This window comes from Paenibacillus dokdonensis, from assembly GCF_004916975.1.
Lineage (GTDB): Bacteria > Bacillota > Bacilli > Paenibacillales > Paenibacillaceae > Paenibacillus_AQ > Paenibacillus_AQ dokdonensis.
Genome location: NZ_STGQ01000001.1, coordinates 2,676,981 through 2,907,666, shown reverse-complemented (window position 1 = coordinate 2,907,666; position 230,686 = coordinate 2,676,981). Strand labels below are relative to the sequence as shown.

Below are 230,686 nucleotides of genomic sequence, written 5' to 3'. Positions count from 1 at the left end.
GTGGCGCCGAGCACGCTGGTGATCGTACCGTTTAAGATGTCGGTGACCGTACCAGCGGAAGTCAGAGTACCTGCGGTGATGGTTGTGCCCAGTACACTGGTGATCGTACCTCCAAGAATGATGGTAGTGAGGTTGCCGGCCGTATCTGTGGCGACAACGTGGCTGGTGTTAGTGGCATCCCGACCGTAAATAAGCATACGCAAATTGTTAGGGTCATTTTGAAAAATACTGTAGTTAGGCATATAATCACTCCTTTATTTCAAAATAGGGAATCTTTCTTTTGATTTGACTTCTGTTGCTTTTAAAGAATACATCAGCTGTGTATATGTTCGGTTAGGTATACGCCGCTTTAAGCCTCCTTACTAAGAAATGTCTTCTGATATGATATGGCTTGATGACTTTAAGAGAAACGGCAAGTGCACGCTGATATGATATTTTTAGGAATGTGCTAACCATGTGCGTGCGTTGAAACAATGGGTGTTGTATGCTATCATAATAGGTATTCTAATCTATGAAATGAGCAAATTATGGTCGGGGGAGGCTTCCTTTTCTCGGCCTTTTTCATGGGGAAATGAACGTCCAACTGAGGAGAGACGGTACTTTTGAAAACTCTAGTGATTGCGGAAAAACCGGATATGGGACGAAATATTGCGGCGGTGATTGAACCGAAGGCCAAAAATGCCCGCACCTACATAGAAGGTGAGCATTACATCATTACTTGGGCGATCGGGCATCTCATTGGTTTAGCCGAACCGGATGTGTATGACGATAAATATAAAAAGTGGAATATAAATGATTTGCCGATTATCCCAGAGCAGTTTAAGCTGAAACCGAATCCGAAGACCAAGGACCAGTTAAAGGTGATTGCTGACCTTTCCAAACGTAGCGATAGGCTCATAAACGCTTGTGACGCCGGGCGCGAAGGCCAGCATATCTTTTCCTTGATTCAACAGCATCTGAAAATGCGGCAGCCGGTTAAACGTCTTTGGATTTCGGACTTAACACCGGAAACGATAAGAAAAGGATTCGATGAGCTGAAAGATGGCAGCGAGTATGAGAACTTGTCCAAGGCGGCCAGGGCAAGAAGCGAGGCGGACTGGCTGATCGGCATGAACGGCTCCCGTGCTTTTACGACTAAACACAACGTTTTACTATCGGTGGGTCGCGTACAGACACCCGTACTCGCACTCATATATGACCGGCAAAAGGAGATTGACGCTTTCAACTCCGCAAAGTTCTATGATGTGGAAGCCATGTTTAAACAGGGCGATTCCGATTACAAGGGCTTATGGCAAGGGGAACGGATCCAGAATGAAGAGAAAGCCATGGCAATCGCAGCAAAGGTTCAAGGCAAGGAAGGCATCATCCAGAGCTATGACGTGAAGGATACGAAGGAGTATCCATTCAAGCTGTATGATTTGACTTTGCTTCAACGCGAAGCGAATGCCAAATATAGCTTTTCCGCCAAAAAAACGCTTGATCTTGCCCAGGCACTATATGAAAAACATAAGGTCATCAGTTATCCGAGAACGACCTCCAATTATGTGACCGAGCAAAATATCCCGCAGATGTACAAGTCACTGGATCAGCTGCGGGGAACGGATTATGTAAAATTCGCCGAGCAGGCTGACAAGAAATACGTTCATAAAAACAATAAATCAGTCTGCAATCCGTCGAAGGTCGAAGATCACCATGCCATTCTGCCTACCAATAAAATGGCGCGGAATCTGGCTCCGGATGAAGCCAAGATCTACGACTTGATTGTAAGGCGCTTTCTGTCCCATTTTTTCCCTCCTGCAGAATATAAGGTGCATACGATCATGACGGAAGTGGAAAAAGAAGAATTTAAGACCACAATCAAGCAGCTGCTCTCTGAAGGCTGGAAGGTCATCTATGCTGACCAGAAAAAAGATGCCAAGAAAACCCGAGCCAAAAAGGATAAAGAGGACGAGGACGAAGCTCAAAGTGAAGAAGAAGTCACCACTCCTTTCCACTTAAATGCGAATGAGGGCGTTCTGTGTATCCGGAGTGAGGCGAAGGAAAAAGAGACTCAGCCGCCAAAGCCGTACACGGAGGGCACTCTGCTAAAAGCCATGGAGAGCGCAGGCAAGCAGATTGAGGACGAGGAATTACGGGATGCCATGAAAGATTCTGGACTTGGGACACCAGCGACTCGCGCCGCCATCATCGAACGACTGAAACAGGTAGGATATATGGTGATGAAGGGCAAACGTATTGTCGTTACGCAGAAGGGGAAAATGGCCGTCGAGGTTATCCGCGGTGCGGGTGTCGACCTTCTGACTTCCCCTGAAATGACAGGGCAGTGGGAACGCCGGCTGAATGAAATTGCCAAGGGATCTGCTTCCGATGAAGCATTTATGGCGAATGTTAAAAAATTTGCGACGATGATTATCAGCAAGGTAAAGGTGCAGTCCAGAGTTGCAAAAGAATCCTTTGAGGATAAGCCTTCCGAGGATGCCAAAACATCACGAAGCCGGAAAAAACCGGCGGCAAAGTCAGGCGAGAACGTGGAAGAAGAGACTCCTAGTAAGGCCAAAAGAACTACAACGAAAAAGGCTGCTATAACTGCCAAATCCGGATCAGTACAGGAGCTTCCAGAGCAACAGCGCATCACAACAACCGCAGGAATTGCACCATGTCCAAGAGCGGGCTGCCAAGGTACGCTGATTATGGGACGCCGCGGTTATGGCTGCTCTCATTACAAAACGGGCTGCAAGTTCGTCATTTGGAAGGATCAGTTCGGCATTTCCCTTGAACCGGAAGATATTGCTTCACTTGCGGGCGGACGGAAGACATCGAGGGATTTTACATTGGAAGATGACGGACAGCAGCGGCAGGGATATTTAGTCCTGATGGACCCGGAAACGGGGGCAATCGGGATAGATTCATAACGCTACTGGAACTTATCATTCGATTGGGAAATAAAACAACGGCCCTAGTTCAAGGGCCGTTGTTTTATTTCCTGTTTGATTTTAATGTCGATGATATCCGGTATTTCTTCAATAGAAGAAATGGTATAAAACGAACTTCCGGGCTCTTGCTGCAGCTCGACCATATTGTATACCCATTCATCGGACTGTTTGATATAAATGCTTTGCAGACCGGCTGTCAGTGCCGGAACGACATCCGTACGCAGTGAATTGCCAATCATCCAGGTAGAGGAGCGGTCAAACGAACCTCTTTGCAATATCTGCTCCAGCGTGGATTCATTTTTATGCTGTGTAATGTAAATCCGGTTATCAAAATAGGTACTCAGCTTCATCTGGTCAATTTTTCGCTGCTGAATAGCCGTTTCCCCGCCGGTATACAGATATAAGTAATGACCTTCCTTTTGCAGGGTCTCCAGGGTTTCCACCATGCCAGGGTAGGGCTCTACTTCCTGTTCGTATACGCTTAGTCCCAGCTTGTTCAGCTGCTGTTCTTCTTCCAGATGGATGGGGCGATTCAGTTTCCGGCAGAAATAGCGGTAGGTTTCGATCAGGGAATTTGGAAAGTTTCCGCTGCTGAAGCCTGTTTTGCTTACTTGTGCGACATCGATTTCGATCTGCTTTTGACGGATTTCATCAGTCGAAAGCTTCTCATGCCCGAGCCAATGATGCACCAGCTCGAAAAATTCGCCCAGAACAAGACCGAAGTATTTATTGCAATGGATGAGCGTGTCATCCAGATCAAATAAAATATGTTGCTTTAATGTGTTAGTCAACAAGCTTCACTCCTTATAGACGCATGTAAGATTCCAGGAACATCTGGAGCTCCGACGCACCGTCTGGACGGATACTGAATTTTTCCGTGTCTTCTGCTCCAAGATGTATTCGCAGCAGACCTGCTACTCGCAGGATCATCAAATGATGTTTGAGCGATTCCTGTGTTTGATCCAAATCCCGGACCATTTCATCAAGGGAATGAGGCTTTACCGCTACATAGCGAAGCAGGCGCAGTCTCTTGGGATCGGATAGGGCGTGGGTCATCCGCAGCAAGCAGGTTGGCGGCTCGTCCTCATCCTCTTCAGGTACGTCAACAGGATACTGAATCAGCATCATTTTTTTATAGAAGCAATACGTATTAATAGGCCGGTTATGGACTGTCGGGAAAAGAACAATCGTTTGAATTTCAGGGGCATTTTCGATGACCAGTCCGCCTGAAGCATATTCAACGAGGCTCATAGGATCCATTTTGGTGAGCAGCATTCCCTTTTCTTTAGCATCTTCTTCAATAAGTGGAATGATGCTTGCTTCTACGTCTTTAAAATAATTTTCATACCACAGCTCTAGTAGCGGCGTATATTGATCCCGGATCCTGCGGGCTTCTTCGATCGATAAATTCGGAAGATAGGGAGAAGCAGCAGCGTGCAGAACTTCTGCGGATGTCTCCTGCAAGCATTCCAGAAAGCTGGGTACGGAATCGCCATTGTTTCGGTGAATAGCCCAGGCATAGAGCACATCGAAATCAACAAATGGCCAAGCCGCGGTTTGGGAAAGGGCAGCAGTGACTTCTGAGGATAGCTTGCTGCTCACTTCACTGATCCATTCAGGTCCAATATCCAGGTTGCGAACCCATTTCTTGGAAGTATATACCATAAAACTGCCGAGCAGTTCGTAAATGGGTGAAACGTCAACTTTCACTTCATAGTTCATGAAAGGGTAACCTCCTATGAAATCAGTGCATCTCCTTCATTATGGCTTGTTGAGTGTCGGGTTGTCCACTATAATGTTCAAGTAGTTTGCCCGGATATATCGAAGGAGGAAATTTTAAGTGTCTCAATCAAGCAGCATGAATCGCAGCTCGTCTTTTCATTATGTCATATTACTCACCGTTATTGTAGCAGCAGGGGTTAGCCAGGGGCTGCTTTTGCCCCTTTTATCCATTTTCCTGGAACAAATGGGCGTTTCGTCTTCCTTGAACGGTTTAAATGCAGCCGCACTCTATGTCGGTTCCTTCGCGATGACGCTCGTCGCTGAACGGACTCTCGGGGCGCTCGGCTTTAAGAAACTGGTGAGTGCCGGTCTAGTGCTGGTTCTGGTTTCTGTCATATTGTTTCCGCTTGTCCCAAACATAAAGTTTTGGTTTATCCTCCGGCTTCTGGTTGGCATCGGAGATAGTGCGGTGCACTATTCCGCCCAGCTTTGGGTGCTGCTGGTTACCCCAGAAGAAAACAGAGGTCGAAATATTTCGATATACGGTATGTCGTATGGCCTGGGATTTAGTCTAGGCCCGCTCGGCATACCGCTCCTCCATATTGGAAACAGCGTACCCTTTATCGCTCTTGCCATACTGGTCTTGCTGGTGCTGATTCTGGTGCTGTTGAAGCTTCCGGATCTTCGTCCAGAGAAGCTTAAAGAGGGAGAGCGTCCGGTGAAAAGATTCCGCCGCAGCTATGCGTGGGCATGGTATGCCCTCATTCCGGCTTTGCTTTACGGTTATATGGAATCGGGAATAAACAGTAATTTCCCCGTATACGGGTTACGTGTGGGACTGAACGAACAGCAAATCGCGTTCCTGCTGCCTTTCATCGGGATCGGGGGGCTTGTGCTTCAACTGCCGCTGGGGATACTCAGTGACCGCTTCGGGAGGAAACGGATTTTGATCATTTGCGGAATCCTCGGCGGTCTGGCGTTCATTCTGGTACCTTTGGCCGGGACTTCCACGGTAGGGATTCTGCTCCTGCTTATGATTGCCGGTGGGATGATCGGCTCTTTCTTCTCCCTTGGTCTTGCTTACGCGGCTGATATACTCCCCAAGGTGCTGCTGCCTGCGGCCAATGTGATCGCGTCCTTTCATTTTAATATAGGGAGCATAGCGGGACCTAATATTGGAGGGACCTTGATGCAATATGGCTGGAATGCGGGAATGTTTATCGTACTTGGGTCGGGTTTCATTATATTCGCTTTTCTTGGAGTAGCCGTAAGGAAAAAATCTTTGGAAAATGCCGGAATCCTATAGCTGTACTCCTGAAAAAGAATGCTTTATGATAGTATGAAGAGAACGAGAGACCAGAGGAGAAATGTCATGATTAGAATCCAGCATTTAACCAAGTCCGTCGGAGTAGATAAAATACCTGTACTCAAGGACATTTCACTTGATTTTCAGCGGGGGGAACTGATTGCTTTAGTGGGAGCGAGCGGAAGCGGTAAAAGTACGCTGCTGCGCTGTCTGGCCATGAAAGAGAAGTGGGATAAAGGGACCTTCGTGGTTGACGGATTTGATGTCTTGAAGGATCCGTTTGCCGGAAAAAGAAAAATAAAACGCGAATGGGCATACTTAGAGCAAAATCCTCATCTGAATCCCAATCGCACGGCCTTGAAAAATGTGCTGATCGGACAAGCTGGGCAAGCGCCGCTTTGGAGAATGGCTACCGGCATGGTTCGGTCAGATGATTATATGGGTGCCATGGATGTCATTGAGCAGCTGGGACTGCTGGAAAAAGCGCATCAAAAATGTGATAAACTTAGTGGCGGAGAGCGGCAAAGAATTGCGATCGCACGTGCCCTTGTGCATGGGGCCAAGGTAATTCTGGCGGATGAGCCCGTCATCGGACTGGATCCCAAATCGCAGGAGAGCGTTATGGAGACGCTGAAAAAGCTTTGCGAAGAAGAGAGAGTCACAGTGCTAACTGTACTACCGATTGAGCTAGCAGAACGTTACGCAACGCGGATAATGGCAATATCCGGCGGGGAAATGGCATTTGATATTTCCGGACGCCGGCTCACGGTTCGCGAACGAAATATGTTATAAAGCCCTTAAACAGGCTTTGGATAGAAAAGAGTGATTCATTTTGGTAAAACGCTACTGGATCCATATCCCTGCCGCATTTCTTTTGATGCTTCTGCTAAGTGGCTGCTCGTTTATCAGTGACCCGGTCCTGATGATGCAAACACCGCAGCTGTCTGCTGAAAAGGAATCATTGCGGTCCATCATTATGGCCCAGCTGCCTGAGGATGCCAATCTGATCCGGTCAAACGAAGAAGACGACACGAATGTCATACATTTTGTTGATCTCGATAATGATGGCGTGAGTGAAGCGGTCGTATTTTACGAGACACCGGACCAAAACATCGGCGTTCACGGTATTATCTTTAAAAAAAGCAACGATACTTGGGTCAAGCAAATAACCTTTGATGGTGTAGGTAAAGTTCTGGAATCCCTTTATTTCAAAGATATGACTAACGATGGTAAAGTGGATATCGTGGCTGGATTTTCAATGGGTAACGAAGAAACTCAGAACCGTGTTTTTATATACAGCTATAATGGTAAGAGTCTGGAAAGGGTACTGGAGCGTCCTTATACGAATTTTGTCATCAGCGATATGAACAGAGATCATATTAATGATCTTACGATCGTGGATCTCAAACATGGGGAAAGCAACTTCATTACGACCTTCCAATACGATGAAGGCAGCTTTGTCGAACTGGACAGACTTGAGCTGAAGCCGTATATTTACGAATATTACAATATTGTCGCAGGTAAAGTGTTTGTCGATCAAGAAGGAAACAGCATCGAGGGAATTGTACTGGATGCCACACTATCTACGGTCGGAGACGCTTCCTTCACGAGCATCATCGTCATGCAGGATGGTAAGCTCAAATCGGTGTTCGAGAAGGATGACCAGACATTCAGGCAATCCAGGATTTTTAGCGAAGATGTTAACAATGATGGTATTATTGAGATTCCTCTGCTGACAAAGCCGGCTGGATGGGAGTATTTTGACCAGAAGGAAATCCCTTATTTTTATTCTTATTACCAGTGGGATGGAAAGACCGGTTTGAAATTCATCGCAGAGAAATACCATGATAAGAAAAATGATTTCGATTTCGGGTTTTTTCCTCCGCAATGGCATAACAAAATTACGGTGGATACCAAATCCCAAAAAGATAAATATTTGCGGTTTTACATGATTGGCACAGGAAAAACAGTCGCGGAGATTAAATTCTTCTCGCAGACCGAGTGGGAAAAGCAGCATGAAGACTGGAAATATCTGTCCCGGAATAGTGGAAAGGTCATTGGCTACAAAAAGAGCGCAGACTTTGACCTGAACAATAACAAAAGTAAATCAAAGGACGAGGTACCTCCGATAGAAAGGAAGGACAAGCAAAGTGAGTAAAGTATTGATTTTGGAAGATGAAGATTCCATCCGCAGTTTTATCGTAATCAATTTAAAACGCAACGGTTTTGATGTGCTAGAGGCATCCAATGGCAATGAAGCGCTTGACCTTTTAATGAGTACTCCGGATATTGATATTGCGCTGCTGGACGTGATGGTGCCGGGCATTGACGGGTTTGAGGTGTGCCGGCGCATTCGTGAAACGAATGAGCGTTTGGGCATTATTTTCTTGACCGCCAAGGTTCAGGAACAAGACAAGGTCTATGCCTTGTCGGTGGGTGCTGACGATCATGTCAGTAAGCCATTCAGTCCAACTGAGCTGATCGCAAGAATTCAGTCTCTGCTCCGCAGAGTCAATGTACACCGTGAAACCTCTGCGAAGGTTAGTTTTCAGTCCGGACCATTTGCTCTGGATTTGATTTCCAAACAGTTTAAAAAGAACGGGCATAATATTGAACTTACACCGACAGAATTCTCACTGGTGCAATTTTTTCTGGAAAAAGAAAATACCCCGCTCAGCCGGGACGTGCTTCTCGATCACGTATGGGGCAAGGAATATATGGGCGATCCGAAAATCGTTGACGTAAACATCCGCCGTCTGCGCCAAAAGATTGAAGATAATCCTTCCGAGCCCGAGTTTCTCCAGACCGTATGGGGTCACGGGTATAAATGGAAGGGTCAGGGACAATGATCAAGAAAGGCATTCGCCGGCAGATCGTCATGCATTACTTTATCGTGGTGTTTTCGACGCTGCTGTTGGCCGAAGTCATTTTTTTGCTAGCCATACGAAGTTATTATTATGACAGCATATACAGCCATATTACGCAGCATATCAAACAAGTGGAGGAGTACCAGAAATTTGGCACCTCCTCCAATGAAGGTAAAGATGACCTTGGAAATTTGCTCATGGTATACAAGCTCAATTACACCGAGATGCAGGTTCTTAATATCCAGGGTGATGTTCTTATTAACTCTTCTGATTTTCAGCCTGATGTTTCCATTAAGACCAGTGATATCTCCCAGGCTCAATCCGGGAATATCGGCAGATGGGTTGGCAGGCAGCCAAACACAGGGGAAGATGTCATGGCGGTCTCCAAGATGGAACAGGACAATGGACGAGATTCTTATATCGTCAGATACGTCACTTCACTGGAAAAAGTTAATGCGAAATTGTTTAATGTCACATTGATCGCTACGGCGGTAGCTGCCGCAGTGCTGGCTTTGGTTTTGGCGTTCAGCTTGGGACTGGCGAATTCGATTGTCAAACCGCTAAACACCATTACAGCCGTTTCGGCGCAAATGGCCAGGGGCAAATTCAATATCAGAGTTAAAGGCAATTACAAGTATGAGCTGGGAGAACTTGCTTCAACACTAAATTATATGGCACAGGAAATTGTACGCAGTAACCAGGTAAAAGATGACTTCATTTCCTCCATCTCACACGAGCTTAGGACACCTCTAACGAGTATCAAAGGCTGGAGTGAAACCATTAACTCGGGTGGATATGATCCTGAAGAGACGAAGATTGGCATGGAGATTATCACCAAGGAGACAGAGCGTTTGATTGGACTGGTGGAAGAAATTCTTGATTTCTCCAAGCTGCAGCAAAACGAGATGAAGGTGTCGTTTGGACGTGTTGATCTGAAGGAACTTCTCCAGGAAATTATGTTGAATTTGTGGACCAAAGCAGAGAAGCGTACCATTGAGCTTCGCCTTGATTCGGTCGATAAGCCCCTCGTCGAAGGGGATGCCAACCGGCTCAAACAGGTCTTTTTAAACCTGATAGATAATGCCATTAAATTCTCACATGAAAACTCGGCAATCGACTTGTTCGTATCCTTTGAGGGCAATAATGTGGTCGTTCAGGTACATGATACGGGAATCGGCATAAGTGAAGACCATTTGGTTAGAGTAAAAGACCGTTTCTTCCAGGTTGATCCGCTGAACGGTGGTACGGGTCTGGGGCTGGCCATTTCACAGCAGTTGGTTGAACTTCATCACGGTATTCTGCTGATTCAAAGTGAGCTGGATGTAGGTACCACCATTGTGGTTAGGCTGCCGAGACTGCTTGAAGCTGAGGAATCCGAAATTCCTCAGCTCCCAGGAGCGGAAACAACACAGGATTAAGACATCATGAAAAGAGCGAAATCCGCAAGTGGCGGCTTTCGCTCTTTTGTATATGAGAACCGGTAACTCCGAATATTATGAGGATAAGCCCTCGGCACGAAGACGACCTGTCTTTTCGTATACATCCTGAAGCAAGCGGGAAGGCTGGGTACGAACCGTTGGTTTTGGCAGTACGGTTTCATAAGGCCCGATGACAACCACTTGATCAGCCGTTCCTTTAATGACTGCACCTTCCTTGATCACTGCACCTTCACCGATAATGGCACGTTCAATATGGACATTGCGCCCAATTTTAACGTTTGGCATTACGATGCTGTCTTTGATCTCGGAGAATTTGCCGACTTCAACACCGCAAAACACAACAGATTGATAAGCCGAACCATCCATCGAACTGGTCTCGGAAATCAGACAATTTGCTGCCATTCCCGTTCTGGTCTTATGCGAATTTACCTTTGTGCGCCATGGCCGTGAATACATTGGCCATTCACTGTTATGCAGCTTCCAGGAGGAATCATCGACCAGTAGATCCATATGAGCTTCCCACAGGCTATTGACGGTACCAACGTCTTTCCAGTAACCATCGAAGCGGTAAGCGAACATGCGGTTTTGCTCGTTTAGCATTTTTGGAATCAAGTCTTTCCCGAAATCATGACTGGAAGACGGGTCAGCTGCATCCTCCAATAGATGACGGCGAAGATAATCCCATTGGAAAAGATAAATGCCCATGGATGCCAAATTGCTTTCCGGTTCTGCAGGTTTTTCTGCAAATTCAGAAATGCGGAGCTCATCGTTTACACTCATCACTCCGAAACGGCTCGCTTCTTCCCAAGGAACCTCCATTACGGAAATTGTGGCTTCGGCTCCTTGCTGCTTGTGAAATTGAAGCATTTTATTGTAATCCATGTGGTAAATATGGTCTCCCGAAAGAATAAGAACATGTTCAGGATGTTGACCGTCTATATAATCAATGTTTTTATAGATGGCGTCAGCTGTTCCTAAGTATTCTGCGGATCCTGTATTGTAGGAAGGGAGCAGGGTAATTCCGTTCTCTCCTTTATTCTGGAGACCCCATGGTTCACCTTCTCCGATATGTCTATGGAGCGATTCTGCCTCATACTGTGTAAGGACACCGATCGTATCGATACCCGAATTCACACAGTTGCTGAGAGGAAAATCGATTATGCGGTAGCGACCGCCAAAAGGTACAGCCGGCTTTGCCTGTTTGGATGTCAGAGGTGCGAGTCTGCGGCCTTCACCTCCGGCAAGCAACATGGCGATGCATTCTTTCTTATTCATGTCGTTTCCCTCCCAAAAATTTGTCAATGTAGTACATACATAAACGATTGTCAGCCCCACTGAAACGATTATATTGAAAAATAATTGAAAAATTACAAATTTATTTTTCAAGAAACATTTTCTCGTTTATTTTGGCTAGAATGGGGTAATGGTTTAAGTGCACTATATTTATAAAGCAGGTGATCTTATTGGCTAAAATAAACACTCTAACCGGACTGCCGCCGACAGATGAAGATATATACTTATTCCATGAAGGGACCTCCTACCACAGTTACAGAATCTTGGGCGCTCATCCTGCTGTGGAAGATGGTTTGGAAGGCGTCCGGTTTACCGTTTGGGCTCCGCATGCCCGGCAAGTCGGTCTGGCATCCGACTTTAACGGTTGGGACGGAGTTGAGGATTCATTACATAAGATACCCGATTCGGGCGTTTGGACTCGCTTTTTCCCCGGTTTAACGACAGGTACTTTTTACAAATATGACATTGAAGGACCAAGCGGCGAACGTTTTTTAAAAGCGGATCCCTATGCCTTTGAAGCTGAGCTCCGTCCTGCTACCGCATCGGTTGTATCCGATTTAAACGGTTATGCTTGGCATGATGCAGCCTGGAGGCGAAAGAAGAAGGGTCTTTTCAGCAAGCCCGTCAATATTTATGAGGTTCATTTGGGAACCTGGAGGCAAAAGGAAGATGGAACGCTATACACATACCGGGAAATCGCCGACTTACTGATTCCTTATATCAAACAAATGAAATATACACATGTAGAATTTATGCCGCTGGCTGAGCATCCTTACGATCTATCATGGGGATATCAGTGCACAGGATATTTTGCTGTTACCAGCCGTTTTGGATCTCCCCAAGATTTTATGTATCTTGTGGATGCATGTCATCAGGCCGATATCGGCGTCATAATCGACTGGGTTCCTGCCCATTTTACGAAGGATGCTCATGGTCTGCGGATGTTTGACGGAACATCTTTGTTCGAATATGCAGATCCCCTGAAAGCCGAAAAACCGGGCTGGGGTACCCTCAGCTTTGATTACAGCAAGCCTGAGATTCATTCATTTTTGATTTCCAATGCCTTGTTTTGGCTGGATTTATTTCATATTGACGGTCTCCGGGTCGATGCCGTTACCAGCATGCTGCGTCTCGATTTTGAGAAAAAAGAAGGACAATTTCATTTGAATGAGCTTGGTGGTATTGAAAATCTGGAAGCTATATCATTTTTGCAGAAGCTCAATACAGCTGTCTTTAATTACTACCCGTATACACTGATGATGGCTGAAGAATCAAGCGCATGGCCGGGCGTCACTTCCCCTGTGGATGAGAATGGGCTTGGCTTCAATTACAAATGGAATATGGGCTGGATGAACGATACGCTGGATTATGTGGAAGCATCATTTGAAGATAGGCCTTCCAAGCATAACTTGCTGACTTTTCCGATTGCATATGCTTATTCAGACAACTATGCGCTGCCGCTCAGCCATGATGAGGTTGTTCACGGTAAAAAATCCTTGCTGGGTAAGATGCCCGGAGATTACAGCCAGAAGTTTGCGGGTCTCCGGATTTTGCTGGGATATCAAATGACGCATCCGGGTAAAAAGCTGCTATTCATGGGTAGTGAGTTCGGACAGTTTATCGAATGGCGTGACCAATACGAGCTGGATTGGCTGCTTTTGGAATATGATACACACCGGAAGATGCAGACTTATACTGCAGAACTGAACCAGATGTATCTTGAAGAAAAAGCGCTGTGGGAGCGGGATCATGAGCTGGAGGGATACGAATGGATCAGTCCGCATGACTCCAAGCAGAGCGTCATCTCTTATATGAGAAAAGGAAAGAAAGCCGGCGATACGTTGATTGTTTTAATCAACTTTCTGCCGGTGGAACGCAGGCAATACCGCATTGGAGTACCCCGTTCCGGCAAGTATGTGCCTGTTTTCCAAAGCGAGGAGGAAAGATACGGGGGACAAGGTGCTTCTATTTTGGAGCCAATTCTGACCGAGAAAATAACTTGGCATGATCAATTAAACAGCCTGGAAATCTCTTTGCCCCCGCTTAGCTTTATTGTCTTGAAGCGTGAACCGGTCAGCCGTCAATCGGAACCAACTGCAATCAAATTAGGACAAGGTAAAAAAAAGAACTCCAAGGCATCGGCTCGCAAACAGAGTACATCCATACGATCTGAAGAAACCATTGCATCCAATGAAGGAGGAAATGAAGTATGAAGGTATTATTTGCTGCTGCAGAATCGGTGCCATTCATCAAGACCGGAGGGCTCGCCGATGTAATCGGCGCCCTGCCGCAGGCTTTGTACCGCAGTGGGGTTGATGTCCGTGTCGTGCTGCCCAAATATCGGGGAATTCCGGAGAAATACCGCAATCAAATGGAGCATCTGGGTGAAATCTATGTTCCGGTTGGCTGGCGCAGCCAATATTGCGGTATAGAAAAGCTGATGCATGATGGTATTACTTATTATTTTGTGGATAATGAATTCTACTTTGGCCGTGATGCTGTATACGGCTATGGGGATGATGGTGAACGCTTTGCCTTTTTTAACCGGGCGGTGCTGCAGCTGTTGAAAACTATAGACTTTCAGCCGGATGTCATCCATTGCCATGATTGGCATGCGGCTCTCATTCCGGTGCTGCTCAATGCACACTACCGCCATGATCTCTTTTATTATGAAATCCGGACCGTTTTCACGATACATAATTTACTGTATCAAGGCATTTTTCCGTTTAATGTCCTCGGTGAGCTTCTGGGTCTGGACAAACGGTATTTCACTGCGGATGGCCTCGAATACTACGGAAATGTCAATTTCATGAAAGGCGGTATCGTGTATTCGGATCATGTCACGACCGTCAGTCCAACTTACGCAAGCGAGATCCAGACTGCACATTACGGATATGGACTGGAAGGACTGCTATATTCACTTGGTCCCAAGCTGAGTGGTATTGTGAACGGGATAGACACCAAAAGCTATAACCCGGCGACTGATCCTCATATTGCACTCAAATACCGTTCAAGCCTATCCAAGAAAAGAGAAAATAAGAAGTTGTTGCAAGAAGAACTCAACCTGCCGGTATCAGCCGATATCCCGATGATTGCGATGGTGACACGGATGGTGGATTCGAAAGGGCTGGATTTGGTCGTACGAGTTCTGAATGAGCTGCTGACAAATGATAATATGCAGTTTGTGATTCTGGGTACGGGGGACGGACAATATGAGCATTGGTTCAGAGAAGCAGGACAGCGTCATCCGCAAAAGATGTCTGCCCAAATCACTTTTAGTGAGGCGCTCTCCAGGAAAATATACGCTTCCAGCGATTTATTCCTGATGCCGTCCAATTTTGAGCCCTGCGGGATCAGCCAGCTGCTTGCCTTGAGATACGGCAGTATTCCTGTGGTTAGGGAGACTGGCGGACTTAATGACACTGTGCATGCCTATAATGAGTTTACGGGGCAAGGGAATGGCTTCACCTTCACGAACATCAATGCACATGATATGATGCATACTGTTCGCCGTGCTGTTGCCTTTTATCATCAGCCAGAGCATTGGAATAAAATTGTGAAGAATGCAACAAGCGGGGATTATAGCTGGAACGTATCCGCTAAAGAATATAGTGATATTTACGAACAGGTTACAGGCAAAAGTTAGAAATGTCCACGTAAAAAAGGAGCATTCCAAGTCTTTTAAAAAGACTTTTGGAATGCTCCTTTTATGTGTGCAGCTTGCTTATTTGGTAATATTTCGATATAAAATCCGATAACCGAATGGATCCAGAGCTACGTTCATAACTCCATCCGCAGGCTTTACTTTTTCGTTCGTTAAAGCATCCCGCCAGTCCGTAGTGACCATTGGATGGGAGAGCGTTTGCTTTTGATCTGTATTGTTCATCCAGATTGTGAAGTGAATGGAGTCATCTGCACGTTCATAGATGATGCACGGGTTGCCTTGATCCGCTTTCAGGAACCGGAATCTGCCTTCACGAAGCGCTTTATGGGTCTTGCGCTGGTTGATCATCATCTTATAGAAATCATAAAGCTCGCGGTCCTGTTTATTCGGATCCCAAATCATACACTTGCGGCAATCTGGATCGCCATTACCTGTGATGCCAACTTCATCTCCATAGTATATACATGGCGTCCCCATATACGTAAAGAGGAAAACGACGGACAATTTCAGCTTCCTTTTATCCCCGCCAACACGCGTCAGAAGGCGTGGAGTATCGTGGCTGCACAGCATGTTAAAAACAACTTCGTTTGTCTGCTGCGGATAACGCATGAGTAGCGAGCTCATACGATTAGAGAATGTGGCACCGTCCATGCCGCCATTAAAGAATTCGAGCACCTTGTCAGCAAACGGATAGTTCATAACCGAATCAAATTGGTCACCGACAAGCCAGGAAAGCGAATCACTCCACACCTCACCCACGATATACGCTTCCGGATTCGCATTTTTGACGACTTTACGAAAGTCGCGCCAGAAATGATGATCGACCTCATTGGCAACATCCAGACGCCATCCGTCGAGCTTTATTTCCTTAATCCAATATTCCGCTACATCAAGTAGATATTGCTTAACTTCGGGATTGGCCGTATTGAATTTAGGCATATTTCCAAAAAATCCGAAGGTATCATAGGTGGCAATGCCGTTTTCTACACGGGCGGGAAACTGATTGATATGGAACCAATCGGCATATTTTGATTGTTCACCATTTTTCAGGACGTCCTGAAAAGGGGGGAAGAGCTCACTGCAGTGATTGAACACCGCGTCCAGCATCACGCGAATTCCTTTTTCATGACAGGCCTCCACGACCTCTTTCAACAGCGCATTGTCACCAAATTGAGGATCAACCTGCTTATAATCTACGATGTCGTATTTATGATTTGAGGGCGATTTAAACAAAGGGGTAAAGTATATCGCATTGATTCCGAGATCCAGCAGATCATCCAAATGGTCGAGAACGCCTTTTAAATCGCCACCGAAGAAATTATCGGTTTTTGGCTGACCGCCCCATGGCTGCGTTCCTTTTGGATCATTCCCTGGATCTCCATTAGCAAACCGCTCGGGAAGTATTTGATAAAAAACAGCATCCTTGGCCCAATCCGGTACCTTAAACACATCGATTTCATGTATGTAGGGGAATTCATAATAACCGCCTGTGGGGGCAGGACATTCATGGTAAATTCCACTGTCGAGCATATAGATCGACTCGGTCCCAGCGGTTACACGGAACGCATAGGTTAGTCGCTTGTATTTGGGGAGCACCGATGCTTCCCAAAAATCAAACATCTCGTCGGATGCTGCTTTTTCCATTGTGATTTCAAAATAGGTCGAGTCCCAGTCGTATTTGTCACCGGTCATAGCGACAACGGTATCCACGTCGTTTTTTTTGGTGCGGACACGCAGATGAATGGTACGTGGATCGTATGCATAGGCCCATTTGTCACGGGGCACATGATAAAGAGCTTCGAGCAGCATGACTACACCTCCAGTTTATTTCTAGCTATTTAATAACCGAGAATCCGGAATAATGAACCATAGCCGAATGCTTTTACATTGTATTTATTATGCACAGATGATGGAAACATCATTGCTCACACGGACATCTTTAGCTTAATAAGGCCTTGTGAATTTATAAAAATACATAAATGAATGAAAGTAAACGTTAGAAATCGTTAAAATATGGGTTATACCATGTAGGAATGGGTAATAGTGCATTCCAACACATGGTAATAATTGGGTATTTTCTATATTTAATGAGTAGCATTCATTGTTTTATTAATTAGGAAAATACTTGTTACGTATATTAAAAAATCAACCTATTCAATGTAGAAATCCCTCAAAAGCCCGTACCAAAAGGACTTTCGTTTATTAACCACAGGATTATAATAATGCTTAAATGATACTCCGATTTACAAATTATTGAAAATGAATGTATTTGTATGAAAATTACATTGCATAATCATGCAGACTGTTGTACTATAAAACATGTTTTCCAGTGGCTGATGACGATCAGTCAACATGCTCATACTATGGCTAATACAACTTACGAAGAATGTGAACAGGAGAGATAGATCATGAAAAAATGGGGTATTTTAACGGTGTGTTTGTTGCTGACAGGAAGCTTGCTTGCAGGCTGCGGCGATAAAAATTCAGATCAGGCATCCGTTTCAGATAATGGGGGGAGCAAGACAGAAGCGAAAACAATTGTACTTGGCACAAGCGCCGATTTTCCTCCTTATGAATTTCATAAGATGATCGGTGGCAAAGACCAGATTGTAGGCTTCGATATTGAGATTGCCAAGCAGATCGCAGCCGATATGGGAGCGAATCTGGAAGTTAAGGACATGGATTTTAAAGCTTTGCTCAGCGAATTATCGAGTGGACGTGTGGACTTTGTCATCTCGGGTATGACACCGGATGAGAACCGCAAGAAGGAAGTGGATTTCTCGAATAACTATTACAAAGCCGAGCAGGCTGTCGTGATCAGAGAACAGGACAAGGCTAAATATTCGACGATGAAATCGCTCGAGGGCGTCTCGTTTGGGATTCAGACAGGTTCCATTCAAGAGGATATTGCCAAGACAATTCCCAATGCGAAAATTACCGGTCTTAGTAAAATTAACGATATCATCATGCAGCTGAATTCTGGACGAGTTGATGCATCGATCATGGAAAAACCGGTTGCCGAAGCCTTTTTGAAAAATGTTAAAGGTCTCGCCATCGCTGATGCGGTTCCTGATTATAAGGAAGACGGCTACGCAATTGGTGTTAAAAAAGGCAACACGGAGCTGGTTGATCATATCAACAAAACGCTGGACCGCTTGAATTCAGAGAAGAAAATAGAACAATTTGTATCTGAAGCCAGTGATCTTGCTGCTCAAAAATAAGTAATGTTGCGATTACAGAAAAAATAGCGGATGAGTGTTCGCTATTTTTTTGATTGCAACACTTGAAGGAGGATGTAACTATTTCATGAATATATTTGAAACGTTCTGGGAATACCGGTCTTACTTTGGGCATGGCATCCAGTATACACTGCTGCTGGCAGCGATCGGTGTGGTATGCGGGTTTATCCTTGGCTTGCTTGTTTCCATGCTGCGGATGTCCCGATTCTGGCTTCCGCGGTTTCTGGGTACGGTATGGGTAGAATTCCTTAGAGGTACCCCTATGCTGGTACAGCTCTTTATCATCCATTACGGTCTCGTATCGTTCGGGATCAAATTAACAGCCATTGAATCCGGTGCAATTACGCTCTCGATAAACAGCTCTGCTTATCTGGCTGAAACATTCCGTGCCGGGATCCAGGGCGTCGACAGGGGACAGGCTGAGGCAGCGCGTTCTTTGGGAATGGGCAAAGGAATGACGATGAGATATATTATTCTTCCGCAGGCGGTAAAAAGCGTATTGCCGGCTATCGGGAATGAATTTATTACGATTATTAAAGAATCTTCGATTGTATCCTTTATCGGCGTAACTGATCTGATGTATCAGGCACAGGCCGTGACCACCATTACTTATGAGTCACTCAAGCCGCTTCTGATTATCGCAGCCATTTATTTCGTGATGACCTTTACATTGTCCAAGCTGCTTGGTTTGTTCGAAAGGAGGTTGAGTACGGATGATCAACGTTAAGGATCTGCACAAGTCGTTTGGAAAGCTTAATATCCTAAAAGGCGTGAATATTGAGATTGCCAAAGGGGAAGTCGTTGTTGTCATCGGTCCCAGCGGATCGGGGAAAAGTACATTTCTGAGATGCCTCAACATGCTTGAAACCCCGACAAGCGGAGAGATTGCGTTTGAAGGTGATTCCATTACGGATAAAAAGCATAATATCAACCTGACACGCGAAAAAATGGGGATGGTATTTCAGCAATTCAATTTGTTTCCGCATAAGACGGTTCTTCAAAATATTATGCTCGCCCCTGTAAAGGTGAAGAAAGTGCCGCAGGCGGAAGCTGAGAAGATTGCTCTCGATCTCCTGCAGACAGTCGGTCTTGCAGATAAGAAGGATGCGTACCCGTCACAACTGTCCGGGGGACAGAAGCAGCGTATCGCCATTGCCCGCGCGCTGGCCATGCAACCGCATGTAATGCTGTTTGACGAGCCGACATCAGCACTCGACCCTGAGATGGTAGGCGAGGTGCTAGAGGTCATGAAGAAGCTTGCAGAAGGCGGCATGACCATGGTAATCGTAACCCATGAGATGGGTTTTGCCAGAGAGGTCGGTGACCGTATTGTATTCATGGATGACGGTCAGATCATGGAAGAAGGAACTCCATCTCAGGTATTTGGAAATCCAAAAAATAGCCGTACTAAGGATTTTCTTAGCAAAGTACTCTGATGACTCATTTAATCTAACGCTTCATAAAAAAAGCTCCGCTGCAAGATTACCTCTTGCCGGAGCTTTTTTTGATGAAAAGAAATAGAAAGAAGAATTTAATGTTTACATAATATTGATGATGTTAACCAAATGAAAAAAATGTAATCTTTTATTATCATGAGATCTAGTTTTTTTATAGAGATTTTAATAACATTCTTCAGCTGATAGAGGAAGTTAGATCTTGAATAGTTGCAGTATGGTAACATTTTCAAGCGCACAGGTTACAAAATTGTGATATATTGAGTAAGCCAAAACTTTGGAATGCAAAGTGCGGGGGAAAATTTTTACCGTGAAAGACTATTGTCACTCGGGGTGAATCGTTATTGTAACGTAGGGTTGTCTCCTCAATCCGAACCCGACAGCTAACCTCGCAGGCATCGATGTATTTTAAGGAGGAACTATGAAGAAGAGATTTAAGAAAGTTAAAATTTTTGCAGCAGCATTGGGCATTACCTTGGCCGTACAAGCCGTACCTATTCACGCGGACTCTGTACATGTAACCAAAGAAGGCGACACTTACTACACGCTATCGAAACAATTAGGCGTGAATATGAATCAGCTGATGAATGCGAATCCTAACGTACAAGCGACGAACATCTATGAAGGCATTAAGCTGAATATTCCGGGTGACAACACAATGAAGGCATATGCGGATGCGGATTCTGCATCAACGATCACAACCGCGTCTCTGAATGTGAATTCGGATCAAAAAGTCGTAGAAGCATGGGGAAAAACCTTTACTTATAATAAAACGCTTAATGTTAAAGCAACGGCATATTCTGCAGCTGCAAGCGAGAATGGAAAATGGGGTGCGGTTGATTACTTCGGTAATCCGCTTGAACTCGGTACGATCGCAGTAGACCCATCCATTATCCCGCTTGGCACAAAGGTGCTTGTCACAGGACATAACTTCGAAGGTCTTCCTAAAAAAGCTTTTGTAGCTACGGCCAGAGATACTGGCAGTGCCATTAAAGGAAACCGTATTGATATCTTTGTTCCGGGCAGTCAGCAATCCGTAAGCAACTTTGGTTTCCAGGACGTTCAACTATACTTCATTAAATAGTATCGTTTTTTACTGACATAATGATATATACCCTATTTCGCTTTTACGCAAACAAGCAGCTCTTACCATTTGCAAAAATGGAGAGCTGCTTGTTTTTTTATTTGTCCTTTTGAACTTTTAGCAGTTTGGGTAAAGTCACAAAGGTATATCCTTTTTTCTTCAGTTCCCGGATGATTTCCGGTAATGCTCCGATCGTTCCGGATAAGTCCGAAGAGCTGCCCCCTCCGGCATGCTGAAGAATGATGGAGCCCTGCCCGGCTGTGGTCATCACGTTTCTTTTCACAGCCTCTTTGCTGATGCCTTTCCAGTCCAAGGAATCGACATTCCAGTTGACGATTTTATACCCCTCGCGTCTGGCCCAGCGCAGTTGGTTCTCCGTAATATCACCATAGGGAGGACGGATCAATTTTGGCTTATAGCCGGTAATGCCATACAGGATTTTCTCTGTCCGGATGATTTGATCCATATATTCGGCCATCGTCAGCTTATGGAACTGTGGATGGTTGTAGGAATGATTCCCGATGACATGTCCTTCCCGTACAATTCTGGCTACCAGGTCTGGATGCTTTCTGGCCCGGCTGCCAACAACGAAGAACGTGGCCTTTACTCCATTCTGGGACAATATCTTTAGAATTTGCGGAGTAAAACGGGGATCAGGAACATCATCAAAGGTCAATGCGATTTGTTTGATATGGGGACCGTGAATTTTGAAAGTATCAGGGTATTTCTTGATGAGCTGCCCCAAGGTTAAAATCTGTTTCTCCTGACGTGTTTCCTTTTGTTCATGACTGCTTGTTTCTTGTATCGAATGAGAAGAGGCCGGATCCTCCAGCTGGGCCGCATTAAGAGCGGCTTCAGGCCAAAGCAGGCTGATAAGAAGCATAGCAGCGCAGGCTTTGACAAGTCGGGTATTTATCATCGGTTGCGGCTCCTTTCCCCGGTATTGCTGTCAGCAATTGTGATTGTCTATACTGTTATGTCCCGAATTGGAAAGAATTATGATGGTTTTTAAAAATAGCCCACATTTCCATAATTACTCCGAAAACGTGTATAATAAATGTGTTTCATATGAACCGTTTCAACATACGGACTTCAAATATAAGCTTACTGAAAGGAGACAAAAAGCATGGCGGATTTATTCACACCTTATGTATTAAAGGGATTATCTTTGAAGAACCGAATTGTAATGCCTCCTATGTGCCAATACTCGGTGCAAGCGCAGGATGGAATCCCGAACAACTGGCATTTTGTGCATTATGTTTCCCGGGCGGTGGGCGGCACAGGGCTGATCATTGTGGAGATGACGGCTATTCATCCGGATGGACGTATTACGAATCAGGATACAGGGATCTGGAGCGATGAGCACATCCCCGCATACCGCAAAATTGTGGACGAGATACATACCCATGGAACACGAATTGGCATTCAGTTAGGACATGCCGGCCGAAAAGCGGAGGATGCGAATCCGCCAGTAGCTCCGTCAGCCATTCGATTCGATGAAAAATATAAAATACCTCGCGCCCTTACTACCGAAGAGGTAGAAGAAATGGTGCAGGCATATAAAGAAGCGGCTAGACGGGCAGTTGAAGCCGGGTTTGATACGGTAGAAATTCATGGTGCGCACGGATACCTGATCCACCAGTTCCATTCACCGCTTACCAACCGTCGCGATGATGTTTACGGTCAGGATTTGCCACTCTTTGGTGTAGAAGTGACAAAGGCGATCAGGGAGGTTGTGCCTGAGGATATGCCGGTTATCATGCGGGTTTCAGCCAAAGAATATGTGGACGGCGGTTATGACGTAAATTATATCGAAGAAGTCTGCCGGCGTTACCAGGAGGCAGGAGTGGATGTGTTTCATATCTCTTCCGGCGGTGAAGGGCATATTGGCGCCAACGGTGGGCCGAAGGCCGGGGCAGGTTATCAAGTGGAGCTGGCCGAGCATATCAAAGACAAGCTGGATGTACCCGTTATCGCAGTAGGACGTCTAGATGCCTTTGAAGACGCGCAAAACGTGGTGCTGGATGGTAAAGCAGATTTAGTGGCAGTAGGCAGGGGAATGCTGAAAGATCCTTACTGGGCGCTCCATGCATCCCAAGCGCTTCAAGGTGATGGGAAAATACCGAAGCAATATTTACGGGGCTTTTAATATAAGAGTGAAGACGACGGCATGGGCAGGTGATCTGTCTATGCCCTTTTTCCATTCTCATCGTTGTACGAAATGCGTAATATCCTATAAAATGGTATTTAAGAAATTGGAATGTTTTTGATGAATGATTACAATGAAGAGGGGCGGCAGCATGGTACCAAGCACTAAATGGGATATACGGATCGAGGAGGTCCCCGTCGGAAAAGACATTCTGCTCGTTATAACCGGCGGATCAGCCCATATTGGTGCTGTAGCTACCGCATATTATTGTGACGATGCCAAGGAGGCTACGGTGCAGACGATAGATCTGCCAGGACATCGGGAGCATGATCTGGCCGCGGAAATGGCGGAGAAAGCAGCAGAAGCGCTAGGCATCACCGTTACCGTGGCGGCAGGAATCCATTATGATGGTATCAACCGTGAGCAGATTTCAGAGATTGTAGCGGAGGCAAATTCAATGTTTGACAGGTATATTACCGTTAAGACTGAAAAAAGCAAATGAAAAATTTTTTGTGAATTTTGAAACGACTTCAAAGCTGCTGCGTAAATGAATATCATAAGAACAACATTAAACCTTTCTAGGAGGAAATAACAAAATGGCTATTTTTAAAAGATTACGTGACCTGACAATGTCTAACATTAACGCAATTATCGACAAAGCGGAAGACCCGGTAAAAATGACAGACCAATATATCCGTGACATGACTGAAGATCTTGAAGATGCGGAGAAAGCGGTAGCAGCACAAATTGCTATTGAGAAGAAATTCAAGCAGCTGTATGAGGAACAAGCAGCTCTGGTTGAAAAACGTACCCAGCAGGCACATACGGCAGCACAAGCACAAAATGTTGATTTAGCCCGCCGTGCGCTTGAGGAAAAGAATGCTGCTGAACAAAAAATGGCCGAATACAAAGCAAGTTATGACCAAAACAAAGCAGCAGCAGATAATCTTCGCAGCAAGCTTGATGAGATGCGCAAACAGCTGACCGAAATGAAAAATAAACGTGAAACATTGGTTGCCCGTTATAATGCTGCCAAGGCGCAAACTGAAATTAATAAAGCAATGCAAGGCTTCAGCCCGGACAGTGCTTCAAACGGCATGAAGCGTATGGAAGAAAAAATGATGCAAATGGAGGCGCAAGCCGAAGCAAGCAACGAAATGTCCTCCAAAGCCAAATCCCTTGATGATGAATTTGAAAAGATCGGTACGGACAAAGCGGTTGACGACGAGCTCGCTGCGCTGATGAAACAGTACGAGAACAAGTAATAAAACGGACCAATAGAACGTAAGTTTAAAGCAGCGAAGGGGATTGCATGCAAATGTCCTCCTTCGCTGTTCCTGCTGTATAAGATAAAAACCTGAGCTGGTGGAGGCACGTTTCATGGATTTTAATACGATTATGGGGATTCTGGTATGGACAGGATCTGGGGCGCTGCTCCTTTTTATTCTCATGTTTGTCGATTCCCTGTTCACAAGATACAAGGACTTTGAGGAAGTCAAGGCAGGAAACATGGCAGTAACGACACGCCTTGTACTGAAGCTGCTGGCTCAGGGGTACATCCTTTCGGCTTCGATCAGTACATCCAACAATCTGCTTGATGCTGTGATGGTGTCCATCATTTCTTTCCTGATCCTGCTTGTACTAGAGGCAATCGTCCGTGTTCTACTGCGACTATGGGCAAAGCTGGAACTTGATGTGGGAACGCAGCAAGGGAAGGTTGGTTACGGGTTGTTCGCGGGTTCGCTTCATATGGTTGGCGCGTTAATTATTACCGCATGCCTATAAAGTAAAGGATCCTCACAGAATAAGTTTATGAACATAAGGAGTTATAACATATGAGCGTATTTAAACGAATTGGCAATCTGTTTACCAAGCCCGAACCGCCAAAGGCGGAAAAAAGCATGCTGGCTCTCATGCCGGGGGATATTTGCGAAGTATCACTTGTTACCTATGAGGTCACAGGCCGTGTACACAACCGTGGACGTAACGCCGTAGTTCTGACGCTGCAGGACGGAAGCGCTATCGCTTATTTGCATATCGAGGAACGTGAAACGGTTCAATACTCTCTCTATACGCCTTTGGATGGCCGTCTCGACAATCCGAGCGAAGTACCGACAGAGCTGGATTTGGACGATAGAACCTTTTTCCTGGAAGAGGAGTATGAAGGCCATGTGCTGGTGAATGGTAAAACCCCTTTTACCCAGGGCGGGGAGCAGCATGTGTGGCAATATCAATCCGATGATTACCGTCTGGTGCGCATTGAATGGCAGAACGGACGCTTTATGCTGTATGAAGGAGAGAAAGTGCTGTCGGGAGATGTAAAAGTCATCCGGGCCAATTAGGAGTGATCATATGAAAGGACGGCAGGGACGGTCGCTGCTAAGCTTGAAAATCGCACTTGTTATCAGCCTCGTCATGTCACTGCTGAGCGGGTGCGGGATCGGTTCACCGAATGTCAAGGAAAGCTATCCCTTGGAATCGGTAAATCGCGACGGCAGTGCGACCTCGTACGTATATCGGGCTGCGGATAAGACCGTCCCGGAAGTGGCAAAAGAACTAACGGATGAGAAAAAGCCTGATCAAGTTTCTAAAGAAGATACGGAACGGATGTTTCTCGTTTATGGAAATGAATATTATCATCTGCAAAAGGATCCCAAAAAAGAAAGCGACACACTGATTGAAGTCGATTCCCAGCAGTATGTCCAAAAGAATTATGATTCTAGCTTTCTGAAAGGATATCTCACTGCGGTCGTAATTGGTCATCTTTTTGACTCGCTTGGCGGAGGGGGTGGCGGGTATAGGGGTTATTCCAGCCGGGACATTTACCAACCCAAGCAGGGGACATACCATGCTCCTACCACCAATGACAAGAAAATTGCTCCTCCTCTGACGGTAGAAAAGAAAGGTTCAATCTTCCGCCGTGGTACCAATAATGGAGATACAAGCGTTGGTTCAGGCGGCAGCATTTTTGACCGGAATACAGATTCATCGAAGTCCAGTAAAGGAAGCATTTCTCGAGGGAAAACTGGATCTGGCGGCTTGTTTGACTCACCGAAAAAATCCTATACCAAACCGAAAACGAGAGTCGGTTCCGGTAAAATTACGCGAAGGTCGCGAAGATAACACAATAAGCAGCGCACGAAGCATGGATTCGTGCGTTTTTTTGTGTCATGATATAATTAAATGTTCATCTTATACTGGATCGAAATAAAGGATGGTGTTTACTACATGAAACTAAACAAGGAAGAATACGATAAATTTCACCGCAAGCCGCTGCAGGTTCAGCAGGCGCAAGAGCTGCTTGCCGCGTACGGAAAACCCGGTTCAACCGAGCAAATCCCTTTACAGGAAAGTCACGGTCGCTACTTGGCCGAGGAAGTAAAAGCACCGCATCCATTCCCACGGTTTCGCCGCTCGGGGATGGATGGATATGCCGTTAAGTCAGAGGATACATTGGGATGCAGTTCAGACCAGATGGTCTGGCTGGACGTGATTGATGAAATCCCATGCGGCTCTGTTTCAGAGCACGAGATTACCGCTGGAACTGCTGCACGAATCATGACAGGTGCCCAGGTTCCGGAAGGTGCGGATGCTGTCGTCATGCTGGAAATGACTGAGCTGCGTGAGTATGAGGGACACACTCAGCTGGGACTCAAGCGGAAGATCGAGGAAGGCAAGAATGTTACTCCAATCGGGTTTGAAGTACACGAGGAGGAGGTTTTGCTCCGTCCGGGCCGCCGGATTCAGGCGGGTGAAATATCTGTGCTGGCCTCCTTCGGCGTGCATCAGGTCACTGTGTACCAAAAACCGCGCATCGCTATATTTTCAACCGGCTCTGAGCTGTTAACCGTGGATGAGCCGCTGCAGCCTGGGAAAATCCGCAACAGTAATACGTATATGCTGGCCTCTCAAGTGCGCGAAGCTGGCGGTGAGCCGTTCATCCTGGAGGCTGTGATGGATGATCTGCTGCTGGCAAAAGCAAAGGTGGAAAAAGCCATGCAGGAATATGATGCTGTGGTGACAAGCGGCGGCGTATCCGTGGGCGATTATGATATCATGGGCGATTTCGTTCGGAGTGACAGCGTGGACATGCTCTATAACAAAATTGCAATGAGACCCGGAAGCGTTACTACCGCGGCTGTCAAAGACGGCAAGCTGCTGTTCGCTCTTTCGGGCAATCCGGGTGCGTGTTTTGTCGGCTTTGAATTGTTTGTACGGCCGTTCATTCTGCGGGTGATTGGCTGTGATAAGCCTTATTTGACGGAATGGACAGCAGTCCTTGAACAGGATTACACCAAGGTGAATGCTTTTACCCGTTATGTAAGAGGCAGGGTTGAGGCAAGAGATGGTATGCTCTATGCCATTCCGGCCAAGGTCGATGAATCAAGCGTTATGGTGACGATTAAGGATAGTGACTGTCTGATCGTTATTCCACCGGCCAAAAGTGTAACACCAGCAGGTGAGAAAGTGAAAATTCTGCTATTGAAAGGAAATACACTGTGAGTGCTGTGAATAAGGCTCATCCTGATCAGAATGTAGTAGGAAAGCCGTTTGTATGTCAGGTTGTTGGATACAAAAACAGCGGAAAAACAACATTGGTTTGCTCTCTTGTTGAAAGATTAAAAGCAATGGGCTTCCGGGTAGCTGTGATCAAGCATGACGCTCATGATTTTGAGATAGATCATCCCGGTACGGATTCATATCGTCATCGTGCAGCCGGCGCTTCGGCTATTGCTCTGGTATCCCCACGTAAAACGGCTGTGATTCGAGAGGTGGAAATTAATCTGGACGAGCTCGTTGAGAGTTTTTCCTCCTACGATATCATTCTGGTTGAGGGCTTTAAGAAGGAGAACTATCCCAAGCTGGTTATGGTACGGAGAACGGAAGACAGGGAGCTGATTCAGAATCTCAGCTCTGTTCTAGGTGTGGTAACCTGGCTGTCTCAAGAGGAGACTCTTGCTGAAATGGATCAAGAAACAACAGAACTTCCTGTTGTTTTTGGCAAAGATGATATTGAACAGATGACGGATTGGCTCCAGAAACGAATATAAGCATGTAAAAAAATCCGGTCTCCTTGGGGAGATCGGATTTTTTTAATAAAAGGTTTCAATATGGAATTGGGATTAATCCGTACGCCGCTCAATGGCTTCGGACATGGTTTTATCCGTAAGATGCGCATATACTTCCGTTGTCTCTGTAGAAGCGTGGCCAAGCTGCTCTTTTGTTTTGTATATATCATTTTGCAAATAGTAATCGGTTGCGAACGAATGGCGGAGCTTATGGACCGTTAGAAATGGCTTACCAAAGCGCTTTGCATATTTGATAATCATGGCCTGCATCGCACGTTTGGTCATACGACTGCCTTCAGTATGCCCGTTGGCCAGCGCAAGAAAAAGCGCTTTTTCTCTTTTAGGTGCTTTATAGCGGGTTTGGCGCAGGTTCAAGTAGGCGTTCAAATCATCCTTGGCCTGTTCCCGGAAGTACACCGGTGTTTTGAAGGTTTCATCGTTATTTCCTTTTCGGTAGACATACAGTAATTTGTTATTCATATCGATATCGTCAACATTCAGATTGACTACCTCGGATACACGGAGACCAGAGTTCAATATCAGGCTTGTGATACTGGCATCGCGCTCTTTGTTCTGTTCATGCGAATACAAAGCCTGCTTATTTTTCTCCACATCTTTGGCATAACCCTCAAGGATGTAGCCGATGAACTCCAGCAGTTCTTCCTCTTCCAGGATTTTTCCTTTAAGCTTGGCAGCGGTATCCTTTGGTTTATGGATTCGCTTGATTTCAATTTTTGCCATGATATTGCGCTTCAGAAGGGGATAAAAATCTTCATCTTCGGCGATTTGGCTTAAATAATGGAATAAGGATCTCAATGAAGACAGCTTGCGGGAAACAGTGATCCGGGAATTTGTGCCCTCCCGTTTTGTCGTAAGAAAAATCCGGTAGCTGACCACGTCCCCCATCCGGAGTACCTCGAGCTCCTGCAAAGTAACTTCTTTGTTAGCTTCAGCTTTGGATAGTCCTTCACCTCGAAGCCAGTTAAAGAAGGTCTCGTAGTCCCTTACATATTCGAGCAAAGTGGAGGGAGACAGGTCAGGCAGTTTGTAGTCGATAAATTGCTGGACAAACCACGGCATGCCCAGTACCTTGTCATCTAGCTTGATCCGGTCAACTTCTTTTTGTACATTCATGCGGGCATCACCTCATTTTTTGAGTAGGTCTATAAATCAATTTCATAACTCACTAAAACGATAAAAATGAAACAATATATAGACCAATAAAATCGTTTGGATATATATATAGCCTTGATTGAAGCGGCCTAAGGTATTATGAAATTGATTCCTATAAAGTATATTTTACCATATTGGTTAGCAAGGTGCTCTGAAACCATCTTTTCAGGGGTCTATGGGTATAACCTTGCTCCATAAGGATCAAAGTTATATAGTTAATATGAGACGATGTACATAATTGAGGTGGACTCATGGATTTCAGAATGGATCTGGTTCCGGCACGAAGAAAACAGGTGATCAGCGGTTTAATGCAGCTGTATTTGTATGATTTCACACTGTTTCAGAATCTGGATGTGAATCAGGATGGCGTGTTTCCTGACTATCCGGGTCTGGATGATTATTGGAAAAGAGGATCAGGTAAATATCCTTTTCTGATGACAAATGGTAATATTCCCGCGGGATTTGCTCTGGTGGACCGTCTGGTAGACCCGGAGGAAGGTGATTTTTATATGACTGAATTTTTTGTTATGCAAAAATACCGCCGCTCCGGTATGGGAAGCTGGGCAGCACGCGAGCTGTTTGACCGTTTCCAGGGCCGCTGGAAAGTCACCCAAGTCAAGACGAATGCTCCAGCGCAGGCTTTTTGGAGAAAAGTCATCGGTACATATACGGATCAGCAGTTTGAAGAAAAGATAAGTCCGATTCATGGACACATCAGTCAGTATTTCACGTCACAAAAGATGAATAGCATAAATTAAATAGGTTTTGAACTTGGGTATGGCGGAAAGAGTATATACGGCTTTTAAATCAGGTTACAGGTTATTTCCCCAAAGCGGGGTAATATAGAATTACGCTTACTGCTTGAGAGGACCTGGTTCATATTTTTGTGTTATGAATAAGGAGGCAAGAAGATGGAAAAGCGTTCTTTTGGGAAAACGGGAATGGAAGTTAGTATTTTAGGCTTCGGAGGCTCTGAAATTGGTCAGGAAAATGATCTGTCCAAAGTGGAGGAGCTTCTGAACCATGCACTAGACGCGGGTCTAAATGTTATTGATACGGCAGAATGCTACGGAGATAGTGAAGAGCTGATCGGGAAGGCATTATCCGGCCGCAGAGATGACTTTTACTTATTTACGAAGTGTGGGCATGCAACCGGTTTTGAAGAAGAAGACTGGGATCCTGTCATGCTGGAAAAGAGTATTGACCGCAGCCTACAACGGCTGAAGACCGATTACGTCGATATCATACATCTGCACAGCTGCTCGGAAAAGATATTGCGACAGGGATCTGTGATCGAGGTTTTGCAAAAAGCAAAGAAACAGGGGAAGACTCGTTTCATTGGCTACAGTGGAGACCGGACCGACGCATTATATGCTGTGCAAACCGGTTTGTTCGACAGCCTCATGATCTCATTGAATATTGCTGATCAGGAAGCGATTGAATTGACTTTGCCTGAAGCCAGAGAGAGAGGTATGGGCATAATCGCCAAACGGCCGGTAGCAAACGTTGCCTGGACCTACGAGACACTATCGGAAAAGGCTTATCCGTACGTATACTGGCAGAGGCTGCAGGAGCTCCAGTACGATTTCCTTGCAGACCATGAACAGGCGATTGCAGCAGCACTGCGGTTCTCACTTACTATACCTGGCGTGGACACGGCCATCGTCGGGACACAAAAGCCGGGGAGATGGTCCGAAAATGCTAAGCTTTTGCAGACCAGTTCATTGCCCGAACAAGTGTATGAGGAAATCCGGGCACGCTGGAAGGAAGTCGCGGGAGATGACTGGGTGGGGAAAACCTGATTTAACCCGCATGCAGACAAGGCAGCCGCAAAAAAGCTTGGCCTGTACAGGCCAAGCTTTTTCACTTATAACATTATAAAAAAACAACATATGAAAAATTCATAATAGTTGTGAGGGAAATCATATAATCCTGGAAATATAATAATGAAATGAGATAAGGGGGAGAACGGTGTGGGAACGATCTGGAAGGGCGGAACGATTTACACGATGAAGAAGGAGCTTCAAACGGTCGAAGCTGTATTTACTGAAGACGGAACCATTCGCGAGATCGGTAAGCTGGACGAGTTAATGCAGAAGTACAGCGGGCAAATCACAGAAGTTCAGGAACTTGGCGGCGGGGTGATGTTCCCCGGTTGGGTGGACAGTCATATGCATTTGATTGGACATGGGGAGACATTCCTCAAGCTGCAGCTGGGCAGCTGTACAAGCAGGGAGGAATTACTGGAGGCAGTTCGGGGTCAGGCAGAACTATTACCGGAGGGCATGTGGATCATCGGAGAAGGCTGGAATGAGAATAATTGGGTGGATTCATGCTTACCTGAGAGAGAACAGCTGGACCTCGCTGCACCAGGACATCCAGTCCTGCTTAGAAGAATTTGCAGGCATGTTATCGCAGTTAATTCTGCTGCACTTGAAGCTGCAGATATCAAAGAAGGCTGCCCTGAGGTGGCAGGAGGAGTCCTGGGCAGAACTACAGAAGGAACATTAAACGGAATCTTCAAGGAAAAAGCACAAGACCTTATACTCGAAGCTGTACCGGGTGTAACAGAGGAATATCTGGAGGCGGCATTAACTGCGGCTATACAAGATTGCTGGTCCAACGGCTTAACAGGCTGTCATACGGAGGATTTAAGTTATTATGGAGGATGTGCACGCACGATGCGTGCGTTTAATACCGTTATTCATGAGCATGAAAAGCATTTTAGAGCTCATCTGCTTGTCCATCATTTGGCGCTGGATGAATGGCTGGAGGAAATGAAAGGAAAGGGTATCGAATCCCCGATGCTGGAATTTGGAGCCATGAAGCTCTTTGCAGATGGGGCGCTTGGTGGCAGAACTGCATTACTCAGCCGGCCATATGCGGATGCGCCTGAAACATCCGGTATCGCTGTCCATAGTGATGTGGAATTGGAGGAGCTGATAGTTCTTGCGAGAAAGCATGGCATGTCCGTAGCTTCACATACGATCGGAGATGGGGCGGCAGAAAAAGTACTCCGGTATTTGGAGAAGCATCCATGTCCGGAAGGCAAGAGAGACCGGCTAATTCATGGACAAATTTTGCGTCCGGAGTTGGTTGAACAGATGAAAAGGATGCCGTTGATAACGGATATTCAGCCAAGCTTCGTCGCTTCAGATTTTCCTTGGGTGATGGATCGGATCGGAGAGCCTGGAAACCTGTTAATCTATGCTTGGAAAACACTGCTGAACCAGGGAATACCTTGTGCAGGGGGCTCCGACTCACCGATTGAGAAGGTGTCACCGCTCGAAGGTATTCATGCGGCAGTCACGAGAACCAAACCGAATCAACCTGCAGTATATGGGGAAGAGGAGAGACTCAGCATGTACGAAGCCATATCCTTGTATACCACGGGAAGTGCTCATGCCATTCTTCATGAAATGGACCGGGGAAAGATTGAAGAAGGTTTTGCTGCGGATTTCACGATTTTAAGCAGGGATCCATTTCAGGAGGAACCTCAGGCATTGCTTCAAAATTCTGTTCAAATGACCGTAGTTAACGGCAGCATCGTATATCAAAACGAATAAATGAAAGCTGGATACGTCGAACAAAATAACAAAGCATATTTGAGCCCTATGGTAATAATTTCATCATATGAAAAATTCATAATAGTAAAACTTATATGTGTGGTTCTTTCTAGCACCATATAACGTAACCAACAAACGATCACATCTATTGACAATAGGGTGTAAAAGGGAGTCGGATTACGTAAATAATATTATGTTAACTAGAGATGAATACGTTCATCTTTACCTATGAATCAGTTAAGATTCATTGACAACGGATCATCATGAGAGTAAACTCCGAATATACCCATGTGGGTATATTGAGATATTTTAAAGAAGAAGGTGAGGTGCTTACTGTGCAGCATTTAACCGCTCTGAATCAAATTAAAGATCAGATTCAGCAGGCTCCATTAACCTTACTGCTGATCAAAACAGATCATTGTGGTGTGTGTGACAGTGTCATGGCCAAACTGGATGACAAGCTGCCATCTTTTCCGCAAGTTAAGGGCATCTATATTCGGATGGAAGAAGCTCCGGAGGTGTCCGGTGAATATCTCGTTTTTACAGCTCCCACACTGCTTCTGTTCATGGAAGGCAAGGAAGTCTTTCGCCAGTCCCGGTTTATTCTTATGGGAGAAGTGGAGAAGCAGCTTCAAGGCTGGAGTGAAGCGCTGCAATAAAATGGCTTAAGAACCCGAGCAGTACGAATAGCAGGTATTCTAACTTCATATAATGTCCTATTCCGAGCCTTGTTCTGCATATAAATGTAGAAGAGGGGAGAGTGATTTTGGCATGGACAAGATTGTCAAAAGATATTATCAACTGAAGCAGCAGCAAAAGGAAACCGAGCAGGAGCTCAAGGAACTGCGCGATCAGATCATGACCTTTTGTGAGGAGAAAGAAACTTCGGAGTTTGCAGCAGGAGCCTACCGGGTCAAGCTCGTTTCACAGTCCCGAAAAGATTATGATGATGCCAAGCTGTATGAAGCTCTGCCGGATCTGGAGCTGTGGCGGATGCTGTCCAAATCGGATTCATCGAAAATCGCCGGGCTGATCAAGCTCGGGGTTATTAAAGAAGAACGGATTCAGGATACCTATGCGCTTAAGCAGATTACACTGCTGCAGGTAGATAAGAAGTAGTTGAACAAATGAATGGTCATTGAAAAGGCACTCATGGGATGATTGAAGTGCACCCCTTAGAATAGACATTGGAAAAACCCCTTGGTTTAACCGATGAATTCTAGGGGGTGTATTTTTTATGGCTATAAAAGGTCAAAAGTTTAAGACGTACTCTGAGGAACTCAAGATGGAGGCAATCCGTTTGCACGTAGAGGAAAAATGGACGTATCGGCAAATCAACGATCATTTGGGAATCCAAGACCAGAGTCGGATGAAGCGTTGGATGCGAAAATACCGTGAAAAGGGTGAGTTTGGTTTACTGGATCAACGAGGAAGGCGGAAGGAATATTTAGATCAAGAGCGATATGTTCAGCAGTTGAAACGGGAGAATACGATGCTAAAAAAGTGTTTGGAAATCTGGATGCAGGAGGGAAAGAACAGCGCTTCAAGCTTATCGAACAAGCAGCGAATGTCGGCCAAGTAGCCGAACACTGCAAGCTCCTTGGCGTCTCTAGAAGTGGCTATTACGCGTATTTGAAGAGGAAGAAGAATGACCGAGATGCCGAGGCTAAACGACTCCTTCGCACCGTGTATCAACGCTACGAAGGAAAGTATGGCTACCGTCAGATCCAACTTTTCTTGTGGCAGGATGAAGGTGTATGGATGAATCACAAGAAAGTACTGCGCCTAATGCAAAAGCTTGGTCTTCAAGCCAGCATTCGCCGGAAACGTCGATTTAATATGACATACCAGGCTGCCGAGCGCGTGGCTGATAATCTGCTTAAGCGAAATTTCACAGCCGAAAAACCAAACCAGAAATGGGTGACGGATGTGACTCAATACCGGATAGGCGAGCGCTGGCTGTATCTTTCGGCAGTGAAAGACCTATTCAATAACGAGATTGTGGCCTACCAACTTAGCGAACGTAACGATAATGAACTGGTACTTCAGACGTTCGCTAAAGCATTTGCTAAGCGAAAAGACGTGTCCGGATTGGTCGTTCACAGCGACCAAGGGTTCCAGTACACGTCTCATGCTTACCACGACATGCTGCCAAAGGTTAGCGCCCAAATCAGCATGTCTCGCCGGGGCAACTGCCTAGACAACGCCTCCATGGAGAGCTTCTTCTCGCATCTCAAAACGGAAGGGCTTTATCCCTATGATATCCGAAATCTGGCAGAGGCACAAAGGAGAATTGAGAAGTACATACAATTTTACAACCAAAGGCGACCGCAGCGTAAATTAAACAAACTGACGCCGGTACAGTACCGGCGCCAGTTTGCAGCCTAGGTGTTTTTTCAATGTCCACTAAATGGGGTCTTGACCATGATCGAATTGAGTGCTTTTTTGTGAAAAGAACAGCAGGTCTCGCTGACATTCCAACTCAGCGGGCCTGCTGTTCTTCGTTATAACGGATTTATTTAGATTGGAGATCTTGGAGCAAACGATACAGGATTACACCGGCTTCTGCCCGGGTTAATTTACCCTTTGGATTGAAAGATTGATCCGGGTTCCCTTTCAGATAGCCCTTTTGCACAGCGTACAATACAGCTCCCTTTGCAGCTTCCTGGATGTTGTTCTGGTCTTTAAATGAAAGGTCAGTTGTTGTGCCGGTCACATTAGCGCCCAATGCATTTGTAAGCAGAATGGCTAACTCTTCACGTGTCAGCTGATGGTTTGAACCCGCTTCTGCTGCACGTTCGCTCCAGGTCTTGCCTGAGCCGAGAAGACGATCAAGAAGTGACAGGAACTCTGCTTGTGTGACTTGATCACTTGGTTTGAACGTTTCAGTTGAATCTTTTCCGTTTGCCAGGTAGTGGGCTGCGATGACTTCAATTTCATTTTTGGCCCAGTGATTAGCGATGTCTATAAATGTCTTGGAGACTTCGGCAGCGCTGAATGCGCCCAGCTTGGAAGCTTGGAACGAAATGGAGTTAGGACTGTTGTTTCCGGCAGAAAGATAAGTCCATGTTTCTCCGCTGCCCTGATTAAAAACTCCAACTTTACTACGGTTTTTCACTTTAGCTGAATCAATAGCCAGCGTTATAGTCATCGGTGATGTTAACGCTGCTGGTGGTTCAATAATAGTCAGCATGTTTGAAACGAAATTTACAGTTCCGCCGGTTGGTGCTTGCGGCGAACCTGTAGGTGTGTTACCAAAGCTGATTCCAATAATAAGTCCATCTTTCGTAGCAAAACTCTTCATGTCATTAGCAGGAATAGATATTTCAAAACCTATCCCTTTAATGACAAGAGGTTTATTGGCCTTCAGCAGCTGGTCTGCTAGAGAGCTGCTGAGCTGAATGTTCAATGGATGATACGACTCAATGGCTACATCGTTAATATCCAGCGTAATATTTTTTGCATCTGTGCCGTTCAGTTGTCCGGTCAAGTAAGAAGAATCTACGTTTAGTACAGCGGACTGCTGATCGCCTGTACCTTTCTCAGTTAATGTTCCGGCTGTCAGCTTTTTGCCAGAAGGTGTAGAAGGCGTACTTGGTGTAGAATTAGATCCTGATCCTGACCATGAGCCACTGCCGTTGCCATTACCAGGATTCGGGCCTGGATCTGGGCCTGGATCAGGATTTGGATTTGTACAAGGACTAAGCGGTGCTGAGAATGATACTTCTGTAGCCAGCTGATTACTGGAATTTGCAGCTAGCTTTGCTTTTGTTACATGGTATGAATCGGATACTTGGTCACCACTAGGAGATGGATCAGACCCTGGTTCCGGATCTTGACTCTTTTCGGGTGATGAAACAGGTTCCTGCCCAGAATTCGCAGGTGGGTCCGCTGGTTCATTGGACGGTGGTGCTGGTGTTGGTTCAGACTCCGTTGGGGGAATGGGAGAACCATCTCCATCTTCGGTTACGTTAACGACTATTGCATCGGCTACTTTTGAAGCAATTACTTTATCCTGTGCATCCAACAGACTTATATTTTTAACATTAAATGAGTATTCGTTTGCTTCATTTACAATAAAAGACAATTTAACCAGAGTGCCTTCCGCAACCGGTTGCTTAAATGTCAGTCCATAATGGACAACCGTTTGGTCAGACTCAGACGGATCTAGAACTGCTGCATCGACAGACTTAATTTCTTCTCCTTTTATACCAGCAAGGGTATTTTTCAGGGAGAGCTTGGCATCATAAGCCACATCAACACTCATGGACTGAATGGCATCTGAGCCTTTGAAATCCACGCTAATGTTAATTGGTTCGGAAACAGCCGAGTTGGATGAATCTGCCTTAAGCCCTACTTCAGTTGAATGATCAACAGGTGCTTTCTCCGTATTGTATTCGTAGGTCTTCGCAGGGACAGACAAACCATTGCCTGCGTCATCATATACGAATAGCTGGATTTTGTTCAACCCTCTTTTCAAATCAACTTCTACATTGAAATTACCTTCTGCATCGATGGTCCCAGTGAAATCTTTAAGCTCTGTATCTGTATCCAAACCAGCTTTTGCTTTGACGTGGATAAGATCCTCAAGGTTTGTACCATCGTACAAATCCAAAAGCATATCATTTTCGATTGTGCCTTTGAGGATTCCAACATTCGGTTTTTCAGGATTTACAGTAATTTCATCAGGCAATGTAGCTTCAGGTGCCGTATTATCCACCATGAAGACTTTAAGTGAATCGATCAAAGGAGTACTGTCTTCCTCACCCGGAATAAATACGAATGGGATCATGGCATAAATCCCTTCCGGATCCAATTTGATTTTTTCATCTTGGGAGTCGTCAAAAGAATTTACGGTTCCATCCCAGTCAAATGAATAATAGAATGGATCAAGCGATTTTTTGAAGTCCTCATTGTGGATATAACCGACAGGTAACAGATTATCATCATCATCCACACCGTAGACACCGAATACATAATCCTCAAGCTTTTTATTGACTGAATAATATACTTTTGTACCATGGCCACCTTCTGCAGTTGAGAGGTAGACCGGGTCAAACTCCAGGTTCGTAATTTCATCCTGATTATATTTATCACCCACATATACACTAAACGGAACATGCAGCTTGTGACCTGTTTTCATTTGGGTGAATATGAGTTGTCCATCATACATACCTTGTGCTGTTCCTTCTGGAATGGTGAGTGTAACCGATAGATTAGCAGAACCTTGGTCTGCATTGACATTGATATCGCAAAGATCCGGAACAAGCGATAATCCGTTGCTGCTGCTCCAATCGACGTATACTCCATAATGCTGAGCGGCGTGTGCGATATTATCAATAGTTAACTGTCTGGTTGTGGTTGTACCTGCACCCAGTTGACCGAAAGATAAGCTGCCAGAGTAAGAGGTAAGATGACTCGCATCCTGAAGCTGGATTGGTAAATTCTCTTCTACCTTGACAATCGCCTGTGCTTCGGCGGAGTTTTTCAAATCTACCCGGCCGGCGCCTTGTTCATTTACTCCATATTGTCTACCTTGACGGTCTTTGATCAGTAAAGCATTATTGGTTATCAAAGCTTTGATTTGCTCCGGTTTTAGAGTCAATCCTTCTTGGCGTGTTTTCTCCAGCAGGAGAGCGGCTGAACCGGCCACATGCGGTGCGGCCATACTGGTTCCCTGCAGCTCCTCGTAAGCATTCGTATAATCTCCACCAAATGCCGGGATGGAAGATCTGATCCCTACGCCTGGAGCTGAAATATCCGGTTTAATGTTGTAATTAGGAAGGGCCGGGCCTCTTGAGCTTAGATCGGCGAGCAAATCCTGTTCCTTTTGATAATTAAAGGTCACATGATTATTTCCCGCTGCTACTTCTTTTTGAAGCTGCAGGCCGCTATCCTGGGTGATCGTGTAGGTTGGCACGGATTCTTTAGCACCCTCAATGGTGGCACCACCAATTTCCCCAGGTATATTGTTGAAGATAATGATGGCTTTAGCACCATTTGCCGCAGCATTTTCAGCCTTCGCAGCAAAGGTGATCGTCCCGCGGGATACCAAAACCGTTTTCCCTTTGACATCTAAACCAGCATAATCGTTCACGTCACCCAGGTTAGCGTATACGAGCTCAAGATCTTCGTCGACATTATCCAGTTTGGAAGAAGTGGCAGCGAGCTGGGCATAAATAGTGCCTAACTTGGTTGATTTGAAAATAGGCGTTTGCAGCGGAGGAGTGGAGGCTCCAACCGAAATGGCCAGCTGAGCGGCAGCCGGGCTGCCTACGGTTTCTTCTCCGGGACCTTCATTCCCGTTGGACAAAACGACAGTTACGCCAGCTAATGCCGCGTTATCCGCTGCAATGGCATCGGGCGTATAGGAATTGTTCATTTTGGAACCAAGCGAGAGGTTGATGACATCCATGCCATCCGCCACCGCTTTTTCAATCCCTGCAATGACATTTTCGGTGCTCCCGCTGCCGTAAGGGCCCAGTACACGGTATACATAGAGATCGGAAGCGGGTGCCACACCGCGGACCCAACCTGTTTTGGAAGCGGGATCCTTCGGATCTCCACGACCGGCGACAGTTCCCGAAACATGTGTCCCGTGCAATGTATTATAGGAGCTTCCGTTTTTATCCGGTTTGCTGGAATCAGGTAATGTTTCCATCGGATCATTATCATTATCCACGAAATCATATCCGCCTTTATAAGCATCACGCAGGCTGGGATGATCGTAATCGATACCTGTATCAATAACCCCGACCTTAATCCCTTTACCATCAAAACCCGAATCCCACAAATCATTCGCTCCGATGAGCGGAGCACTTTCGTCCATATTCGGATAGAAATCATGACCATCTGCTATGGGCAGTGCGTGAACTTCCTCGTTAGGAAATACCGCTTTGACGCCAGGCAGCGCAAGCAGCTTATCCACTTGATTGGCTGGTAGAGTAACCGAATAGCCATTAAAAACTTTGGAGTATTCCCGTTTAAACTGGGCACCTGTTTTGGATAACGCTGCTGATTTAAACGCAGTATGCTCTTGATTCAAAATACTGCTGTAGCTGCCAATGGATGATCGGGCGCGGGAAGAAGGATTTGCTTCATATACTTTGATGGGCTCATTCTGCAGCTGAACGATGACCGTAATCGGATCGCTGCTATTCGATGTATCCACATAATTTTGAGGCTCTTCTGCAGCTGTAAGACCCTTTAACTGAGCTGTTGCCCGCTGGTTTGATAATTCCTTTTTCAAGCTGCCTTGTTTAAGCAGTGAATCTAGCTGGATTTTCGTATTGGGCGGAAGCTTGAAAGCAGAAGCAGAAGCAGAAGCAGAAGCAGCAGTCGCGTTCGGATATGTAATACCTACAGCAAGTATGGTGCTTAACAGCAATGTGGAATAAGTGCGGATTTTAGATGGACCTTTTCTCAAATCATATCCTCCTTTAAAGAGACTGGAATCATAAATACGGATGGACAACGATCCTCCTTTTTACATGGATTTAATTGAACACTAGTAAAATATAAATATAGTTTACAGTTTTTACATTATTCTGGTATGAGACTTAAGAAATAAGGCTTTATGGGCCATAGCAAGACATATGCTGTCATTTGAGTGTGTCGAAAATCCCTTAAACAAGAATTTCGAGTATAAATTGTGAAACAGGACATATTTCATTCCCATATTCGTGGTTCTTTCCATACGACAAAATAGGTTTGCAGACTTAAGTTTAAAACTGGTAGAAAAATAAAAAACTTCTTTATTCCACATAAGTTAAGAGGTGAAAAATCAAATAAATCTAATAATGTAAGGATTTAGCAAAAATACCAGCTGTTATTTTGATTCTTTCAAGTTTAAAAGCCTTTTTGAATATTTGTGATCCAAGCGAAATAAAGATTAGATGAGGAAACGGGATTCCGTTCCAGGAGACTTGGAAGAAGCAGCGTGGGTAGATGGTGCCTCGGTATTTGCGGGAATCCGCAAAATCATTGCACCTCTGATGGTACCAGGGATTTGTACGGTGGCCATCTTTACCTTTTCCGGCAATTGGGGAAATTTCTTCGTACCTTACATATTGCTGCAAACGCCTGAAAAGTTCCCGGTGTCTCTGAAACTCTACCAGTTCTTCGGTCAATACGGCATGGTGGATTACGGCAGACTGGCAGCGTTCTCCGTGTTGTATGCATTGCCTTCCATTGTGCTCTATATCCTGTCGCAGCGGTTTATGTCCAAAGGCTTCAGCATGCAGGGCGGGATGAAGGGGTAAAGAATTTGCAATCCGGAAAAAAACGACAAAACAAAAAAAGACAAAAAAGACGGGCCTGGTGAAGAAAACGGCTCGTCTTTTTTTGTGCTGCAAGCTTCTTATCGCTCCTGCTTGGCGATCATATCGGATAGTTTCTTCATCGTATTCCAGTTACGCACCGTTCCGGGTGTCCCCAGTTTGGCCAGATGCACGGCCAGCTTGGAGTCACGAATGCTTTTGCGGAAGAGCAGATGAACATCGGATCCGATAATTGTATATTCATCATTACCCCTTTCCGCAGCTGCCAGCCGGTTGAGACCATCCTCATGCGGAACAAAGGAGAGCATCGAAACATGGATAGATTCGCCTTCCAAGAGAGTCTCTTCCTTATAGGGGCACTGACGCATAATGGCTTCGAAATCCGCAGAACTGCGGATGACGACCGAAATGCTGAATCCAAAAGTATTGCGGATCTCTTCTTCTATTAAATGTTGGAGGGAAGAGGCATCAAGCTCAGAGGTTAGCACGACATTTCCGCTTTGTATGTAGGTTTGCACTTGCTTGCATCCGGCCGTTTCCAAAACGTCCCTTAGTTCAGACATCTTAATCTTGTTATGTCCCCCGACATTAATGCCGCGGAGCAGGGCAGCGTACACAGTCATTTTTCGGTTTCATCTCCAATCAGAAAATGGAATGCAGGTATGTCCAATATATCGCATCATGAAGAGCATCGCAATTGGTATCAACGCAACCTTATGATCGTATGGTCCGTCTAATTCATTAGTAGAATTTTCATATTCTAGGAGACTGACAGGAGGAAAATGATGCATGCTCATTAAATCTAAAGCCGTGACGGTGATGACCATCTTAAGCTTGACTGCGGTTATGTCTGCAGGTTCTGTGTTAACAAATGCGAATCCAGCAGCATCAGCAGCATCTTCTTCTGCGTTACGCCAGAACAGCGGGCCAATCCAAGTAACCTTAAATGGCGGAAGCTATATTTTTGAGAATACACCACTATTGGATAAAGGGACGGTGTATGTACCGCTCCGTGATCTGGGAGAGATGCTCGGTATCCAGGTGTTTTGGGATATCACAACCAAAGATATTTCCATTACCTATCCCGAGGTGCTGATCCATATGCCTTTTGGTGGTAAAGAAGCCATGATTAACGGTAAGAAAGTCACGCTCAGCACTCCTGGCCGCATCATCGATGGGCGAGCCTATCTACCGTTGCGGTTTGTATCGGAATCGCTCGGTATTAATGTGCAGTGGAATGCAGCTAAACGCACGGTAGCAGTCACAAATTCCTCATCATACACCAAAGGGCTCGGAGTAAATACGGCTGTATGGTTAAACCGGAAAAGCGGTGAGGTTCTCGTAGCACACCCATTTAATACCAAGCCAGTATCCATAGGGAAACTGGACTTTGATCTTGAGGAGCATGTGACCATCGATGCGCAGCTTTTAGCAGGTGGGGGGATGATGTTAACCGTCATTGACAACTATGGCGAACCTCATATCCATAATAATGTCTACACGGCCTATGTTAAAAATAATAAAATCCTGAAGCAGACCAAAGCCTATTACTTTAAGCGTTTTGAACGGAGTATTGTATCTTATGATAATCATCCGCTGCTGCTGGACGGGAAGACGCTAACGGTATTGGACAATGAAGGTACTGTAGTCAAAACCTATGATCTGCCGGCACTCGGCGGCAAGGATGAAGAATATTCCGTTGCAGCCGTCAGCGAAAAATTTCTGATCATTCGTCCCAATGACACCGGATTGTTAACGCTCATAAATTTGAAGGATAACTCTCGAACCTTGCTGTATAAAGAGTTCCTCACACCGGAAGAGCAGGAGTATTCCGAGAAAAATGATATTCCTTATTACGGGGATGAATTGAGGTTTTATGAAGCTTCAGAGAATGGAATCTTAACTTTTTCATATGATAGTCCTTTAACAGGAAAGAATCGGATACTGCACTACACCATGAAACCATAGGTAGAAAAAAGAACATACCGCTTTTATGCGGTACGTTCTTTTTTTGCGTCATTGACCACCTATGTCGTCAAACATTCATGTAGCCTGCAAAAAGACAGCAATCTTTGTGCAATTAACGCTTCATCGGCGGATACTTGCTCGGATGCATAGCTTCCCAGCTCCTTATGGCAGCCGATCATGACCGAAGTATGGGCATGCTGAAACATGGTAATATCGTTCGCATCATTGCCGAAAGCGACATAGGATTGGTCTTCGACCCCCAACTTCATAAGTCCGCTCCATTTATCAATCCCAGGAGGACTGATATCCAGAATCCCTTCATTCCCATGCACATGCACAACCACCGGCAATGCCGATAGCTGGCTCATGATTAGTCCAGGGTCGGGTATTTCCAGCAAAACCATCTTCATGATGATACCCATCGAAGCCAAAGGAATCTGTTTTGCCCGCTTTTCCGGATCGACATTGCGTCTGATGGGATGGTCCTCATTTCCAGTAAAGGCATAGTCCCATTCGCTGTCAATTAAGTATTTCAGGTTATGAAGTTGAATCATCGAGAGAATATGGTTTTTTACATCTTCTTCAAAATGAACGGTTGAAATGATATGGTTATCTTTAGCGACGAATGCGCCGTTTCCACCAACCATCGGATAAGCCTGCATATGCGGTGGAAGGACAGGGAGCAGGTCACGAATCGGGCGGGCAGAAGCAAAAATTATCTCATGACCATGGCACGCCAGCTCGTCCAGTGCATCAATAATGACTTTGCTTAATGGTTTTCCTTGAAAACAAATCGTTCCGTCCAAATCAAACACGAACTTCATTGTACACATCCTTGCTGTTTTTTTGATATCATCATAAGCGGCCTTCAGAACAAAGAAAAGGACCGATGTCCTGAAAGGATAGTTCTTCCATGAAAATCATTCACGATACAGATCTTTTACATTCTAAATTGCAGCAATTCGATATCCCGAATCTATTTACTTGTAAGGAGAGCATTCCTTTTGAGCTCCGTAGTTATGAGGAAGAAGAGCTTGTACTCGAAGAAGGAGAGCAGATGGATGCCATCTTGTTCCTTGTGGAGGGTAAGGTGAAAATTTCATCCAGCGTGCAGACGGGAAAGGCGCTGCTGCTGCGCTTTTGTGAGCCTTTTGCGATTATGGGTGACATTGAGCTAATTCAAAAAGTAGCTGTACAGTCGCAGGTTGAAGCCATCGAGCGGACCTATTGCATCGCGGTTTCTTTTACGTACATATATGAGCATCTTATTGGCGATCCGAAGTTTTTGATGTCCTTGCTCACGCATGTCACCTATAAACTTCAGACCTGCACAACGGCTTCACGCGTGAATTTATTAGCCTCGGTCGAAAACCGTTTTGCTAGCTATCTGCTGACTACGCTGCAGGAGGAGAATGAATTCGGCAAAGAAATCCGGACAACAAACACCCATGAGATAGCGGATTTGATCGGCACGACCTCCAGGCATTTGAACCGGGTCATTATTAAATTATCCGAGCAGGGCGTGGTTCGCAGGGAAGGGGATATAATTCAAGTGGTTGATCAGAATCGTCTGGCTGAAATTTCGCAGGGTCTTCGCTATGAATAAATCGACTGCCAGTAAAATAATCGGGCGGTCACAGGAGGTGTCTTTGCTGCACATGTTTGATGAAGAGGGGAGCAGAGTGGTATCGCTTTTAAGGGGAACTCGTTGAAAAAGGAAACATATTTCCATTCAAACAAAACAATGTCGATTTGTCTTTGGAAATGAGTAAAATCAACGCATCGCATATTTCCGATAGTCCAAGGGCAGAAAGCTCGCGAATATCGAAGAAGCGATCCCAAAAGATTTGACTTGATACCGGCAGCACATTCGATGCGGATACCACCATATCCGATTGAATGAGCACCGCTCCATGTGATAATTGGCTTTCCGGATGGAAAATGGACTCGATCAACTGGCTTGAAATCTTGGCGTTGATAGGCGTTCCGTCTTTGACAAGAGGAGCCACAGGATCGTTTTTTTCAAGCACGATCAGCGCTTTTTGACAATTCAAACTCATTTTATGGATCGAACGGGAGATCTCTTTACTATAATCCGTATACTCGGTAAGAAGGCAGTTCAAAAAATAAGTGGATGTGATGGATTCCAATTCAGACAATCCCTTGGTGATCTCCTCGATATCATTCAAAATTTGAATATCATTCTGTTCGAGTGTAGCGATATCCTGTTCCAGGATTGCTTCAATATGTGTAAGCTTGTCCGTCAGGTCGTTTCGTAACAATGGATAATCTCCGGTACAGTAATTTCTGTCCATTCGTGAATATCACTCCTAAAAACATGGTAGTTTTATGTGGGAACTTGAAAAGTATAAATGGATCCGTGATAGGCAAAGGATTCTTTGCCTGTCTCTTCGGATACGACAAAAATTAATGCATCCGATTTCTCCGACAAACCAATGGCCGCACGATGGCGGGTTCCTAATTTTACATGTTTATAGGTTTTGCGGGTGAGCGGAAGGATATTCGCTGCTGAGAAAATGATATCATTCTGAATCAAAACGGCTCCATCATGGAGCGGGGTGCCCACATGAAAAATGGAATCTAACAGCAAGCTTGAAATTTCTGCGGAAAGGGGGATACCTTTCGTAATCAGATCTTCAATCGGATCTTGTCTTTGGATGACGATCAGTGCTCCTTTGCGTTTGGAGCTTAATTGTCGTACAGCATTGAAAATGATATTGCATTTATGGGTATAAGGAGCCAGTAGGCGGTTTAAATGATATGAAGACGCCATGTTGGCCATATCCGTCACTTTTTTCGAAAGTGCTTTAAGATCCTTTAAAATATCGATGTCCTCTTGATCCAAGGAGGCGATTAAAGTATGGATGTCCTTGGATATGCTTACGAGTCGCGTTTTGATTTCATGCATTTGCGGAGTTAAATCTCTGCACTGCTCTTCCGATTCCATCTGATGCCCTCCTTATCTCTTATAGTTATTCCCACGAATGAATGTAATTATCGGATGAAAAAAGAGCTGCCCGAAAGTCATGTAGATGACGATCAAGGCAGCTCTTATTCAGATCTTAGCGAAGGACTTTCAAAGCACCGCTCCAAGCGAGTACTTGGTCAAGCATTCCATTAATATTGACGAGATGAAGATCCGCCGGCTTGAAAACCGTTCCGTTCTCAAAATCAGTGAACAACGATAACGCTGGATGAACGCGGACGTCCGCAACGGACAATTCTCCCAAAATGCCGCGAAGATGTTCTGCGGCACGTGCACCACCGACCGAACCATAGCTTACGATCCCGGCAGCTTTATTGTTCCAGGCGTCACGCGCGTAATCCAGTGCGTTTTTGAGGGAAGCGGTGATGCTGTGGTTGTACTCTTGCACGATGAATACGAAACCGTCCAAACCAGCAAGTCTGGTATTCCAAGCTGTCGCCTGTTCTGTAGCATCGGATTCTCCCAATAGCGGGAGTTTATAATCGGCGATGTCTACGATTTCATAATTCGCGTCTCCGCGCTGATCGGCGATTTGTTTCACCCATTCACCGACTTGTGGGCTCAAGCGACCTTGACGGGTGCTACCCAGGATAATGCCGATATTTAATTTGGACATCGTTATTTCCTCCTCGACGAATCTCATGATTAAGTAGGTTGCTGTAATTATAATAATAACAGTTAGTATGCTTTGTCAATCAACTTACGAAAAGTTTGTTATAGAATTTTCTTATAAGTGATGAATCTCTTATTTCGTAACGACTGAAGCAAGGGAAGGAGCAATCAGGAGCATCTTTTTTTCCAAGAGATGGGCGATTATGCTACAATAAAAATGTCTCAAAAAACTGCGCATAACATAAATTATACGCAGTTTTCGTTTAAAACGATTATTTTGATGCTTCATGTCGAGTTATACAGCCCTGTAGATAGGTTATTTATCCTAATATATTAATGATTTTGCAGAAAATGTTATTTAGCATTTCTTTCTATCCATGAGGTACATTTTTTGTATTTGAGAGGGACTGCCGGATGAGTGATAAGGATGACAGCTATGACGAATATAAAGAAGCTTTTCTAATTTGGATGAAGGATGCGGGATACACGCAGCATACTCAAAAGTCTTACCTCGGCGATGTTTCCCAGTTTCTCGATTCGATTGGAGATAAGAAACTGGAGCAGCTCAAAAAAATCCATGTGATGTCCTATCTTTCCTCTGTGCGTGAGCAAGGGGTCAGCGATACCACACGAAACCGGAAGCATGCGGCGGTGAATAGTTTTTTCAAAGCGCTAATAGAGCTCGAAATGGCGGATGCCAATCCGGCAGCGGGGATCAAAAAATCCAAAACGGACAAGAATCGAACACCTGTGTATCTTGATGAGCAGCAGCTGCCACGGTTTCTGGAAAGTGTGGAAGGCAAGTATCGTTCCCGGAATGTTGCTGTATTTTTACTGATGGCTTATATGGGGCTTCGCGTTGGAGAAGTACATACGTTGAACTTGACCGATTATAATAGAGAGCGGCATACACTTGATGTATTCGGCAAAGGCAGGAAGTGGCGAACACTTCCGGTGCCTGAAGCGGTCGGAGTGATGCTGGACCGGGCCATCCTTGAGCGGATCACGCCTTGGCGGAAGAAGGAGGATGCGCTTTTTATTTCACAAAAAGGGCAGCGGATCTCGATACGCAACATCCAGCAAATTGCCGCAGATACGTTTGACAGGTACCAATCCGATGTGCCGGAACGTCAGCGCGTTCCCTATTCCAGCCATAAGCTTCGGCATTCATTCGCCACCATGCTTCTCCGCAAGGGAGCGGATCTAAGAACGGTGCAGGAGCTTCTCGGGCATTCATCCATTCAGACGACAACGGTATACACCCATGTCACCAGCAGAGAAAAGGAAGAGGCCATATCGCGGCTTGAGGTTGTTCTTCCGTTTTAATTATCCCTATATGCTGGATTTTCTTAACGAGGAAATGGAGTAATAACCACATCATGCATATTTTTCCTCCTTTAGCGGACACTAAAGTCACAATAGAGGAGGGTGATGCTGCATGTGCCAGCGTTATTCAATGGCGGCCGATCTGCCGGTCGTGCTGGAGCATTTTCAAGTTGACCGTGTAATGTACTATTATCAGAACCGCTATAATATCAGCCCAACCCAGTCTGCTCCTGTCCTGCTTCAGCATCATGGAGAACGTGTTCTGGATGAATTCCGCTGGGGCTTTATTCCTTACTGGGGAAAGGATGCGGTGAACGCAGATCTTCGTACGGTGAAGGAGAATCCCACATACCGCAAAATGATTGAGAAACAGCGATGCGTCATTCCATGCAATGGTTTTTACTATTGGAAAAAGGAAGGCAAGAAAATGCATCCTGTACGTGTAGTCCTGAAAAACCGTGGGATGTTCGGTGTCGCAGGGCTGTATGAGATATGGAAAGACTATAAGGGAGATCCGCTGCGGACCTGTACGCTGGTCATGACAGACGCCAATCGCCTGATTGGTAATTTTGAGGAAAACCGCATGCCGGCCATTTTGCCGGAGGAAGCGATAAAGGACTGGCTTAATGAAGAAAATACGGCATTTCACTCGTTAAGCTCACTCTTGCAGACCTATTCGGAAGATGAGATGGAGGCGTATCCTGTAACACCGCTCATCGGTAATGATGATCATGATAATTCCGAATGCATCCGGGAAATGGATCTGCGTACGGCTTGGGTGAAGCAGTAATAGAGGCATATTTCATTCTGGTGAGGGAAAACTAATCTCCGTCATTCATTTCAACATGCACAAAAAGCAGACGGAGGTTATATACAAATGTCCAGTCCAGTGATCGAAGCCTTGAAGAAGAGACGCTCCATTTATGGTATCAGCAAAGAAAATGTAAGCACTGATGAACGGATACAGCAAATTATCGAAGAAACCGTGAAATATGTTCCGTCTTCGTTTAACTCGCAAACATCTCGCGTCGTTCTGCTTCTTGGAGCTAACCACGACAAATTGTGGGATATGACGAAGGAAACGCTCCGTAAAGTCATGAATAACGAGGAAGCGTTTAAGAATACCGATCAAAAAATCGAATCCTTCAAAAGTGGTTACGGTACGGTTCTGTTTTTTGAGGATATGGATATCGTTAAGAATCTTCAGGATCAGTTTGCGCTCTACAAAGACAACTTTCCGGTCTGGGCCAACCAAACTTCGGGTATGATTCAGCTTATCGTATGGACTTTGCTTGAACAGGAAGGTCTCGGGGCATCTCTGCAGCATTACAATCCGCTCATTGATGAACAGGTACAGAAGGAATGGAAGCTTCCGGCTTCATGGAAACTGATCGCTCAAATGCCTTTTGGCAAACCAACGGCTCCTGCAGGTGAGAAAGAGTTCATGCCGATTGAAGAACGTGTAAAAGTGATAAAATAAAGGTACAAAGTTATTTTCAAAAAACGACCTGCGCAGCGCCTAAAGCCCACATCAGATGTGGAAATTAGGTGCTCTTTTAGCTGATACGATAAAAAAGGACGCCAAAGCAGGATCTGTGAAGATGAGAAAAATACATATCATAACCACACAATCGTAAAGGATAATAAAGCCTAATCATGGAGCTTTCCAATATGTATATAATTACCATTGTGCTATAGATTGACAGAAAATACCTTTCCAGTTCATAATTAAATCCCATAAAAAAATAAGCTTTAACCGTTTAAAGCGAAAAGGACTACGGCGAGGAGAGAACATCATGGATATTTTTCGAAAAAAAACGGTTGGAAGCTTGGATGAATCGGCTGGAAAGCTCAATAGAACATTAAGTGCACTGGATTTGACGGCGCTTGGGGTAGGAGCCATTATCGGTACGGGTATTTTTGTCCTGACTGGAGTAGCCGCTGCGGTGCACGCCGGACCGGGTCTTATTATTTCATTTGCCATTGCGGCGCTTACTTGTGTTTTATCGGCACTCTGTTATTCGGAATTTGCATCCAGTGTCCCGGTTTCGGGGAGTGCTTACGCGTACAGCTATGTAGCATTCGGTGAAATTATTGCATGGATACTCGGATGGGATCTGATACTGGAATACGGTGTAGCTGCAGCGGCTGTGGCGAGTGGTTGGTCATCTTATTTTACAGGTCTGCTGGACGGATTCGGACTTCATTTGCCCGCTGCGATCTCGGGGGCTTATGATGCATCCAAAGGTTCAATCATTGATTTGCCAGCGGTGATCATTATTTTCGTAATTACATATTTACTGAACAGAGGCATTACAGAAACGGCAAGATTTAACGGCATCATGGTCATTGTTAAGCTGCTCGTCGTACTGCTGTTTATTGGCGTAGGCGCATTCTATGTGAAGCCGGTCAACTGGTCGCCATTCCTTCCTTTTGGGGTCGGAGGAGTGATTAACGGGGCAGCAACGGTATTTTTCGCATATATCGGTTTTGATGCCGTTGCGACAGCTGCAGAAGAGGTGAAGAAACCACAGCGTGATCTGCCGATTGGCATCATTGCCTCACTGGCAATTTGTACGCTGCTGTACATTACGGTGTCTTTGGTACTGACGGGAATCGTGCCTTATTCTTCGCTGAATGTGGGGGATCCGGTAGCTTTTGCGTTGCGATTCGTGAACCAGAATATGTTAGCCGGACTCACATCCGTAGGTGCAATTGCCGGGATGACCACCGTTTTGCTGGTCATGCTGTTCGGGATGACCCGATTGCTCTTTGCGATTTCCCGGGATGGCTTGCTTACAAGCAAATTATCCAATGTCAGCGGTAAAGCCCAAACACCAACGCAAAGCACCTGGGTGACGGGTACGCTCATCGCAATACTTACCGGCTTTGTGCCTCTGAACAAACTGGCAAACCTGACGAGTATCGGAACGTTGTTTGCTTTTGCTGTAGTTTCTTTGGGAATTATTGCACTGCGAAGAAACAATACAGGGAATAAAAGTGGATTCAAAGTACCATGGGTGCCTTATTTGCCACTGCTAAGTGCAGCAGCATGTATCTATTTAATGATTAATTTACAGGCGATTACCTGGATCGGATTTGTAATTTGGATGATCGTGGGGCTGCTGATATACTTCTTGTACGGTAAAAAGCATAGTGTACTCAACAATGGTTCAGAAAAAGCCGATTTATAGTTACGTAAACATAATTATGTAAACAAAAAATAAAAATAATAACATTAATTATTAATATTATTAATAAATATTTAACTAGTATTTCATTCCTTTCACCGGCTTGAACTGGCGCGAACCCCTGATTATGTTATATTATTTGAATTGGAGGTTTTCTTTCGACAGGACAAGCTGTCCTCAAGGAGAGGAGGAACTTGAATGAAATGGTACAAACAGCTTGTTGTAATCACTTTAATATTCAGTGTATTTTTGAGTGCTTGTTCTTCCAGTGAGGAACAGACCCCGGTATCCGAGACGGCTCCTGCAATGACGGATACTGCTGACGTAACGGCAGATCAGGGCCAGACCTTGACGGTGGTAGCTCCGGATACGGTTAAACAAAGCACGAAGGATTCGGGCAAATATCAGATCCAAACCAAACTTACCGACTTCCAACTGTTAAGTGAGACGAAGGGAATTGCTTGGGGATTGACCCGCAATGAACTGCGTTTATATGTAACTGAAGATAATGGTCAGACCTGGATGAACATATCCCCTTCGGCGAATGTGCAATTTCCGGCGAATCCGCGGTATGGGAAAGATATTTATTTTACAGATCCGTTGCATGGTTGGATCATACGTGATCCATCAGGCATGTCTGAAACAATCGTTCTTCATACGAATGATGGAGGAGAAACCTGGGATATCGCATCCATTCCTCAAAAAAATAAAGTATCCGCGCTTACTTTTGATTCGCCTCAGCGAGGCTGGCTGATGACTTCCGAGGATTCGACCACCGGCAAAGAGTTAAAGGTTCTCTATCGAACCGATGATGGAGGCTCGATCTGGAAGGTCATTATGCAAAATACGGAGTATAATCCGGATAAATCCACCGTTACCAGTCCTTTGCCTCATCTCGGTTATACGCTGGGGGTGACCTTTGTTGATCCGTTACATGGATATACGATGGTTCAGGAGCTCGGAGAACCCAAGCTGTATCGTACGCTTGACGGGGGAAGCAAATGGATCTCCGGACCAGCCTTTTTCAACAGGGAAAAATTCAAAAACTGCGTATCATATGCGTCAGACAGTCCTCAGTTCTTTGACTCCGCCCGCAAGAATGGCTGGATACCGATAGGCTGTAAAGTCGGAGACAGCATGAAGTATAATGCATACTTTACGAAGGACAGTGGTCTAACATGGAATTTCGTCAATTTTGGACTAGGCACGAATGTGGGGCTTAATCAGAATCTCCGGCCAACATTTATTAATGAAGATGAAGGTTGGGCACTGATCGGAAGCACACTGTATCACACGGTGGATCAGGGGAAGACATGGCCTGCCGTTGGGGATAACCAGATCCTCAGGGAAAAGCTTCAGGAGTATCCAGAGGTTGTGAAGCTGCAGTTTTCTTCTGCACAGGTTGGTTGGATACTGATCGAGAATAATGAACAAAAAAGCTCAAGGCTTCTACAAACCATGGACGGCGGAAGAACTTGGAGCGTATTATAGCAGGGTGGAGAACTCAGGTTCTCCGCTTTTTTTTTGATTTAAAATCGTATTTCTAAATAAAATATAAAATTTTAAATTACATGTGAAATAAATCACAATATATCCTGTCAATGTATGTTACTCTAAGAGTGTAAGGAGAGCTTAAAAAAACAACGGGAGTGAGAATCATGACAAACTTTAATCAAGATAAAACGACGGAATACTTCCTTCAATTATGCTACGACTGCCAGGATGCCTGCACTTGCGACACAGAAGAGAAATGCAGGGAATGCTGGGGCGCACAAGGCGCTTTAAATGAACAGCAGCAGGATGAGACCCGTTACTTTCTGGATCAGGTTCATGCGTAACAGAGCAAACTCTTCACCCTGAAACCTCCACAAGCTGAAAAGCGAAGTGGAGGTTTTTTTGTCATACTGCTTGCATATATATGTTATGAACAGGCCCGCTAAGAATCTTTGCATCGCCTTAGCCTAAAGTCAAAAGAGGGGTGAGAAGCATGCCAGGAGAACCATCATTTTGGATGTTTGACTTCTTCGGTAAAGTCATGCCGATCTTTTTCGCAGTCATTATCGGTATTATCATCTTGTCTGCCGGCAGAGGTTTGCTGCAGTGGGGGCGGAATAATAAGCAAGCTGTTCTCACCGTTGATTCCCGTATTGTCAGTAAACGCACTGAAATCAATCAACATCATCATCATGAACCTAATGATCATATGTCCAGTCGCACGAATACGACATATTATATTACTTTTGAGGTGGAGAGCGGCGACCGGATGGAATTCACCGTAAACGGGCAGGAATACGGTTTATGTGCGGAAGGCGATTCGGGACGGCTTACATTTCAAGGAACACGGTTTAAAGGCTTCGAGCGGAATATGCGTTTTGCAAGAGAGGCTGGGTCAGAAGCCCGTTATCGCGATTATGGGCAGTTTTAATCCATATTAATTCCAATCATCGGCCGCGTCCCTTGGGATGTAATCTTTTTTGTTTTTTATACATGTTTCTTGATTAAAGACCGCGGGTGAACTTAAAGTAGAAGCATCTGGAGTTTACAAGGAGGAAAAAGATATGGCTTATCAGGATCTTGTTGTGGTCGTTACTGGAGCAGCGCAGGGAATTGGTTACGGTGTTGCTAAAGCTTTTGCGGAACAAGGAGCCCGTCTTGTCATGGGTGATCTGAACGAAGAACAGGGAGCGGCAGCGGCGGCAGCCATCCGGAATGAAGGGGGGCAAGCTGTATTTGTTCCTTGTGATGTCCGCAAAGAAGATGATATCAAACAGTTGATGAAGACTGCTGAGGAAGAGTATGGAAAAATTGATGTATTGATCAATAACGCCGGCGTATCCCGCTGGAAATCACCATATGAGCTCTCTGTCGATGAATGGGATGATATTTTAAATACGAATGTAAGAAGCTGTTTTCTTGCCACCAGAGAAGCGGCGCTTTATATGAAAAAGCATGGAGGCACCGGAGCCGTTGTCAATATGGCTTCTACACGTGCCCTAATGTCTGAACCGGATACCGAGGCCTATGCCGCATCCAAAGGTGCAATTGTGGCGCTTACCCATGCCATGGCCGTCTCGCTGGGATCTGACGGTATTCGTGTGAATTGTATCAGTCCCGGCTGGATTGAAACGCAGAACTACGAATCTCTCAAAAAGACGGATCATGAGCAGCATCCAGCGGGAAGAGTAGGCAAACCGGATGATATTGCAAGAGCTTGCCTGTATTTGGCAGATCCGGACAATACCTTCGTAACCGGGACACATTTGGTCGTTGATGGCGGAATGACACGTAAAATGATTTACGAACCGTAACTTTTCTCCTGAGCAGTTGGCCCTAATGCCTTCCATAATTTCTCTATCACTGACAAAAAGGATAACCCTTCCAATTGGATATAGTTCCTTTTGTGCAGATCCCAAAGAGAGTAAAAAGGGTGAGCCCGTTCTATAAGGACATGGGCTCATCTTTTTTTATGAGATCAATGCTATAATAACTCCGTTTACTATATAAAATTGAGCTGAAGAAAAGGCATATCATCTCATATACAGCAGATAGAAAGAGTTGAGATGATAGCTTGAGCAAGCTTTAGTTCATTTTATCATTTGAGGATTCACAGGTCCTCACATAGGAATGGAGGGAATTTATGATTGTCAAGAATTCTCGATGGCTTGCAGGTCTGCTGTTTCTGGCCGCTATGCTTCTGGTGGGTTTTCAGTCCCCGACTCAGGGAGTAAAGGCGACTTGGGTGTGGCAGACGGAACTGATCGAGGATGGAGGAGAGCAACTGCTTGATTTTGCACGTACTGAGGGCATTAATTTGATCTACTTACAAATCAATCGGGATTTACCTAAGGAAACCTATGAAAAGTTTATACAGCATGCGCATGAAGGGAACATCGCAGTTCATGCATTGGGTGGAGATCCCAAATGGGCGCTTCAGGAACACCGGGATCGCATGCTGGGATTAGCCGACTGGACTACGAACTATAATGCCAGTGTACCGTCTGATAGCCGGTTTGATGGCATACATCTCGATATAGAACCCTATGTACTTCCCCAGTGGGAAAGCGATCAGGAGGCAGTCATTTCTTCATGGGAGAGCAATTTGAAGGCTTTTCTTAACAAGGCATCGGATACATCGCTGGAGCTTGGAATCGATATTCCATTCTGGTTTGATAATATCCGCACTTCAGAGGGTGGCAGCTTGAATGAGTGGCTGATGAATTCTTTTGATCATGTGACGGTGCTTGCATACCGGAATGAAGTGGATTCCGAGCATGGTATCGTATATCTCTCTCAGGACGAGCTTAAACTTGCTGACAAGCTGGGCAAGCATGTTCTTGTCGGCGTCAATACCAAGGAAATGCCTGGAGAGACCCATACGACCTACTTTGGACGAGGGAAAGAGCAGATGAACCAGTCCCTTGCAAATCTATCGAATGAGCTGAGTTCCTATTCGTCTTTTGCAGGCATTGCCGTTCACGATTTCCGTAACTGGGAGAACATGCCTGAGGGCAGTGAACCTGGAGAAGTGGATCCGAAACCGGAGCCTGATCCGGATCCCGGAGCAGGGGATCAAGTGCCTGATCCAGACCCGGTGGTCCGCGATCAAATGGTTAGAGGTACATATATCTGGGAAGCCAATGAAGTACTGCAGAATGGGCAGGAGATCCTCGATTTTGCCAAAGAAAAGAAATTGAATTGGCTGTATATCCGACTTGATCTGCAGCAGCCGTTTACTGCTTACAGATCCTTTGTTAAACAAGCATCTGCTGCCGGAATTGAAGTGCATGCCATGGGAGGGCACCCGATCTGGGCTCTGGAAGAGAACAGGGCGAAGATGATGAAGCTGGTCCAATATGTAAAGGGCTATAACCGTGCTGCCCAAGGGGATGAGCGGTTCCATGGTATTCATTTGGACATTGAGCCTTATGTGCTGCCGGAGTGGAAAACGGATTCGCAGGAGGTCATTTCCGAATGGACTTCTAATCTGGACGCTTTTGTCAGCGAATTAAAGAAGGATTCCAATTTGCAGGCGAGCATGGATCTGGCGGTATGGCTGGATAAATACAAGGTTCCCGGCGAAGATATTTCTCTCAGCAAATGGATGATTAATCGTATGGATCATGTCTCATTAATGGCCTTCCGGGATACTGCAGGCGGATCGAACGGCATTGTTACCGTGTCGAAGGAAGAGATCGCTTTTGCGGATGAACTGGGCAAGCCGATTCTAATCTCAGTAGAGATGAAGGAGAGTCATGAAGGCAACCATATTACCTTTTTTGAGGAAGGTTCGTCTTACATGGAAGCAGAGCTGGCGAAGCTGCCAGGAATGCTTGAGAACTCACCATCATATACCGGCAATCTGGTGCACGCCTATGATTACTGGAAGAATGCCAAACCGTAACATATTAAATCTGGTGTAGTCCCTGCTAACTCCCAAGGAGTCAGTCAGGGGCTGCTTTTTTGCGTACAAAGGCTGTATGCACTGGGCATTCACACAGAAAAGACAACGTGCATAACATAAGGTGTTAGCATCTAAGGAAGATGAAGGAGCGTGGACTTGAATGGCAGGTCAGGAAAAGCATTATTTTGCGCGCGGAAATACAGCCGCAGGATTATACACTTTGTATGATTCTGTGTTAAATGGATTGGATACCGTATTTGTGATCAATGGGCGGACCGGATCAGGAACTTCTCAGCTGCTGGCTCAATTGGCAGAGGCTTGGCGAAGCAATGAATGGACCAAGCATTATATACATGAGACTTTGGATAACGAGCGGCTGGAAGGGATTATACTCGAAGAGGCACGCATCGGCGTCATCGACGGAAATGCATGGAGTGCGGATCCTATACTAGAAGGAACGGAAATACGCATTGTGGATGCCATTCAGGCTCTTCGCGAGGGTTTACTTGAGGAAGCGGAAGACGTAACAACAGGTCAAGACGCGGAAATGGCTGTACTCTACAAAAAAGCCTATGATTCCTTCTTAAAAACACTTCGGATTCATGATGAATGGGAAAAATTCTACATCGATAATTTAGACCGTGGCAGCGCTAACCGGATCACATCTGAGTTCGCTGACGAATACCTGATCCCGGTTGGTTCCAAGAAAGCAATCATCAAACACCGTTTTCTCGGGGCAGCGACTTGGCAGGGCGCAGTAGATTATGTGCCTAACTTAACAGAATCGCTTCGGACACGTATTTTCGTGAAGGGACGTCCCGGCTCCGGCAAATCCACGATGTTCAAAAAGCTGGCTAAGGAAGCCGAAACCCGGGGCATCGATACAGAAATCTATCACTGTGGTTTTGATCCGAACAGCCTGGATATGCTCATTTTTCCAGAGCTGAGCCTTGCTATCTTCGACAGTACGGCACCGCATGAACATTTCCCAACCCGTGAAGGTGACAGCATACTTGATGTATATGAGCTGGCTATTCAAGCAGGGACGGATGAAGCATATGCAGATGAAATTGCAGAAATTCGTGCAAGATACACAGCTTCCATGAAAAATTCAATAGCTGTCTTGTCGGATGTGAAGCGTATTCGGGATGAGGTTTGGGAGGCCTACGATACTGCAATTGATCCGGCTGCAATGAAGGCTTTGGCGGGCCAGATTATCCAGCAAATCGAAGTATTGACGAATTCGGCAGCATTGTCGGAGGATTAAAAAACATAATAAATATTATGTAAACTTAATGAATATAAAAGCACCCCTTCATTAGAAAAATGGAAGGGGTGCTTGGTGCTGCTTATTTGCTAACGGTTTTGTTATACTCTTCAATTTTGCTTGTAATCGCTTTGGCCGCATCATCGAGCGCTTGCTTGGATGTTTTTTTGCTGTTCAACACTTCTTCAATGGCTGTTTCTGTCAGTTGTCTAGCTTCTGGGAATACGCCCATTACAGCTCCTTGTGTCGCTAGATTAGGTTCGGTTTGGTGAAGCTGGTCTACGGCTGTTTGGAACTGCGGATATTTGGTCATATTGTCTTTGACGATTTGCTCGTCATATGCTTTTTGCGTGATGGGAAAGTAACCTGTATTGATATGCCACTCTGCTTGAGATTTAGGTTCAGCCAAAAACTTGATAAATTCCCAAGCTGCCTTTTGTTCAGCTTCAGGACGGTTATTCAGAATCCAGTTGCTCGCTCCGCCAACGATGACTCCGCCTTTGACATTCGCATCCGCTTTTGGCAGGAAGCCCGTACCAACCTCAAACTTGCCATCGGCAGATTTTACAATGCTGCGCAGGGATGCTGTAGAATCAAGCGTCATGGCGATTTGACCCGCAGCAAAGGCTTTGGAAGTATCATCGGTTTTACGGCCGAGATTGAGCATGGATTTCTCATCCACCATCTTCTTCCACCAGTCGAGTGTTTTAACGCCGGCATCACTGCTCAGGAGAGAGGAAGCCGCTGGCTGCGTACGTCCGTTTCCGTTATCCAGGAGCTCAGCACCTTGATTAGCAAACAACTGCTCCATGAACCAGCCATAGATGGCAAAGGAACCGCCGGCTTGACCTGGTTTGGTCAGTTTTTTAGCTGCTTCCGCCACTTCTTCATATGTAGCTGGAGGTTTTTCAGGATCCAATCCCGCTGCTTTGAAGGCGTCCTTATTGTAGTAGAGGATAGGGTTCGAAGTGTTAAATGGCATAGAATACAGTTTGCTATCAAATGTATAGTAGTTCAAAATATTAGGTTCGAGCGTAGAAGTGTCATATTTGTCGGCATCAATAAACTGTTGAACGGGAGTGATTGCCTTGCTGTCGATCATGAAGCGGCTGCCGATTTCGTATACCTGAATCAAGGAAGGGCCACTGTCAGAACCGAGTGAAGCTTTAAGCTTGTTCAGACTCTCATCGTATTTACCTTGATATTCGGCCTGTACAACGATGTCCTTATGTCCGGCATTGAATTCATCCACCAGCTGCTGAGCTGCTTTTCCCACATCTCCGCTCATGGAATGCCACCATACGACTTTGATGGGATCTTCCTGTTTTGCCGGAGCTTCGGCGGCAGCAGCCGTATCCTCTTTGGTGTCCGCTGCTTTCGAGCCGCAGCCCGATGCAACCAGCATCATGCAGGACAGCAGGAGCATGGCCAATGATTTCTTTCCAAATGGTTTCATTTTTTCTTTTCTCTCCCTTTTGATTTAAGTGATTTTATTGTGAAATTACAAGCAGCCTGAAAACAAGCTGATCGTAATGACGACCCATAATAATATTAATGTAATTAATAATAAATGAGATTAACCTTTTAATGCTCCGGCAGTAATCCCGCGTACCAACGGCTTCAGACCAACGATCAGCAAAATAAGAGAAGGCAGGAGCATGATCACAATGCCGGCCATCACCACATTCCAAGCGGTGACTTCTTCAAACTGGAGCATACTGATACCGATCTGTACCGTCCGCATGCTTTCCTTGTTTGTGATGAGCATCGGCCACAAATAATTGCTCCAATTCGTTAAAAAAGAATATACGGCGAGTGTGGCCAGCGAAGGTGCGGACAATGGCAGGACCAGCTGAATAAAGACACGGATATGGCCGCAGCCATCGACCTTGGCAGCCTCGAACAGTTCTTTCGGAAGCTGCAGAAAGTACTGTCTCAGAAGAAACGTGCCAAAGGCCGAGGCCAAGAAGGGCACGATTAACCCCTGATAGGAATCAATCCAGTGCCAGCTGCGCACTGTGAGATAGTTGGGTATCATGGTGACTTCCCAGGGAATCATCATCGTGGAAAGAAACAGCGAGAAGATGACGGCTTTACCTGGAAATCGCAGAAAGGCAAAAGCGTAGGCAGCCATACTTGCAGTAATCAGCTGTCCCAACATAATGGCTCCGGAAACGGCAAAGCTGTTCGTAATAAAACGGATGACCGGAACCGTATCTACGACCTGGAGGAAGTTATCCCAGTGCAATCCTGAAGGGAGCAGCCGAGGCGGGTATGTGGCCGATTCTGCGCTGCTCATGAATGCGGAAGACAATGTAAACAACAGCGGAAACAGAATGAAGAGCGCTGCAATACTTAACATGATGTAAAGAATTGTTTGGTTAACAGCCCGTATGGTCACTGGTAATGCACCTTCTTTTCGCCAAATTTGAATTGGACTATAGTCAGAAGCGTAATCAGGACAAACAGGATTAACGCTTGCGCGCTGCCAATGCCGAATCGGTAATTAATGAAAGCATCCTGGTAGATGTTGTACACCAGTACATCCGTGCTGTTCATCGGCCCGCCTTTGGTCAGAATGTTAATTTGCGCGAAGGATTGAAATGCGCTGATGATCGACACGACGCTGATGAAAAAGAGCGACGGCGAAATCAAGGGCAGGGTGATGCGGAAAAATGTGCGGAATGATCCTGATCCGTCGATTTTGGCGCTTTCGTACAGATCCTCAGGCACGCTTTGCATGCCGCTCAGCATGACGATGTAGTTAAAGCCGAGATTGAGCCATACCGTCATCAGGGCAATAGAGAGCAATGCCCATTTGGGATCCGTCAGCCATGCAATCGGGGGGATTCCCGCCAAGCTGAGACCGTAGTTGAGGATACTTAAGGTTGGATGGTACAGCACCATCCAGATAATCGAACCGGTACCAACTGAAACAGCCATCGGCAGGGAGAAAAAGAACTGGAACAGCTTGGTGAATTTCAGCTTCTGAATAGACAAAGCGGCTAGTACGAGAGCTGCAGCAACGCCCGTCGGAACGGTTAGCAGAATGAATTTGACGGTAATCCACAAGCTGTTATAAAAGACTTCAGAGGTCAGTACATTCTTAAAATTATCGGCGCCGGCAAAGGATGCAACCCGGCCTTGCGGATCGGTTAAATATAGACTCAGGTACACCGATTTCAGTAAGGGATAAAACAGAAATATCCCGAACAGTATCAGAGAAGGGGCCAAAAAGAAGTAGGCTAATGATCTTTCCTTCCAGCGGCTTGTCCGAAGCGAAGCAGCCTTTTTGCTGCGGGAACTTTCCCTCGGGAGCGGGGAAGCCAGTGTGATTTCTTTCTCCATGGAACTAAACGACCTCGCTTTTCTGATGATTTCAAAACCAATCTTCATCAGTATAAAGCGCAGATGTTTTGGGGAGATCAGAGGGAAGTAAAGCTTGAGATCGACTTTGTTAAAATGTCAAGCAAGGATAAATTCTGTCGTAATGAAGTACAAGTATGCAAGATTTGTTGTCACTCAACTGGGCGAATGCACATACACTTATAAAGAAAATCAATTATGCAGGGAGGTAGGATCTTGGCTGTTATCAAAACGAACTCGGGGCAAACCAGGCTGCTCGCTCGTTTGATGAGGGCTGAAGCTGAAGGGGAAGGGAATCTTGGTATGCTGATGGTAGGTAACGTCGGCGTGAACCGCATCTTGGGAAACTGTTTGGATTTCAACAATATTCGCAGTATCCAGGATATGGTCTACCAAAGTCCAGGCGGTTTTGAAGCTCCGCAGAAGGGGTATTTTTATCAAAAGGCCAGGGATCAGGATATCAGGTTAGCTGAGCGTGCCATTAACGGTGAACGGTATTGGCCGGCTTCCAACGCATTGTGGTTTTTCCGTCCCACAGCTGAATGCCCGGCAACCTGGTACAATCAGGCGAATACGGGACGTTTTAAGGCACACTGCTTTTTCAGCCCTTCGAGTGAGAATTGCCCGAATGTGTATTAATTGAAGTGTGCGTAATTCCGAAATGTACTTATAAGGAGGATTATATGGTATGATGCCTCAACCTTTTCGTCCGGCTGCGTATAATATGGGAAATGGATATCCTGGTTTATCCGGAGGCGGCCAAGGCATGCCCGGAAGTATGACCATGGGAAGTATGGGCGGAATGGGATCCGTCCCTCCGCAAGTAACCAGCGGCAGTCCGATGGGTCCGATGGGAACGGTTATGCAAGCACCCCAGCAACCGCAATTCGAGCAATCTTACATTGAGAATATTCTGCGTTTGAACCTGGGGAAAACCGGAACCTTCTACATGACTTATGAAAACAACTCCCAATGGAATGCAAAAGTATTCACGGGAGTGATTGAAGCCGCAGGACGGGATCACATTATTATTTCGGAAAGATCGACAGGCCAGCGTATCGTTCTGCTGACTCTTAATCTCGATTACATTACATTTAACGAACCGCTCATATACCAGTATCCAGGTGTTATCGGAAACCCTGGTCAAGGTCGTTAAAGACATTATTTACTTACGATGAATCCATTTCATAACTCACTAAAACGATAAAATTGAAACTATATATAGACCAATATAACCCTTTGGATCTATATATAGCCTTGATTGAAGCGGCCTAAGGTATTATGAAATTGATTCGATATAAAATAATTTGTTGAAAAGCCGAAAAGGCCGTCTTTGCTGTCATAAATGACAGGGGACGGCTCTTTTAGCCTGTTAACCGGAGGTTTGCTTAAAAAACCATCCGGTCCCTATAAAATACAGTCATACCTTGCTGTTTGACTGTGTAGTGTATAATTATATAATTAAAGATATGCAGCAAAATCATACACAGAGATAGGAGATGGATCCATTGGGAAGTTGACGGTGAACCCTTCATACATGCCTGGCATGGCTTACAACTTTACAATACGAAGGAGGTGTACCTATTTGCCGGTTAAGAAATACGGTGAATAGGAAGAAGATTGACTGACCCCTTACCGAGTTTGATGAATTTGATTTGGGTAGTGGTATTGGTAATACTGAATGGTTTTTTTGTATCAGCGGAATTCGCAATGGTGAAAATACGGAGCAGCCGTGTGGAAACCATGGTTGACGAAGGACGTAAAGGCGCATTATTCGCACAAAAAATCGTAAATAACCTGGATGCCTATTTATCTGCTTGTCAGCTAGGCATCACGCTCGCATCACTCGGACTTGGATGGCTTGGAGAACCTGCCATAGCAAGTCTCGTTAGACCTCTGATACATGCCTTGGGCTTTGGAGAAGCCGCTGTACACGGCATTGCCGTGGTCATTGCTTTTCTGCTGATTACGATTCTGCACATCGTACTTGGAGAATTGGCGCCCAAATCGATGGCGATCCGCAAGGCGGAAACTGTCGTCCTGATGTCGGCCGCTCCAATGGTGTATTTCAATAAGCTAATGTATCCTTTCATCTGGGTATTAAACGGACTCGCTAATGCTTTATTGCGCATGCTGCGCATCGCACCGGCTTCAGAATCGGATTCCGCCCATACGGAGGAAGAAATCCGGGTTCTGATGAAGGAAAGCAACAAAAACGGACTTATCGATAATACGGAGCTCGCACTGGTTGACAATATCTTCGATTTTGCGGAAACAACCGGTCGTGAGATTATGATTCCCCGTACGGAAATGATATGTTTGAACACACAGATGTCCCGAGAAGAAAATCTTGAGATTGCTTACGAAGGCATGAGAACCCGTTATCCTGTTTGTGATGGTGATAAGGATCACATTATCGGTTTTATTCATATTAAAGATTTGCTGCGTTCCACGGCGACTGAATACAATACTTTAATTCGTCCGATCCTTGCTGTACCGGAATCCATTCAGATCAGCGCTCTGCTGAAGCTGATGCAGCGGGGTAAGACTCAGATTGCCATCCTGATTGATGAGTATGGTGGCACATCCGGGCTTGTTACCCTGGAAGACATTATGGAAGAAATCGTCGGTGAAATCCAGGATGAGTTTGATGAAGAGCGTCCTGGAGTTGAAAAGATTCATGAGAATGAATATTCGATTGACGGATTAATGCTCATTGATGAAGTGAACGACCGGTTCGGACTTGAACTGGACACGACGGACTACGATACTGTTGGCGGCTGGTTATATTCCCGTGTGGAGGCCATTCCTCCGCAAAAGGGACAATCGGCTGAGCTCGATGGTCATATTTTCATAGTGGAAGAAACCGATCATAAGCGCATAGCAAGGATTAAGCTGCTGAAACCCCAATTGATGGTGGAGGAAGCGGGCGCATAAAGTGTAAAATATATAGCGAGACACGATGCCGTTTGCATCGTGTCTTTTCGTTTTACGGATGACGAAGAAGAAATTGAAGCGGATTCGGGTGTGTTTTGAGGCTGTGATAACATAATTTTATATAGCATTTGATAGAAAGGGATGGAATGCGCTAAAATGATCACGTTATAATATATTCAATTTGATAAAAAGAACTGAAGATGCATCGGGCCAATTCATCCATTGCCACATATATAAGGGGTTTGGCATGTGAGTAACATAAACTTTAGTTCAATGTAGATTGAAGGGAGGACAAAGAGATTGAATTGTAGCTTGGATATAAAATTCGAACCCGTTCATGAATTTATGAACAGCCTGCATTCCTACATATGCCGCAAATCACACAAAAAGATCGACCTCGCTCCTTGTTGGGCCATCGAAACCAAAGAAAAGCTAACACCTGAATTTGCCCAAACGCTTGATGACATGCTGATTAACGGGGACTGGAGCTTTGCCTATCTGATGGCGTTCCTTGTTCCAGAGGGCCTTGGCGTTGAAGGTTTTTTATCTTGGTTTAGGCATTTAAGCATTCATCAACTTATTGAGCTTTTCGAAGCAAACGGCAATGAATTCCCTGAGGATGACATTGAAGTTTTTCAGGAAAAAACAAGCTCCATGTTTCAGCAATGGTACGATCAATATTTTCAACATGTAGATCAGAAGATTCTGTCTGCGCTCGAAAAGGAAAAAGAGACGAGAATCAACCGTCTGATTGAAGTTCAAGGAGAAGAGTTTGTAGACGAAACAACAAATGGAATGATTTTCAAACCGGTGCCTGGTGTACAGGAGCTGCTTCTGGTTCCTCAGTATCATTTTCAACCGCTCAATATCGTTTCTCAATATGGTTCCAAGCTGATCTGTCATTATAACGCTCGAATTTATTTGGGGGATGAGGAGCTGATTCCAACACATGATCTGCGAACACTCCGGAGTCTTGGGGAGAAAAACCGTTTGAAGATTTTAAGGTTCCTGCATAAGGGTCCCCGTACATTCACCGAAATTGTGAGTCATCTTAAGCTATCCAAAGGAATCACCCATGATCATATCTCGAAGCTTCGCAGCGCAGGGGTACTATATGCTCATTTTGAAGGGGAAAACCTAACGGAATACAGTCTGAGAAAGCGTGCGCTCTTCCAGGTTCAGGAGCGGTTGATGAACTATATCGAGGAAGGATAGTATTATACGATATCACATGAGATAAGGCCTCCTGATTTGCTATTTGGCAAGCAGAGAGGTCTTTTTATTGTGCACATTTTTCAATCGGATCAAGTAGTTCTTCAGGAGCACTTTTCACAATTAGAAAAAGTTACAGAAAATTACTCTGAATTATTTTCAGAAAACTTTTTAAGTTCTCTATTTACAGAACTACAAATGGTTTCTATAATAAACATTAATCAATGGTATCTTAAATCATACTTATCTTATAGGAATGATTAGTGAATTAGAAAAATAGGAGGTTATTCTTTATGAAAAAAGGCGTTTATTTATTAACATCACTACTCATTGTCGGCTCCCTGGTACTCTCGGCATGCTCGGATCAAAAGGATACGGCGTCAACATCCGGCAGTACAACGCAAACCGAACAAGGCTCGAAGGATCAGCCGGCTGCAGCTCCTGGCGGAGAGTCGGGACTCAACGAACCTTTTACAGCAGCGGATATGTCTAAGCTTCCAGCAGTTGCCAAGCAGCGCACGGATACAATTATCGTTGGTTTAACAGATCCGAGCGGTGCGTTCACGCCGTACTTTACGCAAAGCGGATACGACGGTAACGTCAACTCACTGCTATTCGGCTCCCTGGTAACCGTGGATGAGAAGGGACTTCCAATTCCTGATTTGGCTGAGAAATGGGATATTTCAGATGATCAGCTCACATATACATACCATCTTCGCAAGGATTTGAAATTTAGTGACGGATCTCCAATGACAGCAGATGACGTTGCTTTCACATGGACAATCCAGTTCGATAAGGCCTATGATGGCGACTCTATGGTTCCAACACTCCCTGTAAAGGGTGCACAAGAATATAAGGAAGGCAAGGCTGCGAGCATTTCCGGCATCAAGATTATTGATCCACAGACGATATCCATCACGCTGGAAAAACCTAATGCGACGGCACTGGTCATGTTGGGTGATAAGGTCTTGTCCAAGGCTTACTACGGTAAGGATTACAAGTTTGGCCAACTGGAATATATTAAAAAGCTTCATTCCACTCCGGTCGGTAACGGACCATACAAACTGGAGAAATTCATTCCGGGTCAGGAAGTCCGTTTCGTTGCCAATGAGAACTATTACAAAGGCAAACCGAAAACGGAGCATTTTATTTACAAAACTTCCGAAGGTGACACTTGGCAGTATCTCGAAACAGGTGAAATTGACTATTCTTCGTTCAGCGCCACCACAGAAAATATCGATAAGCTGAAGAGTCTTGGATTCGTAAATATCATCCCTTATACGCCAAGCACGTATGGATATCTGCAGGTGAACCTGGAGCATGAAGCACTGAAGGACAAGAAAGTACGCCAAGCGCTGACCTACGGACTGGATCGTCAGAGTATTTATGTGGATGCTAACCAAGGTGCAGGCTCCGTAGCTAACATTCCATCTTCACCTATTTCCTGGGCTTATACGGAAGACGGCATTAATCCATACAAATTTGATACGGAAAAAGCCAAGCAGCTTCTGGAGGAAGCTGGCTGGAAGGAAGGCGCAGGCGGTATCCGTGAGAAGGACGGCAAGCAGCTCTCCATCCATTTCCTTGGATCCAAGAGCAAACAGACGGATATCTTCATTGCGGTAGCGAAGGAAAACTTCCAAGCCATCGGCGTGAAATTTGAACCTGAAGTATTTGCTGACTTTAACTCTCTGGTATCTAAAATGGAAAGCGGAGACTATGATCTCGTATCCTTCTCTACAGCAATGCTGACGGATCCTTCGGACGGTTTGGTGCAGTTCCTGGACGGTGAGATAAAGGCCTACGACAATCCAAAGCTAAAGGAGCTGTATGAAAAAGGCTTAGCAACTTCCGATATCGAAGAACGCAAAAAAGTATATAAAGAAATCTTTCAGCTCCTGAATGATGAGCTTCCAATTATCTTTACGAACTATAAGAAAACCGTCTATGGATATAATGGACGGATCGATAACTTGGCCGTTAGCCCGTTTGTTGGCTTGGCAAACAGTCTTCCAGACTGGTCGCTTAAGCCGGCACAATAATCCGTAAAAAACATTTCGTCCCTCGTCCCGAGCGTATTACGGTAACCGGGCGGGGGACAATGCGATTAGGAGGCTAATGATGAGTGCTTATTTAACGAAACGGATCAGTTATATGCTGATTATCCTGCTGGCTGCATCACTTTTGATTTTTAGCCTGTATGCTTTGACGCCCGGGGATTATATCAGCAATAATATCAAGCTTAGCCCTGAACGCAAGGCGGAGCTGAGGGAAATCTACGGATTGAATAAGCCTCTGCTCGAACGTTACGGTATATGGATGAAGAATGCGATTCATGGTGATTTAGGTTATTCCCTGGCACAACAGAAGCCGGTTCTGACCCTGTTTAACGAATATATTTGGAATTCCTTTCTGCTCGCAATCGTATCCACGTTTTTGACCTGGCTGATTGCCGTGATCGTCGGAGTCGTGTCAGCGTATAAGCAGTATTCATGGTTTGATACGCTGATGACGATCCTTATTTTTGCAGCGATGTCTCTACCATCGTTTTTTATCGGTTTATTCCTGATCAAAATACTAGCAGTCGATCTGAAGTGGCTTCCTCCAGGAGGCATGCTGACCACAGGCACCAATGCCGTGGGCATGGCTTATTTTAAGGAAGTGATACACCATATGACGCTGCCGGTTATTGTTATGACGCTGCTTGGCGTGGGTTCGCTGAGCCGTTACTTCCGCAGCAGTATGATTGATGTCATTAAGCAGGATTATATCCGGACTGCACGGGCCAAAGGGCTTAAAGAAAGCAAAGTACTTTTCAGGCATGCACTGCGTAATGCACTCTTGCCGGCTATTACCTTGGTGGGCTTTGAGCTTCCGGCATTGTTTGGCGGATCCATTATTATTGAGAAAATCTTTAACTGGCCGGGGATAGGCCAGCTGTACATGCAATCCTTTGGACTGCGGGATTATCCGCTGCTCATGGGGTTCACCATGCTGCTAGCTATACTTACCGTTATTGGAACACTTATATCCGATGTGCTGTATCAAATTGCTGATCCGCGTGTCCGGCTGCACTAGAAAAGGGGGAAACATTTCATGTCACTGAACAGCACACCGCTGCCCGGGACGATCGGGGCCAAGCAACCCTTGGCGAAATCATCTTCCTTATTTGGGCAGTCGATGCAAAAGCTGCTTAAGAATAAGCTTGCGATTACGGGGTTAGTGGTTGTCGTTATGATGTTGTTAGCTTGTTTTATTGGACCATTCTTCTCGCCATATACAGATAATAAAGTGAATATGGCGATGATGAATAAGGCACCAAACCTGAAGCATTGGCTTGGAACCGATGCACTGGGAAGAGATGTACTGACACGTGTGCTTCAGGCCGGACGCATTTCGTTGACTGTCGGTTTTGCGTCTATGGTACTCTCCGTGTTTATTGGATCACTTCTCGGAGCTATCGCTGGTTACTACAGAGGCATTGTGGATCAAGTAATTATGCGGATTGCCGATTTGCTGCTTACGATACCAGGTCTGCCGCTGTTGTTTATTGGAGGCTCATTGTTATCTGAGTGGAAGGTACCAACCGAATACAGGATGTATATTGTGATGTTCATGCTTGGATTCGTCAACTGGCCTGGTCTGGCGCGCATGGTTAGAGGCCAGATGCTGAGTTTGCGGGAGCGGGAATTTATGCAGGCGGCAGTGGTTCTCGGGCTGCGTGACCGGCGTAAGCTGTTCAATCATTTACTGCCGAACATTTTCCCGCTGCTGATCGTCATTGCAACCTTGAATATCGGCGGCTCGATTCTGAGTGAATCCGTGCTCAGCTTCTTCGGTCTCGGAGTGATGGCACCGACGCCAACATGGGGCAACATGATCGATGCGGCCAATAATCTGATTGACTTCCAGGAACGCCCGTGGTTATGGATTCCTCCTGGCTTTTCCATCTTTGCGACAGTCATTGCCATTAATATTTTTGGCGACGGTCTCAGGGATGTTCTTGATCCTAAACAGAAGAGGTAGGTGGGAGACTTCCTATGAAAGATTTAATTAAAATAGACCATCTCAGCACTTATTTCGATAATGGCAATGGTAAGGTCAAAGCGGTTGACGATATCAGTCTGCGTGTGCGCGAAGGTGAAACCGTATGTATCGTAGGCGAGTCCGGCTGCGGAAAAAGCGTTACCGCCATGTCCATCATGGGTCTTGTCGAGGAGCCTGGGGGTAAAGTCGTCAATGGTCAAATTCATTTTAATGGAAAAGATCTGCTTCAGCTAAGTAAAAATGAACTGCGGACGATCCGTGGTAACGATATTTCGATGATTTTTCAGGAGCCGATGTCATCTCTGAATCCGGTTCTGAAGATCGGGGAGCAAATCATGGAGCCTCTGATCGTTCATCAAAATCTAAGTAAAAAAGAAGCGCGTGAACGGGCTATTCAGCTGATTGAACAGGTGGGGATTTCGAGAGCTGGACAAATTGTAGATTCCTATCCGCATGAGCTGAGTGGCGGGATGCTGCAGCGGATTATGATTGCCATTGCCATATCCGGCAATCCAAAGCTGCTTATCGCCGACGAACCAACGACAGCGCTTGATGTAACCATTCAGGCTCAGATTCTGGATATGCTGCGACAGTTTAAGGAACAGTCCAACATGTCTATCATGCTGATTACGCATGACCTCGGCGTTGTGGCCGAGATGGCGGATTATGTTATTGTCATGTACGCAGGCAAAATTGTCGAAGAAGGCGAAGTCGTCAAGCTTTTCCAATCGCCAAAACATCCGTACACACAGGGCTTATTGAAATCCAAGCCAGTCATTAATCAGCGCCAGGATGAACTGTATTCCATTCCGGGTCAAGTACCGAATCCGCTTGAATTGACAGAATCCTGTTACTTTCATGACCGCTGCGCGCACTGCATGGATATTTGCAGAACAAAACAGCCCAAGCTGAGTGAAGTTGCCGAGCAACAGAAGGCCGCTTGCTGGCTGTATGAGGAGGCGGTTGTGCATGTCTGATGCATTGCTTGAAGTCAACCATCTTAAGAAATACTTTCCGATCCAGAAAGGATTGCTGAACCGGACTGTAGGTCATGTTAAGGCAGTCGATGATATCAGCATATCGATTCAAAAGGGCGAAACGTTTGGCCTTGTCGGTGAATCCGGCAGCGGCAAGAGCACCGTGGGCAAGACCATTATTCGTCTGACGGAAAAGACAGAGGGAGAGGTCAAGTTCAAGGGCATCGATTTGTACAGCTTATCTCCTCAAGAGCTTCGGAAGATTCGTCCAAGCATGCAGCTGATTTTTCAGGATCCATATAGCTCACTTAATCCAAGGGTTCGGGTAGGCGAAGCGATAGGTGAAGCGCTGCTGGATCATGGGCTCGTACCCAAAGCAGAGGTCCGGGACCGAGTGCTCGAGGTACTTCAATCATGCGGGCTGTCATCTTATCACATTAACCGGTTCCCGCATGAATTTTCGGGAGGACAGCGTCAGCGGATTGGCATTGCACGCGCGCTCGTGTTGAATCCGGACCTCATCATTGCCGATGAACCCGTATCCGCTCTGGACGTATCGATTCAAGCCCAGATTATCAACCTGTTCCGCAAGCTGCAGGAGACACGTGGTCTAACGTACCTGTTTATCTCTCATGATCTGAGCGTGGTTGAGCATCTATGCTCCCGGATTGGGGTCATGTATCTGGGATCGATGATGGAGACGGCATCCCGGGATGAGCTCTTCAGAAACCCGCTGCATCCCTATACTAAAGCTTTGCTATCGGCAGTTCCCATTCCGATTCCAAAGCTTAAACGTGAACGGATTGTCCTGAAAGGGGATATTCCCAACCCTGCGGATCCGCCAGCCGGATGCAAATTCCATACACGTTGTCCATTTGCTGTAGGACGCTGCAAGGAAGAAGTACCTGTATTCCGCGACGCGGGAGGAGGGCATTTTGTAGCTTGTCATCTGGTATGACGTATCGAGATGTTATCAATAAAGGCATAGTCCGAAATGGACTATGCCTTTGATATGTTCACATTATGCTTTTTGTATATGTATAATTCTCACTTGATTCCATGTCTGACTCCAATTTTTCTTCAATACACGTCCTTCGTAAATTTCTGCAGTATCTTTGGATTGAAGATAGTAGGGAGTGGACCTTACTGTCATATCGATTACATCCTGAATTCCATGCGGAGCTGTCAGTATTAATTGGTTATTCTCTCCCAATGTGAGTCCTAGTGAGGTCACGGTCTCAGGAAAGTTCGCAATCGCATCCACCGTGGAGGTGAATGGAGGCATATTGTTGATGAGATGCATTCGGGCTTCGTTTTTCACAGACCAGGGGACATGAGGGTTGATCGAGAACAGTTTCTTTTCCAGTTCTTTTTCAACAGCTTCATCGCAGCAGTTTGGGTCAAAATAGACGACATCAACATCCTGCAGGGGTGTCCGATCTGAGAATCCATGCAGAACATCCCAAATTTTTGAACGAACGAATCCCGCACATACCCACCAATCCGGAAGCTGCAACGTTTTGGCGGTATGTAAAATATCCATCATCCAAGTATCTTCCTGGACGAGTTGAATGATGTCCCGCTCATTTTTTATGATCAAAATGATCCCTCCTAGAACGAATATGACTATTATAAATCAATAACTGGAGATGCGATAAAATATTCTATCGAAATTTATAAAAAATTCTTTTAAAAAGTCGTAACTTGTCTGCTTCTAAAACGTTATATGAGGTGTATTCCAATATTACCCATATAAGGACAGGTGAGAGAATGAAGAAATCTATTTTTCGCAAACTTCTATCCATGACCGTTGCTGTCTCCGCACTCAGCATGCTGCTGGCTACCGGGGCAGGAGCCGAATCGTACGCCGCCGACAATACTTCTACTTCTTCTGCAGTGATTGAGCCTGGTGCTCTCACACCACCTCCACCAACAGAGTTTAGTCCTCTCAGCATTAGCGGAAACTACCAATATTTGGCCGCGGGTAATGCAACGATTAGCGCGATCGGTAATGGGCAGCTTCGGATTAATGCAGACACGGCAGCAAAATCTAGTGTGGATACCATTAAAGCCTATGTATCTCTACAACGTTATACAGGTACAAGTTGGGTTGATGTATCCAATGCAACTTTCTCAAAAAACAACACCGATTTTGTAGTTGGGGATGCGCTCTTTACTGGCGTTAAAGCCTTCTATTATCGTGTTGCCTGCACGCATTCGATTAACAAGGGTGGACTCTACGAGCAAAGCATCGAATATTCGGACTTTGTTTTAGCTTACTAAATTACGAAATAAAGAAGCGGCGAACTGAATAAGTTCGCCGCTTCTTTATTTCGTACTAAGGGATTTGCATCAATGATTTATACACATCAACTAACGCATCCTTTTGGAGATTGCTGGAAAACTGAATGATCAGCGACTGATGGGCTCCGAGTAATTGATTATATACACCCGGGCTGTAATATAATTCATCATTACCTAACTTTAATTTTTCTGTGTCTATTGGAACCGTTGAAATGGTTGATTGATAGGTTTTTAATTTCATGATGTGTATCCAAAGTACATGCTGCTCTTTATCGGTGTATTTTAATGAAATCCTGTCATACTTGCTTCCATCTTCTGTTGGAAAGGAAAGGGTGTAATTTTCAAAACTATATTCTTCAGGCATCTGATCTATTTCAGGCAGCACGAATGATAGTTGGGATTTTAATTCCTCTCTGTTAGGAGGTTCACTTACACTGTTTCTAACTTCCGATGACTCCAAACGGGCAAAATTGTCATTCTCGCCTTCCGGACTGAAATATTTTTCCGGTAGTTCTGTTTTGGGGGTAACTAGATTTGAAGGAACTTCACCATTTCTGATAATGATATTCATCATGCCGTTACCCAAATCGACGACAGACTTCATTATAGGAGAGATAGCTGTAGTGACGCCAGGAGGACTGAATAATATAGCACCCGCAATAAATGAAGCAGCAACAATGCCGCTGAGCTGCATACGACGTCTCCGTTTGCGCTTTTGGTTAATCTGTGCAATTTCAGCCTGAACCTTTTTCCAGGATGCTTTCTTGCTTTCGTCGGACGTTAACGAGGATGAAGAAACCGCTCGGTCGAAAGCGACCTCAAACCATTCTTCATATTTTTCGCTTTTCATCCTTAATCCCCCACTCTTTAAACAGCATTTTTTTAATACTTTCACGGGCTCTGAAAAGACGCTGTTTGACGACATCTTCGCTCAGATCCAATATATTAGAGATTTCTTTGTAGGTGAGGCCTTGTTTCCACCTGTATTCGATCAGTACGCTGTATTCAGGCTTCAGTTGCCGAAGGTATTCCATGATAGACTCTTCAATTAGCATGGTTTCTACTGTGTTTTCCACCGATATCGGAGACTTGGAAATTTCCTCTTTATACATAAAAACACCTTCAACATCCAATTGGTTACGGTAGTTTTTATTTTTTCGCAAATAATTAATGGTTGTATTTTTGGTAACTACTTTAAGCCATGCTCGCAATTTGCCCTCGTTCTCAAAAATAGGCTTGTTTCTTATAACTTTAATAAAAGATTCTTGAATAATATCCTCGGTAGCCGCGTGATCTTTAACGATATAGAGAATCATGCCATAAGCAAAATCATAATATTCATAATATATTTCTTCCTGCAAATCCTGACTGACATCGCTGAAATCCGCCGTCGCAAGAAGTCTGATCATATTGGACATGGTAATCCCCTTCCCGATAACCCCGTTCTTTTGGTTATTCGCTTATATTCTATTTTACAATATTTATGGCAACGTAGCCTAATATTTGGTATTGAAATTTTAGAAGAACAAAAGCATGAAAATGAGATAAGTAAAGCAATGCCGAGATAACGTTTCAAATATATGCTTTTTGCTTGTCAAAAAGTCATTTTTTCGGATTATTCCGCACACTATGCCTGAAATACACCAATCTTCATTTTACTTATATCCCGCTCAGGATTACGATTCCACAAAGAGCCAGAAGCAGGGGAGACATGCACCATGGAAGGATATAAAAGAAAAACGCCGGAGCAAATATTGGAAGATATCCGGAGGCTGCAACGCGGCAATCTGAAAATTATCATCGGGGCCGTCAGCGGCAGCGGCAAAACCTATCACATGCTGCGGGAAGGACAGATTTTACAAAACCAAGGCATAGATGTTGTCATCTGCGCGGTATCAACACTCAAACGTCCGGAAACGGTCAGGCAGCTTGCTGATTTGGAACGGGTGTCCAGTATCCACTGGATGGATCAAGGCAAGGAATCCAAGGATCTGAACCTGGAGGGACTGCTTGCACGTAATCCCGAGGTTGTTCTTGTAGATGGACTGGCTCACCGGAATCGTAAGGAAGCGCTTTTTCCGAACCGGTTGAAGGATATAGAGTTTTTGCTTGAAAAAGGGATCAGTGTCATTACGACGCTTAATGTATATGAACTTGAGGGAGTTCATGATCTGGCAAGAAAGTGGACGGGGATGGAAGCAAGAGAGACCGTTCCCCTGGATACATTGAGTCAGGCTGATGAGGTCCGGCTGATCGATGTCACGCCTGAGACGCTGATCGGAAGGCTCAAGGAAGGACATCTGGGACAGAGCATGGATACGGAACTCTTCACACGCAAGGATTTGGCTGTACTTCGGGAACTGTCGCTGCGGCTCGTTGCTGAGGATGTTAATTCGACCCTGGAAAAGCACCGGGATGAGCAAGGACTTCCAGGACCTTCCGGTGCATCGGAACGGATTCTAGTCTCGGCACAATATCACTGGAATGGTTCCATCTATATCCGGAGGGGGCAGCAAATCGCCAAGCGATTGAATGGGGATCTGCTGGTTGTGATTTTCATGCCTGATCAGAGCAAGCTCACGAAAGAAGCTTCAGCCTTCAAGCGTTCATTGCAGAAAATGGCTAAAAAGACGGGGGCTTTGATAGAGGAACTGCCCTTACGCTCAACCCGCCAGTTTGCTGATACTTTAATCCGTTATGCCGTGGATAAAAAAGTCACACGTATTGTGCTCGGTCATTCTAAAAAAAGCAGCTGGCAGGAATTTTGGCAGGGATCGGTAACTGACGGGATATTAAAACGGGCTAAAGGCATTGATATTTTCTGGGTAGCGGACCGCACGGCTCAGGGCGGGCCGAGAATTTTGCCCACACGCAGGCAGCATCCGGAAGAGAGCGATATGTACCATCGGCTCAACAAAGAAGAAATGGAGAAGAAGGTTGAACGGATTAAACGTGGACGCTTTAAAATTTATATCGGCGCGGCTCCCGGTGTCGGTAAGACTTATACGATGCTCCATGAGGGTAATGAAAGTCTCCGTAAAGGAGTAGATGTAGTCATTGGCTGGTTGGAGACGCATGGACGTGCGGAGACGGCCGCTCAGGTGGATAGCCTTAATATGGTGCCCGCTCTACAGATTCCGTATAAAGGAACGGTTCTGAAAGAAATGGATACCGCGGCCATTATTGCACGCAATCCGGAGCTGGTGCTGGTGGATGAGCTCCCGCACAGCAATGTTCCCGGAAGTATTCACAAGAAAAGATATGAGGACATCGCGTTTCTATTGGAGCATGGAATATCAGTGATTACTACGGTGAATGTTCAGCATCTGGAAAGCCTGAATGATGCAGTGGAGCAAATCACGGGTATACGTGTCCGGGAAACGGTACCTGATTATATTCTGTCCATGGCAGATGAAGTCGAATTGATTGATGTCACCCCCCAGTCGCTGCAGCAGCGGATGAAGGAAGGCAAAATATACGCGGCAGACAAAGTCGAGCAAGCGCTGAGCTCTTTTTTTAAGACCGGCAACCTGATTGCTTTGCGAGAGTTAGCCCTTCGCGAAATTGCTGATGATGTGGATGAGAGACTGGAAGCCTGGGAAAGGCAATTTTCACTGCGTGGACCCTGGCGCAAAGAAGAGGCTATTTATGTATGTATCCTGCCCGGTTCCAATCATGAGCGTCTGATCCGGCGCGGGTTTCGTATTGCATACCGATTAAAAGCCACATGGTATGTGAATTATATTCAGGTGGAAGCTTTATCGAAAGAAGATGAACAGTTAAAAATAGATGCTTTCCGCAAGCTCACCGAGAGCTTTGGTGGTTCCTTCGATACGCTGTCCGTGGAAACCTGGAAGGAGATCCCAGCCTTAATTATGGATAAGACGAACCAAGTGCAGGCGACGCAAATTATTGTCGGGCAGGCGGTATGCGGTCAATCGATGCGGCGCCGCAAAGTCATTCGCGACCTGATCCGACGGGCACGGGACATGGACGTTCTTCTGGTATCCAACCCTGAAAGCATCAACTGATTCAACCCGACCATTATTGCTATTATTCAAATGAGTAAACTTAAGTTGACTATATCGTTTTCGTAGACCTGCATAGCGTGGTATATTATTACAAGCAGTGTATTTACGAATTCGATACCCACGAGGAGGCAATCATGGAGACACAAAATGCAGCATACGAAGGCGATTTTCATGGCGAGCATGCCATCTGGCTGAAGCATGGACGATACGAAGCGGCGGTTCTGCCCGAACGGGGCGCAAACCTGATCTTATTCCGAGATCTTGAGAACGGTTTCCGGTATTTGCGCGAACCGGAAGCAAACGAGATGGAGGATTTCATAGCAAATCCAGGTATCTATGGCATACCGGTTTTGTTTCCGCCCAATCGTTTTGATGGAGGAAAATTTGCCTGGGAGGGTAAAGTTTATGAGCTTCCAGTCAATGAGACGGATCGCGGCAACCATCTGCATGGCTTCATGCATCAGCTGCCATGGGCTGTCGATTACATAAAGGGAGACGAATATGAAAGTGTGGTTGTTCTATCCCAGCGGGTGAGAGACGGCCATCTTTATAAACAGTACTTTCCGTTCGAGTTTACCATTTCGCTACGTTATACTTTGAGCGGAGAAGGTTTGCAGCAGCATGTCACCGTAACAAATGACGGGCAAGAGAGAATGCCGAATTTGCTGGCTTTCCACACAGCGATCAATGCACCGTTTGTCCCTGGAAGCGCAGCATCGGACTATACGTTTAAAATGACGATCGGGCAGCGCTGGGAAATGACTGAACGAATGCTTCCGACTGGACAATTCCAGACGCTTAGCGAAGAGGAAGAATCGATGAAGGCGGAGGGTGTCAGTCCGTATTTTGCCTCCATGGATAACCATTACACGGCAGTCCCGCAAGATGGGCGCAATCGGATGGAGCTGACAGATCAACGCACGGGTGATGTACTTGTTTATGATGTTGGAACAGCTTATAAATATTGGATGATTTGGAACAACGGAGCAGGCGGGAAATTCTTCTGTCCGGAACCACAAATTAATCTGGTGAATGCACCGAATATTTCAGACCTCCCAGCTGAGGAAATGGGACTCCTTGGGCTTGAGCCTGGCGAGAGATGGGAAGAGACTAGCTCCTTCTACGCAATTAAGCGCACTAAATAAATCATACCGTCTCAATTACACAGAAGACATAAGAAACCGCCTTTCCGGATAGGAAGGGCGGTTTCTGTTTTTACTCGCTTAATTGGAACCCGCAACCACGGCAGAAATGGTCTCCCGAAGACGCTGGTTCGCCACAATTCGGGCAGAAGGCTGCTTTTTCGGTATGAGGGCTTTGCACAGCTGCAGGCTGTACAACGACGGTTTGAAACTGCTGGCCGCAGAAAGGGCAGTAGGATGCGTCTGCCGGCAGCATTTTACCGCATCCGCATTCCTTGAGATTTTGTAAATGCTGAATTTTACGGTTCAGATCTTCGATCTCTTGTTCCAGACTTAGAATGGCCTCACGGTACTTTGTGAACTCTTCATTCGGAATAAAGCTGGATTCCGTTTCAAGCGAACGATATACAATTCGCCCTATTTCCGTATAGTTTTTTTCGATATCCTTTTCTTTGGTTGATACCTGGAATTTCAGTGACGTGGACTCCACGGTTTGCTGGGCTTTTTTGCCCGCGTCTGACACACCCTGTTTGAGCTTGTTTAAAAAGTTGGACATAACGGTGGTTCTCCTCCTTCACCCGTTCTGTATCCATCTTTTCTTTACGTACAAGAGAGAGGAACACGAGGTCCTCCCGGCTTACCCGCTTATGGATACCTTTTGGTAGTTATAGTGTATGGCTCATCTTATGGCATTATAACCGAGTATCTGGAAGAGGGAAACACCTGTTTTTTTGATCCATTCAAGCGGGTATTAAAGCTGTAAATATGGAAAATATCCATGTGGAATGCTCATCTGAAAAAAGTTCAGGGGAGCATATAATTAGTGACATATAAGTTGTCACCAATAGCCTGCTATAATAGGGATAAATTCATGAAAAAGGGGGTGCCGCGCTTGAAAAAGATGGACCGTTTAATGGCTATTATCATGGCCTTGCAGCATGGCAGCCAGACGGCATCCGTACTCTCGGAAAGGCTGGAGGTGTCCCGCCGCACGATTCTGCGTGATATCCAGACTCTGTCGGAGATTGGTGTGCCTCTCGGGGCGGCGAGCGGTCCAAACGGCGGTTATTCACTGATGGAAGGTTTTCAGCTTCCACCCCTACAGCTAAGCTCCAGAGAAGCTTTATGCGTGTTGTTTGCGCTGCAGGGTTTAACGGGGTATACGGATACTCCGTTTAATGGAGAACGATGGACGGTAATGGACAAAATCAGGAGTATTCTTCCACAGGATACATCACTGAGCATTGCTCCGCTTCTGAACAGCATGGAAGTCGAGGTTCCGAAAAGGGTCTACAACATTCCCCATCTGGAATTGCTGCTTGAGATGACGGTAAAAGGAAAATGGATATCTGTTTTTTATCAGTCCTTGAATCATCGGAGGAATCTGCTGATCAAACCCCTTAAGATATTTGCTGCTCACGGATTCTGGTACTGTGATTGCAACTCGAATACACATGGCGAGAACAGGCGTCTGCGTGTTGACCGGATGAGTGACATCGCTGAAGTTGATGCTCCAGAGGATTATGCCGAACCCGTAAGACCTCGAAGCCAAGTAAAAACAGTACATATCCGAGCCGAGCTAACCTACAAAGGTATGCTTCAGGTGGAACGGGACGAGCATGTTGGAGAACACATTGAACATGTAGGCGATGAACGCTGGATTGCAGACTTTCATCTGCCGGAAAGCGAGTGGGAGTGGTCTGTACAGTTATTTTTCTCGTTAGGTCTCGACGCTACAGTCATCATGCCTGAAAAGCTGCGGGCTGAAGTCCGTCACAGAGCTGAACAACTGAGGAATAGATACGAACAAGCCAGTGCAGAGGAGAGTTAATGACATGAATGAAAATATTCATACTGAAGTGATGATACATCATTATGAAGAGGCAGTGGAATACATCGAAAAAGTTGGTATACTGCCGCTGGCCTCCCTAATCCCAGACTATCCTTCTCTTGAAAGCATCACTCCGAAAGACAGCTGGCACAGCGCGACAGAGGACGATCCATGGAGTTGGCGTACGCGGTTTCCTTTGGAAGGGAAGGCTGCCTATGGGAAATTCTTTAAGAAAAAAGCAATACTAGTCTCTTCTGAATGGTTTCCTTGGGTTTACAACTGTCTGAGCATGGGAACGGACGCTGAAAAATGTTATAGGGATGGCCTGTTATCCAGAACAGCATGGCAGCTGTATCAGCTCATTGATATCGAGCAAGGAATCGATACACGTATGCTGCGGGAGCGTGCGCTGATGAAGGCGAAGGAAGACAAGAAGGCTTTTGATCAAGCGATCGTTGAACTGCAGGAATCCCTGTTTATCGTCATATCCGGCGTGAAGGCCAAGGTGAATGAAATGGGTGAGGTGAATGGCTGGAGCAGCACTTCCTATGAGACTGCGGAGAATTGGATGCGGCAGAACGGAATCAAGAAGAATAACCGCACGAAGGAAGAAGCACGCGAAGAATTGCTCACCCGCTTAAGAGAGAGAAGCAGCGACAAGGCGCTCATGTTTTTCAAAAAAACATTCAATTCCTAGGAGGTTGTTCCCATGAAACTATCGAGTATTCAGTTCATGAAAGCACGTGACTTTATTTATGCCAATGGCAGGCTGCTGGACCGCAGACGGTTTGAATATCATTTTGAACAAGGCACAGCGGCTTCCGTTGCAGACGCGCTTCGTCCCTATCAGAATGCCGATGGCGGCTTTGGTAACGCACTGGAACCGGATATGCGCACACCCGGAAGTCAGCCTATAGCCACGGAGTATGCCTTAATGACGATGGAAGAGATTGAATTCTTTGATCCGGATATGATGAAGGGCATCTTGAAGTATCTTGGAAGTTCAGCGAGAGTGGAAGGCGGCTTTCCGCGAGCGGCTATGAATGTGAACGAATACCCTCACGCTCCTTGGTGGAATACGGAGGAAGACCGGTCTGGATCACTCAATCCCACAGGAAGGATTCTGGGGATATTATCGAAGCATCGATTAATCTCAGGTTTGGAAAAAGATGAGTGGATTGCGAAAAGTGTTGACTTTGTATGGCAAAGGATCCCGTTAACGGATAAGACGGATTATCACGACCTGATCCAATGTATTTCATTTCTTGATTCAGCTCCGGATCAGCAAAGAGCAGCTGAGGAACTGAAAAGAGTGAATGAATGGCTCCAGCAGCCGGGGACTATCGAGCTGGATCCAGGGGCCGGAGGTTATGTACATAAGGTTCTGGAATGGGCTCCGACCCCGGGCAGCTATGCAATGCAATGGATAACAGATGAGGATGTACAGCGTCATTTGGATTATCTGATCCAGCATCAACAGGAGGACGGTGGCTGGATGATGAGCTTTCCGGCACTGAGCACGGGTAACGAAGCCGAATGGCGCAGTCTGATTACGGTAGATCGTTTGATTACATTAAAGGCATACGGCTGTCTCGAGTCACATTAAATCGATGGCATGACATTTCCGCCGCAAACCGGAATGTACGCACCCGTTATGTAGCTCGCCAGATCCGAAGCCAGGAAGAGGACCGTATTGGCAATTTCCTGATCGGTTCCACGGCGTTTAAGCGGAACATGCTGGGAATAGGATGCTTGATGCTCGCTATTATTTTCACGGTCTTTTTCGCTGATCGTCCATCCGGGAGCGACCTGATTGACGGTAATGCCATGCGCGCCAATCTCCTTGGCCAGTACCCGGTAGATTCCGTCCATGCCTCTTTTTCCAGCCGTGTACGCAGACTGTCCAGGGAAGTTTTGAATGGCGCATTCCGTGTTGATCCCGATGAACCGCCCTTGACCACGTTCCATCATAGCCGGTGCAAAGATTTTGGCCAGATGCACACTTTGAAGAACGCAGGATTCGAACTGGCTCCGGTAATCCTCTAGCGGCTGCTCCAGTATACTTGTCCATTCATACTGGATGACGGCATTGGCTACCACTATATCAACCTTGCCTAAAGCGTTCACCGCAGTCTCGCTCATCAGCTGTACCGCTTGAAAATCCGTGATATCCGCCTGCACGGTGACACAAGCTCTGCCTAGAGCTTCAATTTCTGTCTTCAGCTCGGCAGCTTTCGCTGCGTTGCCATGGTAGTGCAGCACCGTATTTGCGCCGGCTTGGGCCAGTGTACGAGCCATGACACGGCCCAATTGACCGGTCGCTCCGGTGATCAATGCGGTTTTCCCCGATAAATCGATTGGAATCAAAGGATTCAGCTCCTCACATCATGAAATTGGTCTAATGGTACCACTGGGATTCATTAAGCGTCAATGAAAAGCAGATAAAAAGACCGGGCGATAATGCCCGGTCTTTTCAGGTACCTTAACGATCAGAAATATTGTCATTCCCTATTGATGCATAATTGCGTTTATGCCCAATTCCCATTGACGAAAATCGATTCTTCCTTGCCGTCATGTGTAATACCGGTAATGTTCATTTCCGGTGATCCAAACATAAAATCGACATGGGTAATGCTTGCATTCATTCCGTGCGCGGCAAGTTCTTCCTCAGACATCGTTTTTCCGCCTTCGAGATTGAACGCATAAGAGCTGCCAATGGCGAGATGGCAGGACGCATTTTCATCAAAGAGGGTCGTAAGAAATAAAATATTGCTTTGGGAAATAGGCGAGTGGAAAGGAACCAGCGCCACTTCCCCGAGATAATGAGAGCCTTCATCCATCCCGATGAGACGGGCCAGGGTGTCTTGTCCTTCTTCTGCTGTAAAGTCTACGATACGTCCGTTCTCAAAGGTGAGCTTGAAGCGGTCGATAATATTGCCGCCGTAGCTCAGTGGCTTTGTACTGCTGACATATCCGGTTACTCCGTTTTTCCGCGGTGCCGTAAAGACTTCTTCTGTAGGAATATTGGCTACAAAAGTAGTGCCTTGTTCGTTCACACTGCCTGCCTGAGCCCAAATATGTCCGACCGGAAGCTCAATTGTCAGGTCAGTTCCCGGAGCGACAAAATGAAGCTTTTGATATTTCTTACTGTTCAGCTCATCGGATTTGGCTTGAAGTGTATCAATATGTTTATGCCAAGCACCAATCGGATCTTCCTGATCAGCGCGGACAGCATGGAAAATAGCATCCCACAGCTTCGCAACCTGTTCTTCTTTCGGAGCATCCGGAAATACCTTAGCAGCCCAATCGGGGGAAGGGAAGGCGACACCCGTCCAGCTCATCTTGTCGGATTGTTGATATTGGCGATATTTTGCCATAGCTTGTCCAAAGGTGCGTTGATTGCTGGCAATCCGTTCCGGACTGACGCCTTTCAAGAGATCCGGGTTGGAGGAGATGACTGTCAAAAATGCCGCATTCTGTTCAGCCAGCTCTGTCCACTCACGCGCTTGGGCAGTTGGAGGGACCAGGAAGGATTCTTCCGGCGCCAAATCATATCTGAGGCGGGTAACGACCTCATCCGTATAATTGACTTTAACGAAATTCGCTCCGGCTTCATAGGCTTTTTTAACGATCAGACGCACGAGCTCTGCAGCATCGATTGCGGCACTAACGACAAGGGTTTGACCGGGCTGCACGTTGGCGCCGATTTTAACTGCGAGCTCCGCATAGTTGTTTAATTTGTCTTCAAAAGATAACATGGCAAAATCCTCCTAGAGTGTCGATGGGTTATTTTTCTATTGTAAATCAACCAAGGGTCAAATAGAACCATAACTTGTCCATTGATGGTGATATGTATGATTTCTCTAAAAAATAGAGTCTTTCCCGCTGCTGCAGGAAAGACTCTATAGGACTCCAAGGGTTACATCTTATGCAGAAAAGGTAATACGGCATTGATGGTTTTTTGAAGTCAAATCTTAAAATGCCCAGTTTCCTTGTTTAAATACAGGTTCTTCTTTTCCATCTGCTGTTACGCCGAAAATATCCATCTCACCGGAGCCGATCATGAAATCGACATGGGTAACGCTGGTATTCAGTCCATGCTCGCTGAGCTGCTCTTGATTCATATTCTTGCCGCCTTCCAGGCAGAAGGCATAAGCGCTGCCGATTGCCAGGTGGTTGGAGGCATTCTCGTCGAACAACGTGTTGAAGTACAGAATGTTGGAATCAGAGATCGGCGATTGATGCGGAACCAGGGCAACCTCGCCCAGATAGTGTGAGCCTTCATCCATTTCGACCAGATGCTCAAGTACTTTCTGGCCTTCTTCAGCCTTGACACCAACGATTCGGCCGTTTTCAAATGTAATCGTAAATTGGTCGATGATATTGCCGCCATAGCTGAGAGGTTTGGTGCTGCTGACATACCCGTTCACGCCAGTCTTCAGGGGAGCCGTAAACACTTCCTCGGTTGGCATGTTGGCAACGAAGCTATGTCCATTTTCATTAAAGCTTTCGCCCGCAGCCCAAATATGGCCTTCAGGGAGCTCAATGGTTAAATCCGTGCCCGGAGCTATGTAATGCAGCTTTTTGTATTTCTTTTCATTCAGGAATTTGGACTTCTCATCCAAGGTTTCGAGATGCTTGGTCCATGCTTCCACAGGATTGTCCTGATCGACGCGCACGGTATGGAAAATCGCATCCCAGAGCTTCTGTACCCGTTCTTCTTGCGGTGCATCCGGGAACACTTTATCTGCCCACTCTGGCGATGGAACAGCAACCAGACACCAGCTGAATTTGTCAGCTTGCTGGTATGCGCGGTATTTGGTCATAGCTTGGCCTTTGGCTTTTTGATTCGCTACAATGCGCTCCTGTTTGATGCCTTTCAGGAGGTCTGGATTCTCGGCAAGCACATGCAGTACGGCTGCGCCCTTTTCCACGAGCTCAGTCATCTCGCCAGCGTACCATTTTGGTGATTCGGAGAATACTTCCTCAGCAGCGTGTTCGTATTTCAGGCGGGTGATCTTTTCATCATTCCAGTTCACGCGTACATCGCTGGCACCAGCTTTGTATGCCTTTTCGGTGATCATGCGTACGAACTCTGCCGATTCGATAGGTGCGTTAACGACCAGAATTTGTCCTTGTTGGACATTGGCACCGACTCTGACAGCAAGATCGGCATATTTGTTAAGATTGTCTTGGAAATTTGCCATGAACTTTGAACCTCCAATATGATTAGTCATAAATTGTCTGAAACCGGGATTTAATCAAATCCTCTGATAGTATTGTACTAAATCGGATGACATATTGAAAATATGTGCGCTCCGGATGGAAAGAATACCGCACATGGTATACTATATAAACATCGAGACGGAACTAAAGGAGATATTTATACATGGAATTTCAAATCATAAAAGCAGATATGAAGCAGGATGAGGACAAGAAGTACCTGGGTCACGTGACTTTCACCTTAACGGGTCATAGCTCCAAGTACGAAATCACGCTTTTCAGTAAAAGAGGCAAGGAATGGGATTACAGCTTGAATTTCGCAGAGGAATCCGGCAATGAGGAAGAACTTTTAAAAGTGGACGAACAGCTCGAAGAGGATGATGATTTGTTTGACGCATTGGTTGATGCGGCACGCGAATCTATGGAACAATAAAACTCAAGGCATGCCAGGCAGGCCGGGAAAGGATGAATGAGCATGAACTATGATGATAATGTCGTCCGCCGCTTGAAGCGGCTTGAAGGGCAAATCCGGGGCGTACTCAATATGATGGAAGAAGGCAAAAACTGCAAAGATGTTGTAGCTCAGTTGTCGGCTGTCCGCAGTGCGACTGATAAAGCGATGGCCTATATTGTCGCGATGAATCTGGAGCAGTGCATTCTGGAAGAGCAAGCAAAAGGTAATGATACCGGTCCTCTGGTTAAAGAAGCGGTGGAGCTTTTAATCAAAAGCCGTTAACAAGACTGATTTTCGAAGGCAGGGAGAGATACCTTCCTGCTTTTTAAATGCCGCTACTTGTTCAGGTACACAGGCGAAAGGAAGGTGACATATGTTTTTCTACATACTATCACTCATCGTTTTATTGATTGATCAAGGTTCAAAATGGTGGGTGCGCGCGCACATGTCGGTAGGCGAAACACGGGGTGTCCTTGCTCCTTATCTTCATTTTGAATATTATCAAAATAGCGGCGCCGCCTTTAGTTCCTTTCAAGGATATGGCAAGTGGCTTGCATACCTGGCGGTCATTGTTGTGGGCGTTATTGTGTATTACCGGATCAAAGGCGCATTGCGCGGAAATCTCATGGATATAGCAGCTGGTTTTCTGGTGGGCGGAGCATTGGGCAATGCACTCGATCGGCTCATCTTTGGCAAGGTGACTGATTTTATCGTGTGGGGCTCGGGCTCGGGAATCATGAATATTGCAGATCTGGCTATTAACGCGGGAGTGCTGCTTTTGATCGTAGGCATGCTGCTCCGCAGCTGGTGCGAAAGACGCTCTTATTCTTTTAAATGATTATTTTAGATTATTGTAGTAGCGACTAAATTACTTACAGCCTTCACAGGAAGCAGAGAGGAATCTATGGATAACAATAAACCGTCGGCTTTGGCCCAAATTATCAGAGAAAGAAGGTCTGTCAAGACCGGCTATAAAAATATCCCTGTACCACAGGAATTGGTGCTCGAACTGCTTAATGATGCGGTATATGCACCCAATCATAAGCTGCGTGAGCCATGGAGATTTATTTTTGTGCCAACGGATGCCAAGCAGCTGTTCGCGCTCGAAATGGCGCAGCATTATCCGGATGATATGTTCGAAAATCGGATCAAATACTTCAACGAGCCTGATGCCTACTTGATTATTATCATGACGGACAGCGACAACCAAAAACAGCAAGATGAAGATTATGGCGCCGTTAGCTCGATGATCCAGAATTTTCAGCTGCTTGCTTGGGAGCGCGGGCTCGGCACGGTCTGGAAAACAAATATGCATATCTATGATCCGAAAGTGAAGGAAATGCTTGGCGTTCAAGATGGAGAGAAAATTGCGGGATTTCTGCACTTGGGATTTTATAACGAAGCACCGGAAGGCAAGCCGAGAACCCCTGCAGAAGAGAAGTTTACGGTGTATGTGCCTACGTATGATTTGTAGCTCCCGTTCAATCGGGAGTTTTTCTATTCGTTTTGATGCCAGGAACTGATCACTTAGCGTCAATCTTGGTTACAATATAGTTAACAGGTACATAGCGGAGGGATTCAACATGAAAACCAGATATTTAGCAGGAACTTCTCTTGCAGTCATGGGGGCGGGATTTCTGATCACCCTGTTTTTGCCGCAAAATTTAGCGGTGCGCCTGCTTCAGGGTGGATTTGAAGCGGGGTTAGTTGGCGGCTTTGCGGACTGGTTTGCAGTTACGGCATTATTCCGTCATCCCATGGGGATACCTATCCCGCATACATCTTTGCTGCTCCAAAACCGTAATAAAATTATCAACTCGCTCATTTCCGCTTTGGAAACGGAGCTGCTGAATAAGGACAGCATCACGAAAAGGCTGCGCCAGGTAAAACTGTTTAAAGGCTTGTCATCCGGCATACTAAAGCTGGTAAGCAGAAAAAAGATCCGGCTTAAGGTTATTGAAACGGTAAGTGACGTCATCCGTCAAGTTCCTCTGGAGCAAATGACACCATCCGTTCAGAAGGCTCTGGTGAAATTTATTCAAAGTCAGGATTTGTCTCCAGTACTAGAATCCGTATCCAGGCAGGCTTTTCGCAGCAAGGTGGATGAAAAGGCATTAAACTACATTTTAAACTTTGCCGGCAGATGGGTGAGCCAGCCTGAGAATGAATATATGCTGGGACAGCTCGCACACAACAAGCTCCAGGAGATTCAGCTAAATGGAATGAAGGGATTTGCGCTTCAGGCCATGCTCGGCTTTATGAGCGAGGAGAAGCTCGGCAATATTTTGAAAAATCTGATCTTGTCTTCCTTACATGAAATGTCTTATGAGGATAGCCCTTTCCGGCAGCGCATTCTGGCAGAGGTACGCCAGCAGGTATCTGATTTTACAGAGAATCCGGAAGTTGCTGAGCGTTTGAAGGGTATGATTGGTGATAAACTGGCTGATTCGGGTACCGAGCAGTGGATGCTGGGCAAGCTCGAGGAGATCAGAGCCCGCGTACTGCTGATGCTTGAACAGGAGCAGATCAATGGTGGGCGCGGAATTATCAAGATGTACCGGTGGATCACGGATCATTTGCGGGACAAGGAAGAGATGATGGATCGGTGGGAGCAAGGGATTTTGTCCCTTATTGTGCAGGCAGTTGAAGCCAACTACTACCGCATCGGTCTTTTGGTACGAGATAACCTGGATCAGCTTGATGATGAATCCTTGGTTCAAATGCTTGAAGAGAAGGTCGGCGGCGATTTGCAGTGGATTCGGGTTAACGGAGCTATTTGCGGATTTCTAATCGGACTCGTTCTGACCGTCATTCATATGATCATCGCTTAAACGATGGGGAGAGGAGCTTGAATATGAAAAAGAATCGTCTTGGATCTTCGGATCTGTATATCAGTGAAATCGGACTTGGCTGTATGTCGCTGGGTACGGAGGAAAAAGAGGCTGTGCGCCTTGTACATGAAGCGCTGGAACGGGGAATCAATTTTTTGGATACAGCGGATTTATATGATGCAGGCCGGAATGAAGAGATTGTCGGCAAAGCGGTGAAGGGACGTCGCAGCGATGTAATCCTGGCTACAAAAGTAGGTAACCGTCGCATTCCCGGCAAGGAGGGTTTAAGCTGGGACCCATCCAAATCGTACATCAAGTCTGCAGTCAAAGATAGCTTGCGGCGCCTGCAAACGGATTATATTGATTTGTATCAGCTGCATGGCGGTACATTGGATGATCCGATCGACGAAACGATTGAAGCGTTCGAGGAGCTGAAGCAGGAAGGGGTTATCCGTTTCTACGGCATTTCTTCCATCCGACCCAATGTGATCCGTGAATATGTGAACCGTTCGCATATTGTATCCGTGATGAGCCAGTACAGCATACTGGACAGAAGGGCAGAGGAAGAGGTTCTTCCACTGCTTGCAGAAAAAGGGATTAGCGTGATCGCGCGCGGGCCAGTGGCATCCGGGGTATTAGCTGAAGCGGGTGCAAGCAAGGTGGAAAAAGGTTATTTGGATTACACCTCTGATGAGCTTATCGATATTCGAGCCAAACTTGCGCCGCTTGTATGTCCCGAACGGAGCCTGTCGCAAACCGCTATTCGTTATTCCCTTGGCCATCAGGCCGTTGCTGCAGCCATCCCAGGAGCAAGCTCACTAAATCAGTTAATTCATAATGTGAAAGCTGCGGAATCGCCAGCGCTAAGTACGGAAGAGTTGGAGTTCATCCGGGGAATCAGCCGTGCGAATGTCTATACAGCGCATCGATAAGAATTTCTTGCTTATTCATAAAAAGCATAAAAACCGTCCTGCGAAAGCGGGGCGGTTTTATTTTCACAAGCAGTTTATTATCGCGATAACTTAAGGGCTTGCATGAGGTCAGCCTTTTCCCGCGTCTGTTCTCTGTAAAGCTGTCCGTCCGCCACATGATCAATGAATAAAATACCGTTCAGATGATCGATTTCATGCTGAATACAGCGCGCCAGATAATCATATCCCTCCAGGTACATCGTTTCACCGGTTCGGGTCAACGTTTTGATCTTGACATAATTTGCGCGTTTTACAATTCCGGTAATGCCCGGATAGGAAAGGCAGGCTTCCGGTCCGATTTGCTCGTCATGTGATTCCAGAATCTCCGGATTGATCAGTTCAATCAAACCCTCACCGCAGTCCATCACGACCATCCTGCGCAAAATGCCGATTTGGGGCGCGGCTAAACCCGCCCGGCCGTCTTCGGCATATAGTGTATCGACTAAATCATCCAACATTTTCAGCATTTTGGGAGTAAGCTCTTCAACAGGTTTCGCCTTTTTCCGAAGCACCGGATCGCCAAAAGGAAGTATCTCTTTCTCTGCCACATTCATGCCTCCTGAACTTGTATTATGCACCTTGAATACGGGGTGGTGTATGCACCCATAGATCGCTTGGGGTACATTCAAGTGCTGTACACAGCGCATCCAAAGTATCAGCTTTCATCTGTTTAGGCTGTCCTCTGAGCAAAGCGCTGATGGAAGGAGGGGACAGCTCATATCCTGCTTTTTCCTTTAAAAGCCGTGCCAGTTCGGCTCCCGACCAAATTTCTTTTTGCGCCATAACCTGCCTTAGCATCCAGACAAGCATTCGTTTCACGCTACCTTTCCTCATAATCATGACAGTGAACATTTTAGGCAATACCTAAATAATTTATGTACCACCTTAATATAGCAATGACTTTTTGAAATTACAACGGAAAATTTGACGACATGACGGTAAAAGGTTTTTAATGGTATTTAATGTATGATTATGGGGGTTGGACGGATGACAAGTATTAACTGGAAAAAATATCTATTATCCGCTGGAAAGATGCTAACGATGGGCTTTCTTATCCTTCTTGGCTTATGATTTACGGTTGGCATTATTGCTGTGCTTATTTTGTGGTTAGCGGGTTAATCAGCATAAGAACATGGTAAAGAACCGATTTCGAGTTTGAGACTAAAACAACGTTAAATTTTTTTGAACGGTGGTAGAATCTGTCTCCCATCTCCATGTATAATAAGCATGACCCTAGTTTAGAAAGGAAGTGCCATGGTATGAAATTTAGTGAGTACAAATATGAGCGTCCAGATATGGAGCGTATCAAGGAACAGTTCCAACAGCTCGTGCAAAAGTTCGAATCCGCAGAACGGTTAGAGGATCAAGAGCAAGCCATGACCGAAATCAACCAACTGCGCAGTGAAGTAGAATCGATGGCAGAGATCGTAACCATTCGCCATTCCGTCGATACCAACGATGAATTTTATAAAGCCGAACAGGACTACATGGACGAGGTTGGACCCGTCTACCAGGAATACATAACTGATTATTACCGTGCGCTGGCAAATTCAAAGTTCAGAGCTGAGCTCGAAGCAAAGTGGGGCACCCAGCTGTTCCTGCTTGCCGAAATGGCGCTTAAATCATTCAGTCCTGAAATTATTGAAGATCTGCAGCAGGAAAACAAGCTTTCAACCGAATACACTCAGCTGATCGCATCTGCGAAAATCCCTTTTGAAGGCGAAGATCGCACCTTGACTCAGTTGACGCCTTTTGAGCTCTCGACGGACCGTGATTTGCGCCGCAGAGCGTCCGAGGCAAGATATCAATTCATGGCTGAACATGAAGCTGATTTCGACCGCATTTATGATGAACTCGTGAAAACACGTACACGAATGGCTCATAAACTTGGATACAAGAGTTTCGTTGAGCTCGCATACGCACGGATGAATCGTACGGACTACAACGCAGAGATGGTAGCGAATTTCCGTAAACAGGTACAGGAATATATCGTTCCGGCCGCTACCAAATTGAAAGAACGCCAGCGCGCACGCATCGATGTGGATCAGCTGTACTTCTACGACGAGAACTTCAGCTTCAAATCCGGCAATGCCACCCCGAAAGGTGACCCGGATTGGATTCTGGACCGCGGCGTGAAAATGTATTCCGAGCTGGCACCGGAAGTGAATGAGTTCTTCACGTTTATGGTCGATAATGGCCTGATGGATCTCGTGAGCAAAAAAGGCAAGCAGGGCGGCGGTTACTGCACTTTTATCAGTAAATATGGCGCACCATTCATCTTCTCGAACTTTAATGGCACCTCCGGTGACATCGACGTGCTGACGCACGAAGCGGGTCATGCATTCCAGGTGTACTCCAGCAGACATTTTGATATTCCGGAATATCACTGGCCGACCTATGAATCAGCTGAAATCCATTCGATGAGCATGGAGTTCTTCACTTGGCCTTGGATGAACCTGTTCTTCGAGGAAGATACGGATAAATATAAATTTGATCATCTGAGCAGCGCGCTTCTGTTTGTTCCATACGGCGTATCCGTCGATGAATTCCAGCATTTTGTGTATGAGAATCCGGATGCGACTCCGGCTGAGCGCAAGCAGGCTTGGCGTGATATCGAGAAGAAGTACCTGCCGCATCGTAATCATGGAGAGAATGACTATCTGGAACGCGGTGGCTTCTGGCAAAAGCAAGGCCATATCTTCCAATCGCCTTTCTATTACATCGACTATACACTCGCACAGCTGTGCGCATTCCAATTCTGGAAACGTATGAACGAAGACTGGAAATCCGCTTGGGCTGATTATTTGAAGCTCTGTAAAGCAGGAGGAAGCAAATCGTTCACAGGATTGGTTGAATATGCTGGCCTGAAATCTCCATTCGAAGACGGCTGTGTAGCCTCTGTCATCGGTGATATCGAAGCCTGGCTGAATGCAGTGGACGATTCGGTTCTTTAATTCAGCTGCACTTATAAAAGGACGCAACCCGTAAATCGGGAGCGTCCTTTTTCTGTGTTTTCGCATAATTGTCCTTTTTCCGGAATAGACTTGTCTCACAATAACTCTTTCTTTATGGGTAGAGCACATTTTTCAAGAAAGGGAGGTGCGGAAACTGATGAAGGAGTTGAAGTTTGCAGGTGCAGCAGGTATCACCGGGATTGGTACAAGCATCCCAAAGTATCAGCTGAAGCAAAATGAAGTGTTTCAAAGGATTGAGGAGTCCTGCAAAAAGGATTCCGATGTGATGCGGTGGGCCAGGCGGATATTCAGGCAATGCGGTGTAGATACACGGTATACCTGTGAGCCTGATTTTTTGAAGCCTGCGGGTGCATGCCGTTATTTGCCTGATCATGAAGAAGCTGTTGTCCCATCCACTTCCCAGCGGATGGAGGTATACCAACGAGAATCCGTTCCACTCGCTGCACAGGCGGCACAGGAAGCAATGACTGATGCGAAGCTAGCTCCTTCGAGTGTAACGCATCTCATTACCGTCAGCTGTACCGGGCAGTTTTTGCCAGGCTTGGATACTTTATTGATAAAAGATCTGGAACTGTCTAGACGGATAAATCGTATCCCTCTAACATTTCAAGGCTGCAGTGCTGGACTAAAGGCAATACAGCTTGCGAAAAGCATTGTTGAAAGCGATTCTTCTCATCATGTTCTGGTCGTATGCGTGGAACTGTGTACCATTCATTTTCAGCCTCCGGCTACACGTGAAGCATTGTTCGGTGCCTCTTTTTTTGGAGATGGTGCTTCGGCTTGTATGATCAGTGCTGTTTCTGATGGCCAGGAGCATGTGTTTCAGCTCGGAGGCGGGCATTCCGTGCTTATACCGGATTCGATAGATGAAATGATCTGGAAAGTAGGTAATCAGGGTTTTGACCTATATCTCTCACCGGCCATTCCTAAGCTGCTCAAATCATTCCTCAGAGAGGAAGTCGGATTGCTGGTTGGAGATCATTTACCTCCCTTATGGGCTATTCATCCGGGAGGAAGAGGAATCGTAGATGCTGTCCAGGAGATGTTTGCACTGGATGACAGTCAGGTTTCCTACAGCCGCGACATTTTGAAGCATTATGGGAACTTGTCTTCGGCAACGATTTTGTTTGTTTTGAAAAGGATGAGAGAAGACCTCGTGCAGCAGGGAAAGGAACAGGCAAACGGGATATCACTCGCCTTTGGACCAGGTTTGACGGCGGAGCTGCTCCGTTTTTCATATATTTCAAGAACAGAAAAACTGCATTCTTCCGAAAAAGATGCCGCGTATGTTTAGTGTCCTGAGGAGACGATCCGTGAAAGAAGAATACATGGATGATTTCACCTCTGGTGGTGAGGAATTGACGGAAGCACTGCGGCATTTACGCAGGTTAAACCGAATTTTCGGCGCATCCGGACCACTTCTTCGAGGGATGAATGATTTGTGGGTTCAGTCAGGAAAGCCAAAGCAGCTCCATGTGATGGATATTGGAGCAGGTTCGGGTGAAATCAACCGGTATCTTCTCCGCTGGGCAGACCGCAGGGGGATACAGATCCGCATTACTTTGGTGGATATGACCGAAGAAGCATGCAGGGAAGCAAGGCGAATTTTCAAGGATGAACCCCGGGTAACGGCTATGAGGCAAAATGTGTTCCACATTGAAAAGGAAACGGCAGATATGCTGATATGCTCCCAGTTCCTGCATCATTTTACGGATGAGGAGCTTCCGGATGTGACCTGCCATATGCTGCGGTCCTCCCGTTCGGGAATCGTCATCAGCGATATTCACCGGCATTGGATATCCTGGTCAGCCGTTTGGCTAACTGCACATCTCATATCCAGCAATCGCTATATCCGTCATGACGGTCCATTATCTGTTGCCAAAGGTTTTAAGTCCGCAGATTGGAAAAGGCTGAGACAAGCGTTAAGCCATCGGGGGAGCTATGCATTGAAGTATTCTTGGAAGCCCTTGTTTCGATACAGCGTTGTGATCTCCAAAAATGAGATTTCACCAATTCAATAGATGTCAGAGGGGAGGATGCTGGATGCCGGACGCAGTGGTGATTGGAGGAGGCTTAGCCGGAAGCAGTCTTGCGATTCGTCTCGCAAACCTCGGATGGAATACTGTATTGCTGGACCGGCAGAACTTTCCCAGGCATAAAGCCTGCGGTGAATTTCTTTCGCCGGAAACCAGAGACATGTTTAGAGAACTTGGTGTTGACTATCAATTGGAAGCACTGCGCCCTGGCCGTATTTCTAAGACTCGCCTCATCTTCAGGCATGGAGGTGTAGTCGAAGCAGATCTGGAAGAGCCGGCATGGGGGTTAAGCCGATACGCAATGGATTCCATCATGCTGAAAACGGCGGAAGAAGCAGGGGTGCGGGTGCAGACCGGTACAGCCGTGTCCAGCATTGTGAGCGAGAATAATGGCTTCCGTATTGGATCACGTCATGACGGTTCATCTGAAGTACTTCACTCTCGTACCGTATATGCGGCCTGGGGAGCGCATCCCCGTACGGATCTCATTAGAAAGACGCAATCAGTATCTGACAATGGTAAACGCGCTTATATTGGTTTAAAAGCCCATTTCACAGGGCTAAAGCTAGAACAGACCGTTGAACTTTTCTTTATTCGCGGCGGTTACGTAGGCATTTCCCCTGTGGAAAACGGAAGGGCAAACGTTGCAGCATTACTGCCGCTTGATCGGATACGCGGAAAAGGAAGCTCGGTTTCTGAACTTCTGCTTTCGGCTGCGGCAGAAAATAGGCTGCTGGCGGACAGGCTCTCAGGAGGCGTGCTGCTGCCTGATACCCAAGTCTCCGCGGCACCCGTTTATCTGTCTGCCAAACCAAATGCATGGAGCATCATCCCGCAGGTTGGCGATGCTGGCGCGATGATACCACCGCTCTTTGGTGATGGAATGTCGGCTGCGCTCCGCTCAGCTAAAATTTGCGCATTATATGGTGACCGTTATCTTCACGGGAATATAAGTATGGACGAATGGGAAGATGCTTATCGTTCAGCGATGCAAAAGGAATATGCCGCTATTTTGCGATGGGGACATCTGTTGCAGACGCTTGGCAGTATGCCAGTGGTACCCCGGTTATGGACAGCCGGAACCAAATTGTTTCCGCATCTTGCCAAGTCTATGGTGCAAGCAACCCGGCTAAACGGGAAAACTCCGATGCCTTAAGGGGAAGATTCGTTATGGGGTATAGATTGCTGGCTTATTTCATTTACCGTCATCCCGGTGTCATTATGGCATGCTGGATGGCGTTTTTTGTTTTCTTTGGTTCCCTATCTATACAGCTGCCATCTGTCGTTCGGGGACCTGGACTGTACACGGACGGCTCATCCACCAAGGTACAGCAGATTATGGAAGAACAACTGGGTATGCCCGCAGATCCTGTCGTCATTTTGTTTGAGCAGCATGAAGCGGCCACGAATGAGGAGTTTACAACGGTAATCGAAAGAACCTTAAACAATATCAGAGATCTAAGCGGGTTGGAATCCCTGATATCTCCTCTGGAGAACCATGAATTCATTCATGGTGGTGTAGCATACGCATTATTAGGTTTTGATCAGCCTTCTTATCAGCAAGGACATCTTGTTAAAGAAATACGCAGCTCGCTGCAGCCTGGGGTAAAAGGCGTAACCATTCAACTGACGGGAAAATCGATCATTCAGGAGGATGTAAACCGGGCTAGCATGCATGATTTTAAAATGGCAGAACGTATTGGAATCCCGGTCGCTTTCATCATTCTGTTCATTTCTTTTGGCGGTTTCTTGTATGCATTCATTCCGGTATTAATGGGAATGTTAACCGTTTTCTCGGCGATGGGTCTGATGGTATTGCTTAGCCGGATGTATGATCTGGATTTGTCCAATTTCATCCTGAATGTGATTCCAATGACTGGACTGGCGCTTAGTCTTGATTTTGCATTTATACTCACCAGCCGTTTTCGGGAAGAATTACGAAAAGGCAGTGCGGCAAGCGCGCTCCGGGCTACAATTCTTACTTCGGGAAGAGCCGTATATTTTTCCGCTGCCTGTGTGGTATGCGGCTTAACTGCCGTGGCTTTCATACCCATGCCGATGTTTGAGTCTGCAGCTGTATGCTCGATCATTGTCGTTGTACTGGCAGCTGCCATCAATTTGAGTCTCGTACCCGCCTTACTGTTGCTGACCGCTCCATTCATGCAAGGAGACCGAAAACGTCTGTTATTCCTGAGCCAGTGCTATAAAATATGGTCCTCCTGGGCGGATATCGTTATGCGCAGACCTGTGCGGATGCTTACAGTAGCGGGGCTGATCATGACCTTGTTGCTGATACCGGCATTACATTTATCCACGTCAGTTCCGGATGCAAGCTCACTTCCAGCTGGTAGCGAGTCGAGACAAGCAGATGAGAAGATTCGAAGTCAATTTCAAAAAGAAGGGACCTCGGATGTTCTGCTTTTACTTCAACCTGTGGGCAGCAAATTCACATCAGAAGAGCGGAGAAAGGCATATATATGGCTCACTGACTTAAAAAACGACCCTGAAGTCGATAGTGTAAAACCGATAAATTGGATAGACAGTTTATCAGAGAATACCAACTCAGCAAATGTTTTTGTTTTACAGATCTCGCTGATCGGGCCCGCTGGCTCCTTGAAAGTCAATGAATGGCTTCGGGATGCGGAAGTAAGGGGAACTACCACAGGATTGAATATGAAGTGGGGCGGAGAAGCCAAGTCCCAGCAGGAAGTGAAGGACTCAATACATCATTCCCTTCCCAAAATGCTTGGTTTTATTGCTGTATCCAATTTGATCGTGCTTTTTATTGCATTTCGGTCCATTCTAATACCCTTGAAGGCTTTAGTGATGAATATGCTGAGCATCGCAGCTTCCTTTGGTGTTTTGGTGCTTGTATTTCAGACGGGAATCACAGGCATAGCTCCTGAAGATATAGCGATTATGATCCCTGTATTTGTTTTTGGATTGGTTTTTGGTGTGAGCATGGACTATGGGGTGTTTCTTTTGTCGCGTATCTCAGAAGCTTTTGAGGAAACGGGGAATCCGGAGAATGCTATAAGACATGGCATGGCTGCAACAGGGAAGCTGATCACATCGGCGGCGGCCATACTGATCGCGGTGACATTACCGTTTGCTTTCGGAGAGGTGGAGGGAGTCAGACAGCTTGGGGTAGGCATTGCTTCAGCCGTATTTATTGACGCCACGTTGATCAGGCTGCTGCTTGTCCCTTCGCTCATGAAGCTGCTTGGCCGCTTTAACTGGTGGGTACCGCGCTGGCTTCGGACGTCTTGACCGCCAGCAGCGATACCTTGATCCCATATTATTTATTTTCGCAGCAGAACCTGATCGATCATATGATTGGCGCCTTTTTTAATAATGAGCTTGGCACGTTCTTTGGTAGGCATGATGTTGGCATGCAGATTGATAGCATTAATATCACGCCAAATTCTCGTTGCCGTAAGGATAGCCTCTTCTTCCGTAAATGAAGCGTACTTATGGAAATAGGAGCGCGGGTCCTGAAACGCTGTATCCCGCAGCAATTGAAATCTCTCAATGTACCAGTCACGGATATCCTCTTCATCCGCATCGATATATATAGAAAAATCAAAAAAGTCGCTGACAAAAAAAGGTTCCTGTGTATTGACCTGAAGCACGTTGATTCCTTCCAGGATCAATATATCCGGCTGATCCACAAGCAGTGTCCGGTCGTCCAGAATATCATAGGCCAGATGTGAATATACGGGTACCTGCAGAGCGGGCTCTCCGGATTTGATGCCGCTGATAAAATGCATCAGCTTGTTAATATCATAGCTCTCCGGAAAACCTTTTTTATTCATGATCCCCTTGGCCTCAAGTACCTGGTTAGGATATAAAAATCCATCCGTTGTCACCAGATCGACTTTGGCATGCTCATTCCAGCGTGACAGCAGATTTTGCAGCAGCCTTGCGGTTGTGCTTTTCCCCACAGCGACGCTGCCCGCAATTCCAATGACAAAAGGGGCTTTAGGTGCCGGCGTGCTGAGAAATGAATTCATCTTAGACTGAAGATTTTGAAAAGCGGTTACATATAAATGCAAAAGCCTGGCAAGTGGGAGATAGACCTCCGTTACTTCCTCAATTGCAATTTTTTCGTTCAATCCCTTTAAATTCTCGAATTCCTCTTCCGATATGGACAGAGGAGGGAGATCGCGGGACAAAGCCCAGGCAGTTCGGTCAAATTCAAAATAAGGGGAATATGTATTGTTCATGATAGGCTCGCTTTCTATCCAGGCTAAAAACCTGCCGCAACCCGCAGGTTCTTTTTTTTGATATAATAAGGGAAATTTCCGCAGTTACTATCTTATCAAATAATACGCTTCGGAAAAAGCATATCTTAGGGATAGCAGGAAATTGGCATGTGATCTGGAAATGTAATTTAACAGGAGTCAATATGAAATTGATTCACATGAGTACCGATTTTAGACATAGAGACGGGTGAGTATTCGAGATGGACATTGAAAAACAAAGATTATCGATTGAAGCTGCGAGGCTCTATTATCAGTCGGATTTCAGTCAGCAGGATATCGCACAAAGGCTCGGTGTATCCCGGCCTACCGTATCCAGGCTGCTGCAGTTTGCCAAGGAACAGGGATATGTCAGAATTGATATTGTTGATCCCCACGAGGATCTGAATGTACTGTCGCGGGAGCTGCAGAACAAATACGAATTGGATACGGTACAGGTGTGTTATTCACCGCTGAATACGTATGAAGAGATTAAAAAGCATATTGCCAAACAAACGGCTGAATATTTGCATGAGACAATTCAGGATAAAGATATCATTGGGGTGACTTGGGGAACCACGATGCATGCAGTCGCGCAGCAGCTGCAGCCCAAAAATGTAAAGGGTGTAGAGGTCGTACAGCTTAAAGGCGGCGTCAGTCATTCCCATGTGAATACGTATGCTGCGGAAACCGTGAATTTGTTCGCCGAAGCATATCAGACTGTGGCTAGATACCTGCCGCTGCCGGTTATTTTTGATAATATTGCCCTCAAACGCATTGTGGAAGAGGACCGGCATATCAACCGGATTATTGAACTCGGCAAGCAGGCTAATATTGCCGTATTTACGGTAGGAACCGTAAAGGAAAATGCACTGCTGTTTCGATTGGGTTATTTTAACGAGGATGAGCAGAAGCTTCTGAAGAAAAACGGCGTCGGAGATATCTGTTCACGGTTCTTCGATAAGGAAGGCCGTATCTGCAGTGAGGAAATCAACAATCGTACGGTCGGCATTGATCTGTACGAGCTGCGTAAGAAGGAGAAGTCTATTTTGGTCGCTGGCGGACAGCGCAAGGTCGAAGCGATCCAGGCAGCGCTTGCCGGCAAATACGCTAACATTTTGGTGACTGATCAGTTCACGGCACAATCGCTTTTGGCCTGATTTATTGCAAAATCTGTCATAGGTACATATGGCAGATTTTTTTTGTGCAAAATAGCTTGGTAAAGCTTCACAAATCGTTCATGAACATAATTTCATAACAATGTTTACATATGTTCAAGCGAGTGTTATGATAATTCTGCATCAACGTAGAACAAGCTAAGGACAAGACATCTGTAGGTTTGTTCTATACAATAAAACCTTTTCAATTCATGAAAATTGGATAAATAAAGGGTAACGACTCTTGAAGGAGATGACATGATGATGACAAATCTTGCGGGTATGATCGATCATACACTGCTGCGTGCAGACGCAACACAAAATGAAGTAGCCAAATTAACTGAAGAAGCGAAGAAATACGAATTTGCTTCTGTATGCGTGAACCCTACATGGGTGAAATTTGCTGCGGAACAATTAAACGGATCCAAGGTGAAGGTATGTACCGTTATCGGCTTCCCTCTGGGAGCAACGACTTCGGCTGTCAAAGCCTTTGAAGCAACGAATGCAATCGAAAACGGTGCGACTGAAGTTGATATGGTTATCAACATTGGCGCATTGAAGGACAAGCAGTATGATGTCGTTGAAAAAGACATTAAAGCTGTTGTTGATGCCGCTGCAGATAAAGCACTTGTAAAAGTAATCATTGAAACTTGTCTTCTGACTGACGAAGAGAAGGTACATGCAAGCCGTCTGTCTGTTCAAGCAGGTGCTGATTTTGTAAAAACCTCTACCGGATTCTCTACGGGTGGTGCTACACCGGAAGACGTGCGTTTGATGCGTCAAACCGTTGGACCTGATATTGGTGTTAAAGCTTCCGGCGGCGTACGCAGCCTTGAAGATATGAACAAAATGATTGAAGCTGGCGCAACGAGAATCGGTGCAAGCTCCGGCGTGAAGATTATGGAAGGCGGCCAATCTACGGCTTCTTACTAAGTTTAATATGAGCAGCTGACGATGGCTGTAAAGCGGGAGACTCATCTTTGTAGTTTCCGCTTTTCTATCGAAGCTGTGGAAGCGCTTCATGAATGATTTTCAAAAACACTCACAACTGGGGAGACAACCATGAAATTTTTGATTGCGATATTAGGTTTACTCGTCGTTTTTGCCCTGTCGTTTATAGCAAGCAATAACAAACGTGGTATTCGCTATCGCCCGATTATTGTGATGATTATCCTGCAGCTCATTCTGGGATTCTTCCTGCTGAATACGGTTGTCGGGACCGTGCTGATCAAAGGATTTTCTGATGTTTTTAACAATCTGCTCACCTATGCGTCAGATGGCATAAACTTTGTCTTTGGCGGCATAGCGAATGAAGGGCAAGCACCATTCTTCCTGAATGTACTGCTGCCAATTATCTTTATTTCAGCTCTGATCGGGATATTGCAGTACGTCAAAGTTCTCCCGATTATTATTCGTTTCATCGGTCTGGTGCTCAGCAAGGTTAACGGTATGGGTAAGCTCGAATCCTACAATGCCGTCGCATCTGCTATTTTAGGCCAGTCTGAAGTATTCATTTCTGTGAAAAAACAAATCGGTCTGCTGCCGAAGCACCGCTTGTATACCTTGTGCGCATCCGCCATGTCAACGGTATCGATGTCCATCGTTGGTGCCTACATGACGATGATCGATCCCAAATATGTCGTAACCGCTCTGGTGCTTAACTTGTTTGGCGGTTTCATCATCGCTTCGATTTTGAATCCGTATCAAGTCACTCCAGAGGAAGACCAACTGGAAGTTCAGGAAGAGCAGGAGAAGCAGTCATTCTTCGAAATGCTGGGCGAATATATTATGGACGGCTTCAAGGTGGCGATTACCGTAGCTGCGATGCTGATTGGTTTCGTTGCATTGATCGCCATGATCAACGGTATTTTCAACGGAATCTTCGGAATTTCGTTCCAGGAAATCCTCGGTTACGTCTTTGCACCATTTGCCTTCGTTATGGGTGTGCCTTGGAAAGAAGCTGTGGATGCAGGCAGTATTATGGCGACCAAAATGGTTTCCAACGAATTTGTTGCCATGCTTGATCTTGGTAAACATGCATTGTCTGCCCGTGCAACGGGTATCGTCTCGATCTTCCTTGTATCGTTCGCGAACTTCTCATCCATCGGTATTATCGCTGGCGCGGTAAAAGGCCTGCATGAGAAACAAGGTAATGTTGTCGCTCGTTTCGGACTTAAATTGCTCTACGGTGCGACTCTCGTCAGCGTGCTTTCCGCAACGATTGCCGGAGTGTTTTTATAATCGCGTAGCATGCGTTATACTCTAAACGGAGGAGTGATAAGAAATGGCAGAATTTAAACGTGTACACTTGGTAGTTATGGACTCAGTTGGTATCGGTGAAGCACCGGATGCCGCTCAATTTGATGATTTTGATGTGGATACTTTTGGACATATTGCAAAAGAGCGCGGCGGGCTGAAGATGCCGAATATGGGCAAGCTTGGATTGTCCAATATCCGTGAAATCCAAGGCATTGACAAGGCTGATCAGCCGCTTGCATATTATACGAAAATGCAGGAGAAATCAGCAGGCAAGGACACCATGACAGGACACTGGGAAATCATGGGTCTATATATCGATACACCATTCCGTGTATTCCCTGAAGGTTTTCCCGATGAGCTGATTCAGCGCATTGAGGAAAAAACAGGACGTAAGGTCATCGGTAACAAGCCGGCTAGCGGCACGGAAATTCTTGATGAGCTTGGTGAGGAGCAAATGAAGACAGGTGCTCTGATCGTTTATACTTCCGCAGATTCCGTGCTGCAGATTGCGGCTCATGAAGATATTATCCCACTAAAAGAGCTTTACGAAATTTGCGAATTTTGCCGGGAAATCACCCTGGAAGACCCGTACATGCTCGGACGCATCATTGCTCGGCCTTATGTCGGTGAGCCAGGAGCTTTCAAACGTACGCCTAACCGTCATGACTATGCGCTGAAGCCTTTCGACAGAACAGTCATGAGTGAGCTGAAGGATGCAGATTTTGATGTCATCGCTCTCGGCAAAATTTCCGACATTTATGATGGTGAAGGGGTAACCCAAGCGATTCGCACCACGTCCAACATGGACGGAATGGACAAGCTGATTGATACGATGGATCAGGATTTTACGGGTCTTAGCTTCCTGAACCTTGTAGACTTTGATGCACTGTACGGCCATCGCCGTGATCCGCAGGGATACGCGCAGGCACTGGAAGATTACGATGCACGTCTGCCGGAAGTTTTCGCGAAGATGACGGATGAGGATCTTCTCATCATTACTGCAGATCATGGTAACGATCCAACCTATCGCGGAACGGATCACACCCGTGAATATGTGCCTTTGCTCGTGTACTCTCCACGTTTCAAAAACGGTGGAAGCGAGCTTGAACTGCGTAAGACATTTGCAGACCTCGGAGCCACAGTAGCTGATAACTTTGGTGTGAAAATGCCGAAGTACGGCACAAGCTTCCTTAAAGACTTGAAATAGTTCTTTCCATCATACCCATACCTGTCAGGAGGACAATCAATGAGCACTCATATTGGAGCACAAGCTGGAGATATCGCGGAAACAATTCTTTTACCTGGGGATCCGCTCCGGGCCAAATTTATCGCAGATACTTATCTGCAAGATGTAACCTGCTATAACGAAGTCAGAGGTATGCTCGGATTCACAGGAACGTATAAAGGCAAACGTGTTTCCGTTCAGGGAACAGGGATGGGCATTCCGTCCATCAGCATCTATGTGAACGAATTGATCAGCCAGTATGGCGTGAAAAACCTGATGCGTGTTGGCACTTGTGGCGGTATGCAAAAGGATGTCCATGTACGCGACGTGATTTTGGCTCAAGCTTCCTGTACCGATTCCGGAGCTAACCGCCATTACTTCAGCGGATACGATTTTTCGCCAATCGCAAGCTTTCAGCTGCTGAAAACAGCTTATGATAAAGGCGTGGAAAAAGGCCTCAAGCTGCATGTCGGCAACGTATTCAGCTCGGACATCTTCTACCGTGATGATAAATCCGTTGTTGAAAAGTTGATGCAGCATGGCATTCTGGGTATTGAGATGGAAACCACTGCTTTGTACACACTGGCAGCCAAATTTGGTGTCAATGCGCTTACTTTGCTCACCGTAAGTGATCACTTGCTGACTGGGGAAGAGACAAGTGCGGAAGAACGTCAAACGACGTTTAACGACATGATGGAAGTGGCATTGGAAACCGCAATCAACCTGTAAAATACTTAATTAATATCATTAAATTTTGAAAGTGAGGCATTGCATCTATGAGAATGGTCGACTTGATTGAAAAGAAACGTGACGGCGGAGAATTGACAACAGAAGAAATTAATTTCATCATAGAAGGCTATACAAAAGGAGATATCCCGGATTACCAGGTCAGTGCCTTGGCTATGGCAATATTCTTCAAAGACATGACCCAGCGTGAACGCGCGGATTTGACGATGGCGATCGTGAACTCCGGCGACACAATCGATTTGTCCGAGATTGAAGGAGTTAAAGTCGACAAGCACTCCACAGGCGGTGTAGGCGATACAACAACCTTGGTGCTTGCTCCACTCGTAGCGGCTCTTGATATCCCGGTTGCGAAAATGTCCGGCCGCGGCTTGGGACACACGGGTGGTACGATCGACAAACTCGAGTCCATTGAAGGCTTCCATGTGGAAATCGAGCGCGAAGAATTCGTTAACCTGGTAAATAAACATAAAATCGCAGTCATCGGTCAAACCGGCAACCTGACACCTGCAGATAAAAAGCTGTATGCACTTCGTGACGTAACAGGTACAGTGGATTCCATTTCCCTGATTGCCAGCTCCATTATGAGTAAAAAAATCGCTGCAGGTTCGGATGCGATTGTGCTTGACGTGAAAACCGGCGCTGGTGCGTTCATGAAGACGGTCGACGATGCCAAAGAACTGGCTCATGCGATGGTTAGCATCGGGAACAATGTCGGACGTAAAACAATGGCTGTAATTTCTGATATGAGCCAGCCTCTTGGCCTTGCAATCGGCAACTCGCTGGAAGTGAAAGAAGCGATCGACACACTGAAAGGCGAAGGACCAAAGGATCTGGAAGAGCTTTGCTTCGCACTTGGCCGTCAAATGGTGTTCTTGGCTAATAAGGCCAGCTCCCTTGAAGAAGCAGAAGAGATGCTGAAGGAAGTTATCCGCAATGGTAAGGCGCTGGATAAATTCAAGGAGTTCATTCAGAATCAGGGTGGAGATCCTGATGTGGTGGATCATCCCGAGAAGCTTCCACAAGCTCAATACCTCATCGAAGTTCCTGCCAAGGAAAACGGTGTGGTTGCTGAGATCGTGGCTGATGAAATCGGTACAGCAGCCATGTGGCTGGGCGCCGGACGCGCAACCAAAGAATCGGAAATCGATTTGGCTGTGGGCTTGATGCTCAACAAAAAAATCGGTGATTCCGTGAAAAAAGGCGAATCGCTTGTTACCATTCATGCTAACCGCGAAAATGTGGATGATGTGATGAACAAAATTTATGAAAACATCCGCATCGCTGATAAAGCTGAGGCACCTGTACTGGTGCATGGCATTATCACGGAATAACCTTTATATATAAAGGGTTTAAGATGAACCAGCTGCTGTTTAAGCAGCTGGTTCATCTATTAGAAATAGAACATAAAAAAGGATTGGAGCTTACTGCTCCAATCCTTTTTTTCATATGGATCACGCTATGAATGATTAAGCTGTTCTTAGTTCTGGAATCGATGAAAGCACATCATACATACTGTCTGAAGCACCTACAAAGATGAGTGCAGCTATAACGATCAGAATAATGATGCCGTACAATGCCGTACCACAGATTCCACATACCAATCCGGCGATGGCAAGTCCACGTCCGCCTTCATTTCTTCTTTTAATTTCTTTGAAGGCAAGGCTCGCAAGCACAATCGCGATAATGCCAAGAATGAAACCAACATAAGGAATCATTAAGCTAAGAATACCTAAAACGAGCGCTCCTGTGGCTTTCCCGTTCGTCTTCTGCGGCTGCATAGGCGGCATTTGCTGAAACTGGTTAAATTGTCCTGATGATGAATATGGATCCAAAGGTCTGTTCCTCCTCAAATAACGAACTTTATGTATAAAAGATATCTTACATTCAGGACTATTATACCCAGAAATAAGCAGATTGACTATGCAAAATGCCAATTTTTAATCGACAATCTTTTTTCTGGGTGAATGAGAGAGGAGAGCAGCACTAGACATTAAAACTTTTACGCAGTTCAGATGGCGATAAATTTTTATACTTCTTAAATGACCGGCTAAAGTAATATATATCTTTAAAGCCGGTAGATAAGGCGATTTCAGAGATGTTCAACTGAGAATTGCGCAGCAGGTATTCCGACTTATTAATTCGGAGCGTGTTGATATAATCCGTCACGGTTCGACCTGTAAGTTCCTTGAACAATCTGCTGAAATGAAAGCGGCTGAGACCCGCAATCCCGGACAATAATTCGACGGTCAAATCCTCCTGGTAATGCTCTTCAATATGCTGGAATACCGGTGTGAACCGTTCAAGATTTTTAAGGCGCAGTTGGTCGTCCTCCGTTGTCATTTTGTTCGTTCCGTATCGTCGCAGGAGGATCGTCAGGATACGGTATAGATATGATTTGATAGACAGCTCATAGCCCAGATCACGCTGGCTTAATTCTTGAATCAAAGACGAGATACAAGTGATGATTTCCGCATCTCCGGAAATTTTGCTGGCAAACAGAATCTGGTTTTGCGTGATGGGAGTTATGAACTTGGTTTCTATGGCATCCACGGAGTGGCTGTGCAAAAGCTTAATATCAACGATCATCGCATAATAGACCAAATCGTCACATTGACTCACCCCGTAATGAAGATCATTGCTGTTCACGACAACCAGATCGCCTTCACATACTTCATATGGAACGGAGTTCAGCTCGATCATGGCCGAGCCTTTGGTAAAATACAAGAATTCAATATGGTTATGCCAGTGATGATTAAACAGCGCCTTTCCGTATTCATCCGACGTACAATAGTGGACTTTGATAGGGAAGAAGCGGTCTGGCATATCCATAGGTTCTTGAAGGGAAAGGGGTCTTTCCATCACTGTCACCTCTAAATCGCACAATTGTCTAAATAATGAGCAAGGCTCTACATGGCAGACTTTCTTATAAATATTATAATTCAATATGAAGAAAGACAAAAGGATGATTCAAAAAGGAGAGTTGAATACGAATGAGTAAAATTAGAGTGGGTATTATTGGAGCAGGTTCAATTTCAGAATCACACATGAATTCGTATCAGAACAACCCCGAAGCCGAAATTGTGGCGATTTGTGATTTGAAAGAAGAGAGAGCGAAAGCGGCTGCCCAGAAATACGGTGCCCAGAAAACATATATCGATTACAATGAACTGCTCGCCGATCCGGAAATCGACGCGGTCAGTATCTGTACATGGAATAACACACATGCGGAAATCAGCATCGCGGCTATCAAAGCAGGAAAGCATGTATTGGTCGAAAAACCGCTCTGCCGCAGTGTAGAGGAAGCGCTACAAATTCAGCAAACGGTCCGGGAGAGCAATAAGCTTCTGCAAGTTGGCTTCGTACGCCGTTATGACCCGAATATCGGGCTTCTGAACAGTTTTATTGAAAAGGATGAGTTCGGCGAGCTGTATTACGCTAAAGCGTCCATTTTGCGCCGTCTGGGCAACCCTGGTGGCTGGTTTGCGGATAAGGAACGCTCCGGCGGCGGACCGCTGATCGATATTGGCGTTCACGTGATCGACCTGTGCTGGTACATGCTTGGCAGACCGAAAGTGAAATCGGTTTCAGGTAACGTGTATCATAAGCTTGGAAATCGCTCGAACGTCAAGCATTTGTCCTTTTACAAAGCAGCTGACTACGATGCCAGCAAAAATACAGTAGAAGATATGGCCAACGCTCTGATCCGTTTTGAAAACGGCGCGTCGCTCATGGTGGATGTCAGCTTCTCGCTGCATGCCAAGAAGGACGAAACGGCTGTCAAAATTTTCGGAACCAAAGGTGGATTTGAGATTGACCCTGCCCTGGTTATCGTGACCGAGAAGAACGATGTCATGATCAACATCGAGCCGCAGATCGACAATAAAGGATTTAACTTCGCTGCAGCATTCCAGAATGAAATCGACCAATTCATCCTTAACGTTCAAAATAACAGAGAGCCGATGAGCCCTGTTGAGGATGGTCTGGAACTCATGAAAATGTTGACTGCCATTTATGAATCCGCAGAAGAAGGAGTGGAAATCCAGCTATGAAAATCGGAGTAAGCACATACAGCCTTTACCGTCCCATTCATGCCGGAGAAATCACCATTCTTGAAGCGATTGAGAAAATCGCAGAAATGGGCGGAGAGCATGTAGAAATCGTGCCGATCGGCTATAACCTGACTGATAATCCAGAGCTGGTGGATCAAATAGTAGCCAAGGCAAAGGAAGTCGGCATCGATATATCCAATTATGCGATTTATGCGAATTTCGGAGTGGACAGCGACGAAGAAGTTGCTAAGGAAATTGAACGCGTTAAAAAAGAAGTGGATATCGCAGCACGCCTAGGCGTCAAGCTGATGCGCCATGATGTAGCCGGCCGCAGCGATACCTCCATTAAGCAGTTCAACAGTGAAGTCGGCCGATTGGCAGAAGCCTGCCGCCAGGTTGCTGATTATGCTGCGCAGTATGGCATTACGACAAGTGTGGAGAATCATGGCTACTATATCCAAGCAAGTGACCGTGTACAGACGCTTGTACAGGCGGTAGACCGTCCAAACTTCAAAACTACACTTGATGTAGGTAACTTTATGTGTGTCGATGAGGATCCTGTCGTCGCTGTTCAAAAGAACCTGCCTTACGCGTCTATCGTGCATATTAAAGATTTTTACCTTCGTCATGCTTCCCATAATCCAGGTGAAGGCTGGTTTAAAACCGCCAGCGGCAACTTCTTGAGAGGCGCCATTTCCGGACACGGCGATATCAATCTGCGTGAATCGATCCGCATCATTAAGGAATCAGGTTACGACGGATACTTGTCCATTGAATTCGAAGGTATGGAAGATGCCTATCAGGGAACAAAAATCGGTATGGATAATGTAAAACGCTTCTGGAACGAAGTTTAAATAATTTTTGAAGAAGGGAGATACATGTTATGAATAATAAAATTGGTGTTATTGTAGACAGCTTCCGTGTGGGCGTCAGGGAAGGTCTGCAACGTGCCAAGAAGGTCGGTGCAGACGGAGTTCAGATTTACGCTGTAAGCGGTGAGATGGACCCTGCTAACCTTTCAGGAGCGCAGCGAAAAGAACTTAAGGAATATATTGCTTCCCTTGGTCTTGAAATTTCCGCACTGGTTGGGGATTTGGGAGGTTATGGATTCCAGGATAAAAGTGTTAACGTAGGAAAAATTGAGAAATCTAAGCGGATATTAGATTTGGCGGTTGAGCTGGGTACTCCGGTCGTTACGACACATATTGGGATTGTGCCTGAAGATACAAACAGTGAAATTTACCAAACCATGCATGATGCTTGCGAAGAGCTTGCTTCTTACGCAACAAGCATGAACGCGTTCTTCGCGATTGAAACTGGTCCTGAGCCGTCTGCAAGATTAAAGCAGTTCCTGGACGGATTGGGATCCAAAGGCGTGTCGGTAAACTTTGACCCAGCTAACATGGTTATGGTTACGGGAGATGACCCTGCACAGGGAGTATATAACTTGAAGGATTATATCGTGCACACACATGCGAAGGATGGACTTCGTCTGCGCGAAGTACCTGCGCATTACATTTATGAATCTCTTGGGTATGAAGCTCCTGCAAACGAGAACAATACATTTGTGCCGGGTGAAGGCGAATATTTCCGAGAGGTTCCGCTTGGTGAAGGCGGCGTGAACTGGACACAGTATTTGAACGCTCTGAAGGACATCGGATATAAGGGATATTTGACAATCGAGCGTGAAGTGGGAGAAGATCCGGAAGCTGATATCTCCAAAGCAGTGCAATTTTTGAAGCAGTACAGAAATGAATAGCTTGAAATGATATAGAGAGCCATTATAAAAACAGTGGACGTTAGACGGAATTCATCCGAAACGTACCACTGTTTTTTTGTTGTCGTATTATTCATCTATAATTATTCTTCTCCCGAGTCAACAATGATGGTCAAATAATCTGATCTTACCTCACCGTCATCAGCGCATTCTTCCATTTGCGCATGGTAAGAGAACAGGAAGCTGCCAGTAACTTCTTCTATCGTATGATGCAAATCGGTTCGTACATGGGCCATATATTTGAACGTTAAGGTTTGAAGCGGACCGATCGTTCCGAGTGGGTAGCCATGATGGTATTGAACGTAATCGTTATGAATGAATACAACACCTTCATCTAATACAGGTTTATTCTGAATCCAGCCGTTCAGTATTAATTCAGCAGCCAGTGATCCATTGTTGACTATGGAAATATCAAAAGATAAGACTTCACCTGGCTCAACCACATGATGCTCCGGCTGCGCCACTACTTTAATGTCCACAGACACTACCTCAACAGAAACGTTGTCAGACATAACGGTTTGCTGCACAACACGCCCATCCGGCAGACGGAATGTAAAGGATGCTGAAGCATGATTATTAACAGTGACGGGGGTGCTGCCGGATGGTTTGAGGACGATCGCATCAAAAGCGATAATGACTGCTGAACCTGGCCGAACCGTTCCAAGAAAGAGACCCTCGACGGGATTCGCATTGGAATGAAGAATGCCATCCACTTGAACGCTGCCTTTGAGAAACTGAAGACCTTGGGGCAAGACATCTTTAAATGTAGCATCAAGCGCAAAGTCACCCGTATTGTTAACCACGTTCTCATAATGCAAAATGCAGCCTGTTGTTGCATGGGACTTATCAACGGATATACTTACCTTGATCTCCGGCTGAATCACAGTAACCAGAAGAGCATTGGCTGGTTCGGATTGCTGTATCCCATTAAAGAGATAGGATACTACTCCCTGCAAAGTGAAAGGGTTGGCACCGGTCACTCTGCCTACGCGAAGATTTACTCTAACGATTACGTTTGCTCCCGGCAGCAACGTACCTGTTGGAATCCCATCCTCCGGATGGATCGATGGAAAATAAATCTCACCAATCATGACGCTTCCCGTGATAAAAGTAACTCCTGAAGGGAGAGGAAGGTATACAACCGGATTTTCCAGAGGTACATTCCCCAGATTGGCAATGGTCAGCATGTAGGTGATTACATCACCAGCGAATGTCTGGTTTGTGCTCACCTCCGCAACAACTGAAACATAGTAGGGAAGAACCGTTAGTGTCACGATATTGGAATCTAGCGAGCCTGTGATCGTTCTTCCCTCCAAAGACTGAAAGGAATACTGGGCCGTCCCCTGGTTCGATAGCTGAAGCGAAGCAGGAATCGATACCAATATAGCCTGAAATACAATTTGGACTGTCGACTGAATAGGGACTCTCCCTACATGAATGCCAGTGACCGGATTCTCCCCCGGCAGGGGAGCGCCGTTAATAACGACGCTGTTCGGGATATAAGCCAATCCATCCGGCAATACATCATAGAGAAGTTGGGCATCTCTGTTGCCATCATTGCTCACGGTGAACGAGAAAGCGACTGGTTCATTCAATGTCACCTGCTGTTCACTTATTGCTTTGGTTAAACGGAGTATAGGACCGACCCAGGGAGTATCTACAATGTTGGAATAAGCGACTGCTTCTGTTTCTCCGGTCTGAAAACGGACTATGGTTTGATTTCTGAGAATAAATTCAGATCTTAGGTCCGGCATCATAACGCTGTGACCTGTACCTGGAATGTGACTGTGGATGTAGCGCCTGCTGCGAGTGTACCAATCTGGATACCCGTATTCGGATTGGCTGTCGGTCTAGGAACGGTATCTACCGTTACGCTGCCTGTAATGAACACGGAACCAGCGGGCACCTGGTCAACAAGAACGACACTGTTGACAGCTTCAATACCGTTATTGGTAACAACGATGGTGTACGTGATGGTATCCCCCACAACCGCATCAATCGAGGGCGTACTTTTCACGACAGAAATATTAGGGGAAGATACCGGAATGGTAAGTATGTTTGAAAGTGATGTTCCGGTCAGGATCAATCCGTCTGGATGCTGGAATGTAAAGTTTACTGTCGCCTGGTTAACCAGCTGCTGCTGAGCGGGTAGACTTTGGACACTGACTTGCATCGTGACACTCACAGTAACCGTCGTGCCTGGCGAGACGGTACCGGCATTGATACCCGTTGCCGGATCTGCTCCAGGCTGCGGAACCCCATTAACCAGAATACTGTTCGGGACGAACACAGCACCAGCTGGAGCCGGATCAATGACGGTAACTTGCGCTGGCAGGTTTCCTGTATTGGTCAAAGCTACGGTATAAACGATCGTATCGCCAACCGTAGCATTGGTTGTATTGGCTGTTTTAACAGCTCCAATCACGGCTTGATAAATCTGAAGAATATTGGTGTTGGATGTCGATGTGCCTGAAAAAGCACCTGATGTAAAGCTGGCAGATGCACGGTTGGCAAGTTGACCAGAGCTTAGAACAGCGACGACGGTCACATTAAAGGCAACGGTTTTTGTCGTTCCCGGAGCTATTGTACCGAGAGACACGCCGGTGGAGGGATTCGCACTCGGAAGTGGATTTCCATCGACCGTAACGCTTCCTGTTACAAATGTCGTCTCCGGAGGTATGGTATCCGAGAAAATGACATTCGTTACATTTTCAATACCATTGTTGGTCACAGTGACGGTATAAGGAATCACATCGCCAAGGGAAGCATCAGGCATGGTTGTTGCTTTGACTAGGGTAACATTGGGTGATGATACCGGAATGGTAACCGTATTGGAAACAAGGGATCCATTCACGATTCGGCCGTCAGGAAGAGTGAACGTATAAGTTGCAGATGCCTGATTGTTCAGCAGCTGCGTAGGAGGTACGGAGTTAACGATTACAGAAAACACAACAACGGCGCCGGTGGCAACAATACCGAGCGGAATACCTGTTGACGGGTCAGCCCCTGGAAGCGGCTGACCGTTCAGAAGCACGCTGTTAGGCTGGAATGTTGTCCCTGCAGGAATGGTATCCGTTAACGTAACGGCAGCTCCGAAATTTCCAGCATTGGATATATTAATGGTATATGTGACCGTGTCCCCAACGGTTGCATTGGTTGTATTGGCGCTTTTAACGGCAGTATAGATGGGCTGATACACAGGTGTGATGACCGTATTTGAGAAAGTAACACTTGAGAAAGCCCCTGAGGTAAAGCTCACCGAAGATTGGTTGCTAAGTGTTGTCGATGCTGGCAGCGTGGTCACCAAAGCATTAAAAATGACAGTGACTTCACCACCGGGAGGGATCGCTCCGATAATAATGCCTGTTGCCGGATTTGCTGCAGGACGTGGCGTTCCATCAATGGTAACCGAACCAGGAACCAGTGCAGCGCCGACTGGAATCGCATCCGTAAAGAGCACATTACTGACACTGGCAATGCCGTTGTTGGTAATGGTTGTAGTATAGGTAATCGTGTCGCCGACAGAGAGGACTGTGGATGGAGTGCTTTTAACAACGGCAATATTGGGAGAAGAAACCGAAATCGTAACCACGTTTGAAGCGGTAGATCCTGTTATGGTTCTTCCATCAGGTAGAGTATAGGCTGTGGCTGCGACTCCCTGGTTTACTAACTGCTGTGGTGAAGGGAGCGTGTTGATGATAACTGAAAATACAACCGTCGTGGTCTGGCCTGGATTTACCACACCAGCATTGATGCCTGTAACCGGATCGGTGCCAGCCTGTTGTGTTCCATTAACCAAAACGCTGTTTGGCACAAATGAAGTTCCTGCCGGAATGTTATCCGTTAATGTGACCTGGGAACCGTAATTTCCTGAATTCACAATATTAAATGTATAGCTCACGGTATCTCCAACCGTGGCATTGGAAGTACTGCCACTTTTGGTCGTCGAAATAACGGGCTGATATACAGGGGTGGTCACCGTATTGGAATTGGTCAGTCCTGAAAAAACGCCTGCGGTGAATGTGACTATAGCTGTATTGTTCAGTTGTGCTGGGGATGGAACAGTAGTCACAAGAATACTGAATGCGACATTGGCCGAGGCTGTAGGAGCGATGGAACCAATAGTTATTCCAGACGATGGATTCGCTGTGGGAGCAGGCGTGCCATTGATCGTCACACTTCCGGCTACGAAGGCTGCACCTGGGGGAATCGTATCCGACAACTGAACATTATTCACGGCTTCAATCCCTGCATTCGTAACGGTAATACCATATACAATTGTATCTCCAACGGTAGCCGCGGTTGAAGGTGTTGCTTTGACAACCGACACATTTGGTGCGGATACCTGAAAAGTGACGGTATTGGAAACGGCCGAGCCTGTCAGGGTTCTGCCATCAGGTGGTGTGTAGGTAAAGCTTGCAGTCGCTTGATTGCTCATCGTTTGCGGGTTCGGCAATGTAGTAATGACAATTCCGAAGGTTACGACAGTGCTTGCTCCAGGAGCGATGCTGCCCAGGCTGATTCCGGTCACTGGGGATTCTCCAGGGAAGGGGAAACCGTTAATAATGACGCTGTTTGGGGTAAATGTGGCGCCGTTGGGTATTGTATCCGTAAGTGTGACATTTGCAGCCAGATTGCCTGTATTGCTGATCGTAATCGAATAGTTGACAGCGTCGCCTACTTGAGCATTGGTTGTGCTCGCGGCTTTTAACAATGAAATCTGTGGCTGAATAACAGGTGTTGATGTGACATTGGATGAAGCGGATCCCGAAAATGTACCGGAAGTAAAGCTGACGGTTGACTGGTTGTTAATCTGTGAAGGAATCGCCATGGTTATCCTCACCTCGAATGTTATGGTAGCCGCAGCGCCAGAGGCCAGGGTACCTAATGGAATGCCGGCGGACGGAACTGCACCCGGGCGTGAGACGCCGTTCACAATTACGCTTCCGGTGATAAAAGACACATTGGAAGGCAGAGCATCGTTTAAAATAACATTGTTCACATTGGCAGCGCCATTATTAGTCACAACGCTTGTGAAAGTAAGGGTATCGCCGACTATGGCATCGATGGCTGATGCCGTTTTGACAACACTGACGTTAGGAATAGCTACCGGAATGGTTACGGTGTTGGACGCGGAGGTGACAGAAACCAGCCTTCCTCCGGGAAGGGTAAATACAGATACTGCTGCCGCCTGATCAACTAGCTGCCTGGATGGCGGCAGGGAAGTTACATTGACGACTAAACTTACAGTGGCCGTTGTCCCGTTTGCCACGGATGAAATAGGTATACCAGTAACGGGACTTACTCCAGGCGATGGTGTGTTGTTGATGAGTACGCTGTTATCCACAAAGGTGCTTCCGGCAGGTATATTGTCAGTCAGAGTTACCGCAGCAGGGATGTTACCTGTATTGCTGATTAAAAAAGAATAAGTCAATGTGTCACCCACGGTTGCATTCGTGGTGCTGGCGCTTTTGGTTATGGAAATAATCGCTTGGTAGACAGGTATTGTGACTGTATTCGATAGGGTGGTCCCCATGAACGATCCTGAGTTGAACGCTACACTCGCCTGATTAACCAGCTGAGCCGGATTCGGCAGGGAAGTGACCTGTATTTGAAAGGTAACGGTTGCTGCAGCTGATGCTGCAAGACTGCTGATCTGGATACCGTTTTGCGGGTTGGCGTTTGCGAGTATGCTTCCATTGAGCGTTACACTACCCAATATGAATGTGGAGCCAACGGGAATATTATCGGAGACCACGACGTTGTTTACTGCTTCGATCCCATTGTTTGTAATGGCAAGCGTATACGTCAAAACGTCATTGACGGCTGCAGCACTAGAGTTAGCAGATTTGACAACGGTGACATTCGGAGCAGAGGCCTGAATGGTTACCGTGTTGGAAGAGCTTGATCCCGACAGACTCCGGCCGCTTGGAAGCTGATATGTATAAGTGCTGTTGGCCGTATTGACCAGCGTCGGCGGTGAAGGCAGGGAGTTCAGAACCACTTGAAAAGTGACGGTTACGGTTGCTCCAATTGCGACAGAACCTGCGGAGACGCCTGTAACGGGGGAAGCACCCGGTACGGCAACTCCCTGAACTGTAACGCTGTTTGCTACAAAAGTTGTGCCTGTGGGGATGTTATCCGTCAAGGTAACTTGCGCAGCGAGGTTGCCGGTGTTATTTACCAAAAGGTTGTATTGAATCGTGTCACCGACTGTTGCTTTAGCAGTTGTGGCGCTTTTCGTGATCGCGATTACGGGTTGATAGACAGGCGTTGTGACGGTATTGGACAGGGATGTGCCAACAAACGTACCGGAGTTGTAGGACGCCTTCGAGCTGTTGGACAGCTGGGAAGGACTTGGGAGAGAAGTGATGGTAACCTTAAAGGCAACCGTGACTGAGCTTCCGGCAGTCACACTACCTATCGTGATTCCGCTTGCCGGATTGGATGATGAAAGCACAGTTCCTCCTACGGTAACACTTCCGGCGACAAAGGCAGTCCCTACAGGAATGATGTCCGTCAAAACGGTATTCGAGATCCCTTCTGTCCCGCTGTTCGTCACGACAGAGGTGTAAGTGAGCGTTTCCCCAACAGCAACATCAGAAACGGACGAACTTTTAACAACAGTGACATTGGGCAATGTTACAGGAACGCTGAGTGTGTTAGATGTGGCAGATCCAGATATGGTGCGACCATCAGGTGGTTGAAAAGTATATGCCGCTGTCGCCGTGTCCACAAGCTGGGATGGTGAAGGAAGATTATTGACCGTGACTGTAAAAGTAACCGGAACTGTAGCCCCGGCTGCGACTGTGCCTATGGCGACACCTGTCGCGGGGTTGGCTCCCGGAACGGCTGTTCCGTTGACCGTGAAACTGCCTGCCGTAAACGTGCTGCCGGTTGGAATATTATCGCTAAAGGTTACTGAAGCAGCAATATTTCCAGAATTACTGATCAGAACAGTGTATGTCAAAGCGGTCCCGACGGTTGCGTTGGTTTTATTCGCACTCTTGGTTAACGTCAAATTTGGAGCATAGACGGTAACGGTAACCGAATTGGAAGGAATAACCCCGGTTATGGTGGATCCCCCGGCTACACTTTGAAAAGCGAAGGCCGCATTTGCAGTATTCACAATTGTATTTGTGGAAGGCATGGAGGTGACGGTAGCTTTATACGTTACAATGATGGAAGAGCCAAAATTAAGAGTTCCGAGCGGAGCACCGGCAACAATATCATAGGTCGGTTTGGAGACGCCTGCGACCGTAACGCTTCCGGAAACAGCGGTTAGTCCAGCAGGAAGGGCATCGGATAACACGACGCTATTGGCATTGGCGGTACCTGTATTGCTCACTGTCACAGTATAAGTAATCGTATCGCCAACAATAGCACTACTGGTATTCGCACTCTTAACAACGTTGATCTTTGGAGCGTTGATATCCACTTGAATCGCGTTTGCATTTACGCAATAAGCATCACCGGATGTCGTTAATATTAAAACGGCGGAGGATTGATTATTAACGAGGCGGGCCGATACATCCACATTGGTAATGTCCCAGCCTTGGCGGCCCCCGGTGATGTTAGTGCCTGGCGCTCCGTTGATCTGGTTGCGGGTTCCGAATGTTCCAGTCGTATCCAGGTTTCCAGAATCATTATTGATTTGGGAGGCAAAAAAATTGGCGGCAAAATTGTTTGGTCCTGACAAGGCGACAGCCGTTGAAGAAGTCGGACCGAAGAGTGCCTGATCGCCCGTTCTGTTCGCATCGCCTTCCTGCGCACTGAATAAAGCTCTTCCGCCGAGCGCACCCGAAACAGGTGTGGCGAATCCGGTAAGTGTGGTGGTTACCGCACTAGAAGTGGCCTGCACCAAAACCGCGCCGGCGCGAATGGACATATTACGGAATGGAAGAGATGGATTTTGATAGATGACTCCAAGCGTCCATCCGGCATGGTTCCCCGTTGGGTCATTCGGTATGACGATGGTTCCTACGACATTGCCGGTGGTGTAAGTTCCAGCTCCTCCTTGCAGAATGAGTGATGTTACATTTGCCGAACGTATATAAGCAGTCATATTATTACCGAAATCGATGGAATTTGCAGTTGCTGGGTCGGGCGTGACAGAAAAGGTACCCGCCGGAGTCGTAAACGTGACGGGATTATTGATAAAACTGCTGAGATTGATCTCTCCAGTAATAATATAAGAGCCGCCCCAGATCAGTTCGGCGTACAAAACGGTACTTCCTGTAGGCAAAACCAGCTGTGCGGATGAGCTGTTACTGAGATATGCGCTTGTCGTTCCAGCCGGGTATGAACCGTATTGTGTGGCTGTATTGATAGTAGTAAATGCGCCAATGCTGTCCTGAGTGCCAGGAACACCCGCGGTATCTGAACGGCTCAGTCCCAGGGTATTCCCGGTAAATGTAACTGCACCTGTTGCGTTGAATGTGGCTCTGACGATAAGAGGAATGATTTCACCTCCTTAGCGATGTATTCCATCGTAACGGCGGATTTCACCAATTTTTGAAAATGTTATTTTACAGCGTATGAAGCTTATGAATGAATTAGTCTGTGCGGCCATGCTTCATCGCAAAAAAACAGGTCAAAGCGAAGTGGGGGAAAAGGAAGATATTCATACTTGATATGAAACCAAATGGTTGTATATAATATATACGAAACCAAATGGTTTCATTTCGTAAGAAAGGATAGGTACTATGTCAAACGAAGAGCTTTTGAAGAAACTGCGATATAAGAATGGACATGCATTGGTATTAAATGCTCCGGAGGGATATGATTTAGCAATTGAATCAGAGAGCTCTGACTCAAAGGCTGCCTTCATTCAACTATTCGTCAATAATGCAGAGCAAGTCCATGAATGGGTACCGCAAGCTATTTCAAGGTTGGCTGAGGATGCAGTTTTTTGGATCACTTATCCGAAACAGACTTCCAAGGTGAAAACGGATATTAACCGGGACAGCTTATGGAAGCTTGTGGAATCCATCGCTCCATATCGACCTGTCAGCAACGTCGCAGTGGATGAGAAATGGTCTGCGCTCCGGTTCCGTCATGTTGATCTGGTTCAGTCCAAGAAAAAATAAACCAAAAAGTAAATTTTAGGAGGAAATAATATGGAAACTCAAAATAAAGATGCACTGCCGGATATCCGGCATACAGGCGTATTCAACGCAAACATTCAGAAGGTTTGGGAGGCTGTTTCCACTTCGGAGGGCCTTGAGGCTTGGTTTATGCCGAATGATTTCGAGCCAATTATCGGATACGAATTCCATATCAATGCAGGGCCTTACGGCATGTCACCATGCAAAGTCACGGAAATTGACCCGCCAAGACGACTTTCTTTTGACTGGGGAAAAGACTGGACGCTTACCTTTGAATTGAAGGATATGGATGGGAAAACGGAAGTAACTATCATACATTCCGGCTGGAACGAAGCTTTGGTTACCGAATTCGGACAACCTCATACCACAGTTCGCGGAGTCATGGATCAGGGTTGGGCTGGACTGCATAAAAAACTGGGCGCTTATGTTGAAGGCTAGTCATGGGAGAACCGCAAGTAAAGCATGATGTCTTTCAAGCGATTGCCGATCCTACCCGCCGCAAGCTGCTTAAGCTGTTAGCCGACAAGGAAATGCCGGTGACCATGATAAGCGGACATTTTCCCATGAGCCGGACAGCCGTGTCCAAACATCTTCGCATCTTGTCTGAAGCGGGATTGGTAAAAGAGAGAAGAGTAGGGCGTGAGAACCGATATCGGCTTGATCCGGAGCCTCTAGTGGAACTAAAACGCTGGTATGGCTATTTTGAACGGTTCTGGGAAAATAAAATGGCTGCTTTACAGCTCTTAGTGGAATCCGACGATCCGGTGGAATAAGAACATAAAAAAAGGAACTCCGTATTGAACTTCCGAAATAAATTCGGGATCAATGCGAGAGTTCCATTTTATTTTTAATCGTATACACACATTTCTTATCGCCCTTGGCCAAGCATTCCGTTCGGCCCACTTCGGCTCCGAGAAGAGATTCGAACATCTTCATCTCGCAGGTGCAGGCATGATTGTATTTTTTTGCGATCTGGGAGATTGGGCAGTTGAATTCCATTAAAGTGTATTCATTCTCACTGTTTTTCTCTAGTTCGACCATATAACCGTTCTCATTCTGAATTTCAGCCAGAACCTCGACTTTCTCGGCAAAAGATTTTCCGTGCATCTTCTCTGCATGATTCTTCCGGAGAGATTCGCCGCGGCGGTCGAATAAGCGGTCAACCATATCCGATCCGGCGTCCAATTCAAGCTCACCGAGCAGATCCAAAGTTAATGCATGATACTTGTTCGGAAAAAAGGTTTCGGCCTGTTCCGTCAAATGGTATATCGCAGTGGGGCGACCCATCGGCTGGCGAATCGTTTTCGATTCAATTAAGCCATCCTTTTCCAGAGTATTGATGTGCCTGCGAACAGCCATGCTCGTGATACCGATAAACTCGGTGATTTCCTTTGCACTGAGATCACCTTTGGTCTTCAGCAGCTGCAGGATTTTGTCCCGGGTTGAAATATCCAGTTGTTGGTCCATTTTTCATCACCGCCTGTTCTGCTGTTAATTCATTAAAGTCTTAGCCGAGTATTAAACAGCCTGCCGATATCAGGATCAGCAGGCTGAACCACTCAAATTGTATAGTCTGACCCTTATTTGGATTTGTAGAAGTTCTCAGCTTTAGCAATAAAGCTCTTTTCTTCTTCTGGCAAATCCGTATCGTAATACACCGCACCAACCGGGCAAGCTACCTCGCAAGCGCCGCATTCAATGCAAATGTCAGTGTCGATAAAATATTGGTCTGCACCTTCCTCGATGCAATCTACTGGACAAACATCAACGCAATCGGCTGCTTTCTCATCGATACAAGCCGAAGTAATAACGTAAGACATTTCTTTTCACCCTTTCATATTAGTTAACCTTTTGTTGTGATTTAATGACGCTCGCTGCTAATTCCATAAAAATATGCCACTGCTCACTGCTTTCTGTAAACAGAGTAGGGGTAGTGGGGTCAACGCCTTCCTGAGCATCCAAGGATTGAATAGGTACTTCCGCAAGCAGCTTCGTGTTCAGCTCATCAGCCAGCTTTTGACCGCCGCCGCGTCCGAATAGATAATGCCGTTCACCTGCGGGATCCGTGAAATAGGACATATTTTCAACCACACCCAGAATGGGATGATTCGTTTGTACAGCCATTTCACCGGCCCGTGCGGCAACATGGTTCGCTGTCGGATGGGGAGTGGTTACCAGGATTTCTTCGCAATGTGGAATCCGGTTATGCATATCCAGCGCGATGTCACCTGTTCCTGGAGGCAGATCCAGGATCATGTAATCCAGCGGACCCCATTCCACTTCATTCAGGAAAGTACCGAGCATTTTGCCAAGCATTGGCCCGCGCCATACCACCGGCTTGTTGCCTTGTACGAAAAATCCGGTTGAAATCACCTTGATGCCATGGCTTTCTACAGGAGCGATGCGATTGCCTTGTTTTTGCGGCAGTTCTTTAATTCCCAGCATTTGCGGAATACTGTATCCGTAGATGTCGGCATCAATAATACCCACGCGCTTTCCTTGTTTAACTAAAGCAGCCGCAAGGTTGACAGTGACGGTTGATTTCCCGACTCCGCCCTTACCGCTCGCAATAGCTATGAAAGAAACGCCGGAGTCTCCGGCTACCAAAGGTGAATTCATCAACGTTGGAGCACGGCGCACCGATTTATTTAGCTTTATAGCTATAATATCATTTTTTTCTTCATTTGAAATATGTTTAAAGCGTATATGAACATCGGTAATTCCTGTCTTTTGTAGTGAGCTTGTGATCTGCTCTCTTAGTTCTTCCTCGCGGGACACCAGTTCCGGTGCGAGTAATACGGTAAGAGCGGCATGATCCTTGTTCGTGGTGATATCACGAATCAAGCCAACCTCTGTCAGCGGCAGCTGATGTTCAATATCCTTGATGTGGGCGATCGCTGCGACCAGATCATCCTTTGTCAATTCTTTTCACCTTCAATTCTCTATCTATCTGTTAACACAGTATGGCCATAATTTAGTGTACAACCATCACAGCAATAAAATGACTTTACCACGTTTATGACGCGGAAGCCAAGCTAATAAAGGCAATTAGAGATGTCATCTCCGCTACATCTGTACAAATTATGACACGGTAATTGTAGAACACGCTTCGCATATAGTCAACATATATGTATAAAAAGTTAAACAATATTCGTGCAGAACTCTTGACAAAGCGATTCTGGGATTATAATAATTAATATACATTTATGTTTACTAAATGAAATTGAACTAAAGAAAAGGCAGACCATTTCAAATACAGAAGCGTGGAGCATACTTTAGTTCATTTTATATAATTTAGAATGAGCGAAGACAAATACGGACTGCGTTCAATCTGTATAAAATATGCTGTCTAATATGGAAGGGAGGCTCATTTTCTCATTGAGTCCAGAACATAATCCAAATGCCGAAGCATCCCAAGGGCGACGTACAAACTCCGAACGTCCAATATCCTATTACGAGCAGGTGGGCGGTGCTCCAACCATCCACGCCATTGTGGAAGCTTTTTATCCGAGAGTTGTCGCTCATCCACTTCTGGCTCCCTTGTTTCCGGAGGACATTAATCCGGTCATGGAAAAGCAGGAGATGTTCCTGACACAATACTTTGGAGGGCCTCAGCTATACACGATGAAAGAAGGTCATCCGCGTATGAGAGCAAGACATATTGGGTTTCCGATCACACCTGACCGAGCAACGGCTTGGCTAAGCTGTATGCAGCAGGCGATGGACGAAGTCGTCGAGGATAAAATGCTGCGTGAACAGATGATGGAACGGTTAGCGATGACCGCTTACTTTTTTGTGAATACAGATGAACAAGAGGCTGACATGTAAGTCAGCCGGCTATTTTTATTGAAATACTTAAGCTTCAATTTGACGGAAAAGGGAAAACAGATGCAACCTTGGCATCCTGACTGAAATGGCAGACAACCGCTGAAGGAATCTCCCATTTACCGGCAAAATCAAGCGAATCACATCAGAAAAGGAGACTGCCTTCATGAAGCTGGTTGGTATATCGGGTGCGATTATTGGGAGCAAAACAGCCATCGTCGTACAAAAAGTACTGGAAGAAGTAAAGAAAATTGATCCGGAGATCGAAACGGAGCTGCTGGATATGAAGGAATATGATGTCCAGTTTTGTGACGGACGTGATCCGTCTGCTTATACCGGTGATACCAAGAAAGTGATCGACAGTGTCATTTCCAGTGACTTTTGTCTGATCGGAACACCTATTTATCAAGCCTCGATGTCAGGTGTGTTGAAGAATTTGTTTGACCTGATTCCGACATCGGCATTACAGCAAAAGGTGCTCGGATTCGTAGCTACCGGGGGGACATATCAGCACTATCTTGTCATTGAAAATCAGCTGAAGCCGATTGCGGGTTTCTTCCGATCTTACGTGGCACCGGGCTATGTGTATGTGCATGATGATCATTATAATGAATTTAAGGAAATTAATGACCCTGATGTGCTGGAAAGAATCCAGAGACTTGCGTCAGAGCTCGTATTTATGCAGAAACGTCTGAAAACGGCCGATTAACCGAGGCTACATATCGCAGTTCTTCTGTAAAAGACCTGATCAATGATTTGATCGGGTCTTTTTTTGTCGTATAATGAAATAGAAGTTTCATAGATTTGTAGATTCATCGTGTCGAAGATATGTAATTCAATGTTTACTTATGGAGTCAACATGGGAGAGAGAGGTGAACGCATATGCGTAAATATGTGGTCACTTTTATAGTGGCCGTTCTAATTGTAGCAGGAGGTTTCCTCGCATGGGACAAACACTGGACACCTGCAGCTGATGGAGAGGTTGTGGAGAAAACACCCGCGCTTTCGCCTCAGAAGAGTGGCCAGACGGAAGCATCCGTTACTACTGCAGTTAAAGGAACCGTGAGTGAAAGCACAACGAAGACTCAGGACAGCAAGACTAGCAGTAATCAGCCAAAGTCCAATGAAGCTGGCAAGTCAACCGGTCAAACGCAAACGGCGAAAAATGTAAATTCTAAAAATACGGATTCCAAACCATCAGCGGGTTCCAAATCGGATTCGGATGCTTCTGTGAAAGGTTCCGGCAAAACGGGCGGGAAAACGGAATTTGTCAACACATATAACGTAGAGCATGTCGTATCGAATCCGGAAAGTATGAATGTATTGGTGAACAAAACCTACCGCCTTCCTGCAGGTTATGTGCCGCCAGACCTGGTATACCCGAATGTACCCTTCACTTTCTCGGAAAAGGTCGACAAACGCAAAATGCGCAAGGAAGCTGCGACTGCACTTGAAAAGCTGTTCGCAGGCGCTAAAAAAGACGGTGTAAGCCTGGCAGGTGTGTCCGCCTACCGTTCAGAGTCACGTCAAACCACGTTGTATAATAACTATGTTAAGCGTGACGGAGTGAAAGCTGCAGACACGTACAGTGCCCGTCCGGGTCACAGCGAGCATCAGACGGGTCTGACCATTGACGTGTCGGGGAGCACCGGCAAATGTGCTGCGGAAAGCTGCTTCGCAGGAACCAAGGAAGCCAAATGGCTGGCCAAGCATGCACATGAATATGGCTTCATCGTCCGCTATCCGGAAGGTAAGGATTCGATCACAGGCTACAAATATGAGCCTTGGCATCTGCGTTATATCGGGACCAAGATTGCCCAGACAGTTGCAAGCCGCTCGACTACATTGGAGCAATATTTTGGCAGTTCGATTCCAGTGTCCAAATAATGCCGAAATCAAGGTATAATTGATCATAGGATTGCAATGTTACGCAGGATAGACGGCCGCGCAATTAATGCGGGAAGCTCGATATCCTGCTCTTTGCTGTGATGAAGAGCATTACGTACCCGATCTGATTTGCCTTTTTACCGGTGGATGTGTACGATTTATGCAGTAGAAAGAACTACCTAATATTATAACTTTAAAATATATCCATGAAAGGTCGTGCAGAATTAATGGATTCTGAATTCAATATTAAATTAACCTCTCTATCAAGCAAAGGAGGCTGTGGCTGCAAGATCGGTCCTGCCGATTTGAACCAGGTACTTCGCAATCTTCCGCCGGCAGAGCCGAATCCTAACCTGTTGGTTGGTCTGGATACGAGTGATGACGCAGGCGTGTACAAGCTAAACGATGAGCTGGCCCTGGTGCAAACACTCGATTTTTTCACCCCCATTGTTGACGATCCGTATTCTTTTGGACAAATTGCTGCAGCGAATGCGATCAGTGATATTTATGCAATGGGCGCCAAGCCTTTAACGGTATTAAATATCGTGGCATTCCCGATTTCCACCCTGGATAAACGTATTTTGTCCGAGATTTTACGGGGAGCAGGAGATAAAGTGAAGGAAGCTGGAGCGACCTTGGTAGGTGGCCACTCTATTGACGATAAAGAGCCTAAATTCGGTTTAGCGGTCACAGGTCTTGTCCATCCTGATAGAGTACGCAGCAACGCCGGAGCCAAGGTAGGCGATAAGATCATCCTGACCAAGCCGATTGGCGTAGGCATCATGACGACTTCCATTAAAAATGATAAGCTTTCAGCTGAAGAAATTGCACGAGTAACCCAGGTGATGTCGACGCTGAACAAACAAGCTGCTGAAGTCATGGAAAAGTATGATGTTCATGCCTGCACAGACGTGACCGGATTCGGGTTGATGGGGCATTCGTTGGAAATGGCTAAGGGCAGCGGAGTGGAAATCCGTATTCGCAAGGATGATGTACCGGTACTTCCACGTGTGCGTGAGTTGGCTGAACAGGGTCTGGTACCCGGCGGATCCAAAAACAATTATAACCATGTTGAGGATAGTGTTCTTTTCCCTGAGCAAATGGATCAGATCGACCGCTGGATTCTGTGTGATGCCGTCACTTCAGGTGGACTGCTGATCTCGGTAAGCGCAGAAGAGGCGGACGCATTGCATCAGGAGATGGTGAGCGCGGGTGTGGAAGCCAAAATTATCGGTGAAGTTACATCCAGTGGTATCGGACAAATTGTGATCGAATAGGGAGTGCCTTATGTTTCAAGACATATCGATAGAGAAGCTAAATGAACTTCGAGCTAAAAATGAAATGACTATCATTGATGTCAGGTCGCCATCTGAATTTGCGGATTCCACGATACCGGGCAGCATTAATATACCTTTTTTCACAGATGAAGAACGGGCCGAAATCGGCACGCTTTATAAACAAGTCAGCACACAGGAAGCTAAAGAGCGGGGCCTGGAGATCATGTCTGCCAAGCTGCCCGCATTTGTAAAACGTTTTGCGGAAATCAAAGGAAATAAAACTGTTTTTTGCTGGCGTGGTGGTATGCGAAGCAGAACGACGGCAACGGTACTTTCACTCATGGGTATTCATGTCTACCGGCTCGATGGAGGCTATCGCTCATTCCGGAAATGGGTCGTTGAGACGCTGGGTATGATGGATTTTGCCCCGAAGGTCTTTGTGCTTCATGGCAATACGGGAACCGGAAAAACCGAAATTCTCAAAGTGCTGAAAGGGAAAGGATATCCGGTTGTCGATTTGGAAGGATTGGCGGGTCACAGAGGTTCTATTTTCGGTGAGATTGGACTGAAGAGCAATAATCAGAAGACCTTTGATTCGCTCCTTTTAGAGGAGATCCTCCGCTACCGTGACGAGCCTTACATTCTGATTGAAGCGGAGAGCAAGCGTATTGGAAAAGTGGTACTGCCCGAGTTCCTGATTGATAAGAAAGAGCAGGGGACACATATTATGCTTGAAGCTCCTACGGCCTTACGGGTGACGAACATTTTGAACGACTACCGGCCGAAAGAACATAAGGAACTGAGCTTAAAGGCTTTTCTTCAGATCAAATCGCGGATTCATACACCCATTGCCCAAGAAATTGAGGCAAGCTTGCTGACCTCACAATTCGGCCGTGCTGTTGAGCTGTTGCTTGAATCCTATTATGATCCGAGATATGCACATACTTCTCAGACGTACGGAGAAGCGTTCGATCAGATTCCTGCGATTCAATTCAAGACGATTGAAGAAGCCGTAGAACTTGTCGAACAGCGTATTAAGGAAATGACGAACCAGATGGAACCTGAGGGAACCATAAAATCCGGCGTGTAAAATAAAAGGAGAGCCTTCAAGGCTCTCCTTTTTTATATACCCACAGGGATTCCGTGAGTCGTTAGCATGTTAGCTTGCTGAGCCGTATAATCCAGCATGTTGACAAGCTCAGTGGCACAGCGGCTGGGATTATAGGAATCTGTGCCATTCGAATCAAAAGGCATTGAAGTTCGTTGTGATCCGCGCTGCATGTCGATCTTCTCACCGCAGGCAAGCTTGCAGAGCCAATCTTCAATCACATTCTCATTCTTGAGCGCCTCGCCATAGCCGCGTGTGACAAAATATTCGCGGTTCATCTCTTCCTGGCCCGGAAGGGATTCACAGAACAGCATGGGCAGTCCCTTGGCCAATGCCTCGGTGCATGTCATTCCGCCCGGCTTAGTAACAAGCAGATCGGACGCGTCCATCCATTTGCTGATTTCACGCGTGTGACCCATAAGCACAATGTTCTCATGCTGGAATTTCGGATCGTTTTTCATTTTGTCGAGCAGTTTCTGATTGCTGCCAAGACAGAAAACGAGCTGAACATGTTCCTTCCATTGGATCAACTGCTCGGTAAGCTGATTGTTCGAGACCAACCCCCAACCACCGCCCATGATGAATACCGTAGGCATATTTTTAATGTTCAGCTTTCTTCTGACGGATGCCTTGTCTTCAGTTGACCAGAAATCCGGATGTACCGGAATTCCTGTAACCTGAACATTACTCGGATAAACGCCCCGATCAAGCAGCAGTTGGCGCACGCTGTCCGTTGAAACAAGGAAACGGTCGACCTCGGCGTTAATCCACGACGCATGAGCATCATAGTCTGTAATTACTGTATAGAGTGGGATATCAAGTCCGGCTGCTTTTAGCCGGGAAATGATATTGGTTGGAATCGGATGCGTACTCACGATTAAATCAGGTCTTAAGTGCTCGATAATTTCAGCCGTATGATGATAAAAAAGCCTATGCAGTGCCATCGTGGTCAATTTGCTCAGTGGTTTGTCGTGCTGCTTGCGGTAAAGTAACCCAACAAGGCCGGGATTGGTGTGAATCGTTAAACGGTAGGCAGAGAGAATCCAGGGTGCCACGGTAGGATTCAAGAAGGAGCCCAGCTCGATTACTTTGGTCTGAATATTCGGATTCATTCTTTTCATGCCTGCAGCCAGCGCATAACCGGCCTGAGTATGCCCGCTTCCAAAACCTTCAGACAGGATCAACACTCTTTTCTTGCGCATACGTTCACCTTCGATCTTTTATATTGGATGCTCCTTCTTGATGAAGGCAGCTTATGTTCTAACGGGAGATATATATCCTGTTAAATATTCAGTGTTCAGTCTTATGTAAGATAACGTAACCCATATAATCAGTGTATGATGGATTGTGTATCTTCAAAACGGACCGTGGTCCGGTTTACATGCTGGACTAAGGTCGGGGAACACTGCTTGTTTGGGTATCCTATGTAGTTAGACGATGTGCAAGAAGAAATCCATGCAGGTTTTTTTTTACAATTTCTAAAATGGAGTTTAACGTGATGATTATATTATACTATTAATAGAATAACAGGTATTATCTGTAATTATAAGGAGGTAAATGATGCAAAATGGAAAAGACATGTTAATGACCATGAATGATAATCTCAGAAGAAACCTGCTGATAAGGATGGTCGAGCGTGCCTGGCAAGGCTTACAGGAAAATGGGAATGAAAAGTTGGCTGAAGAGCTGTTAAGTATCTTAAATGATGTACAGCGTGAAGAACAGGATCGTTTGGACCGTAAAATCAATGTGCATGTGGTTTTTAGCTCTACAGGTGCGGGCTCAGTAAAAGTTGCTTTAAGTAAATGTGAAAAAAGGATGGAGAGCCGAGTCATTCAATTGGATGATTTTTATTCCTACGGACCGATCTTGCAGCTGCATCTAGAGCAGGGACGACTTAAGCGGGAGCGATGGATGATGGAACGCTTTAATGACCAGATGTATCGCAGCCTAATGGATAGGGAAAACCGAGTTGATCATTTTATGAGTAAGCTGAGCAGCATTCCAGAGAACTGCCGGATCTATCTCTGGGTTGGCGACAACGCACATGATCAAGTGTCTGCAAGGCTAACCATGTATGCTTTACGTGGTAAAACGAACGACATACATATCCTGAATGTTACGCAACTGTATAAAGAAGTGGCGGAGAGGTTTGAACCAGCGCTTGAGCCGAAATATGTTGGACATGTCCCCATGGAAGCCTTAACAGAGATGATGAATCAATTTGAGTCTGCTCAACTGATCGAAGAAAAGACGAAGGGTGCATTGGTTAAGGACTGGGAGGTGCTATCGATAACAACAGACACTCTTCGTATGTGGATGAATGGAGAGATCGTTGGTCTTGAAGAAGATGCTTTCGACGCCGAAATTCTCCATACGGTCCGCTCATTGCAGCAATCGGATGATAAGGAGCTCGTAAAGAACGGTTATGTAAGGGCGGGCGCTGTGGTTTCAACATTATTTGAACGGGAAATATTTGAAAGTGACCGATATATCGAATATCGATTGTGGTATTTGATCAGCAGCGGTCAGCTTGATTTTAAAGGCATACCGTATGCTCTGTATTTGTACAGTGTAAAAATTCCGTGAACGATGAAAAATACGGTGATCTGGAGGGGGGCGTTAGACTCGTAGAGGAAGAGCTGAGGGAGGGCAGTCAGATTGAGCTTGCCGAGGTTATTCTTAGTCGCTCACTTCTGCAGCTGGGAATTCCGGCATTTAATTACAGTGGTCAGCTTGAATCTATTCCTCCATCTGACTATAAGGAAAAAGCAGCATCTGCGTCACCCATTTGGCCATATGCTCTGGAGATTCTTGCATTTTTGTTGAAACCCAGTACCGTATGAGACCGATCAACCCGCCTGCATTGTAAGCGCATCGGACTTTATCAAGTGAAAATTTCAATAGCTCTTCTTTGATTACCTCATCCAATTGCTGCGGAAATTGCTTTTCACCAAGCATGACGGAATAGAATTTGAAGTACTCCTGGATATGATTGAAAAAAGCGATCAACGAAGAAATGGGCTGCTGCCGCTCCTCATAATCACGCTGTGCAGCTTCAAGGCTGAACGTGGGGTATTGTATGGCTTCCCGGAGCTTTTCAAGTATGAAATTTGAATTCTGCTCCATCAAATCCTCTTTATCCAGGAAATGCAGATAGAAGGTAGACCGGTTAATACCGGCACGTTGAACAATATCGCGAATGGTAATGGATTCATATTTTTTCTCTGTCATCAAATCATGGAAGGCATTCATAATGGATTTTCTGGTCTTAAGAACACGCGGATTCATATAGTCGCTCCTTGTGAGTATCTTTGATGGTGGAAATAGACATTTTCGGACAAAATGATGTTTGTACCGTTGTTGTACTAGCGTTACAATCATTATAGACACTCTGTTGTCTAATTCAATGCCATGGGAGGTATATACAATGAAACTTCAAGACAAAGTTACTGTAATTACGGGTGCAGGCTCCGGCATGGGTAAAGAGATGGCACTGCTGTTCGCGCAGGAAGGAGCAAAGCTGGTTCTTGCCGACATTTCGCAAGCTTCATTAGACCAGGTTGTAGCTCAGGTGAAGGAAAACGGAGGTAACGCTGTAGGCGTAATCGCCAACGTTGCTAAAGAAGAAGACGTGCAAAACATGATTGATACCGCTGTGAATACTTATGGATCACTGGATGTGCTGGTAAACAACGCAGGTATCATGGATAAAATGACACCGGTTACAGAGCTTACTGATGAGCTGTGGGAAAGAGTAATCGGGGTTAACGCTACCGGTCCTATGCGTGCCATCCGTAAAGCACTGCCTATCATGATCAAGCAGGGCAAAGGCGTTATCGTCAACACCGCTTCAGTCGGCGGATTATTTGGATCCCGTGCTGGCGCTGCCTATACAGCTTCCAAACATGCTGTCGTGGGTCTGACTAAAAACGTAGGCTTTCAATATGCCGATGCAGGAATTCGCTGTAATGCAATCGCTCCGGGCGGCGTAGAAACAAATATTATGGCTGATGCAGGCGAGATGAACATGGAATCCATTGGCATGAAAAAGGCTATGGCTGGAATAGGTACGAACCAAAGAAACGGCAAGCCTGAAGAAATTGCCAAAGTGGCATTGTTCCTGGCTTCTGATGATTCGAGCTTTGTGAACGGTACGGTGATTACAGCCGATTCGGGTTGGACTGCTTACTAATATCAATCGTTTATTCTTTATTGCAGGGCTGTTTTTCGCGGATGCACAGCGGAGAAACAGCCCTGTTTGCATTTTACTCTGGTTTATTGAGCCAAGGATTCCGCAGCAGTCTCAGCCTTATTACGGGATTGTACTCTAAAGTATCCAGCACATACTAGCAGACTTAAGAGAAGATTCAATCCGATCAGAATCTGATAATTATGGGCATAGTCAAAATTGAATCCGCCTCCCATGGCAGCCAGCCCCCCGCCAAGCTGATGAACCAGCAGCAGAATTCCCGTGTGCAGACCCATATTTTTATCTGTCCCGCCCAGAGACTCTCTGGCTACAAGGATTGCTCCCGGAACGGCTCCAACATAAGTGGCACCAAAGATCAGCGAGAACAAAACAGGCGAAATTGGGAAATGGAGTATCAGCAAGGTGAATGCCGCTGTTCTTAGAAGATATAAAATGGCTAACGCTTTGGTTCTGGAGGTATGATCCAGCAGGAAGGAAAATGTAATACCACCGAATACCTCGAGCAGGCCAAGCAGACTCATTGCGGATGAGATCATTGCTGTGGAGACATGTGCCTGCTGGTGAATGGCAACCAGGTTCATTTCCACCGTTCCCATACTGATTCCGCAAGTGAGAATACCGAATGCGACGACGAGGTATACCGGATGCCTGAGCATTTGCGTGAATAACCTCATACCCGTGAGCCACTTCGGTGTAGGTTTGTTTGTAGACTCGGGTGAGGAGGGCATAGCAGTAACGTAATCTTCGTCAATACTATCCGCTTTTTGATGTTCACGCAGTATAAAAAAAATGCAGGGAATAAAGATCAGACTGATCAGAAGCAGCACTTGATAGACCTTAATCCAATTGAGTCCTTCCCAATTGGCAAGAACCGGTACCATTACAGCAAAGCCAAGAGATGTTGAGCTTCCGAGTACAGCCAAAGCTTTGGCCCGGTGATGCCGGAACCAGCCTGTAATCAGCACATAGCTGGTAGAAGCCCCAAGACCGACAAATCCCGCGAATAATCCATTTCCGATAAAATAGCCGAGCTCATTCTGAAGGGTCAGCACAGTAATGATCGAAAGGATTTGGCAGCTGCTCACGAGCACCATCACCTTTTTGACACCGAATTGGTCCACAAGCAGCCCGCCAAGCGGTGCACATAACGCGCCGATAAATGTCGCAACCGACCAGGTCGTACCCAGAAAATTTCTCCCTACACCAAGACTGGATGTTATCTCACCCTGGTAATATGAAATGACGAACCGGCTCAGTGATCCGGCAAAGCCGAAGCACCACAGAAATATCAGTAAAAACCAGGCATATTTTTTCTCTCTCCACAGCATGGACAATCTCCCTCCGTCGTGTTTGCATCCCTTGCATTGAGTTGTTTTTTGCCAGTATACAATGATTTGACCTGGCTTTAACCAGCCAATTGGCAGAATATTCCCCAAACCAATTCGGATTGCATATATAATGTCAGCATAGGGGGAGGGAACGCGGTGAATTGGAAGCCAGAGCATTCGGGCGAGATACCTGTGTATAAACAAATCTATATCCATTTTGAGAACCAAATCCGAAGCGGAACGCTTCAAAGCGGAGCTAAGCTGCCGACCGAGCGAGATCTAGCCCGCAAGCTATCCGTAAACCGAAGTACGGTCACAACGGCTTATGATGAGCTTCGATCATCGGGATTAATTGAATCACGGCAGGGAAGCGGTACACGGGTGAGTGGTTTCATGTGGGAGACGAAGCCGGTCAGACAACCTCATTGGCAGCGATACAACCGCAGAGTGGTGTATGATGCATCCGAACCGATACGTAACCTGGCACATCAATCACTTGGTCATCAAGATATCATCCATATGATCCGAGGGGAACTGTCTCCCGATCTGATGCCGCTGTCATTGCTGCATCAGGCTTCGCAGCAGCTGAACTATGATGTTCCCTTCAGTTATTTCGAAGACTGGCGAGGGGATGTGCAGCTCAGGGAAACTCTAGCCCAGTTCTTGTCTGCGCGAATGAATATTCATTCGGATTCCGCAAATATCCTGGTCACAAGCGGCGTTAAGCATGCTCTCTACCTGATTGCCCGGACACTGCTGCAGCCTGGGGATGCCATTGCAGTCGAGGGTCCGTCCTACTTATATTCGATGCAGGTCTTTGCAGAGGAGGGGCTGCGCATGGTCAAACTGGAGGTTGATGAGGAAGGTTTGATTCCTGAGCAGCTGCCCACACTTTATCAGCAGTTTGGCGTACGCATGGTATTCACCAATCCCACTTATCAAAATCCGACGGGTACCACAATGTCCACATCGCGACGTCAGAAGCTACTGGAAATATGCGAGCAGCTCAATATTCCACTTGTTGAAGATGATCCTTACAGTCTCCTTCATTTCAGCAACGCATCGCCGATGGTTCCCTCTATCAAATCCATGGATCAGAAAAGCCAGTACGTCATTTATATAGGTACCCTTTCCAAGATATCAACACCCGGTATGAGAATGGGATACGTTGCCGCTCCTGAACAAGTCATTCGAAGGCTGGCGGAGGCAAAAAACCGTATGGGCTACAGCACAAGTCATATGGGGGAGCGTTTGGCACATTATTTTCTGAATGAGGAGGGTTTGGATACACATTTGGATAGGGTGAGAAAGGAACTGTCCAGAAGAAGGGAACACATGCTGCAGGCCATTCATCGTGAGGCTGGAGAGTATCTTGAGCTTATCGCGCCTGATGCACCTGCGGGTGGATATTATCTCTGGCTTCGTTTGAAAGATGAACATGCTGTCGTTTCTGAGAAGGCATGGATCGAAAAGGCTATTCAGTACGGGATAAGCTTCTATCCGGGATCGGTGTTCGGTGAAGGAGGGGGAAAACTGCGGTTAACCTATGCATCCATTGGCATCGAAGAGATTGATGAGGGGATCAAACGATTAGGCCGTCAACTGCGAGATATGTCCGGGAATCCAATCAGATAAAAAAACAGCGCCGTCGTCTGTGCCTTTTCGGCACCACGAGCGGCGCTGTTCCGCTTTTTTGTTGGCGACTACCTGAGTCATTGGTTTGCGGCTCCATGATATTCGGCCTCCGAGGACCGGTGCAGGTTGATTGGCCTGAGCGGATTTCGCTGGCTTATATTGCTTTGATTTTTTCATTGAAATCTCCCCTTTACGAAAGTTACGGTTTCAGCATAAAACATTTTAAACATGAACTCAAGTAAACTGCGTAAAATGAAAGGGTATGTTATAATAATTTTGGTTTAAATTGGAAATTGGGAGGTTGAAAAGATGAAACTCAGCAAGATGTCTGCAAGACAAGCCCAAAAGAGGATTTCCACAAAAATGGTGGCCAAAACCGTTCTTGCAAGTACCATTGGGTTGAGTCTTCTTCAGATTCCGGTATGGGCGGCTGCCTCTACGGCAAGCGGAACTGGATTCGCGGTAGTTAAGGAGAGCAACGTTGTCACCAATACCCAGACTTCAGGAGAAAATGCAAAGATCTCGAAGGAGCAAGCACAGCAAACAATGATAACATTGTTTCCGGCACTTAAAGATGCCAAACTGGAAAATTCCAGTTATTCGGAAACGGAGAACATGCCTGGTCATCAATCCGAATGGATGTTCAACTGGACCATTACAAAAGGGAACACCACGTACGGCATGAGCACAGGAGTCGACGCAGTGACCGGCGATGTACTCAGCTATTATCAGCCATATAATCTTTCCGGTGAAGAAAGTGCTTATTATCCTGCAGAGATCACGAAGGAAAAGGCCGAGAAATTAGCAAGGGATTTTATCGCGCAAGCTGCTCCATCCCTGCAAGCCGGAGAATTGATAAATTCTACGGGTTTGATATATAACACCTCCAAAGCGTTATTTGGACCTGTTACATACAATTTTAATTACAATATCAAAATAAACGGTATCCCTTCTGATGGAGAATTCATTAATATTGGCATTGACGGCAAAGGCCGGATATTCAGTTACAATCGTTCGGCCACGGATATCCAAAAGTACCCTTCAGCTAAACCGTCCATATCACAATCCGAAGCTGTAAACGCGTACAAGCAGGATCTGTCCCTTACATTGGCCTATGTACCTTTTAATGATTTTTTCGCCTCTCCCAATTCGAAAATGGACTGGCAGCTAGCATACATACCGGCTCCTTACCTGACCACAATGGATGCCCTTACGGGTAAAAGATTGAACTCCATCACGAGGTCCGAAACAACGGTACCCAAGGCATTGGAATATACGGCGCTTCCGGCGTCTCCGAATTCCTTTAGAGCACATCAGGGCAAGACATTAACATCGAAGGAAGCGCAGCAGCTGTTTGCCGATTTTGCACCTTCGGGTAAGGATTACACATTGTCCACTAACCTTTCAAACTACTGGATGGATGCGAGCAAGCAGGTTTGGAATTTAAACTGGGATAACCGCAGCATGATGGGTATGGGGAACGACAGTATCCATATGATGGTGGATGCCGATACCGGGCAGCTTATCAATTATAATGTCGCCATATATTCTATGGGCATGAAGAACGGTGAAGATTCGAAGAGCAGCAAGGAATCACAGAGCAGCACAGCCGTTATTTCAGAATCGAAAGCCCGTGAAAAAGCGATTGACCTGGTTTCCCGTTACTACCCTGAGGCGGCCAAAGTGCTTAAGCTTTCCAATGAGTCTTCAACAGACAAGACGGATGGCAAAACCTCGTATAGATTTGTATTCCAGCGATTCTACAAGGATCTTCCGGTATATAACCAGCAGGTAACGGTCGCTATGGATGGCAGCGGCAAGCTCCTGTCCTACAGTATGGGTTCCTTGCTCTCTGACGGCTTTGAAAAAGATCTGGACTCCCTTACGGCGAAAGTTACCCTTGAGGACGCACTCCATACGTATAAGGAATCTCTGGGGGCCGAGCTGAGATATACCGCTGACGGAGGCTACTACACGGAGACCAGATACTTGGAACCAACCGTATCACTGAGTTACGTGCCCACATTCGATGGTGAACGTTCCCTTCCATTTCTGAATGCGGTTACGGGGAAAAGTGAATTATATGGCTACTCTACAACAAAGGATAAGGGAGACCCTGCTAACCTGCCGTCGGATGTTGTTTCTCACAGCGCAAGCAAGGATCTTGCCATACTTCTTGATTACAACGTCATTACTCCGGGGAGCGATGGTCTGCTCCACCCGGATGCGGAGCTGTCTTATGGGGACATGATGAATATGTTCTCAAAAGCGGTTATGCCGGATCAAAATTATTATGATGCAGGTCGACTAGGTACACAGTATAAGGATGTTGCCGCAGAAAGTCCGTATGCCCATGCAACTCTGGTGTTCACTGACCGCGGTTGGCTCCGGAATACGAAGTCCAGCGAGCTTCATCCGGAGCAGAAGCTAACTCGGGAAAAGCTGGCTGATATGATCATCGACATTTTACATTACGACCAACTGTCCAAGTACTATAACGCGGATCCGAAGGTCATGAGCTTGTCCGATGCGGCATCTATACAAAATAAGGGAGCCGTGGAGCTTGTACTGAAGCTCGGACTGATGACGGTCAAGGATGATAAATTTGATCCTGCAAAAGCGGTCACCAAAGCTGAGGCTGCCCAAATTCTCGTATTGCTTGCCCATATTCAAGGTAAGGTAGACACACCGATTTCTTACTAACTTAACACAGCTGTTTCGGCCGGCTGCGAATTACAGCAGTCGGCTCTTTTTTTTACAAGATTAGATATGGAGATATTGGAATGCATTCTAACAGCATCAATCAGAGCTTGTTTCGAAGTTTTATAGGAGTTATATCTGTGATGTTACGCTGAATAACATTATTGCTACGCTCAAAGGCTCAAAAGAAGGCAAGGCATTAATGATGTCCGCCCATTACGATTCCGTCACCGATTCTATTTGGAGTCTACTTGCTTCACAATATTTAAAACGACGCCCTTATCCTTTCTTTGGTTTTCTCGGTTGAGTGCACTATTTGATAAACAAAAAGCCACTTCCTCAAAGCGGCTCCATTTTAACTATCTGTGTTAAACCGGGATTTCTATTCTTCACTAGTAAAAGGGTCGATTACTTTTTGTTCATAAGAAGATAACACGATATTTGTTGAGGGCGTACCATATTGCATTGAATCATCAATAAATTGTTCTAAACTCTCTACAGAATACGTTGCTAATTTGACAATATAGCTAATTTCCCCTGCTACCCTGTGACACTCAAGTACATCTGGATGATTACGGCAAAAGTTTGCTAATGATTTACAATCCGTTGATTCAAACAATATAATTGCAGAAATTGGACGGTTCATTTTTTTTAGAGAAACACGTGCATGGTAACCCTCAATAATTTGTTGCTCCTCTAACTTTCGTACTCGCTCAATTACGGATGGAGAAGATAAGTGAACGGCTTCTGCTAAATCCTTCATGGAAATTTTTGCATTCGACTGTAATATTCTCACGATGTTTTTATCAATTTGATCCATAAAATACCCAACCTTTTTTTATAAAATAGAATAAGTAAAATTATTAATAAAGTAAAGTCAAATAACAAAAAATCCTTTTCCGAATTATTCATAAGCCTTCTATATTCTTATAAAATGAGGATATCAGGAGGGGGTTTGGAATATGAAAAAGATATTATTATTATTAGCTAACGGATTTGAAGCAGTAGAAGCTAGTATATTTACAGATGTACTAGGTTGGAATAAATGGGAGGGAGATGGATCAACTGAGGTCGTAACAGTGGGTCTTCGGAATAAATTAGACTGTACATGGAATTTTACTGTTATACCTGAAAAAACGGTCAACGATATTCAACTAGATGAGTTTGATGCACTAGCTATTCCAGGAGGATTTGAAGAAGCTGGATTTTACGAGGATGCCTTCAGTAAGCCATTTTTAAGTGTAATTCAACATTTTTATTCCAAGCAGAAACCGATTGCTAGTATCTGTGTTGCATCATTAGCACTTGGCAAAAGCGGCATTCTTAAAGGGAAAAAAGCTACCACATATAATCATCCAACCAGTAAACGAAAAGAGCAGTTAAAAAATTTCGGCGCAGTTGTACAAAATGATTTAATTGTTCAGGATGGAAATATTATTACATCTTCAAATCCAGGCACTGCTTTTGATGTTGCATTTTTATTACTCGAAAAACTAACATCTAAAAAAAATGCGGAACATGTAAAGGATCTTATGGGATTTTAGGCATTGAACTTAAACAAATTGGGTGCAATAGTTGAGTTTCGGAGCTGTCATTGCATTGTTGCGCTAAACTGCCCGTTAGCTTAATGAAGTTACCGTATCATCGCCAGGGATCCGGGTGCGACTGATGACGGTTAGGTAAGCCGCTTTACGATATCTTGTTTGTGATTACGGATGGGGAGGAAGGGGGATTACTGGGAGCGAAGGAATTTTGGAAGGCTTCCAAGTTCAAGGATCAAGTAGGCATATTCCGGGCTTGAATTTTGCTTACGTGGGCAGCTGGGATAAATATCATTCGGCTGAAGACAGCTTTTGATGCCGGGCGCAAGCTATATGTTCAGCCTGCCGCTGGTGGTTCATTCTATTGTTCTTGCTTTTCTGCCGGGATCGAAGAATCCATCGGCAACACTCCGCCGCAGCTGGATGATTATGATTCTCTCCGTTCTGCCTGTGCTGCTGTTCATGGCGATGCCGCCACCACCTGTTAATGTGGTCTGCGCCGATAGAATTGTAAAATGGTAAGATTCCAAGCCGCCTATGAGGTGGCTTTTTTCTGTTTACATCAGCAGCGTATTTCTTATTGATTTACGGATCTATCAGACATACAATATAATCATATGCTTATATACTATTTTTTTAAAATTCAGGTGGGTTAGGAGGTTCGCTGATGGATCAGATTATGGATGCTGCGGAGAAGCTGAAGCTTCTTGGCGATAAAACCCGGCTTACCATACTTTGCTTGCTAAAAGACCGGGAGTGGTGCGTTTGTGAGCTTGTAGAGGTATTATCCATATCCCAGCCCGGAATCAGCCAGCACATGAGAAAACTGAAGTCCCATGGCATCGTGAATGAGGCCAGAAGAGGGCAGTGGGTCTATTATTCGCTTCGTGTTCAGGACAAACCTTATATTCAGTCAGTGCTTGAGTACATGCCAGGAACAACGGATACATTGTCTTTGCTGAACAAGAAGGAACCGGGACAGATTTGTAAATAAGCCTTATACTCATATGTTCTTTAGAAAACAGAATTGAGGGTTGTCACTTGTTATCCATTATACTTGCTTTCGTTATTTTTATTGTCACATTAACGCTTGTCATCTGGCAGCCAAAGCATTTATCGATCGGCTGGTCGGCTTGCGGAGGTGCCGTACTCGCACTGATCGCCGGCGTTGTGGATTTTCGTGATGTGCTGGATGTGACCGGTATCGTTTGGAATGCCACGCTGGCATTCGTTGCTATTATACTGATCTCGCTGATTCTGGATCGAATCGGATTTTTTGAATGGGCTGCACTTCATATGGCGGCAGCTGCGCGGGGGAATGGTGTGCGCATGTTTGTGTACGTCTCTGTGCTTGGCGCGATCGTTTCCGCCCTTTTCGCCAATGACGGGGCTGCGCTAATTTTGACGCCCATCGTACTGGCCATGGTAAGAGCGCTGAATCTCGATGAAAAGAAAGTACTTCCTTTTATCATCGCCAGCGGTTTTATTGCAGACACCACCTCGCTGCCGCTTGTCGTCAGCAATCTGGTAAACATCGTCTCTGCAGACTTTTTCGGGATCAGCTTTATGCAGTATGCCGGTAAGATGATTGTGCCAGATCTTTTTGCTTTGCTGGCCAGTATTGCGGTTTTGTACTTGTATTTTCGCCGCAGTATTCCCAAACGGTTTGATACGATGCAGCTCAAGAGACCCTCTGCAGCCATTAAGGATCCGAAGCTGTTCAGGCTGTCATGGATCGTGCTTGCGCTTCTGCTCATCGGGTATTTTGTAAGCGAATTTCTGAATATTCCCGTATCCATTGTTGCGGGTGTGATCGCAATCTTCTTCCTGCTTATGGCCGGACGAAGCAGCGTGATTCCAGTCAAGGAAGTGCTGAAGGGAGCACCTTGGGCGATCGTGTTCTTTTCCATCGGCATGTATGTGGTCGTATACGGACTTCGTAATGTGGGATTGACGGATCTGCTTGCTGAAGTGATCCGCAATACGGCGCAGCATGGGGTATTTACAGCAACGATCTCCATGGGTTTTATTGCCGCTTTCCTGTCCTCGATCATGAACAATCTGCCTACCGTCATGATTGATGCGCTGGCGATTGATGCGGCTCATGTCACCGGAGCGGTTAAAGAAGCTTTGATTTATGCCAATGTGATCGGTTCGGATCTTGGGCCTAAAATTACGCCGATCGGCTCGCTTGCAACGTTGCTTTGGCTCCATGTTCTTTCTTCCAAAGGGGTTAAGGTGTCCTGGGGGACTTATTTTAAAACAGGCATCATTTTGACAATCCCGACATTGCTAATTACGCTAATTGGCTTATATCTTGTGTTATAATTGGATATATTTGGAGGTGAATTCATGATGAATCGGCAGAGAGTACGGCTGTTTTGGGGCGTTACCATTATCGCTGTTTTTATCCTAGGATACAGCTTAGCTGCGCCTGTCCATATTGAATGAGGTAAACACCATCCATACGGCCCAAGCGAGCACGTTAAAGATGAATCTCGGCTCCATTACTTATGGTGTGGATGATCACGTAATCAATCTGGTGTTGGACCTTAATCTTAATCGCCATGGAAAAGTCGGTATCACTTTTATGGGGGCGGATCATAAGGGTGTCCTTTTCGGCGATATGATTAGCAACCTGAAAGTTGGACATGTTGAAGAAGAGACCACCTTTGTGGTGGAGAATAACAGGCTCCTTCTGTGGACACAAGTACCGGTCCGTTTTCTGGGGGACGGAAATGAAGCCTGGATCGAAATCATGGATAAGGAAACAGGCGAGAAAATTTCGAATCAGAAATTGACGTTTCCGTTTTAATGAATTTATTTGAACAGGTAGCTAGAATGAACTTACATAGAAAGTATGTGAATATACACCCATGATTTCATTTCTGCTGACATTAAAGCGTCTTCTAAGCGGTCTTTTTCATGCCTTCAAGCACAAGAATTTTCAAGTATTATTTGTTGTGATTCTGTTTGTGCTGCTATCAGGCACTTTGTTTTATACACGCGAGGAAGGTTTGTCTGTTATCGATGCATTGTATTTTTGCATTGCGACCTTAAGTACGGTAGGCCATCCTGATTTTGTACCTCAGACTGCATTCGGTAAAATTTTCACCATGATTTATATCGTCGTGGGTACAGGTTTGTTCATGGGACTCCTGGGATATATCGCTTATGGCGTAGTAAAGAGCAGCCTGAGGGAAGATGAAGAGGAGAAGGAAAAGAAAGATAAGAACGGCAAGGGTGTAAAGAATGAAGATCAAGTTCACCCCGCCTCTGATCCTCAATAGAATATTGCCAAAATGGGTTCATCACGCGCACGAGAGTTTGAAGTGGAAACGGAATGGCTGCCAGGTGGCGGCACGGCCGTTTCTTCTTTTTTGTCAGATTAACGTCACATATGGGTATGCCAAATCGGTAAAATCCCTGTGATATAATAAAATCATGTAATATTACGACGGAAGCAGGTGTCCGGATTTTGAAAAAGGTTGTTGTGATCGGCGGCGGCATTACAGGCTTATCTACTGCTTATTATTTGCAAAAAAACGCCCTTGAGAGCGGTAGTGAAATTCATATTACGGTTGTAGAAGCAAACGAACGGTTAGGCGGCAAAATCAGAACGGTTCAGAACGGGGAATTCACCATGGAGACAGGGGCGGATTCTATCGTAACGCGTAAGACCAATGCTGCAGAACTGATTGAGGAAATAGGGCTAAAAGATCAAGTGGTCTATAATGCGACGGGTATTTCCTACATATATTCCGACGGGAAGCTGAAGCAAATTCCGAAGGATGCGGTATTCGGCATTCCAACAAGCATAGAGTCGCTGGCAACTACGGAGCTGGTATCGGCTGAAGGCAAGGTTGAAGCGCTAAAAGACTTGTTTACCCCGAATGAACGTTTTACCAAAGATGATTCGGTTGGCGATTTTTTGGAAGCCTTTCTTGGTAAAGAATTCGTGGAAAAGCAAATTGGCCCGGTATTGTCAGGCGTTTATTCAGGAAAGCTGAGTGATTTGACCATCGCTTCCACATTGCCGTATCTAATTGATTTTAAAAATGAATACGGAAGCATCATTACAGGGTTATCTGAGAATAAGGCCAAATTCCAAAGTGGCGGCGGCAAGAAGTTTTTGTCGTTCCAGCAGGGCGTATCAGGGCTGATTGATGGAATCGAAAATCAACTTTCAAATTCCAAGATTATTAAAGGCATTGCTGCAGAGGATTTAAAGCCCCTAGCAAACGGTGGTTATGAAATCACGCTCATGGATGGACGTTTACTTGAGGCCGATGTTGTCGTGCTTAGCACGCTGTCCGCTTCAGCTCAGAAGCTGTTAAGAAATGCTTCACTGGATGAAGAGTTTAGCCAATTCAAGAACAGTTCGCTGATCAGCGTATATATAGCATTTGATGTGCCAGACGAAGATCTGCCGGCAGATGGAACGGGATTTATCACCTCAGACAGTGAAGACGTAAAATGCAATGCCTGCACTTGGACAAGCCGGAAATGGGAGCATACCTCAACAGAAGGCAGACTGCTCGTCAGACTCTTTTACAAGAGTACCAATCCACATTATGATGAGCTGGTGAAGCTTACGGAAGATGAGCTGCTTCAGGTCGGTATGGAAGATATCAAAACGAGCCTGGGTATATCAAGCCAGCCGCTGACCTATGATGTGACCAAGTGGCATGAAGTGATGCCGAACTATCATATTACGCATCACCAGATTGTGAAGTCACTGGAAGCGAAGATGGAAGAGCTGATGCCGAATGTATTGCTGGCTGGCTGCTCCTACTACGGGGTCGGTATTCCAGATTGCATCGCGAACGGCGAAGAGACCGCGGCGAAGATCATGAAGCTGATTGCTGACTGAACTATAGATAAGGTCCGGACAAATTGTCCGGGCCTTTTTTGGGTACAAGGAATCGTATATGGATTTTAAACATTCAGGTTTCATCTGATAAGTTGCCATGGAAGTCTAATTGTCTGAGAATATTGCACTGGCATTAAGAGTTGTCTCTTACCAAGATTCGTACTTGATGTGGTGCAAACATGATTTCACCGGATACACTTTCCTCATTCCAAATATCCGGATACGTATTGGTAAGCTCCATGCCAACCGTCTTATTGGTGCAGTTCAATATGAAAATAAAGCTCGTGCCGTCAGCTGCCTCTCTTAGCGTCACTTCTAACTCGGATGGAGGGGTAACCCCAACTCCCAAGATTTCAGAGATTCCAAGCGAGCTTGTCAGGCTCCCAATCAGATCCTTGTAGAAGCTTTCCTCCGCAAAAGTCGTGACCATCCATGATTCGCCTTTTCCGAATTTGTTTTTTATCACTGCCGGATAATCGGCATACCACTCGCTTGCAAATTCACCTTCGACGCTACAGCCCTCTGATTTGATCAATTCTTGGAAGAACCTGCCATGATATTGGTGATTCCTCCAGGTGAAATATACCGGATGCGATGCCGAAGAGGACGCCGTCTCCAAATGGCGGAGCCCAAGCAGTTCTTTAAGCCCCTCATGCATGCGATCGGGGTAATAGCAGGCATCCATATCTTTGATCCCGCACATTGGATGGAATAGGATGATGCCGCCGCTCGCGGTAAATTCAGCCAGTTTATGAACGAGCTCATCATCCACAAGCGGAAGCATCGGAACCAGGAGTAATTTGTAGGCAGTAAAATTGCCGTTTCGTCCTACCGCGTCACAGTTGAAGCCCAGATTGCGGACCGTGTGGTACAGGGTATTAACCTGTTTCATATAAAGTCCGGTTTCTCCCGTCCAGGGAGAAGGCTCCTCCGCATGCCAGCGCGAAGGGAAATCATATAGCACTGCAATGTCGCTTACGACCATCGATCCCGACAGCATAGAAGCGATACGCCGCAGTTTGGAACCTATGCGTTCGCATTCGTGATAGATCCGGGTCGGCTTACCGGCATAATCGGTCAGTGCGCCGTGGTTTTGTTCCGCGCCGTAGGGAAATCGTTTCCAGGGAAAATAGAACACGGCATCCGCGCCGTTTGCGATCGTATGCAGTGTTAATCGCTCCAATTCACCGGGTTCGGGTGTGTTGGATGCTGCGCCAATAATGGAATGACCTTCACTGCGAAGCTCATAAACGTGAAACGGTGCTTTTTTGAAGCTTCGGTTAGCCGCGAGTCCGAATGCAAGCGACCTGCAGTTTTCTCCATACGGCGGATAGTAATTCGTGCCTGTTATATCCAGCAGTTCGGCCATTTCATAATAGTCTGTGTGGTTATTCCAGGGCATTTGATTGTTGGTTGAAATATAAGAAATGTTTGATAGCTGAGGTTGTATGGCATCGGCCAGCAGCTTGACCACTTCGGTATTCACACTGCTTCTAAACTGTCTCCACGCCTGCATCATGGAGGGATTGAAAACAGTTTTAGTTGCTCTTGGTGTAGATATCTGACCGAAATGACAATATTCCATGGACCAGAACACCGTTCCCCATGCTTGATTCAAGTTATCTATATTCTTGTATTTCGATTTCAGCCAATTCTGCCAATGCTCCTTGCATACCGGGCAGTGGCAGTCAGGCTCATCTCCGATTTCATTATCCAGATGCCAGCCGGCAACAAATGGATGGTCTCCATATCTTTGTGCAAGAACGGATGCAAGAGCAGACGATCTTTGACGAAGCAATGGGTGGTTAATGCAGAAGGAATAACGGCTGGCATACTCAAGCAGAACTCCTTCACTCGTTTCAATCCGGATGGAAGGATTCTTTTCGACAAGCCAGGCAGGCACGGTCCGCATCGGCGGGCACAACACAATATAAACCGCATATCGAGCTGCTGTTTTTATGAATTCGTCAAGCCATTCCATATCATATCGGCCTTCGGCAGGCTCGAGTCGTGTCCAAGCAAATTCACCGATCCTTACTGCATTCAGACCTGCTGTTTGCATCAAGCTTAAATCTTCAGTCCATTCCGATGAAGTACGATGTTCCGGGTAATAGCAGGAACCATATAACATTTTGAATGATCTCCTTTTGCCCATTGTCAAAATCACACCTAAATATTATAATAACCTTGATTTTATTCATAGCGGACTTTTTGAAATGGGTATAACAAATTGAATATGGAGGGAGGAGAGAAGCTTGGATATGCGTATAATCCGGCTGTTTAGACCCCCTGTGAATCCGATGCCTTTATATGCGCATACCGTCGGTTATAACAAACAGAATCCGATGAAACGGCCGGAAGGTTTTTCGACACATCAGCTGTTATTTTCGAGATCTGGAAAAGGCAGGATCAGCATTGCTGGTCATGATGAATTTGTGCTTGGCCCGATGCAGTATTTGTATCTTCCGGCTGAGCTGCCTCATGAATATCATCCTGCGGGCGACGAGGAATGGGTTGTCGGGTATGTCTCATTCTCAGGTACCCGGATATCCCCCTTGATGGAGCATTTCGGTATACATCCATGTCTGCCTTATGATTGTCCTGATATTGACCTGATTTGGTGTACGTTAGATGAGCTGTGGGAGCTCGCGGATGCCAATGAAGAAGGAGCAGAATGGGACGGGGCAAGAATGATGTACGGACTTTTTCTGGATATGGAGAGGATGAAAACAAATAATCCGCTAGAAAAGGAAGTGCCTGTACTATTGGATTCCGATCCTGCCGGTGTCGTCGTCCGGCAAACTGCGCAGTATTTAAATGAACATTACAATGAAAATATCTCTTTATCCAATGTTGCCCAGTCCCTCGGCTATACGCATCAATACCTGAATCGGCTGTTCCGGCAGACCTATGGTCTGAGTATGCTGCAGTATGTCCAGAAAATGCGGCTCGGAAAAGCGATTGACTTGATGAAGTCTGAGGCAGGCATGCCAGTGAAGGACATCGCCAAGTATGTCGGCATGGAAACCAATTATTTTATCCGTATGTTCAGGAAAGCCACAGGCAAGACACCCGATCACTATCGGAAAGAAATGCTGCAATCACGATAACATAGCAAAGGGGAATCTTTCAGATGAGTACAAACCGTGGTAAGCGTCCCAATATTCTTTTTATTATGAGTGACGATCATGCGGCTCATGCCATGAGCTGTTATGACAGCAAAATTAATGAAACACCCCAGATTGACCGGATTGCCAAGGAAGGAATGCGGATGGACAACTGTTTTTGTACGAACGCGATTTGCACACCGAGCCGTGCAAGTATTTTGACAGGTACATATAACCATATCAACGGAGTCAGAACTTTGTCAGACCGTCTGGATGGACGCCAGCTCACCATGCCGAAACTGCTTCAGGAGAACGGCTATCAAACGGCCATCGTTGGCAAATGGCATTTGGGACATGGGGGAGAGAGTGATCCGACTGGCTTCGATTACTGGAGCGTTCTCCCGGGACAGGGAGATTATCATGATCCGAGCTTTATTGAAATGGGACGCAGTATTACGGAAAAAGGCTATGCTACGGATATCATTACAGACAAGTCGATTGATTGGCTGGAGAAAAGGGATAAGGAGCAGCCTTTCTTCCTGATGTGCCACCACAAAGCACCCCACCGGCCATGGATTCCGGATGAAAAGCATGCGCATATGTACGAGGATATCGATATTCCGGAGCCGGAAACGTTCAACGATGATTATTCCAATCGGGCAAGTGCGGCAGAGGCCGCGATTATGCGGATTGACCGTGATTTAACGAAGCGGGATTTGAAAATCGACCCTCCGGAGCATCTTGAGGGTGCAGCGCTCAAGAGCTGGAAGTACCAGCGGTACATTAAAGATTACTTGCGCTGTGTAGCCTCGGTTGATGACAATGTAGGAAGGCTGCTGGACTATCTGGAAGCGGAGGGCTTACGTGAGGATACGATTGTCATTTATACCTCTGATCAAGGGTTTTTCCTTGGAGACCATGGCTGGTATGACAAGCGGTTTATGTACGAGGAGTCGTTGCGTATGCCGTTTGTGATCCGATATCCGCGAGAAATTGCAGCAGGAAGCGTGGATAAGCATATCGTTCTGAATGTGGATTTCGCATCCGTATTTCTGGATTATGCGGGGATCGAAATACCGGATTCCATGCAAGGCTATAGCTTCCGCCCTATTCTCCAAGGTGAAGATCCGCAGGGATGGCGTAAATCAATGTACTACCGCTATTGGGAGCATTTGTCCGAGCACGGTGTATACGCGCATTACGGCATCAGAACGAATCAATACAAGCTGATTTATTATTACGCGGATGCACTAGGTACAAATGGTTCCGTCGATGAATCAAAGGTGCCGGAGTGGGAGCTGTTCGATCTCAAAAAAGATCCGCAGGAAATGATTAACGTGTACAACGACCCGGATTATGAGAATATCGTCGAAGTCATGGAAAAGGAGCTGCATCGTCTTCAGGAAGAAGTACGGGATGAGCGGTTTATATACGAAGGAAAATAGAATGAAGATGAAACCGTTTGCCAATGGTAAACGGTTTTATTTAAAAATAATTCCCCGACTTTGTCAGAAATCTTCGTTTTCTGAAGTCTATCTAGTAAGTCAACGTTATGAGAGGGGTATCAAGTTGAATCACTTGCAGGAAACGGCTATGGAATGGGGAGAGATGGAAGATGCAGCATTGGTTAAAGAGGCACAAACCGGAAGTCAGGAGGCGTTTGGTGAGCTTGTCCGCAGACATCGGTCCAAGGTATTTGGTTATGCGAGAAGTATGGTACAGGAAGCCCATGCTGCAGAAGATATCGTTCAGGATGCGCTGATCAGAGCCTTTTTACATCTGGGTAAGCTTGTCGATGTTGAGCGATTCCTGCCCTGGATGCATCGGATTGTACGTAACCAAGCCATGACCCTGCTGAAAAAAGAGGGACAAAGACAGGAAAGCACCTTTACCAGTTTGGAGGCGGGTTTGTCCTCTCTCGAGGAACAAGCGGAGAAATGGAACCAGCTGGACTACGTGCTGAAACGGGTAAGCCTATCCATGGATAAGGAGGCAGCGCAGGCTGGCGTTCCGGAAGAACGATTGATGCGCCAGGAGACTCAGCGTGTGCTATTGAACATTATCGCCTGCCTGAAACCAAGGGAACGGCAGATCTTTGAGTCGCATTTCTTCGATCAGCTGTCACCGCAGGAGATTGCCCGGGAATTCAGCTTATCTTCCGCCAATGTGTATCAAATCCTGTCCCGCTCCCGCAAAAAAGTGATTCAGGAACGAATCCGCGTCACCGTTGACTCCTACTTACGGACAAGAAGGGATTGGGGAATTATGAGCAAGGTTATTTTATCGGAGGAACAAATACATGCAAAAGGATCTTCTTGGTCCACGGCAGGGAACATGCTGTACACATTGGTGAATGCAGCTGGCAAAAAGCATTCGCTAGCCATGGTCATGGGGTTAACGGGTCTGGCTTTTCGTATCAACATTCTGCCGGGAAATGTGCATATTGCCGGGCCTACGGCATATGACTTCGCAGATGTATTCCCAAGAGGGCTACGCAATATGGGTCTGACCTCCCGCGTTGTGGATGGAATGACTCCACTGATCGGCGTGAACGCAAACTTATTAGATGACTCGGAAAAGAGTTTCAAAGCAATGCAGAAGCGGGATATTCACCAGGCACTTCCGGAGGCCCTGGATTTGATACATCATACTTTGGGTCGGGGCTATCCGGTCATGGCCTGGGATTTATGTATTCCGGAATTCGGGATGGTGCACGGATATGATGATGAACAAAGATGTCTTTATATCAATGAATGCGGTCGCAAGGATACCCTCTTCTACGATCATTTAGGAAGAGGGGTCATGGAAGAGATCTTTGTCCTGGCTGTTGATGCATCGTTCAATATCGGACTCAAAGATCAGCTTCGAGGTGCTTTTCATATGATCACACAGCATTATAATGGTACGGAACCCAAGGTTCCAGCTGAAGCAGTTAAAGGACTCGCTGCTTATGATGCGTGGTGCGAAGCTTTCCGCAATCAAACAGTCGAGCCCAACGGAAATGCATATAATATCGTGGTTTTTGGAGACAGCAGAAAATATGCTTCTCAGTTTCTGAAAGAAGTTGCTCTTGCATGGAATGAGCCGGCAGATGCGAGCGGGAATACAGGTGTTTTGATTGAAGAAGCTGCAGAAACCTATAAGCAAATTGCTCTTGTATTCGATGAGCTTCATGCGTTATTCCCATATCCTGACGGCGGAGAACCCAATGATCAGGATTGTTCGCCACAGGCAATCATACTCTTGGAAAAGGCCAAGGAACTAGAAACCAAAGGGGCTCGTCAGATTGAGAACATTTGGGAAGCCTTGAAATAATCACATTAAATATTAATAATATTAATTAATAAAAGGGACTTGGTCTGATGATCAAGTCTCTTATATATATTCGTCAGGCTTTATATTTTGTAAATAGGGTTTAAGGCTGTCATGCAGGAGCTGCTTGACCATCTCCCGGAGTTCCATAGGATATATCACCTCAGCATCAGGTCCATATTTTAGAAGAAGTCTGGCTGCATAGGCAAATTCTTCTGGAGGAATGTTTCCTTGCCACTCCTGCTGGTAAACATGTTGGTATAGAGGGTCTGATTCTGCCAGCCGGACACCGAGCGGCGTAAATTTGATTTTAGCAGGCACGCCTTCACGGGGATCATCCGCCACCAGCCATTCCTTAAGAGTAGGCAGAGAAGGGGAGAATTCATTTCGTTTCGTCATTTCGATAATCCGATCCGACCGATAAAGAATAATCCGATCCCTGCTATGTGCAGGCATGTACCAGTATCCATGATCAAAGTAAAGACCAACGGGATATACTTCAGACCATCTTTCTCCAGCAGCAGAGCGATACAGCAGTTTCACCCGCTGTTTATTCATCGCCGCCTCCAAAATGAGAGAAGTATAGGGTGACTCGGCATGAGTGGGTACCATCCGAAATGAGACATAGTCCTTCAGTTGATCGATGCACTCCTGCACATCCTGTGGTAACTCAGCGTAATAATGCTCGGATAAATGCTCACGAACCTCACCGAAGGGAATGTCGGGAATATGCTCCAGCAGCTTCAGCATGAGAAATAGTCCCATGGCCTCGTCCCGGGCAAGATGAAGAGGAGGCAGCAGCCGGTTGGGAAGTGCCCGATACCCGCCATGCGGACCGGTTTCGGTATAGAGAGGCAGACCGGTCTGCTGTAAATAATCAAGGTCTCGTTGTATGGTTCTGATAGACACGTCAAAACGCTCGGCAAGCTCTCGTGCCGTATACTTCTTGCGGGAATCCAGTATTCGCATCAGAGCAATTCTACGTTCATTCATGAAAGACTCCCCCTCTAACTTAACGAAAAAAATAACTACGACAAAGAATGTCATAAATATATTGTAGCATAGGTGATAGAAAGGAGCGATGAACAATGAATAAAGAAAAAGACAACAAAGTTGTACTGTATATTGCGATGAGTCTCGATGGGTATATTGCGCTTCCGGATGACTCGGTAGAATGGCTGAACGATGTGAAGGGAGATGGCGGCGACAACGGGTATGCGGACTTTTACAGTACGATAGGCACCGTCATCATGGGCAGGATCACGTATGATGTGATATTGAAGCTTTCAGATGATTTTCTCTATGCCGGAAAGCCGTGTTATGTAACTACCCGAACTCCGGAGCAATATCAGAATGAACCGAACGTGACTTATACGAATGAAGCACTGACTGATCTTGTGCCTCGTTTGAAAATTCAATCGGAAGGTGCGGTTTGGCTGGTGGGTGGAGGTCAAATGGTTCAGGCCTTTATGCAGGAAGGGCTGATGGAGGAAGCAATTATTGCCATCATCCCTAAAGTGCTCGGGCAAGGCATACCTTTATTCCCGAACGGTACACCGCCAAGTACTTTCGAATTGCGGCAAGTGGAACAGCGCGGAGATATCGTCTTGCTGCATTATAAAGTATAAGAATACGGAATTGGAAGAAGAGAGTGCTTAGCCGTCATAACCACGGCTGATGCACTCTTTTTTTATTCACATAGACCAATTCATCAATTTTGTCCAACACGTAACTGGGAGAAGTACCCCCGAATATAATCCAACAAGAAGCAAGTTAGAGCGGAGGGGATCAATCTGTCAAAGCATTTGCTTATTTATGACGTGGATTGGTGGATTCTGGGTAAGACAGCCAAAGTAATTCAGCGGTATCATCCTGATCTCGAACTGATCAATGCTGCTGGGCTGGATACGCTCATTCAAAAGATAGGAAGTCAGGAGATTAACCGGCGATATTCTATCATTAGTACGATGTGTCTGGGTATGGCTGCCTGGGCTATTTTCAAAAATATACGGATCGATTCCTCTGCCGCCGTCTCTTATTACTATTTCAGCTCAAATTACGAAACTTTCCGTGAATGGAAAGATCCGATTCTTCCAGACCCCGAATTTCTCCGATTGGTACTTCCCCGTATCCCGGTTATAGGAGCCATGAATCAAAAGCTTGCCCAAACCCTCAAAGAGCTGGTTCCCCATGCTCGGGTAGAGTATATCGGACATTTTGTCGATACTACTAAATTCTCGCTTTCAGATGCGAATCGTGATCTTTCTTTGCCGCTGGTTATCGGATGGGCCGGAGACAAGGTGAAGAAGTCCAAAAACTATGATTCGCTCTTTCAACCAATACAACAGTATTTCGAGCATCAACCGGAAGTGAAGATCGTGGAGACCTCGGGCGAGTATGCTTATGACGACATGCCTTTATTTTACCATTCTATTGATCTCTTGCTGATCACTTCTGCAAATGAAGGGGGCTGCGCTCCGGCCCTGGAAGCATATGCCTGCGGCAAACCGGTTTTGTCGACTCATGTAGGTTATGTCAAAGAGGCGGCACCTACGGATGCTTATCCATTGATTCTGGATAGTGACGACCCGATTGACTTTATCCAAACCATTCAGGACTGGATGCATAGGCGAAACGGGCTTGAGGCGGTTGGTCAACGCTGCCGGGAGGAAGTGGAGGCACATTGGGGGATAGATCAGGCTGTGAACCACTGGTTGAAGGTTCTGTTTAACCGATAGATAGGAGGTAAAGAGATGGGAACTTCCAACTGGCAAAATCTTTCGTATTGCGTGGAACTGATCCGCCAAGTGGCTCCTGGCAGAATACTTGATGTCGGTGTGGGTTTTGGCCGCTGGGGCATGATCTGCCGTGAGTTTCTGGATGTGTGGCAGGGAAGGGTATTTCGTGAGCAGTGGACGACAACTATCGAAGGTATTGAGGTGTTTGAACGTAGTATTGATGTATATCATGATTGCTTTTACAACCATATTTACCATGTGGATGCTTATGAATTCATTGTCAGGCAGCAGAATTTAATGGGGTATGATCTGGTGATTTTGGGTGATGTTCTGGAGCATTTCACCAAGCAGGATGCGGGTGAGCTATTGAGGTCTTGCCTTGAAATAAGCCGCTATGTGCTTCTGAATATTCCCATCGGAGATGACTGGCCGCAGGGCAGTGAATATGGCAACGACTATGAAATACATCGGAGCGAATGGACGGAAGCTGAATTTGATGTCTATCCGATAGTCGCGAAACAGATGTTCAAGGATTATATCCAGCGGGATTTTGCAACTCTATTATTGCGAGGAAATGGATGATGTTTAAAACATTCGGCTAGAAAATATACGGAGGGGGTGTATGTCATGGCTGATCGGGGAGAGATAAATGAGGCTTCTATCGTCTGCGAAGTACCGGTCGAGTTGATTTTTACAGATATCGATGTGAAATCATCGCAAACAGAACACTTAATCGAACAATTCACCGAGACCTGGTATGAACATCATCTTCAGTACAGCAATATTTCAATCATGAGGTTTGCGCCGCACCGGGAATTATACCGTTACTTCTTGGGACAATCCGCATCCGCAGGCACCTATTTGGACTGGTACAGCAAAATTTTTACAACCCGTGGTTTGGAGCCGCCGGTATCTCCTGAAAAAATCCTGCATCAACGAAGGATGGAGTTCATCAACATGAAAAATGAGCTGTCTAACCAAAGCCTTTTTTTTAGTGAACATCCCATTCTTGCGAGCTATAACCCTTCTGGTTATTTTAATATCAAAGATGGGCATCACCGGGCATCGTTTCTGTACTGCTGTGGTTTTCGCAGGCTGTATTTGGCAATGAGTGAGGAAAATTATGAGCAGTGGATGAACAAAGGGCAATCTGATGTCGTTCAAGAAATCATACAAACACAGAAGCGACAGCTGATGTATACTCCGATTCTGAATCCTGCATTCTACAGCTGGAGAAGTGAGAGAGACGAAATCTACCCTACGAGGCTCGATTACATGCTCCGATATCTAGGTCCTTATCATTTACATGAGCTTCGTATTCTCGATATCGGCTGTAATATAGGCTATCATGCTAGATGCTTGACGAGAGAGGGTGCAGAGGTCACGGGTATCGAGCATGATCCCAACCACTATCAGCTGCTGAAGGAGCTAAACCGTCTGGAGCGAACCCATTTCAGATGGATTCCGGAGCCTTTCGAAAACACGGAAACAGAACGTTATGATATCGGGATTATGCTGACGGTTTTTTACCATGTGATGAAAGATGAACGAGTCTGCGGTACTTTTCTATCCAAATTGAATGCATCCATTTCTCATCTGCTGTTCTGGGAATCGGGAGACGAAATCGAAGCGGAGAAGAAGCTGATTATGGAGAACACGGATTTTACTTATTATGAGAAACTCGCGGATACCTTTGGAACAGGGAAGTATAGGGAGCTTGGCGTGTTTTTGAAATAAATAGAAGCATAAACCTAAGAGGGGGAGAATTGCACCATGTCATGCGGTGTTTCTGTTCTCATTCCGTATCAATCGGACGGTGGCCCACGGGACGAGGCTTTTCGTTATGTGAAGGGATTTTATGAGCAGCAGCTGCCGGAAATCGAAATTTGCGTGGGAGAACTGAGTCATGAAATATTCAGCCGTTCGAAGGCAATCAATAAGGCAGCGGCGGCTGCAAGCGGCCGGGTATTCATTATTGCTGATGGAGACATCATCTATGATCCAGATCTGATGAGGGATGCCTTAAAGCAGGTAGCAGACAACAGTTGGATCATTCCTTTTAGCAGTATCACACGCATGACCTATAACAATTCACAGGCGATTCTTCAAAGTGATGCACATTGGCCGCTTCAAATCCAGTTGGAAACGATGCCGGATAATGCCCGATTTTTCGTTGGGGGAGTGAATATACTTTCACGGAAAGCTTTTGAGTTGGTTGGGGGATATGATGAACGGTTTATAGGCTGGGGAGGAGAAGACGAGGCTTTTGCGTATTCTCTGGATACGATGGTAGGAAAGCATATTCGCCTTGAAGGCAATCTGCTGCATTTTTGGCATCCGTTTGTCGGACCCGCGGGTAACCCGCATTATGACGGGAACTATTCTTTATTCAATTTGTATAAAGCCGCACTAGGCAATTCGGAAGAAATGAATCGATTGATCCAGGCCAAAGAGAGAGGAGTTTGACAGCCATGAAATTATCTTTGATCGTTCCGGTCTTGAATGAGGAAACATTCATCCCGCTTTATCTGGAAAGCGCAGCCGCTTACGCAGATGAAATTGTGATAGTGGACGGCGGCAGCACAGATCGGACCGTTCAGATCATTGAAGCCTATCAGCGGCACTTTCCCATTCGACTCTACAGGATGAACCAACAAGGCTTGCCTTATACAGATGACTGGAACGAATCCAGAGTCCGTAATTTTCTGATTGACCAGGCTGTAGGGGACTGGATCATGAATCTGGATATCGACGAGCTGATGGACGACCGGTTTCGCGATGTTTTACCGGATATCATAAATCGTACAGAGGTTGATATTTTCCAGTTCCCATTCGTGAATTTTTGGGGAAGCCCTTGGACACTTCGCGTAAATAGCCCTGGAGATGAAAGGTGGTCTAACGATATTACCCGAATGTGGCGTGCGAACATTGGAATAAAGTACCGAGATGAAAAGCATCACTGTACGCTGGAGGGCAGCGGCGGTCAAAGTATTTGGAGCATTCCCCGTGACCGGGTGGACATAAATATCTATCATTATCATTACGCAATCGGAAGGAAAATCAAATATAACGATAATCGCCGCGGTGACGTGAATGTGCCCAATAATCAGGGAGAACCGGACTGGGGCTTCACGCATGCCGAATACAGTATTGCAACAGCTCCATTTACAGGAAGTCATCCGGAAGTCATTCAGCAGTATCTGAATCTAAATCGGCCGTGACAGGACTCATAGGTCATGTGAAAAAGCCTTCAGCATCAGGGAGATGGTTCTCTCACCGGATGTGAAGGCTTTTATCTTATGAATGTGTTCCTTCCATTGTCATGGATTGATTTGGCACCAATAGCTGATGAACCAAGAGAGGTGCCTGACGCTCATCAAATATTCTATAGTCCTTCAAACTCATTCTCAAATCCTCCAGCTGATGTGCGTGGTAAGAGAGGGAGTCTATCACATGATGATGCGTATGAAAATCCGGAACGGCCTCATTTTCACCGCAGTACAGAATATATTCGAAGGGGACAAGGCTAAACAAATCAAGTCTGTTGGTCATGTACATCTGCGGTCCGGCTTTTCGTATGCCTACAATATCATGATGATAATATTTGGTCAGATGAATAATGACAACCCATTCTGTACCCGCTGCTAACTGCTTAACCAACTGCTGCCAACGGATGCTCCGCCTTGACCATTCCCTGCCTCCAAGGACAAGGATGCACTTTTGATTATTCTTCTTTAGTCTGCCGGCGACCTCTTCATTTGTTTCTGCACCGAAAAAAAGGTTTTCAGGACGTTTGGGGAGCTGCCAGGTTTTGCTCCATTTTTGTTCGTAATAGGCTTTGTTCCTCTGCCATAGCGTATCGTATTCATCGGGCTTCAGCTTCTTGATCGTTGCGCTGCCATGATGATAGACAAAGGCGTCTTCAACAATCAAGAGCTTATACCCCGCACGCTTCACCCGTTCGCAATAATCGTCATCTTCAAACATGCCTATACCGTATTTGCTGTCCAAGCCACCGATTTTATCGAAAACACTTCGTTTCATAGCTACGCAGAAGAAGCCCAGCAGCTCCGTATATCGGTAAGAGCCTTTGTAATATTGATAAAAATCATGCAGCCATTGTGGATGTGCTCCATCAACCGGATTTCCTACAAAATGGTCGACGGCCTGATCATTGCCGACATGATTGGACATCGGACCGCTCATGCCTATATCAAGATTCTTTTCTAAAGGTGCAATCAATCGCTGGATCCAGCTCTCATCCGGGACGATGGTGTCATTATTCAACAGAATGATATAGTCCCCGGTAGCTTTACGGCAGCCCAGTGAATTACCTGCAGCAAATCCGAGATTGGAAGAGGCGTAAATGACTCGGAACAGATCCGGATCGAGTTCTGATAAGTGATGCGGTGTTTCGTCTGTAGAACCGTTATCAATGACAATGATTTCCAGATTGGGGTATCGATGAGGCTTCTGCAAGCTAAAAAGACACTGCCGGGTGTACGTCCAGTTGTTATGAGTCAGGATGATGATGCTCACTTTGGGAAACAGCTTTCGCTGGATGGTTTGATGCAATTCCTGGTACCTCGTCTCCCAAGTATGGGTTTGTGCGTACTGTTGTCTGCGTTCTATTTGCTGCGGATGATTTCCCGTGAGCGACCATTCAATTGCGTTTTCAAAAGCTTCTGGTGTCCGCGCTATGGAGGTTAACCCTTCTGCAACGACTTCAAGCTCCGGAAGATAAGTGGAAACGACTGGCTTGCCTGCAGACAGATATTCATACAACTTAACCGGGTTGGTTGCCTGGGTGAGTTCATTTTGCAGGAAAGGAATGATAGCCACATCAAACCGCTGCAGATAGGAAGGAAGTTCGGTGTAAGGTTTTTCACCGAGAAGAAGTACGTTAGGCAGTTTTTCAACAATCGAAGTGTCACAGCCAAACGTATGACCGATCAGTATAAATGTCCATTCAGGTCTTTTCGCTGCGAGCTTCTCGACGAGCTGAATGTCGAACCAGTCCGAAATGGCTCCATAATAACCAATGACAGGACCTTGAATAGAATCGAGTTCCGGGGCTGGAAGAGCCTGCGAGGAAAAATGGGCAACATCAGCAGCATTTCGAAGTAAAAGCGTAGATGATTGAAGAGCTTGCATCCGCTCGTATAACAGTTGGGATGAAGCGAGCACCACGTTAGCCTTACGAGCCAATTGTTCTTCCAGTCGAATCACTGCCTTTTCATTGGTTGAAAATCCATTGTGTTCGTCCATGCAGTCATAGAGAAGATTGTGGTTTTCCATGGATGTCACGAGCGGAGTCCAGAATGGGAGATCTACGATCGAGACTAGATGATGAACCTGAAACCGATCTCTGACATAATCGACGGACCAGCTTAAATACTGAATATCATCCTGGCTCATTTGGTCTCGATACAGATTAAGGTGTTGGTGTGCACAAAGAGTAACAAGCCAAATATTAGGCTCAATCCGTTTGATTTTGACATGTTGGGCTACTTCTTCATAAGTTGCATTCTTCTGAAGTGCCGTTACTCCGGTATTTATATAAAAAACACGGTGTCCGTGCTGGGCAAACTGCTGTGAGATCTGCTGCGGTCTTTGCCATCTGAAATCCCAATCAATTACTGGAAAACGGAAGACATCATACATACCGGGCTCTTCTATATAAGACCGTACCTGTGGCGTATCTACCTCAGCAGCAGGAATTTCGTTCAATGGAATCATAACATTACTATTCAGTAGAGGCTGAGTTGGAACACTCGAGGGGGTTGCTGGATTGATAAGCGGTGGCTGGATATACAGCTTTTTCTTCGGAACCGTTTTTTTGCTTTTTTTATGCTTCAGAGTCGAAGGAGACGCTGATTTAATCATTGGCTTCCGGGGCCTTTTGCGTGGTCTATTCAAGCAAAATTCTCCTCCCTAAACGATTGTCTAGTTCAAAATATGTATCGCGCCGGATATCCGCGTGGGTATATCACCATTCCAAGATGATAAAAGGAACGATATTTCGTAAGCACTTCCATACCTATTTTCAATTTGGTAGGCAAATTGATTATCTTTGTATCTCAGGGGTTACCGCCTGTATGAAAACATCATATGGTACTCATGACCAAGTGAAGGAGGCAGACCCATGAAGCTGCGCAGAAAAACGTTCAACAATACACATTGTGTTCAAGTTATTCGTAAAAAGAAACCATCTCCCCTTGGGAAGACAGGTTCATTAAGAAGAAAGCTGAACGAGCTTAAAAGGTTGCTCGCAGGCAACATAGCTAGACTTGCTGAACAAGTAAGAAGGCTCAGATATCGGGTAAACCGCTTGTCCGCACGTGTGAATTCTTTGCAGGATCAGGTCGGGACAATGACCGAGAACCAGCAAGGTACGAAAGCCTTTTTCATTAAAAAAGTTCATTCGAAAATAACTATTGAAACACACGCAGGTACCATTTTCGGAACACTTACCCTGGTTGGGGATGACTTTATTCAACTCAAAGAACCTGATGGAAGTATTGTTTTGCTTCCGCTGCGGAATGTATTGTCAGTACACTAATATAGAAGTGAGGAGGAATAAAGAACCATGAAATTCTTGGAAGCTTTGAATACGTTTATGGGCAGGGTGTCAGAAGTCGTTCAGCCGGGGCAATTTTTACAAGGGAGGTTGGCATCGGCCTCTAATGGCCTGGTCACCATACAACTCGTAAGCTCTAACTATATACCGGCGACTCAGGAGGTTACCGCAATAAGCGATAATATTACTTTCATCCGAATTCTTCCATAGTACATGAAAGGAATCAAACTTAGAAGTTCTGATCCAGCATCCAGGAACTCCACTTTTTGTATTCCTGTGCATGGATATGCGTAATACTGCTGCTGCGGATCCGCCGGTTATACAGTGGGAGAGGGATGTAATGCAATGTTTCTTTTTTGGCAAACCGGGCAAGTATTTCAATATCCTCGTACAATCTTCCATTCCAAGGAGCAGAAGTGTTCCAGCCGTTACCATCCTTAAGCGATTTGGTGAGAAACATTCGGGGAGCAATAGCTAAGCCTTTTTCAAGAAGACCCTGATATGTGAGGGTGGGTGGAGAATGCTTGACTCCCCGGTAGATGAGCATCCCGTTTAGGCGCTCCGTCCATTCATGATGATCTGCATAGATTACGTCAACGGACTCCATTCCGCAAGCTTCCTCAGCAAGCTTCTGCAAGCAGTCCCCGGTCAGCCAGTCGTCAGCATCGAGCTCGAGCAGCCAGATGCCCCTGATCTCCATCAGGGCTCTATTCAGACATGCTGCTTTTCCTTGGTTCTGTTTTTGGATCAAGCATTGAATACGCGGGTCTTTTTCAAGTGAGTTTAGAAACGCTTGGGTTCCGTCGGTCGATCGGTCGTCAACGATAATGAGTTCCCAATTCTTATAAGTTTGGGCGAGAACGGACCGGACAGCCCATGGTAAGTAGTTCGCGTTATTATACGTACACAAAACAATGGATATTAACGGATCGGGGGTCTGATCCTGTTGGTGATTTTTTTGCGCGTAATAACCTTTAAGCAGCGGCAGCAAGCCTTTCTCCTCTACGTGATTGTTTTTCCTATACAGGATATCAGCCCTCGAAGGTACTATCGTATCCGTCGTTACATAAAGCCATGAGTAAGAGGCCAGAAGCTGAAATTCTTTATCTATAAGCACAAAATGATCAAAGGGGAGATGGCTTCGATCAGTAAAACCGTTATTGGGTTCTGCTATTACAGCAGACATGCGCCAAAGGATAGCGCCAATGCATTCAAACTTTTGTGATTCTTTGAAGTGTGCTGCGGGAAATGGTTGAATAATGATCCCGGCAAAGTCATGCATCATTTCGGTTTGCCATTGCTGAAGCTGTTCTTTAAAAGCAGGTTTAATTGTATCCCCTGCATACAAGGTGAGAAAAAATGCTTCATCATAGGTTGCTAAAATATCGTTTAATTTCGCAGCGGTGTCCAGTTCTGGCAGACGCACGGGGGTTATTCCGGGAAGGGTTTCCCGAAGAGAAATCTCGGTTTGGAGCGCATTCATTTGGCTGCCTCTTGTTATAATAAATGCAATCATAGCTATTCCTTTCCGTTGAATGCCTAAAGAATGAGGTGTTACCCAATGACAGGGTATGCAGCATTTGCCTAAGTGACACGCAGAGTTTTCTTATTCAAATAGAAAAAGCCGCATTTCTGCGGCTTTTTCTGATGTACGCGGCAAACCTGTCTTTGACTTACCGGTTATCGATCTTCTCCGGATACATGTCATGATTCATCAGGCGCTGCTCGGCCATCTGCTCAAACTTGGTTCCGGGCTTTCCATAGTTGCAGTACGGATCGATGGAGATTCCGCCGCGCGGTGTGAATTTTCCCCACACCTCAATGTAACGCGGCTCCATCAGCTTGATCAGATCATTCATGATGATATTCATGCAGTCCTCGTGGAAATCGCCGTGATTGCGGAAACTGAAGAGATAGAGCTTCAGGGATTTACTCTCCACCATCTTCACATCCGGAATGTAGCTGATATATAGCGTTGCGAAGTCCGGCTGGCCGGTGATCGGACACAGGCTCGTAAATTCCGGGAAGTTTAATTTTACAAAATAATCGCGGTAAGCATGCTTATTGTCAAAGCTCTCAAGCACCTCAGGTGCGTATTGAAACACATACTTAGTCCCTTGATTGCCGAGTAGCGTTAGATCTTTCATTTCTTCCATTTGTCTGCCTGTCATCTCGAAAAAATCCTCCTTTTGGTGGTTGGCGTTTAGACGCCGCGTTTATTTCCCCATACGAGCGTATGCAGTTGTGGAAGTACCCGCACATGGTTTAATGCCTCGGACTCCACAACCTTGTCGATCAGCGCCTCGTATTGCATGAGCAGTTCAGCGGCATGGTTGTCCTTGTCCATCCGCGCCACATCCGAGTTCCCCACCTGCAGATACATCGGAGCAGCGGGGTAGCGGTTGTGCACGGTTTTGGCGTATTCCAGATCATAGTCATCGAAAATGACGACCTTTAAGCTATAGGTATAAGGTGCAGGGCGATTCTCAAGACGATTCACGATCGCGTCAAGTTTATTCCAGTCGGTCGTCATGCCTGAGCTCGGTGGTTTTGGGGATACTGTCACTTCCTCAATATCCGCGAGCCACTCCTGCCAACGGGAGCCTTGCGTTTCTACAGCCATCCGGATGCCAGAATCTTTCAACAGCGATACGAGCGAAGAGAGCTGAGGAAGAAGCAGTGGATTTCCTCCAGAGATCGTTACATGCGAAAAGCGGTTTCCGCCTATACGCTGCAGTTCTGCCCAGACTTCTTCGGCCTTCATTTTCTGAATATCCTTGACGGCACTTCCATCCCAGGTGAAGGCGGAGTCGCACCAAGAGCAGTGGTAGTCGCAGCCGGCCGTACGTACGAACATTGTTTTTTGACCGATGACCATGCCTTCGCCTTGAACGGTTGGTCCGAATATCTCCAGAACCGGAATAGCCGGCATGGGCTTCATGGACGTCTTGAGCATATTCATGATTCCACCCACTCCCGGCGGAACTCGGCATAGCTGGTCGGTGTCTCATACAAGCGGACATACTCAGTCCGCCCAGCCTCGATCAGATCTGCAAATGGCTCCGAGGCTAGTGCCGATTCCATTTGCTCATATAGCCAGATCACCATATTTTCTGCCGTCGTATTCATAGGAGGAAGTGTCTCATTCAAATAACGGTGATCAAGGTAAGGCTCAATACGTTGTTTCCATATGTCCTTAACCAGACCAAAATCCGCCGCAATACCAATCTCATTCGGATAAGCGCTGATGCCAAATACAGCTTTATAAGTATGGCCGTGCAAGTTTTTGCATTTGCCTTCATAGGCATGCAGGTGATGAGCGGCATCGAAGGTGAATTCTTTGCTGACCATAACGCGGTAGTGGCGGTATTTCAAATCGGTCTTTTGAATATCCGTTCCCAGCTGCTGAAGATGATCAACGATGCGGAATTCGCCTGGCGACCGGGTCATCGGTTGATCTCCTGGGGGTGGTTTTGAAGGAATAATTCCAGACCTTTACGTCGAAGCTCACAGGAAGGACATTCGCCACACCCGTCACCAATGATGCCGTTATAACAGGTTAATGTACGTTCGCGTACGAATTCAAATGCGTTCAGTTCATGCGCCATTGCCCAGGTTTCGGCTTTATCCAGCCACATCAACGGGGTATGGATCACGAAATTATAGTCCATGGCCAGGTTTAACGTGACATTCAACGATTTAACAAAAGAATCACGGCAGTCCGGGTATCCGCTAAAATCCGTTTCGCATACGCCCGTCACCAGATGTCTTGCGCCGGAAACTTTGGCTAGAACGGCTGCAAAGCTGAGAAATAAATGGTTACGTCCTTCGACGAATGTGCTTGGAAGCTCGCCTTCCTCTTGGGTAATTTCGATATCACTGCGGGTCAGCGCGTTTGGAGCGAGCTGATTGAGCAGACTCATATCAAGCACCGTGTTCTTCACGCCAAGTTCTTCCGAAATACTTCTTGCGCACTCAATCTCAAGACTATGGCGCTGACCGTAATCAAACGTAACCGTCTCAACTTCACCAAACTGCTGCATTGCCCAGAATAGGCAGGTCGTGCTGTCTTGGCCGCCGCTGAATACGACAACCGCTTTTTCGTTTTTGAGCATAAAAAAACCTCTCCATCTTCAAAATGTGTTGTACAAGCGAAAACTTCCGCTTCTACCTTCGAAGAGAGAGGGTTCATGAACTGTCCGTAAAAAAACAAGCCCAATCGGAAATAGACCTAAAAGGGCAGTCTTAGTTTTTTATAGAGGGAGTTCGCGAACCTCTCCCGGGCGGAATCAACCGCAGCCGGACTTTCTTCTGTTGGCGCTTTTGTGGCGCAGGGCTCATTATAACATAACTTTGGAAGAAGTGAATACCTGATGCTTTTTTCCTAATACAGATTTCATGGTTATTAATTTAAAAACCCTTGAAACGAAGGCATCTGCCATGCGATTCAAGGGTTTTTGTTAAAATCTATTCAACAGGCGTTCCGTTATTAAGCGTGTTGAAGCACCAATTTGTTGGCCATCTCAGTTACCTGACGGAGACCTTCTTGAATGAATTCATCCGCTTTGTCACGCTGTGCATTATGTCCTTCGATAATGACTTCGCCGATAATTTCCATACCGAATACGCCAGCGAAAACGTTGCGCATATAGTTAACAGCCATCTCCATTGGAGCAGCTTCCGGAGCGGAATAGAACCCGCCGCGCGCGTTCAGGAAGATCGCTTTCTTGTCGGTCATCAGTTGAATCATGTTGCCTTCAGCATCATATTTGAATGCAAAGCCTGCAGCATATACATAATCGATGAAAGTTTGAAGCTTAGCCGGAATGGTCAGGTTCCAGAGCGGGAATGCGAATACGACAACGTCAGCTGCAGTCAGCGCGTCCATTGCTTTTTGTTTGGCAGCCAAGATGCGGCTTTCCACATCGGTCATTTCTCCGCCATTTTGCAATTTGCCGAATGCATTGAACAGATCTTGTCCAAAGTACGGTGTATCTTCGGCAAACACATCATATGTCGTTACATTCAGGTTTTCAGCGCCTTTAACGGCCTCCATGAATGTTTCGTACATTTTACTTGATATGGCCTCTGTTGCAGGACGGTTATTTGCTTTTACGACTAATACGTTCATGCTGTATTTTCCTCCAATGGTCGAACACAAAGGTGATACGAAAAACCAAGTCTGATACTGGCTATGTGATCTCTTGTGTTGCGGCTCTAGTTTGTTTATACAACTGCAAATGTTGCATAGTTGAATTGTAAGCAACTTTCGAAAATTCCGCAACCCTAAATAAATAACTTTCTTAAATGATTATTTATGATTTTCACAAAATGTTTGAAATATAGCGGCTGTGGGCAGGGAGGAAGTTCCAATAAGCACCACTTAAGACGGGGAAGACAGCTGCTCTTCGGCGATTGTTTCTTGATAGAACCGCGTGGCATTCTGCGTTTTCTTGTTGCGCCGATGTGATATAGTAGATTCATAGATTCAAGAAATGCATTAGACATATAGAAAAGGGTGTAACACACATGAAATACAAAATGATCGTTCTCGATTTAGATGATACGCTGCTTCGCGATGACCAAACCATTTCGCCGCGTACGAAAGAAGCTCTCATGAACGCGCAGAAGGAAGGCGTTAAGGTCGTTTTGGCCTCGGGCCGACCCACATTCGGGATGAAGGGAATCGCGAAGGAGCTGGAGTTAGAGAAATTCGGAAGCTTCATCCTTTCCTTTAACGGTGCTAAAATTATCAACTGCCTTACAGAAGAGGAAATTTTCAGCAGTACGCTGTCCGTAGATACGGTGCAAAAGCTGTTCGGAATCAGCCAGCGGGAAAAGCTGTCCATGCTGACGTACTTGGGAGATCATATCGTTACTGAAGATCGCAATGAATACACGGATATCGAATCGGGGTTGACGGGCATGAGCATCCGCGAGGTTGACAGCTTCGTTGAGGCAGTGAAAGAACCGGTCGTCAAGGTGCTCATGGTGGATGCACCCGAAAAAGTGGCTGAGGCAGAGGAGAAGCTTCAGGTGGAGCTGGCTGGAGAACTGAGCGTCATGCGCTCGAAGCCATTTTTTCTTGAATTTACGGAGGCGGGCGTAGACAAGGGGACGAGCCTGCACCAGCTCATTCGCCATCTGGGGATTCTGCAGGAGGAAGTGATCGCTATGGGCGACAGTTTCAATGATTTGGCGATGATCCGGTTTGCCGGACTTGGCGTAGCCATGGGAAATGCTCGTGAGGAGATTAAGGAAGCCGCCGATTACGTGACGGACACCAATATGAACGATGGCGTGGCGAAGGTAATTGAGCAGTTTGTGCTTGCTTACCAGCAAGCCTAATTACCTTGAATAGACATGGCCGGGATCATCCGAGAGAGGGAGATTCCGGCCTCTTTTGCGTTCATATGATTCGCAAAAAAAGGAACGCTCCGTTTTGGGCGTTACTTTTGGGTCATAGTCTTAGACAAGCACCTTACGGAACTCTTGAGTAAGAAGCGGAACCACTTCGAACAGATCACCGACAATGCCATAATCCGCCACTTTGAAGATCGGCGCTTCCGGATCCTTGTTGATGGCAATGATGACCCGGGATTGGCTCATGCCGGCCAAATGCTGGATCGCTCCGCTGATGCCGCAGGCGATATAGATTTCTGGAGTTACCACTTTGCCGGTTTGGCCAATCTGCATCGAATAGTCGCAGTAGCCGGCATCGCAGGCAGCACGGGATGCGCCAACGGCTCCGTGCAGAACATCAGCGAGCTCTTCAAGCGGCTTGAAGCCTTCCGCGCTCTTAACGCCGCGGCCGCCGGATACGACGATTTTGGCTTCGGTTAGATCAACCTTACCTGAGGTTTTACGGACAACATCCTTTACAATGGAGCGTAAAGAAGCGGAGGGAGCATAGTCCAGCTCTATAACTTCACCCGCGGAAGCAGCAGCTTCAGACGGGTTGATATTATTCGGACGAATGGTGACAACCTGTGCGCCGCCTGTAAATTGCTTTTGCTCAAAAGCTTTGCCAGCGTACAGAGGACGGGTATAGACAGCCTCGTCGTCATCGCTTTTCTCAATCGCGATCACATCAGATATTTGACCTGCACCGAGTTGCGCTGCGATCGCCGGTCCCAAATCACGTCCCTGAGCAGTATGTCCGAGCACAACCACATCCGGAGTTACGCGTTCGAAGACGCTTTTCATCACATTCAAATAGGTTTCCGGATTATATATTTCTAGCTCGGGATGATCAATTGAGTAAATCTTCCCATCAACGTAATCAGCCAGCTCCGAAGCTAGTTTCGTGGTTTGTGATCCGATCAAAACCGCGGCTGTACTGTCACCCTCTTGACATGCGATCGACACCACCTGAAGCGCTTCCAACGTAACCTGACGCAAGCTCCCGCCGCGAACCTCAGCTACTACTACATACGTTTTACCCATTTCCAGATTCCTCCTTTATATGTCAGGACTCTCGCATAGTCCTCATGAAGACCCATGAAATAATATGGCGTTCGAATGTCAGTTCGTCATGCAGCTGATCTAGAGCATTAGTTAAATCAGCTTGGCTTCTGTACGAAGCAGATTCACCAATTCAGCGGCTTGCTGAGCATGATCTCCTTGAAGGATGCGTCCAGCCTCACGCTTCGGAGGAAGGGAGAGGGAGATGCGTTTGGTTTTAGCTGCTGCATCACTGTCGCTCAGGCCAAGATCGCCAATGGACATCCGATGAAAGGGCTTTTTCTTGGCTTTCATGATGCCAGGCAGGGAAGGGTAACGTGGTTCATTGAGGCCTTGCTGCGCGGTAAAGACCGCAGGAAGGGAGACTTCCAAGGTTTCAGTGTCACCTTCCGCGTCACGATCGACCACGGCTTGTTGTCCGTTAATAGCGAGCTTGGTAATGGAGGAAGTATGCGGAATATCCAGCAGCTGCGCCAGTCTGACCGCGACCTGTCCGCCGCCGCTATCCACAGAGAAGTTGCCGCCAAGAATAAGGTCATAAGACTGTTGACCAAGATAGGCCGCAAGCAGCCGGGAAACCGTATACTCATCGGTCGTCAAGCCGTCATTGCCGATCAGAACAGCTTCGTCCGCACCCATCGCGAGTGCTGTCCGGAGAGCTTCTGCCGTACGGTCTGGACCCACGCCAACCACGGTAATGGTGCCGCCATGCTGATCTCTCTGAAGCAGTGCTTCCTCTACAGCATACTCATCGTAAGGATTCATGACATATTTCACGCCGTCATCGGAGATTTCTCCATTGTTAATGATGATTCTTTCCTCGGTATCGAAGGTTTGCTTCAGCAGTACAAAGATATTCATATGGCAAGCTCCTGTCAATTAATGGATTGGAATTTACTTCAGGCCTTTCAAGAAAAATTCAACCGTCTTGTCGACCTGTCCGGAGAGCGAATACTTCCGGTCCGAGATCAGCCAAGAGGTGACTACCTCATCCATGGCGCCAAATATCAGCAGTCGCGTTAGCTTCACATCGAGATTCTGGCGGAATGAACCTTCCGACATGCCTCTTTCTACAATATGCTCAATCAGCTGAATATAAGGCTTTACTACAAGACCAATGGCCTTGCGAAGCTCCAGCGAGCTTTGCCTCAATTCAATCTGGGTGACATACGCGAGGTTCACATTGTTCTCCAGCTCTGTAAAATGGATCTCACAAACCTTACGCAGCGCATCATCCGCCGAGTTGGTTTCCTTTACGCTGCTGTGGAACATCGCGACCAGATTTCCAAGCCGCTCCTGAAACAGGGAAATAAGGATATCTTCCTTGTTTTTAAAATATAGATATATGGTACCGTCTGCGACACCTGCCTCCTTTGCGATTTTGGAAATCTGGGACCCGTGGAACCCGTTCTCTGCAATGACGTTTAAGGCTGCATTCAAAATTAACTCATATTTTTCCATTTTTCTACTTGTCATCAAGCCACCCCAGTGATAGAATTCAATTAACTGAATGAATGCTCATTCATTTTTTCTTAATCTTATGGTAAACGATGTCAATTGTCAATGATTCAGACAAGATTTGTTGTGAGGATTTTGCGAAGGTCAAGAGAAGTTCGATTTTTGCAGAATCTTGATTTTAAATGCAATTTGTAATCGCTTTCTATTGAATCCCGTCATAATTTTAGTTCTATACCAAGAAAGGACGGATAGCGAATGGTGTGGCAAATTGTCAACTTAGTCTTGTTTCTGGCTGTGGCAGGGTACGGCTTCTACCTCTTTTACAAGGCCGTCTACCATCGGTTCCTGTACGTGAAGCTTGGCAAACCGGCCGATTTCCGGAAGCAGCGCGAAGGGAAGTGGGGTGAATTTCTTTCGCAGGTATTCGGGCAGAAGAAGCTGTTTAAAGACTGGAAGAGCGGCATTATGCACTTTGTGATTTTTTATGGCTTTATTATTCTGCAGTTCGGTGCCTTAGATCTTATTATTAAAGGACTGACGGATGGAGGCCATCTGCCGCTGCCGGCTTATGATGTTTTCGGCCTGCTGCAGGAGATCACCGTATTCCTCATTTTAGCAGCAATTGGTTATGCGGCTTACCGCCGGTATGGCGAGAAGCTTGCCCGTCTGAAAAAAGGCTGGAAGCCAAGCCTGGTTGTCTTCTTTATTTTCTTCCTCATGCTGTCGGTTGTGCTGTCTCTGGGCTTCGAGAGAGTATGGCTTGGACAGGAACCATCGGGCTTCGCGCCTATTTCTTCGCTGCTGGCAGTCTTATTTGGTAGCTTGTCTGCCAATGCAGCCCAAATTCTTTTCTATGTCTTCTGGTGGGCGCACTTGCTCATCCTGCTCTCTTTCCTTGTATATGTACCTCAATCTAAGCATTTTCACTTAATTACGGCTCCGGTCAACATCTTCCTGGGGCGCTCCGAACCGGTAGGCAAGCTCAGTAAGCTGGATCTGGAAGATGAAGAAGCGGAAAGCTTCGGCGTCGGCAAGATCGAGGACTTTACCCGGAAACAGATGATCGACTTCTACGCTTGTGTGGAATGCGGCCGCTGCACCAACGTATGTCCGGCTTCCAATACCGGGAAAGTATTGTCGCCAATGCATCTGATTGTAAAGCTTCGGGATCATTTAACGGAAAAAGGAACTGCCATCACCGGCAAATCGCCATATGTGCCTGAGTTTGCATTTCCAACAAGCGGCGCGCATGCGTTATCCGCCTCCGGGAGCGAGCCTGACTGGAACAGCGAAGGCATTACCGATATCCGTCCGACACTCGCCTGGCAAAAATCCACTTGGACTCATCAAGAGAAGGACCCTCAGGAAATGAACCTCATCGGCGACGTCATGACCGAAGAAGAAATCTGGTCCTGTACGACTTGCCGCAACTGTGAAGATCAATGTCCGGTTGGCAATGAGCATGTTGATAAAATCATCGATTTGCGCAGACATCTTGTTCTTATGGAAGGCAGTGTTCCTGCCGAAGGCCAGCGTGCCTTGCAAAATATCGAAAGACAAAGCAATCCGTGGGGTCTGAATCGTAACGACCGCGCCAACTGGAGCGGAGAAGTGGAAGGCATTAAAGTGCCGACGGTAAAGGATAACCCTACTTTTGAATATTTGTTTTTTGTCGGCTCGATGGGCTCTTATGACCTTCGCAGCCGCAAAATTTCCAGAGCCTTCGCCAGACTGCTGAATGAATCGGGCGTCAATTATGCCATTCTCGGCAATGAGGAGAAGAACTCAGGTGATACGCCGCGCCGGATGGGCAACGAGATGCTGTTCCAGCAGCTCTGCATGGAGAACATCGAGGTTTTCGAGAAATACGGTGTTCAAAAAATCGTTACCGCGTGTCCTCACACTTTTAATACATTCAAAAACGAGTATCCGGAATTTGGTCTCGAGGGTGTCGAGGTCTTTCACCATACGCAGCTTCTTGACCAATTCATCCGTGAGGGCAGGCTGGTGCCAAAGAATGAAGTGAAAGAACGCATTACGTATCATGATTCCTGCTATCTCGGCCGGTACAACAATGTGTATGATCAGCCGCGCAATGTACTCAAGGCGATACCTGGGGTTGAGCTTGTGGAAATGAAGCGTACTAGGGAAAATGCCATGTGCTGCGGCGCAGGCGGCGGCATGATGTGGATGGAAGAGACCTCCGGCAAACGCGTGAATCTGGCTCGTACGGAGCAGGCTCTTGAAGTGAATCCGGGCATCATCAGCAGTGCCTGTCCTTACTGCCTGACCATGATGGAGGACGGGACCAAAATGAAAGAAGTTGAAGACCGTGTGAAGGCTAAGGATATCGCGGAAATACTGGAGCTTTCCGTATTCGGCGATCATCCCGCTCACAATAAAGGACTAGAAATGGAGGCAAGCACAAAATGAATAAATCCATTCGTAAAGCGGCCGTCATCGGTTCTGGAATCATGGGTTCCGGAATCGCGGCACATCTGGCCAACGTCGGAATTCCGTGCTTACTGCTCGACATGGTACCCAAGCAGCTGACGGAAGAAGAGACGGCAAAAGGCTTGACCCTCGAAAACCCGGCCGTGAGAAACAGGCTTGCATCATCGGCGATTGCCAAGCTTGCCAAGACCAAACCGGCTCCGCTCTTTGACAATTCGTTCGCAGACCGGATCACGCCAGGCAATCTGGATGATCATCTGTCCCAGCTTGCTCAGGTGGACTGGATTATTGAGGTCGTGGTAGAGAATTTGGAAGTGAAGAAAGGACTTCTTCAAAAAATCGAAGGTGTCTGGACGCAAGGAACCATTGTCAGCTCCAATACATCGGGGATTTCCATCAACGATATGACTGCAGATTGCAATGAAAATTTCAAAAAGCATTTTATGGGGACGCATTTCTTCAACCCGCCTAGATATATGAAGCTTCTTGAAATCATCCCCGGTGATCATACCGATCCGGAGCTTGTGAACTTTATGAAGGGCTTCTGTGAGAAGGTACTAGGTAAGGGCGTTGTGCTTGCCAAAGATACCCCGAATTTTATCGGCAACCGCATTGGAACCTACGGACTGCTCGTTACATTAAAGGAAATGACCGAGAACGGTTATACCGTGGAGGAAGTGGATGCCGTAACGGGGCCGGCCATGGGGCGGCCGAAGAGTGCAACCTTCCGTACGCTGGATCTGGTCGGATTGGACACCTTCGTACATGTCGCGGACAACGTATACAACAATGTGACTGATGACAATGAGCTTTCCGTCTTTACCGTACCGCTCGTGATGAAAAGCATGGTGGAAAAGGGCTGGCTTGGTGAGAAGTCTGGTCAAGGGTTTTATTTGAAGAAAAAAGGTGCCGGCGGCAGCGAAATCCTCGCGCTTGATCTGACAACAATGGACTATGTTCCGCAGAAAAAGCCAAAGTCGGCTTCCCTAGAAGCCGCCAAGCTGGCAAAAGGGGCCAAGGAGAAGACTAAAGCTATCCTGGCTGCCAAAGACCGCTACTCGGATCTGGCTTGGAATATTCTGAAACAGGTACTGATCTACTCTGCAGAAAAGGTCGGCGAAATTTCGGACTCCATCCAAGAGATTGATGATGCCATGAAATGGGGATTCTCCTGGGAACTCGGACCGTTTGAAACTTGGGATGCGATTGGCCTGAAGCGTTCGGTAGAACGGATGGAAGCGGAAGGTTTGACGGTACCCGCATGGGTAAAGGATTGGATCGCGGCCGGTCATACATCCTTTTATAAACAAGAAGAAGGAAAGCTGTATTCCATTCATATCGGCTCTTCTGAATATAAAGAGGTTGAATTTGCTCCAGAAATCATCCATCTGCGGAGCTTGAAAGAACAGAATAAAATCATCAAAGGCAACAGCGGTGCAAGTCTGATAGATCTGGGAGATGGCGTAACTTGTCTGGAGTTCCATTCCCCGAACAATGCCATCGGTGAGGACATTCTGACCATGATCACCCAGAGCCTTGAAGAAGTCAGAAAGAATTATAAAGGTATGGTGATTGCCAACCAAGGACGTAACTTCTGCGTAGGTGCCAACATCATGCTGCTGCTGATGGAAGCCCAGGATGAAGAGTGGGATGAAATCAACGACATCATTCATTTATTCCAGAACACGATGTACAAAGTCAAACGCTTCGAAAAACCGGTCGTAGCTGCTCCTCACCGGATGTGCCTCGGCGGAGGGGTAGAAGCTTGTATGCCGGCCGACCAGGTGGTTGCTTCTGCTGAAACCTACTACGGCTTGGTTGAAGTTGGTGTAGGCCTGATTCCAGCAGGTGGAGGATGCAAAGAATTCACGCTCCGTGCAAGCCAGAATGCGAACGTGCAGGGCGTTGACTTGCAGCCATATATCAATCACGTATTTCAAACTGTGGGAACGGCTACGGTTTCGAGCAGTGGATATGATGCGAAAAAACTGGGTTATCTGCGTTCTACCGACCGCGTCGTGGCCAATCAGGACTTCTCCATTTATGAAGCCAAACAGTCGGTGCTGGGACTCGCAAATGCCGATTACAAGCCGATTCCGGAAGAAAAGATTTGTGTTGTCGGATCGGAAGGCAAGGCGGTTCTCCAGCTTGGAGCCATCGACATGAAACGCGGTGGATATATCAGTGATCATGATTTACTTATTGCCAAAAAGTTAGCGCATGTGCTGGCAGGCGGAGATGTTCCGGCCGGATCACTCGTGACCGAGCAGTATATGCTCGACCTGGAACGCGAAGCATTCCTAAGCTTGTGCGGGGAACCAAAAACTCAGCAGCGCATGCATCATATGCTGACCAAAGGCAAAGCGCTCCGTAATTAACATCCCAGGGGAGGGTGAAATTGAAATGAGAGAAGCAGTAATCGTATCCATGGCCCGGACCGCGATCGGAAGAGCCAAAAAAGGCAGCTTGGCTCAGACCCGGGCAGATGATCTCGGGAAAGCCGTCCTGGAAGCGGTCATTGACCGTGCGCCAGGCCTTCAAAAGGAAGATGTGGAGGACATCATTATTGGCTGCGCCATGCCGGAAGGGGAACAAGGCCTGAACTTTGCCCGCATCATGTCGTTGTATGCAGGGTTTCCGGTAACCGTACCGGCATTGACCATAAACCGTTTCTGTTCTTCAGGGTTGCAGTCGATCGCTTTTGCTGCGGAGCGCATCATGCTCGGGTCTGCGGATGTACTCATCGCAGGCGGCGTTGAGAGCATGAGCCATGTACCCATGACAGGGTTTAAAGTTTCGCCGAATCCAAAGCTGGTTGCCGAAATGCCTGAAGTATATATCGGTATGGGGCACACAGCGGAAGAAGTTGCAGAACGTTTCGGCATTTCAAGGGAGGCGCAGGATCGATTCGCGGCCCGCTCCCATGAGAAGGCTGCAAAGGCTATTGCTGAGGGGAAATTCCAGGATGAGATTATTCCTGTACAGACTGAACTGAAAAGCGTGGATGACAGAGGAAAGGTGCAGACCAAATCCTTTACGTTCCAAGTGGATGAAGGCGTCCGCCCGGACACAACGCCGGAGGGTCTCGGCAAGCTGAGACCCGCGTTTAAGCTGAACGGTACGGTCACGGCCGGCAATACTTCCCAGACCAGTGACGGAGCAGCCGCAGTCGTTGTCATGAGCCGGGAAAAAGCGGATGAACTCGGCCTGAAGCCGCTGGCAACCTTCCGATCCTTCGCACTGAGTGGTGTGGAGCCGGAGATTATGGGTGTCGGTCCGGTTAAGGCGATTCCAAGGGCGCTGCAAATGGCGGGGATTACACAGGACGATGTGAAGATTTTTGAAATCAACGAAGCATTTGCTTCCCAGTGCGTGCACATCATCCGGGAGCTTGGTATCGATGAAGAAAAGGTCAATGTGAATGGCGGGGCGATTGCTCTGGGTCACCCGCTGGGCTGTACAGGAACGAAGCTGACGACAACACTGATTAACGAGCTGCGCCGTCAGGGTGGGGGATTTGGTGTTGTTTCGATGTGTATTGGCGGCGGAATGGGCGCTGCAGGTGTTTTTGAAGTACATCCTGAATAAAATGTGAAAAGGAGAGGTAGACATGAGCACAACGATGAACAAAGTGGTTGGTGGCAGTTACATTATTGAGGATACGGATTTCAGTCAAATCGTAACGCCGGAGGATTTTACCGAAGAACACCGCATGATCGCGGAAACAACGGCTGATTTCGTTGCAGGAGAAATCGTTCCTCATGATGAAGAAATTGAGAAGCTGAATTATGAACTGACCGTGGAAAAAATGCGTAAAGCCGGCGAGCTTGGACTATTGGGTGCTGATGTGCCTGAAGCTTATGGCGGTCTTGGTCTGGATAAGGTCAGCTCCACACTGATCAATGAAAATCTGACGAAGGCCTCCGCATTTGCTCTCTCCATTGGGGCTCATGTCGGAATCGGAACGCTTCCCATCGTATACTTCGGTACGGAAGAACAGAAGCAGAAGTATTTGCCTCTCCTTGCCACTGGTGAAAAAATTGCTGCGTACTGCTTGACGGAGCCTTCTTCCGGTTCGGATGCGCTGGGCGCCAAAACAACAGCAACTTTATCCGATGACGGCGAGTATTACTTGTTAAACGGAACAAAGCAGTTTATCACGAATGCCGCTTTTGCAGACTTATTTATTGTGTATGCCAAAGTAAACGGCAAAGATTTCAGTACCTTTATCGTCGAGCGCACCATGGAAGGTGTAAGTATTGGCCCGGAAGAGAAGAAGATGGGGATTAAAGGCTCCTCAACCTGCCAACTGATTCTGGAAGATGTAAAGGTTCCTGTAGAGAATCTGCTCTGGGAAGTCGGCAAGGGTCATCTGATCGCGTTTAACATCCTGAACATCGGGCGCTTCAAATTGGCAGCAGGCTGCGTAGGAGCATCCAAGGATACGATTGAACTTGCCGCCGAATATGCCAATGAACGTACCCAATTCGGACGCAAAATTTCTTCTTTCCCGCTGCTGGGCAAAAAGCTCGCTGACATGAATACAAAGGCATTTGTGCTCGAGAGCATGGTTTACCGTACCGCTGGACTTTTTGATGTAGGTCTTGCTGATGTGGATCACAGCAGTCCGGAGGTTGGTTATCAGTCGGCCAAAGCGATTGCCGAGTACCAGCTGGAATGTTCCATCAATAAGGTCTTCGGCTCCGAGGTACTGGATTTTATCGTCGACGAAGGTGTGCAAATCCATGGCGGTTACGGATTCACCCAGGAGTATCGCGTAGAACGTAATTATCGTGATTCCCGCATCAACCGGATCTTTGAAGGTACCAACGAAATCAACCGTCTGCTCATTCCGGGAGCCCTGATCAAGAAAGCCATGAAGGGCGGGCTTCCTTTGATGCAAAAAGCAATGGCGTTGCAAAGCGAACTGATGGAGCCGATTCCGAACCAACTTTTTGACGGCGTATTGGATCAGGAAGCTCATTTGCTCAAGATGTCGAAGAAAATTTTCCTCATGTGCGGTGCCGGTGCCGTTCAGAAATATCAATTAAAATTGGAGGATGAGCAGGAAATTCTAAGTGACCTGGCAGATATGATGATTTCAGTATTTGCCATGGAAAGTGCCCTGCTGCGTACCCAGAAGATGATCGACCGTTCCGGCGAAGATAAATCGAAGCTTGCTATTCAAATGACAACGGTATTCATTCATGAAGAATTCGCAAAAATTGAAAACTGGGCTAAAGAAGTGCTGGCAGCGATGGAATCCGGAGATACCCTCCGCACCCAGCTGTCCGTCCTGAAAAAGCTGGTCCGCAAATCGCCGATCGACGCGCTTGGCATCAAGCGTGAAATTGCAGCGAAGGTGATCGACGCAGAAGCTTACGTTTTGTAATATTGTGAGATGGGGTGGCCTGGATGACGAGTAATCCATGGTTAGATCAATATCCTGATGAGGTCCCGCACAGTTACGATTATCCCAAGCAAAACCTGGCTAAATTTTTGGTGGATTCTGCTGCATTATATCCCCAGCATATCGCACTTGATTTTATGGGGAAGAAAATAACCTATTCATCTTTATTGCAATCTGTATACCGCTTTGCGAACGCCCTGAATCAACTGGGCGTCCGCAAGGGGGAACGGATTGCAATCATGCTGCCGAATTGCCCGCAGGGAGTGATTGCCTATTACGGCACACTCCTTGTCGGCGGTATAGCAGTGATGACCAATCCGCTGTACGTGCCGCGTGAGATCGAGCATCAGCTCACGGATGCCGGCGCACGAATCATTGTTACGCTGGATGCATTGGTAGAGAGGGTCAAGAAAGCGATGAAACACCATCCGATGGACTATATGATTGTGACGTCCATTAAGGACTATTTGCCTTTTCCCAAGAATGTACTTTACCCCATCAAGGCGAAGAAGGACGGCATGGCGGCACAGGTGGAATATGGCCAGCACGTGCTCCCGTTTCTTTCATTTTTGAAAAACTCCAGCGACGCTCCGTTCGAGGTTCCAGTAGATGCCGAGAATGATCTGGCATTGATCCAATATACAGGCGGAACGACCGGTTTCGCCAAGGGCGTCATGCTGACGCATATGAATCTGGTATCCAATACGATTCAAGCCCAGTTATGGTTCTACCGTTCCAAAATCGCACATGAAAAGTATTTGGCGGCACTGCCATTTTTTCATGTATTCGGTTTAACGGTGCTCCTCAATCAGGCCATGTATATTGCAGGTACGTTAATTCTGATACCGCGCTTTGAAATTAATGAAGTACTGAAGACGATCCATAAGAAGAAACCAACGGTATTCCCCGGTGCGCCGACGATGTACATTGCCGTCATACACCATCCGGAAGTCAGCAGCTTTGACCTATCCTCCATTCAGATTTGTATTAGCGGGGCAGCACCTCTGCCTGTCGAAGTGCAGGAACGATTCGAGAAATTGAGCGGAGGCAAGCTGACAGAAGGTTATGGATTGACCGAAGCTTCTCCGGTGACACATGCGAACAATATCTGGGAGAAGCGGAAAAGCGGCTCAATCGGGATCCCGTTTCCGGACACATCCGCAAAAATTGTGCATTCAGACACAGGCGAAGAAATGCCGCTGGGTGAAATCGGCGAACTGATCGTTAAGGGTCCGCAGGTCATGAAGGGATACTGGAATCGTCCGGATGATACGGAACGCACACTACGTGATGGTTGGCTGTACACCGGTGATTTGGCGCAGATGGACGATGAAGGATTCTTTTACATTCTCGACCGCCGCAAAGATCTGATTATAGCTGGAGGCTATAATATTTATCCGCGTGAAGTAGAGGAAGTACTGTTCGAGCATCCAGATGTAGAGGAAGCAGTGGTGGCAGGCATTAATGACCCTTATCGGGGCGAAAATGTAAAGGCTTACATCGTTCTTCGCAAAGGCTCTACGGTTACAGAAAAGGATCTGAAAAGCTGGTGCAAAGAGCGTTTGGCTGTTTACAAAGTGCCAAAAATTTACGAGTTCAGGGATTCTTTGCCGAAAACACTGGTAGGCAAGGTACTGCGACGTAAGCTGATTGAGGAAGAAAATGAAAAGCTCGTGAATCAATCCAAAGTGGATTTGTAAGATCATCGTCGAAATGTTGTATAAGCATGAACATGCGTAACAGCAAAGGAGGTCGTTGGCAGATGGAGAACGCATCCGGCGGCAGTTTTCCGGATTTGGAGCTTCTGGAACGGGCTGCCAAAAATACGTTTTGGGAATTTATAGGCTGTGAAATTGTAGATCTTAACGAAAAACAGGTTGTGGTTTCGTTTGAGATCCAGCCTCATCATTTGAATCTTATTGGAATTTTGCACGGAGGTATGCATGCATCCGTTATTGATTCAGCAATGGGGATTATCGTGATGCTGGCCCGTCCTGGAGTCAGTGTCGTTACTGTGGGATTGAATATGAACTATGTGGCTCCGACGTCAGAAGGCCGTGTACTGGTGACAGCGGAGCTGATCCATAGCTCCCGCAAGCTGATCACAGCCCAGGCCTTTGCACGTAAAGAAAATGGGGATTTGCTGGCCTTTGGCACGGGAACCTTCCGGGTGCTGGATAAACCTATTCCTGGAGCTTGAGAAGAATATTAAAAAGGAGGAGCAGCATGACCATCAAGGAAGAGCTCCAGCAGCTTGCGGACCGGATGAATGCAAGACCGGAGCCCATCGAATCACTACATGCGGTATATCGGTTCAACATAGGCGATAGCGGCATATTTCAGGTTTCTTTTGAGAACGCCAGAGCGGTGGTGTCCGAGGAAGCTGCAGGGGCAGCTGATTGTACCATGACATTGTCAGAAAAGAATTTTCACAAGCTGCTCGAAGACGATTTGAACACAACACTGGCATTTATGACCGGATCGCTAAAGGTCGATGGCAAGATTGGACTCGCGCTGAAGCTTCAGGAAGTATTGAAGCAATACGTATAATCCGAATAAGCAAAAGCCCCGTTTCTCATGGATGAACCGAGAAACGGGGCTTTCTCTTGAATATGAAATAGATTATTAATCAATGATAGCTTCTGCCTCAATCTCAACCATTAACAGCGGGTCGATGAGAGCTTTAACTTCCACCATGGTTGCCGCAGGTTGAATCGTTTTGAAGAATTCACCATGAGCCTTCCCAATTTCTTCCCATTTTGAGATATCCGTAACGAACATGCGTGTTCTGACTACGTCGGACATTTCAGCTCCCAATTCACTCAAAGCTTTTTTAATGGTTTGCAGAATGTATTTTGTTTGTTCATAGGGATTTCCAATGCCGATGACCTCTCCGCCCTTGTATAGCCGTTGTTCCAGCGACTTCAATTCTGTTTCCAATACGAATGGCACGGCAATAACCAACTTGGGATTCCCATGGGGAGCCTGTGAATACTTGTTCTCTGATCAAATCAATTCTCCTCCAACATCTCCAGTAGATTATATATTTAGCTTTGTTCATTACAACATATCATTCAAAAGATGTTGCTAGCGTCGGATGGAAGGCTGCTCACATGATCCAAATACGCGCTCACGCGCTGATCGTCCTGATGAGGATATTCATATCCAAAATGCGCCGCAACGAATAAGGCATTCTTGCGGAACAACCGGGTCATGGCGGTTAAGGCTCTCCATACATCTTCATAGCTTCCGTCCGCATAGGTAGAAAGGAGCTCGTTCCAGCTTTCTTCCGTCATATATTTCTGCAGGTACTTGCCATTTTTACCTGTACTCACCGAAAAATCCGTTTGAATGCCAACCTGCCATTCCAGCATTTTGAGCAGCATAGGTCCCATGATCTTTTGCAGGTGATCTTGGGCATAAAGGATTTCCTTTCTCCATAGTCCTTTGGCAACGTACGTAGACACCCACCAAAATTCATTGCAGCAATCTGCAAAGAATTCGGCCGAAGGCCGTTTTACCCAATAATCTTCATCACTAGGCGGGAGAACCTCCGGAAGCAATTGGTCCTTGTCGAGCAAAACAACAGTGAGCTTATCCTCTTGGCAGTATATATCTTTTTCTGCGACAGGTATCAGCATGAGATCGATCCGATTGCCGTCCGTAAAAAGCATTAAATACGTAAAGCGGTCGCCAAGCGTCGGTGGAAATAAACTCATATTTTCCGGCGTTTGCATAATTATCCGCTCTCCAAACACGTCTACCCATCGAGGATCATGAAGAAAAGATTCCATTTCGGAAACAAGATAGACAATATCAAAATCCTGAAATGGATCCACAGGGGCATTTGGATTGGTACGTGAGCCGTTCATGGCAACTGCACGAATTCGATCGTCTTTGTTTGCAACGTTTAGGATTAATTCCATCATTTCTTGCTTTGTTCTCATTTATTTCCCCTTCCTGGTCATTTGGGCAAGGACATCCCACTGCTCATGGGTTACCTGACGCAAGTCGTTAAATTGTCCTGCACCTTGAAGCCATTCACCTCCATCGATCGTGACAACCTCACCATTGATGTATGAGGCATAGTCGGAAACCAAAAAGGCAGCGAGATTCGCAAGCTCTTCTTTGTCCCCAACCCTTTTCATGGGAATCCGGTCCAGCATTTTTTCTTCAAGCTCCGGGGTAGGAGACAGCCGCGACCAAGCACCTTCGGTTGGAAAGGGACCTGGTGCAATGGCCACCTGACGTATGCCGTGCGGAGCCCATTCAACTGCAAGTGAGCGGGTGAGGGCAAGGACTCCGGCTTTTGCAGCCGCAGACGGCACAACATAACCCGATCCGCTGGAGGCATAGGTCGTAACAATATTCAGCATGGTACCTGTGCGTTTTTGCTCAATCCAGCGTTTTCCTACTTCAAGGGTAGCATAGAAGGTGCCGTGCAGTACTATATTGAGAACTGCGTCCACGGCGCGTGGTGACAGTCTTTCGGTTGGACTGATAAAATTGCCGGCGGCATTGTTGACCAGAATATCGATCGCACCATAATGCTGCTCCACAGCATCCACCAAGGCACTGATTTGAGCGGGATCACGAACATCACATGGCTTATAGAAGACACTGTAACCGTTTGCAGAAAGCTCATCGGAGGTTTGTTTTAATACTTCTTCCCGGCGGCCGGTAATGGCCAGCTTAGCCCCAAGCTTCACAAACTTCTCGCCCATGGCACGGCCGAGCCCCGTGGCTCCTCCGGTTACTAATACGACTTTGTCCTTTAGCAGATCATTCGAAAATGGCTCCATATAAAGACCTCCCTGATTCGCGACTGGAAATAAATAGAATACATGATTTAACTATAATGGAATCGCTGACACCTGTATAGCATAGTGACTTAGATCGTAGAAATGAATTCTTTTCAAGCCGGGATGAGAAACGTACAATAGGTTCAAACGTAAATTTATGCGGTTTATCAGAAAACAGATTGATGCTCAAAATACTTCGAACCATGATTGCAGAGAGGAATGAACTTATGTCTGAAATGCGTAACAAATGGGGGATTTTACAGGTCGTTAACATGGGAACGCTGATATCCACCCTTGATGTTGGCATTGTTAATGTTTCACTGCCTGTGATGGCGCGTCAATTTTCGGTAACGCTTGCACAAATTCAGTGGGTAGCTACCATCTACCTGCTGACGATGGTCATATTGCTTCCTTTTATGGGGAAGCTGTCCGACCGTATGGAACGCCGCAAGGTGTACAGCTACGGCTTTCTGATCTTCGGGATCGGTTCGCTGTGCATCGCTGTTTCTCACAGCTTTGTGGTTCTGCTGCTGTCACGGTGCCTCCAGGGGATTGGAGCCACGATGATTATGGCCAACAGTCAGGCCATGGTAAGACAGGTGTTTCCGGATCATGAACGGGGTAGAGCACTCGGGTACAATGCCATCGTCGTCTCGATTGGAACTTTATCAGGACCGGCGCTGGGCGGACTGCTGCTTGAAGCCATGAATTGGACATGGCTCTTCTGGATAAATGTGCCGATTTCACTGGCCGCATGCTGGCTTGGTTTCCGCTGGTTTCCACGCGGGGGCATGGCATCTGCCAAAAGTCCTTTTGATTATGTAGGCACATTTTTATTAGGGGCGGGAATCAGTCTGCTCATGCTGGCCTCGGAAGCTGTAAAAGATGGTTCCACCTCGCTCAAAGTGTGGCTGGAGGGAGGGAGCGGCATACTGCTCCTCTGTGCATTGGTTTTTCAGGCAAGAAAAATCGATTACGGCATTATTGACCGCGATCTTTTCCGTCATCGGAAGGTTTGGCTCGGCAATTCAAGCTCATTAATCATTAACCTGGCCCAGACCGCAACGCTGATTCCCATTACCTTTTATCTGCAAAGCGAGCTTGGGTTTTCGGCTTGGTGGACAGGGGCGCTATTAATGCTTCAACCGCTGCTGATGGGGATTGTAGCCCCTTTTGCAGGCTCGTTCAGGGATAAGTATGGTGGGAGCTTTCCTATCCATGCCGGCGCAGTGTTATGTTCACTTTCCATGCTTTTTGTTGTGTTTATGCCATCCATCTCGGCCATGAGTATCGGGCTGCATCTGGCCATTTTCGGCATCGGTACAGGTCTGTTTCATGCGACAAACAATGCCGAGGTCATGAGCGCGGCACCCGCTGAAAAAAGCAGCCTGGCAGGCAGTTTGCTTGCTCTTGTGCGTTATCTCGGTCAAATTGTGGGTATCGGGCTTGCCACGCTGTTGGTCGGCACGATGGGAAGTCACTCAACGGCGCAAGAAAGCTTTGGAACACCACTGCGCATACTTTTCGGTATTTGCTGCTTGTTATGCTTGGCTATAGCCATTTCAGGTCGTTACCTGCCCAAGGAAAAACCTCAAAACCATCATCTCTCTGCATCTTAATGGGATACGTGATGTGCAATTCATAACCAAGCTTGAACTTTCATTCAACTCAGGTGATAATGAATTGTTACTGACGCTAAAGATTCACGATAAGCGATATCAGGTAATATGGCGAAGTACTGACAAAGGAGGAATAAGAATGCCAACTATTCTTGTTGAGGGAAAAGGACCGATTGAAATTGAAGAAGGAAAGAAATTGGTGTTAGTTTTGGAAGATCATGGGGTGGATATCCTGCACCGCTGCGGAGGGAATGCCAGATGCACAACCTGCCGCGTGGAAATCCTCGAAGGTGATGCCGGACCTATGGGCGAAGCAGAAGCGGAGATACTGGAGAAGAAAGGATTCACGGAGCCAAATATTCGTTTATCCTGTCAGATTCGCGTACATATGGATCTATCGGTAAAGCCGATCATGACCGTGTCCGAGGCAGGCATGGATGCGGGAAAGAGACCCGAAGAATAAAGCATTTATTCATGAGAAAAAAGCGGCGGCCACTCAATTACTGAGAAGGCTGCCGCTTTTTTAAAGTTTAATTTAATTCAATTGCCATCGTGCGGGAACATTTGGCGGCTCTCAATTTTGTATGGTGATATCATATTTCCCTCTGGCACATAGAACCCAATGGATTCTATGCGAAATGTTGTCATATATTTCATCTTAACCTCATAGTCTATCAATAATAATGTTGCTGGTAACTTTAGAAGCATCTTATTTCAGCAGCCAAAGCGCTGGTACGTTCGATGGCTCCCAACCAACGAGGGACGTATGCGGCTGGCGGCATTCATAAATTGCACCATTGTAAGAGACGAGGGTACCGGTTGTGTAAGCGACATTCGGTGCCCAAGGAGCGGCTGCCGGAGCTGATGCGGTAGTCGCCGTTACTGCGTTGCTGTTTGCGGATTCGTTGCCTGCTGCATCAATGGCGCGAACCGTAAACGAGTAGGAAGTGTTTGCTGTCAAACCGGAAGCCGTATAGCTGAGCGTGGTTCCAGATACGGTACCGGCAAGTGAAGATCCTTTGTATATACGGTAACCTGTAACACCTACATTATCTGTAGCCGCACTCCAGGATAAGGAGATCGAGGAGGAGGTAGGCGTACCGCTTACTTGAAGACCTGCTGGCGCGGAAGGTGCCGTCGTATCGGTTGGAGGAAGTGAGGTCGTAACGAATGTTACCGCATTGCTAGCAGCTGAAGCATTACCTGCAGCGTCAACAGCCTTCACGGTGAATGTGTAGGAAGTATTGGCGGTGAGACCTGTTACATTATAGCTGAGCGTGGAACCGCCCGTTGTCGTTACTAATGTTGAGCCATTGTAAACTTTGTATCCCGTAACACCAACATTATCGGTTGATGCTCCCCAGGAGAGAGAGGCGCCAGTGCTCGAAACGTTGGAAGCTGCCAGACCGGTTGGTGCCGTTGGTGCAGTAGTATCCGCAGGATTACCCCCGCCTCCGCCAAAGTCAACGTCAATCACATTATAGAAAGCGTTGGCTGTATCAGCAATCTCCCAAACAGCGAGGATGACTTGATAGCCAGTTCTGCTAGGAACTGTGCAAGTATCAGAGTAGGTTGCTGGCGGCTGGCCCGTATAATTCACCGAACAGAATGGAGTAAGATCAAAAGAATCACGGGTAAGTGCGGCATTCGGGTTCCAGTTTTGCTTGGTGATGTAGTACTTCCAGCTTGTGGTGGAATGTCTGGCTGTCAAATTCCAAGTGAAGGTGTTCGTACCCGGAGACATGTTCACTTTCGACCAGCGGGTGGAAGTCTGCTCGTCCATTGTCGGGAAAGCACCGTTCGCGCTGGCGATTTTACCATCAGCAGGACCGGCCGCCGGGAAGCCTTTTGGAGCTTCAAGACTCTGCGGTTCATACACGATGGATCCGCAGTTGGAATTAACGCCCGTTTTACATAGATAAGCGCGGCTGCCTGGTGATTGAACATAGCCGTGAGCAGATGCACGGTCGGCAATAAGAAGCATTAAGGCTGTCATAAATAAAAACATACCACCGGCAATTAACCATTTCATAAGCCTGTGATTCGGTAAACGAAGTGTTGTCATACTAAAACCTCCTCCAATTTTTTAAATAAGTGAACAGCCGTAAACATTAACCCGACAGGACCGTTCGCAACACCTCCCTTATAGATGTTACCTAAATGAAGGAACTACTGGCCGATCAGCAACTTTTGCTAGACTTCTCGTTGTTCAAGCTATATAAACTCTAATGAGCTTATATAATTACCGATAAAAGCGTTTACATAATGGCTGTTAGCAAATATGAAATCGAGGTCCGTGCGTTGGAAGACAGTGGAATACGTGACGATAGTGTTAGATGAATGTCGTTTAAATTTCACATATTGATCTATAAATAGTAAAAAATAGTATTGATAATATAAAAATAACCGATAATTTCCAGTTCTTCAATTATACTAATCAACGATTTTCGATAGTAAATGACGATTTCATGTCATTGATCTATTTCAGAAAGATTTAAGTCTATTCCATGATTTACAAGAAATCGTTTTTTTTCATAATATAAATAGAGAAAGAACGTCAGATTGGGTAGAAATCCCTGCAACTTATGATTTTACTAGCGAAAATCTATAAATTGAGGAGGATTACAGTTCATGACTGAACCCAGAAACTTAAAGAACTTGATTGCTGATATGACACTCGAAGAGAAAGCAGAACTCTGCGGTGGCGTTGGCTTTTGGCATACGAAAGGTATAGAACGCTTGGGAATTCCATCAATCCGGGTGGCCGATGGTCCCCATGGACTGCGCGTACAGAAACAGGCGGATGATCATCTCGGCATATATACGAGTGAGCCCTCAACCTGTTTTCCAACGGCTGCTGGCACAGCTAGCTCCTGGAATGTCGAACTTCTTAGGGAAATGGGGGCTGCATTGGGTGAAGAGTGCCAGGCCGAAGAGGTAGGCATCTTGCTTGGCCCTGGAGCCAATATCAAACGCTCACCGCTATGCGGAAGGAATTTCGAATACTACTCTGAGGATCCATATCTCTCATCCCGCTTGGCTGCTGCCTTCATTGAAGGTGTGCAGAGCCAGGGGGTGCATCACTGAAGCATTTTGCTGTAAATAACCAGGAGCACCGGCGGATGACAGTTAATGCCGTATTAGACGAGCGGACGCTGCGCGAAATCTATCTGGCCAGCTTTGAAGATGCTGTCAAACAAGCCAAGCCTTGGACCGTTATGAGCTCCTATAACAAAGTTAACGGGGAATATGCCTTTGAGAACAAGTATCTTCTCACAGATATCCTAAAAGAGGAATGGGGGCACGAAGGTTTCGTCGTATCCGACTGGGGTGCGACAAATGAGCGGGTAAAGGGTCTTGCTGCAGGTCTTGAACTCGAAATGCCTTTTGACGCGGGTTCGGCGAGCATCATGGAAAGTGTGCAAAAGGGTGAATTATCCGAGGAAGTGCTGGATCAATCACTTGAACGCTTGTTATCTGTTGTGTTCAAGGCTTATGACAGCAAGAAGGCGGATGCCATGTATGATAGAGATGCGCATCATCAGCTGGCAAGAAAGGTAGCCCATGAAAGCATGGTATTACTTAAAAATGAGGATCATATTTTGCCTCTTCCTAAAAAAGGGAAAATTGCTGTCGTAGGTGAGCTTGCTGCTTCGCCGAGATTTCAAGGTGGAGGCAGCTCCCATGTCAATCCGAATAAAATAGACGATATGTTGAGTGAGCTGGCCAGGGCAGCGGGAGAGGCGGAAATTATATTCTCGCAGGGGTATAAGCTGGCAGAGGATGCGATTGATCCTCCAATGTCCCTGGAAGCAGTAGAGGCAGCTCAAAAAGCCGATTCGGTACTTATTTTTGCAGGTTTGCCCGAACGCTATGAGTCAGACGGGTATGACCGGACACATCTCTCCATCCCTGCTAACCAGTTGTCTCTGATTCAGGAAATTGCCGCGGTTCAGCCTAATGTGGTGGTGGTTCTGAGCAATGGCTCGCCTGTTGAGATGCCTTGGTTGGATCAGGCTAAGGGCATACTGGAATGCTATCTCGGCGGTCAAGCACTTGGCAGTGCCGCAGCAGACTTGATTTTTGGCGATGTAAACCCGAGCGGGAAGCTTGCGGAATCTTTTCCGAAAAAACTCGAGCAAAACCCGTCTCATCCAAACTTTCCTGGAGAAGGCGATATTGTTGAATACCGAGAGGGCCTATTTGTCGGCTACCGCTATTATGATACGAAAGCCATTGAGCCGCTTTTCCCATTTGGGCATGGCCTCAGTTACACAAGCTTTGAATATTCGAATCTGACGGTTGACCGATACGACATGCTGGATACGGATACACTGACAGTTCAATTGATGGTAAGCAATACAGGCAGCCGCGCCGGAAAAGAAATCGTTTAGCTGTATGTTCGGGACGTTCAGAGCCAAGTGATTCGTCCGGTACAAGAGCTGAAAGGATTTGCCAAAGTCGAACTGCAGCCCGGTGAACAAAAATTGGTATCCTTCACGCTGGATAAACGTTCTTTTGCTTACTACAATACAGAGTTAAGAGATTGGCATGTGGAAACGGGTGAATTTCAGATTATCGCTGCCAGATCTTCCAGAGACGCAGGGGAATCGTTGACCGTACACGTCACTTCCACCACAACATTGAAAAAGACATTTACCCGTAATTCGACGGTTGGAGACATCCTTGCCGACCCGGTAGCCAGAGCGATTGTCGAGCCGTTATTGAAGCAAAATGCGGGTGTTCAAGATGATGACAGTGATGCGGCACATGTTTCGATGGCCATGATGATGGATGCACCGGTGCGAGTGATTGTAGCATTCAGTCAAGGAGCGGTATCTGAGGAAATGGTTAAAGCTCTTCTGAACCAGATTAATGAGCGAATTCAGAATAGTTAACAGCAAATATATTATGTAAACTATATGAATATGATTTAGTTAGTTAATTAGGTGAAATAATTTAGTTAATCAGATAAAATAATACATCAAAATGATGAGGTACAATATGAAAGAATGGAACAGATCTGCACTTCTTATTTTCGGCATCGGGTTTTCCAATCTTGGAAACTGGATTTATTTTGTAGCTATTAACCTTCTTATCATTAATCTGACAGGTTCAGCAGCTGCGGTAGCCGGGTTTTTTATTGTGAAGCCAGTCGCCATGCTGCTGACCAATCTGTGGTCTGGCAGCATCATTGACCGCGTAAATATCCGCAAGCTGATGATCGGCGTTGACATCATCCGTGGTCTGCTGATCGCGCTCATTCCGTGGTTGCCGTCCATTTGGATGATTTACGCGGTTACTTTTATGATCAGCGTTGTTGGTTCCTTTTTCGGTCCGGCTTCCAATGTATACATCACCAAGCTGGTCTCAAGCAGCAGCCGTCAACGGTTTAATTCCATGATGAGTATGACCAATTCGGGAGCCTTTTTACTTGGTCCAGCTATCTCGGGATTGCTGATTAATCTGACTAATACGACTTTCAGCATTCTTTTTAATGCAGCCAGCTTTCTGGTATGCGCGTTCTTAATTTACCTGCTGCCCGATGTGCCTGAAGAACGACAAGCTAAAAGTGAACCCGTGCATCTTCGCATCCTATTGGAGGATTGGCGCATCGTATTCCGGTTTGCCAAAGCGTCCACCTATTTCACTAGTATCTTCTTACTCATTCAGGTGGCCATGCTAATTGGTTTTTCGATTGACTCGCAGGAAGCTACATACATCAGGATGCATTTGAAATTATCGGAACAGGACTATGGCAATTTGCTGAGTTTAACGGGTGTCGGCTCATTGGCAGGCTCATTGATAGCAACGATACTGTCGAAAAAAATGTCCTACCGCTCGTTTATCAGTGCAGGCCTTTCGATTACTGCCGTGTGTTATTTGTGGTTTTATGCATCGGCGAGCTTTTACTCGGCTACGGCAGCCTTCATGGTACTTGGCTTTTCCATGTCCTTTGCCAGCTCAGGGTATGCAACCTTCTTCCAGCGGCATGTGCCTTCGTCGATCATGGGGCGGTTTGGGAGCTTGTCCGATATGACACAAAGCATCATTACCATTGTACTGACTTTGGCAGTCGGCTTTCTCTCAGAGCTTCTTACCATCCAGCTGGTATGCTGTATAGCGGCGGGAATAGGAATTGCTGTATGCGTTGTACTGTTCGCCAAGACATTCACAGCGGCAGGAACCCGCTTTTTCCGGGCAAAAGAGGATGAAGTGCTTGCTCATAACAGCGTGGATATAGGTGCTTAAATTAATAAAATATAGTTGGCATAAACCGTCCACCAGAAAACCGTTTTTCATTTTTGAAAAGCGGTTTTTATTGTTTTTGGGCTGCATAGCTTCATTCATTTTCTGACAGACTTCTACAGAAACTTGTTCATCCGCTTTTTTCGAGCTATAATATACCAGTGTATTTATAAGACCGAGAATAGAATCAATAGCGAAAGAGAGCGGAAACGTATGGGTCGTAAATGGAATAATATCAAGGAAAAGAAAGCTTCGAAAGACGCAAATACAAGCCGTGTATATGCCAAGTTTGGACGTGAAATTTATGTAGTGGCCAAGCAAGGCGAGCCGGATCCAGAATCCAACCGCGCATTGAAGGTTGTTCTCGAACGTGCCAAAACGTACAATGTACCGAAAGCGATTATTGACCGTGCATTGGAAAAAGCCAGAGGCAACTCGGATGAAGTGTATGATGAGCTTCGTTACGAAGGCTTCGGACCTAACGGTTCGATGGTTATTGTGGATGCACTGACCAACAACGTGAACCGTACGGCTTCTGAAGTGCGTTCCACATTCAGCAAAAATGGCGGCAACCTCGGAGTCAGCGGCTCTGTGGCCTATATGTTTGATCAAACAGCAGTGATTGGCGTTGAAGGCAAAACAGCAGATGAAGTGCTTGAACTCATGATGGAAGCGGACGTTGACGTGCGTGACATCGTGGAAGAAGATGAAGCGGTCATCGTATATGCTGAGCCGGATCAATTCCAGGCGGTTCAAGATGCTTTCAAAACGGTAGGTATTACGGAGTTTACCGTGGCGGAACTGACCATGCTGGCACAAAATTATCTCACCATTCCAGAAGACGCTCAGGCGCAATTCGAGAAATTGATCGATACGCTGGAGGATTTGGAAGATGTTCAACAGGTTTACCACAACGTTGAATTTGAAGACTGATTGAACGCTTGTTTTGACCGATCTAAAAAGGAGCTGCTGACCGCAGTTCCTTTTTTTGCTATGATATGGACGAATCTAACATTTTACTATGTAAAATATATACATAATTATGATATGATCAGGCGGAGATCTTTTTTTGGAGCCAAACAAACCAAAAGAGAGGAGAGGGTAGCCTTGGCGAAGCTGAAAGATATTGCGGAGCGGGTTGGCGTATCTATATCAACCGTTTCCCGCGCCATAAGCAATGATATGAACCGCCCAGTCAATGAAGAGACAAAACGTAAAATTAGAGAAGCGGCTTTAGAGCTTGGATATCGTATTCACGAGGAGCGCAGCAATGAACGCATGCCGGGGAGCACTCCTAAGCATATAGCATGTGTGATACCGCAGAAGCTGAGTGAGAATCATCCATATTTTACGGAGGTGCTCGCAGGATTCCATGATCGAATGAATGAACTTGGGCATCCTCCGGCTATTGTGCGTACGGCGGATGAAGTAAGCGATTCCGAGCGCATCAAGATGCTTATTAAAGACGCTGGTATACAAGGTGTCGTTGTCATCAGCTGGTATGATCAGGAACTGATTGAGCTGCTCGAAAAAGAAAGCATTACGGTTCTTGGCGTAAGCTTGAATGATGAAAGATTATCGGTGCCTGTTGTGGATTGCGACCGTATTTTCTCGGCGAGAACAGCAGTCCAGCATCTGATTGAACAGGGTCATCGCCGGATTGGATATATTGGAGGTCCTGCTTACTCGAGTAAAATGGACAATGATGAACGGTTTGTGGGATACAAGTTCGCAATGATGGAAGCCGGTCTGAGTTTGCCGGTGGAGTGGATCATTAATACCAATTGGAATGTCGATTGGAGTTATAATATGCTCACAGAGCTTCTTACCAGTCAGCCGAGAAGCGAGTGGCCTACGGCCATTTTTTGCGCGAGCGATATGCTTGCCATTCCTGCCATGCGTGCCGTAGTGGAACAACATGGTCTGATTCCACAAGATATTGCATTTGTCGGCATGGATGACATCTCCTTCGCACAATACACGAATCCACCATTAACCTCCGTGCATGTTCCAAAGTACGAAATCGGTAAGGTTGCCGCCCAATTTATGATTGATTATCTGAACGGAGACTACCCTGCACTCCCCAAAATTCTTTTGCCAAGCCGCTTGGTTATTCGGGAGTCATCCAGTTATACAAGGCCTGAATAATTGGATGTGGCATTTGTATCACCGATGTAATTATATGTTATATATTATTACATAATTTAGTTTGTAGCAATAAAAATGAACCTGACAACCGTTATCGGTGTCAGGTTATTTTACTTGTTTCCATTTAAAATTTTAGATGTTAATCCAAACAGTGCCAAAATAATGTTTGACAATCCAAATATTCCCATATTATGATGATAAAAATTAAACCGAATTGGTATAGATATCCAAACGTTTGGAACGTGTTTATCAACCTCCTTATTTTCTGGATAATAAATCGGTTGCGCTTACAACCTTTTGTTATCAATAATATATCCGAATTAAGAACTCGAATCCAATCCATTACACATGCATATACCCAACCTCTAATTACACCAACTTACGCAGTCTATTAGCTCAATCTATCCAAATATAATCCCAATATATTACGCTGTATTTCACACTTTATATAATCCGTCTTTCTAACTCTGCTGTCATGAACCCTTACATATATCTATTCAGCGGCTTCAGGACAAACCTTTGCTTTTACGCTGAAAGGAGGAAAATCATTCAAGCTTTTTTTTCAGAATTGAATGAATACGTATCCAAGCCTAATCCAAGGAGGGGATCAAGTGGCCAATGCCAAGATATCTGCGATTGCAGGGGCAGCACCGGAGGCCAAGCGAGACTCCAAGCTAAGATGGAGCCGCATTGCGCGTAACTGGCAGTTATATTTGCTCATTTTTCCAGTCGTAGCGTATTACATTCTTTTTCACTATGTGCCTATGTATGGTATTCAAATTGCCTTCAAGGACTTTATCGCCACCAAAGGGATCACGGGTAGTCCATGGATCGGTACGGAGCACTTCAATCGTTTTTTTCACAGCTATTTCTTCTGGCGGCTTATTAAAAACACATTGGGACTGGGACTCTACAGCCTTGCCTTAGGGTTTCCGATCCCGATCCTGCTGGCACTCCTAATGAATGAGGCCAAATCGGCCAAATTCAAAAAGTTCGTTCAAACCGTTACGTATGCGCCGCATTTTTTATCCACGGTTGTGGTTGTCGGCATGATGATGATTTTTTTATCTCCACGCTATGGAATCGCGAATCATTTCATCACCATGTTCGGTGGTCATCCGATCAATTTCATGGCGGAACCGGCCTGGTTCAAATCTCTGTATGTGTTCTCTGACGTATGGCAGACGATGGGCTGGAGCTCGATTATCTATTTGGCTGCACTGGCTGGCGTGGATCATCAGCTCCATGAAGCGGCCCGTGTGGATGGAGCCGGCAGACTGCGGAGGATATGGCATATTAATCTCCCGGGTATTCGCCCGACGATCATCATACTGCTCATTCTGAACATTGGCAGCATCATGGGGGTCGGCTTTGAAAAAGTTCTCCTGATGCAAAACAACCTGAACATGGATACATCCGATATTATTGCAACCTATGTGTACCGCGCAGGTATACAGGGGGCTGAATACAGCTTCTCTGCTGCAATTGGATTATTCAACTCGGTAATCAATTTTATTTTACTGATAAGTGTTAACTGGGCTTCAAAACGAATGAGCGAAACCAGTCTGTGGTGAGGAGGAAGAGATATGCTTTTGGAATCCCGTGGAGACCGTATTTTTAATGTCATGATCTATATCGTGCTAAGTCTTGTTACGGTCATTGTGCTGTACCCTTTGGTCTTCGTCTTGAGCGCTTCCTTTAGCGACCCGCAGACGGTTCTGCGCGGAGAGATGCTCCTCTGGCCGAAGGGAATCAATCTTAATTCTTACGTGAAGATTTTTCAAAATCATGATATTTTGACTGGCTATTCCAATACGCTCCTATACACCTCAATTGGTACACTGATCAACCTGACTATGACCATCTTGGGGGCATATCCACTCTCAAGGAAGGATTTTGTGGGCCGGAATGCGATTATGGCTTTGTTCGTCTTTACGATGTTCTTCGGAGGCGGATTGATCCCGACCTACCTGCTTATTAAGGATCTGGGGATGCTGAATTCATTCTGGGTCATGATCATCCCCAATGCCGTATCGATTTACAACATCATCATCATGCGTACCTTCTTCCAGCAGTCGATTCCTTATGAATTGCAGGAGGCGGCAACGATAGATGGCTGTTCCAATATCCAGATTTTGTCCCGCATCATTTTGCCGCTGTCCATGCCGATTATCGCGGTGATGATCCTCTTTTATGCCGTAAGTCACTGGAATGCTTTTTTCAACGCTTTGTTGTACCTATCGGATAAGGACAAGTTCCCGCTTCAGTTGATCCTGCGTGAAATTCTGATACAGGGTCAAACAAGCGATATGGTCAAAATGTCTACCGAATCTGCGATCAAGCAGCAGCGGGAAGTCGAGGGTATCAAATATGCCGTGCTGGTCGTGGCCAATATTCCGGTGCTGATCCTGTATCCATTCCTGCAAAGATATTTTGTCAAAGGTGTGATGATTGGTGCCATCAAAGGGTAACCCCTTGGTTGGATAAATGATGAGGAAAAGGGAGGAACAAAAGATGAAGGGTAACAAAAGGGGGAAAATGCTGCTCGCCTGTATGGTCACCATTACCGTTCTTGCGGGCTGCAGCTCAGCAAAATCTGCTGACTCGGGAGGCGGCAAAGCACAAGATGCATCGGAGGCCGCAATCAATCCAACCGGTTTTCCGATTATGAATGAGAGCACGACGGTGAGCGGTTTTGCGGCTAAATTTTTTGCCAATGCAGACTGGAATAATATCAGGCTGTGGAATGACTATGAAAAGAAGACGAATATCCATGTGAAGTGGGATACCGTGCAAACCGAAACGTTAAAGGAAAAACGGAATTTGCTGCTCGCCGGCAATGATTATCCGGAAATGTTTTATGCTTCTGCATTTTCAAGATCCGATCTGCTTAAGTACGGCAAACAGGGAGCGTTCCTTCCACTAAATGATCTCATAGACAAGTATGCGCCTAACTTTAAAGCCATGATGGACAAATATCCGATAATAGCCAAGGGTATCACCATGCCGGATGGTAACATATATGGCCTGCCGACCATTTATGATCCGGAGTTCAAATCCGTTCTGTACGGTACGCCATGGGTGAAGCAGGAATGGCTGGATAAGCTCGGACTGCAGCAGCCGGAGACACTTGATGATTTTTATAACATGCTGAAGGCATTTAAGGAAAAAGATCCGAACGGCAACAATCAGAAGGATGAAATTGCTTGGGGTGCTGTTGGCACAACGGGTATCGTCAATTATCTGAGAGGTTCATTCGGATTGAACAATCATGGTACATCCAATATCAATGTGGATACAGATCCTGAGACGGGCAAGTTGCGCTTTATTCCTTCCGACCCGCGCTACAAAGAGCTGCTGCAGTTTGTGAATAAGCTCTATAAGGATGGACTGATTGAACAGGATATCGTATCGGTCAAAAGCACTGAAGTCGATTCCAATGGAGTGCAGGGACTTCTGGGTGTGTCTGACAGCGTTGATCCGGTGGCTATTTATAACCAGAAGGGCTATGTAGGCCTGTCCGTATTAAAGGGTCCTCATGGCGATCAGCAGTTTAGCGCTTATGGATCCCCGCTGGGTAACATCGGCATGTTCGTACTGACGGATAAGGCAAAACATCCGGAGGCGATGATGCGTTGGGTTGATTATTTCTATAGCGATGAAGGTATCAAACAGTTTTTCATGGGCTGGAAGGATGAGACCTATACGGAGGATGCAAGCGGGAACGTAGATTATAAGGATGAGATCAAGAATAACCCGAACGGTCTTACTCTTGATCAAGCTGTGGGCCAATATCTCATTTGGCCAGGTGGCTATTACCCGGGCTTTGTCAAACAGAAGTTCTTTAAAGGTGCGGAAGGCTTGCCTACTTCTGTAGAGAACGCCAAGAAAGCCGAACCCTATGTCCTGTCCCAGGATCAAATCTGGCCGCCGTTTAACTTCACGCAGGATGAACAAAGTGAGCTGACAACCATTCAGACCGACATTGACGCCTATGTGCTGGAGATGAAGGATAAATTCATTACAGGCAACGAATCGTTTGATAATTGGGACAAATATGTGGCTGCGCTCGAAAAAATGGGTGTAGAGCGGTACAAGGCCATCTATCAATCCGCCGCAGAACGTTATGCCAAGCCATAAGCAGAGAATCAAACGAAAATATCGTTAAAACTGCGAATAAAGCATCAAGCACGAGTCTCGCAATCTACCGAAGCACCCGTGTAAGGATTTTCAATCTATCTATGGTAGGGGAGAACGAACATGAACCAACTTACAGCTGTTTTAATCGGAGCGGGATCGAGAGGCGCGGGAGGTTATGCCAGATACGCGCTGGATTATCCGCATGAGCTTACATTTGTTGCCGTAGCAGAGGCTGACCCGCTTCGCCGGGCACGTTTTGCCGAAAAGCATGACATACCCCCGAGCGATTGTTATGAATCTTGGGAGCCGCTGCTGCAGGAGCCCCGGCTTGCTGATATAGCCATCATTTGTACGCAGGATCAAATGCATTACGGTCCGGCTATGTTGGCTCTACATCAGAAATACCATGTGATGCTGGAAAAGCCGATGTCACCATCACCTGAAGAATGCCTGGATATGGAGCGAACAGCCCGTGAACAGGACCGTCTGCTCACGATCTGCCACGTGCTCAGGTATACGCCATTTTGGAGCATGATCAAAAAGGTGATCCAGGAAGGACGAATTGGTGAAATAGTATCCATCCAGTTGAATGAGAATGTAGGGTACTGGCATATTGCCCATAGTTTTGTGCGCGGAAACTGGAATAATTCGAATACATCAAGTCCCATGATTCTGCCCAAATCCTGTCATGACATGGACGTTCTCTCCTGGCTCATGGACCGTCCCTGCCTTCGGGTCAGCTCCTTTGGATCCCTGAAGTATTTTCATGAAGGGAGCGCACCGGCGGGTTCGGGAGACCGCTGCCTGGAGTGTGCCGTAGAACCAACATGTGCTTACTCTGCTCCCCGTTTTTATCTGAGTGATCAATATAAGGGATGGGCAGGACATTTTACACCGGAGCTAACAAGGTCTAATATCATCAAAGGCTTACGGGAAACGGACTATGGACGTTGTGTATTCCGCAGTGATAATAATGTCGTAGATCATCAGGTGGTGAACATGGAGTTTGAAGGCGGGGCTACGGCAATGTTCAGTATGTGTGGATTTACTTATGAGCAGGAAAGAAGAATACAGATTATGGGTACCCAGGGCGAGCTGCGCGGAGAAGAGGATCATATTACGTTGTATGATTTTTTGACCCAGCAGAAAACAACCATTGAGATTCCGTCCCAATCCAGCGGACATGGGGGCGGAGACAGCGGGATCGTCCGGGATTTCCTGAACCAGGTACGCGGTTATAACGGTCAGGAGAGCTTAACGTCAGCATCGGCCTCAGTCCGCAGCCATATGATTGCGTTTGCAGCAGAAACCTCACGCCTGAATGGCGGGCAAGCGATTGAGCTGAATGATTACATGAATAAATTAACACCTGCTGAGTCTGTTTCTAGCGACTAAGACAGCATATCTACTTCTTAAAGTTGAAAAAGATCTGTCTTCTCCCGGTATGGGAAGGAAGCAGATCTTTTTTACTTAAATCTAATCCAAAACATTCATGGAGGTGATATGATCTCTCGTTTCCGGGGTGCCCAAAGTATAAAGGGTCTTGTAAATTTGTTTAAGATCTCGCTCATACAAGTCATTGTCGTTGTCATAATGCTCAGGAATACCGGGGTAATGCATACGGAAATAGGTTTCCATATCAAAATGATACATGGAATCGAATAAATCGCGGAGCGGTTTGATTTCTTCCGGCGTGGCTTCAATGACGAGTTCGTATGCAGCTTCATCTTGTCGTTCCATAATAGTTCTGGATTGTACGGATACATAATATCTCTTCTTGTCCAAGACAAACACTCCTAACGATTTAAGTTAGCCCTTTTACTTCCAGGTACCACCAGACCAGTCCTCCGATGATCACAAGAATAGGGAAGGCCAGGTAAAGGATAACGATGGGATTGGCTGCTATCGGATGTTTGGCGACCGTAGGATTGATATGATCCAACCTCTGCTTTTGTTGTTTACGCATGATGGACACGGACATGTATAGTGAGATTGCGCAGGCGATTACAGCAATAACGATCAATACTGTATACATCAAGTTGATTTTCTCCCCTGTCATCGTTTTGATTAATTCATATGGTTTACCTAAAAGATGAAATTATTCATATGCGGCCATGTCTTATCCGGTATTGACTTGGAGAAATGCCAAAGAAGTCATTGAAGTGCCTGGAGAATGGATGAATCGAGGAATACTTGAGCTTTTCGGCGATAGCTGTGACGCTTAAGTCCGTCTCCCGGATCATATTCGCGGCCCGTTTCATGACAAGCTCATGGTGATAGGCCTTCGGCGTGAGTCCTGTTTCCCTTAGAAACAGCTCATGAAAATAGGTCCGTTTCAATCCGCAATAATCAGACCATGTCTCAATCGATTGTCCTTGCTCGGGATGGCTATTCAAATAATCAAGCAGACGGAGAATACGGAAATCACCGGGTTGTTTAACATGAAGCGCATTAAACCAGGAGAGAATCCAGACATACATGAAGCTGTTAGCCGTTTCACTTTGATAGTATTTAAAATCATTCATGGATCTGGTCATCATCATAAAGGTATCTAATAACTGCGGATGATCTCGCAAACGAAACACACTCGGCAGCTGCTTTAGTTCATCGCATTCCCGTTCTTTGGCCATATGATCAAAGTTGAATTCATTAGGCGCGTAGATAAAAGAACGGTTCAAAGAAGCGGGATGCTCGTTATCCCATAGATCAAAATAGATATTTAGCGATGGAAGAGGATGTTTAGGCGAAATATGAAAAGCATGCGGCTGATTGGGACGAAGAAAAAAAAGCGTGAACCGCTCAATCGGATACATTGTTCCATCGATCTCCATCTCTCCCGGACCATCCAAAAATAAGTGCATCGCATACACACTCCCGGCTCTTAGTTGCTCGTTGGAACTTCCATCATATAGATAATGCATGAAATCACCCACGAAAGGTGTAATATCTGATAACTTTTTCATGTTCTGTAACTCCTTTTAAAGTGTTCGTATTATGTTCGTATATTTAAAAAGCGGATGAATTGATAAATCATTGAACACTTCGACAAATACTTAAATCCTTATCCATGATACGATATTTTCATCGCTCGGGGAAATCTGGTCTTCATATAGCGAATAATTATGCAAATTAAACAGGAGTGAATAATCGGAATGAACCAGAATGAATTGGTACATAGACAACAGTGGTTTGTTAATCAAAGATTTGGGATGTTTATTCATTTTAACAGCGCGACGTTTCAGTTCGCCGATACCGAAATAGAAGATTGGGAATATGGACATGAAAATAATAACGAACCCCGCAGATACATATTTGATCCTAAAGATTGGAACCCGGTAGAGCTGGACTGCACACAGTGGGCTCAGGCTGCCAAGTCGGCAGGGATGAAGTTCGCAGCGATGACAGCAAAGCATCATGAAGGATTTGATTTGTGGCCAAGCAGGTATACGGATCATTGTGTTAAGAATGCCGCCGATCAAAGAGATGTTGTACAGGAGTATCTCACTGCTTTTAGAAATGAAGGAATTGAAGCGGGATTGTATTTCTCCATGCTGGATCTGCATCATCAGATCAACCGGAAGAAATGCACCCCTGAAGACAAGGAATTCATCAAAAATCAGTTGGAAGAACTGCTGACAAGTTACGGCGACATTCCCTTTCTCATTATTGACGGTTGGAATGCGCATTGGGGCGGTCCGAATTATGATGATCTCCCTTTTGAGGAAATCGATGAATGGGTGAAGAGGCTGCAGCCCGGATGTTTGCTCATGAATATCAGCTGTGAAACCAATTTGAACCACACAGATATTGTTTTTTATGAAAATGCTGCCGGACAGGAAGTAGATGATACGTTCAACGGTCCAGGTGCGAGCTGCAATATTTTAACGAAGACCTGGTTTTGGCGAACGACAGACACGTCCATGGAATTGAGATCGGTTAATTGGGTGATGGATAAAATCCATGATACGAACAAGCATAATGTATCGTTTTTATTGAATGGAGCCCCCAATCAGCGAGGATTGTTAGACATGAATGTATTGGAACGCTTTAAAGAAGTGGGGACGCGTTACATGCAGGCCCCCGAACTTACGGAGATTCCTGAAGGTTGGATGTATAGAGCTTAACGGCATATCGTAGATAATGTAAAAAGACTTCTCTACCGTTGATTATGAATGGTTGAGAAGTCTTTTTTCATACCTATTTATCATCGAAAAATATAATCAAATAAAATATAGGACGTATTATATATTGATTATTGGTTATATATGACGTATTATACAGAAATAAATCATTGCACTGGAGAGGGGGAATTCATTATTAAGCTGACTTCCCGTCAATTGGAAATTCTGGATATCATCAAGAAACATGCTCCAATAACGAGCGAACAAATCGCCGAGATGCTGAATTTAACCCGTCCAACCATCAGATCCGATCTGTCTATCCTGGTTAGTCTGGATTACATCGATGCTAAACCTAAAGTCGGATATTTTCCGGGAACCCGAAAAATAACGGAAGATGAGAATAAGCAGAATCTGTTTGACATGAAGGTTGGGGATATTCACGGAGTACCTGTCATTGTCCGCGAAACGACAACCATACATGATGCAGTGGTGACCTTGTTTCTGGAAAATGTAGGCCATCTCATTGTCACCGATGAAGAAGGGAAGCTCGTAGGGATTGTATCACGTAAAGATATGCTGAAGGTAACACTCGGTAATGCCGCGGCATCCGCCATGCCTGTGAGCTTTATCATGACACGGAGAGCTAATGTCGTGACAGTATCTCCTGAGGACTCTGTTATGGAGGCAGCCCGGAAAATTATTACGCATCAGATCGACAGCTTGCCGGTCGTGGTACCTGTATCCTCTGGGCAAGATGGGGACGTTAACGTGGTTGGACGGATTTCCAAAACCAATATCATCAGAAAATTACTTGAAATGCTCGCAGAGAATTAGTGGGAGGAATGGGATGAAACAGGCGTCAACTCGTGTTATAGCCATTTGCTCGGATGCGATCGGCGAGACTGCAGAAGCAGTAGCCTTGGCGACCCTTCGACAGTTTGAGCTAATGAACACAGAAATCAAACGAATCATGAACGTTCGGCATGAAGATGAGATTACCCGGCTCATGGAGGAAGTATCCAGCCGTGGAGGCATGGTGATTTACACCATCGTTCAACCGGAACTTAGAGAAGCCATAAAGGAAGAATCTATTCGGCTTCAAGTCCGCACCGTCGATATCATGGGCCCGATGATGCAAGCTGTGATTGACACTTTTAACGATACCCCAAAACGGTTACCGGGACTCTTGCACAGACTAGATGAAGACTACTTCCGCAGGATCGAAGCCGTTGAGTTTGCAGTCAACAACGATGATGGCAAGGATGTCGGCGCTGTTCTTAAAGCGGATATTATTCTGCTTGGCGTATCGCGCGTGTCGAAAACACCGTTATCGATATTTCTGGCCCATAAAGGGAAAAAGGTCGTCAACTATCCTGTTGCACCAGAACTGACACCTCCTGCTCAATTACGGGAAGTTAACAGCGGCAAAATATTCGGATTGACGATCGATGCGCAGCAGTTGGTTAAAATCCGTTCCGAGCGTCTCAAGGCCTTGGGACTTCCGGTGGATGTCCATTATGCCTCGTTAGAACGTGTACAGGATGAACTGAAATATGCGCAATCATTATATGATTCTTTAGGGTGTCCGGTCATAGATGTGACGGATAAGGCCATTGAAGAAACCGCAGGACTGATTATGCAACATTTTTAAAGATGAAGAAGATGGAGGGAAAAGAGAAATGGAACATCATATAGCTTTGGAGTTGGTACGTATTACGGAGAAAGCCGCAATCGATTCGGCCCGCTGGACGGGAAGAGGCGATAAGAACAGCGCAGATGACGCAGCAACAACGGCAATCCGGAGTAAATTGAACTCCGTCGCTATAGATGGAACTGTCGTTATTGGAGAAGGTGAAATGGATGAAGCTCCAATGCTGTATATCGGAGAAAAAGTTGGTAATCGCCTTGGACCTAAAATCGATATCGCGGTAGATCCGTTGGAAGGCACTGAAACGGTCGCTAGCGGGCTGAATAATGCCATTTCGGTTATTGCTGCAGCTCCGGAAGGTAATTTATTGCATGCTCCGGACATCTATATGGAGAAGCTGGCTGTTGGGCCAATGCTAGCCGGTCACTTATCTCTTAACGATCCCATTGAAACCACCCTTGCCAAAGCCTCAAGTATTTTGAATAAGCCTTTATCGGATATGACAGTATCGATTCTGGATCGGGACCGTCACCGTGAGATCATTGCTGTACTTCGAGCTGCCGGTGTCCGCATCAAGCTCTTAAGTCACGGAGATGTTATGGGTGCCATTGAAGCAGCAACCGAAAGTGAAGTCGATATGTATGTAGGTTCAGGAGGCGCTCCTGAAGGTGTTCTTGCCGCTGCAGCACTGAAATGTATGGGTGGTGAAATGCAAGGGCGCCTGCTGCCGGATGGTATTGAAGAAGTGGAACGCTGCAAACGAATGGGAATATCTGATTCAAGCCAGCTGCTGAGCATGGAAGACATGGTAGGCCGTGAAAGCGTGCTGTTCGTGGCAACCGGCGTAACTCCTGGAGATCTCCTTAATGGCGTGCGTTACCTGCCGAATCAGAAAGCAGAGACCCATTCCGTTATTATGCATTCCGAAAACCAAACGATCAGCTTCCTGCGTACCATTCATAAAATGCCTATTCCGCAAGAGATTTTGACTGAAGCTGCGATGTAACGATCTCATGATAATGAAGAGAAGTAGGAAACAGTTTATGCTGTTTCCTGCTTCTTTTTTGTCTTGGGAAGACGTGCCCAATTGATAAAATGATGGATAGAGCCGGTTCAAATACTATTATTAAATGTGGTTAAATAATCGAAAGGGGAGGGCTTTTATTTTAAATCGCCGAATAAAGATAACGTAAATAATATTATGTTAACTTGGGTTGATTACGTCATCTTTTCCTATATTAGCAGTTAAGCTTCAATGACAGCTGATCATCATGAGAGTAAACTTTTAAAAGTTAATTAAGTAAAGGATGAATTATTAGGATATTGATTATTAAGATCAGTTTGATAACTGATGATTCTGAAGATCCAATACTTAAATGATGAACAACATGACTAGAACGAATTAAATGAACTTAATAATAACAATAGATGATAATAATGAGGAAAAAAAGATTAAGAACAAAGGAAATAGCAAAGTATAAAGAAAGGCAACAACAGGTAAAAAATGTATGATGATGAGTAATTTAAGCTAAATGATACTGGCCATATTGTTTTCCTTTATGATATAAACACAAAAATAATATTTATATATATTGTGACACATATAATTAAGATGATATGAAAGGCCGAGGTAACGGGTTCATTTATCAGATGCGTTCGCGAATTGTACGAGTTGGTCGGCATGGGGAGAAGAGATTGGTGGAAATTGAGAGTAAAGGATAAGTGAATGTAAAATCCCTGTCTTGAGGTAGTCAAGACCCCTTAGTAACATTGAAAAAACACCTAAGCTGCAAGCTGACGTTATTGAAATTGATCTTACACAAAGGTTTGGCTCCGTTTACCGAAACGGGATTATAGATAACAAAACCCGCTCCTTTTCTAGTAAAGAGGGGCGGGTTATTATTTGATTCTGTTTTTGCAATGAACATAGCTTTTTTAATTGACTTTAACCAGTACGGTGTCACCGAATACTTCTACGGCATCGGGAATTACAAGTTCATTGCCTTCAATGGTAATATCGAACACATGACTTGAATCATCCGCGCGCGTATTTTTATAGCCTGAAGGAAGCTCTATTGTCCATTTCTCATACTGTAGCTTCAAACGCGAGTTACTGCTAAAAGAATATGTACCCGAAAATTCGTTGTAATCTTTTTTACCATGATAAGTTCCCTTTGTAAACGTGCCATCCTGAAAAAACTCAATGCTCACCTTCGGTTTAGTAGCAACTTTCCATCTACCGATAATGTGAGTGCTTGGATCAGACTTTGAACTTGGAGCCGGTATGATCAATTCATTACTTGCGCTTGGTGGATTCGGCGTTGGCTGCACATTGTTAGGTTTGGATGTTGACGATGGCACGGCTTCAGAAGGCTCGGGTTGATTAGATACTGGTACAACCTTAGAAGGCTCAGGTTGAATAGACGATGGAGCTTCAGCTGTATCATCCGGTGACGGTTCCAATGACTTCTGTTTCACAGTGGTATCCACATTATTATGTGTCACTGGAGGAGATGCCAAAGTGTTTGGCCTGTTATTCATTACTATGATATCTGGATCGACTAGTTTGATGTATAGGACTGTCCCTATGAGTACCACAGCAAATATGGATAAACAGATGGTAAAAAGCTTTAAGAATTTCATTTGGCACCCCAATATATGTATAATTTAATCCAAAATAACACATTAAATATTATCATTTGAGAATTAAATGTTCAAGATAAATAACACTCCGGAAAGTTTAAGACCAAAAGGAACAACATTCTCATTAAATTTACGGATGTAGGGCAATGGAATAAGCTTTACAGGATGCATTACCAAGTATCGAGAATTCTGGAGGAAATTCATACTCTAAGAAAGGATAACATCCAGATCATTGAGTTAGTTCCATTGCGAAGAGTGGATGTATATTATGCAGCAACTGAACTAGGTATAGATGCTGATAAGTTCATGAATGAAATATGGGAGAAGGAAGTAATTCCACTTGCAATTAAGCCGATCACATTAAAGTTTCTCTTTAATCTTTATATACGACAGGGTAGTTTTCCATCTACGCAGAAGGAATTGTATATGAAAGGCTGTGAGCTTCTCTGTGAAGAAACAAATGAAAGCAGAGTGGCATCTCGAAATACAGGAAGCATGAGAGCTAAAGATCGTTTAAAAGTAGCCTCACGAATTGCAGCCTTGATGGTATTCTCTAATAAATACGCTGTGAAGCTAGAAACTTGTCAAAGAAAGGGAGGCATGTTATCAAAACATGTAGAATGCTGCCCGGAAAGATTAATAAACAAGATCAGAGGTGCATGCCCCTCGTTTTGAGGGGATTTCTTATGTGAAAGGTAAATAATAGTGTCGGTACATGAATTACAAAAATGGACAAATCGATGGAAAACGTCTGTTCTTATGAATCAAAACTCCATGTAAAGGGACATTGTTTGTTTGATCTAACAACGAATTAGGTAGAATTATTGGATGAAGCTGAAATAGCAAGTCTTGGCGGTAATGGTTGATGCAAATGAGAGGTATCAGAAGCCAATTTAGTTAGGACCTCTGAAACTGTCAAAGATCAAGTTCAGATAGAAAGATGACCGTAGCTAGCAATCCATTATAATTACGTAAAATAATAATTTGACGAATAAATAATGAATATATTATGATAATATTATAAGGAGGGTTCTGATTATGGATAAAAGCATAAAATCACATTACATGAATCGGATTGACGATAAATTAACCGAGTTACCTTGGTACGTCACTGAATACATAGATAGCCGCAAGCGCAAATTGTCGCTTACAACGCTCCTGAATTATTGTCACGATTACATTATCTTTTTTGATTGGCTCGTTTCGGAGAAATTTTCGGCAGCAACCCGTAAAGAAGTTTCATTAACTTCATTAGAAAGTTTAACGGTTCGTGAGGTTGAAAGTTTTTTATCGTTTTTGGAGTATCAACTTGGTAATACCAAATACACCATTAATCGCAAGCTGTCTGCGTTAAAATCACTGTTTGATTATTTGCAAAATAATGCGGAAACTTCGGATTTAAAGCCATATATACAGCGTAATGTCATGGCCAAAATCGAATTTAACTCGGTTAAGGAAACCCAGGAAACGATCGCTAACCGCATTGAAGGCAAAATACTCCGTGAAGACGATTTTGAAATATTCCGGCAATTTGTCGCCCATGATTATGGTGTGCTGAATCAATCCAACCTTAGAATATTTCGTTTTCATGAATTTAATCGTGAACGGGATACGGCGATTGTATCTTTGATCCTGGGATCCGGACTCAGATTGTCTGAAGTCGCAGGAATCAACGTTGAAGATTTGGATATGAATAAAGGTTTGGTTCGTGTATTGCGTAAAGGCAATAAAGAGCAATATGTTTATTTTAGCCAACAAGCATTGCTTGATTTGGAAAATTACCTGAAGATCAGAGAAACGCGTTACGAAGCGGAAAAATCCGAAAATTATTTGTTTATAGCAGCGCCAATTGGTCGTAAAGGAAAAAGCCGGCGGTTAACACCAAGATCAATTGAGAAGTTAATTGAAAAGTACGCTGCAGCTTTTGGAAAGCCGGCGTTGACGGTGCATTCCTTAAGACACTCTTTTGCGACACGGTACCACCTGGAGAATAACGATGTACCGCGATTAAAAAATCAATTGGGGCATTCATCGATACAGACGACCATGATTTATACACACTTAACAGATGAAGAGATGAGAAATGCAGTGAATAATATGGACCGGTAAAACCGTGCTGTTATGCGGTTTACTTTATACAATTTCACAAAACTCGTATTTTGTACATATGTCAGGAAAGTTGAACAATTCCGTTAATGGAAAATTGTCGGATGACTAATGACACAAATTTGACCCCATAAATGACACAAATGTGGCCCCATTACCATCCGTTTCCATTCATTGTACGTCAATTAAAAGAATATAAAAACAACTCGGGTTATCCCGAGTTGTTTTTATTTTTAATAATTATTTCTGATTGTGGACAATATCTTTAATTCTCTAAGATATTGTTCAGCAGCCAGCCTATCATCTGCTTCGCCATTAAGTGCCAATCTCATTGGTAAATGTGATGTTTCATCTGAACTAAGTTTTTTCATATTTTGAAGTGGACATAATTCTTGACGCCCCAATTTGGTCACGGACTCGTTGAAACACAGCCATTTCTCTTCTTCTGTTCCCTGCGCCTTAGCAGGGTCATCAAAACCCCAGTGCTCTCTGCCACTTGAGGTGGTGTCATCGGGCAGCGATCAGCGGCGTCTCCACATAAGGTAACGACGAGATCAGCCGTATTCAGTAGCTCCGGATCAATGATATCAGGGTTTAGTCGGAAATGTCGATGCCAACTTCCGCCATCGCTTCCACCGCGAGGGTTCAAGCCATGTGCTTCAATACCGGCACTGTTTACCTCCCATTCATCACCCAAGTATTTCTTTGCCCACCCTTCGGCCATCTGGCTCCGGCAGGAATTGCCTGTACACAAAAAGTAAATGGATTTGCTCCCTTTATTGTAAGATAGCTAACCAGAGGTATAAGCCAATCAGTGTCAGACTTTATTACAGAAGTAAAGGAGCTGTGCCGCAGCCCTTTATCGTAAAACAGATACTCAACCATCATGTCCCTATTAGTTAAATCACTCTAACATGTGATTCTTAGCTTCAATGGCTCTTCGAGCGATAAATGGCTTCATAAATTCATGAAATTCCGGCAGGTGCACCTTCCATCCAGGGAAAAGGACATACCCTTCTCCACCAACACCAACTGTAAAAGTGAAAAGTTCATTTAATTTCGTGGTTATGCTTACTTGAAATGGCCCTCCTTTTGGAAAAGGACCACGATACGGTTTTATATCTTTTTACTTTTCGTAATATGACGACAAGCGAATTAATTCCTTGACTTATTCAGCTTCCATCTAAATCTAGGCCCCATTTTACATAGGATGTTTGAATTTCATTTGCCGTCATACTAAACACTTGCGCATTAGAATTAGTTCGGGATACTTTAGCAGTGAAGTCACAAGCCAGGAGACAGAGAATGAGCAACACGAACAATTTCCTTATAATTTTACCCCTCACTTTCTAAGATAAGGTTTCCCATAAATGAGGATAATCATTTCCAGTAATCTGCCCGTTAGGTTGATAACGCTGAATATCCTTACTCGTCATCATCTGTATAGAGAAGACGACAAATGGAAAAAGGGATTCTCCTCGATCCGGAATAACATAGTTGGCTGCAGCGCCCTTCCTACGTTCGAAGCCAGAAACAAAAAATAACCAACTACGTTGAGTTGGCTATTTTATATTCCATTTTCCGAATGGCTCGACTTATGTAAGGCTGGGAAAACCCGAGAATCTTTCCCACTCGCTTTGTGGTCTCATGAAATCAACGAATCAATGCATTGTTTAATTCGGTTGAAACTAATGGGCTTTTCAATAAAATCCGCAAACCCCTGACAACGTGTCTTTTCGCTTGGATCTGTTGTGACGGCAATGATATGTGGCGGGTTAACTAAGGAGGAAACAATCTCTTCAGCCGCTGAAATCCCATCCATGAATGGCATGTAAATATCCATAAAAATGAGCTGATAGGATTTAGATCTTGTCGCTGCAATGGCTTCTAACCCATTGGTCGCAGTGTCTGCAGAATAACCAAGTTTCAGTAAGATTCTAACCAATACGATTCGATTGACTTCATGATCATCCACCACAAGTACTTTCATTGAAAACATCCTTTCATGAAGCCGAAAAGAGAATCATTAGTCCAATAGCCCGGTAAAGGCTGCAAATTAAAAGCTAACATTTTAATTTACCCATTTAAATTTACCCATTTAAATAGCATGCGAAACCCAAACCCCAAAGAAAAGAGATTTTTTTTTAGTAATACTTGGGAAAAAGTGGCCATGAGCCCGTGAGTGAGCAAGTTAATTTGCTGCCCGCCTATTCCCGGTTATTCGCCCAGCCAGGATGTTTTCTTTGACGACGATGTGTAATTCAAAACAAAGAATAATTCGGCAATAAAGGGAACTAAGAACATAACTCACAATCAGGAGTGTTGAAATTTTAATTAGAATATCACATCGGTATTAAATACGGGGTATTAGCAAATCTCAACACTTTGGAGAGTGTATCTAATTCGCATGAATACAAACTATGAACAATAAAGGAAGAGAACATCCACAGGTGTTCTCTTCCTTAAATTTCAAACCTTCCTACACCACTGCAGCCGGTCTGTCCATCCTAATAACCTTTGTATTTTTCTGTTACGAGTCGTTGGACTCGCTCTGCATAATTGCCGACTCTGGACTGCAAAGAGTATTTTAGTTTTGAAAATACAAGCTTGTCCGGCGGGCCGTCAACCAGTCAAAATGCTCAAGTGCCAATCCTTGAGGTTATCACTTATATACTAGGCTTGTATCCCCCACCTTTTTCGTCTGCATATGACAAGAGGCTCGCTGCCGCTATGAAATGATCTTTCTCTCAGCTGCATAAGTTACCCATTCTGTGCGGGCTCTGTGAATGCAGCGTCACCTCTGCTCTTCCTGTTTCCTTTACTTTTGTGTGTTTTTCACGCTCATTACGCCCACCCTGTTTCATTCCTCCATCATATGATAATCCATATAATCAGATATATGGAGGTGCTAAAGGACAAATTGGGAAGAGTTTTCCTCAAAAGAAAAACTCGTACTTGTGATCAAAACAAACGGATATGCGGCACCTCGTTCCAGATTACGGACTCGTAGCCGTCAAGCAGCATGAACAGAGCCATCTCGAAAAAGTTCAGTAACCTGTTTGTTCAAAAGGGACAACTATGGGCGGTTTAAAAAACTCATGAGGAAAGCGTACCAAAATCCCGGACTTTGCAAACAAAAAGGGCGCCAAGGCAGAAAGGATATGCATCGCTTATCCTGGGACTGGGCCGGGTTATTAATAAAGCATGCGATTGAAGAGTCATTCGATCCAAGAAATAAAAATGGAGGAATCAGCTTGCGTATTATACTGTTATGCGGGGGATCAGGAAAAAGACTGTGGCCGCTATCCAATGAGATTCGCTCCAAGGTGTTTCTTAGGCTTTTGAAATCCGAAGCTGGGGCCAGGGAATCGATGATTGAACGGATATGCCGACAATTGAATGAGGTGGGGCTGCTTCAATCCACATGTATCGTCACACATCACAGTCAAGTGGAAATTACCCGTAACTATGATGGCGAGTATATCCCTATCCTGGCCGAACCCTATAAAAGAGGAACCTTCACAGCCATTGCTTATGCTGTAAGTTATCTTCATGAGAAGCTGCAAGTAGATCCAAATGAAACGATTTGTGTTCTTCCAGTGAACACTTACGCAGATACCGTGTTTTTTCGCCTGCTCCTTCGTTTTCCCGATGTTCTTTTGCATTCTAAAGCAGCTCTCGCTCTCCTCGGAACAAAACCTACCTTTCCTTCCAATCAGTTCGGCTATATCGTTCCAGTTCTGCCCAAAGGGAATGACGACTTTTCATTTATTCACCAATTCATAGAAAAGCCAGATGAGCAAACGGCCTGTCACTTAATCGAACATCACGCGATGTGGAACTGCGGCGTATTTGCATTCCCCTTGAAGTTCATGCTGACATTATTGAAGGACAAGGGGCATCCGACCCAAGTTGAGAATTGGCTGGGAATTTACGGACATCTTGCAAATACCAGTTTCGACCGAGAAGTCGTGGAACAAACACAGTCAGCTGTTGTCATGGGATATGATGGCTATTGGAATGACCTGGGGAGTTGGATCGCGCTAAGTGGTCATTTCGAGAAAAAAGTGATGGGGTCAGGGCGAATATCGGCCGACTCCTCTAATAGCCATCTCATTAACGAACTTCCCTATCACATCGAAATTATCGGCGTCTCTGATCTGATGGTTGCGGCGAGTTTCGATGGCATCCTAATCGCTAACAAGGATAAAGCTAATCAAATCAAGGATAGGCTCGAACATGTGCCGCGGATTCCAATGTATGAAGAGAAAAGATGGGGCTTCTACCGTGTCCTGAATTATTGGAAAGATGAAACGGGAATTGAAGTTATGATTAAGCAGGTGAAGCTCATCCACGGAAAATATACGAGCTACCACCGGCATCTCGAGCGGCAAGAAATCGTGACGATTGTGACGGGCAGCGCGGAAATCCTTATGGAGGGTAAACTATATAAGCTGCAGGCGGGCGATGTTCTGCAAATTCCAACTGGCACTAAGCATGGAATTAAGGCAGTTACTGATCTTGAGTTGATGGAAGTTGTGTTGTGTGAGGATCTGGCAAAAGAGGATATCATTCGTTTTTCGATGATGTGGTAGAGGTTTTTATGCTAAAGGGACGCTTAGTGCTCCTTAAGAATTATTAGTAGATGTCTCTGTTCGAATTTGTAAAATGGCTTAATCTCTATTACATGATAATCACAGTCGCGAAGCCGACAGCCTCGTAAAACGCCAGAAAAGAACCAGGTCACTAATCGACTTGGTTCTTTCATACATACGGTAACTGATCTGCTTCTGTACATACTCTAATCGCTTGTTGACCTAGTAGGATAGGTTGATGATTTCAAGTTTATTCAAACAAAATGGATCTTAACAAAAGGAGCCTTGATTCGCATCGCAGCTAGTTAAGCTGGCTGAGTTAAGAACTTCTCTTCTTGAATTGAATTAATCAAACATTTACTTCAAAGCAGCCCTTCTGTATCTCATAACTTTTCTGTACATAGATTTGTCTGACAACTTGTTGAAAATATAAGGATCCGGATTGGTATTAACTTCAATAATCCAAGGTATCCAGGAATGATCGAATCCAATGTCTAGTCCTATTTGTCGGATACCAGGATATTTTTTGTGAAGGTGTCTTGCTGTGGCCACACCCAGATTATCTAATTTATGCATAACTTTCTCCATTTCATTTGTTGAGAGGTGCTCACCGAACAGACGTTTAACATCCATAATCTTACCGCCACTATGATAATTAGTCACAATCTTTTCTGGATGGGCTACCCTTCCTATAAGGCCAGTTGTCTCCCAGACACCTTTGGGACTCAGTTGAACCATTACCCTTATATCAAAACGCAGTTTTTTATATTTCACCAAGTGAATCCCTTTTTGTATCAGGTAGCTTCTCTTATTTGTTTCACGTAAAAGAGATAGATAGAATGTCTCGTAATCCCAAAAGTCCTTCTCTTTGGTACCGAGCTGATAAGAATACTCATCTTTCCCACGTTGCTCTACGCGAATAACTCCTTTCCCATAAGTTCCTTTCTCCGGTTTAACATACACCATGCCGTATGATTTAAGCATAGTTTTAAGTGAAGATTTTGATAATCTCCGGGTATCCGGAATATATTGGCGAACTTCATCGCTACCAAGGAGTGCTTTAGTTTTAACCCATTTGCTCAATACATGCATGCGAGGTTTCTTTTGTATCATCGCCATGTTCTCCCTTCATTCACCTACATAGATAACGGAAATTTGGAATATTCTATGCATCATTTAATTGAACGAAGACAGGCAATTAACTTGATCACAGAAAAATAGGTATTCTTCTAAAACGTTAGATATGCAAACCTCATGGTATTTGAATACATCATAGATAAACGCATGAAACTCGACCGTGACTGCAGCGGAAGAGAATGGATCGCATAGGCTGCCGCTGCCTAAATAAGGCGGCTCATTCAAGAGCTTGAAAAAAACCATCTCTCAACTGGGACCGAGATACGCTGGCCACACTGATGGTAACGGCTTCTCGGCCATTTTTTGATTAGCATGATCGTTTCCGTATACTCCGTTCGTCTTGACAAGCTAATATTAGTGCGATTCGAGCGGCGTTATTGACGGCTTGATACGGGATGAAGGGGATAAAACGGACAAACAAAAGGCCTTTAAACTCGCTGGCTCCCAGTCAATCCTCCATTTTGGTAAGATACGGCTTTAACCCCCGATGACTCCGATGATCCCCGATGCCCACGAGCAGAGCCCCCCCCAAGATGGTCCGTAGATCTCCAGAACCATCACAGCAGTGAATCCACCTGGCAGCGGAAGCATATTGAGCAGGGTTTGAAACAGCATCGCAGCGATGAAGCCAAGGAAACGATGCTGGCTTATCAGAGCGATGATTCGATCCGCATCCCTACCGTCCGCACCATATCGCCGGAAAATAGACGGTTCATTTAAAAGGGCATCGGGTTATGAACCCGCTGCCCTTTTTTGCTATGTCCAGATGCAATACTTTAGGATCCTCGCAAAGCAGGGAAATCAACATCATAGCAAATGCCCTCTTAGTCAAGGTTGTTTTTACGAGTCTGAGCGTGAAAATTGACCTAATTTACCGAACCATAGCCGGTAGATCATCAGGGCCAGAAGGATGCTTGTCAGCGCCGCTGATGAGGCGAACGCAAACTTGAATCAGAATTTGAGAACGGACAGCTTTCAGCGGACTGGCTCCAGCCACGATCATGCCGACACTTGAAGTGCTAGACATATATACTACTACTCAAACAGAAAAAGGTGCAAAAAAAAGTGCCAAGCGCAAAATGGGACTGACCCCGTAATGTGAGACAAATTAAAAGATCTTCAAGTGAAAGAAATCATGTCGTAAGATGTGGAGGACAACTTGGAGGTGTTTTTGCGTTGGCAACACGAGTTAGCTACCCCGTAGAAGTGAAAATGCAGGCAATTAAAATGAGATTAGCAGGTATTCCAGCGAAGGAGGTCATGGACAAATTAGGGATCAGGAATGTAGCTCAACTTAAAGTTTGGATGTCGTGGTATCGTAATGGGGAACTTCATCGACTTGAGCAGCCTGTCGGTAAGCAGTATAAGCTTTGGGAAAGGTCCTGAGTACACCTCAGAACTTGAGTAAGTAAAGGCAGAGAATCGGTATCTGAAACAACAGCTGGAGTTACTAAAAAAGTACAGGGAATTGGAGAGGTGGTGTCACCAGAAGCCGTAGTAGCCTAGATGGAATCTATACGAGGAGAAGTGTCCGTAAAACTAGATTGTGAACTGCTAGGAATTGCTCGCTCGTCGTACTACCGCTGGAAAGCAGCCCTTATCACAAAACGAGAAGATCTACTTACCGAGGAGATTCGTCAACTTTGCACCCGACATAAATTCCGTTATGGCTACCGCAAGATTACTGCACTGCTTCGAAAAGGGCAATCCATCAATCACAAATCACAAACGAGTGTAGCGAATTATGCAACGTGAGGGACTACCAGTGTCGAGTCAGGATGAAGAAACGCAAGCCAACAGGACAGCCGACATATATTGCGGAGCATCAGTTAAAACATTAATACGAGGCCAACGCACCGATGCAAAAACTCGTAACGGATATCACTTACTTGCCGTTTGGTGGAAAAACATACGAAACTAAATAACCAGTCGCCGATTGATTACCGACGACTAGCCGCTTAACTTGAAAGGTGTTTTATCCCTGTCTCACAAATGGTGTTCAGTCCCAAATTGCTCTTGGTTCTTTTAACCCTATTAGGATAAAGCCCCTAACCCTGTATTTTTTTCTTTCGTGTTAAAGCTTTATACAAGATATATGCAATCATTAGAAGAATAGCTCCCCATAAAATTGGCTGGGTATAAGGGGCAGCCTTCTCATTGATGTTCTGCCAATTCTCGCCTAAACTTTTACCCAGCGAAACAAATAAAATGGCCCATAATACGGAGGCAAGACCAGAATAAGACAAAAATTTGACCATATTCATTTTGGATATGCCTGCCGGAATTGAGATTGCTTGACGGACAACAGGAATAAAGCGTGAGGTGAATACTACAAATGCACCATATTTTTGAAACCAACGTTCAGTTACATCAACATGTTTGGATTTGATATGAAGATACTTTCCATACTTATCTATAAAAGCCCTTCCTCCATACAAACCCACCACATAAAGAATAATCTGCTGGAAAAGACAACCGATGGTTCCGAAAACAACTGCTTCTATTAAATTGATTTGTCCTTTATAAACTAAATACCCAGCAAAAGCTAATACAATTTCACTCGGGATAACCTCAAGAGCTAGCCCCACTAATATTCCCCAATATCCCATCCCTGCGATTGTATCCAATATTCGATGAATGATTTCACCCAATTTATTCCACCCTTTTCTTATAATTTAGTAATTTGTTGTTTTTTTTGTGGTTGTACCTTTATTCAGACAACAACTAAACTATATCAAACGAAAATGGGAATTTGATTAAAATCAGTATGCAAATAGGAAAGACCTTATTTAGGTGTACAACGATGACCCACCTAGACAAAGAAGACGCAGCTTTTAAAAACCGTTTAACGCTGCGCCTAGTTTCCTGCTGCCTTTTTTAGCCCTACGTTATTCGTTATTTTCAGGGTAGCTTAATAATGCTGAATATCCAAACTCGTCATCTTCTATAAGGAGAAGACGAAGAGATAAATGTTAAAAATAAGATGATTTAACACAACATAGCCTCATATGAAGCTCTGTTGTCTTTAGTTCTCCCCTTACTGTTTCTCCGGATCTCTAACGGAAGTAATTCAATATCTGGAAAATATGCTTTTGTTTTCTCGCATTAGAGACTTAATTAGTTGAAGGTTGTGTATCTGTAGGCTGCGGAGCTGTATGAGCTTGTCCATTTTCAGGAATGACGCGGCGTGCGGTCATGAAACCTCGCTCCCAAGCGCTTCCCGCAAAGTTGGAACTCGTAACGCCAATGCCCACCCGATAGGTATGCAGCAATTGTCCGTTTCCTATATAAATACTTACGTGATTAATAATGCCATCATGATTTGTATCCGAAAAAACCAAATCTCCCGGCTGCAGCTGATTTTTGGAAACGGGCGTCCCTACGGTAGACTGTTGTCTCGAAGACCGGGGAAGATTGATGCCGTTTTGCTTGAAAACATATTGTGTGAATGAAGAACAGTCAAATTCATTCGTCCGTCCCGATGGAGCGCCGAAATGATAAGGAACTCCCATGAATTGTTTGCCTGTTGCTATTACGTTATCAGCAATGGAACTACCGGACAAAGCGGCAGCAGCATTCGCCTGCTGTGCAGGAAGCAGCGCGCTTCCGGAAAAAGCAATGGAGAGACATAAACCGACTCCTGTCAAAACTTTGACGATTCGGCTTTTCTTGATGTTGTTCATGCTGTTATTCATAGAGTCCTCCCAAGATGTGAAATTAGGGTTAGACGTGTCCCAATGAGCTTTACTATATAATCGAAAACGAAATCAAAGAGAGGGACACGCCACCCTACACAGTTAGTTATAAACTACGAAAATTAAAATTTCATTAGAAAAGTTAAAAAAATGTAACTTGTTAATATTTAACATATACTAGAAGTCCTGTACTTGTATCCACCTCCTATCGTTTTCTTTATTCCAACCCAAATAAAAATATTGTCCTTGAAATGTTATTCCTGAAACCCTCGACCAAGTCCTTTAAACATTACCAGTCAATCGGAATAGGTGTACTATTATATTGAGCAAAATCATATTGGTTTGGTCAGTACAGCCGGTATTGGGGTAATACCAGAGTAGCTGACATCACTCGCAAACGTATGGAATAAAATCACAATTTTCAAGTCGGATTATTTACGTCAATTGTCAAAGACGGAGCTAGGCTGCCGATCCATGTCGGCAGCCTAGTCTTAACGGCTCACCATTGTTTGTGATAAATAGTAGTCGCTAGGCTATGGATTCAAGTTGATTGCAATTCAGGACTTGTAACTAATCCCTAACTTATTCTAAGTGCTGTGGAACTAAAACGTGATAATGGCCTTATTAAGGGGAGATTGTAAATGCAAGAAGGAGTACTTCAATTAATTGGAGTCTTAACACTCATAATAAATATTGTTACTATGTTTAGTATCATAGGTCATATAAACAGATCTAAAAAAACAATGAAGAGGTTATTAAGTTACTTAAAGATATAAAAGAAAATATCAAATTGTAAATATAAACTCCAACACCATGTTAGAGCAATTGAATTATCACTAATGATCGTATCTTTCGAGAAAAAGCCATTTGAGATATAAAAAATCCAACACATTCTTCTGCGTTGGATTTTTTTTTCGCGCTTCGAATTAAATAAGTGACGTAGCTTTGGGTGACCCCGATCATTTCTGCCCATTTGACTTGTGAAGCGTTTGGATGCGTCTGCATAACTTTGGCAAGTCGTTTCCGAGTATCCACTTGTTTTCCCCTTTTCTTTTTTTCTTCTTGTTGCTCCTCTTCATGCCTTACAGCTGCTTCATCTGCTGCTCGCGCCTGACTCATAATCTGTTGGCCACCGCTCCCGGTGCCGCGCTGCTCACGCAATTCCATAGCTATGGCACTCTCAAGCTCAGCAGCATTCGGCTCAGATCTCCTCATACTTCGAAAACAAGACGCACAGATCAGTTGGCCCTTGAAGTAGCTTAACGCTTCGATGGACCCGCAAAATAAACACCCTGACTTTAACCTACGAAACATCAAATATTTAGCCTCTTTATGGACATAAAATTCAACCGCGTCTCCTTCGTCAACCCCTAAAACACGCCGTAATTCGATGGGGATGACAATCCGCCCCAGCTCATCCACTTGCCGGACAATTCCGATGTTTTTCATATGGAACTCCCCCTGTAAAAAATTCCGCTGCCGATTGATCCGCAATACCCCTGACCTTTGTCTCTCGAATCACATCTAACGCCGAATGCATTGCTGCATACTTAACCTTCTTTGGATTTCGCTGGTTTCTGTGAAAAATCGAGATTTCTAGATACATGTAATAAAGCGTTACAAGCTGCCTGAAGGGCAAGTTGCTCATCTCGAATAAGATGAAAGGTTATCTGATAGTAATATTCCTCGTACTGTCTTAATATGGATGCTTGCGCCTACAAATTAATCTCCGGCATACAATAGATACAGTTAAGCGCCATTGGAAATTCGATCAAATAGTACCCTGTTCTCATTATTCCTGTTGCCCTAAGCTTATGTACAAGACCATTGCACGTAAGGCAATAAACTTGTTCATGATTCATGTCATATAAATTATCTTCCCCTAAATATCAATCTTTGAAAATTATAGGGTTTTCTAGTGGAATTCCCTATTGGAAAACAAAGAGCTTAATGATGAGTCTAGCGCAAACACAGGGAACATTAGTGAAGGATGTTTGTGTATTTATTAATGATCGATCCGCCTTACCTTTTCTTTATAACTCCACAAATCTTTATTGTGTTTTGTTATTTATCTTTATATATTATTCTTTACTACATAATTGCAAATACGAATCGATGGAGGGATGTTTTCACCAAGCGAAAATTCATTCATTATTAAATGGAGGAGGGAATTATAATGGAAAAACAACTTGTGATTACTTGCTTAGCTATAACCCTAGCTTTGAGCTTCGGATTTTACCAATCCTTTGCTCTAGAAACAGATGAACATCAAGTAAAATCGAGTCCTTTACAAGTGAAATCAAGGAACATAGATGAACGCTCCGATCAAACTAATTTGAAATTTGGGCAGCCACTTCCTGGAACCCTCCATATATCAGATGTTCCGAAAGGAGGTATTTTTTGTCCTCAGATTAGTCATTGAAACTATTAAGCTCTGAGCAATAATCAGTAATCTATTTCGGAGGGCAAGCGACCCCGGCCCGGTTACTCCTCTAAAGCAACCGGGCCATTTAATATTGTCGGGTAGGCGGCTAGCGAGGTAGCTGTAAGTTCCTTTTCCAACCGCCCCCCACCGAACCGGACGTGATGCTTTCACATCATCCAGCTCTCCAGTAACTCATTCCGGGTTTTGGAGTGGCAATGGTTTACCAGCATGTACTGCATGGTGACATGACTGACAGAGAACCAATGTTTTGCGCCTGCGAGCAATCATAATTTTCGCCCAGTCCGGAAGTTCCTTACGCCCTTTCTTCCTTAAGTTAGACAGTTTCCGCACGTGATGGACTTCCAACTGACTGGCCGTTCCGCATGCCTCGCATTTTTCCGCCAAAAGTCGTTTGATTAACTCCGTTCGACGGGGCCGGCGGATGGGAACTTGATCTTTAATCACGGCATTAAGCTGTCTTCGCAAGGGAATGCCTCCAAACCGGGATATCAACGGCTCCTTACCTTGTCTGGGATGAGTCGCGATAACGCATCGAATAAATCCGTAGGGTGTCATCACTTTGCTTTTACGCTTTTGCCACTCTTTGTTAATACTGCTCTTATGCTTATTGGCTAGCGTCCTTAGCAGTGAAGACTCCATGGTCCATCGAAGCTTGGAGAAACTACCGACATTTTGCGCGAGAAGGTAGTAATTCACTAACCCGGCATAATACCACTGGTATTGCCGAACGATGTCGTAATCTGAATCTGCCGCCATTTCGGGTCGATGTATCGTTTTTCCTCGCCGCATGTATCGATCACAGGCCGATTGAATAACCTCTAATGGTACTCGCAGGGATAAGACTCCATTTACAGCCCGATTCTTGGCGGTACTGATCTTCGTGTCGCACTGTTGGCTTTTGATCTCATAATTGAGGAATCGGGCAGCCTTGGAAGAAGCGTGAGTAACAAGAGTCTTTTCCTCGGACAGTTCCAGCTGCAATGTTCCGCTTAGGAATAGCCTCAGTTTATCCTTGATCGCTTCAGCTTCTTGCTTAGGCCCAGCAAAACATAAGATGAAGTCGTCCGCATAACGGACGTAATGGAGCCGTCTGAAATCCACATCGTAAGGATCGGAAGACGGTATACTGCGTCTAATCTTGTCCCACTTGCGAGCTTCTTCGTGTCGACCTTTCTTCCGGTTTTGATACACCTTACAAGTCGCCTGATTCCACAGAGGATTTCGCCTGCGTGCTTTACCTCTCGTATAGGAAGGGACCAGCTTCTTTTCTACGAATTGGTCGAGTTGATCAAGGAAAATATTAGCGAGTAATGGACTCACTATCCCGCCTTGCGGCGTTCCGCTATAAGTGGGGTGGTAGCGCCAATCTTTGCTATATCCCGCCTTTAGTAGATTCTCAACCAATCGAAGGAACCGGTTATCATGGATCTTTTCGCCGAGAATGCTCAATAAGATTCGATGATCAATATTGTCGAAGCAACCTTTTATGTCACCTTCGATAAACCACTTGGTTCCCTTTCCGTTACGAGTAACATCCAGCAAAGCAGTATGACAGCCACGTTGTGGTCGAAATCCATGACTATGTTCGGAAAATTGCGGCTCGTAATACGCTTCTAGAATGAGGGCGTATCACTTCCTGCAACAACTTGTCCGACCAAGTCGGAATCCCCAGCGGTCTTGTTTTCCCGTTTTTCTTAGGTATTTCAACTCTTCTTACTGGCGACCATCGATATCGTTCCTCGCGCAATTGAGTAATGATCCTGCTGATCTTTCCCAGTGACATACCGTCCACGGTTTCGTCGGTCGTTCCTGGTGTCATTGCCCCATTATTGCTGTACAAATTTGCATAAGCGATCAAGTACAATTGCGGGTTAAATAGTTGCCGATAGACCCTTTCCAAAGGTAGTCCCCGTTTGCCTCTCTCCCGGATGACATTCAAAACGGCTTCGGCGCTCTGCATTTCGCATACCTCCCTGTTCTTCATGTCGAATTACCTGTCCCCCTTCGCCATGTAGATGGCTTTCCCATCCTCGAACTACTATGGGGACTCCGTGACCATAGGGCTCTCACCCCTTAGGCCATCCCGTGTTTCAGTGAAACGATACGTAGTAGCGTGACTTAGGCGATCCACTCATCCCTTAATCGAGTTCATTACTCGCTGGCACAGATTACGGAGTTACATCAACCCAGAAGAAATGCCGCTGTATAATCTGTCACCGCTCTTAAACGCTGTAGCGGCGGGTCTACTCGGAACCTCCTGGGATTGGATTTCAGGCAGTATAGCTTTCGCCATATCACGCGGGCCTTGCAGATCGTTGTTGTAAGCGGTTTTTCTCAACATCTGCTTTCCCAACATGCTGAGTTGACCTGTTTCCTTTCGAAATCAGGCTGGTTGGGTAGCCCAGGGATATACTCTCGAATCCCTCCCGCCTATAGCGGGGATACCGTATTACCTAACACGGCGCACCCTCCGGCAGTAATAATGTGGTCGCGCTCCGGTCATGCTCAGTGATGACCCAAAATTTCACTCCGTTACTGCTGGTATATGCTGATAGGTGCCATATACTACACGGCCGAAGGTGACGATCGCTCAGCCCGCATCTTCCTGCTCCACAGGCAGATGCAAGATAACCTCCGTGCCCGCGCCCACTGCGCTTTCTATGCGGATCTTCCCATGGTGCTCGCTGACGATCGATTGAGCGATCGGCAGACCCAGTCCGGTTCCCCCGGTCTTACGGTTTCTAGAGGAATCAACGCGGAAAAAGCGTTCGAAGACATTTTCGATATCCTCCTGCGCAATGCCGATCCCGTAATCTTTGACCCTTATGATGGCATTCGCCGCCTCCTTTGTTACATAAATGTCGATGGATCTTTCGCTGTATTTCAACGCATTGTCGATGAGAATGAGCAAGAGCTGTTTCACCTTGGACAGATCCGCTTCGATCTCTATTTCCCGGCAATCCGAATGAAGACGGATATCATCCTTATGAAGCTGCTTGGCCAGCGAAGATACTTGCCTGCAGCAGGCCACCAGATCAAATTTCTCAAAGACGATATTTTCTTTCTTTTGGGAGGAGGCAAGGTCCAGTAATTGCTGTGTCATCTTCCTCAATTGCTTGGATTCCTCGTAGATCGCCTCGACGGACTCAACCTGGATTTTCTGATCGCGCGTCCCCCAGCGCCGAAGCATATTGGCATATCCTTCAATAATCGTGATCGTCGTATTTAACTCATGCGACGCATCGGAGACGAATTGCTGCTGTTTATGAAAGTTTTCCTCCAAACGCTCCATCATCCGGTTGAACGTTTCCGTCATATGAAAGAGTTCGTCGTTTGATCGGCCTTGCGTCGGAATTTTTTTAAATACCAGGCTGCTTTCGATTTCTTTCATCGTAATAATACTATCCGTGATCGGCTTAAACAGCGTTCTCGACAGTATTAGCGCCCCGCCAACGCTGAGCATGACTGCGCCGAGCGTCGCTAAGAACAGAATCATCACCAGCAGGTTTATATTGGATTCGAGGGTCTCCATTTTCTCTGCAATCTCCAGGACGCCAATGATCTTGTTGTCTGACTGTATCGGGATTCGAACGACTAATATTTTCTGATCGTTGATAACGAGCAGCCTGGAATCGTTCATGGAAGAAATAACAATTTGATTGAAATCGATGTCCGGTTCTTGTTGATAGACTTGAACGACCTTCAAATTCGGCGTGAATACCCGGATCGCCGAATCTTCGGGCAGATAGCTCAATATTTGACCGTTCTGTTTCTTGTCCAGCATAACAGAAGGTCCGATTTTCCCGATAATCTGCTCCGACTTGTTGCGCAGCAGTTCGATCTCGTTGCGCGTGGCCATTTGAATAAATAAGAAATAGATGCCGATATCTACACAGAGCAAGATGAGAATGACCAATATGGAAGTGAGTAGCGTGAATTTGGTCCTAAACTTCAACTGTCCTCCCCCCTGACGCAGAAGCCCACACCGCGTATCGTATGGATAAGGTTAATATCAAAATCCTGGTCGATCTTCTTGCGAATGTATCGGATATAAACGTCGATGACGTTCGTTTCTCCTTCAAAATCAAATCCCCAGACATGGTTCATGATCTGTTCTCTGCTCAGGACCTGGTGTTTATTTTCCAACAAATACAAGAACAGATCGTACTCTTTGGGCGTAAGATCGATCCTTTTTCCTTCGCGTTTAATTTCCCGAGTCATTTTGTTCAACGTAAGATTATCGATCTGCAGTAATTTTGCCTGTTCTTTCACCTTCGGTTCTACGGAGCGATTGCGCATCGTTGCCCTCATCCTGGCGAGCAGCTCTTCGATCTCGAATGGTTTAGTCACATAATCGTTGGCTCCCTGGTCGAGCCCCGATATCTTATCCGGCGTCGTATTCCTCGCGGTCACGACGATGACTGGCGTATCTATATCGATCTTCCTTAATCTTCGCAATACCTCGATTCCATTCAATTCGGGCAGCATAATATCAAGGAGAATAAGCCCCCATGCCTTCGACAGCGCCTGCTCCAAGCCTTCTTTCCCGTTATCGGCTATCGTAACCACATAGCCTTCATAGGTCAGTTCCAATTCGAGAAGCCGAGCGATTTTGGGCTCATCCTCAACGATTAACACGTCTTTGTTCATTGTGAATCCCCCTTCCGTCTTTTTATTATAAGTAAAAACCGCTTCCACCAAACAGATCTATCCCGGCAGAACGGGCAAAAAGCCTAAGCTTTCGCTTAGGCTCTTTGGAAAGTCGGTTCAGTCGTTCTCGGGAATGACCTTGCCCGTCGTGGCGTCTACCGTAACTTCATGCTGTGTTCCCGCAGCGTCTTTGATCTTAACGGTATAAGCGGCTACGCCGTTTTCCGTCTCCAACTGTACGTCGGACACCGTTCCTGCCGTTTGCTTCAAGGCTGCATCGATACTCTGTTGCTTCGTGATAGAAGCCGCTTGCGCACCGTCGTCGTTTACTTCTTTATCGTTGTCCTGCTGGGTTTGAGCTTTTTGGACTGGCGCTGCCGAAGCGGGAGCTGTAGCATCCGAAGCCGCTGCATCCGTAGAAGGCAATAAGGCCGCTCCAATAATTCCTCCTCCAGTAAGAGCAACAGCAAGCGCACCTACCATCAGTTTCTTGTTCATTGTGAATTCCTCCTTCAAATTTAACTACAGTCTATATTATAGACCGCGTACTTTAGACGATAAGGTGAGTAAGATTAGAATTTAATGAGGGAAAATCCTTTGCCACCAAATTATCGTCCTCCGGTCAATAAGAGTTACAGAGAATGTCATTTTGCAATAAACTAAAAGTTTTTTTGCTAAAAGAATGTTTGCCTTCTCATGAACATCCGCCGTTACCCTTACCATGCTCCCTTTTGAGCTACCTCTAATGATGTAATACGAAGGTTTGAACTTAGTGGCCTTCGCTAAACGTCGTTCTTGTATATCTAAAATTAATATCCCCCAGAGATAATACAAGACGACCCAACTTAAGTTTAAGAAACGGACAGGAACCCAGATCCAAAATGACCCAAGGCACATATTCTGGTTATAGTTGAACTCCTGGAAGGTGGGGATAAATTGGGAGGCTATGCGACTAAATATAATGTAAGCAAATCCTTGCTTCACAACGAGGAGCTTCGCCGGAATGTTCCCGAGACAAGGATGTTTAGTAATTCGGTTTTAAAGACATTGTTAGATAAGTACAACATGGTTTATGTCAAACCTAATAGCGGAACCGGAGGCAAGGGTGTCATGAGGGTTGAAAGGCTGGGGCTAGGCAGCTATAAATACCAACTGGATACGTCAGCTAGAACCTTCAACTCCTTCGATGGTTTGATTCAATCCATTAGTAAAATGACCGAAAATTGTCCTTACGTTGTTCAACGCGGAATTAATTTATTACGACATCGCGGTCACCACTTTGATCTGAGGATCATGGTACAAAAAAATCCCGAGGGAAAGTGGGAAACGACCGGTATCATTGGTCGTTTAGGACATCCCCAAAAAATCATAACGAATGTATGCAAAGGGGGCCGTTCCAAGCCGATTGAGCTTTTATTAAAAGAGCATGTAGCAAACATTGCCGAATACACAAATAAGTTGAGAAACTTAGGGTGCCAGGCTACCATGCAGTTAAACAAAACGTTTCCTAAAATTAGAGAGATTGGTCTGGATGTCGGCATAGACCAAAATCTAAATCCGTGGATATTGGAAGCGAATCCCCAACCCGCAATTTATGGATTTAAAACCTTGAAGGATAAGCGTATATATCAAAAAATGTGTCGTTATCAAAGAGCGTACGGCCGCCGTTAATCAGTCGGTGTAGTTTTAAGCCCTTCCCTGCAATGAAGAGTTCTCATACTATACACCATCTTGTATGATTCAGATGAGTCGGGGATGGTGAGAAATGAAAGTTTTAATGCTGGTATCGCGGTTGAATATTGGAGGAACCGAAAAATATATTCTTTCTCTCTCGCAAAGTTTGTTAACACATGGGGTTCAAGTCGGTGTTGCAACTGATGGAGGACCAATCGCAAACACATTTCAAAAAGCTGGGATTAAGCTTCATAATGTGTCAATTGAAAAAAACCTAAAACAAATATCCTTATTGTCTTCGATCGTGGCCAAAGAAAAGTATAACCTGATCCACGCCCATGATTCCAAGGCATTTGCTCAGGCAGTAGCCTTATCTCAACAGTATAAAATCCCTTTAATTGTTACTATACATGGCACTTATCATCGACGGGCTGCCCTATTATCGGCAGCAAAAAGTTCCAAACGCCTGATTTCGGTTTCACCAAAACTGACCAAATGGTTGGTGAATCATAACATTCCTAAGGACAAGATCCAGATGATTCCTAATGGAATTGACATCGCAACGTTCCGTCCTGCGGCGAATAAAAACCGTTGGAGAAAGGCGCTCCATTTACCGCAAACCGCCCAAATTCTTGTATACGCTGGAAGATTTTCGTCTGATAAATATCCCATAGCCAGAAATGTTGTCTTGGCAGCGGAACAAATCGCTGAATACAACCGTCAGTTTTTAGCCGTTCTAGTTGGTCCCGGGCCTTATCGTTCAAATCTGGTTCAGCTTGCGGATAAAGTCAATCGTCGTCTTGGTCGAACAGCAATCATTATTCGTCCTCCGATGTCTAATATCCAACATGCCTATTATGTCTCGGATGTTGTTGTAGGAACGGGACGCGTGGCACTTGAAGCAATGGCATGTGCAAAACCGGTCATTGCTGCCGGCGTTGCAGGGTACTGCGGTATTGTACAGCAGAAAAATATAAATAAGATAATTCAATGTCATTTCGGGGACCACGACGCTATTGCGCCGATCACACCCGAAAAACTATCGTCAGACATTAACAGCCTATTAAGAAATCCAAAAAAAGCCCGTACTTTAGGAAAATTAGGCGTTACAACAGTAAAACAGAGATTTTCTATAGAAACCATTGGTTCTCGAATAATTCAAATATACAAGGGGGACAACTGATGACGACTACAAATTTAATCGTAACCCTCACTTTATTTCAAAAAGATTTTTTCACACGTAAAAAAAGAGTGTTTACGAACATCGGCATAATCACAAGAAATACATTAAACTATTTGCCGCTAAAAGATGTAATGGAAATATTGGAGTATGATACTTTAAAAAACTGCACAAACAGCATATTGATAACAGACGGTTCGGAGCTCGTGACAATTCCCCAAAATGGTGCGATCGCAAAAAGAGAAGGTGTCTCCTTTCGAATTGATCCTTTAATCATGATAAACAAGGAGCGTTTCATTAGTCTCCGTTCTGTAAACCGGCTTTTAAACGTCGATTTCTTGGTTAACAGGAAAGCTAAGCGTGTATCCATACGGCAACCTGGTCGTTTCATCATCACGATAAAAGGCGACACCTTCAAAAAACTATCCAGATTGCTGAATACTTCGGTAAAAAAGCTTCTCTCTGTCAATAAAGATTTAAAGGAACCGATTCCTCCCGGAATAAAAGTAACGATCCCAACGATTGATTTCGATGCAATCCCCCAAAGAAAATCAACCGGAATGGCGAAAATAAAACAAGAACCGGAAAAAGCTCCCGCAATTATTGCATTAGGTAGAAGCCTGATCGGGACTCGTTACCAGTTCGGTGCTGGGCCGTATCCCAGAAGCAAAAGATTCGACTGTTCTTCCTTTACTCAATATATATTTGGTAAGAATGGAATTGTATTGCCGAGAACTTCTAGCTCACAAGCTCGATATGGTCGAACGATTACCCAAAAAGATATCGAACCAGGGGATTTAATCTTTTTCAGAAGAGATCGCTATTCCGATAATCGGATTGGTCATGTTGGCGTCGATATTGGGAATGGCAACATGATCAATACCTACCAATCGCCTCCCGGTGTCACCATTACGAAATGGAGAAGTCCATATTGGCTGAAACGATATGTAACCGCTCGCGAGATATTATAGAGCAAAGCAGAGCTTCTTTAGAGGCTCTGTTTTGGAATGGCATTCAGAATTGTTGGTTTTTCAGATTCTGCGCAGATGGGTTCTCTCCTGTGAGTTTAAAGTTTTTTTCACTAGAGTGACTTGATTTAGATGAGGTTGATTAGCAACAGGCTGATTCGATGCAAGGGCTTGTACGTTACCTGAAATGTCGCGGGCGTGCAGTAACAAAGGTTCTCAGCATATGTAAATACTGATTTAAGATCCTTTTCAGTGCAGTTTTTGAGAATTTACGGGTATCCGGAATATGGGAGCGAACATCATCGTTGCCAAGGAGTATTTCAAACCTGAGAGGTTTCTATTGATTCTTCTAAGACGCTAGAATATGCCAATCTCAGGGTATTTGAATACATCATAGAGAAATGCATGGAACTAAAACGTCCGGCCAGATCGGAGGAATGAGATTGAAAATACTAATTGTAGCACCGGAGCAAATTCCTGTCCCTGGGACAGGTTCTGTAGAGATTTGCATTTTAGCCATTTCAAAAAAGCTTGCCGAGCATCACCAAGTAACTGTGGTGAGCAGAGCATCGGGAAATTTGGCTTCTCATAGTAAAGTTGTTGATGGAGTAAACATATTCAGGGTAGCTTCAGGGAGCTCAAAAGTGTATCTGTCGTCTGTGTTGCGTTTTCTACGAAATAAAAATTACGACCTGATTCAAGTAGATAATCGGCCTCATTATATGGCTGCCATTAAAAAAGCTCGACCGAATACCAAAGTAACCCTCTTCTTACATTCACTCACATTCGTTCCTAAAGCTCAGAGTGTACAGAATAGCTTGAACCATGCTGATATTATTATTGCAAACAGTAGCTCATTAAAGAGCAAACTAACCAACCGCTTCCCAACTCAGGCACACAAAATCCGTACAGTTGAACTCGGGGTAGACGTTAATAGGTTTAGACCGCCAAGTGAATCTGAGCGTACAATCCTTCGGGCTAAGTATACTATTGGTAAAACATTTACTATTCTGTTTGTAGGGCGGGTTATTCCGCGCAAGGGAGTTCCTGTTTTGCTTAAGGCAACCCATCTTGCCAATCAACAAGTCCCCGTTCACCTTGTTATTGCTGGGAAGGGAAAAGACTCCTATATGAAGAAACTTCGCGAGCAAGCATCGAAACTTGGCATTCCCGTGTCTTGGATAGGGAAAAAGAAACATTCGGAAATCCATAAAATTTATCAAATCGCTGACTGTTTTGTGTGTCCTTCTCAGAAGCACGAGGCCTTTGGGTTAGTTAATGTGGAGGCAATGGCTACCGGTTTACCAGTTATCGCATCACGTATCGGCGGCATCCCCGAGATCGTAAAACACGGCAATAACGGCTATCTCATCGATAAATATCACGATCCTGCACAATTCGCAGAATATTTAGTTAGATTAGGAAAAAACAAAGAGCTTGTTCGTACATTGGGTGATCATGCACGAACGAATGTTCTTAGTCAGTTTACATGGCGCCAAACAGCGACAAGGCTAGAAACCATATACCGATAATTTCTTGGGACAGATTAGTTCCGTGTTCCCTGTTCAATCAATATTAGGATAATTTAGCCGCGAACAAAGACAGTTAATCGAAATCTTAATTTGCAGCTCGGTTTAAACTCCTGCCTGTACAAATTCTATCAAATCAACATAGTATATGGCAACGGAGGTGGTTCAAAGTATGCTAACTGAAAAACGTAAGCTTGCAAAAGGCACACCGTATGAAACATGGCTTCATCTGATTCATGGCGGACTGCCTGGTCCTAATGTTATGATTGTGGCTGGCATCCATGGTAAGGAGGTCGGTAGTATCCGTGCAGCCCAGGAGCTGGTCAAGCAGTTGAAAAATCAGGAGCTAGCCATTAGACGTGGGACATTGATTGTAGTCCCCATTGCGAACCAGCCTGCCTTCAAAAAAAGAGTGCGCGGAAATCCAGATCTTAATCGTACGTTCCCGCACGGATCAGACCGAAGGGCAACTCATGAGATGTCCCGCGCATTGTTCAAAATTATGCAAAACTACAATCCGGACTGGTATCTAGATCTTCATGAAGCGAATGGCTTATCATCGAAAAGCAAGGACGTTCTCGGCCAAACGTTAATCACGAACCCAAGTAACGCTGCAGTTCCCACTGTCCAGAAGATTATCAAACAAATAAACGCGACCTCCATCCCGCCCTCCCATCATTTTCACATCCGCTTACACAAACTTAAAGGTTCTTCCCGTACTGCAGTAGCCGAACATTTTCATGCAAGATCTGTAACAGTCGAAACATGCTGGAGCCTTAAAATGAATACAAGAATTGAATATCAAATGCTAGTGATCCGACACTTCCTTAGAGAAGCGGGTCTACTGTAGAAACAGAAAGGAATGCTTTGGTTTTGAATTCCTTTATTCCGCCTAATGTACTAAGTAAAGCTCGAAAACAGCACCTATCAAAGTCTCCAACAAATGAATTGCAGTCCATTTTTGAGCTCCTTCGTGATCGCCGGTGACTCCTTTCGACCGTGACGGATCGCATTGGCTGCCGCTGCCTAGATAAAGCGGCGATTTATAAAGTTTGGTAAAAACCTCCTCCTTCAGCAATGCCGAGTGACCCTTTCAGAGCTGAAAAAACCAACCCCAGTTGGATTGGTTGTAGGGTAGGTCTTTTTGAATGGATACGCTAATCTATTCATCATGAATCCCAATAATCTGCAATCACGGCCAATAACATGAGATTAGAGTACCGTTCTTTGGTCCCTTTACTCTACCTTTAACCTCGTTGGTTCCCAGCCAATCCTTCATTTTGACTAGATACGGTTCAACCCGCGTCCCCGCAAAATATGAAGAGAACGATCGGGCAAGCCAATAACCCAAGGTGGCTCCGATAATACCGGATGCCCACAAACAGAGACCTCCCCAATAAGGCCCATAGATTTCCAGCAGCATCACAGCGGTTATTTCCCCTGGCAGCGGCAGCACATTGAGCAGGGTTTGAAACAGCAGCACAGCGACGAAACCAAGAATACGATATTGGCGTATTAGCGCGATGATTCGCTCAGCATCCCCTGTTCGAAGCAAATAAATAATGTAGATTACCAAGCCTATCAGCAGCAAAAATCCGATCCATTTCAGCGAGTATTTCATGTTTTGTAGACGGCCGACAGCTCGTAACCCGAACTTGGATCTTGACGATACTGCATCGTCGACAAGATATCCTTTACGATCAGCTCGCCAGCTGCTCCTTGGTGGAATCCGGCCATTTTCCCTTGGATCCGGTCGGATAACACCGGTGCCTCAAGAAATAGCTGAAGCTGTTCCGCAAGCTGACGGACGTTGGATGAAATCTGGGCAATGCCGTTATTCTTAAAATACAAGGCGTTTTCCCTCTCCTGGCCTCCAAAGGGGCTCAAAATAAAGATCGGCAGCTTCAGGACGACGGCCTCGGATAAAGTAATCCCGCCGGCTTTTGTCACGATGCAGGAGGACGCAGCCATCAGATCTTGGATGTCTTTTACGTATCCAAGGATCTTCACCTGTGGATGTTCGGGATACAGCGATTTTAATTTGTCAAAGGTATGCTGCTTACGCCCGCATACGACCGTGATTTCGCAAGATTGCTGGCCAAGCAGCAGAGATATGAGCTCGGTGAGCTGCTGGAACGCCGTAAATGCGCCTGCCATAATCAAGATCCGTTTGCCTTCGGATCCTCCATAAGTAACCTTTCGAATCGGAGATTTTTCTCCTATATTATAAAATTGGGGGCGGACAGGAATGCCAGTGACGCTGACTTTCCCAGCCATGCAGACATGATTTTTCATCATCAAGTCTTTGATATCGTTTGTGGCTACGTAATATTTATGCGTATCCGGATGTATCCAACGTGAATGAAGAGCGTAATCGGTAATGACGGTAAACGTGCGAGCGTTGTAGTCGCATTCGCGTTGCGACACGTCGCCAAATGGAAAGGTGTTGATGATCGCATCTGGTCGGAAACGGCCGATCGTCTCCAGCATCTCTCGTCTGACGAATCCGTTCAGGTATCGGTTCACCGGGCCGGATGGATTGGAACCCCTGGTCATGTAATAGCTCCAGCCATAATAATCGAAGCCCAGATGAGACGAGAACAGGCTCATTTGGTACACCTTCGAAAAAAAGGAATTTAACACAGGGTGCGCTTCCTTCATGAGATCAATGATTTGCACCTGGTTAACCTGCAGCATATGAAAATAATGCAATAATGCCGAGGAAACCTGCTGATGGCCGTCTCCAAATCCGGCTGTCAAAATCAATATTCTTGGGTGACGGGTAGGCATGCTTGTTCCCTCCTATAGATACAACAATTTAGCGCGGCAGTTTATTTTTAAAGCCAGATCCGGCCAGGATCTTTGCTCAAGACTCGACCTTAATTTTGCTGACATGAAATATCCTTGCCGGGAACGACCAGAATATGCCCCAAAATAAACCACTGTTCTTCCTCGGAAAGGCCGGAACGTTGAATCAGTTGACGAATTTTTGTTTCCAAATTATGCATGGACTCCAAAAACAGATCCCTATCCTGTAGCTGGTCATACATACTTCTCACTCCCCATCGATAATTTCGCTGTTGAATTTTCATTTATGGCTGTTTCCACAGATTTCGGATCGGTTCGCTGCCTGAGGTTCGGCCAAGATGCGATAACCCATACAGTTCTTCCAGTGTCCGAAGAACATTTAAATGGGTGATGTTTTGGCGGAATGAGGCTTACAGACATGGCCCCCACAATGATGGTCGGAATATGATTTCCGGCTGCTGCTGTAATCATCTTCGTCCCAGGTTACTTCCCTGATTGGATTTGTTCTTCCTTGGTCACGTTCCGGGGCAATATCTTCGATTCGTATTTTTCATACCATCCGAGACATGCTTTAAACGAACGGGAAATGAACGAGAAGCGCTCTGCAAGGCGGTGCACCCCTGCTGCAACTATGATACCGATCAGCGCCCCACCCAATACGTCGAACGGATAATGTACACCTGTCCATACCCTAGAGAAAGCAATAGCAG

Annotated in this window: 207 protein-coding genes, 5 pseudogenes and 2 riboswitches (1 of these 214 running past the window's edge); of the genes and pseudogenes, 138 read left to right on the top strand and 74 right to left on the bottom strand. The window is 45.8% G+C overall.

The window, feature by feature from the left end:
* Positions 1-602 precede the first annotated feature (602 nt).
* The gene (locus E6W40_RS13415) at positions 603-2,912 is read left to right on the top strand and encodes a DNA topoisomerase 3 (protein WP_136605907.1); all 2,310 of its coding nucleotides are present in this window, start codon (positions 603-605) and stop codon (positions 2,910-2,912) included.
* A gap of 44 nt (positions 2,913-2,956) precedes the next feature.
* Here E6W40_RS13415 and E6W40_RS13410 read toward each other — a convergent pair whose 3' ends face one another.
* The gene (locus tag E6W40_RS13410) at positions 2,957-3,724 is read right to left on the bottom strand and encodes an HAD family hydrolase (RefSeq protein ID WP_136605906.1); all 768 of its coding nucleotides are present in this window, start codon (positions 3,722-3,724) and stop codon (positions 2,957-2,959) included.
* Between the two features lie 13 nt (positions 3,725-3,737).
* The gene (locus E6W40_RS13405) at positions 3,738-4,655 is read right to left on the bottom strand and encodes an ArsR/SmtB family transcription factor (protein WP_136605905.1); all 918 of its coding nucleotides are present in this window, start codon (positions 4,653-4,655) and stop codon (positions 3,738-3,740) included.
* Between the two features lie 136 nt (positions 4,656-4,791).
* Here E6W40_RS13405 and E6W40_RS13400 point away from each other — a divergent pair, with 136 nt between their 5' ends.
* The 5 genes from E6W40_RS13400 to E6W40_RS13380 all read left to right on the top strand — a co-directional run bounded on the left by E6W40_RS13400 (position 4,792) and on the right by E6W40_RS13380 (position 10,246).
* On the top strand, positions 4,792-5,961 hold the full coding sequence (locus E6W40_RS13400) for an MFS transporter (protein ID WP_136606989.1): 1,170 nt from the start codon (positions 4,792-4,794) through the stop codon (positions 5,959-5,961).
* A 66-nt stretch (positions 5,962-6,027) separates the two neighbouring features.
* Positions 6,028-6,753 (top strand): phosphonate ABC transporter ATP-binding protein, encoded by a 726-nt coding sequence (locus E6W40_RS13395; RefSeq protein WP_136605904.1) that lies wholly within the window; start codon positions 6,028-6,030, stop codon positions 6,751-6,753.
* Positions 6,754-6,793: 40 nt separating this feature from the next.
* Entirely contained in the window at positions 6,794-8,119 is a 1,326-nt protein-coding gene (locus E6W40_RS13390; RefSeq protein WP_136605903.1) for a hypothetical protein, read from the top strand.
* Entirely contained in the window at positions 8,112-8,810 is a 699-nt protein-coding gene (locus tag E6W40_RS13385; RefSeq protein ID WP_136605902.1) for a response regulator transcription factor, read from the top strand. Before E6W40_RS13390 ends, E6W40_RS13385 begins: the two co-directional genes overlap by 8 nt.
* A complete protein-coding gene (locus tag E6W40_RS13380; protein WP_136605901.1) occupies positions 8,807-10,246 on the top strand; it encodes a HAMP domain-containing sensor histidine kinase in 1,440 nt (479 codons plus the stop codon). The genes E6W40_RS13385 and E6W40_RS13380 overlap by 4 nt, the downstream gene beginning before the upstream one ends.
* Positions 10,247-10,321: 75 nt before the next feature.
* On the opposite strand, the gene E6W40_RS13375 is transcribed toward E6W40_RS13380, so the two are convergent.
* Complete coding sequence (locus tag E6W40_RS13375; RefSeq protein WP_136605900.1) at positions 10,322-11,542, bottom strand: glucose-1-phosphate adenylyltransferase; 1,221 nt, start codon at positions 11,540-11,542, stop codon at positions 10,322-10,324.
* 197 nt (positions 11,543-11,739) lie between these two features.
* On the opposite strand from E6W40_RS13375, the gene glgB reads away from it, so the two are divergent.
* Positions 11,740-13,773 (top strand): 1,4-alpha-glucan branching protein GlgB, encoded by a 2,034-nt coding sequence (gene glgB / locus E6W40_RS13370; RefSeq protein WP_136606988.1) that lies wholly within the window; start codon positions 11,740-11,742, stop codon positions 13,771-13,773.
* Positions 13,770-15,206 carry a glycogen synthase GlgA gene (glgA, locus tag E6W40_RS13365; protein ID WP_136605899.1) on the top strand — a complete coding sequence of 479 codons (1,437 nt, stop codon included), beginning with the start codon at positions 13,770-13,772 and terminating at the stop codon, positions 15,204-15,206. Before glgB ends, glgA begins: the two co-directional genes overlap by 4 nt.
* Before the next feature lie 78 nt (positions 15,207-15,284).
* Here glgA and E6W40_RS13360 read toward each other — a convergent pair whose 3' ends face one another.
* Complete coding sequence (locus E6W40_RS13360; protein WP_136605898.1) at positions 15,285-17,033, bottom strand: alpha-glycosidase; 1,749 nt, start codon at positions 17,031-17,033, stop codon at positions 15,285-15,287.
* 599 nt (positions 17,034-17,632) lie between these two features.
* On the opposite strand from E6W40_RS13360, the gene E6W40_RS13355 reads away from it, so the two are divergent.
* The 4 genes from E6W40_RS13355 (at position 17,633) to E6W40_RS13340 (ending at position 21,001) form a co-directional block, all read left to right on the top strand.
* Complete coding sequence (locus E6W40_RS13355) at positions 17,633-18,445, top strand: transporter substrate-binding domain-containing protein (RefSeq protein WP_136605897.1); 813 nt, start codon at positions 17,633-17,635, stop codon at positions 18,443-18,445.
* 85 nt (positions 18,446-18,530) lie between these two features.
* Positions 18,531-19,190 (top strand): amino acid ABC transporter permease, encoded by a 660-nt coding sequence (locus E6W40_RS13350; RefSeq protein WP_136605896.1) that lies wholly within the window; start codon positions 18,531-18,533, stop codon positions 19,188-19,190.
* Positions 19,177-19,899 (top strand): amino acid ABC transporter ATP-binding protein, encoded by a 723-nt coding sequence (locus tag E6W40_RS13345; protein WP_136605895.1) that lies wholly within the window; start codon positions 19,177-19,179, stop codon positions 19,897-19,899. Before E6W40_RS13350 ends, E6W40_RS13345 begins: the two co-directional genes overlap by 14 nt.
* Before the next feature lie 275 nt (positions 19,900-20,174).
* Positions 20,175-20,330, top strand: a riboswitch (cyclic di-AMP (ydaO/yuaA leader).
* Between the two features lie 8 nt (positions 20,331-20,338).
* Entirely contained in the window at positions 20,339-21,001 is a 663-nt protein-coding gene (locus tag E6W40_RS13340) for a 3D domain-containing protein (RefSeq protein WP_136605894.1), read from the top strand.
* Between the two features lie 97 nt (positions 21,002-21,098).
* Here E6W40_RS13340 and E6W40_RS13335 read toward each other — a convergent pair whose 3' ends face one another.
* Positions 21,099-21,917: a polysaccharide deacetylase family protein gene (locus E6W40_RS13335; RefSeq protein WP_484217473.1), complete on the bottom strand. Its 819-nt coding sequence runs from the start codon at positions 21,915-21,917 to the stop codon at positions 21,099-21,101.
* Positions 21,918-22,127: 210 nt separating this feature from the next.
* Here E6W40_RS13335 and E6W40_RS13330 point away from each other — a divergent pair, with 210 nt between their 5' ends.
* The 8 genes from E6W40_RS13330 to mobB all read left to right on the top strand — a co-directional run bounded on the left by E6W40_RS13330 (position 22,128) and on the right by mobB (position 28,201).
* Positions 22,128-23,150, top strand: a complete 1,023-nt coding sequence (locus E6W40_RS13330; RefSeq protein ID WP_136605893.1) for an NADH:flavin oxidoreductase/NADH oxidase — start codon at positions 22,128-22,130, stop codon at positions 23,148-23,150.
* A gap of 151 nt (positions 23,151-23,301) precedes the next feature.
* The gene (lpdD, locus tag E6W40_RS13325; protein ID WP_246072995.1) at positions 23,302-23,652 is read left to right on the top strand and encodes a prenylated flavin chaperone LpdD; all 351 of its coding nucleotides are present in this window, start codon (positions 23,302-23,304) and stop codon (positions 23,650-23,652) included.
* A 94-nt stretch (positions 23,653-23,746) separates the two neighbouring features.
* On the top strand, positions 23,747-24,415 hold the full coding sequence (locus tag E6W40_RS13320) for a PspA/IM30 family protein (protein ID WP_136605892.1): 669 nt from the start codon (positions 23,747-23,749) through the stop codon (positions 24,413-24,415).
* A 115-nt stretch (positions 24,416-24,530) separates the two neighbouring features.
* Complete coding sequence (locus tag E6W40_RS13315) at positions 24,531-24,935, top strand: DUF350 domain-containing protein (protein WP_136605891.1); 405 nt, start codon at positions 24,531-24,533, stop codon at positions 24,933-24,935.
* A 50-nt stretch (positions 24,936-24,985) separates the two neighbouring features.
* Positions 24,986-25,492 (top strand): DUF4178 domain-containing protein, encoded by a 507-nt coding sequence (locus E6W40_RS13310; RefSeq protein WP_136605890.1) that lies wholly within the window; start codon positions 24,986-24,988, stop codon positions 25,490-25,492.
* A gap of 10 nt (positions 25,493-25,502) precedes the next feature.
* Positions 25,503-26,273, top strand: coding sequence for a DUF4247 domain-containing protein (locus E6W40_RS13305; RefSeq protein WP_136605889.1), 771 nt, complete (start codon positions 25,503-25,505; stop codon positions 26,271-26,273).
* 105 nt (positions 26,274-26,378) lie between these two features.
* Positions 26,379-27,653: a molybdopterin molybdotransferase MoeA gene (locus E6W40_RS13300; protein ID WP_136605888.1), complete on the top strand. Its 1,275-nt coding sequence runs from the start codon at positions 26,379-26,381 to the stop codon at positions 27,651-27,653.
* Entirely contained in the window at positions 27,650-28,201 is a 552-nt protein-coding gene (mobB, locus tag E6W40_RS13295) for a molybdopterin-guanine dinucleotide biosynthesis protein B (RefSeq protein WP_168928919.1), read from the top strand. The genes E6W40_RS13300 and mobB overlap by 4 nt, the downstream gene beginning before the upstream one ends.
* 72 nt (positions 28,202-28,273) lie before the next feature.
* On the opposite strand, the gene xerS (E6W40_RS13290) is transcribed toward mobB, so the two are convergent.
* Positions 28,274-29,353, bottom strand: coding sequence for a tyrosine recombinase XerS (gene xerS / locus E6W40_RS13290; protein WP_136605886.1), 1,080 nt, complete (start codon positions 29,351-29,353; stop codon positions 28,274-28,276).
* A 290-nt stretch (positions 29,354-29,643) separates the two neighbouring features.
* On the opposite strand from xerS (E6W40_RS13290), the gene E6W40_RS13285 reads away from it, so the two are divergent.
* From E6W40_RS13285 to E6W40_RS13255, 7 genes are all read left to right on the top strand, one after another.
* Positions 29,644-30,150 (top strand): GNAT family N-acetyltransferase, encoded by a 507-nt coding sequence (locus E6W40_RS13285; RefSeq protein WP_136605885.1) that lies wholly within the window; start codon positions 29,644-29,646, stop codon positions 30,148-30,150.
* Positions 30,151-30,303: 153 nt separating this feature from the next.
* Positions 30,304-31,194, top strand: a complete 891-nt coding sequence (locus tag E6W40_RS13280; RefSeq protein ID WP_136605884.1) for an aldo/keto reductase — start codon at positions 30,304-30,306, stop codon at positions 31,192-31,194.
* A gap of 171 nt (positions 31,195-31,365) precedes the next feature.
* Positions 31,366-32,958: an amidohydrolase gene (locus E6W40_RS13275; RefSeq protein WP_136605883.1), complete on the top strand. Its 1,593-nt coding sequence runs from the start codon at positions 31,366-31,368 to the stop codon at positions 32,956-32,958.
* A gap of 263 nt (positions 32,959-33,221) precedes the next feature.
* Entirely contained in the window at positions 33,222-33,617 is a 396-nt protein-coding gene (locus tag E6W40_RS13270) for a thioredoxin family protein (RefSeq protein WP_246072994.1), read from the top strand.
* A 112-nt stretch (positions 33,618-33,729) separates the two neighbouring features.
* Entirely contained in the window at positions 33,730-34,077 is a 348-nt protein-coding gene (locus E6W40_RS13265) for a hypothetical protein (RefSeq protein WP_136605882.1), read from the top strand.
* A gap of 118 nt (positions 34,078-34,195) precedes the next feature.
* A complete protein-coding gene (locus E6W40_RS13260) occupies positions 34,196-34,540 on the top strand; it encodes a helix-turn-helix domain-containing protein (protein WP_246072784.1) in 345 nt (114 codons plus the stop codon).
* Entirely contained in the window at positions 34,462-35,346 is an 885-nt protein-coding gene (locus E6W40_RS13255) for an IS3 family transposase (protein WP_168928788.1), read from the top strand. The genes E6W40_RS13260 and E6W40_RS13255 overlap by 79 nt, the downstream gene beginning before the upstream one ends.
* 127 nt (positions 35,347-35,473) lie before the next feature.
* On the opposite strand, the gene E6W40_RS30290 is transcribed toward E6W40_RS13255, so the two are convergent.
* The gene (locus E6W40_RS30290; protein WP_168928918.1) at positions 35,474-40,384 is read right to left on the bottom strand and encodes a S8 family serine peptidase; all 4,911 of its coding nucleotides are present in this window, start codon (positions 40,382-40,384) and stop codon (positions 35,474-35,476) included.
* A 481-nt stretch (positions 40,385-40,865) separates the two neighbouring features.
* Between E6W40_RS30290 and E6W40_RS13245 the strand changes: the two are divergent.
* A pseudogene (locus E6W40_RS13245) lies at positions 40,866-41,219 on the top strand (carbohydrate ABC transporter permease); the annotation flags it as partial.
* 98 nt (positions 41,220-41,317) lie between these two features.
* Here E6W40_RS13245 and E6W40_RS13240 read toward each other — a convergent pair.
* Positions 41,318-41,860 (bottom strand): DUF1697 domain-containing protein, encoded by a 543-nt coding sequence (locus E6W40_RS13240; protein ID WP_136605880.1) that lies wholly within the window; start codon positions 41,858-41,860, stop codon positions 41,318-41,320.
* 166 nt (positions 41,861-42,026) lie between these two features.
* On the opposite strand from E6W40_RS13240, the gene E6W40_RS13235 reads away from it, so the two are divergent.
* The gene (locus E6W40_RS13235) at positions 42,027-43,205 is read left to right on the top strand and encodes a copper amine oxidase N-terminal domain-containing protein (protein ID WP_136605879.1); all 1,179 of its coding nucleotides are present in this window, start codon (positions 42,027-42,029) and stop codon (positions 43,203-43,205) included.
* A 59-nt stretch (positions 43,206-43,264) separates the two neighbouring features.
* On the opposite strand, the gene E6W40_RS13230 is transcribed toward E6W40_RS13235, so the two are convergent.
* Positions 43,265-44,029: an HAD-IIB family hydrolase gene (locus E6W40_RS13230; protein ID WP_136605878.1), complete on the bottom strand. Its 765-nt coding sequence runs from the start codon at positions 44,027-44,029 to the stop codon at positions 43,265-43,267.
* 89 nt (positions 44,030-44,118) lie between these two features.
* Here E6W40_RS13230 and E6W40_RS13225 point away from each other — a divergent pair, with 89 nt between their 5' ends.
* Entirely contained in the window at positions 44,119-44,811 is a 693-nt protein-coding gene (locus E6W40_RS13225) for a cyclic nucleotide-binding domain-containing protein (RefSeq protein WP_136605877.1), read from the top strand.
* 88 nt (positions 44,812-44,899) lie between these two features.
* On the opposite strand, the gene E6W40_RS13220 is transcribed toward E6W40_RS13225, so the two are convergent.
* The 3 genes from E6W40_RS13220 to E6W40_RS13210 form a co-directional block, all read right to left on the bottom strand.
* Entirely contained in the window at positions 44,900-45,520 is a 621-nt protein-coding gene (locus E6W40_RS13220) for a diadenylate cyclase (protein ID WP_136605876.1), read from the bottom strand.
* A 32-nt stretch (positions 45,521-45,552) separates the two neighbouring features.
* Positions 45,553-46,173: a sporulation-specific diadenylate cyclase CdaS gene (gene cdaS, locus E6W40_RS13215; protein WP_136605875.1), complete on the bottom strand. Its 621-nt coding sequence runs from the start codon at positions 46,171-46,173 to the stop codon at positions 45,553-45,555.
* A 115-nt stretch (positions 46,174-46,288) separates the two neighbouring features.
* Positions 46,289-46,828 carry an NADPH-dependent FMN reductase gene (locus E6W40_RS13210; RefSeq protein WP_136605874.1) on the bottom strand — a complete coding sequence of 180 codons (540 nt, stop codon included), beginning with the start codon at positions 46,826-46,828 and terminating at the stop codon, positions 46,289-46,291.
* A 410-nt stretch (positions 46,829-47,238) separates the two neighbouring features.
* On the opposite strand from E6W40_RS13210, the gene E6W40_RS13205 reads away from it, so the two are divergent.
* The 10 genes from E6W40_RS13205 (at position 47,239) to E6W40_RS13160 (ending at position 58,009) form a co-directional block, all read left to right on the top strand.
* A complete protein-coding gene (locus tag E6W40_RS13205; protein ID WP_136605873.1) occupies positions 47,239-48,150 on the top strand; it encodes a tyrosine-type recombinase/integrase in 912 nt (303 codons plus the stop codon).
* A gap of 112 nt (positions 48,151-48,262) precedes the next feature.
* On the top strand, positions 48,263-48,940 hold the full coding sequence (locus E6W40_RS13200; protein ID WP_136605872.1) for an SOS response-associated peptidase: 678 nt from the start codon (positions 48,263-48,265) through the stop codon (positions 48,938-48,940).
* Between the two features lie 87 nt (positions 48,941-49,027).
* Positions 49,028-49,630 (top strand): nitroreductase family protein, encoded by a 603-nt coding sequence (locus E6W40_RS13195; protein WP_136605871.1) that lies wholly within the window; start codon positions 49,028-49,030, stop codon positions 49,628-49,630.
* A gap of 316 nt (positions 49,631-49,946) precedes the next feature.
* The gene (locus tag E6W40_RS13190; RefSeq protein WP_136605870.1) at positions 49,947-51,344 is read left to right on the top strand and encodes an amino acid permease; all 1,398 of its coding nucleotides are present in this window, start codon (positions 49,947-49,949) and stop codon (positions 51,342-51,344) included.
* A gap of 195 nt (positions 51,345-51,539) precedes the next feature.
* Positions 51,540-52,832 carry a WD40/YVTN/BNR-like repeat-containing protein gene (locus E6W40_RS13185; RefSeq protein ID WP_136605869.1) on the top strand — a complete coding sequence of 431 codons (1,293 nt, stop codon included), beginning with the start codon at positions 51,540-51,542 and terminating at the stop codon, positions 52,830-52,832.
* Between the two features lie 167 nt (positions 52,833-52,999).
* On the top strand, positions 53,000-53,179 hold the full coding sequence (locus tag E6W40_RS13180) for a hypothetical protein (RefSeq protein WP_136605868.1): 180 nt from the start codon (positions 53,000-53,002) through the stop codon (positions 53,177-53,179).
* A 149-nt stretch (positions 53,180-53,328) separates the two neighbouring features.
* A complete protein-coding gene (locus tag E6W40_RS13175; RefSeq protein ID WP_136605867.1) occupies positions 53,329-53,766 on the top strand; it encodes a DUF2500 domain-containing protein in 438 nt (145 codons plus the stop codon).
* 133 nt (positions 53,767-53,899) lie between these two features.
* A complete protein-coding gene (locus tag E6W40_RS13170; RefSeq protein ID WP_136605866.1) occupies positions 53,900-54,649 on the top strand; it encodes an SDR family NAD(P)-dependent oxidoreductase in 750 nt (249 codons plus the stop codon).
* Positions 54,650-54,978: 329 nt separating this feature from the next.
* Positions 54,979-56,742, top strand: a complete 1,764-nt coding sequence (locus E6W40_RS13165) for a hypothetical protein (protein WP_136605865.1) — start codon at positions 54,979-54,981, stop codon at positions 56,740-56,742.
* A 160-nt stretch (positions 56,743-56,902) separates the two neighbouring features.
* Entirely contained in the window at positions 56,903-58,009 is a 1,107-nt protein-coding gene (locus E6W40_RS13160; protein ID WP_136605864.1) for a hypothetical protein, read from the top strand.
* Between the two features lie 82 nt (positions 58,010-58,091).
* Here E6W40_RS13160 and E6W40_RS13155 read toward each other — a convergent pair whose 3' ends face one another.
* The 3 genes from E6W40_RS13155 to E6W40_RS13145 all read right to left on the bottom strand — a co-directional run bounded on the left by E6W40_RS13155 (position 58,092) and on the right by E6W40_RS13145 (position 61,357).
* Positions 58,092-59,465, bottom strand: coding sequence for an ABC transporter substrate-binding protein (locus tag E6W40_RS13155; protein WP_136605863.1), 1,374 nt, complete (start codon positions 59,463-59,465; stop codon positions 58,092-58,094).
* A 120-nt stretch (positions 59,466-59,585) separates the two neighbouring features.
* The gene (locus E6W40_RS13150) at positions 59,586-60,371 is read right to left on the bottom strand and encodes a carbohydrate ABC transporter permease (RefSeq protein WP_136605862.1); all 786 of its coding nucleotides are present in this window, start codon (positions 60,369-60,371) and stop codon (positions 59,586-59,588) included.
* A 35-nt stretch (positions 60,372-60,406) separates the two neighbouring features.
* The gene (locus E6W40_RS13145; RefSeq protein ID WP_136605861.1) at positions 60,407-61,357 is read right to left on the bottom strand and encodes a carbohydrate ABC transporter permease; all 951 of its coding nucleotides are present in this window, start codon (positions 61,355-61,357) and stop codon (positions 60,407-60,409) included.
* A gap of 234 nt (positions 61,358-61,591) precedes the next feature.
* Between E6W40_RS13145 and E6W40_RS13140 the strand changes: the two genes are divergently transcribed.
* The 9 genes from E6W40_RS13140 to E6W40_RS13100 all read left to right on the top strand — a co-directional run bounded on the left by E6W40_RS13140 (position 61,592) and on the right by E6W40_RS13100 (position 71,506).
* Positions 61,592-62,014: a cell wall hydrolase gene (locus E6W40_RS13140; protein WP_136605860.1), complete on the top strand. Its 423-nt coding sequence runs from the start codon at positions 61,592-61,594 to the stop codon at positions 62,012-62,014.
* 49 nt (positions 62,015-62,063) lie between these two features.
* On the top strand, positions 62,064-62,531 hold the full coding sequence (gene gerQ / locus E6W40_RS13135; protein ID WP_211147005.1) for a spore coat protein GerQ: 468 nt from the start codon (positions 62,064-62,066) through the stop codon (positions 62,529-62,531).
* Between the two features lie 488 nt (positions 62,532-63,019).
* On the top strand, positions 63,020-64,312 hold the full coding sequence (locus E6W40_RS13130; RefSeq protein WP_136605859.1) for a hemolysin family protein: 1,293 nt from the start codon (positions 63,020-63,022) through the stop codon (positions 64,310-64,312).
* A 300-nt stretch (positions 64,313-64,612) separates the two neighbouring features.
* On the top strand, positions 64,613-65,527 hold the full coding sequence (locus tag E6W40_RS13125; protein ID WP_246072993.1) for an ArsR/SmtB family transcription factor: 915 nt from the start codon (positions 64,613-64,615) through the stop codon (positions 65,525-65,527).
* Between the two features lie 290 nt (positions 65,528-65,817).
* The gene (locus E6W40_RS13120) at positions 65,818-67,566 is read left to right on the top strand and encodes an ABC transporter substrate-binding protein (RefSeq protein WP_136605858.1); all 1,749 of its coding nucleotides are present in this window, start codon (positions 65,818-65,820) and stop codon (positions 67,564-67,566) included.
* A 79-nt stretch (positions 67,567-67,645) separates the two neighbouring features.
* Positions 67,646-68,602 (top strand): ABC transporter permease, encoded by a 957-nt coding sequence (locus tag E6W40_RS13115; protein WP_136605857.1) that lies wholly within the window; start codon positions 67,646-67,648, stop codon positions 68,600-68,602.
* Positions 68,603-68,620: 18 nt separating this feature from the next.
* The gene (gene opp4C / locus E6W40_RS13110; RefSeq protein WP_136605856.1) at positions 68,621-69,550 is read left to right on the top strand and encodes an oligopeptide ABC transporter permease; all 930 of its coding nucleotides are present in this window, start codon (positions 68,621-68,623) and stop codon (positions 69,548-69,550) included.
* 14 nt (positions 69,551-69,564) lie between these two features.
* Positions 69,565-70,548, top strand: coding sequence for an ABC transporter ATP-binding protein (locus E6W40_RS13105; RefSeq protein ID WP_136605855.1), 984 nt, complete (start codon positions 69,565-69,567; stop codon positions 70,546-70,548).
* Entirely contained in the window at positions 70,541-71,506 is a 966-nt protein-coding gene (locus E6W40_RS13100; protein WP_136605854.1) for an ABC transporter ATP-binding protein, read from the top strand. The genes E6W40_RS13105 and E6W40_RS13100 overlap by 8 nt, the downstream gene beginning before the upstream one ends.
* A 63-nt stretch (positions 71,507-71,569) precedes the next feature.
* Here the strand turns inward: E6W40_RS13100 and E6W40_RS13095 are convergent, their stop codons facing one another.
* On the bottom strand, positions 71,570-72,148 hold the full coding sequence (locus tag E6W40_RS13095) for a nucleotidyltransferase family protein (RefSeq protein ID WP_136605853.1): 579 nt from the start codon (positions 72,146-72,148) through the stop codon (positions 71,570-71,572).
* A 170-nt stretch (positions 72,149-72,318) separates the two neighbouring features.
* Between E6W40_RS13095 and E6W40_RS13090 the strand changes: the two genes are divergently transcribed.
* Positions 72,319-72,831 carry a hypothetical protein gene (locus E6W40_RS13090; protein ID WP_136605852.1) on the top strand — a complete coding sequence of 171 codons (513 nt, stop codon included), beginning with the start codon at positions 72,319-72,321 and terminating at the stop codon, positions 72,829-72,831.
* Between the two features lie 55 nt (positions 72,832-72,886).
* Here E6W40_RS13090 and E6W40_RS13085 read toward each other — a convergent pair whose 3' ends face one another.
* Together E6W40_RS13085 and E6W40_RS13080 are read right to left on the bottom strand one after the other, a co-directional pair.
* A complete protein-coding gene (locus tag E6W40_RS13085) occupies positions 72,887-73,702 on the bottom strand; it encodes a hypothetical protein (protein ID WP_136605851.1) in 816 nt (271 codons plus the stop codon).
* Entirely contained in the window at positions 73,683-74,270 is a 588-nt protein-coding gene (locus E6W40_RS13080; RefSeq protein ID WP_136605850.1) for an RNA polymerase sigma factor, read from the bottom strand. The genes E6W40_RS13085 and E6W40_RS13080 overlap by 20 nt, the downstream gene beginning before the upstream one ends.
* A 300-nt stretch (positions 74,271-74,570) precedes the next feature.
* On the opposite strand from E6W40_RS13080, the gene E6W40_RS13075 reads away from it, so the two are divergent.
* Complete coding sequence (locus tag E6W40_RS13075; protein ID WP_136605849.1) at positions 74,571-76,883, top strand: histidine kinase; 2,313 nt, start codon at positions 74,571-74,573, stop codon at positions 76,881-76,883.
* 134 nt (positions 76,884-77,017) lie between these two features.
* Positions 77,018-78,028: an aldose 1-epimerase gene (locus E6W40_RS13070; protein ID WP_136605848.1), complete on the top strand. Its 1,011-nt coding sequence runs from the start codon at positions 77,018-77,020 to the stop codon at positions 78,026-78,028.
* Between the two features lie 70 nt (positions 78,029-78,098).
* Here E6W40_RS13070 and E6W40_RS13065 read toward each other — a convergent pair whose 3' ends face one another.
* On the bottom strand, positions 78,099-78,581 hold the full coding sequence (locus E6W40_RS13065; RefSeq protein ID WP_136605847.1) for a zinc ribbon domain-containing protein: 483 nt from the start codon (positions 78,579-78,581) through the stop codon (positions 78,099-78,101).
* 345 nt (positions 78,582-78,926) lie between these two features.
* Here E6W40_RS13065 and E6W40_RS13060 point away from each other — a divergent pair, with 345 nt between their 5' ends.
* The 3 genes from E6W40_RS13060 to E6W40_RS13050 are packed head-to-tail and all read left to right on the top strand — an operon-like array spanning position 78,927 to position 81,462.
* Complete coding sequence (locus E6W40_RS13060) at positions 78,927-79,856, top strand: helix-turn-helix transcriptional regulator (RefSeq protein WP_246073079.1); 930 nt, start codon at positions 78,927-78,929, stop codon at positions 79,854-79,856.
* Positions 79,857-79,860: 4 nt separating this feature from the next.
* Entirely contained in the window at positions 79,861-80,553 is a 693-nt protein-coding gene (locus E6W40_RS13055; protein ID WP_246072992.1) for an AlkZ-related protein, read from the top strand.
* Positions 80,554-80,565: 12 nt separating this feature from the next.
* On the top strand, positions 80,566-81,462 hold the full coding sequence (locus E6W40_RS13050) for a prenyltransferase/squalene oxidase repeat-containing protein (RefSeq protein WP_136605845.1): 897 nt from the start codon (positions 80,566-80,568) through the stop codon (positions 81,460-81,462).
* On the opposite strand, the gene E6W40_RS13045 is transcribed toward E6W40_RS13050, so the two are convergent.
* The 3 genes from E6W40_RS13045 to E6W40_RS13035 form a co-directional block, all read right to left on the bottom strand.
* The gene (locus E6W40_RS13045) at positions 81,459-82,220 is read right to left on the bottom strand and encodes an SDR family NAD(P)-dependent oxidoreductase (RefSeq protein ID WP_136606981.1); all 762 of its coding nucleotides are present in this window, start codon (positions 82,218-82,220) and stop codon (positions 81,459-81,461) included. The two genes, E6W40_RS13050 and E6W40_RS13045, sit on opposite strands and share 4 nt — an antisense overlap.
* A 164-nt stretch (positions 82,221-82,384) precedes the next feature.
* Positions 82,385-83,614: an aminopeptidase gene (locus E6W40_RS13040; RefSeq protein ID WP_136605844.1), complete on the bottom strand. Its 1,230-nt coding sequence runs from the start codon at positions 83,612-83,614 to the stop codon at positions 82,385-82,387.
* Positions 83,615-83,830: 216 nt separating this feature from the next.
* A complete protein-coding gene (locus tag E6W40_RS13035; RefSeq protein WP_136605843.1) occupies positions 83,831-85,063 on the bottom strand; it encodes an aminopeptidase in 1,233 nt (410 codons plus the stop codon).
* A 182-nt stretch (positions 85,064-85,245) separates the two neighbouring features.
* On the opposite strand from E6W40_RS13035, the gene E6W40_RS13030 reads away from it, so the two are divergent.
* From E6W40_RS13030 to E6W40_RS13005, 6 genes are all read left to right on the top strand, one after another.
* Positions 85,246-85,512 (top strand): hypothetical protein, encoded by a 267-nt coding sequence (locus E6W40_RS13030; RefSeq protein ID WP_136605842.1) that lies wholly within the window; start codon positions 85,246-85,248, stop codon positions 85,510-85,512.
* A gap of 36 nt (positions 85,513-85,548) precedes the next feature.
* Positions 85,549-85,815: a metal-sensitive transcriptional regulator gene (locus E6W40_RS13025; RefSeq protein ID WP_136605841.1), complete on the top strand. Its 267-nt coding sequence runs from the start codon at positions 85,549-85,551 to the stop codon at positions 85,813-85,815.
* Positions 85,816-85,906: 91 nt separating this feature from the next.
* Positions 85,907-86,371, top strand: coding sequence for a signal peptidase II (gene lspA, locus E6W40_RS13020; protein ID WP_136605840.1), 465 nt, complete (start codon positions 85,907-85,909; stop codon positions 86,369-86,371).
* 66 nt (positions 86,372-86,437) lie between these two features.
* On the top strand, positions 86,438-87,007 hold the full coding sequence (locus tag E6W40_RS13015) for a nitroreductase family protein (protein ID WP_136605839.1): 570 nt from the start codon (positions 86,438-86,440) through the stop codon (positions 87,005-87,007).
* 109 nt (positions 87,008-87,116) lie between these two features.
* Positions 87,117-88,364 (top strand): DUF445 domain-containing protein, encoded by a 1,248-nt coding sequence (locus E6W40_RS13010; protein WP_136605838.1) that lies wholly within the window; start codon positions 87,117-87,119, stop codon positions 88,362-88,364.
* Between the two features lie 23 nt (positions 88,365-88,387).
* Entirely contained in the window at positions 88,388-89,296 is a 909-nt protein-coding gene (locus E6W40_RS13005) for an aldo/keto reductase (protein ID WP_136605837.1), read from the top strand.
* Between the two features lie 77 nt (positions 89,297-89,373).
* Here the strand turns inward: E6W40_RS13005 and def are convergent, their stop codons facing one another.
* Positions 89,374-89,883, bottom strand: a complete 510-nt coding sequence (def, locus tag E6W40_RS13000; protein ID WP_136605836.1) for a peptide deformylase — start codon at positions 89,881-89,883, stop codon at positions 89,374-89,376.
* 22 nt (positions 89,884-89,905) lie between these two features.
* Entirely contained in the window at positions 89,906-90,145 is a 240-nt protein-coding gene (locus E6W40_RS12995) for a helix-turn-helix domain-containing protein (protein ID WP_136606980.1), read from the bottom strand.
* A 449-nt stretch (positions 90,146-90,594) separates the two neighbouring features.
* On the opposite strand from E6W40_RS12995, the gene E6W40_RS12990 reads away from it, so the two are divergent.
* The 5 genes from E6W40_RS12990 to E6W40_RS12970 all read left to right on the top strand — a co-directional run bounded on the left by E6W40_RS12990 (position 90,595) and on the right by E6W40_RS12970 (position 97,616).
* Positions 90,595-92,289, top strand: a complete 1,695-nt coding sequence (locus E6W40_RS12990) for a M3 family oligoendopeptidase (protein WP_136605835.1) — start codon at positions 90,595-90,597, stop codon at positions 92,287-92,289.
* A gap of 157 nt (positions 92,290-92,446) precedes the next feature.
* Positions 92,447-93,604 (top strand): type III polyketide synthase, encoded by a 1,158-nt coding sequence (locus E6W40_RS12985; protein WP_136605834.1) that lies wholly within the window; start codon positions 92,447-92,449, stop codon positions 93,602-93,604.
* On the top strand, positions 93,597-94,331 hold the full coding sequence (locus E6W40_RS12980; protein WP_211147004.1) for a methyltransferase domain-containing protein: 735 nt from the start codon (positions 93,597-93,599) through the stop codon (positions 94,329-94,331). Before E6W40_RS12985 ends, E6W40_RS12980 begins: the two co-directional genes overlap by 8 nt.
* 22 nt (positions 94,332-94,353) lie before the next feature.
* Complete coding sequence (locus E6W40_RS12975) at positions 94,354-95,502, top strand: NAD(P)/FAD-dependent oxidoreductase (protein WP_168928917.1); 1,149 nt, start codon at positions 94,354-94,356, stop codon at positions 95,500-95,502.
* Between the two features lie 14 nt (positions 95,503-95,516).
* A complete protein-coding gene (locus tag E6W40_RS12970; protein WP_168928916.1) occupies positions 95,517-97,616 on the top strand; it encodes an MMPL family transporter in 2,100 nt (699 codons plus the stop codon).
* Positions 97,617-97,648: 32 nt separating this feature from the next.
* Here the strand turns inward: E6W40_RS12970 and coaA are convergent, their stop codons facing one another.
* Positions 97,649-98,572, bottom strand: coding sequence for a type I pantothenate kinase (coaA, locus tag E6W40_RS12965; protein WP_136605830.1), 924 nt, complete (start codon positions 98,570-98,572; stop codon positions 97,649-97,651).
* 239 nt (positions 98,573-98,811) lie between these two features.
* On the opposite strand from coaA, the gene E6W40_RS12960 reads away from it, so the two are divergent.
* From E6W40_RS12960 to E6W40_RS12935, 6 genes are all read left to right on the top strand, one after another.
* The gene (locus E6W40_RS12960) at positions 98,812-99,747 is read left to right on the top strand and encodes a DNA-binding transcriptional repressor DeoR (protein ID WP_136605829.1); all 936 of its coding nucleotides are present in this window, start codon (positions 98,812-98,814) and stop codon (positions 99,745-99,747) included.
* A 258-nt stretch (positions 99,748-100,005) separates the two neighbouring features.
* A complete protein-coding gene (gene deoC, locus E6W40_RS12955; protein WP_136605828.1) occupies positions 100,006-100,677 on the top strand; it encodes a deoxyribose-phosphate aldolase in 672 nt (223 codons plus the stop codon).
* A 129-nt stretch (positions 100,678-100,806) separates the two neighbouring features.
* Entirely contained in the window at positions 100,807-101,985 is a 1,179-nt protein-coding gene (locus tag E6W40_RS12950) for a NupC/NupG family nucleoside CNT transporter (RefSeq protein ID WP_136605827.1), read from the top strand.
* A 43-nt stretch (positions 101,986-102,028) separates the two neighbouring features.
* Entirely contained in the window at positions 102,029-103,210 is a 1,182-nt protein-coding gene (gene deoB, locus E6W40_RS12945; RefSeq protein ID WP_136605826.1) for a phosphopentomutase, read from the top strand.
* A gap of 39 nt (positions 103,211-103,249) precedes the next feature.
* Entirely contained in the window at positions 103,250-103,957 is a 708-nt protein-coding gene (deoD, locus tag E6W40_RS12940; protein WP_136605825.1) for a purine-nucleoside phosphorylase, read from the top strand.
* 47 nt (positions 103,958-104,004) lie between these two features.
* A complete protein-coding gene (locus E6W40_RS12935; RefSeq protein WP_136605824.1) occupies positions 104,005-105,306 on the top strand; it encodes a pyrimidine-nucleoside phosphorylase in 1,302 nt (433 codons plus the stop codon).
* Positions 105,307-105,441: 135 nt separating this feature from the next.
* Here E6W40_RS12935 and E6W40_RS12930 read toward each other — a convergent pair whose 3' ends face one another.
* Complete coding sequence (locus E6W40_RS12930; RefSeq protein ID WP_246072991.1) at positions 105,442-105,807, bottom strand: DUF4190 domain-containing protein; 366 nt, start codon at positions 105,805-105,807, stop codon at positions 105,442-105,444.
* Positions 105,808-105,958: 151 nt separating this feature from the next.
* The gene (locus E6W40_RS12925) at positions 105,959-106,834 is read right to left on the bottom strand and encodes an AraC family transcriptional regulator (protein ID WP_136605823.1); all 876 of its coding nucleotides are present in this window, start codon (positions 106,832-106,834) and stop codon (positions 105,959-105,961) included.
* A 131-nt stretch (positions 106,835-106,965) separates the two neighbouring features.
* Here E6W40_RS12925 and E6W40_RS12920 point away from each other — a divergent pair, with 131 nt between their 5' ends.
* The 3 genes from E6W40_RS12920 to E6W40_RS12910 are packed head-to-tail and all read left to right on the top strand — an operon-like array spanning position 106,966 to position 109,783.
* The gene (locus E6W40_RS12920) at positions 106,966-108,024 is read left to right on the top strand and encodes a Gfo/Idh/MocA family protein (protein ID WP_136605822.1); all 1,059 of its coding nucleotides are present in this window, start codon (positions 106,966-106,968) and stop codon (positions 108,022-108,024) included.
* Positions 108,021-108,878: a sugar phosphate isomerase/epimerase family protein gene (locus tag E6W40_RS12915; protein WP_136605821.1), complete on the top strand. Its 858-nt coding sequence runs from the start codon at positions 108,021-108,023 to the stop codon at positions 108,876-108,878. Before E6W40_RS12920 ends, E6W40_RS12915 begins: the two co-directional genes overlap by 4 nt.
* A gap of 29 nt (positions 108,879-108,907) precedes the next feature.
* The gene (locus E6W40_RS12910) at positions 108,908-109,783 is read left to right on the top strand and encodes a sugar phosphate isomerase/epimerase family protein (protein WP_136605820.1); all 876 of its coding nucleotides are present in this window, start codon (positions 108,908-108,910) and stop codon (positions 109,781-109,783) included.
* Between the two features lie 101 nt (positions 109,784-109,884).
* Here the strand turns inward: E6W40_RS12910 and E6W40_RS12905 are convergent, their stop codons facing one another.
* Positions 109,885-111,555 (bottom strand): COG1361 family protein, encoded by a 1,671-nt coding sequence (locus E6W40_RS12905; RefSeq protein WP_281281479.1) that lies wholly within the window; start codon positions 111,553-111,555, stop codon positions 109,885-109,887.
* On the bottom strand, positions 111,555-118,025 hold the full coding sequence (locus tag E6W40_RS12900) for a DUF7507 domain-containing protein (RefSeq protein WP_246072990.1): 6,471 nt from the start codon (positions 118,023-118,025) through the stop codon (positions 111,555-111,557). Before E6W40_RS12900 ends, E6W40_RS12905 begins: the two co-directional genes overlap by 1 nt.
* A gap of 481 nt (positions 118,026-118,506) precedes the next feature.
* On the opposite strand from E6W40_RS12900, the gene E6W40_RS12895 reads away from it, so the two are divergent.
* From E6W40_RS12895 to E6W40_RS12885, 3 genes are read left to right on the top strand one after another with little or no spacing between them, the layout of a single operon-like run.
* A complete protein-coding gene (locus E6W40_RS12895; RefSeq protein ID WP_136605817.1) occupies positions 118,507-118,890 on the top strand; it encodes a hypothetical protein in 384 nt (127 codons plus the stop codon).
* A gap of 30 nt (positions 118,891-118,920) precedes the next feature.
* Positions 118,921-119,346 carry an SRPBCC family protein gene (locus tag E6W40_RS12890; protein ID WP_136605816.1) on the top strand — a complete coding sequence of 142 codons (426 nt, stop codon included), beginning with the start codon at positions 118,921-118,923 and terminating at the stop codon, positions 119,344-119,346.
* 2 nt (positions 119,347-119,348) lie between these two features.
* Positions 119,349-119,681 carry an ArsR/SmtB family transcription factor gene (locus tag E6W40_RS12885; RefSeq protein ID WP_136605815.1) on the top strand — a complete coding sequence of 111 codons (333 nt, stop codon included), beginning with the start codon at positions 119,349-119,351 and terminating at the stop codon, positions 119,679-119,681.
* Positions 119,682-119,730: 49 nt separating this feature from the next.
* Here the strand turns inward: E6W40_RS12885 and E6W40_RS12880 are convergent, their stop codons facing one another.
* The 3 genes from E6W40_RS12880 to E6W40_RS12870 all read right to left on the bottom strand — a co-directional run bounded on the left by E6W40_RS12880 (position 119,731) and on the right by E6W40_RS12870 (position 121,830).
* Complete coding sequence (locus tag E6W40_RS12880; protein ID WP_136605814.1) at positions 119,731-120,375, bottom strand: helix-turn-helix transcriptional regulator; 645 nt, start codon at positions 120,373-120,375, stop codon at positions 119,731-119,733.
* Positions 120,376-120,488: 113 nt separating this feature from the next.
* A complete protein-coding gene (locus E6W40_RS12875) occupies positions 120,489-120,728 on the bottom strand; it encodes a DUF362 domain-containing protein (protein ID WP_136605813.1) in 240 nt (79 codons plus the stop codon).
* Between the two features lie 19 nt (positions 120,729-120,747).
* Complete coding sequence (locus E6W40_RS12870) at positions 120,748-121,830, bottom strand: Mrp/NBP35 family ATP-binding protein (RefSeq protein WP_281281455.1); 1,083 nt, start codon at positions 121,828-121,830, stop codon at positions 120,748-120,750.
* A 522-nt stretch (positions 121,831-122,352) separates the two neighbouring features.
* On the opposite strand from E6W40_RS12870, the gene E6W40_RS12865 reads away from it, so the two are divergent.
* The 5 genes from E6W40_RS12865 (at position 122,353) to mnmH (ending at position 126,987) form a co-directional block, all read left to right on the top strand.
* Positions 122,353-122,736: a globin domain-containing protein gene (locus E6W40_RS12865; RefSeq protein ID WP_246073078.1), complete on the top strand. Its 384-nt coding sequence runs from the start codon at positions 122,353-122,355 to the stop codon at positions 122,734-122,736.
* Between the two features lie 163 nt (positions 122,737-122,899).
* Positions 122,900-123,442 carry an NADPH-dependent FMN reductase gene (locus E6W40_RS12860; protein WP_136605812.1) on the top strand — a complete coding sequence of 181 codons (543 nt, stop codon included), beginning with the start codon at positions 122,900-122,902 and terminating at the stop codon, positions 123,440-123,442.
* A 173-nt stretch (positions 123,443-123,615) separates the two neighbouring features.
* The gene (locus tag E6W40_RS12855) at positions 123,616-124,620 is read left to right on the top strand and encodes a M15 family metallopeptidase (protein ID WP_136605811.1); all 1,005 of its coding nucleotides are present in this window, start codon (positions 123,616-123,618) and stop codon (positions 124,618-124,620) included.
* A 227-nt stretch (positions 124,621-124,847) separates the two neighbouring features.
* On the top strand, positions 124,848-125,897 hold the full coding sequence (gene selD / locus E6W40_RS12850; protein WP_136606976.1) for a selenide, water dikinase SelD: 1,050 nt from the start codon (positions 124,848-124,850) through the stop codon (positions 125,895-125,897).
* A 10-nt stretch (positions 125,898-125,907) separates the two neighbouring features.
* Entirely contained in the window at positions 125,908-126,987 is a 1,080-nt protein-coding gene (mnmH, locus tag E6W40_RS12845) for a tRNA 2-selenouridine(34) synthase MnmH (protein ID WP_136605810.1), read from the top strand.
* 32 nt (positions 126,988-127,019) lie between these two features.
* Here mnmH and E6W40_RS12840 read toward each other — a convergent pair whose 3' ends face one another.
* Positions 127,020-128,207, bottom strand: a complete 1,188-nt coding sequence (locus tag E6W40_RS12840; protein WP_136605809.1) for an MGDG synthase family glycosyltransferase — start codon at positions 128,205-128,207, stop codon at positions 127,020-127,022.
* Between the two features lie 355 nt (positions 128,208-128,562).
* On the opposite strand from E6W40_RS12840, the gene E6W40_RS12835 reads away from it, so the two are divergent.
* A complete protein-coding gene (locus tag E6W40_RS12835; protein WP_136605808.1) occupies positions 128,563-129,594 on the top strand; it encodes a DUF1835 domain-containing protein in 1,032 nt (343 codons plus the stop codon).
* Between the two features lie 153 nt (positions 129,595-129,747).
* On the opposite strand, the gene E6W40_RS12830 is transcribed toward E6W40_RS12835, so the two are convergent.
* Positions 129,748-130,296: a TetR/AcrR family transcriptional regulator gene (locus E6W40_RS12830; protein WP_168928914.1), complete on the bottom strand. Its 549-nt coding sequence runs from the start codon at positions 130,294-130,296 to the stop codon at positions 129,748-129,750.
* 139 nt (positions 130,297-130,435) lie between these two features.
* Between E6W40_RS12830 and E6W40_RS12825 the strand changes: the two genes are divergently transcribed.
* Complete coding sequence (locus tag E6W40_RS12825) at positions 130,436-131,200, top strand: SDR family oxidoreductase (RefSeq protein WP_136605806.1); 765 nt, start codon at positions 130,436-130,438, stop codon at positions 131,198-131,200.
* Between the two features lie 83 nt (positions 131,201-131,283).
* On the opposite strand, the gene E6W40_RS12820 is transcribed toward E6W40_RS12825, so the two are convergent.
* Entirely contained in the window at positions 131,284-132,546 is a 1,263-nt protein-coding gene (locus E6W40_RS12820) for an MFS transporter (RefSeq protein WP_168928913.1), read from the bottom strand.
* A gap of 156 nt (positions 132,547-132,702) precedes the next feature.
* On the opposite strand from E6W40_RS12820, the gene pdxR reads away from it, so the two are divergent.
* A complete protein-coding gene (gene pdxR / locus E6W40_RS12815) occupies positions 132,703-134,181 on the top strand; it encodes a MocR-like pyridoxine biosynthesis transcription factor PdxR (RefSeq protein ID WP_136605804.1) in 1,479 nt (492 codons plus the stop codon).
* Here the strand turns inward: pdxR and E6W40_RS12810 are convergent.
* The gene (locus E6W40_RS12810; RefSeq protein WP_136605803.1) at positions 134,137-134,358 is read right to left on the bottom strand and encodes a hypothetical protein; all 222 of its coding nucleotides are present in this window, start codon (positions 134,356-134,358) and stop codon (positions 134,137-134,139) included. The genes pdxR and E6W40_RS12810 overlap by 45 nt on opposite strands.
* Positions 134,359-134,490: 132 nt before the next feature.
* Here E6W40_RS12810 and E6W40_RS12805 point away from each other — a divergent pair, with 132 nt between their 5' ends.
* A complete protein-coding gene (locus tag E6W40_RS12805; protein ID WP_136605802.1) occupies positions 134,491-136,884 on the top strand; it encodes a YcdB/YcdC domain-containing protein in 2,394 nt (797 codons plus the stop codon).
* 133 nt (positions 136,885-137,017) lie between these two features.
* On the top strand, positions 137,018-137,188 hold the full coding sequence (locus E6W40_RS30490; RefSeq protein WP_136606975.1) for a M28 family peptidase: 171 nt from the start codon (positions 137,018-137,020) through the stop codon (positions 137,186-137,188).
* Between the two features lie 75 nt (positions 137,189-137,263).
* On the opposite strand, the gene E6W40_RS12795 is transcribed toward E6W40_RS30490, so the two are convergent.
* Positions 137,264-137,701, bottom strand: a complete 438-nt coding sequence (locus E6W40_RS12795) for an Lrp/AsnC family transcriptional regulator (RefSeq protein WP_136605801.1) — start codon at positions 137,699-137,701, stop codon at positions 137,264-137,266.
* Positions 137,702-137,843: 142 nt separating this feature from the next.
* On the opposite strand from E6W40_RS12795, the gene E6W40_RS12790 reads away from it, so the two are divergent.
* From E6W40_RS12790 to hemG, 8 genes and pseudogenes are all read left to right on the top strand, one after another.
* Positions 137,844-138,425, top strand: coding sequence for a DJ-1/PfpI family protein (locus tag E6W40_RS12790; protein WP_136605800.1), 582 nt, complete (start codon positions 137,844-137,846; stop codon positions 138,423-138,425).
* Positions 138,426-138,574: 149 nt separating this feature from the next.
* Positions 138,575-138,682, top strand: a pseudogene (locus E6W40_RS30375) (hypothetical protein); the annotation flags it as partial.
* 55 nt (positions 138,683-138,737) lie between these two features.
* On the top strand, positions 138,738-138,944 hold the full coding sequence (locus E6W40_RS12785) for a hypothetical protein (protein ID WP_136605799.1): 207 nt from the start codon (positions 138,738-138,740) through the stop codon (positions 138,942-138,944).
* 145 nt (positions 138,945-139,089) lie between these two features.
* On the top strand, positions 139,090-139,416 hold the full coding sequence (locus E6W40_RS12780) for an ArsR/SmtB family transcription factor (RefSeq protein ID WP_136605798.1): 327 nt from the start codon (positions 139,090-139,092) through the stop codon (positions 139,414-139,416).
* Between the two features lie 47 nt (positions 139,417-139,463).
* Complete coding sequence (locus E6W40_RS12775) at positions 139,464-140,750, top strand: arsenic transporter (protein WP_281281454.1); 1,287 nt, start codon at positions 139,464-139,466, stop codon at positions 140,748-140,750.
* A 115-nt stretch (positions 140,751-140,865) separates the two neighbouring features.
* Positions 140,866-141,237, top strand: a complete 372-nt coding sequence (locus E6W40_RS12770; protein WP_136605797.1) for a hypothetical protein — start codon at positions 140,866-140,868, stop codon at positions 141,235-141,237.
* Positions 141,238-141,298: 61 nt separating this feature from the next.
* Positions 141,299-141,634 (top strand): annotated as a pseudogene (locus E6W40_RS12765) (potassium channel family protein); the annotation flags it as partial.
* 266 nt (positions 141,635-141,900) lie between these two features.
* Complete coding sequence (gene hemG, locus E6W40_RS12760) at positions 141,901-143,295, top strand: protoporphyrinogen oxidase (protein WP_136605795.1); 1,395 nt, start codon at positions 141,901-141,903, stop codon at positions 143,293-143,295.
* 133 nt (positions 143,296-143,428) lie between these two features.
* Here hemG and E6W40_RS12755 read toward each other — a convergent pair whose 3' ends face one another.
* Positions 143,429-145,426 carry a beta-galactosidase gene (locus E6W40_RS12755; protein WP_168928912.1) on the bottom strand — a complete coding sequence of 666 codons (1,998 nt, stop codon included), beginning with the start codon at positions 145,424-145,426 and terminating at the stop codon, positions 143,429-143,431.
* 130 nt (positions 145,427-145,556) lie between these two features.
* On the opposite strand from E6W40_RS12755, the gene E6W40_RS12750 reads away from it, so the two are divergent.
* The 3 genes from E6W40_RS12750 (at position 145,557) to E6W40_RS12740 (ending at position 149,717) form a co-directional block, all read left to right on the top strand.
* Complete coding sequence (locus tag E6W40_RS12750; protein ID WP_246073077.1) at positions 145,557-146,405, top strand: AraC family transcriptional regulator; 849 nt, start codon at positions 145,557-145,559, stop codon at positions 146,403-146,405.
* A 23-nt stretch (positions 146,406-146,428) separates the two neighbouring features.
* Positions 146,429-147,847, top strand: coding sequence for a sulfatase family protein (locus E6W40_RS12745; protein ID WP_136605792.1), 1,419 nt, complete (start codon positions 146,429-146,431; stop codon positions 147,845-147,847).
* Between the two features lie 124 nt (positions 147,848-147,971).
* On the top strand, positions 147,972-149,717 hold the full coding sequence (locus E6W40_RS12740) for an RNA polymerase sigma factor (RefSeq protein WP_246072989.1): 1,746 nt from the start codon (positions 147,972-147,974) through the stop codon (positions 149,715-149,717).
* 60 nt (positions 149,718-149,777) lie between these two features.
* Here the strand turns inward: E6W40_RS12740 and E6W40_RS12735 are convergent, their stop codons facing one another.
* Complete coding sequence (locus tag E6W40_RS12735; RefSeq protein WP_136605791.1) at positions 149,778-150,707, bottom strand: helix-turn-helix transcriptional regulator; 930 nt, start codon at positions 150,705-150,707, stop codon at positions 149,778-149,780.
* A 95-nt stretch (positions 150,708-150,802) separates the two neighbouring features.
* Between E6W40_RS12735 and E6W40_RS12730 the strand changes: the two genes are divergently transcribed.
* The 6 genes from E6W40_RS12730 (at position 150,803) to E6W40_RS12705 (ending at position 155,673) form a co-directional block, all read left to right on the top strand.
* A complete protein-coding gene (locus tag E6W40_RS12730) occupies positions 150,803-151,342 on the top strand; it encodes a dihydrofolate reductase family protein (RefSeq protein WP_136605790.1) in 540 nt (179 codons plus the stop codon).
* Between the two features lie 192 nt (positions 151,343-151,534).
* On the top strand, positions 151,535-152,452 hold the full coding sequence (locus tag E6W40_RS12725) for a glycosyltransferase family 4 protein (RefSeq protein WP_246072988.1): 918 nt from the start codon (positions 151,535-151,537) through the stop codon (positions 152,450-152,452).
* A gap of 15 nt (positions 152,453-152,467) precedes the next feature.
* On the top strand, positions 152,468-153,034 hold the full coding sequence (locus E6W40_RS12720) for a class I SAM-dependent methyltransferase (RefSeq protein WP_136605788.1): 567 nt from the start codon (positions 152,468-152,470) through the stop codon (positions 153,032-153,034).
* Between the two features lie 45 nt (positions 153,035-153,079).
* The gene (locus E6W40_RS12715) at positions 153,080-154,189 is read left to right on the top strand and encodes a class I SAM-dependent methyltransferase (protein ID WP_136605787.1); all 1,110 of its coding nucleotides are present in this window, start codon (positions 153,080-153,082) and stop codon (positions 154,187-154,189) included.
* A gap of 36 nt (positions 154,190-154,225) precedes the next feature.
* Positions 154,226-154,918, top strand: a complete 693-nt coding sequence (locus E6W40_RS12710; protein WP_136605786.1) for a galactosyltransferase-related protein — start codon at positions 154,226-154,228, stop codon at positions 154,916-154,918.
* 5 nt (positions 154,919-154,923) lie between these two features.
* On the top strand, positions 154,924-155,673 hold the full coding sequence (locus E6W40_RS12705; protein WP_136605785.1) for a glycosyltransferase: 750 nt from the start codon (positions 154,924-154,926) through the stop codon (positions 155,671-155,673).
* 76 nt (positions 155,674-155,749) lie between these two features.
* Here E6W40_RS12705 and E6W40_RS12700 read toward each other — a convergent pair whose 3' ends face one another.
* A complete protein-coding gene (locus E6W40_RS12700) occupies positions 155,750-158,371 on the bottom strand; it encodes a glycosyltransferase (protein ID WP_246072987.1) in 2,622 nt (873 codons plus the stop codon).
* 226 nt (positions 158,372-158,597) lie between these two features.
* Here E6W40_RS12700 and E6W40_RS12695 point away from each other — a divergent pair, with 226 nt between their 5' ends.
* The gene (locus E6W40_RS12695; RefSeq protein ID WP_136605784.1) at positions 158,598-159,014 is read left to right on the top strand and encodes a hypothetical protein; all 417 of its coding nucleotides are present in this window, start codon (positions 158,598-158,600) and stop codon (positions 159,012-159,014) included.
* A gap of 247 nt (positions 159,015-159,261) precedes the next feature.
* On the opposite strand, the gene E6W40_RS12685 is transcribed toward E6W40_RS12695, so the two are convergent.
* The 6 genes from E6W40_RS12685 to E6W40_RS12660 form a co-directional block, all read right to left on the bottom strand.
* On the bottom strand, positions 159,262-160,515 hold the full coding sequence (locus E6W40_RS12685) for a glycosyltransferase family 2 protein (protein ID WP_168928911.1): 1,254 nt from the start codon (positions 160,513-160,515) through the stop codon (positions 159,262-159,264).
* 190 nt (positions 160,516-160,705) lie between these two features.
* Positions 160,706-161,203, bottom strand: coding sequence for a preQ(1) synthase (gene queF, locus E6W40_RS12680; RefSeq protein WP_136605781.1), 498 nt, complete (start codon positions 161,201-161,203; stop codon positions 160,706-160,708).
* A 32-nt stretch (positions 161,204-161,235) separates the two neighbouring features.
* Positions 161,236-161,994, bottom strand: coding sequence for a 7-carboxy-7-deazaguanine synthase QueE (gene queE, locus E6W40_RS12675; protein WP_136605780.1), 759 nt, complete (start codon positions 161,992-161,994; stop codon positions 161,236-161,238).
* The gene (gene queD, locus E6W40_RS12670) at positions 161,991-162,482 is read right to left on the bottom strand and encodes a 6-carboxytetrahydropterin synthase QueD (protein WP_136605779.1); all 492 of its coding nucleotides are present in this window, start codon (positions 162,480-162,482) and stop codon (positions 161,991-161,993) included. The genes queE and queD overlap by 4 nt, the downstream gene beginning before the upstream one ends.
* A complete protein-coding gene (gene queC / locus E6W40_RS12665; protein ID WP_136605778.1) occupies positions 162,479-163,147 on the bottom strand; it encodes a 7-cyano-7-deazaguanine synthase QueC in 669 nt (222 codons plus the stop codon). The genes queD and queC overlap by 4 nt, the downstream gene beginning before the upstream one ends.
* 124 nt (positions 163,148-163,271) lie before the next feature.
* Positions 163,272-163,315: riboswitch (PreQ1 riboswitch) on the bottom strand.
* Between the two features lie 206 nt (positions 163,316-163,521).
* Positions 163,522-164,163 (bottom strand): FMN-dependent NADH-azoreductase, encoded by a 642-nt coding sequence (locus E6W40_RS12660; protein WP_136605777.1) that lies wholly within the window; start codon positions 164,161-164,163, stop codon positions 163,522-163,524.
* Positions 164,164-164,561: 398 nt separating this feature from the next.
* Between E6W40_RS12660 and E6W40_RS12655 the strand changes: the two genes are divergently transcribed.
* The gene (locus E6W40_RS12655; protein WP_136605776.1) at positions 164,562-165,380 is read left to right on the top strand and encodes a Cof-type HAD-IIB family hydrolase; all 819 of its coding nucleotides are present in this window, start codon (positions 164,562-164,564) and stop codon (positions 165,378-165,380) included.
* Between the two features lie 120 nt (positions 165,381-165,500).
* Here E6W40_RS12655 and E6W40_RS12650 read toward each other — a convergent pair whose 3' ends face one another.
* From E6W40_RS12650 to E6W40_RS12640, 3 genes are all read right to left on the bottom strand, one after another.
* A complete protein-coding gene (locus E6W40_RS12650; protein WP_136605775.1) occupies positions 165,501-166,478 on the bottom strand; it encodes an electron transfer flavoprotein subunit alpha/FixB family protein in 978 nt (325 codons plus the stop codon).
* Between the two features lie 111 nt (positions 166,479-166,589).
* On the bottom strand, positions 166,590-167,357 hold the full coding sequence (locus E6W40_RS12645) for an electron transfer flavoprotein subunit beta/FixA family protein (RefSeq protein WP_136605774.1): 768 nt from the start codon (positions 167,355-167,357) through the stop codon (positions 166,590-166,592).
* 33 nt (positions 167,358-167,390) lie between these two features.
* Positions 167,391-167,972 carry a fatty acid metabolism transcriptional regulator FadR gene (locus E6W40_RS12640; RefSeq protein ID WP_136605773.1) on the bottom strand — a complete coding sequence of 194 codons (582 nt, stop codon included), beginning with the start codon at positions 167,970-167,972 and terminating at the stop codon, positions 167,391-167,393.
* 237 nt (positions 167,973-168,209) lie between these two features.
* On the opposite strand from E6W40_RS12640, the gene E6W40_RS12635 reads away from it, so the two are divergent.
* From E6W40_RS12635 to E6W40_RS12605, 7 genes are all read left to right on the top strand, one after another.
* Positions 168,210-170,387: a heterodisulfide reductase-related iron-sulfur binding cluster gene (locus E6W40_RS12635; protein WP_211147003.1), complete on the top strand. Its 2,178-nt coding sequence runs from the start codon at positions 168,210-168,212 to the stop codon at positions 170,385-170,387.
* Positions 170,384-172,786 (top strand): 3-hydroxyacyl-CoA dehydrogenase/enoyl-CoA hydratase family protein, encoded by a 2,403-nt coding sequence (locus tag E6W40_RS12630; RefSeq protein WP_136605772.1) that lies wholly within the window; start codon positions 170,384-170,386, stop codon positions 172,784-172,786. Before E6W40_RS12635 ends, E6W40_RS12630 begins: the two co-directional genes overlap by 4 nt.
* A gap of 25 nt (positions 172,787-172,811) precedes the next feature.
* A complete protein-coding gene (locus E6W40_RS12625; protein WP_136605771.1) occupies positions 172,812-173,996 on the top strand; it encodes an acetyl-CoA C-acyltransferase in 1,185 nt (394 codons plus the stop codon).
* Between the two features lie 22 nt (positions 173,997-174,018).
* Complete coding sequence (locus E6W40_RS12620) at positions 174,019-175,800, top strand: acyl-CoA dehydrogenase family protein (protein WP_136605770.1); 1,782 nt, start codon at positions 174,019-174,021, stop codon at positions 175,798-175,800.
* 23 nt (positions 175,801-175,823) lie between these two features.
* Positions 175,824-177,518 (top strand): AMP-binding protein, encoded by a 1,695-nt coding sequence (locus E6W40_RS12615; protein WP_136605769.1) that lies wholly within the window; start codon positions 175,824-175,826, stop codon positions 177,516-177,518.
* A gap of 62 nt (positions 177,519-177,580) precedes the next feature.
* Positions 177,581-178,018 carry a PaaI family thioesterase gene (locus tag E6W40_RS12610; RefSeq protein ID WP_136606970.1) on the top strand — a complete coding sequence of 146 codons (438 nt, stop codon included), beginning with the start codon at positions 177,581-177,583 and terminating at the stop codon, positions 178,016-178,018.
* Positions 178,019-178,044: 26 nt separating this feature from the next.
* On the top strand, positions 178,045-178,368 hold the full coding sequence (locus E6W40_RS12605; protein ID WP_136605768.1) for an SCP2 sterol-binding domain-containing protein: 324 nt from the start codon (positions 178,045-178,047) through the stop codon (positions 178,366-178,368).
* A gap of 75 nt (positions 178,369-178,443) precedes the next feature.
* Here the strand turns inward: E6W40_RS12605 and E6W40_RS12600 are convergent.
* From E6W40_RS12600 to E6W40_RS12590, 3 genes and pseudogenes are all read right to left on the bottom strand, one after another.
* Positions 178,444-178,828 (bottom strand): annotated as a pseudogene (locus tag E6W40_RS12600) (RidA family protein).
* 64 nt (positions 178,829-178,892) lie between these two features.
* Positions 178,893-179,765 carry an aminoglycoside 6-adenylyltransferase gene (locus tag E6W40_RS12595; protein ID WP_136605767.1) on the bottom strand — a complete coding sequence of 291 codons (873 nt, stop codon included), beginning with the start codon at positions 179,763-179,765 and terminating at the stop codon, positions 178,893-178,895.
* Entirely contained in the window at positions 179,766-180,620 is an 855-nt protein-coding gene (locus E6W40_RS12590) for an SDR family oxidoreductase (protein WP_136605766.1), read from the bottom strand.
* A 227-nt stretch (positions 180,621-180,847) separates the two neighbouring features.
* On the opposite strand from E6W40_RS12590, the gene E6W40_RS12585 reads away from it, so the two are divergent.
* Positions 180,848-182,239, top strand: coding sequence for an MFS transporter (locus tag E6W40_RS12585; protein ID WP_168928910.1), 1,392 nt, complete (start codon positions 180,848-180,850; stop codon positions 182,237-182,239).
* 139 nt (positions 182,240-182,378) lie between these two features.
* The gene (locus tag E6W40_RS12580) at positions 182,379-182,702 is read left to right on the top strand and encodes a 2Fe-2S iron-sulfur cluster-binding protein (protein WP_136605764.1); all 324 of its coding nucleotides are present in this window, start codon (positions 182,379-182,381) and stop codon (positions 182,700-182,702) included.
* A gap of 246 nt (positions 182,703-182,948) precedes the next feature.
* Here the strand turns inward: E6W40_RS12580 and E6W40_RS12575 are convergent, their stop codons facing one another.
* On the bottom strand, positions 182,949-184,304 hold the full coding sequence (locus E6W40_RS12575) for a lytic polysaccharide monooxygenase (RefSeq protein WP_136605763.1): 1,356 nt from the start codon (positions 184,302-184,304) through the stop codon (positions 182,949-182,951).
* Between the two features lie 566 nt (positions 184,305-184,870).
* Here E6W40_RS12575 and E6W40_RS12570 point away from each other — a divergent pair.
* The 8 genes and pseudogenes from E6W40_RS12570 (at position 184,871) to E6W40_RS12535 (ending at position 196,171) form a co-directional block, all read left to right on the top strand.
* Positions 184,871-187,137 (top strand): annotated as a pseudogene (locus E6W40_RS12570) (glycoside hydrolase family 3 C-terminal domain-containing protein).
* Positions 187,138-187,243: 106 nt separating this feature from the next.
* Positions 187,244-188,491, top strand: coding sequence for an MFS transporter (locus tag E6W40_RS12565; protein ID WP_136605762.1), 1,248 nt, complete (start codon positions 187,244-187,246; stop codon positions 188,489-188,491).
* A gap of 210 nt (positions 188,492-188,701) precedes the next feature.
* A complete protein-coding gene (locus tag E6W40_RS12560; RefSeq protein WP_136605761.1) occupies positions 188,702-189,421 on the top strand; it encodes a YebC/PmpR family DNA-binding transcriptional regulator in 720 nt (239 codons plus the stop codon).
* A gap of 174 nt (positions 189,422-189,595) precedes the next feature.
* A complete protein-coding gene (locus tag E6W40_RS12555) occupies positions 189,596-190,636 on the top strand; it encodes a LacI family DNA-binding transcriptional regulator (RefSeq protein WP_136605760.1) in 1,041 nt (346 codons plus the stop codon).
* Between the two features lie 611 nt (positions 190,637-191,247).
* On the top strand, positions 191,248-192,210 hold the full coding sequence (locus E6W40_RS12550) for an ABC transporter permease (protein ID WP_246072986.1): 963 nt from the start codon (positions 191,248-191,250) through the stop codon (positions 192,208-192,210).
* Positions 192,211-192,222: 12 nt separating this feature from the next.
* The gene (locus E6W40_RS12545) at positions 192,223-193,107 is read left to right on the top strand and encodes a carbohydrate ABC transporter permease (RefSeq protein WP_136605758.1); all 885 of its coding nucleotides are present in this window, start codon (positions 192,223-192,225) and stop codon (positions 193,105-193,107) included.
* Positions 193,108-193,150: 43 nt separating this feature from the next.
* The gene (locus E6W40_RS12540; RefSeq protein ID WP_136605757.1) at positions 193,151-194,776 is read left to right on the top strand and encodes an extracellular solute-binding protein; all 1,626 of its coding nucleotides are present in this window, start codon (positions 193,151-193,153) and stop codon (positions 194,774-194,776) included.
* 120 nt (positions 194,777-194,896) lie between these two features.
* The gene (locus tag E6W40_RS12535) at positions 194,897-196,171 is read left to right on the top strand and encodes a Gfo/Idh/MocA family protein (RefSeq protein ID WP_136605756.1); all 1,275 of its coding nucleotides are present in this window, start codon (positions 194,897-194,899) and stop codon (positions 196,169-196,171) included.
* Positions 196,172-196,252: 81 nt separating this feature from the next.
* Here E6W40_RS12535 and E6W40_RS12530 read toward each other — a convergent pair whose 3' ends face one another.
* The 3 genes from E6W40_RS12530 to E6W40_RS12520 form a co-directional block, all read right to left on the bottom strand.
* On the bottom strand, positions 196,253-196,561 hold the full coding sequence (locus tag E6W40_RS12530) for a hypothetical protein (RefSeq protein ID WP_136605755.1): 309 nt from the start codon (positions 196,559-196,561) through the stop codon (positions 196,253-196,255).
* Positions 196,562-196,580: 19 nt separating this feature from the next.
* Positions 196,581-196,814, bottom strand: a complete 234-nt coding sequence (locus E6W40_RS12525; RefSeq protein WP_136605754.1) for a hypothetical protein — start codon at positions 196,812-196,814, stop codon at positions 196,581-196,583.
* Positions 196,815-196,878: 64 nt separating this feature from the next.
* Entirely contained in the window at positions 196,879-197,739 is an 861-nt protein-coding gene (locus tag E6W40_RS12520) for an AraC family transcriptional regulator (RefSeq protein ID WP_136605753.1), read from the bottom strand.
* A gap of 189 nt (positions 197,740-197,928) precedes the next feature.
* On the opposite strand from E6W40_RS12520, the gene E6W40_RS12515 reads away from it, so the two are divergent.
* The 4 genes from E6W40_RS12515 to glpX all read left to right on the top strand — a co-directional run bounded on the left by E6W40_RS12515 (position 197,929) and on the right by glpX (position 201,551).
* Positions 197,929-198,900: an alpha-L-fucosidase gene (locus tag E6W40_RS12515; RefSeq protein WP_136605752.1), complete on the top strand. Its 972-nt coding sequence runs from the start codon at positions 197,929-197,931 to the stop codon at positions 198,898-198,900.
* 141 nt (positions 198,901-199,041) lie between these two features.
* A complete protein-coding gene (locus tag E6W40_RS12510; RefSeq protein ID WP_136605751.1) occupies positions 199,042-199,731 on the top strand; it encodes a CBS domain-containing protein in 690 nt (229 codons plus the stop codon).
* 13 nt (positions 199,732-199,744) lie between these two features.
* Entirely contained in the window at positions 199,745-200,548 is an 804-nt protein-coding gene (locus E6W40_RS12505; RefSeq protein WP_136605750.1) for a pyruvate, water dikinase regulatory protein, read from the top strand.
* Positions 200,549-200,576: 28 nt separating this feature from the next.
* Positions 200,577-201,551, top strand: coding sequence for a class II fructose-bisphosphatase (gene glpX / locus E6W40_RS12500; RefSeq protein WP_136605749.1), 975 nt, complete (start codon positions 200,577-200,579; stop codon positions 201,549-201,551).
* 929 nt (positions 201,552-202,480) lie between these two features.
* On the opposite strand, the gene E6W40_RS12495 is transcribed toward glpX, so the two are convergent.
* Positions 202,481-203,188 (bottom strand): hypothetical protein, encoded by a 708-nt coding sequence (locus E6W40_RS12495; protein WP_168928909.1) that lies wholly within the window; start codon positions 203,186-203,188, stop codon positions 202,481-202,483.
* Between the two features lie 165 nt (positions 203,189-203,353).
* Here E6W40_RS12495 and E6W40_RS12490 point away from each other — a divergent pair, with 165 nt between their 5' ends.
* Both E6W40_RS12490 and xerS (E6W40_RS12485) read left to right on the top strand, forming a co-directional pair.
* Positions 203,354-203,863, top strand: coding sequence for a hypothetical protein (locus tag E6W40_RS12490; protein ID WP_136605747.1), 510 nt, complete (start codon positions 203,354-203,356; stop codon positions 203,861-203,863).
* A 363-nt stretch (positions 203,864-204,226) separates the two neighbouring features.
* Positions 204,227-205,297 carry a tyrosine recombinase XerS gene (xerS, locus tag E6W40_RS12485; protein ID WP_136605746.1) on the top strand — a complete coding sequence of 357 codons (1,071 nt, stop codon included), beginning with the start codon at positions 204,227-204,229 and terminating at the stop codon, positions 205,295-205,297.
* 406 nt (positions 205,298-205,703) lie between these two features.
* On the opposite strand, the gene E6W40_RS12475 is transcribed toward xerS (E6W40_RS12485), so the two are convergent.
* Positions 205,704-206,018: a low molecular weight phosphatase family protein gene (locus tag E6W40_RS12475; RefSeq protein ID WP_136605744.1), complete on the bottom strand. Its 315-nt coding sequence runs from the start codon at positions 206,016-206,018 to the stop codon at positions 205,704-205,706.
* A 921-nt stretch (positions 206,019-206,939) separates the two neighbouring features.
* Complete coding sequence (locus E6W40_RS12470) at positions 206,940-207,284, bottom strand: response regulator (RefSeq protein ID WP_168928908.1); 345 nt, start codon at positions 207,282-207,284, stop codon at positions 206,940-206,942.
* Between the two features lie 1,264 nt (positions 207,285-208,548).
* Between E6W40_RS12470 and E6W40_RS12465 the strand changes: the two genes are divergently transcribed.
* Entirely contained in the window at positions 208,549-209,889 is a 1,341-nt protein-coding gene (locus E6W40_RS12465) for a sugar phosphate nucleotidyltransferase (protein ID WP_168928907.1), read from the top strand.
* Between the two features lie 357 nt (positions 209,890-210,246).
* Here the strand turns inward: E6W40_RS12465 and E6W40_RS12460 are convergent, their stop codons facing one another.
* Both E6W40_RS12460 and E6W40_RS29485 read right to left on the bottom strand, forming a co-directional pair.
* A complete protein-coding gene (locus E6W40_RS12460; protein ID WP_136605741.1) occupies positions 210,247-211,002 on the bottom strand; it encodes a YheC/YheD family protein in 756 nt (251 codons plus the stop codon).
* An 895-nt stretch (positions 211,003-211,897) separates the two neighbouring features.
* Entirely contained in the window at positions 211,898-212,053 is a 156-nt protein-coding gene (locus E6W40_RS29485) for a hypothetical protein (protein ID WP_168928906.1), read from the bottom strand.
* A 479-nt stretch (positions 212,054-212,532) separates the two neighbouring features.
* On the opposite strand from E6W40_RS29485, the gene E6W40_RS30485 reads away from it, so the two are divergent.
* Positions 212,533-212,781 (top strand): IS3 family transposase, encoded by a 249-nt coding sequence (locus E6W40_RS30485; RefSeq protein ID WP_425464921.1) that lies wholly within the window; start codon positions 212,533-212,535, stop codon positions 212,779-212,781.
* Between the two features lie 293 nt (positions 212,782-213,074).
* Here E6W40_RS30485 and uptA read toward each other — a convergent pair whose 3' ends face one another.
* From uptA to E6W40_RS30285, 3 genes are all read right to left on the bottom strand, one after another.
* Entirely contained in the window at positions 213,075-213,677 is a 603-nt protein-coding gene (gene uptA, locus E6W40_RS12450) for an undecaprenyl phosphate transporter UptA (protein ID WP_246072983.1), read from the bottom strand.
* A gap of 462 nt (positions 213,678-214,139) precedes the next feature.
* Entirely contained in the window at positions 214,140-214,721 is a 582-nt protein-coding gene (locus tag E6W40_RS12445) for a C40 family peptidase (protein ID WP_246072982.1), read from the bottom strand.
* Positions 214,722-215,537: 816 nt separating this feature from the next.
* Positions 215,538-216,170 carry an AbrB/MazE/SpoVT family DNA-binding domain-containing protein gene (locus E6W40_RS30285; protein WP_136605740.1) on the bottom strand — a complete coding sequence of 211 codons (633 nt, stop codon included), beginning with the start codon at positions 216,168-216,170 and terminating at the stop codon, positions 215,538-215,540.
* Between the two features lie 727 nt (positions 216,171-216,897).
* On the opposite strand from E6W40_RS30285, the gene E6W40_RS12435 reads away from it, so the two are divergent.
* Complete coding sequence (locus tag E6W40_RS12435) at positions 216,898-217,143, top strand: hypothetical protein (protein WP_136605739.1); 246 nt, start codon at positions 216,898-216,900, stop codon at positions 217,141-217,143.
* A gap of 195 nt (positions 217,144-217,338) precedes the next feature.
* Here E6W40_RS12435 and E6W40_RS12430 read toward each other — a convergent pair whose 3' ends face one another.
* The 6 genes from E6W40_RS12430 to E6W40_RS12415 form a co-directional block, all read right to left on the bottom strand.
* Positions 217,339-218,787 (bottom strand): reverse transcriptase/maturase family protein, encoded by a 1,449-nt coding sequence (locus tag E6W40_RS12430; protein ID WP_246073076.1) that lies wholly within the window; start codon positions 218,785-218,787, stop codon positions 217,339-217,341.
* Positions 218,747-219,151, bottom strand: a complete 405-nt coding sequence (locus E6W40_RS30075) for an RNA-dependent RNA polymerase family protein (protein ID WP_246072981.1) — start codon at positions 219,149-219,151, stop codon at positions 218,747-218,749. The genes E6W40_RS12430 and E6W40_RS30075 overlap by 41 nt, the downstream gene beginning before the upstream one ends.
* A gap of 192 nt (positions 219,152-219,343) precedes the next feature.
* Positions 219,344-219,508 (bottom strand): hypothetical protein, encoded by a 165-nt coding sequence (locus E6W40_RS29480; protein WP_168928905.1) that lies wholly within the window; start codon positions 219,506-219,508, stop codon positions 219,344-219,346.
* A gap of 249 nt (positions 219,509-219,757) precedes the next feature.
* The gene (locus tag E6W40_RS12425; protein WP_136605738.1) at positions 219,758-221,122 is read right to left on the bottom strand and encodes a sensor histidine kinase; all 1,365 of its coding nucleotides are present in this window, start codon (positions 221,120-221,122) and stop codon (positions 219,758-219,760) included.
* A complete protein-coding gene (locus tag E6W40_RS12420) occupies positions 221,119-221,817 on the bottom strand; it encodes a response regulator transcription factor (RefSeq protein WP_136605737.1) in 699 nt (232 codons plus the stop codon). Before E6W40_RS12420 ends, E6W40_RS12425 begins: the two co-directional genes overlap by 4 nt.
* 117 nt (positions 221,818-221,934) lie before the next feature.
* Positions 221,935-222,315 carry a PepSY domain-containing protein gene (locus E6W40_RS12415; protein WP_136605736.1) on the bottom strand — a complete coding sequence of 127 codons (381 nt, stop codon included), beginning with the start codon at positions 222,313-222,315 and terminating at the stop codon, positions 221,935-221,937.
* A gap of 438 nt (positions 222,316-222,753) precedes the next feature.
* Here E6W40_RS12415 and E6W40_RS12410 point away from each other — a divergent pair, with 438 nt between their 5' ends.
* The 5 genes from E6W40_RS12410 (at position 222,754) to E6W40_RS12390 (ending at position 228,018) form a co-directional block, all read left to right on the top strand.
* The gene (locus tag E6W40_RS12410; RefSeq protein ID WP_136605735.1) at positions 222,754-223,488 is read left to right on the top strand and encodes a YheC/YheD family protein; all 735 of its coding nucleotides are present in this window, start codon (positions 222,754-222,756) and stop codon (positions 223,486-223,488) included.
* A gap of 94 nt (positions 223,489-223,582) precedes the next feature.
* On the top strand, positions 223,583-224,674 hold the full coding sequence (locus E6W40_RS12405) for a glycosyltransferase (RefSeq protein WP_136605734.1): 1,092 nt from the start codon (positions 223,583-223,585) through the stop codon (positions 224,672-224,674).
* Positions 224,674-225,642 (top strand): C40 family peptidase, encoded by a 969-nt coding sequence (locus E6W40_RS12400; RefSeq protein WP_136605733.1) that lies wholly within the window; start codon positions 224,674-224,676, stop codon positions 225,640-225,642. The genes E6W40_RS12405 and E6W40_RS12400 overlap by 1 nt, the downstream gene beginning before the upstream one ends.
* A 434-nt stretch (positions 225,643-226,076) precedes the next feature.
* Positions 226,077-227,171 (top strand): glycosyltransferase family 4 protein, encoded by a 1,095-nt coding sequence (locus E6W40_RS12395; RefSeq protein ID WP_246072980.1) that lies wholly within the window; start codon positions 226,077-226,079, stop codon positions 227,169-227,171.
* A gap of 169 nt (positions 227,172-227,340) precedes the next feature.
* Positions 227,341-228,018 (top strand): M14 family metallopeptidase, encoded by a 678-nt coding sequence (locus E6W40_RS12390; RefSeq protein WP_136605731.1) that lies wholly within the window; start codon positions 227,341-227,343, stop codon positions 228,016-228,018.
* 342 nt (positions 228,019-228,360) lie between these two features.
* On the opposite strand, the gene E6W40_RS12385 is transcribed toward E6W40_RS12390, so the two are convergent.
* From E6W40_RS12385 to E6W40_RS12375, 4 genes are all read right to left on the bottom strand, one after another.
* On the bottom strand, positions 228,361-228,789 hold the full coding sequence (locus E6W40_RS12385; RefSeq protein WP_136605730.1) for a TVP38/TMEM64 family protein: 429 nt from the start codon (positions 228,787-228,789) through the stop codon (positions 228,361-228,363).
* Positions 228,786-229,958: an MGDG synthase family glycosyltransferase gene (locus E6W40_RS12380; RefSeq protein WP_136605729.1), complete on the bottom strand. Its 1,173-nt coding sequence runs from the start codon at positions 229,956-229,958 to the stop codon at positions 228,786-228,788. Before E6W40_RS12380 ends, E6W40_RS12385 begins: the two co-directional genes overlap by 4 nt.
* An 89-nt stretch (positions 229,959-230,047) precedes the next feature.
* Positions 230,048-230,218 carry a hypothetical protein gene (locus E6W40_RS29475; protein ID WP_168928904.1) on the bottom strand — a complete coding sequence of 57 codons (171 nt, stop codon included), beginning with the start codon at positions 230,216-230,218 and terminating at the stop codon, positions 230,048-230,050.
* Between the two features lie 241 nt (positions 230,219-230,459).
* Positions 230,460-230,686, bottom strand: the 3' end of a protein-coding gene (locus E6W40_RS12375) for an undecaprenyl-diphosphatase (RefSeq protein WP_136605728.1). The gene runs 397 nt beyond the window's last position; only the last 227 of its 624 coding nucleotides appear in the window; the start codon falls outside the window, past its right edge; it ends in the stop codon at positions 230,460-230,462.

Bases quoted from the DNA above. Each gene is read 5' to 3' on its own strand.
- E6W40_RS13360 (WP_136605898.1), bottom strand. From the start codon at position 17,033: ATGCTGCTCGAAGCTCTTTATCATGTGCCCCGTGACAAATGGGCCTAT.
- E6W40_RS12610 (WP_136606970.1), top strand. From the start codon at position 177,581: ATGGAGAACGCATCCGGCGGCAGTTTTCCGGATTTGGAGCTTCTGGAA.
- E6W40_RS12705 (WP_136605785.1), top strand. From the start codon at position 154,924: ATGAAATTATCTTTGATCGTTCCGGTCTTGAATGAGGAAACATTCATC.
- E6W40_RS13265 (WP_136605882.1), top strand. From the start codon at position 33,730: ATGGACAAGATTGTCAAAAGATATTATCAACTGAAGCAGCAGCAAAAG.
- E6W40_RS12635 (WP_211147003.1), top strand. From the start codon at position 168,210: ATGGTGTGGCAAATTGTCAACTTAGTCTTGTTTCTGGCTGTGGCAGGG.
- E6W40_RS12560 (WP_136605761.1), top strand. From the start codon at position 188,702: ATGGGTCGTAAATGGAATAATATCAAGGAAAAGAAAGCTTCGAAAGAC.
- E6W40_RS12545 (WP_136605758.1), top strand. From the start codon at position 192,223: ATGCTTTTGGAATCCCGTGGAGACCGTATTTTTAATGTCATGATCTAT.
- E6W40_RS12655 (WP_136605776.1), top strand. From the start codon at position 164,562: ATGAAATACAAAATGATCGTTCTCGATTTAGATGATACGCTGCTTCGC.
- E6W40_RS13210 (WP_136605874.1), bottom strand. From the start codon at position 46,828: ATGTCCAAATTAAATATCGGCATTATCCTGGGTAGCACCCGTCAAGGT.
- E6W40_RS13105 (WP_136605855.1), top strand. From the start codon at position 69,565: ATGAAAGATTTAATTAAAATAGACCATCTCAGCACTTATTTCGATAAT.
- E6W40_RS13170 (WP_136605866.1), top strand. From the start codon at position 53,900: ATGGCTTATCAGGATCTTGTTGTGGTCGTTACTGGAGCAGCGCAGGGA.
- E6W40_RS13025 (WP_136605841.1), top strand. From the start codon at position 85,549: ATGAGCATGAACTATGATGATAATGTCGTCCGCCGCTTGAAGCGGCTT.
- E6W40_RS29485 (WP_168928906.1), bottom strand. From the start codon at position 212,053: ATGTCTAGCACTTCAAGTGTCGGCATGATCGTGGCTGGAGCCAGTCCG.
- E6W40_RS13180 (WP_136605868.1), top strand. From the start codon at position 53,000: ATGACAAACTTTAATCAAGATAAAACGACGGAATACTTCCTTCAATTA.
- E6W40_RS13195 (WP_136605871.1), top strand. From the start codon at position 49,028: ATGTCCAGTCCAGTGATCGAAGCCTTGAAGAAGAGACGCTCCATTTAT.
- E6W40_RS12840 (WP_136605809.1), bottom strand. From the start codon at position 128,207: ATGCGCAAGAAAAGAGTGTTGATCCTGTCTGAAGGTTTTGGAAGCGGG.
- E6W40_RS12460 (WP_136605741.1), bottom strand. From the start codon at position 211,002: ATGATACAAAAGAAACCTCGCATGCATGTATTGAGCAAATGGGTTAAA.
- E6W40_RS30075 (WP_246072981.1), bottom strand. From the start codon at position 219,151: ATGAAGAACAGGGAGGTATGCGAAATGCAGAGCGCCGAAGCCGTTTTG.
- E6W40_RS12685 (WP_168928911.1), bottom strand. From the start codon at position 160,515: ATGAATGCGCTCCAAACCGAGATTTCTCTTCGGGAAACCCTTCCCGGA.
- E6W40_RS12575 (WP_136605763.1), bottom strand. From the start codon at position 184,304: ATGACAACACTTCGTTTACCGAATCACAGGCTTATGAAATGGTTAATT.
- E6W40_RS12860 (WP_136605812.1), top strand. From the start codon at position 122,900: ATGAAGCTGGTTGGTATATCGGGTGCGATTATTGGGAGCAAAACAGCC.
- E6W40_RS13145 (WP_136605861.1), bottom strand. From the start codon at position 61,357: ATGGAGAAAGAAATCACACTGGCTTCCCCGCTCCCGAGGGAAAGTTCC.
- gerQ (WP_211147005.1), top strand. From the start codon at position 62,064: ATGATGCCTCAACCTTTTCGTCCGGCTGCGTATAATATGGGAAATGGA.
- E6W40_RS12995 (WP_136606980.1), bottom strand. From the start codon at position 90,145: ATGCTTGTCTGGATGCTAAGGCAGGTTATGGCGCAAAAAGAAATTTGG.
- E6W40_RS12895 (WP_136605817.1), top strand. From the start codon at position 118,507: ATGTCAAACGAAGAGCTTTTGAAGAAACTGCGATATAAGAATGGACAT.
- E6W40_RS13240 (WP_136605880.1), bottom strand. From the start codon at position 41,860: ATGACTGTGTACGCTGCCCTGCTCCGCGGCATTAATGTCGGGGGACAT.
- E6W40_RS12855 (WP_136605811.1), top strand. From the start codon at position 123,616: ATGCGTAAATATGTGGTCACTTTTATAGTGGCCGTTCTAATTGTAGCA.
- mnmH (WP_136605810.1), top strand. From the start codon at position 125,908: ATGTTTCAAGACATATCGATAGAGAAGCTAAATGAACTTCGAGCTAAA.
- E6W40_RS13160 (WP_136605864.1), top strand. From the start codon at position 56,903: ATGGCAGGTCAGGAAAAGCATTATTTTGCGCGCGGAAATACAGCCGCA.
- E6W40_RS12445 (WP_246072982.1), bottom strand. From the start codon at position 214,721: ATGAATAACAGCATGAACAACATCAAGAAAAGCCGAATCGTCAAAGTT.
- E6W40_RS12935 (WP_136605824.1), top strand. From the start codon at position 104,005: ATGAGAATGGTCGACTTGATTGAAAAGAAACGTGACGGCGGAGAATTG.
- E6W40_RS13130 (WP_136605859.1), top strand. From the start codon at position 63,020: ATGAATTTGATTTGGGTAGTGGTATTGGTAATACTGAATGGTTTTTTT.
- E6W40_RS12720 (WP_136605788.1), top strand. From the start codon at position 152,468: ATGGGAACTTCCAACTGGCAAAATCTTTCGTATTGCGTGGAACTGATC.
- E6W40_RS13100 (WP_136605854.1), top strand. From the start codon at position 70,541: ATGTCTGATGCATTGCTTGAAGTCAACCATCTTAAGAAATACTTTCCG.
- xerS (WP_136605746.1), top strand. From the start codon at position 204,227: ATGGATAAAAGCATAAAATCACATTACATGAATCGGATTGACGATAAA.
- E6W40_RS12390 (WP_136605731.1), top strand. From the start codon at position 227,341: ATGCTAACTGAAAAACGTAAGCTTGCAAAAGGCACACCGTATGAAACA.
- E6W40_RS12580 (WP_136605764.1), top strand. From the start codon at position 182,379: ATGCCAACTATTCTTGTTGAGGGAAAAGGACCGATTGAAATTGAAGAA.
- E6W40_RS13015 (WP_136605839.1), top strand. From the start codon at position 86,438: ATGGATAACAATAAACCGTCGGCTTTGGCCCAAATTATCAGAGAAAGA.
- E6W40_RS12875 (WP_136605813.1), bottom strand. From the start codon at position 120,728: ATGTCTTACGTTATTACTTCGGCTTGTATCGATGAGAAAGCAGCCGAT.
- E6W40_RS13155 (WP_136605863.1), bottom strand. From the start codon at position 59,465: ATGAAACCATTTGGAAAGAAATCATTGGCCATGCTCCTGCTGTCCTGC.
- E6W40_RS13205 (WP_136605873.1), top strand. From the start codon at position 47,239: ATGAGTGATAAGGATGACAGCTATGACGAATATAAAGAAGCTTTTCTA.
- E6W40_RS12750 (WP_246073077.1), top strand. From the start codon at position 145,557: ATGCGTATAATCCGGCTGTTTAGACCCCCTGTGAATCCGATGCCTTTA.
- E6W40_RS12835 (WP_136605808.1), top strand. From the start codon at position 128,563: ATGATGCAAAATGGAAAAGACATGTTAATGACCATGAATGATAATCTC.
- E6W40_RS13225 (WP_136605877.1), top strand. From the start codon at position 44,119: ATGAAAATCATTCACGATACAGATCTTTTACATTCTAAATTGCAGCAA.
- E6W40_RS13030 (WP_136605842.1), top strand. From the start codon at position 85,246: ATGGAATTTCAAATCATAAAAGCAGATATGAAGCAGGATGAGGACAAG.
- lpdD (WP_246072995.1), top strand. From the start codon at position 23,302: ATGGTACCAAGCACTAAATGGGATATACGGATCGAGGAGGTCCCCGTC.
- E6W40_RS29475 (WP_168928904.1), bottom strand. From the start codon at position 230,218: ATGTATGACCAGCTACAGGATAGGGATCTGTTTTTGGAGTCCATGCAT.
- E6W40_RS12980 (WP_211147004.1), top strand. From the start codon at position 93,597: ATGTTTAGTGTCCTGAGGAGACGATCCGTGAAAGAAGAATACATGGAT.
- E6W40_RS13090 (WP_136605852.1), top strand. From the start codon at position 72,319: ATGAAGAAATCTATTTTTCGCAAACTTCTATCCATGACCGTTGCTGTC.
- E6W40_RS12505 (WP_136605750.1), top strand. From the start codon at position 199,745: ATGAAACAGGCGTCAACTCGTGTTATAGCCATTTGCTCGGATGCGATC.
- E6W40_RS12380 (WP_136605729.1), bottom strand. From the start codon at position 229,958: ATGCCTACCCGTCACCCAAGAATATTGATTTTGACAGCCGGATTTGGA.
- E6W40_RS30485 (WP_425464921.1), top strand. From the start codon at position 212,533: ATGGAATCTATACGAGGAGAAGTGTCCGTAAAACTAGATTGTGAACTG.
- E6W40_RS12990 (WP_136605835.1), top strand. From the start codon at position 90,595: ATGAAATTTAGTGAGTACAAATATGAGCGTCCAGATATGGAGCGTATC.
- E6W40_RS13080 (WP_136605850.1), bottom strand. From the start codon at position 74,270: ATGTCCAATATGATCAGACTTCTTGCGACGGCGGATTTCAGCGATGTC.
- E6W40_RS12970 (WP_168928916.1), top strand. From the start codon at position 95,517: ATGGGGTATAGATTGCTGGCTTATTTCATTTACCGTCATCCCGGTGTC.
- E6W40_RS13340 (WP_136605894.1), top strand. From the start codon at position 20,339: ATGAAGAAGAGATTTAAGAAAGTTAAAATTTTTGCAGCAGCATTGGGC.
- E6W40_RS12805 (WP_136605802.1), top strand. From the start codon at position 134,491: ATGAAACTCAGCAAGATGTCTGCAAGACAAGCCCAAAAGAGGATTTCC.
- E6W40_RS12745 (WP_136605792.1), top strand. From the start codon at position 146,429: ATGAGTACAAACCGTGGTAAGCGTCCCAATATTCTTTTTATTATGAGT.
- E6W40_RS12620 (WP_136605770.1), top strand. From the start codon at position 174,019: ATGAGCACAACGATGAACAAAGTGGTTGGTGGCAGTTACATTATTGAG.
- E6W40_RS13405 (WP_136605905.1), bottom strand. From the start codon at position 4,655: ATGAACTATGAAGTGAAAGTTGACGTTTCACCCATTTACGAACTGCTC.
- E6W40_RS13050 (WP_136605845.1), top strand. From the start codon at position 80,566: ATGAAACTATCGAGTATTCAGTTCATGAAAGCACGTGACTTTATTTAT.
- E6W40_RS12780 (WP_136605798.1), top strand. From the start codon at position 139,090: ATGGATCAGATTATGGATGCTGCGGAGAAGCTGAAGCTTCTTGGCGAT.
- E6W40_RS13200 (WP_136605872.1), top strand. From the start codon at position 48,263: ATGTGCCAGCGTTATTCAATGGCGGCCGATCTGCCGGTCGTGCTGGAG.
- E6W40_RS13260 (WP_246072784.1), top strand. From the start codon at position 34,196: ATGGCTATAAAAGGTCAAAAGTTTAAGACGTACTCTGAGGAACTCAAG.
- E6W40_RS12925 (WP_136605823.1), bottom strand. From the start codon at position 106,834: ATGGAAAGACCCCTTTCCCTTCAAGAACCTATGGATATGCCAGACCGC.
- E6W40_RS12405 (WP_136605734.1), top strand. From the start codon at position 223,583: ATGAAAGTTTTAATGCTGGTATCGCGGTTGAATATTGGAGGAACCGAA.
- deoB (WP_136605826.1), top strand. From the start codon at position 102,029: ATGGCAGAATTTAAACGTGTACACTTGGTAGTTATGGACTCAGTTGGT.
- E6W40_RS13380 (WP_136605901.1), top strand. From the start codon at position 8,807: ATGATCAAGAAAGGCATTCGCCGGCAGATCGTCATGCATTACTTTATC.
- E6W40_RS12495 (WP_168928909.1), bottom strand. From the start codon at position 203,188: ATGAAATTCTTAAAGCTTTTTACCATCTGTTTATCCATATTTGCTGTG.
- E6W40_RS13280 (WP_136605884.1), top strand. From the start codon at position 30,304: ATGGAAAAGCGTTCTTTTGGGAAAACGGGAATGGAAGTTAGTATTTTA.
- E6W40_RS13065 (WP_136605847.1), bottom strand. From the start codon at position 78,581: ATGTCCAACTTTTTAAACAAGCTCAAACAGGGTGTGTCAGACGCGGGC.
- E6W40_RS12825 (WP_136605806.1), top strand. From the start codon at position 130,436: ATGAAACTTCAAGACAAAGTTACTGTAATTACGGGTGCAGGCTCCGGC.
- E6W40_RS12510 (WP_136605751.1), top strand. From the start codon at position 199,042: ATGACGTATTATACAGAAATAAATCATTGCACTGGAGAGGGGGAATTC.
- E6W40_RS12615 (WP_136605769.1), top strand. From the start codon at position 175,824: ATGACGAGTAATCCATGGTTAGATCAATATCCTGATGAGGTCCCGCAC.
- queD (WP_136605779.1), bottom strand. From the start codon at position 162,482: ATGACCCGGTCGCCAGGCGAATTCCGCATCGTTGATCATCTTCAGCAG.
- E6W40_RS12890 (WP_136605816.1), top strand. From the start codon at position 118,921: ATGGAAACTCAAAATAAAGATGCACTGCCGGATATCCGGCATACAGGC.
- glpX (WP_136605749.1), top strand. From the start codon at position 200,577: ATGGAACATCATATAGCTTTGGAGTTGGTACGTATTACGGAGAAAGCC.
- E6W40_RS13395 (WP_136605904.1), top strand. From the start codon at position 6,028: ATGATTAGAATCCAGCATTTAACCAAGTCCGTCGGAGTAGATAAAATA.
- E6W40_RS12515 (WP_136605752.1), top strand. From the start codon at position 197,929: ATGAACCAGAATGAATTGGTACATAGACAACAGTGGTTTGTTAATCAA.
- E6W40_RS13320 (WP_136605892.1), top strand. From the start codon at position 23,747: ATGGCTATTTTTAAAAGATTACGTGACCTGACAATGTCTAACATTAAC.
- E6W40_RS12810 (WP_136605803.1), bottom strand. From the start codon at position 134,358: ATGAAAAAATCAAAGCAATATAAGCCAGCGAAATCCGCTCAGGCCAAT.
- xerS (WP_136605886.1), bottom strand. From the start codon at position 29,353: ATGAATGTACAAAAAGAAGTTGACCGGATCAAGCTAGATGACAAGGTA.
- E6W40_RS12400 (WP_136605733.1), top strand. From the start codon at position 224,674: ATGACGACTACAAATTTAATCGTAACCCTCACTTTATTTCAAAAAGAT.
- E6W40_RS13270 (WP_246072994.1), top strand. From the start codon at position 33,222: ATGAGAGTAAACTCCGAATATACCCATGTGGGTATATTGAGATATTTT.
- E6W40_RS12975 (WP_168928917.1), top strand. From the start codon at position 94,354: ATGCCGGACGCAGTGGTGATTGGAGGAGGCTTAGCCGGAAGCAGTCTT.
- E6W40_RS12715 (WP_136605787.1), top strand. From the start codon at position 153,080: ATGGCTGATCGGGGAGAGATAAATGAGGCTTCTATCGTCTGCGAAGTA.
- queE (WP_136605780.1), bottom strand. From the start codon at position 161,994: ATGAATATGCTCAAGACGTCCATGAAGCCCATGCCGGCTATTCCGGTT.
- cdaS (WP_136605875.1), bottom strand. From the start codon at position 46,173: ATGGAATCGGAAGAGCAGTGCAGAGATTTAACTCCGCAAATGCATGAA.
- E6W40_RS12960 (WP_136605829.1), top strand. From the start codon at position 98,812: ATGGACATTGAAAAACAAAGATTATCGATTGAAGCTGCGAGGCTCTAT.
- E6W40_RS13315 (WP_136605891.1), top strand. From the start codon at position 24,531: ATGGATTTTAATACGATTATGGGGATTCTGGTATGGACAGGATCTGGG.
- E6W40_RS13310 (WP_136605890.1), top strand. From the start codon at position 24,986: ATGAGCGTATTTAAACGAATTGGCAATCTGTTTACCAAGCCCGAACCG.
- E6W40_RS12630 (WP_136605772.1), top strand. From the start codon at position 170,384: ATGAATAAATCCATTCGTAAAGCGGCCGTCATCGGTTCTGGAATCATG.
- deoC (WP_136605828.1), top strand. From the start codon at position 100,006: ATGATGACAAATCTTGCGGGTATGATCGATCATACACTGCTGCGTGCA.
- E6W40_RS12830 (WP_168928914.1), bottom strand. From the start codon at position 130,296: ATGAATCCGCGTGTTCTTAAGACCAGAAAATCCATTATGAATGCCTTC.
- E6W40_RS13330 (WP_136605893.1), top strand. From the start codon at position 22,128: ATGGCGGATTTATTCACACCTTATGTATTAAAGGGATTATCTTTGAAG.
- E6W40_RS13345 (WP_136605895.1), top strand. From the start codon at position 19,177: ATGATCAACGTTAAGGATCTGCACAAGTCGTTTGGAAAGCTTAATATC.
- E6W40_RS13010 (WP_136605838.1), top strand. From the start codon at position 87,117: ATGAAAACCAGATATTTAGCAGGAACTTCTCTTGCAGTCATGGGGGCG.
- E6W40_RS12915 (WP_136605821.1), top strand. From the start codon at position 108,021: ATGAAAATCGGAGTAAGCACATACAGCCTTTACCGTCCCATTCATGCC.
- E6W40_RS12415 (WP_136605736.1), bottom strand. From the start codon at position 222,315: ATGAACAAGAAACTGATGGTAGGTGCGCTTGCTGTTGCTCTTACTGGA.
- E6W40_RS13375 (WP_136605900.1), bottom strand. From the start codon at position 11,542: ATGAATAAGAAAGAATGCATCGCCATGTTGCTTGCCGGAGGTGAAGGC.
- E6W40_RS12490 (WP_136605747.1), top strand. From the start codon at position 203,354: ATGCATTACCAAGTATCGAGAATTCTGGAGGAAATTCATACTCTAAGA.
- E6W40_RS12640 (WP_136605773.1), bottom strand. From the start codon at position 167,972: ATGACAAGTAGAAAAATGGAAAAATATGAGTTAATTTTGAATGCAGCC.
- E6W40_RS12950 (WP_136605827.1), top strand. From the start codon at position 100,807: ATGAAATTTTTGATTGCGATATTAGGTTTACTCGTCGTTTTTGCCCTG.
- E6W40_RS12985 (WP_136605834.1), top strand. From the start codon at position 92,447: ATGAAGGAGTTGAAGTTTGCAGGTGCAGCAGGTATCACCGGGATTGGT.
- E6W40_RS12420 (WP_136605737.1), bottom strand. From the start codon at position 221,817: ATGAACAAAGACGTGTTAATCGTTGAGGATGAGCCCAAAATCGCTCGG.
- E6W40_RS13400 (WP_136606989.1), top strand. From the start codon at position 4,792: ATGAATCGCAGCTCGTCTTTTCATTATGTCATATTACTCACCGTTATT.
- E6W40_RS13075 (WP_136605849.1), top strand. From the start codon at position 74,571: ATGGAAGGATATAAAAGAAAAACGCCGGAGCAAATATTGGAAGATATC.
- E6W40_RS13355 (WP_136605897.1), top strand. From the start codon at position 17,633: ATGAAAAAATGGGGTATTTTAACGGTGTGTTTGTTGCTGACAGGAAGC.
- lspA (WP_136605840.1), top strand. From the start codon at position 85,907: ATGTTTTTCTACATACTATCACTCATCGTTTTATTGATTGATCAAGGT.
- E6W40_RS29480 (WP_168928905.1), bottom strand. From the start codon at position 219,508: ATGTTGAGAAAAACCGCTTACAACAACGATCTGCAAGGCCCGCGTGAT.
- E6W40_RS13235 (WP_136605879.1), top strand. From the start codon at position 42,027: ATGCTCATTAAATCTAAAGCCGTGACGGTGATGACCATCTTAAGCTTG.
- E6W40_RS12910 (WP_136605820.1), top strand. From the start codon at position 108,908: ATGAATAATAAAATTGGTGTTATTGTAGACAGCTTCCGTGTGGGCGTC.
- E6W40_RS12595 (WP_136605767.1), bottom strand. From the start codon at position 179,765: ATGAGAACAAAGCAAGAAATGATGGAATTAATCCTAAACGTTGCAAAC.
- E6W40_RS13150 (WP_136605862.1), bottom strand. From the start codon at position 60,371: ATGTTAAGTATTGCAGCGCTCTTCATTCTGTTTCCGCTGTTGTTTACA.
- E6W40_RS12470 (WP_168928908.1), bottom strand. From the start codon at position 207,284: ATGAAAGTACTTGTGGTGGATGATCATGAAGTCAATCGAATCGTATTG.
- E6W40_RS13060 (WP_246073079.1), top strand. From the start codon at position 78,927: ATGGACCGTTTAATGGCTATTATCATGGCCTTGCAGCATGGCAGCCAG.
- opp4C (WP_136605856.1), top strand. From the start codon at position 68,621: ATGTCACTGAACAGCACACCGCTGCCCGGGACGATCGGGGCCAAGCAA.
- selD (WP_136606976.1), top strand. From the start codon at position 124,848: ATGGATTCTGAATTCAATATTAAATTAACCTCTCTATCAAGCAAAGGA.
- E6W40_RS12650 (WP_136605775.1), bottom strand. From the start codon at position 166,478: ATGGGTAAAACGTATGTAGTAGTAGCTGAGGTTCGCGGCGGGAGCTTG.
- E6W40_RS12385 (WP_136605730.1), bottom strand. From the start codon at position 228,789: ATGAAATACTCGCTGAAATGGATCGGATTTTTGCTGCTGATAGGCTTG.
- E6W40_RS12790 (WP_136605800.1), top strand. From the start codon at position 137,844: ATGAAAAAGATATTATTATTATTAGCTAACGGATTTGAAGCAGTAGAA.
- E6W40_RS12585 (WP_168928910.1), top strand. From the start codon at position 180,848: ATGTCTGAAATGCGTAACAAATGGGGGATTTTACAGGTCGTTAACATG.
- glgA (WP_136605899.1), top strand. From the start codon at position 13,770: ATGAAGGTATTATTTGCTGCTGCAGAATCGGTGCCATTCATCAAGACC.
- E6W40_RS13220 (WP_136605876.1), bottom strand. From the start codon at position 45,520: ATGGACAGAAATTACTGTACCGGAGATTATCCATTGTTACGAAACGAC.
- E6W40_RS12885 (WP_136605815.1), top strand. From the start codon at position 119,349: ATGGGAGAACCGCAAGTAAAGCATGATGTCTTTCAAGCGATTGCCGAT.
- E6W40_RS12475 (WP_136605744.1), bottom strand. From the start codon at position 206,018: ATGGCCGAAGGGTGGGCAAAGAAATACTTGGGTGATGAATGGGAGGTA.
- E6W40_RS12880 (WP_136605814.1), bottom strand. From the start codon at position 120,375: ATGGACCAACAACTGGATATTTCAACCCGGGACAAAATCCTGCAGCTG.
- coaA (WP_136605830.1), bottom strand. From the start codon at position 98,572: ATGAACAATACATATTCCCCTTATTTTGAATTTGACCGAACTGCCTGG.
- E6W40_RS12920 (WP_136605822.1), top strand. From the start codon at position 106,966: ATGAGTAAAATTAGAGTGGGTATTATTGGAGCAGGTTCAATTTCAGAA.
- E6W40_RS13055 (WP_246072992.1), top strand. From the start codon at position 79,861: ATGAATGAAAATATTCATACTGAAGTGATGATACATCATTATGAAGAG.
- E6W40_RS12535 (WP_136605756.1), top strand. From the start codon at position 194,897: ATGAACCAACTTACAGCTGTTTTAATCGGAGCGGGATCGAGAGGCGCG.
- E6W40_RS12905 (WP_281281479.1), bottom strand. From the start codon at position 111,555: ATGCCGGACCTAAGATCTGAATTTATTCTCAGAAATCAAACCATAGTC.
- E6W40_RS12625 (WP_136605771.1), top strand. From the start codon at position 172,812: ATGAGAGAAGCAGTAATCGTATCCATGGCCCGGACCGCGATCGGAAGA.
- E6W40_RS13085 (WP_136605851.1), bottom strand. From the start codon at position 73,702: ATGAAAAGCGAAAAATATGAAGAATGGTTTGAGGTCGCTTTCGACCGA.
- E6W40_RS13115 (WP_136605857.1), top strand. From the start codon at position 67,646: ATGAGTGCTTATTTAACGAAACGGATCAGTTATATGCTGATTATCCTG.
- deoD (WP_136605825.1), top strand. From the start codon at position 103,250: ATGAGCACTCATATTGGAGCACAAGCTGGAGATATCGCGGAAACAATT.
- E6W40_RS12710 (WP_136605786.1), top strand. From the start codon at position 154,226: ATGTCATGCGGTGTTTCTGTTCTCATTCCGTATCAATCGGACGGTGGC.
- E6W40_RS12605 (WP_136605768.1), top strand. From the start codon at position 178,045: ATGACCATCAAGGAAGAGCTCCAGCAGCTTGCGGACCGGATGAATGCA.
- E6W40_RS13175 (WP_136605867.1), top strand. From the start codon at position 53,329: ATGCCAGGAGAACCATCATTTTGGATGTTTGACTTCTTCGGTAAAGTC.
- E6W40_RS12540 (WP_136605757.1), top strand. From the start codon at position 193,151: ATGAAGGGTAACAAAAGGGGGAAAATGCTGCTCGCCTGTATGGTCACC.
- E6W40_RS12435 (WP_136605739.1), top strand. From the start codon at position 216,898: ATGGAAAAACAACTTGTGATTACTTGCTTAGCTATAACCCTAGCTTTG.
- E6W40_RS13300 (WP_136605888.1), top strand. From the start codon at position 26,379: ATGAAACTAAACAAGGAAGAATACGATAAATTTCACCGCAAGCCGCTG.
- E6W40_RS13185 (WP_136605869.1), top strand. From the start codon at position 51,540: ATGAAATGGTACAAACAGCTTGTTGTAATCACTTTAATATTCAGTGTA.
- E6W40_RS12735 (WP_136605791.1), bottom strand. From the start codon at position 150,707: ATGAATGAACGTAGAATTGCTCTGATGCGAATACTGGATTCCCGCAAG.
- E6W40_RS12395 (WP_246072980.1), top strand. From the start codon at position 226,077: ATGAGATTGAAAATACTAATTGTAGCACCGGAGCAAATTCCTGTCCCT.
- E6W40_RS13305 (WP_136605889.1), top strand. From the start codon at position 25,503: ATGAAAGGACGGCAGGGACGGTCGCTGCTAAGCTTGAAAATCGCACTT.
- E6W40_RS12695 (WP_136605784.1), top strand. From the start codon at position 158,598: ATGAAGCTGCGCAGAAAAACGTTCAACAATACACATTGTGTTCAAGTT.
- E6W40_RS13230 (WP_136605878.1), bottom strand. From the start codon at position 44,029: ATGAAGTTCGTGTTTGATTTGGACGGAACGATTTGTTTTCAAGGAAAA.
- E6W40_RS13040 (WP_136605844.1), bottom strand. From the start codon at position 83,614: ATGTTATCTTTTGAAGACAAATTAAACAACTATGCGGAGCTCGCAGTT.
- E6W40_RS13165 (WP_136605865.1), top strand. From the start codon at position 54,979: ATGATTGTCAAGAATTCTCGATGGCTTGCAGGTCTGCTGTTTCTGGCC.
- E6W40_RS13120 (WP_136605858.1), top strand. From the start codon at position 65,818: ATGAAAAAAGGCGTTTATTTATTAACATCACTACTCATTGTCGGCTCC.
- E6W40_RS12785 (WP_136605799.1), top strand. From the start codon at position 138,738: ATGCCGGGCGCAAGCTATATGTTCAGCCTGCCGCTGGTGGTTCATTCT.
- E6W40_RS13035 (WP_136605843.1), bottom strand. From the start codon at position 85,063: ATGGCAAATTTCCAAGACAATCTTAACAAATATGCCGATCTTGCTGTC.
- E6W40_RS13005 (WP_136605837.1), top strand. From the start codon at position 88,388: ATGAAAAAGAATCGTCTTGGATCTTCGGATCTGTATATCAGTGAAATC.
- E6W40_RS13070 (WP_136605848.1), top strand. From the start codon at position 77,018: ATGGAGACACAAAATGCAGCATACGAAGGCGATTTTCATGGCGAGCAT.
- E6W40_RS12645 (WP_136605774.1), bottom strand. From the start codon at position 167,357: ATGAATATCTTTGTACTGCTGAAGCAAACCTTCGATACCGAGGAAAGA.
- E6W40_RS13190 (WP_136605870.1), top strand. From the start codon at position 49,947: ATGGATATTTTTCGAAAAAAAACGGTTGGAAGCTTGGATGAATCGGCT.
- E6W40_RS12795 (WP_136605801.1), bottom strand. From the start codon at position 137,701: ATGGATCAAATTGATAAAAACATCGTGAGAATATTACAGTCGAATGCA.
- E6W40_RS13285 (WP_136605885.1), top strand. From the start codon at position 29,644: ATGGATTTCAGAATGGATCTGGTTCCGGCACGAAGAAAACAGGTGATC.
- E6W40_RS13350 (WP_136605896.1), top strand. From the start codon at position 18,531: ATGAATATATTTGAAACGTTCTGGGAATACCGGTCTTACTTTGGGCAT.
- E6W40_RS12565 (WP_136605762.1), top strand. From the start codon at position 187,244: ATGAAAGAATGGAACAGATCTGCACTTCTTATTTTCGGCATCGGGTTT.
- E6W40_RS12660 (WP_136605777.1), bottom strand. From the start codon at position 164,163: ATGAACGTATTAGTCGTAAAAGCAAATAACCGTCCTGCAACAGAGGCC.
- E6W40_RS12520 (WP_136605753.1), bottom strand. From the start codon at position 197,739: ATGAAAAAGTTATCAGATATTACACCTTTCGTGGGTGATTTCATGCAT.
- E6W40_RS12820 (WP_168928913.1), bottom strand. From the start codon at position 132,546: ATGCTGTGGAGAGAGAAAAAATATGCCTGGTTTTTACTGATATTTCTG.
- queC (WP_136605778.1), bottom strand. From the start codon at position 163,147: ATGCTCAAAAACGAAAAAGCGGTTGTCGTATTCAGCGGCGGCCAAGAC.
- E6W40_RS30285 (WP_136605740.1), bottom strand. From the start codon at position 216,170: ATGAAAAACATCGGAATTGTCCGGCAAGTGGATGAGCTGGGGCGGATT.
- queF (WP_136605781.1), bottom strand. From the start codon at position 161,203: ATGACAGGCAGACAAATGGAAGAAATGAAAGATCTAACGCTACTCGGC.
- E6W40_RS12755 (WP_168928912.1), bottom strand. From the start codon at position 145,426: ATGTTATATGGTTCCTGCTATTACCCGGAACATCGTACTTCATCGGAA.
- E6W40_RS12730 (WP_136605790.1), top strand. From the start codon at position 150,803: ATGAATAAAGAAAAAGACAACAAAGTTGTACTGTATATTGCGATGAGT.
- E6W40_RS12590 (WP_136605766.1), bottom strand. From the start codon at position 180,620: ATGGAGCCATTTTCGAATGATCTGCTAAAGGACAAAGTCGTATTAGTA.